General features: G+C 45.8%; 188 protein-coding genes and 1 riboswitch (2 of these 189 running past the window's edge). Of the genes, 84 read left to right on the plus strand and 104 right to left on the minus strand.

Going from position 1 to position 230686, the window contains the following annotated elements; translation table 11 throughout:
• The 3 genes from LIX84_RS10055 to LIX84_RS10065 form a co-directional block, all read left to right on the plus strand.
• Positions 1-311 carry the 3' portion of a thiol-disulfide oxidoreductase DCC family protein gene (locus tag LIX84_RS10055; RefSeq protein WP_226421205.1) on the plus strand. It extends 76 nt beyond the left edge of the window, so only the last 311 of its 387 coding nucleotides appear in the window; its start codon lies off the left edge, out of view; it ends in the stop codon at positions 309-311.
• A gap of 180 nt (positions 312-491) precedes the next feature.
• On the plus strand, positions 492-2153 hold the full coding sequence (locus tag LIX84_RS10060; RefSeq protein ID WP_005392065.1) for a methyl-accepting chemotaxis protein: 1662 nt from the start codon (positions 492-494) through the stop codon (positions 2151-2153).
• Positions 2154-2275: 122 nt separating this feature from the next.
• Positions 2276-2770, plus strand: coding sequence for a peptidylprolyl isomerase (locus LIX84_RS10065; RefSeq protein ID WP_176319891.1), 495 nt, complete (start codon positions 2276-2278; stop codon positions 2768-2770).
• A gap of 117 nt (positions 2771-2887) precedes the next feature.
• Here the strand turns inward: LIX84_RS10065 and LIX84_RS10070 are convergent, their stop codons facing one another.
• The 8 genes from LIX84_RS10070 to LIX84_RS10105 all read right to left on the minus strand — a co-directional run bounded on the left by LIX84_RS10070 (position 2888) and on the right by LIX84_RS10105 (position 10236).
• Positions 2888-3553: a DUF2268 domain-containing putative Zn-dependent protease gene (locus tag LIX84_RS10070; protein ID WP_226421206.1), complete on the minus strand. Its 666-nt coding sequence runs from the start codon at positions 3551-3553 to the stop codon at positions 2888-2890.
• A 68-nt stretch (positions 3554-3621) separates the two neighbouring features.
• Complete coding sequence (locus LIX84_RS10075) at positions 3622-4413, minus strand: LytR/AlgR family response regulator transcription factor (protein ID WP_226421207.1); 792 nt, start codon at positions 4411-4413, stop codon at positions 3622-3624.
• A gap of 15 nt (positions 4414-4428) precedes the next feature.
• The gene (locus LIX84_RS10080; RefSeq protein ID WP_226421208.1) at positions 4429-5451 is read right to left on the minus strand and encodes a sensor histidine kinase; all 1023 of its coding nucleotides are present in this window, start codon (positions 5449-5451) and stop codon (positions 4429-4431) included.
• Positions 5452-6780 carry a hypothetical protein gene (locus LIX84_RS10085; RefSeq protein ID WP_226421209.1) on the minus strand — a complete coding sequence of 443 codons (1329 nt, stop codon included), beginning with the start codon at positions 6778-6780 and terminating at the stop codon, positions 5452-5454.
• 45 nt (positions 6781-6825) lie between these two features.
• A complete protein-coding gene (locus LIX84_RS10090) occupies positions 6826-7611 on the minus strand; it encodes an outer membrane lipoprotein-sorting protein (RefSeq protein WP_226421210.1) in 786 nt (261 codons plus the stop codon).
• The gene (locus tag LIX84_RS10095; protein ID WP_226421211.1) at positions 7604-8872 is read right to left on the minus strand and encodes an ABC transporter permease; all 1269 of its coding nucleotides are present in this window, start codon (positions 8870-8872) and stop codon (positions 7604-7606) included. The genes LIX84_RS10090 and LIX84_RS10095 overlap by 8 nt, the downstream gene beginning before the upstream one ends.
• Positions 8860-9558: an ABC transporter ATP-binding protein gene (locus LIX84_RS10100; RefSeq protein WP_005383201.1), complete on the minus strand. Its 699-nt coding sequence runs from the start codon at positions 9556-9558 to the stop codon at positions 8860-8862. The genes LIX84_RS10095 and LIX84_RS10100 overlap by 13 nt, the downstream gene beginning before the upstream one ends.
• Before the next feature lie 9 nt (positions 9559-9567).
• Positions 9568-10236: a hypothetical protein gene (locus tag LIX84_RS10105; RefSeq protein WP_226421212.1), complete on the minus strand. Its 669-nt coding sequence runs from the start codon at positions 10234-10236 to the stop codon at positions 9568-9570.
• Between the two features lie 407 nt (positions 10237-10643).
• Here LIX84_RS10105 and rodA point away from each other — a divergent pair, with 407 nt between their 5' ends.
• Positions 10644-11726 carry a rod shape-determining protein RodA gene (gene rodA / locus LIX84_RS10110; protein ID WP_046875633.1) on the plus strand — a complete coding sequence of 361 codons (1083 nt, stop codon included), beginning with the start codon at positions 10644-10646 and terminating at the stop codon, positions 11724-11726.
• Between the two features lie 73 nt (positions 11727-11799).
• Here rodA and LIX84_RS10115 read toward each other — a convergent pair whose 3' ends face one another.
• The 3 genes from LIX84_RS10115 to LIX84_RS10125 all read right to left on the minus strand — a co-directional run bounded on the left by LIX84_RS10115 (position 11800) and on the right by LIX84_RS10125 (position 14857).
• Positions 11800-12516 carry a YebC/PmpR family DNA-binding transcriptional regulator gene (locus LIX84_RS10115; RefSeq protein ID WP_005392082.1) on the minus strand — a complete coding sequence of 239 codons (717 nt, stop codon included), beginning with the start codon at positions 12514-12516 and terminating at the stop codon, positions 11800-11802.
• A gap of 135 nt (positions 12517-12651) precedes the next feature.
• Positions 12652-12861: a DUF3283 family protein gene (locus LIX84_RS10120; protein ID WP_005374484.1), complete on the minus strand. Its 210-nt coding sequence runs from the start codon at positions 12859-12861 to the stop codon at positions 12652-12654.
• A gap of 100 nt (positions 12862-12961) precedes the next feature.
• Positions 12962-14857, minus strand: a complete 1896-nt coding sequence (locus LIX84_RS10125) for an ATP-binding protein (protein ID WP_046875634.1) — start codon at positions 14855-14857, stop codon at positions 12962-12964.
• Positions 14858-14925: 68 nt separating this feature from the next.
• On the opposite strand from LIX84_RS10125, the gene LIX84_RS10130 reads away from it, so the two are divergent.
• Positions 14926-15681, plus strand: a complete 756-nt coding sequence (locus tag LIX84_RS10130) for a substrate-binding periplasmic protein (protein ID WP_226421213.1) — start codon at positions 14926-14928, stop codon at positions 15679-15681.
• Positions 15682-15752: 71 nt separating this feature from the next.
• On the opposite strand, the gene ribA is transcribed toward LIX84_RS10130, so the two are convergent.
• Together ribA and LIX84_RS10140 are read right to left on the minus strand one after the other, a co-directional pair.
• Positions 15753-16814, minus strand: a complete 1062-nt coding sequence (gene ribA, locus LIX84_RS10135; protein ID WP_146107574.1) for a GTP cyclohydrolase II — start codon at positions 16812-16814, stop codon at positions 15753-15755.
• 281 nt (positions 16815-17095) lie between these two features.
• A complete protein-coding gene (locus tag LIX84_RS10140; RefSeq protein WP_005392088.1) occupies positions 17096-17293 on the minus strand; it encodes a PA3496 family putative envelope integrity protein in 198 nt (65 codons plus the stop codon).
• A gap of 361 nt (positions 17294-17654) precedes the next feature.
• On the opposite strand from LIX84_RS10140, the gene LIX84_RS10145 reads away from it, so the two are divergent.
• From LIX84_RS10145 to LIX84_RS10155, 3 genes are read left to right on the plus strand one after another with little or no spacing between them, the layout of a single operon-like run.
• Positions 17655-18530 carry an ABC transporter ATP-binding protein gene (locus LIX84_RS10145; RefSeq protein WP_226421214.1) on the plus strand — a complete coding sequence of 292 codons (876 nt, stop codon included), beginning with the start codon at positions 17655-17657 and terminating at the stop codon, positions 18528-18530.
• A 2-nt stretch (positions 18531-18532) separates the two neighbouring features.
• Positions 18533-19465 carry an ATP-binding cassette domain-containing protein gene (locus tag LIX84_RS10150; protein ID WP_226421215.1) on the plus strand — a complete coding sequence of 311 codons (933 nt, stop codon included), beginning with the start codon at positions 18533-18535 and terminating at the stop codon, positions 19463-19465.
• The gene (locus LIX84_RS10155) at positions 19465-19932 is read left to right on the plus strand and encodes a transcriptional regulator (RefSeq protein WP_134646286.1); all 468 of its coding nucleotides are present in this window, start codon (positions 19465-19467) and stop codon (positions 19930-19932) included. Before LIX84_RS10150 ends, LIX84_RS10155 begins: the two co-directional genes overlap by 1 nt.
• A gap of 290 nt (positions 19933-20222) precedes the next feature.
• Here LIX84_RS10155 and LIX84_RS10160 read toward each other — a convergent pair whose 3' ends face one another.
• Positions 20223-22193 (minus strand): replication initiator protein RctB domain-containing protein, encoded by a 1971-nt coding sequence (locus LIX84_RS10160; protein ID WP_005392102.1) that lies wholly within the window; start codon positions 22191-22193, stop codon positions 20223-20225.
• Positions 22194-23433: 1240 nt separating this feature from the next.
• Here LIX84_RS10160 and LIX84_RS10165 point away from each other — a divergent pair.
• The 4 genes from LIX84_RS10165 to LIX84_RS10180 all read left to right on the plus strand — a co-directional run bounded on the left by LIX84_RS10165 (position 23434) and on the right by LIX84_RS10180 (position 29697).
• On the plus strand, positions 23434-24651 hold the full coding sequence (locus LIX84_RS10165; protein ID WP_005374503.1) for an AAA family ATPase: 1218 nt from the start codon (positions 23434-23436) through the stop codon (positions 24649-24651).
• Between the two features lie 7 nt (positions 24652-24658).
• Positions 24659-25633, plus strand: coding sequence for a ParB/RepB/Spo0J family partition protein (locus LIX84_RS10170; protein WP_226421216.1), 975 nt, complete (start codon positions 24659-24661; stop codon positions 25631-25633).
• A gap of 105 nt (positions 25634-25738) precedes the next feature.
• Positions 25739-27766: a tRNA(Met) cytidine acetyltransferase TmcA gene (locus LIX84_RS10175; RefSeq protein ID WP_226421217.1), complete on the plus strand. Its 2028-nt coding sequence runs from the start codon at positions 25739-25741 to the stop codon at positions 27764-27766.
• A 251-nt stretch (positions 27767-28017) separates the two neighbouring features.
• Complete coding sequence (locus tag LIX84_RS10180) at positions 28018-29697, plus strand: DUF342 domain-containing protein (protein WP_053350126.1); 1680 nt, start codon at positions 28018-28020, stop codon at positions 29695-29697.
• Between the two features lie 55 nt (positions 29698-29752).
• On the opposite strand, the gene catC is transcribed toward LIX84_RS10180, so the two are convergent.
• Complete coding sequence (catC, locus tag LIX84_RS10185) at positions 29753-30412, minus strand: CatB-related O-acetyltransferase (RefSeq protein WP_226421218.1); 660 nt, start codon at positions 30410-30412, stop codon at positions 29753-29755.
• Between the two features lie 88 nt (positions 30413-30500).
• On the opposite strand from catC, the gene LIX84_RS10190 reads away from it, so the two are divergent.
• Positions 30501-31412 carry a LysR family transcriptional regulator gene (locus tag LIX84_RS10190; protein ID WP_226421219.1) on the plus strand — a complete coding sequence of 304 codons (912 nt, stop codon included), beginning with the start codon at positions 30501-30503 and terminating at the stop codon, positions 31410-31412.
• Between the two features lie 37 nt (positions 31413-31449).
• Positions 31450-32115 carry a peptidase E gene (locus LIX84_RS10195; protein WP_025526686.1) on the plus strand — a complete coding sequence of 222 codons (666 nt, stop codon included), beginning with the start codon at positions 31450-31452 and terminating at the stop codon, positions 32113-32115.
• An 89-nt stretch (positions 32116-32204) separates the two neighbouring features.
• On the opposite strand, the gene LIX84_RS10200 is transcribed toward LIX84_RS10195, so the two are convergent.
• The 3 genes from LIX84_RS10200 to murQ all read right to left on the minus strand — a co-directional run bounded on the left by LIX84_RS10200 (position 32205) and on the right by murQ (position 35794).
• Positions 32205-33260 carry a porin gene (locus LIX84_RS10200; RefSeq protein WP_140302236.1) on the minus strand — a complete coding sequence of 352 codons (1056 nt, stop codon included), beginning with the start codon at positions 33258-33260 and terminating at the stop codon, positions 32205-32207.
• Positions 33261-33408: 148 nt separating this feature from the next.
• A complete protein-coding gene (gene murP / locus LIX84_RS10205) occupies positions 33409-34863 on the minus strand; it encodes a PTS N-acetylmuramic acid transporter subunit IIBC (protein WP_226421220.1) in 1455 nt (484 codons plus the stop codon).
• A gap of 28 nt (positions 34864-34891) precedes the next feature.
• Entirely contained in the window at positions 34892-35794 is a 903-nt protein-coding gene (gene murQ / locus LIX84_RS10210; protein ID WP_226421221.1) for an N-acetylmuramic acid 6-phosphate etherase, read from the minus strand.
• 242 nt (positions 35795-36036) lie between these two features.
• Here murQ and LIX84_RS10215 point away from each other — a divergent pair, with 242 nt between their 5' ends.
• Positions 36037-36888 (plus strand): SIS domain-containing protein, encoded by an 852-nt coding sequence (locus tag LIX84_RS10215; protein ID WP_226421222.1) that lies wholly within the window; start codon positions 36037-36039, stop codon positions 36886-36888.
• Positions 36889-36907: 19 nt separating this feature from the next.
• Here LIX84_RS10215 and mpaA read toward each other — a convergent pair whose 3' ends face one another.
• Positions 36908-37618: a murein tripeptide amidase MpaA gene (gene mpaA, locus LIX84_RS10220; RefSeq protein WP_226421223.1), complete on the minus strand. Its 711-nt coding sequence runs from the start codon at positions 37616-37618 to the stop codon at positions 36908-36910.
• Positions 37619-37759: 141 nt separating this feature from the next.
• Between mpaA and LIX84_RS10225 the strand changes: the two genes are divergently transcribed.
• Positions 37760-39385 (plus strand): ABC transporter substrate-binding protein, encoded by a 1626-nt coding sequence (locus tag LIX84_RS10225; protein ID WP_226421224.1) that lies wholly within the window; start codon positions 37760-37762, stop codon positions 39383-39385.
• Between the two features lie 63 nt (positions 39386-39448).
• Here LIX84_RS10225 and LIX84_RS10230 read toward each other — a convergent pair whose 3' ends face one another.
• From LIX84_RS10230 to LIX84_RS10265, 8 genes are all read right to left on the minus strand, one after another.
• Complete coding sequence (locus tag LIX84_RS10230) at positions 39449-40033, minus strand: flavodoxin family protein (RefSeq protein ID WP_017821885.1); 585 nt, start codon at positions 40031-40033, stop codon at positions 39449-39451.
• Between the two features lie 870 nt (positions 40034-40903).
• Entirely contained in the window at positions 40904-41497 is a 594-nt protein-coding gene (locus LIX84_RS10235; RefSeq protein ID WP_226421225.1) for a mechanosensitive ion channel family protein, read from the minus strand.
• A 510-nt stretch (positions 41498-42007) separates the two neighbouring features.
• Positions 42008-44122: a type I secretion system permease/ATPase gene (locus tag LIX84_RS10240; protein WP_226421226.1), complete on the minus strand. Its 2115-nt coding sequence runs from the start codon at positions 44120-44122 to the stop codon at positions 42008-42010.
• 15 nt (positions 44123-44137) lie between these two features.
• Positions 44138-46051 carry a bifunctional diguanylate cyclase/phosphodiesterase gene (locus LIX84_RS10245; protein WP_031780239.1) on the minus strand — a complete coding sequence of 638 codons (1914 nt, stop codon included), beginning with the start codon at positions 46049-46051 and terminating at the stop codon, positions 44138-44140.
• 5 nt (positions 46052-46056) lie between these two features.
• Positions 46057-46740, minus strand: a complete 684-nt coding sequence (locus tag LIX84_RS10250) for a transglutaminase-like cysteine peptidase (RefSeq protein ID WP_005392134.1) — start codon at positions 46738-46740, stop codon at positions 46057-46059.
• Between the two features lie 114 nt (positions 46741-46854).
• Entirely contained in the window at positions 46855-48246 is a 1392-nt protein-coding gene (locus LIX84_RS10255) for an HlyD family type I secretion periplasmic adaptor subunit (protein ID WP_226421227.1), read from the minus strand.
• Between the two features lie 172 nt (positions 48247-48418).
• Positions 48419-49645, minus strand: coding sequence for a sigma-54-dependent transcriptional regulator (locus tag LIX84_RS10260; RefSeq protein WP_226421228.1), 1227 nt, complete (start codon positions 49643-49645; stop codon positions 48419-48421).
• Complete coding sequence (locus tag LIX84_RS10265) at positions 49638-51512, minus strand: sensor histidine kinase (RefSeq protein WP_226421229.1); 1875 nt, start codon at positions 51510-51512, stop codon at positions 49638-49640. The genes LIX84_RS10260 and LIX84_RS10265 overlap by 8 nt, the downstream gene beginning before the upstream one ends.
• 115 nt (positions 51513-51627) lie before the next feature.
• On the opposite strand from LIX84_RS10265, the gene pdxH reads away from it, so the two are divergent.
• A complete protein-coding gene (pdxH, locus tag LIX84_RS10270) occupies positions 51628-52263 on the plus strand; it encodes a pyridoxamine 5'-phosphate oxidase (protein ID WP_005392142.1) in 636 nt (211 codons plus the stop codon).
• Positions 52264-52335: 72 nt separating this feature from the next.
• Here pdxH and LIX84_RS10275 read toward each other — a convergent pair whose 3' ends face one another.
• Positions 52336-53055 carry a helix-turn-helix transcriptional regulator gene (locus LIX84_RS10275; RefSeq protein WP_226421230.1) on the minus strand — a complete coding sequence of 240 codons (720 nt, stop codon included), beginning with the start codon at positions 53053-53055 and terminating at the stop codon, positions 52336-52338.
• 974 nt (positions 53056-54029) lie between these two features.
• Here LIX84_RS10275 and LIX84_RS10280 point away from each other — a divergent pair.
• The 4 genes from LIX84_RS10280 to putP all read left to right on the plus strand — a co-directional run bounded on the left by LIX84_RS10280 (position 54030) and on the right by putP (position 60729).
• The gene (locus tag LIX84_RS10280; protein WP_005392148.1) at positions 54030-54842 is read left to right on the plus strand and encodes an AraC family transcriptional regulator; all 813 of its coding nucleotides are present in this window, start codon (positions 54030-54032) and stop codon (positions 54840-54842) included.
• Between the two features lie 406 nt (positions 54843-55248).
• Entirely contained in the window at positions 55249-58380 is a 3132-nt protein-coding gene (gene putA, locus LIX84_RS10285) for a bifunctional proline dehydrogenase/L-glutamate gamma-semialdehyde dehydrogenase PutA (protein WP_226421231.1), read from the plus strand.
• An 11-nt stretch (positions 58381-58391) separates the two neighbouring features.
• A complete protein-coding gene (locus LIX84_RS10290; RefSeq protein WP_226421232.1) occupies positions 58392-59099 on the plus strand; it encodes a 1-pyrroline-5-carboxylate dehydrogenase in 708 nt (235 codons plus the stop codon).
• A 136-nt stretch (positions 59100-59235) separates the two neighbouring features.
• Positions 59236-60729: a sodium/proline symporter PutP gene (gene putP, locus LIX84_RS10295; RefSeq protein WP_005392162.1), complete on the plus strand. Its 1494-nt coding sequence runs from the start codon at positions 59236-59238 to the stop codon at positions 60727-60729.
• Between the two features lie 123 nt (positions 60730-60852).
• Here putP and LIX84_RS10300 read toward each other — a convergent pair whose 3' ends face one another.
• Positions 60853-61386: a GNAT family N-acetyltransferase gene (locus LIX84_RS10300; protein ID WP_006740879.1), complete on the minus strand. Its 534-nt coding sequence runs from the start codon at positions 61384-61386 to the stop codon at positions 60853-60855.
• Positions 61387-61568: 182 nt separating this feature from the next.
• Between LIX84_RS10300 and LIX84_RS10305 the strand changes: the two genes are divergently transcribed.
• A complete protein-coding gene (locus LIX84_RS10305; protein ID WP_005392166.1) occupies positions 61569-61808 on the plus strand; it encodes an RNA recognition motif domain-containing protein in 240 nt (79 codons plus the stop codon).
• 58 nt (positions 61809-61866) lie between these two features.
• On the opposite strand, the gene LIX84_RS10310 is transcribed toward LIX84_RS10305, so the two are convergent.
• A complete protein-coding gene (locus tag LIX84_RS10310) occupies positions 61867-62421 on the minus strand; it encodes a GNAT family N-acetyltransferase (RefSeq protein ID WP_226421233.1) in 555 nt (184 codons plus the stop codon).
• Positions 62422-62805: 384 nt separating this feature from the next.
• Here LIX84_RS10310 and LIX84_RS10315 point away from each other — a divergent pair, with 384 nt between their 5' ends.
• Together LIX84_RS10315 and LIX84_RS10320 are read left to right on the plus strand one after the other, a co-directional pair.
• Positions 62806-63054: a hypothetical protein gene (locus LIX84_RS10315; protein ID WP_012842405.1), complete on the plus strand. Its 249-nt coding sequence runs from the start codon at positions 62806-62808 to the stop codon at positions 63052-63054.
• Positions 63055-63344: 290 nt separating this feature from the next.
• Entirely contained in the window at positions 63345-63821 is a 477-nt protein-coding gene (locus LIX84_RS10320) for an Lrp/AsnC family transcriptional regulator (protein ID WP_226421234.1), read from the plus strand.
• A 124-nt stretch (positions 63822-63945) separates the two neighbouring features.
• Here LIX84_RS10320 and LIX84_RS10325 read toward each other — a convergent pair whose 3' ends face one another.
• Both LIX84_RS10325 and LIX84_RS10330 read right to left on the minus strand, forming a co-directional pair.
• Positions 63946-64653: a DUF445 domain-containing protein gene (locus tag LIX84_RS10325; protein WP_005392172.1), complete on the minus strand. Its 708-nt coding sequence runs from the start codon at positions 64651-64653 to the stop codon at positions 63946-63948.
• A 591-nt stretch (positions 64654-65244) separates the two neighbouring features.
• A complete protein-coding gene (locus LIX84_RS10330) occupies positions 65245-67095 on the minus strand; it encodes an ABC transporter ATP-binding protein (protein WP_226421235.1) in 1851 nt (616 codons plus the stop codon).
• A 403-nt stretch (positions 67096-67498) separates the two neighbouring features.
• On the opposite strand from LIX84_RS10330, the gene LIX84_RS10335 reads away from it, so the two are divergent.
• Positions 67499-68500, plus strand: a complete 1002-nt coding sequence (locus tag LIX84_RS10335; RefSeq protein WP_226421236.1) for an arginine deiminase-related protein — start codon at positions 67499-67501, stop codon at positions 68498-68500.
• A gap of 130 nt (positions 68501-68630) precedes the next feature.
• Here LIX84_RS10335 and LIX84_RS10340 read toward each other — a convergent pair whose 3' ends face one another.
• A complete protein-coding gene (locus LIX84_RS10340; protein WP_226421237.1) occupies positions 68631-69554 on the minus strand; it encodes an AraC family transcriptional regulator in 924 nt (307 codons plus the stop codon).
• A 436-nt stretch (positions 69555-69990) separates the two neighbouring features.
• Between LIX84_RS10340 and LIX84_RS10345 the strand changes: the two genes are divergently transcribed.
• The 4 genes from LIX84_RS10345 to LIX84_RS10360 all read left to right on the plus strand — a co-directional run bounded on the left by LIX84_RS10345 (position 69991) and on the right by LIX84_RS10360 (position 72307).
• Positions 69991-70440 (plus strand): cupin domain-containing protein, encoded by a 450-nt coding sequence (locus LIX84_RS10345; RefSeq protein ID WP_086015559.1) that lies wholly within the window; start codon positions 69991-69993, stop codon positions 70438-70440.
• 152 nt (positions 70441-70592) lie between these two features.
• Positions 70593-70943 (plus strand): cyclophilin-like fold protein, encoded by a 351-nt coding sequence (locus LIX84_RS10350; RefSeq protein ID WP_053808330.1) that lies wholly within the window; start codon positions 70593-70595, stop codon positions 70941-70943.
• A 157-nt stretch (positions 70944-71100) separates the two neighbouring features.
• Positions 71101-71766, plus strand: coding sequence for a carboxymuconolactone decarboxylase family protein (locus LIX84_RS10355; RefSeq protein ID WP_226421238.1), 666 nt, complete (start codon positions 71101-71103; stop codon positions 71764-71766).
• Positions 71767-71809: 43 nt separating this feature from the next.
• A complete protein-coding gene (locus LIX84_RS10360; RefSeq protein WP_005398244.1) occupies positions 71810-72307 on the plus strand; it encodes a (R)-mandelonitrile lyase in 498 nt (165 codons plus the stop codon).
• 51 nt (positions 72308-72358) lie between these two features.
• Here the strand turns inward: LIX84_RS10360 and LIX84_RS10365 are convergent, their stop codons facing one another.
• On the minus strand, positions 72359-73051 hold the full coding sequence (locus tag LIX84_RS10365; protein WP_226421239.1) for an MOSC domain-containing protein: 693 nt from the start codon (positions 73049-73051) through the stop codon (positions 72359-72361).
• A 111-nt stretch (positions 73052-73162) separates the two neighbouring features.
• On the opposite strand from LIX84_RS10365, the gene LIX84_RS10370 reads away from it, so the two are divergent.
• Both LIX84_RS10370 and LIX84_RS10375 read left to right on the plus strand, forming a co-directional pair.
• A complete protein-coding gene (locus LIX84_RS10370; protein ID WP_226421409.1) occupies positions 73163-73978 on the plus strand; it encodes an AraC family transcriptional regulator in 816 nt (271 codons plus the stop codon).
• A gap of 88 nt (positions 73979-74066) precedes the next feature.
• Complete coding sequence (locus LIX84_RS10375) at positions 74067-75059, plus strand: zinc-dependent alcohol dehydrogenase family protein (protein ID WP_226421240.1); 993 nt, start codon at positions 74067-74069, stop codon at positions 75057-75059.
• Positions 75060-75131: 72 nt separating this feature from the next.
• Here LIX84_RS10375 and LIX84_RS10380 read toward each other — a convergent pair whose 3' ends face one another.
• From LIX84_RS10380 to LIX84_RS10390, 3 genes are all read right to left on the minus strand, one after another.
• On the minus strand, positions 75132-75827 hold the full coding sequence (locus LIX84_RS10380) for a VC0807 family protein (RefSeq protein WP_046875662.1): 696 nt from the start codon (positions 75825-75827) through the stop codon (positions 75132-75134).
• Between the two features lie 168 nt (positions 75828-75995).
• Positions 75996-76481 carry a sigma-70 family RNA polymerase sigma factor gene (locus LIX84_RS10385; protein ID WP_193447564.1) on the minus strand — a complete coding sequence of 162 codons (486 nt, stop codon included), beginning with the start codon at positions 76479-76481 and terminating at the stop codon, positions 75996-75998.
• Positions 76482-76564: 83 nt separating this feature from the next.
• Positions 76565-77251, minus strand: a complete 687-nt coding sequence (locus LIX84_RS10390) for a DJ-1/PfpI family protein (RefSeq protein ID WP_226421241.1) — start codon at positions 77249-77251, stop codon at positions 76565-76567.
• 126 nt (positions 77252-77377) lie between these two features.
• On the opposite strand from LIX84_RS10390, the gene LIX84_RS10395 reads away from it, so the two are divergent.
• Positions 77378-78334, plus strand: coding sequence for a LysR family transcriptional regulator (locus LIX84_RS10395; RefSeq protein WP_226421242.1), 957 nt, complete (start codon positions 77378-77380; stop codon positions 78332-78334).
• Positions 78335-78461: 127 nt separating this feature from the next.
• Entirely contained in the window at positions 78462-79001 is a 540-nt protein-coding gene (locus LIX84_RS10400; RefSeq protein WP_053340323.1) for a CAP domain-containing protein, read from the plus strand.
• A gap of 77 nt (positions 79002-79078) precedes the next feature.
• Here the strand turns inward: LIX84_RS10400 and LIX84_RS10405 are convergent, their stop codons facing one another.
• Complete coding sequence (locus LIX84_RS10405; protein WP_114322700.1) at positions 79079-79498, minus strand: VOC family protein; 420 nt, start codon at positions 79496-79498, stop codon at positions 79079-79081.
• 332 nt (positions 79499-79830) lie between these two features.
• On the opposite strand from LIX84_RS10405, the gene LIX84_RS10410 reads away from it, so the two are divergent.
• Complete coding sequence (locus LIX84_RS10410; protein WP_226421243.1) at positions 79831-80868, plus strand: IS110 family transposase; 1038 nt, start codon at positions 79831-79833, stop codon at positions 80866-80868.
• Positions 80869-81430: 562 nt separating this feature from the next.
• On the opposite strand, the gene ahpF is transcribed toward LIX84_RS10410, so the two are convergent.
• The 3 genes from ahpF to LIX84_RS10425 form a co-directional block, all read right to left on the minus strand.
• Positions 81431-82999 (minus strand): alkyl hydroperoxide reductase subunit F, encoded by a 1569-nt coding sequence (gene ahpF, locus LIX84_RS10415; protein ID WP_226421244.1) that lies wholly within the window; start codon positions 82997-82999, stop codon positions 81431-81433.
• Between the two features lie 157 nt (positions 83000-83156).
• On the minus strand, positions 83157-83714 hold the full coding sequence (gene ahpC, locus LIX84_RS10420) for an alkyl hydroperoxide reductase subunit C (protein WP_005395542.1): 558 nt from the start codon (positions 83712-83714) through the stop codon (positions 83157-83159).
• Between the two features lie 303 nt (positions 83715-84017).
• On the minus strand, positions 84018-84476 hold the full coding sequence (locus LIX84_RS10425; protein WP_203343119.1) for a MarR family winged helix-turn-helix transcriptional regulator: 459 nt from the start codon (positions 84474-84476) through the stop codon (positions 84018-84020).
• Between the two features lie 137 nt (positions 84477-84613).
• On the opposite strand from LIX84_RS10425, the gene LIX84_RS10430 reads away from it, so the two are divergent.
• The gene (locus LIX84_RS10430) at positions 84614-85036 is read left to right on the plus strand and encodes an organic hydroperoxide resistance protein (RefSeq protein WP_005374640.1); all 423 of its coding nucleotides are present in this window, start codon (positions 84614-84616) and stop codon (positions 85034-85036) included.
• Positions 85037-85095: 59 nt separating this feature from the next.
• Here LIX84_RS10430 and LIX84_RS10435 read toward each other — a convergent pair whose 3' ends face one another.
• From LIX84_RS10435 to LIX84_RS10455, 5 genes are all read right to left on the minus strand, one after another.
• Positions 85096-85995 carry an AraC family transcriptional regulator gene (locus LIX84_RS10435; RefSeq protein WP_226421245.1) on the minus strand — a complete coding sequence of 300 codons (900 nt, stop codon included), beginning with the start codon at positions 85993-85995 and terminating at the stop codon, positions 85096-85098.
• Positions 85996-86173: 178 nt separating this feature from the next.
• Positions 86174-87283: a lipocalin-like domain-containing protein gene (locus tag LIX84_RS10440; RefSeq protein WP_226421246.1), complete on the minus strand. Its 1110-nt coding sequence runs from the start codon at positions 87281-87283 to the stop codon at positions 86174-86176.
• Positions 87283-89793 carry an ABC transporter permease gene (locus LIX84_RS10445; RefSeq protein WP_226421247.1) on the minus strand — a complete coding sequence of 837 codons (2511 nt, stop codon included), beginning with the start codon at positions 89791-89793 and terminating at the stop codon, positions 87283-87285. The genes LIX84_RS10440 and LIX84_RS10445 overlap by 1 nt, the downstream gene beginning before the upstream one ends.
• Entirely contained in the window at positions 89780-90514 is a 735-nt protein-coding gene (locus tag LIX84_RS10450; RefSeq protein WP_226421248.1) for an ABC transporter ATP-binding protein, read from the minus strand. The genes LIX84_RS10445 and LIX84_RS10450 overlap by 14 nt, the downstream gene beginning before the upstream one ends.
• Positions 90515-90740: 226 nt before the next feature.
• Positions 90741-90986 (minus strand): DUF3297 family protein, encoded by a 246-nt coding sequence (locus LIX84_RS10455; RefSeq protein WP_005374689.1) that lies wholly within the window; start codon positions 90984-90986, stop codon positions 90741-90743.
• Positions 90987-91290: 304 nt separating this feature from the next.
• Between LIX84_RS10455 and LIX84_RS10460 the strand changes: the two genes are divergently transcribed.
• Positions 91291-93012, plus strand: a complete 1722-nt coding sequence (locus LIX84_RS10460; RefSeq protein ID WP_226421249.1) for an ArnT family glycosyltransferase — start codon at positions 91291-91293, stop codon at positions 93010-93012.
• Between the two features lie 39 nt (positions 93013-93051).
• On the plus strand, positions 93052-94053 hold the full coding sequence (locus tag LIX84_RS10465) for a glycosyltransferase family 2 protein (RefSeq protein ID WP_226421250.1): 1002 nt from the start codon (positions 93052-93054) through the stop codon (positions 94051-94053).
• A 20-nt stretch (positions 94054-94073) separates the two neighbouring features.
• Here LIX84_RS10465 and LIX84_RS10470 read toward each other — a convergent pair whose 3' ends face one another.
• From LIX84_RS10470 to LIX84_RS10480, 3 genes are all read right to left on the minus strand, one after another.
• On the minus strand, positions 94074-94958 hold the full coding sequence (locus LIX84_RS10470) for a hypothetical protein (protein ID WP_226421251.1): 885 nt from the start codon (positions 94956-94958) through the stop codon (positions 94074-94076).
• Complete coding sequence (locus LIX84_RS10475; protein WP_065646128.1) at positions 94948-95592, minus strand: class I SAM-dependent methyltransferase; 645 nt, start codon at positions 95590-95592, stop codon at positions 94948-94950. Before LIX84_RS10475 ends, LIX84_RS10470 begins: the two co-directional genes overlap by 11 nt.
• Positions 95593-95744: 152 nt before the next feature.
• A complete protein-coding gene (locus tag LIX84_RS10480; protein ID WP_226421252.1) occupies positions 95745-97736 on the minus strand; it encodes a U32 family peptidase in 1992 nt (663 codons plus the stop codon).
• Positions 97737-97963: 227 nt separating this feature from the next.
• On the opposite strand from LIX84_RS10480, the gene LIX84_RS10485 reads away from it, so the two are divergent.
• Positions 97964-98410: a DUF302 domain-containing protein gene (locus tag LIX84_RS10485; protein ID WP_053808215.1), complete on the plus strand. Its 447-nt coding sequence runs from the start codon at positions 97964-97966 to the stop codon at positions 98408-98410.
• A 94-nt stretch (positions 98411-98504) separates the two neighbouring features.
• Here LIX84_RS10485 and ptsG read toward each other — a convergent pair whose 3' ends face one another.
• Positions 98505-99947 (minus strand): glucose-specific PTS transporter subunit IIBC, encoded by a 1443-nt coding sequence (gene ptsG, locus LIX84_RS10490; RefSeq protein ID WP_182019637.1) that lies wholly within the window; start codon positions 99945-99947, stop codon positions 98505-98507.
• A gap of 252 nt (positions 99948-100199) precedes the next feature.
• Here ptsG and LIX84_RS10495 point away from each other — a divergent pair, with 252 nt between their 5' ends.
• From LIX84_RS10495 to LIX84_RS10505, 3 genes are read left to right on the plus strand one after another with little or no spacing between them, the layout of a single operon-like run.
• The gene (locus LIX84_RS10495; protein ID WP_025524572.1) at positions 100200-100907 is read left to right on the plus strand and encodes a response regulator; all 708 of its coding nucleotides are present in this window, start codon (positions 100200-100202) and stop codon (positions 100905-100907) included.
• On the plus strand, positions 100897-102327 hold the full coding sequence (locus LIX84_RS10500; RefSeq protein ID WP_226421253.1) for an ATP-binding protein: 1431 nt from the start codon (positions 100897-100899) through the stop codon (positions 102325-102327). The genes LIX84_RS10495 and LIX84_RS10500 overlap by 11 nt, the downstream gene beginning before the upstream one ends.
• A gap of 2 nt (positions 102328-102329) precedes the next feature.
• Entirely contained in the window at positions 102330-103574 is a 1245-nt protein-coding gene (locus LIX84_RS10505; protein WP_226421254.1) for an ABC transporter substrate-binding protein, read from the plus strand.
• Positions 103575-103647: 73 nt separating this feature from the next.
• Here LIX84_RS10505 and LIX84_RS10510 read toward each other — a convergent pair whose 3' ends face one another.
• The 5 genes from LIX84_RS10510 to LIX84_RS10530 are packed head-to-tail and all read right to left on the minus strand — an operon-like array spanning position 103648 to position 110896.
• On the minus strand, positions 103648-104850 hold the full coding sequence (locus LIX84_RS10510; protein WP_226421255.1) for a type III PLP-dependent enzyme: 1203 nt from the start codon (positions 104848-104850) through the stop codon (positions 103648-103650).
• Entirely contained in the window at positions 104843-106672 is a 1830-nt protein-coding gene (locus tag LIX84_RS10515; protein ID WP_226421256.1) for an IucA/IucC family protein, read from the minus strand. Before LIX84_RS10515 ends, LIX84_RS10510 begins: the two co-directional genes overlap by 8 nt.
• Positions 106644-107849 (minus strand): MFS transporter, encoded by a 1206-nt coding sequence (locus tag LIX84_RS10520; RefSeq protein WP_226421257.1) that lies wholly within the window; start codon positions 107847-107849, stop codon positions 106644-106646. The genes LIX84_RS10515 and LIX84_RS10520 overlap by 29 nt, the downstream gene beginning before the upstream one ends.
• A gap of 6 nt (positions 107850-107855) precedes the next feature.
• A complete protein-coding gene (locus tag LIX84_RS10525; protein ID WP_226421258.1) occupies positions 107856-109688 on the minus strand; it encodes an IucA/IucC family protein in 1833 nt (610 codons plus the stop codon).
• On the minus strand, positions 109685-110896 hold the full coding sequence (locus LIX84_RS10530; RefSeq protein ID WP_226421259.1) for an ATP-grasp domain-containing protein: 1212 nt from the start codon (positions 110894-110896) through the stop codon (positions 109685-109687). Before LIX84_RS10530 ends, LIX84_RS10525 begins: the two co-directional genes overlap by 4 nt.
• Positions 110897-111146: 250 nt before the next feature.
• Here LIX84_RS10530 and LIX84_RS10535 point away from each other — a divergent pair, with 250 nt between their 5' ends.
• From LIX84_RS10535 to fecE, 6 genes are all read left to right on the plus strand, one after another.
• Positions 111147-113183, plus strand: a complete 2037-nt coding sequence (locus LIX84_RS10535; protein WP_226421260.1) for a TonB-dependent receptor — start codon at positions 111147-111149, stop codon at positions 113181-113183.
• A 122-nt stretch (positions 113184-113305) separates the two neighbouring features.
• Entirely contained in the window at positions 113306-115441 is a 2136-nt protein-coding gene (locus tag LIX84_RS10540; RefSeq protein ID WP_226421261.1) for a TonB-dependent receptor family protein, read from the plus strand.
• A gap of 100 nt (positions 115442-115541) precedes the next feature.
• Positions 115542-116465 (plus strand): Fe(3+) dicitrate ABC transporter substrate-binding protein FecB, encoded by a 924-nt coding sequence (locus LIX84_RS10545; RefSeq protein WP_226421262.1) that lies wholly within the window; start codon positions 115542-115544, stop codon positions 116463-116465.
• 74 nt (positions 116466-116539) lie between these two features.
• Entirely contained in the window at positions 116540-117499 is a 960-nt protein-coding gene (locus tag LIX84_RS10550) for a FecCD family ABC transporter permease (RefSeq protein WP_432598826.1), read from the plus strand.
• Positions 117496-118467 carry a FecCD family ABC transporter permease gene (locus tag LIX84_RS10555; protein ID WP_069489183.1) on the plus strand — a complete coding sequence of 324 codons (972 nt, stop codon included), beginning with the start codon at positions 117496-117498 and terminating at the stop codon, positions 118465-118467. Before LIX84_RS10550 ends, LIX84_RS10555 begins: the two co-directional genes overlap by 4 nt.
• 2 nt (positions 118468-118469) lie before the next feature.
• A complete protein-coding gene (fecE, locus tag LIX84_RS10560; protein WP_140319436.1) occupies positions 118470-119234 on the plus strand; it encodes a Fe(3+) dicitrate ABC transporter ATP-binding protein FecE in 765 nt (254 codons plus the stop codon).
• 118 nt (positions 119235-119352) lie between these two features.
• Here fecE and LIX84_RS10565 read toward each other — a convergent pair whose 3' ends face one another.
• Positions 119353-121239, minus strand: a complete 1887-nt coding sequence (locus LIX84_RS10565) for a methyl-accepting chemotaxis protein (RefSeq protein ID WP_226421264.1) — start codon at positions 121237-121239, stop codon at positions 119353-119355.
• Positions 121240-121603: 364 nt separating this feature from the next.
• Between LIX84_RS10565 and LIX84_RS10570 the strand changes: the two genes are divergently transcribed.
• Positions 121604-124354 carry a M16 family metallopeptidase gene (locus LIX84_RS10570; RefSeq protein WP_226421265.1) on the plus strand — a complete coding sequence of 917 codons (2751 nt, stop codon included), beginning with the start codon at positions 121604-121606 and terminating at the stop codon, positions 124352-124354.
• An 88-nt stretch (positions 124355-124442) separates the two neighbouring features.
• Here the strand turns inward: LIX84_RS10570 and LIX84_RS10575 are convergent, their stop codons facing one another.
• Both LIX84_RS10575 and LIX84_RS10580 read right to left on the minus strand, forming a co-directional pair.
• Positions 124443-124895, minus strand: coding sequence for a bactofilin family protein (locus tag LIX84_RS10575; protein WP_080619267.1), 453 nt, complete (start codon positions 124893-124895; stop codon positions 124443-124445).
• Positions 124799-125752: a M23 family metallopeptidase gene (locus LIX84_RS10580; protein ID WP_005395595.1), complete on the minus strand. Its 954-nt coding sequence runs from the start codon at positions 125750-125752 to the stop codon at positions 124799-124801. The genes LIX84_RS10575 and LIX84_RS10580 overlap by 97 nt, the downstream gene beginning before the upstream one ends.
• A 428-nt stretch (positions 125753-126180) precedes the next feature.
• Between LIX84_RS10580 and LIX84_RS10585 the strand changes: the two genes are divergently transcribed.
• Entirely contained in the window at positions 126181-127935 is a 1755-nt protein-coding gene (locus LIX84_RS10585) for a hypothetical protein (protein WP_226421266.1), read from the plus strand.
• Between the two features lie 90 nt (positions 127936-128025).
• On the opposite strand, the gene LIX84_RS10590 is transcribed toward LIX84_RS10585, so the two are convergent.
• Entirely contained in the window at positions 128026-130272 is a 2247-nt protein-coding gene (locus LIX84_RS10590) for a CehA/McbA family metallohydrolase (RefSeq protein ID WP_226421267.1), read from the minus strand.
• A 505-nt stretch (positions 130273-130777) separates the two neighbouring features.
• Here LIX84_RS10590 and LIX84_RS10595 point away from each other — a divergent pair.
• Complete coding sequence (locus LIX84_RS10595; RefSeq protein WP_226421268.1) at positions 130778-130987, plus strand: DUF3955 domain-containing protein; 210 nt, start codon at positions 130778-130780, stop codon at positions 130985-130987.
• Positions 130988-131003: 16 nt separating this feature from the next.
• Here the strand turns inward: LIX84_RS10595 and LIX84_RS10600 are convergent, their stop codons facing one another.
• From LIX84_RS10600 to LIX84_RS10630, 7 genes are all read right to left on the minus strand, one after another.
• Positions 131004-131648 (minus strand): START domain-containing protein, encoded by a 645-nt coding sequence (locus LIX84_RS10600; protein WP_182019610.1) that lies wholly within the window; start codon positions 131646-131648, stop codon positions 131004-131006.
• 79 nt (positions 131649-131727) lie between these two features.
• Positions 131728-132912, minus strand: a complete 1185-nt coding sequence (locus tag LIX84_RS10605; RefSeq protein ID WP_048625450.1) for a multidrug effflux MFS transporter — start codon at positions 132910-132912, stop codon at positions 131728-131730.
• Positions 132909-133553 carry a recombinase family protein gene (locus tag LIX84_RS10610; protein WP_124008131.1) on the minus strand — a complete coding sequence of 215 codons (645 nt, stop codon included), beginning with the start codon at positions 133551-133553 and terminating at the stop codon, positions 132909-132911. The genes LIX84_RS10605 and LIX84_RS10610 overlap by 4 nt, the downstream gene beginning before the upstream one ends.
• Before the next feature lie 147 nt (positions 133554-133700).
• Complete coding sequence (locus LIX84_RS10615) at positions 133701-134708, minus strand: LacI family DNA-binding transcriptional regulator (RefSeq protein WP_182019605.1); 1008 nt, start codon at positions 134706-134708, stop codon at positions 133701-133703.
• A gap of 257 nt (positions 134709-134965) precedes the next feature.
• Complete coding sequence (locus tag LIX84_RS10620; protein ID WP_226421410.1) at positions 134966-136051, minus strand: porin; 1086 nt, start codon at positions 136049-136051, stop codon at positions 134966-134968.
• A 176-nt stretch (positions 136052-136227) separates the two neighbouring features.
• Entirely contained in the window at positions 136228-137244 is a 1017-nt protein-coding gene (locus LIX84_RS10625) for a nuclear transport factor 2 family protein (protein ID WP_005374772.1), read from the minus strand.
• Between the two features lie 101 nt (positions 137245-137345).
• The gene (locus LIX84_RS10630; RefSeq protein ID WP_150917473.1) at positions 137346-138641 is read right to left on the minus strand and encodes an MFS transporter; all 1296 of its coding nucleotides are present in this window, start codon (positions 138639-138641) and stop codon (positions 137346-137348) included.
• 339 nt (positions 138642-138980) lie between these two features.
• Here LIX84_RS10630 and LIX84_RS10635 point away from each other — a divergent pair, with 339 nt between their 5' ends.
• Complete coding sequence (locus LIX84_RS10635; protein ID WP_005374777.1) at positions 138981-140522, plus strand: sodium:solute symporter; 1542 nt, start codon at positions 138981-138983, stop codon at positions 140520-140522.
• An 11-nt stretch (positions 140523-140533) separates the two neighbouring features.
• On the plus strand, positions 140534-141904 hold the full coding sequence (locus LIX84_RS10640) for an L-serine ammonia-lyase (protein ID WP_085342490.1): 1371 nt from the start codon (positions 140534-140536) through the stop codon (positions 141902-141904).
• 78 nt (positions 141905-141982) lie between these two features.
• Here the strand turns inward: LIX84_RS10640 and glgX are convergent, their stop codons facing one another.
• Positions 141983-143974, minus strand: a complete 1992-nt coding sequence (gene glgX / locus LIX84_RS10645) for a glycogen debranching protein GlgX (RefSeq protein ID WP_226421269.1) — start codon at positions 143972-143974, stop codon at positions 141983-141985.
• A gap of 446 nt (positions 143975-144420) precedes the next feature.
• Between glgX and LIX84_RS10650 the strand changes: the two genes are divergently transcribed.
• The 5 genes from LIX84_RS10650 to LIX84_RS10670 all read left to right on the plus strand — a co-directional run bounded on the left by LIX84_RS10650 (position 144421) and on the right by LIX84_RS10670 (position 151109).
• Complete coding sequence (locus LIX84_RS10650; RefSeq protein WP_006740823.1) at positions 144421-145692, plus strand: maltoporin; 1272 nt, start codon at positions 144421-144423, stop codon at positions 145690-145692.
• Positions 145693-145792: 100 nt separating this feature from the next.
• On the plus strand, positions 145793-146602 hold the full coding sequence (locus LIX84_RS10655) for a MalM family protein (protein ID WP_005398230.1): 810 nt from the start codon (positions 145793-145795) through the stop codon (positions 146600-146602).
• A 317-nt stretch (positions 146603-146919) separates the two neighbouring features.
• On the plus strand, positions 146920-147426 hold the full coding sequence (locus LIX84_RS10660; RefSeq protein ID WP_226421270.1) for a glycosidase: 507 nt from the start codon (positions 146920-146922) through the stop codon (positions 147424-147426).
• A gap of 120 nt (positions 147427-147546) precedes the next feature.
• Entirely contained in the window at positions 147547-149160 is a 1614-nt protein-coding gene (locus tag LIX84_RS10665) for an alpha-amylase family glycosyl hydrolase (protein ID WP_226421271.1), read from the plus strand.
• A gap of 332 nt (positions 149161-149492) precedes the next feature.
• On the plus strand, positions 149493-151109 hold the full coding sequence (locus LIX84_RS10670) for an endonuclease (RefSeq protein ID WP_226421272.1): 1617 nt from the start codon (positions 149493-149495) through the stop codon (positions 151107-151109).
• Positions 151110-151208: 99 nt separating this feature from the next.
• Here LIX84_RS10670 and pulA read toward each other — a convergent pair whose 3' ends face one another.
• The gene (gene pulA / locus LIX84_RS10675; RefSeq protein ID WP_226421273.1) at positions 151209-155198 is read right to left on the minus strand and encodes a pullulanase-type alpha-1,6-glucosidase; all 3990 of its coding nucleotides are present in this window, start codon (positions 155196-155198) and stop codon (positions 151209-151211) included.
• A gap of 546 nt (positions 155199-155744) precedes the next feature.
• Here pulA and LIX84_RS10680 point away from each other — a divergent pair.
• The 6 genes from LIX84_RS10680 (at position 155745) to pdxY (ending at position 163193) form a co-directional block, all read left to right on the plus strand.
• The gene (locus tag LIX84_RS10680; RefSeq protein WP_046875696.1) at positions 155745-156941 is read left to right on the plus strand and encodes a tetratricopeptide repeat protein; all 1197 of its coding nucleotides are present in this window, start codon (positions 155745-155747) and stop codon (positions 156939-156941) included.
• Positions 156942-157480: 539 nt separating this feature from the next.
• Entirely contained in the window at positions 157481-157927 is a 447-nt protein-coding gene (locus tag LIX84_RS10685) for a helix-turn-helix transcriptional regulator (protein ID WP_031780583.1), read from the plus strand.
• 406 nt (positions 157928-158333) lie between these two features.
• Positions 158334-160514, plus strand: coding sequence for an ornithine decarboxylase SpeF (gene speF, locus LIX84_RS10690; RefSeq protein WP_226421274.1), 2181 nt, complete (start codon positions 158334-158336; stop codon positions 160512-160514).
• A gap of 61 nt (positions 160515-160575) precedes the next feature.
• The gene (gene potE / locus LIX84_RS10695; RefSeq protein ID WP_226421275.1) at positions 160576-161886 is read left to right on the plus strand and encodes a putrescine-ornithine antiporter; all 1311 of its coding nucleotides are present in this window, start codon (positions 160576-160578) and stop codon (positions 161884-161886) included.
• A 147-nt stretch (positions 161887-162033) separates the two neighbouring features.
• The gene (locus LIX84_RS10700) at positions 162034-162222 is read left to right on the plus strand and encodes an AbrB/MazE/SpoVT family DNA-binding domain-containing protein (RefSeq protein WP_005396772.1); all 189 of its coding nucleotides are present in this window, start codon (positions 162034-162036) and stop codon (positions 162220-162222) included.
• A 101-nt stretch (positions 162223-162323) separates the two neighbouring features.
• Entirely contained in the window at positions 162324-163193 is an 870-nt protein-coding gene (gene pdxY, locus LIX84_RS10705) for a pyridoxal kinase PdxY (RefSeq protein WP_226421276.1), read from the plus strand.
• Between the two features lie 71 nt (positions 163194-163264).
• On the opposite strand, the gene sstT is transcribed toward pdxY, so the two are convergent.
• The 7 genes from sstT to malT all read right to left on the minus strand — a co-directional run bounded on the left by sstT (position 163265) and on the right by malT (position 171998).
• Positions 163265-164482, minus strand: coding sequence for a serine/threonine transporter SstT (gene sstT, locus LIX84_RS10710; RefSeq protein WP_005396770.1), 1218 nt, complete (start codon positions 164480-164482; stop codon positions 163265-163267).
• A gap of 357 nt (positions 164483-164839) precedes the next feature.
• Entirely contained in the window at positions 164840-165916 is a 1077-nt protein-coding gene (rsgA, locus tag LIX84_RS10715; protein WP_226421277.1) for a ribosome small subunit-dependent GTPase A, read from the minus strand.
• A 275-nt stretch (positions 165917-166191) separates the two neighbouring features.
• A complete protein-coding gene (locus LIX84_RS10720) occupies positions 166192-166500 on the minus strand; it encodes a PTS transporter subunit EIIB (protein WP_046875700.1) in 309 nt (102 codons plus the stop codon).
• Positions 166490-167104, minus strand: a complete 615-nt coding sequence (locus LIX84_RS10725; protein WP_006740812.1) for an SCO family protein — start codon at positions 167102-167104, stop codon at positions 166490-166492. The genes LIX84_RS10720 and LIX84_RS10725 overlap by 11 nt, the downstream gene beginning before the upstream one ends.
• 9 nt (positions 167105-167113) lie before the next feature.
• Entirely contained in the window at positions 167114-167539 is a 426-nt protein-coding gene (locus LIX84_RS10730) for a hypothetical protein (RefSeq protein WP_048625440.1), read from the minus strand.
• A 251-nt stretch (positions 167540-167790) separates the two neighbouring features.
• Positions 167791-168708, minus strand: a complete 918-nt coding sequence (locus tag LIX84_RS10735) for a DUF368 domain-containing protein (RefSeq protein WP_031780580.1) — start codon at positions 168706-168708, stop codon at positions 167791-167793.
• Positions 168709-169289: 581 nt separating this feature from the next.
• Positions 169290-171998, minus strand: coding sequence for an HTH-type transcriptional regulator MalT (gene malT / locus LIX84_RS10740; protein WP_226421278.1), 2709 nt, complete (start codon positions 171996-171998; stop codon positions 169290-169292).
• A 735-nt stretch (positions 171999-172733) separates the two neighbouring features.
• Here malT and LIX84_RS10745 point away from each other — a divergent pair.
• The 5 genes from LIX84_RS10745 to LIX84_RS10765 all read left to right on the plus strand — a co-directional run bounded on the left by LIX84_RS10745 (position 172734) and on the right by LIX84_RS10765 (position 183033).
• Positions 172734-175187: a glycogen/starch/alpha-glucan phosphorylase gene (locus tag LIX84_RS10745; protein WP_226421279.1), complete on the plus strand. Its 2454-nt coding sequence runs from the start codon at positions 172734-172736 to the stop codon at positions 175185-175187.
• 117 nt (positions 175188-175304) lie between these two features.
• On the plus strand, positions 175305-177485 hold the full coding sequence (malQ, locus tag LIX84_RS10750; RefSeq protein ID WP_005396760.1) for a 4-alpha-glucanotransferase: 2181 nt from the start codon (positions 175305-175307) through the stop codon (positions 177483-177485).
• A gap of 282 nt (positions 177486-177767) precedes the next feature.
• Positions 177768-179963, plus strand: a complete 2196-nt coding sequence (glgB, locus tag LIX84_RS10755) for a 1,4-alpha-glucan branching protein GlgB (RefSeq protein WP_226421280.1) — start codon at positions 177768-177770, stop codon at positions 179961-179963.
• 151 nt (positions 179964-180114) lie between these two features.
• Entirely contained in the window at positions 180115-180792 is a 678-nt protein-coding gene (mtgA, locus tag LIX84_RS10760) for a monofunctional biosynthetic peptidoglycan transglycosylase (protein ID WP_226421281.1), read from the plus strand.
• 180 nt (positions 180793-180972) lie between these two features.
• Positions 180973-183033, plus strand: coding sequence for an alpha-amylase (locus tag LIX84_RS10765; RefSeq protein ID WP_226421282.1), 2061 nt, complete (start codon positions 180973-180975; stop codon positions 183031-183033).
• 67 nt (positions 183034-183100) lie between these two features.
• Here the strand turns inward: LIX84_RS10765 and LIX84_RS10770 are convergent, their stop codons facing one another.
• Together LIX84_RS10770 and LIX84_RS23520 are read right to left on the minus strand one after the other, a co-directional pair.
• The gene (locus tag LIX84_RS10770; protein WP_226421283.1) at positions 183101-183817 is read right to left on the minus strand and encodes a DsbA family protein; all 717 of its coding nucleotides are present in this window, start codon (positions 183815-183817) and stop codon (positions 183101-183103) included.
• Between the two features lie 96 nt (positions 183818-183913).
• A complete protein-coding gene (locus LIX84_RS23520; RefSeq protein ID WP_054866868.1) occupies positions 183914-184201 on the minus strand; it encodes a hypothetical protein in 288 nt (95 codons plus the stop codon).
• A 448-nt stretch (positions 184202-184649) separates the two neighbouring features.
• Between LIX84_RS23520 and LIX84_RS10780 the strand changes: the two genes are divergently transcribed.
• From LIX84_RS10780 to LIX84_RS10795, 4 genes are all read left to right on the plus strand, one after another.
• Positions 184650-185387, plus strand: a complete 738-nt coding sequence (locus LIX84_RS10780) for a nucleoside recognition domain-containing protein (protein WP_005396748.1) — start codon at positions 184650-184652, stop codon at positions 185385-185387.
• Positions 185387-185854 (plus strand): YjiG family protein, encoded by a 468-nt coding sequence (locus LIX84_RS10785; protein WP_085342508.1) that lies wholly within the window; start codon positions 185387-185389, stop codon positions 185852-185854. Before LIX84_RS10780 ends, LIX84_RS10785 begins: the two co-directional genes overlap by 1 nt.
• A 9-nt stretch (positions 185855-185863) precedes the next feature.
• Positions 185864-186988, plus strand: coding sequence for a M20 family metallopeptidase (locus LIX84_RS10790; RefSeq protein ID WP_226421285.1), 1125 nt, complete (start codon positions 185864-185866; stop codon positions 186986-186988).
• Positions 186989-187153: 165 nt separating this feature from the next.
• Positions 187154-187528, plus strand: coding sequence for a YkvA family protein (locus LIX84_RS10795; RefSeq protein WP_226421286.1), 375 nt, complete (start codon positions 187154-187156; stop codon positions 187526-187528).
• 104 nt (positions 187529-187632) lie between these two features.
• Here LIX84_RS10795 and LIX84_RS10800 read toward each other — a convergent pair whose 3' ends face one another.
• From LIX84_RS10800 to LIX84_RS10820, 5 genes are all read right to left on the minus strand, one after another.
• Complete coding sequence (locus LIX84_RS10800; protein ID WP_005397791.1) at positions 187633-188937, minus strand: dicarboxylate/amino acid:cation symporter; 1305 nt, start codon at positions 188935-188937, stop codon at positions 187633-187635.
• A gap of 402 nt (positions 188938-189339) precedes the next feature.
• Positions 189340-190605, minus strand: a complete 1266-nt coding sequence (locus tag LIX84_RS10805; protein ID WP_226421287.1) for a DUF1835 domain-containing protein — start codon at positions 190603-190605, stop codon at positions 189340-189342.
• 366 nt (positions 190606-190971) lie between these two features.
• Entirely contained in the window at positions 190972-193137 is a 2166-nt protein-coding gene (locus tag LIX84_RS10810; protein ID WP_226421288.1) for a polysaccharide biosynthesis tyrosine autokinase, read from the minus strand.
• Positions 193138-193192: 55 nt separating this feature from the next.
• Entirely contained in the window at positions 193193-193633 is a 441-nt protein-coding gene (locus tag LIX84_RS10815; RefSeq protein ID WP_047009636.1) for an arsenate reductase/protein-tyrosine-phosphatase family protein, read from the minus strand.
• 130 nt (positions 193634-193763) lie between these two features.
• Positions 193764-194882 carry a polysaccharide export protein gene (locus LIX84_RS10820; RefSeq protein WP_006740798.1) on the minus strand — a complete coding sequence of 373 codons (1119 nt, stop codon included), beginning with the start codon at positions 194880-194882 and terminating at the stop codon, positions 193764-193766.
• Between the two features lie 455 nt (positions 194883-195337).
• Here LIX84_RS10820 and LIX84_RS10825 point away from each other — a divergent pair, with 455 nt between their 5' ends.
• Positions 195338-196231: a hypothetical protein gene (locus tag LIX84_RS10825; protein WP_226421289.1), complete on the plus strand. Its 894-nt coding sequence runs from the start codon at positions 195338-195340 to the stop codon at positions 196229-196231.
• A gap of 65 nt (positions 196232-196296) precedes the next feature.
• Here the strand turns inward: LIX84_RS10825 and nfsA are convergent, their stop codons facing one another.
• Complete coding sequence (gene nfsA / locus LIX84_RS10830; protein ID WP_006740796.1) at positions 196297-197019, minus strand: oxygen-insensitive NADPH nitroreductase; 723 nt, start codon at positions 197017-197019, stop codon at positions 196297-196299.
• A gap of 195 nt (positions 197020-197214) precedes the next feature.
• Between nfsA and LIX84_RS10835 the strand changes: the two genes are divergently transcribed.
• Both LIX84_RS10835 and LIX84_RS10840 read left to right on the plus strand, forming a co-directional pair.
• Complete coding sequence (locus LIX84_RS10835) at positions 197215-197856, plus strand: MarC family protein (RefSeq protein WP_046875716.1); 642 nt, start codon at positions 197215-197217, stop codon at positions 197854-197856.
• Between the two features lie 179 nt (positions 197857-198035).
• On the plus strand, positions 198036-198908 hold the full coding sequence (locus LIX84_RS10840) for a patatin-like phospholipase family protein (protein WP_048625429.1): 873 nt from the start codon (positions 198036-198038) through the stop codon (positions 198906-198908).
• Between the two features lie 53 nt (positions 198909-198961).
• Here LIX84_RS10840 and gbpA read toward each other — a convergent pair whose 3' ends face one another.
• The 3 genes from gbpA to LIX84_RS10855 form a co-directional block, all read right to left on the minus strand.
• Positions 198962-200425: an N-acetylglucosamine-binding protein GbpA gene (gene gbpA / locus LIX84_RS10845; RefSeq protein WP_226421290.1), complete on the minus strand. Its 1464-nt coding sequence runs from the start codon at positions 200423-200425 to the stop codon at positions 198962-198964.
• A 105-nt stretch (positions 200426-200530) separates the two neighbouring features.
• A riboswitch (cyclic di-GMP riboswitch) is annotated at positions 200531-200631 on the minus strand.
• 277 nt (positions 200632-200908) lie between these two features.
• On the minus strand, positions 200909-201409 hold the full coding sequence (locus LIX84_RS10850; RefSeq protein ID WP_226421291.1) for a fasciclin domain-containing protein: 501 nt from the start codon (positions 201407-201409) through the stop codon (positions 200909-200911).
• Between the two features lie 80 nt (positions 201410-201489).
• Entirely contained in the window at positions 201490-202971 is a 1482-nt protein-coding gene (locus tag LIX84_RS10855; RefSeq protein WP_226421292.1) for a cryptochrome/deoxyribodipyrimidine photo-lyase family protein, read from the minus strand.
• A 108-nt stretch (positions 202972-203079) separates the two neighbouring features.
• On the opposite strand from LIX84_RS10855, the gene LIX84_RS10860 reads away from it, so the two are divergent.
• Positions 203080-203385 (plus strand): DUF6482 family protein, encoded by a 306-nt coding sequence (locus tag LIX84_RS10860; RefSeq protein WP_226421293.1) that lies wholly within the window; start codon positions 203080-203082, stop codon positions 203383-203385.
• A 68-nt stretch (positions 203386-203453) separates the two neighbouring features.
• On the opposite strand, the gene trhO is transcribed toward LIX84_RS10860, so the two are convergent.
• Positions 203454-204434: an oxygen-dependent tRNA uridine(34) hydroxylase TrhO gene (gene trhO / locus LIX84_RS10865; RefSeq protein WP_226421294.1), complete on the minus strand. Its 981-nt coding sequence runs from the start codon at positions 204432-204434 to the stop codon at positions 203454-203456.
• A 323-nt stretch (positions 204435-204757) separates the two neighbouring features.
• Between trhO and LIX84_RS10870 the strand changes: the two genes are divergently transcribed.
• Entirely contained in the window at positions 204758-205249 is a 492-nt protein-coding gene (locus LIX84_RS10870; protein WP_164665924.1) for a GNAT family N-acetyltransferase, read from the plus strand.
• 58 nt (positions 205250-205307) lie between these two features.
• On the opposite strand, the gene LIX84_RS10875 is transcribed toward LIX84_RS10870, so the two are convergent.
• Entirely contained in the window at positions 205308-206603 is a 1296-nt protein-coding gene (locus LIX84_RS10875; protein WP_226421295.1) for an alpha/beta fold hydrolase, read from the minus strand.
• 210 nt (positions 206604-206813) lie between these two features.
• Between LIX84_RS10875 and LIX84_RS10880 the strand changes: the two genes are divergently transcribed.
• Positions 206814-207971, plus strand: a complete 1158-nt coding sequence (locus LIX84_RS10880; protein WP_226421296.1) for a D-alanyl-D-alanine carboxypeptidase family protein — start codon at positions 206814-206816, stop codon at positions 207969-207971.
• An 84-nt stretch (positions 207972-208055) separates the two neighbouring features.
• On the opposite strand, the gene LIX84_RS10885 is transcribed toward LIX84_RS10880, so the two are convergent.
• Together LIX84_RS10885 and LIX84_RS10890 are read right to left on the minus strand one after the other, a co-directional pair.
• Entirely contained in the window at positions 208056-210713 is a 2658-nt protein-coding gene (locus tag LIX84_RS10885) for an alpha-amylase family glycosyl hydrolase (protein ID WP_226421297.1), read from the minus strand.
• Between the two features lie 129 nt (positions 210714-210842).
• The gene (locus LIX84_RS10890) at positions 210843-212306 is read right to left on the minus strand and encodes a helix-turn-helix domain-containing protein (protein WP_226421298.1); all 1464 of its coding nucleotides are present in this window, start codon (positions 212304-212306) and stop codon (positions 210843-210845) included.
• A 167-nt stretch (positions 212307-212473) separates the two neighbouring features.
• Between LIX84_RS10890 and LIX84_RS10895 the strand changes: the two genes are divergently transcribed.
• Both LIX84_RS10895 and LIX84_RS10900 read left to right on the plus strand, forming a co-directional pair.
• Positions 212474-213127 carry an oxygen-insensitive NAD(P)H-dependent nitroreductase NfsB gene (locus tag LIX84_RS10895; RefSeq protein ID WP_005480118.1) on the plus strand — a complete coding sequence of 218 codons (654 nt, stop codon included), beginning with the start codon at positions 212474-212476 and terminating at the stop codon, positions 213125-213127.
• Positions 213128-213196: 69 nt separating this feature from the next.
• On the plus strand, positions 213197-213487 hold the full coding sequence (locus LIX84_RS10900; protein WP_047009627.1) for a putative quinol monooxygenase: 291 nt from the start codon (positions 213197-213199) through the stop codon (positions 213485-213487).
• Here LIX84_RS10900 and LIX84_RS10905 read toward each other — a convergent pair.
• Complete coding sequence (locus tag LIX84_RS10905) at positions 213484-214407, minus strand: LysR family transcriptional regulator (RefSeq protein ID WP_031818458.1); 924 nt, start codon at positions 214405-214407, stop codon at positions 213484-213486. The genes LIX84_RS10900 and LIX84_RS10905 overlap by 4 nt on opposite strands.
• 150 nt (positions 214408-214557) lie before the next feature.
• On the opposite strand from LIX84_RS10905, the gene LIX84_RS10910 reads away from it, so the two are divergent.
• Positions 214558-214776: a VF530 family DNA-binding protein gene (locus LIX84_RS10910; protein ID WP_005396617.1), complete on the plus strand. Its 219-nt coding sequence runs from the start codon at positions 214558-214560 to the stop codon at positions 214774-214776.
• Positions 214777-215744: 968 nt separating this feature from the next.
• On the opposite strand, the gene LIX84_RS10915 is transcribed toward LIX84_RS10910, so the two are convergent.
• Positions 215745-216197 (minus strand): acyl-CoA thioesterase, encoded by a 453-nt coding sequence (locus LIX84_RS10915; protein WP_005374933.1) that lies wholly within the window; start codon positions 216195-216197, stop codon positions 215745-215747.
• A 210-nt stretch (positions 216198-216407) separates the two neighbouring features.
• On the opposite strand from LIX84_RS10915, the gene LIX84_RS10920 reads away from it, so the two are divergent.
• Entirely contained in the window at positions 216408-217172 is a 765-nt protein-coding gene (locus tag LIX84_RS10920; protein ID WP_226421299.1) for a ferredoxin--NADP reductase, read from the plus strand.
• Between the two features lie 134 nt (positions 217173-217306).
• On the opposite strand, the gene LIX84_RS10925 is transcribed toward LIX84_RS10920, so the two are convergent.
• The 10 genes from LIX84_RS10925 to LIX84_RS10970 all read right to left on the minus strand — a co-directional run bounded on the left by LIX84_RS10925 (position 217307) and on the right by LIX84_RS10970 (position 228494).
• Complete coding sequence (locus LIX84_RS10925) at positions 217307-217966, minus strand: DUF2057 domain-containing protein (RefSeq protein WP_226421300.1); 660 nt, start codon at positions 217964-217966, stop codon at positions 217307-217309.
• 216 nt (positions 217967-218182) lie between these two features.
• Positions 218183-219331 carry an AI-2E family transporter gene (locus LIX84_RS10930; protein WP_005396613.1) on the minus strand — a complete coding sequence of 383 codons (1149 nt, stop codon included), beginning with the start codon at positions 219329-219331 and terminating at the stop codon, positions 218183-218185.
• Positions 219324-220010, minus strand: coding sequence for a potassium channel family protein (locus LIX84_RS10935; RefSeq protein ID WP_005396612.1), 687 nt, complete (start codon positions 220008-220010; stop codon positions 219324-219326). Before LIX84_RS10935 ends, LIX84_RS10930 begins: the two co-directional genes overlap by 8 nt.
• Positions 220011-220026: 16 nt before the next feature.
• Positions 220027-220917 (minus strand): HlyD family secretion protein, encoded by an 891-nt coding sequence (locus tag LIX84_RS10940; RefSeq protein WP_006740779.1) that lies wholly within the window; start codon positions 220915-220917, stop codon positions 220027-220029.
• Between the two features lie 12 nt (positions 220918-220929).
• On the minus strand, positions 220930-221133 hold the full coding sequence (locus tag LIX84_RS10945; RefSeq protein ID WP_005462724.1) for a DUF1656 domain-containing protein: 204 nt from the start codon (positions 221131-221133) through the stop codon (positions 220930-220932).
• Complete coding sequence (locus LIX84_RS10950; protein ID WP_226421301.1) at positions 221133-222776, minus strand: TolC family protein; 1644 nt, start codon at positions 222774-222776, stop codon at positions 221133-221135. Before LIX84_RS10950 ends, LIX84_RS10945 begins: the two co-directional genes overlap by 1 nt.
• 10 nt (positions 222777-222786) lie before the next feature.
• On the minus strand, positions 222787-224961 hold the full coding sequence (locus tag LIX84_RS10955; RefSeq protein WP_226421302.1) for an FUSC family protein: 2175 nt from the start codon (positions 224959-224961) through the stop codon (positions 222787-222789).
• 388 nt (positions 224962-225349) lie between these two features.
• On the minus strand, positions 225350-226219 hold the full coding sequence (locus LIX84_RS10960) for a DMT family transporter (RefSeq protein ID WP_025587794.1): 870 nt from the start codon (positions 226217-226219) through the stop codon (positions 225350-225352).
• A gap of 141 nt (positions 226220-226360) precedes the next feature.
• Positions 226361-227329: an HTH-type transcriptional regulator YidZ gene (yidZ, locus tag LIX84_RS10965; protein ID WP_025625750.1), complete on the minus strand. Its 969-nt coding sequence runs from the start codon at positions 227327-227329 to the stop codon at positions 226361-226363.
• Positions 227304-228494, minus strand: a complete 1191-nt coding sequence (locus LIX84_RS10970) for an MFS transporter (RefSeq protein WP_226421303.1) — start codon at positions 228492-228494, stop codon at positions 227304-227306. The genes yidZ and LIX84_RS10970 overlap by 26 nt, the downstream gene beginning before the upstream one ends.
• 132 nt (positions 228495-228626) lie before the next feature.
• Here LIX84_RS10970 and LIX84_RS10975 point away from each other — a divergent pair, with 132 nt between their 5' ends.
• Together LIX84_RS10975 and LIX84_RS10980 are read left to right on the plus strand one after the other, a co-directional pair.
• Positions 228627-229097 (plus strand): GNAT family N-acetyltransferase, encoded by a 471-nt coding sequence (locus LIX84_RS10975; protein WP_226421304.1) that lies wholly within the window; start codon positions 228627-228629, stop codon positions 229095-229097.
• 25 nt (positions 229098-229122) lie between these two features.
• Positions 229123-229578, plus strand: a complete 456-nt coding sequence (locus tag LIX84_RS10980; RefSeq protein ID WP_025499054.1) for a GNAT family N-acetyltransferase — start codon at positions 229123-229125, stop codon at positions 229576-229578.
• Positions 229579-229588: 10 nt separating this feature from the next.
• Here LIX84_RS10980 and LIX84_RS10985 read toward each other — a convergent pair whose 3' ends face one another.
• Both LIX84_RS10985 and LIX84_RS10990 read right to left on the minus strand, forming a co-directional pair.
• On the minus strand, positions 229589-230101 hold the full coding sequence (locus tag LIX84_RS10985) for a DUF2799 domain-containing protein (protein ID WP_226421305.1): 513 nt from the start codon (positions 230099-230101) through the stop codon (positions 229589-229591).
• A 342-nt stretch (positions 230102-230443) separates the two neighbouring features.
• On the minus strand, positions 230444-230686 hold the end of the coding sequence (locus LIX84_RS10990) for a fructose-6-phosphate aldolase (protein WP_226421306.1). 432 nt of this gene lie beyond the right edge of the window; 243 of the gene's 675 nt are visible here — the last part of the coding sequence; its start codon lies off the right edge, out of view; the stop codon is at positions 230444-230446.

The following is a 230686-nucleotide window of genomic DNA, read 5'->3' on the forward strand; positions in this document are numbered from 1 at the left end:
ATGTAAAACAAACGATAAAAATCGTCGATATCTACAGCGATGAATTTTCTGATTACCCACAGATAGACGCGCAAAAAGCCAATACTATTTTGCATGCGCTGAATGACAACAATGAACTGATACTTGGTCTTGATGTGACTCACCGAGCATGGCAGTTGGTAGGACGAGGTTGGCTATATGCACCACTACGTTGGCCATTACTCAAACCAATTGCCGACTGGCTTTACCTGCGCTTTGCCAACAATAGGTATCGTGTCTCATACTGGCTTACTGGTAGCTCCCGCTGCAACTCGGGCCAATGCTCTCGCTAATTGTGATCCTGCTTAAAAATGTGAGTCTCTCTCGTCCACGATCACCAACTTCCTGTACTTCTCACCCGCCAACTCGGTTAATCTGCAATCAGTACAAAAATAATTATTAACACTTTTATTTGGTAAAGCTATTGAAGTTTACCAGTTTGTAACGCTGCGCCGAGACGTAAGGAAGTACCTATGAATCTAACGATAAGAAAGCGACTTTATATTCTTTCCATCATTCCCGTGTTAACGATTGCTTTGGGTATGATGTGGTTTACCTACCTCCAAACCAGTACCTACAACCAACAACAAATCAATCATACGCACACGACGATGATGGCGATGAAGAAAGCGGAACTGAAAAACTATGTGCAGATGGCTCATTCCGCACTCAAACCATTATTGGATCGTAATGCCTCATTGCAAGAAGCCATTCCAGTGCTCAAAGAGCTAGAGTTCGGCCAATCAGGTTATATTTTTGCGTACGACTCAAAAGGTGTGCGTGTTGTTGTCGGAAAAAACAACAAAGGGGTTGGAGAAAACTTCTATAACCTTCAAGACAAAAAAGGCAACTACCTGATCCAAGACCTGTTGAAAAACGCCAAAACGGGTGACTTCACAACCTACTACTTCCCTAAGTTAGGGCAAACCGAAGCATTACCAAAACTCAGCTACTCCATGTTCATTCCCAAGTGGGATATTATGATTGGCACAGGTTTTTATACTGATGACATCGATGCGATCATTACAGAGATGGAAAACACAGCAAACGATGAGCTAAACAATACCTTAGCCGCTATTGCTATGTTTTGTGTCTCTATTGCCGTTGTCGTGGCCATTTTTGCCGTACTCGTCAACCGTAGCATTATGCGCCCTATCGAACAGTTTGACAGCTCAATCCAATCTTTCGCGCAAGGTGACGCCGACTTAACCGCGCGTATGGAAGAATCTAGCGTGCCAGAATTTAAGCAGCTCGCGCATAACTTCAATATCTTCGTTGAAAGCTTGCAAGGAATTATTAAGAGCGTCAGCCATGTCGGACAAGAGGTAGTATCAGAAACTAACAACATGTCTCAACGCGCCTCACAAGTGGATGAGTTGGCTTCTGGTCAACGTGAGGAAACGGAACAAGTCGCGACCGCAATGACAGAAATGACGGCTACCGCTCACGAGATCTCTGGCAACGCAAACCAAGCCGCCGATTCCGCTAAAAACGCCGATGACAACGCACAACAAGCGAAGCATATCGTGGACTCCGCCGCTAACTCCGTTGAAGCCCTAGCGAATGAGGTGTCTGAAGCAAGCACTGTAATTTCACGTCTAGAGAGTGACGTGCAGAACATCTCATCCTCACTTGAAGTCATCCAAGATATTGCTGAACAAACCAACTTGCTTGCGCTAAATGCCGCCATTGAAGCAGCACGAGCGGGCGACCAAGGACGCGGATTCGCAGTTGTAGCGGATGAAGTGCGTAAGCTTGCAAGCCGCACTCAGGACAGCACAGGTGACATTCACAAGATGATCGATCAACTTAAAGCAGGATCGGATGCCGCAGTAAAAGCGATGGAATCTAGCCAAGCACGTGGCGAAGCGACAGTAGAGGAAGCACGTGCTGCATCGGTTGCGCTGCAAGATATTCAAGCAGCGATTGCGAATATCATGGACATGAACACGCTGATCGCTACCGCGACCGAAGAGCAAAGCCAAGTTGGACAAGAGATTTCACAACGCATCGAAGTCATTTCTCAGCAAAGTAGTCAATCGGCGCACCTTGCCAATCAAAATCGCTCGGGCAGCCAAAACCTCAATCACAAAGCCAACGAGCTTTACGACTTGGTGGGACGCTTCACGGTTTAACTTCCTTAACCATACTTAATAGTAGAAACAGCGACGCCTTAACGTCGCTGTTTTTATTTCTGCTATCCTCAAGCGACTTAGCTATAATGCCGCCAACTAAGCACCCATAAGGGCAAAACCAGATGATTATCATGACCACCAATTTCGGTGACATCGAAATTGAATTGAATCTAGAACGAGCGCCAGTTAGCTCAAAGAACTTCAAAAAATACTGTGAAGATGGCTTCTACAACGGCACCATTTTCCACCGCGTTATCGATGGTTTTATGATCCAAGGTGGCGGTCACACCGAAGACATGGCAGAAAAGCCAACGCGCGCCCCGATTGCGAACGAAGCAAACCGTGGTCTAAAGAACCTTGTTGGCACTATCGCAATGGCGCGTACCGATGCACCGCACTCTGCAACGGCACAGTTCTTCATTAACTTGGAAGACAACGATTTCCTAGACCATACCGCAACCACCAACCTAGGCTGGGGTTACGCGGTATTTGGTAAAGTGACCGCAGGTATGGAAGTCGTAAACCGCATCGCGAAAGTGAAAACAACTTCTAAGCTTGGTCATGATGATGTGCCATGCGATCCAATCATTATCGAGAAAGTGACGATCAGCGAATAAGCCCATTCATCTCTTCGGAGAAGTCATCACTATAAAACGATAAAAGCGCCTAACGTCTTATGACTTAGGCGCTTTTTGTTTTTACAACTCAGCCTATTAGTTTGGCTTGTGCCGGAGTTATTGATAGAAAAGCTCGGCTTTTGCTCCAACCAAATCCAGTTCAGAGCCCTGAGAATCAGCCAGATATTCCGCGACAAGGTTGTACCCGACCCAATACCCCATGTACTTCGGCCAGCGGCTTTCATCACTGCCAAGAAAGTAAGCATCGAAGTTGTAATCTAAACTGGTCAGCTTGTCTTTCATCTCAGCATAGAAAGGACGCCAATCTTGATCTTTGATATTCTCAAACAAGCTCGGAGTGACGCCACCATTTACCTTGCGTTCGAAATGACAAGCTAACCCTTCCATAATCAGCACATCACCAAGCGCAACGCCATTCTCTCCCGCTCGCATACGGAACAGGTGATGCAACTCATGCGCTAGCACCGCAGCTAGTTCTTTATCAATCACGTTTTTAATATCTGCACGTTGAGTATCAAGAAGAATCTCTACACGATGGGCGCTTAAGCAATAGCCACCAATCCCCGTCTGCGGTACGTCATTGCGATCAAACGGGCTAATGGTCAGGTCGACGTTACTTAAATCGAGGTTACTTAAATCGATGTTACTTAAATCAAAGTAACTAGAAAGTAGTGAGCTCAGATCATCAAGTTTCTGATGCAAATACTCAGAGATTGGAGACAACTCTCCCGTCGCATTTAACAGGGTTACGCGATAACTCATTTATCTTCCTTGATAATGTAGGTTAAGAGCAGCGAGTTTACAGTGTAAAGAGTGAGCAGTTCTAGCGATTACATCCCTTTGAACAAACTTTGAGATGCACGACTCACAGGGAGCTTAGTTTCTCCAACATACACAAACATTCTTCCAGCAAAGTCTTTGTTTACTTTGTTAATTTTGCACACTTGCACCACGCTTGAACGGTGCACTTGCCAGAACTGTTCTGGGTTAAGCTGCCCTATCAACTCTTTCAACGATGTACGAATCAAATACTCCTGCACTTTGCCTTGTCCTTGTTGGGCATACACAGAAACGTATTTTTCTTCCGCTTTGAAATACAACACATCAGACGTGGCGATCAGATGAATATCTTCCCCTTGCGTCGCTTTAATCCACTGTAAATACTGCGGCGTTTGTGGCGCGGATAATTGCTGCAACTGCTCTAACAGGCTGCTCATCTGCACATTGCTGCTCTCTTGTGTTCGCTTAGCAAGGCGTGCTTTCACTCTTTCACACGTCGTCAGGAGGCGCTCATCAGAGATAGGCTTAAGCAAATAATCGGCAGCATTTTGCTCAAAAGCTTTGATGGCGTAATCATCGTACGCGGTAACAAAAACAATCAAAGGTGGATTGGCGAGTTGATTGAGCTTTTGTGCTAATGTCATGCCATCCAAAACTGGCATACGAATATCAAGAAACGCAATGTCAGGTTGGTTTTGCTCAATGGCTTGCAACGCTTGTTCACCATCCGCGACTTTGGCTATCACCTCTAGCTCTGGCCACACTTCAGCTAGGCTTTTATCAAGATGACGCCTCAATAGCGGTTCATCATCAGCAATAATGGCAGTAAACCCTGTATTCATTCCTTTCTTCCTTGATTACGATTCCATTGGCCAGCTCAGGTGAACACATACGCCACCCTGAGCAGACTCACTGATAGAAGCCTCTCCTTGCCCGGCGAACAAAGCTTCAACTCGCTGCTTGAGATTACTCAAACCCACGCCGGAGCCCATGTGCCCACTAACATGATTCAAACCAACACCTGTGTCTCTAACTTCAATCTGCAAGTTCTGTTGTTCGCACTTGATGAGTAAACTGAGTTCGCCGCCTTCTCGCTTTGGCTCAATACCGTGAACAATGGCATTCTCCACCAAAGGTTGCAACATCATCGGTGGCAGTTCTGTTGTTCCTAAACCGTCTTCTACTTCAATTTTGTAGCTTAGACGTCCATCCAGGCGTATCTTCTGAATACTCAAGTAGGCTTCAATTAAGGCAATTTCATTCTCAATCGTGGTGTGCTCTTCACGTGAGCTTTTTAGCGTCGCACGTAATAGTGCGGTAAGTTGATCCAACATCTGCTTGGCCTTATCAACGTCCTGGGACATCAACGCGCTGATATTTGCCAAGGTATTAAATAGGAAATGCGGTTCAATCTGGCTTTGCATCTGTTTAAGCTGACTTAGCAACAGTGCACGTTCCTGCTCTGCCTTTTCACGCTTGATACTCTCTAATTCACGCTGAGCAATCGCTTCTTTCTCTCGTGAGTGGAAATAAAAGTAACACATGCCGCTGAATAACAAGCCCATCAACAACACTGGCAGCATGCCCGAAATGCCGAAGTATTCACCGAGCCAAAACTGCGCATTAATGACGCCAAACAACAAACAGGCGGTCAGTGACAAAGCAATTTCTAGTCTACGAGGGATGCTAGGAAACAACTTGTCGACTAACCAAGAGAAGAACAAGGCGGAGTAACCAAAACCAAAACTCACCAATACATGCACATAGTAAGGACCACCCCAAACAGACAATGTCATTACCGAGATAAACAAACAGAATAAAGTCGTGACAACCACACTGCGTAGCCATCCACTTTCTACCATTAACTTAGCTGAATACATTTAGAATTTCCCTTTGATGTTAAATACAATCATATGCTTATCATTGATTTGTGCGTAAGTAGATTGGTCGTCTCCGGTTAAAAAGCGTGCGGCAACTTCCACTTCTACACTTTGATCGCCGGTATCAATCCATTGGTAATTAAGCCACTGCGTGACAATCACACCGCCACCTTGTGGCGACAGCATCACATCCAACGTGGGGGTTACATCACTTAGCCAGCCGATATCCGCTTTGCCGTTCCATGCAGCCCACGCTTCCACATCCCAACTCCAGTGCAGCATTACGTTATGCTGAACGATATTGGCATGCTGAAACCCTTGGGCATAGCTTGTCGCAAGTAGAGATACATTAGGATCAGGGATCTGAGAAAGTAATTCGCCACGCTCTATTGCTTGTTGCCATTCGCTTTTCGACCATGCTCGGCTGTCGTACCAATATTCAGCAATCACGTTGTGTCCGGCTTGGTTTGCCCAGTTCACCCCAGCTAAGGCTTGGAATGCGCTGCCCTGCTCCTCAACCGAAATGGGTCGGTAAAGATCATCCTGCTGAAACTGATAGCCGACACTTTGCTTTTGCCACAGCATGGAACCGTGCATTGCGATGGATTCATCCCACACCGCAATTACACTGGCTCCAAGTAAACCTCGGCGCACATCATCGTAATAACCAATAAGTTGATACTCGGTGTCACCCACCAGCGCATAACGACGAATACCAACACCTTGCTGCTCTGCGGCTTGATCAAGTGCACTTTGGTCTTGTTGCCCCCAGCTTGAATCGGTCGCAATGACGGTCCATTCGCCGGCCATATCGTAGTGTGAAAGTGAAAACACACCCGCGCCCTCTTCTGCCACTAAGCCAACAGGGTTTTGTCGATACGGCTTAAACAGATCCAAAGGTCGGTAGCCATAACCTACGCCCCAATCCACGCGCAACTTACCTAAGCTCACATCAAGAGTGGTATCACCGACTTGCCACTCCCCTAGCCAAGCCAGCTCTCGAATCAGCAATTGGTTATCAGCTTCACTCCACCAATCACTCTCTCCTTGTTGATTGAGGTACAAACCTTGGCTGTACAGAGCAAACAAGCCACTGAAGTTTTGATAGTTCACCTGCACATCCAAGAGTGCATTAAGTGAATCACGAGAACTGCCCTGCGCCTGCATAAATCCGCTGTCACGCTGCTTTGCAGTTTCGTAACTGACAGCCCAATCCCACTCAAAACTCAGTTCGTCATTGGCAAAAGCAGGGGCTGACGCGCCCACACACAATGAGGCAGCAATCAACAAACTGGTGCTTTTGTTAAGGTTAGGCTGGCGCGATTTCATGTGACTTCCTTGCTCGTTTTCATGGTTCTATTTACGAAGCTCAGACTAAAGCTGAGTCGTATTGGCTTTAGGCAAATAGCTTGGGTTGTAGAACTTGTTATCCAGCTGCCAAGGCACGATTTCTTGATACTCGATAACGGTCTTTTTGCTCGGCTGAATGCTATCAAGCAAGGTCATCTCACTGACGTAGTCTTCACCGTTGTCGCTTGCACGTCCGTACTCCGCTTGCTTGGCGAGTTTGCCAGAGCGCAAGTAAAGATCGGCTTTGATTGGAAACGCATCTTGCTCAGACAACCATAAGTCGATCTTCTGATAACTCGCCCCTTTGGTTTTCGCGGTTAAAGCAAGGTGATAAGCCGCAACACTTTCTCCATTCACCGAAACAGTTTCTGTCGCTTTCCATTCACCTTGATAATCTTGGCTCCACGTCAGGGTTGAGATGTCGCCGATAGACGCTTCACCAAGCAGCTTCTGCATTGGCGTAATGCGAATCGGACGGCGGCTCTTTGGCATTTGCAGCCAGTAGTTGTCGCCCATCATCAGCATCTTTTGCCCAGCTTCGACTGCTGATTTGAACACCACCAGCGATTCACGATTTGGACGCGTGTACACGTGGTAAAGGCGGGTTTTATCTAACTCTTGGTCTTGATATAAGCGCACCAGTGACACCACTTTGGAGGAATCATCGTGCAAGCGGTAACTGTCCGCTTTTTCAATCAATTTAGCGACTTGCTGTGCATCTAGCGCTGATTCATTCGCACTGGCATTCATGCTTGCCATGCCGCTAACCGTCAGCAATGCAATTGGTAATAGTGATTTGAAATTAAACATAAATCAGTGCCTCCGTAATTGGCTTGTTCACCCCTTTGCGCGCCGAGAAAAACGCCGCAACCAAACAAATCATCAATACTGCGAATCCTGCGACAGCCACCAACTCCCAAGAGAAGTAAATCGTTAGTGGGTAACCTTCCGTGCGGCCCGGCGGTGGCGGCATTTGCACATCCACGACCATCAGTAAGACGGTCACTAACCCAGTAAACAAAGCGCCGATTAAGCTGCCAATCACCGCAAGTAACCCTGCTTCGCGCAAGAACCCAGCAATGATTTCGCGAGGGTAGCTACCAAGAGCCGACAAGGTGCCGATTTCACGGGTGCGCTCGGTGACCGACATGGTCATGGTGTTGAACAGCGCAACAAAGACTACCAGCGCCATCACTGCCCCCATGATGCCGAAGATACGGTCGTACAAATCTTTCACTTTGAGATAAAAGAACGCACGTTCTTGCCAAGGCGTAATTTCAATATCTTGATCACCAAAGTTCTGCTTTTGCTTAATCAGAACCGAAGCCACTTGTTGCTCGACTTGGTTAGTTAAACTGGTATCGAACAGAAAGACAGATAACGCGCTGACTTTGTCTGAACCGAGCAGCGATTGCGCGCTGTTGACGTGCACGTACAGCTGGCGTTTATCAAGCTCAGGTACGCCTGTTGAATAGATGCCACGAACTTTGAAGTCATACGCGTTCAATGCGCCGTCGGTAGTGGTCGCCAGCAAGGTAATCCAATCGCCAACGTGCACGCTTAAGTTGTTCGCCAAATCAACGCCAAGCATCACTTCTGGCTCTGCTGGGTCATAACGCGATGCATGAATGTTGGAAAGTGTTTGCCCGTCGCGCACGTCCAAAAACGGTCCTTTCATATCGAATTCTCGTTCGTTAACACCAATACCGATAAAGATCGAGGACTTGTTGCCGTTGGAAATCAAACCGCTGAACTCAACTCGTGGCTGCACGCCTCGCACTTCATTCAAGCCAATCAATTGCTTGGTGATGTCGTCCGCATGAGTTAAACCGTTACTCAGTGGCATCTCTTCTTCTTTGGCAAAGTAACCCGGCGTGGTTAACGTCAGATGCCCCGTGTCGCGCGCTGTCGACTCTTTCAAACTGTCGTAGGTGTACAGACCAAAACCACCCGCACTGGTTAACGCAAACACGGCAATGGCGATGATCAGCATCGATAACAAACTGCGGCGGCGATTGCGTTGCAGGTTCAGCCAAGCAAGGCGAACCGAAACTGGAATTAGCTTGCCCATGAAACCTCCTCCACACTTGCGTGCGTTTGGGTGATTTTGCCGTCCACCAATTCAATGGTGCGATCACAACGAGATGCCATACGAGGGTCGTGTGTAGCGACGATAAAAGTGGTGCCAAGCTCGTGTCCAAGTCCTTTCATGATGTCGATGACCTTGTTGGCAGTTTGGCTATCAAGACTTGCGGTTGGCTCATCAGCAATCACCAACGCTGGTTTGTGCACTAAGGCGCGCGCAATTGCCACGCGTTGTTGCTGACCGCCTGATAGGTTATCGGGCATGTGATGAATAAACTCGCCCAAGCCAACGTGTTCTAACATTTGTGTGGCGAGCTCGGTTTGTTCCGCTTTTGAAAAACCGTTGAGATGCAGCGGATACGCCACGTTCTCCAACGCTGTCATCACGGGGACAAGATTAAATTTTTGGAACACAAAGCCAAGCTTTTCACGGCGCATTTTCGCCGCCTGCATTTGCCCAGTTGGGTATGGGCTGCCTGCAAATGTCACCTGACCTTGGTATTGAGTATCCAGCATGCCAAGCACGTTAAGTAAGGTGCTTTTGCCTGAGCCAGACGGCCCGCACAGAGCCACCATTTCGCCGGAAAACACTTCACCAGAAACGTCTCGCAATGCACGCACCGTTTGGCTACCAAGGGCGTAATCGCGGCTAAGTTGATTAAAAACGATCATGACGCCTCCCTAATACTTGGCTAGCAGCGCTTTCGCAGTTTGCGTTTCTAGATTGCTGTCGCCCAATTGCTCCATTTGCGCTAACCATGTTTTGGCTTGTTGAACATCTTCAGCTCGTAGTGCTGCTTCAATGGCGTAGCGATAAATCCAAGACGTTGCGGCGAAAGGTTGCTGACTAAAACTCGGCTCAACGAGCAATGAAAGGTACAGCTCGTAGCCACGCTCAAAGTGATTGAACATGTCAGGTAAAGAGGTAAACGTAGTGGCTGCCATGGCGGTGGCTAGTTGGTATTCCGGCAAGCCTTGTAAACGTTGTTGTTCTTGCAGTGGTACTGGCTGATTCGCCATTAAATCCAAACCCTTTTGGATTGTGGCAAGACCGCGCTCGGTGAACTTCATCTTGTTCCAAGGCATAAACGCCTCACGACCTTGCAACGTCTCAGCACTGCCTAAATACACCAAGGTCACCGGCGTTGCGCCCTGCTCTTCGAGTTGTTTGGATAGTTCGCCGTAAACGGTATCAACCAAACCAGAATCACCCTGCGCTGCTTGGTTGAACTGACTGAGTGTGCGCTCGCTTGGGTTAGCTAGAGCCAGATTGCTGCTGAGTGCAAATGCGGCGATAAACGTACTTGCCAGTTTAAGAGCTTTGACTGAGCGAGATTGAGAAACCATCATGTACTGTCCTTAGTTGAACGTGATTTGATGGTTTCAGATTAATGGAGAAGATCGCACACTGCTTTTGCATGCGACCAATGGCAGTTATTTAGAATGAACGGTTGTTTGCTGCGATGAATGACATTCCCTTCTTAAAGAGAGCATATATCCCTGCTTGTTTGTAAGCGTCCATCTTTCACCACAATAGGAATAAAAATACTGGCTTAAAACCTGCGTCTAGTGTATTTATCCATTCCACAGCTTTCCAAGCAGCTTACCCATAACAGACGACATCGACGCTCCTCTCATACACACCTTTGCATGGTGTCTGTTATTTCCAAATAGGATTCTTAGCATCGGAATAGTTCGAACTCTCGAGTTCTGGTTGTTTTCGCGCTCGAACTGGGTGCGTTATTAGGTCGTAGAAAATGAATAAGCGTTTTTTCCCCAGGGTCGATTTGCCACTGCTGATGGCGATCATTCCGATCATGCTATTGAGTACACTAACACTTTGGAGTGCCAGTGGCTTTAATGAGGCCATGCTCTTCAAGCATTTAGCACGCTGCGGACTGACCTTGGTTTGTATATTGGTCATGTCATCGATTCCCGCCGCTAGCTATCAACGCTCAGCTCCATATCTCTACATTATTGCGGTTGCGCTGCTACTTGCTGTCGCTTTGTTTGGCGATAGCACTAATGGCTCTCAACGTTGGCTCGATATTGGCTTTTTTCGCTTTCAACCCTCGGAGCTAATCAAACTCTCGATTCCAATCATGATCGCGTGGATGCTACATATTGAAGGTGGCAGACCAGATAGTAGAAAAATCGCATTCTGCTTACTCATCACAATGATTCCTGCTGGGTTAATCGCGCTACAACCGGATTTAGACGGTGCAGTTTTTACCGTCATTTACGCCTTATTCGTTTTATTTTTAGCTGGCATGAGCTGGAAAATAATCGGTGGCTTTGTCGCGAGTATATTAACGTTGGCGCCTATTTTGTGGTTCTTCGTCATGGAAACGTATCAAAAAAGCCGCGTTACTCAGTTCTTGCACCCAGAGTCGGATCCGTTAGGTTCGGGCTACCAAATTATCCAATCTTTGATTGCGATAGGCTCCGGCGGAATGAAAGGCAAAGGTTGGATGAATGCTACGCAAGGAACACTTGGCTTTATTCCAGAAAGTCATACGGACTTTATTTTTTCGACTTATGCCGAGGAGTGGGGTTTTGTTGGTAGTTTAGTCTTGCTCGCACTGTACTTGTTTATTACCGCGCGCGTCATGTTGCTTGCATGTCAGTCTGACCACTTTTTTAGTCGGCTTGTGAGTGGTGCATTAGCGATGAGCTTTTTCCTGTATGCTTTTATCAATACAGGCATGGTGAGCGGCTTGTTGCCTGTAATGGGAAGCCCTTTGCCGTTCTTTAGTTACGGCGGCACGGCCATGCTGACGCAAGGCATCTGTTTTGGTGTGATCATGTCACTGTGTTATTCCAAATATCGCAACGCATAATGCTGCTAGCAAAAAGTACGATCAAAAAAGGCTTCCCGAGGGAAGCCTTTTTACAACGGTGGAAGCTAAGAAATTATAGCTCTGCGTTGTGGTAAACCTGCTGAACGTCGTCACAGTCATCTAGAAGATCTAAGAATTTCTGGAACTTCTCAGCATCTTCACCCGCTACTGGAGTGTGAGTTTGAGGAACGAAAGTGATTTCTTCCACATCGATCGTTAGATCTGGGAACGCACCATTTAGTGCTGTTTTCGTCTTGAAGAACTCTGTATGAGGAGCGAATACAGTAATCACTCCGTCTTCTAGCTCAACGTCAGTTACGTCCACATCTTCCATCATTAGCGTTTCTAGGATGATTTCATCATCGTCGCCTTTGAACTGGAATACCGCTTGGTGATCGAACATGTGAGAAACTGAGCCCTCAACACCAATTTTCGCACCCACTTTAACAAAGCATTGGCGTACATCTTGGAAAGTACGGTTGCCGTTATCGGTCAGACAGTCAACGATAACACTAGTACCGCCAGGGCCGAAGCCTTCGTAGCGCGCTGGTTGGTAATCTTCACCACCGCCGCCACTCGCTTTGTCTAGTGCTTTGTCGATAACGTGCGCTGGTACCTGATCTTTTTTCGCTTTCGCGATCAGGTGGCGAAGAGACAAGTTCATGTCTGGGTCACTACCGCCGTTTTTCGCGCACATGTAAATTTCTTTACCGTATTTGGAATAAACTTTAATTTTCGCGCCTGCAGTTTTCGCCATAGAGGCTTTGCGCACTTCAAAACTTCTTCCCATCGGGATGTCTCTCTAAATTCAAATTTAATGCGAAGGATTTTAGCAAAAAGCGAAACCTTTTCAATTTCGCTTAGCAAAGGAATGGGGAGGTTACCTCATTCGCCACATAGTTTTATACCGTTGTCACGATTCGCGTTAAGCGACACCCATTACTCGTTTGTACTTTTCGACCGATTGCTGAAAAAACGCTTTTTCATCAGCATCGTTAATCTTGGACAACTGTTCTTCTATTGCTTCAGGACCAGATTTGGCCTCTCTGAGCTTCCAAACCAAAAACGACGCTTGTTTATCCAGTTCGATTTTGTTTTTTTCATCAGGCGGCAATAGGGATAGATTGAACGACATTTACAGCCTCAAGGTACTTTAAATACTAGCCGCGCACTATAGCATACAGAGTTACAATTGCAGAATAGAAACGCACTTAACTTGATCAATTTCAAGTTAACTATTTGGGACCCGCACTGATTTTCAGCGCTTTTGGTAAAAACTGCTCGAATATTTGATGCAACCGATCTTTGGTCACAGGTTTGGCGACAAACTCATTCATACCGACGTCAAAGCAATGTTGTTGATCTTCTTTAATAACATTGGCACTCAACGCAATAATGGGAACGTGTTTCCCCCACTCTCCCATTTGTCGAATACGCTCAGTAGTAATGAAGCCATCCATCACTGGCATTTGGCAATCCATAAACACCAAGTCAAAAGCTTGCTTCTCACATAGCTGAAGCGCTTCTTCACCATGATTTGCGACGCTCACTCGAACGCCGAGCTTTTCCAACATAATACGGACGACTTTCTGGTTTACGATGGTATCTTCAACAATCAATACCCAAGGTTGATTGTCATGCTGGAGGCTGGTTTCATTATCTTCAACTTTTGGAAACGTCAAAACATTAGGTCGTTCCGTGTAGGTAGACCGTGCTTTTACTACAACTGGAATCGAAAACTCAAAACAACTACCAAGCCCCAACTCACTTGTCAGTTGGATTTCTCCTCCCATTAAGTTCACCAACTGAGCACCAATCGCCAAACCAAGGCCGGTACCACCGTACTTTCTGGTTGTACTGCCATCGGCTTGTTGGAAACGTTCGAAGATAGCTTGTTGGTTTTCTTTCGCAATACCAATGCCAGAATCAACGACGCGAAATCGAATCATGGCGACATCATGCTCTTGACGTGTTAACTCAACAAGAAGCTTCACATGACCACGATCAGTAAATTTGATCGCGTTGCTCAACAAATTGTTCAATACCTGTTTTAAGCGTGCAGCATCACCTTGCACTTCCGCTGGCAAGTGAGGATCAATATCGCTAAGCAATTGCAGATTCTTCTGCTTGGCTTTGACAGTATGTAAGCTGATCACATCATCCAAAATACGGCGCAGATCATAGCTTGCATTTTCTAATTCGACTTTACCTGCTTCGACTTTAGAAAAGTCGAGAATATCGTCGATGATCGTCATTAAAGAGTGAGAAGAACTATCGATGATCTCTACAAACTCTTTTTGCTGAGGATCGAGTTTGGTGTCACCCAGTAATGAAGCGACACCAATAATACCATTCATCGGTGTTCGAATTTCATGGCTCATGGTGGCAAGAAATTCACTTTTTTTGCGATTGGCGACTTCCGCTCTATCTCTTTCTTCTTCAAGCTCAGTCTGATGTTCACGGACTTTCTCAACGCTTCGGTTGTATTTCTCCGCCAACACACTCACTTCATCAAAACACCAACGCTTTGGGAGCGTAACTTTGCTTGGGACCTTCCCGCCACTAAAATCGCTCACGGCGCCAGAAAGCAGTTGGAGAGGATTGACCAAGAGGCGGAAGGCGACCCAAAGCACGCCAATTATGAGTAATAGGATCTTGATCGCTTCTGTCGTGAGCAAGAAAAAAAATTGTTGCCAAAGATCTTCATAAATCGAGCTCAGATCCGCCTGAACAGTCAATGTCGCCAGATCATAGGTTTTATCACCAACACGATATTGCATCGGCCAACTTCTTTCTACGACATCCTCAGAAAGAGCGGTGCCCAATTCGACGATAACTTCATCTTCATTAGCGATACGTAAATAATCCACAGAGGGCATGCGCATTGCACCCTCTGCTTGAGTGAGTAACAGCTCCCTATCCTCCACCCATAAGCTGGCAGAAAAGCTCGATAAGTAACTGGATTCGACCTGCTTTAGCTCGACGTGCAAATGGGCTAAATCTTCATTAAAAACTCGATATAAACTCACAGCGGAAATGATGACAGTAAAGATTAAACTCAACGTTAACACCGCCAACATAAGTTGGTTGCCGATACTAAATCGACGTTGAGATCGCTCTTTTTCATCCATATGAAATCGCTCCGATAAACTTGCGCTACTCTAAATATAGCCACGCGTAAATAATAATCGAGGATACGATGAAAAGACTTCTACTTAGATTGGCTTTTAGTTTTATTGCGATAGGAACTTATGCTAATGCCGCTGAAGTGAACTATTACGTTATCGCCGACCAAGCAAGGCCATTTCAAATAGAACAACAGGGGCAAATGCATTCCGGGATTGTGACTGACATCGTCAGTGCCATTTTCGCTGAATCAGATTATCAGGTGAATTATCATACTTATCCGTTTAAACGAATGATCTCCATATTAGAAGAAGGTGGCGAACCAAACTGGCTAACTTACGGCAGCCCAAATTGGGGCAAGGTGCAATCAGAAAACTTGTCTGAAGAGCCCATTTACACTGTAAAACATGTATTGGTCTCTAGTAGTGAGAAACCGTTAGAGTTCAAGAATATGGACACCATGCATGGCCGATCTATCGTATTACTACTCGGTTTTGATTATCCGAATTTAATCCCATTCTTTGAGGATGGTAGTGTGAATGAAATACGCGTTAAAGATTATGATGCCGCATATCGAGTGATAACCCGAACACCAGGAGATACAGCCTTCGTCGAAATGGAATCACGCGTTATGTACAACTTAAAACGCCTCAATTTGTCGCTAGAAGATTTTCAGATCCAATCTTTCAGTTCAGTTATCCCCGACTACTCGATCTATTTGGCCTTTTCGCCCCAAATGCAGCCAGAAACTCAGGACTACATCAATACACGTTTGGCTGAGTTAAAAACATCGGGCGAAATTGATGAGATCATTCAAAGGTATCAATAAATGACCTAACTAATGAAAACGCCAACGATTCTATCGTTGGCGTTTTCATCTATTGAGACATAGATGATGCTTTACTTGGTGTGATTGACAAACTTAGGATCAAACATGTGCCCTAATTTACTCGCCTTTGTTTGCAAGTAGTGTTGATTGCTCGGATTATTACCTTCTTGCAAGGGCACACGCTCAATGACGTTGATATCAACCGCTTTTAACGCAGCCAGCTTACGTGGGTTGTTCGTCATTAGTCGCACCGCATCAATGCCCAAATGCTCTAACATCCCTTTACAGAACGCGTAATCACGCATATCGGCAGCAAAGCCCAAACGTTCATTGGCTTCTACAGTATCGGCGCCATCGTCCTGGAGGTGATAAGCTCGAATTTTATTAATCAAGCCAATACCACGTCCTTCTTGACGCAAATAAAGCAGTACACCACATCCCTCTTCGACAATATTTTGTAGCGCCCTGTTGAGCTGAAAACCACAGTCGCAACGCGTACTAAACAAGGCATCGCCAGTAAGGCACTCCGAATGCAACCGAATAAGCGGTGCAGCGCTGTTTGCAGGCTCTCCATACACGAGGGCAAGATGCTCTTTGTTCGTGGCAGTTTCAACGAAGCCATACATCATAAATGTGCCCCATTGGGTCGGCAATTTGGCTTTATCGATGAACTTCACGAGATTGTAGGGCTCGACATGTCTCAGCTCAGCCCGAACGTTCATCAGAATTTCTCCTAAATGATTTTCTCCTTTACCGTCTCCCCCATCCCCCCAAAAGGCATCTTTGTGAGAATGCTCTGTAAGACAAGCGTTACCCGTTCTCATTAACTGCTGCGCTAAAGGTGGATTTTGCAGAAACTTTTCTCTAACGATAAAAGCCATAACGGCCAACTTCATATCCTCCCAGTCACTTCTGACAAAATGTTCGTATTTTCGACTTAAGGCGAATGCTTCATCGGGAGTGCTCGCGTGTTGAATTTTGCTCTGTAACTGCGCATCGAGGAACTTTTGGGCTTGATAATAATGTTCGCTGGTGGGCCAAGTTTGGGAGGATATATTGACTGGGGCATGGCAAAAATTGGAAAGAAAACCGTGGGGCTCATCGGGCTCATAAAAAAAGATTTGGTCAACCATACTCGCGCTCCTTGCTTTGTGGTCGCGATAATCAACAAAAAGCATATCACTATTGATATATCTTTTAGTAACGCTAGGTAAGATTGTCAAACTTCTACACAGATGAAAATGAGTTTGGATCTAGAACTTTTTAGGTGAAAGAGAGGTGAATTAGAACGTTTGGATAAGAAAAATAAAGAGATGTGAGATGTTGTGGTGAGACGCTATGACTAAAATGGAAGGAAAAATAAAAAGGGCAGTCCGACGACTACCCTATGGATTGCTATACCAAACTAGAGCAATCAGTGTATCAAGCCAAGCTCCCTTGCTTCTTCAATGGTCAATCCACTTTCACGGATTTCACGTAGCGCTTCAATGCGTCTTCTGGCTTCTGCTGATTTCACTGTTTTCTCAGGCTTCACAACGGCTTCTTCATCAGGTAATTCCCATTTGTGAGCGATGTTGGTCATCTCGTCATGGTCGATAGAATTAATGGACATATTTCCTCCGAACACACCATGTTTTCGATGCGTAATCTATAGCAAAACAGGAACGAGGTGGTAAGAAAAACTGTAGGGAAATGTGACCCCTCCCGCCCTTTCGTTAACTCCTTAATAGATCCATCATTTAAGTTTTGCCAAGGGGCAAATTTACGATTAGATTTGAATAATTACCCCTAAGAAACGTGTGCTGCTCCAGCTCTCAATTCTCGTCTTCCTTGACTTCATTAACAACGCCGGATACCACTTTTTATTTCGCCTAACTTTCGAGTCACTTCACTGATTCACCGCTTGCCACTTTCTAAAAACCATTACACCTGATAATGATAATAATTATCTTTTACATTAGTAGGGTGTTTATATGGATGGTATTAACTTAAATCATGCATACCACAATAATCCGGTCATCCAGATCCGAGATTTATGCGTCGATTACATCACCGATAATGGTGATTTCAATGCGGTAAAATCCGTCAGCTTCGATATCGGCAAAGGGGAAGTATTTGGGCTTGCTGGTGAATCGGGATGTGGCAAAAGCACGATCGCATTCTCGATCAACCGTCTCCATAAGCCGCCAGCGTTCATTTCTGGCGGTAAAATATTGTTTGATGGCAAAGACATTCTTAGCCTCTCAGATTCTGAGCTAACCGCTCTGAGGTGGAGTGAAATCGCCATGGTGTTTCAAAGCGCGATGAACTCACTCAACCCTGTCTTAACGATCCAAGAGCAATTCGCAGACGTATTGCGTCATCACCAAGGACTCACCAACGCTCAAGCGAAAGATCGAGCAGAAAAACTATTGGACTTGGTCAATATTCCACGAGAACGGTTAACGGAATACCCTCACCAATTTTCAGGTGGAATGCGTCAGCGCTTGGTGATTGCCATTGCTTTGTCTTTGAACCCTAAGCTGATCATTATGGATGAGCCCACAACCGCTTTAGATGTGGTGGTACAAAGGGAGATTTTACAACAAATCTATCAGCTTAGAGATGAATTTGGCTTCTCAGTACTCTTTATTACGCACGACTTGGCGCTGATGAGCCAATTGTGTGATCGCATTGCCATCATGCGGCATGGAGAAATCGTCGAAGTCAATCAGGCATACGAAATTCGCAATAATCCTCAACATCCCTACACACAAAAGCTATGGGCTTCTTTCCCAAACATCCACGACGTCCACAAACAACCAGAGCAACCAGAGCAACCAGAGCAACCAGAGCAACCAGGAGCGTAATCATGAATCAGCCTATCATCCAAATGAAAAACGTGATTAAAGAGTTCAGAGTAGGCGGTGGTTTAGCGAAAGAGGAAACCTTCCTTGCGCTCCAAGGCGTGAGCTTTGATCTGTATGCAGGAAAAACGCTGGCTTTGGTTGGAGAATCAGGCTGCGGTAAAAGTACGTGTGCTCGCTTGATCACTAAAGTCTATCCGGCAACAGAAGGCGAGATCCTTTTCAATGGCACTAATATCAATGAGATTACGTCACGCTCAGCGCTCCAAGAGTATCGCAGTAAAGTACAAATGGTGTTTCAAGATCCGTTTGGTTCACTCAATCCAACTCATACCATTCGCCATCATCTCACACGCCCTTTAAAGATTCATAAGCAAATCAAAAGCGAACGTGACATTCCTGCCCGTTTGGAAGCGCTTTTAAATTTGGTGGAACTACCTGAAGAGACATTAAATAAGTTTCCTCACGAGCTTAGTGGTGGACAACGTCAGCGAGTAAACTTAGCACGTGCTCTCGCCGTCGGTTCGCAAATCATTCTTGCGGATGAGCCAACATCGATGCTGGATGTCTCCATTCGCCTCGGGGTACTGAATCTAATGCAGCGCATGAAGCAAGAGCTAGGAATCGGCTTTTTGTACATTACTCATGATTTGGCGACCGCACACTACATCGCGGAAGAAACAGCTGTGATGTACAAAGGGCAAATCGTTGAATGGGGTGATACACACTCAATACTGAAGAATCCGCAGCACCCGTACACCAAACTATTGATTTCAGCCGTTCCCGATCCAGATCTTCCTTTTGGTAACTTAGTGAAAAGTGAACCAAACTATTCGATAGATGCCGATGAAATTCGTAGTCGTAGCAGCATCATTGTCGACGAATTTGATCAAATAGGACCCAATCACTATGTAAAACAATGGACTGAGGCTGCGTAATGGAATTGAGGACTTGGCAAGATCAGATCGCCATGTGGTATGAACATCGGAAGCATGATCAAGTTGAAAAACTGGAAACGATCTTATATCAAGCGCCCGACGGCGTGTTTGGCCCAGAACTAAACGAAGTTCAAAGCAAAGCGATTGCTTGCTGGCTAGACGGTTGTTTACGTGTGTTTCAACATGCTAGGTACCAAGATCCTCAAAAAGCGTATCAAACCTTGCTTTACACGAGCGCAAAGCTCGAGCAAGCGGCATGTCAGGTATCGACCGATATTCTGATCAAAGATTGGTGTTTAAAGCGACTTCAGCACCTTACCGTTTTAGCTCTAGAGTTTTGTAATCAGCAATGCGATCAAAATGAGTGGCAACAACAAGCACATAACTTGATCGAGTCGCATGTTGCTTTGATGCGTTCTTTACACTGGAATGAAGCCAAGAAGCATGATCAAGGTTTATCTCATTAATCTGGAAAAATGATCAAGGCTTACTTTGAGGAATTTGAGGTAAAAAAAAAGCGAGTTTCCTGAGGAGAAACTCGCGAAGTCTATTCAGAATGAATGTAACAATATGAGCCAATCTATTAATCATCAGAAAGGACAAAAGGTTGTCTATTCGTGATAAATAGTAGTCTCAGGCTTGGCTCCTAATGTCAGTGATTTGTTAGAGTTAAGTCTGTTTTTTATCATCGAAAGACATTGTTACATTTCAAATCAATACGCCACGCCTATTGCTTGATGTGTATCAAGCAACGCTTTTAAATCGCCATTTCATCCAGAGCGCGGAATACCATTTCATCCATGTGGCCATCGAAGATTTGACGGCACACCTTCCGACGTACCGCTAATCCAGCAATCAAGCGCTCAATGGTAAGATGCTTGATATCATTTTGAGTGTTAAACAGCTCGACGGTTTTGCTTAATGTCTCATAAGGAATTGGCTCATCCCCTACCCTTAGCCAATCAAGCTTCTCTATGTAATCAGAGCACTCTTCTTTGATTGAGGCATACGAGTGCCCTGTCATCGCAGATAAAGCCGTTATACTGCGTTCTAGGGCCTCTGGTGAGGTATATTTAGATAAAGTAATGGTGATCTCGTCTGCATTGATCTCTACCAGGTGTTTTCTTTGCTTCACGCGGCGGCCTAAATTCCCTCTTGGAGATGGCGCTTTGCGTTGGATAGGCTCAAATTCGCCGTCTATGATGCCTGAGAGCTCTTCAAGCTGTTGTCGGGTAACCATCTCATTACGAAGTGGGTTTGGCAGCGTAGGCGCCATGTTACGCTTTCCTGCGTTGGTTGTTCGCGCACGTGAATAACGTAAGACTTCTTCCACATCGCATTTAATATCGATCTGGTAGTCCATCACTTTGTCATTCTCGATCATAGTTTCGATCGTCAGGTGATAACCCCACAAATTCACGACAAACAGTTCATCCGTTCCCTTACCATCCGATAAACGCTTCAGCTCTCGGATCAAATCCATCGAGAATCGTCGCCATTCGATGTTACGTGCCAGCTTCTGGTTTAATTCACTCAGCAGCATGCAGTCAGTATGACGACGCACCATGCGGCTACGGAAGAAAGAATACAGTTGGAATACCAAAGTATGTTGCTTCAAGATCTCTGGTGGGAACAAGAAGAAATAATCACGCGTTAATAGTTCTTCATAAAACGAAGGCTCCCAAACCAAAATGTACAAGTTTGGCTTGATACGAATTTCACCATCGCTTCCCTCTACAGGCGCTTCTTCAGACGCAGTGATGGTTCGAGCAAGAAAACGAAAACGATCACTTTTGAATCCTTCTGGCATGTTTTCACTTAGCCAACGACCAGTAAGTTCATGCAGCTGGAAATCGGTAAACTCAATACGATCAATACTGTCGCGAATAGAATCACGTGCTGGACCACTGTCTTTTTTGCCTCGAAGCGACAAAATATCAGTAATGTATAACGGCGTCTTGTTCGGCACGTGTGCTGCGTCGAGTTGATACTGATCTTTGTGATGATCATGGTATTGCACGGTCAATGTGAACAGAGCAAACAAGGTCATCAGATCATCCACAGTCATGATATTTTTGGATGATCGCGTTTCAATAACCGCTTTGGTACCAGAGATCGACACCATGGATTTCTGATAACTTTTTCGAGTTCTTGGTGGTGCAAGTGCTTGGTCAATGATCCCAGCCCAATTCGTTGGAGACACGACAAATTGATCGGCTTCATCTTTCATCGTTGGAGGGGTATTCAACCCATGTTCATTCAACAAACGCTTGTTCACTTGGGTTTGAGCCAATGCTTTTGAACGTTTTTGCTTTTCGTTTTGGCGTACTTTGTCTGTAACAAGACTTGTTGCACCCAACACTGAAATAAGCTGATTAGGATTAACAAACTTATGTAACATCGTCTTACCAGCAAGTCCTTCTTCAAACCGCACTGGAGTTTGAGTAAACAAACCAATGTTTACTGCTGCACGTAAGCGTTGTTGCAGAGCTGCACGAGTGAGTTGTCCGTCCGTCGCTTCCACAATCTCTGTGGTGGAAACCAATCCATCTTTGCTGCTGAAACCTCGCAATGAGATCAGATTAAGCAACTCTAAGATGCTTTTGGTCACCCCTTTGAAATGTTGGTACTGCTCTACCCAATCTGCAGAGGATTCATGTACCTCAAAAAGATGGCCATCCTTATGGCTTCTAGGTGCTTTAATCAGAATTTTTTCATCAGCCGTCATTTTAGATCCAGATCACACTAGCCGTAGTTGTGCTATGGTTCCGAAGAATAAAGAAAAACAGATCATAAATAAAGAAAAAAGATTGTTTTTTAAATAACTGATCTTTTTGATTAATCTGATCTTAATTGATTATATGATCTAATGATCTGGCTATCGTTTTGCCGCTAAGTACATGTTCTATAAAGTGATTATTTTCATGCATGTCGGAACTATGATCATGTTGATTCTGAAACTATGATCAACAATAGCCTGAAAGCATGATCACATTTGCTCGTAAGCATGATCATTAAGTTTATGAAAAGATGATCAAAAGAGTCTTGAAACGATGATCATGATGTTTTTACAGGTTATCCACAGATGCTGTGTTTAATAATGATCTTAATGAGGATTTTATTGAGCATTGTCGATGTTATTGATACTCGGATCGATGATCAAGAGCTGAGATAGCTATCGTTCTGGAGACAATATTGATGATAAATTACTCATGTGATGAAAATGCATCCAAGTAGCTCTTATTCCGCAGTAAAACCTAGTTTCGGACTATTCTTAGGAAGCATGATCATGAGAGTAAGATTTATCATAGTCACTTGAACAATTTCATTGTTCCGGCTTCTCTATCCACTAATTTCTTCTCCATCCCCCATTCTGACTGCATTCAACCGTAAATTAGAGACAAAAACTCATGCTTCCGAGAGATTCTATAGCTTGATCATATTTCCGATTGATGGATCTTATTTAATCCGCGTGTTTACACCCTCGTCTACTCTATTTTTCCATGATCATGCTTTCGTATTTGTGTTTTATCATGGAAGCATGATCATAAGCATACCTTGATCATACTTCCATAGGAACATCACTTGAACTGCCCTTTTTGGCTCGGATACATGATCAAGGTTGTTATTAGCGTTCATGTTGAAAGATTGCTTTCTATTTTTTGTTTAAATTAGGTTGGCCTAACATAATCCGTAATTTAGCTTAAGAATATAATCGTTCCGGTAGAAAATTGATTTACATTGTAAATGAGTGACGCTGTAACACTTTTATTTTTAAGTTTAAGGTGTCCATTTATTCGAAGATTATTTAATTAAAAATAGTTATGTTTTTTACCATAAATCATAAAAGCGTCGATTTGAGTGTTTTTTTATGTGATGGTTATTCAAAATGTTCGTGCACCTTTTTGTTGTTTTTGGTCTTTACTGCTGTACAATTGCAAGCATAAATCCTTCCAACGGAATTTGGCATGAAAAGAGAAAAAACGATTGAAAACCTTCTTGAGTTGGCGGAGCTGACTCAGCAGGTTCAAGCTGACCGTATTGAAATTGTTTTAGAAGAGCGAAGCGATAACTACTTCCCACCAATGTCTAAGGCGATGATGGAAACCCGTTCAGGTTTAACTCGTCGTAAGCTCGATGACGCGATTGGTAAGATGGAAGCGGCTGGCCATCAATTTACTAAAAATAACGCGAATCATTATTCAATTACGTTAGAAGAAGCACATATGCTTATGGATGCGGCTGAAGTGCCTAAATTTCATGAGCGTAAGAAGAATTCAGGTAACAAACCTTGGATTATTAACGTGCAGAACCAGAAGGGTGGTACAGGTAAATCAATGACAGCGGTCCATTTAGCGGCATGTTTAGCGCTAAATTTGGATAAACGCTACCGTATTTGTTTAATCGACTTAGACCCACAAGGCTCGCTACGTTTATTCCTCAACCCACAAATCAGCATGGCAGAGCATGACAATATCTATTCTGCTGTAGACATTATGTTGGGTAACGTGCCTGATGGTGTAGAAATTGACAGTGAATTTTTGCGTAAAAACGTATTACTGCCAACGCAGTACCCGAATTTAAAGTCAATTTCAGCGTTTCCAGAAGATGCAATGTTTAATGCTGAAGCATGGCAAACGCTATCTGAAGACCCATCACTCGATATCGTTCGTCTGCTAAAAGAGCAACTGATTGATAAAATTGCTGATGACTTCGATATCATCATGATTGATACCGGCCCACACGTTGACCCACTAGTATGGAATGCGATGTATGCATCAAATGCATTGTTAATCCCTTGTGCGGCTAAGCGTCTGGATTGGGCTTCAACAGTAAACTTCTTCCAGCATTTGCCTACGGTATATGAAATGTTTCCGGAAGACTGGAATGGTCTTGAGTTTGTTCGCTTGATGCCAACCATGTTTGAGGACGACAATAAGAAGCAAGTTTCTGTTTTAACTGAAATGAACTATCTTCTAGGTGACCAAGTTATGATGGCTACTATCCCTCGTAGCCGTGCGTTTGAAACCTGTGCCGATACCTACAGCACAGTATTTGATCTGACAGTAAGCGATTTTGAAGGCGGTAAGAAGACGCTAGCCACCGCACAAGATGCTGTTCATAAAAGCGCACTGGAATTAGAGCGTGTGCTGCATTCTAATTGGCCGTCATTGAATCAGGGGTAATAAGTAAATGGCTTTGAAAACGTCTGAATTAAACGCGAAATTATTTGGCAAAACGAATAAACGTCGTGTTGTGACTCCACAAGAGGCGCAAACCGCGGCAAAAGAAAAAGCTCAAACGATTGAGCTAGCTGTCGCAGGTGAAAACATTGTTCAGTTTGAACTTGTTCGTATGCCTGCAGAGAAAGTCGCGACAGAAACAACGGTGTTTGTTGATAACGCTCGTGAGCAATCGTTCTTAAACGAGCATGCTTTATCTGATGTTTTAGTCACACTCAAAGAGCGTGGCCAACAATATCCAGCGGTGGGTCGTAGAACTAAAGATGGCAAGATTGAAGTTTTAGATGGTAGCCGTCGTCGCATGTCTTGTATCCTCGCGGAGCAAGATTTTTTGGTTTATGTTGCTGACAACATCAATACTGACCATGCAAAGTTTTTGTCTGATGTGGCAAATGCTCACAAGCCGCTCTCTTTGTACGAAAAAGGTAAAGAGATGCAGGCTAAACTAGATAGTGGTGAAGCTGAAGATCAGAAAGCATTGGCGAAAATGTTCCAGTGCAGTGAAGCGTTAGTAAGTGGCGCTTTAAAAGCGGCGGCATTACCGTTAGAACTGCTTCAAGCGTATCCCAATGTCGGCGATCTTGGTCGTCCAACTATTGTGAAACTGCACAAACAGTTTTCAACGTTGACGCCAGAGCAGCAGCAAGAGCTGTTAGATAAGTGTCGCTCTAGCGAAGGCTTTTTATGGCAGCGAAGCACAGCTCAAGGCGTTGCTCGTCTGACAAAAGAAGTCACGGAAAGCATCGAAAACTGGATTGCTGAGCTTGCACCAGCAAAACCTAGCAAGAAGACCGAAAAAGTCGACTTAGTAAAAGGTCGAGCAAGCTACAGCCGAAAAGGTAGCAGTCTGGCGTTGAACTTGAAGAAAGTTGACGACAGCTTGATGGAAGAGATTCTTGCCTTTGTGCAAAACAAGATGCAATAACAAAAGATGATTGAATCAACCGCCTCCGGGCGGTTTTTTTATATCTGAGAAGCGTCAAATTAAAGATGTGATACCATTGCGTCAGTTCAACGTTGGATAGACAAAATGCAGACACAATCTGATTTCCTTTCATCACTTCAACAACAAGCTCATCAATCTTTCCAAAGATTCGGCATCGTCATTCAAGGCGAGTCTTCTTGGCAAGATGCATTGGTGTCAGAGTTCCATAAAACACAGATGTATCAACGTTGGTTTTGTGTCGGCGATTTTGGTTTGGAAAACGCATACAGTGTTTCGCCTAAACAAGGGCACATGTTGTTAGGCAGAGAGTGTGACGTTCTATTGTTTGAAGCTCGAAATGGTTTTGACGCAAATAGCTTTACCGCCGCGCTTGGCTCATTGGTTGGCGGTGGTCTTCTTATTGTCATTACTGAGTCGCGACAACCTACGAATTTTGCTCAGCAATGGATGCACAAACAATGGGAGAAGCTCGTTGTTATTGAGCAAGACAAAGCATTGCCAACGGCTCCAGACATCAAGCAAGCAGAAAAAGAAAGCCACTACACGGAACAAGAACATGCCATTTCTCTAATTGAAAAGGTGGTAACTGGACATCGAAAGCGACCGTTAGTTTTGACCGCTGATCGTGGGCGCGGAAAAACAAGTGCCCTCGGCATTGCGTGTGCGAACTTATTACAGCAGAAGCCACTTAGAATCTTAATTACGGCACCATCTATAAAAGCTGTTGAGCCTGTTTACCAACATGCTTTGCGGTTACTTCCTAATGCGCAGCGTATTAGGAAGGACAGATTAGAATCAGGGCAGGGAGCCATTCAATTCATTGCTCCTGACGAACTTCTATCGAGCCGACCTGAATGTGATTTGTTACTTGTCGATGAAGCGGCTGCAATTCCAGTTCCTATGCTTAAAAGCATTACCGAACATTATCATCGACTCGTTTTTTCTACGACTATTCACGGTTATGAAGGTTGTGGCCGGGGCTTTACGATTAAATTTGTTGATTGGCTTCAGAAACAGCGTTCGGGAATGAAAACATGGCACATGACACAGCCCATCCGCTGGAGCATGAATGATGCGCTCGAATCATGGCTCTATGACGCGTTTTTGTTGGATGCGGAGTTAACGCACCATCAACTTAACCAGGTCGACTCAATTTCCCTTTCTAAAGCCGATAAGGACGATTTGATATCGCAGCCTAGTTTGCTGCGCGAGTGCTTTGCTCTTTTGGTTAATGCTCATTATCAGACCTCGCCGAATGATTTAATTCACCTTTTGCAGGATGACAATAGTCATCTCTATTTTGCTAAACAAGACAATATGGTTGTGGGGGTAATATTAGCGGTCGAAGAGGGTGGGCTTGACGATGAATTGGTTGAAGGAATCCAGCTTGGTAAGCGTCGTCCTAAAGGACACTTAGCCCCAATTACGATTGCAAACCACCTAGGATTTCCGAATGTCGCGAAGTTATCGACGCAGCGAGTCATGAGAATTGCTGTTCATCCAGCATTGCAAGGAAAAGGCATTGGTCAAAAAATGCTGCAGAAACTTGAGCAAATGGCTGCTAAACACATTGCTTACTTATCCACGAGTTTCGGTGCGACGGAAGAGTTGGTCCATTTTTGGCGACAATCGAACTTCCGTACAATTCGCTTAGGATCAATGCGCGATGCTGCTAGCGGTTGTTATTCAGTCTTGATGGTCAAAGCTTGTGATTCCAAACAGACGGCTTGGGTCGATGAATCTCAGGCGCTATTTGAAGAAATGTTGTCTAACAATGTGGCTGACGTCTATCCAAAATTAGAAGCCTCAATTTTTCGAGCTCTATTACCGCAACCTTTGGGAATGAGTCCACTTCATCCCGCTAAGTTATTACTAATTGAATGCTATGCTGATGGTGGTAACAGTTATGAGTCCGTGTCTGCTTGGCTTCAGCAGTGGTTACTTAACTTAGGTTTGAACTCCGCTTCCGACTTGATGATCAGTAAGCTTTTTCTTAACCGTAGTTGGACTGAATGTGCTCAGCAATTTGGGCTACCTGGAAGAAGGCAAGTTGAGCATCAGTTAAGGGACGAAGTAAAGCACATTTGGAACGATTTACACTGTAAACAATAAAGGGAAATTTACACTGTAAATGAAATTATTAGGAGCTGATTTTACACTGTAAATCCAGCTCCTTTTTATTTCAGTGTGTATTTTGATTGAGCTTTAGGTTAAATCGAAATGTTCTCTTAATATCTGTTTAACCGTTATTGATGGATTACTTTCTTTAGTGACGTGAGCCCTATAATAAGAAATGCGAGGTTTGTTCAGAAAACGGATTTGGGTAGACTGAAAGTGTTGATGGGAAGCAAAGTGGTAAGGGTATGTGGAAGCTGTGTCTTGAGTTATCTGAAGATAAGACCAAGGTGATAGCCCGTCTTCCGGGAGAAGTGGACCTCGGTGGTGAGCTAAATCAAAATGAATTAAACGAGCAGCTCGTCGCAATGAACGCTGAAAAGATGTTTGTTGTTGAGGGGGAAGTCGTGAGATTCATTAACTGCGCTAAAGAACGTAAAGCCGAGGCCTACGAAGGCATCGTCATTGCGGAAAAACGCAACGCGCAAGTTGAGGTTGAATTATCGAATAATGACATGCTCGCCAGTATGAACGTTGTCGGCGCGTACGGAGGCCGAGGTTTACGTGGCCCCGAGATTGTTCAAGCCCTTGCTCAAGCGCGAGTTTCGAAAGGCATCAACAAACTGGCTTTGAAGAAAGTGTTGGTTGTCAGCACTCAGCTCAAACCCGGCGAAACTTTTTCTCAACCTGTAGCGGTAGGTAAGCAACCTATCAAAGGCAAAGACGCTCTTTTTACTCCTCTCGTTAAAGACATCACCAAACGCATCCTCAAACCCAAAGACGGCCAATCTGCTAGCGACAAAATTGATTTACGTAACCTCGGTGAAACTATCGCGGTTGACGTAGGCGATGAGGTGATGCGCCGCACGCCTGCGACCAAAGGTACGCCAGGTTTTACTGTTCAAGGGCGAGTGATTCCTCCGCAAGCCGGAAAAGACAGCCCAATGAAGCCGGGCAAAGGCACTGAGATAAGCAAGCAAGACCCAAACCTATTGATTGCATCGGTATCCGGTACGCCTCTAATTAAAGACAAAACCATTGAAGTTGATAACGCACTCTGTCTCAATAGCGTTGGCGTGAATACAGGTCACGTGAAATTCAAAGGGAATGTGATTATCGGTGGCAACATTGAATCCGGCATGATTGTTAAAGCGACGGGCTCTATTACTGTAGGCGGCTTCATTGAATCGGCTGACGTACAAGCGCAAGACGACATTCAAGTTGGTAAAGGTATCATTGGCCACACCGTGAGTGATGGCCAGCCAAAAAGTTGTCACGTCAAAGCCAAAGGTTCGATTCGTGCCAGCTACGCCCAATATTGTGATTTGCAAGCCGGCGAAGATATTGAATTGGCGGTGCACAGCATGAATAACGATATTGTTTGTGGGCGCAATCTGACGGTGTTGGATGCGAACGGTAGGAACGGCACGCTCAGCGGCGGAGATGCAAAAGTCGGTGACAAAGTGGTGTGCTTACAATTGGGCGTAGAAGGCGACACCGCCACTAAGGTAGAAGCGTTCGCGCGCTATTCTGCATTTAAGGAGCGATTAGCAGAGCTCAAAGATCAATATAAACGCGCTCAAGAAGGAACGATGGATGTGATTCGTAAAGAGCTCGAATTTAAGAAACGTCCTAAAGCCGAACGTACCGACGAAGAACAAGCTCAGATTGATGTGATGAAAACACAAAACAACGAGCAGCTTGAAGCGATAAAGCAAAAGCTAGAACAAACGGAACATGACTTTGAAGTCGCGTTAGAAGAAAATATTGTCGAAGCCAAAGAGCGTGTCTTCACTCGCGTGACGGTGCAGTTTGGCGACGAACAAGTAACGACAAAGCGCACTCATGGCGGTTGTTCGTTCCGTTTCAATCAATACGAAATTAAAGTCTCGGCGAACTTGGAAGAAGAGGACGTCGCTGCGGTTTAAGCTTTCTTACTCACTGAGCCCACACGTCGCAACAAGATGTGTGGGCTTTTTTTATCTACAAATCGACAATGTGCTCTTGATAGTAGTCCGCAAGCGCACCAACTTGGCTGCTACACATTACTTTCATTGCTTGTTTAATGTGTTCTATTGGCCAGTTCCACCATTGGATATTGAGTAGAGTTTCAATCTCTTTATCGCTAAATCGTTGACGTACGACTTGGTTGTTTCCAACCACCACCGAATAAGGTTGCACGTCTTTCGTCATTACGGCGCGTGCTCCGATGACGGCTCCATCGCCGATGTTTACTCCAGGCATGATCATCGCCTCACTGCCAATCCAAACATCATTCCCCACCACTGTATCTCCGGCACGCTCGAAACCGTCTTGTACGCCTTCTCCAAATTCTTCAGGAGAAAAGGGGAAGGCCGAAATCCAGTCAATGCGATGACCTTGGTTGCCTGCCATCATGAAGGTGGTTCCAGAAGCGATGGAACAAAACTTGCCAATGATTAATTTGTCGATGCTATCGGGTTCTCTACTTTGCCATTCTTGAAGTGTGACGGGGTCACCCAACAAGTAGCGTACCGCTTGCTCTTCGAAGCTTTTTTGATAATAGAAGCCCGAGTAATAGCTGTAATCGCCAACGATGATATTGGGATTTGTGATGTGATCTTTAATGACTTGACCTTTTAACCACGTGTCGAAAACACTCATAACTCATCCTTTCAAATTTAGGTTGTACAGAGTTTAGATGCTTTCTATTATTTCCAGTAGTTTGATTTTAGAGATTCAGAATTACTGTATGGAAATAAAATGGCTCAGCTACGTACCACTTTACGTCGCTTTGTGCGAAGAGCGAAGTATTGCTGGCGCGGCAAAGTGCCTGAATTGTTCGAATGCGCATGTAAGTCGGCAACTTAAACAGCTTGAAGAGATATTGTCGGTGCAGCTTATTCAGCGAACTACGCGCCAGTTTAATTTGACCTACGATGGTTTGCGGTTTTATCAGCAGGTAAAGCAACTGCTCGAAGGCGCTGAGCAGATCAATGAACAAGTCATGGCAAACGAGATCGTATCGGGAAAATTGAGAATAGCGGCGTCCGCTTCTTTCGGAGCTGCGATACTCAGCCAAACATTGATCGAGTTTCGATTGCAACATCCACAAGTGAGCGTCGAAGTGATCTTCACAGAGAAACCTCTCGACTTGATTGAGGCCGGGTTTGATATCGCATTCTACTTTACCGATACTCCTCCAGAGGGATACATCGGCCATCAGCTACGCACTTTACACTGTAAACCGATCGCTCATCGCTCGTATTTAGCTGATAAACCAAATGTAAGTACGCCAGAGGAGCTTGGTGACTTAGAGCACATCCTTTATAAAAGTCGTGACTTGGTGTTAGACAAGTGGACGTTTACGCATAAGCAAACTCAACAGCAGTGCAGCATTGAGTTAGAAAGTACGCTGAGTTTTAATCTTGTCCAGTCCATGTTGGATGCTACTTTGACTGGCTGTGGTGTAGCCATGTTAGATGAATTTGCACTGGCTAAACTCGACCCTGCACAAAAAGAACAACTCGTGAGTTTGCTGCCAGAATGGCAAACGGATGCGATTTTGCCGCTTTATCTGCTTTACCCAAAACGTGAGCACTTACCAAGAAGAACGCGAGCGTTCATTGATCACTTTAGGAACATATATTCTGTCGGCGAATAGCGACAACAAACTTAGCAACTATTGAGGAAGCAAAGGAATGCGAAAACACTGTATTGCGATTGGTGGTGGTGGCTGGATGATGGGAGAGAATCCGAGTCCGCTCGATCAATACATTTTGTCTTTGTCTGGTAAGGAGAATCCAAACATTTGTTTTCTACCGACAGCCACGGGAGACGCCGATGAAGTGATTGAACGTTTTTACGATGCGAAGCTTAGTGAGAACGCAACCCATTTTCCGCTGTTTAAGTTTGATGCTGGTTGGAAAGAAACGCTATTTGAACAAGACATCATTTACGTCGGTGGCGGTAATACGCGTTCGATGTTGGCCATTTGGCGCGAATGGGGAATCGATAGAATACTCAAGCAGTGCTATGAACAAGGCATCATCATTTGTGGCATGAGCGCTGGTGCAATTTGTTGGTTTGAGTTTGCGGTGACAGACAGTGATCCCGAAGCATACCAAGTTATGCGTTGTCTCGGATTAATTGACGGTTTGGCTGCGGCGCATTTTTCTCATGTAGGTGAGAAGTTCGAGGTTTTCCAAGCCTTTGCTCGTTCTCAACCGAGCATCACTTGTTATGGCATTCACGATTATGCGGCATTGCACTTTGTTGATGGAAAATTGTTAGCTACTGTCACCAGCTTTCCTGATGCCGGTGTGTTGGTCAAAACAGGTAACGAAGAAAACATATTGCGAGGGTGAGCTTCTTCAAATCAGCATTAAAGGCAATAACTGCTGACCGGACATAGAAGAAGCTCATGGATTCAGCTAACTTACATTAAGTATCGTGCTTACAGCTCGTAACGCAGACCTAAGTGGTAGTAGCTTTCGTCTGCGTGCGCACCGCCAAACGAGACTTCTTGTCCATTGCTGTAGCCACGCGAGCCGTTACGATCAACGTAGTTTGTGTAGATAGAAGAACGAGGCGTCAGTTTGTATTGCACTTCTAGCGTTGTATCTTTCAGCTCTAGCTCGTCACCATCACTGTTTTCTAAAGAACGATAACCAGCACGCAGTACCCATTTGTCATTTACACTGTAAACCGCCGTTAGTTCCATCACTTTGTCGGTACTGGTTTGCGAGTAATAGCCCTCTAGTTCGTCTTCCGAGTACAACGCACCCAACATCAAATCTCCTACGTAGTAACGTGTACCTGCGCCCCAGAAGGTGTAATCGGTGTCGTTGCTTTCACGAGCATCACCTTTATTTTTCTGCAGCGCCACCACTGGTGCCAAGGTACCCAAATTCCCCATATCTAGCGTATAACGCAGTGCAGTGTTGTAACCGTAGTCGAGTTCAGAAGTGTTGTTTCCTAAAATGTACGCGACAGAAAAATCGAAATTACCTAGGCTGTTTTGGTATTGCAGCGTGCCATCTTGACGGAAAACTTGCGTCGCGGTTTTGTCGACTTTATTCGCTTGGCGCGCCATAGAAACATCGGAAGAGGCGAACACATCACCAATGTCGGTAAACATAATCAATCCAGATGCCACGCGACCACCAGTAATGCGACCATAATCTTTCGCATCAATACCCGCCCATACATAACGTGCAGTCAGAGACGGTTTGTCGTTTACTTGGTTTGCGTATTCAGCGGCACCCACTTGGTATTGCGCTTGGCCGATGATCGACGCGTACTCGTTGATGGTTTGTGAACCGTTTAAACCAATACGGCCATCAAACTCGCCATTTGCATCGCCGTGCTCATCATTTTTACTGGTGACATTGAAACCAAGACGAGAGTAAATATTTAAAACTGACCCATCTTCCGCTTGATACAGCTGTGCTGCCATTGCGTTTGATGCCATCAATGTTGGGAGAAGTAGAGTCAAAATGTGCTTTTTCATGATTAACGACCTTTCATTTCTATTGTTTTAGGTACGACAAAGCTCCTTCCGAGTAACGGAATAAGAAAAATTGTCGTGAAGTAGAGAGAGGGTGCGCCCTTGTTTGCCAAGGGCGCGAGCTAGTCCATTCCTATAGGGGAAGAATGATTTAGCTTAAATCGACGTCTTTGCAGCCAAAGAAGTAAGTCGCGAGGAAGCCGACGATGTAAGAGATAAGCAGGCCAGCAACAAACACCATCATGCCCGGGAAGATGCCATTTTCAGATGTCATGAGAGGAATCGCCACGATACCGGACGGGCCAAACACCGTATTAAGACCAACTGGCAAGCCAAGGTAAGAAACTAAACCGATAAAGAAGCCGCCTGCAGCACCACCAATACAAGCGGTAACGAATGGTTTTACGCGTGGTAATGTCACGCTGTAAATCAATGGTTCGCCAATGCCTAGAAGACCCGGAATAATAGCGCCTTTAACTTGAGTGCGTAGTAGAGCGTCTTTTTTGGCTTTGAAATACAGCGCCATTGACGCGTCAACCTGACCGCCACCAGCCATCGCCAAGATAGGAAACAGCGAGTTAAAACCCTGTGCTTCCATCAATGCGAAGTACACTGGAACAAAACCCTGGTGGATGCCAAATACCACAGAAATTAAGAACAAACCTGCCAAGATTGCAGCGCCTAATGGGTTATCGTTCAAGTTGAGGAACAACCAAGACATCCCTTTAAACAGCTCGCCGCCGATCGGCATGATGATCAAGAAGGTTACCGCACCCATGATCAATAGAGTAATAACGGACGTTAAGATCATGTCCAGATCATCAGGCATGTATTGACGGACTTTACGCTCGACTTGCGCACCGATGATCGCCGCCAAAAGTACGCCGATAATGTTGCCGCGCGGATCAATCGCAAAGCCGAAAAACTCGTTCATGCCAGAGTAAATGCCGGATGTAGCCTCTGGGTTGTAACCCAGCACAAACAAAGAGGCGAGAATGGCACCATTAACACCAGAGCCGCCAAACGCTTGCTGCGCGTTGTAACCAATCAGAATACTTAAGAAAGCAAACAGACCCTTACCAAAGACTTTCATGTAGGCGATCAAATCCAACATAAACTGGCTTGGTGTCTGGTCGAGAACAAACATCTGTTCCAATAGCGTCGCAAAACCTAGCAACAAACCAGCGGCAATAAAGCCAGGGATCAACGGCGTAAAGATGGTGGCAAACTTGCTTAAAAAACGCTGAACAGCACTGGTTTGTTTGCTCTTCATCTGTTTTTTCTGCTCGGCCGCGACAGCAGAAAGATCTTGTTGCGGCATATCTGGTTCTTCACTGTCACCAGAAGTTAAGCTGTCGATCAGTTGATTCATCATCTCAGCCGCTTGTTGAGCTTTTCCGGGACCGAGAATGATCTGAAACTGCTCATCGCTTTCCACCACACCCATTACACCGGGAATTTGCTTGATAACTGACTGATCAGCCAAGCCATTGTTAGCTAGTGATAAACGCAAACGTGTCATACAGTTACCACATTTGCTTACGTTGCTACTGCCACCCACTGCGGACAGCAACTGCGATACTGTGTTTGAAGTTATTTTTGCCATAGGGTCTATCCTTCAGAACTCGGATTATTTAGTTATTATTTAGTGCTGCGCGAATAAAACCGTTGTGCGCGGCGAGGCGTGATTTAGCTTGTTCGGCATCCAAATTGGCCAAAATCATTAAGATGGCGGTTTTACAGTGGCGATCGCAGGCATTTAATGCTCGCTCTGCTTCTTCTTTTGAGGCGTCGGTTGCTTCCACAACAATGTTGGTTTGGCGTTGAATGAGCTTGTCGTTGGTGGCCTCTACATCCACCATTAAGTTACCAAACACCTTGCCGCTACGAATCATTGCGCCTGTCGTGAGCATGTTTAACACCAGTTTTTGTGCAGTGCCGGCTTTCATGCGAGAAGAGCCAGTAACGACCTCTGCGCCAACAATCGGCAGAATCGCGATGTCGGCCGCTTTTGCCATGGCACATTCTGGATTACAGGCGATAGATGCGGTCGTAGCTCCGATGGATTTAGCGTACTCCAAACCACCTATCACATAAGGTGTGCGGCCACTTGCTGCAATGCCTACAACCACGTCATGCTTGGTGAGGTGAAGTGACTTTAAGTCGTCTTGACCCATTTTCGCGTTGTCTTCTGCGTTTTCTACCGCTTTCAAAATCGCCTGATGTCCACCAGCAATTAAGCCAATCACCATATCTGGGTGCGTGCCGTAGGTAGGAGGACACTCGCTCGCATCAAGAATTCCTAAGCGGCCTGATGTGCCAGCTCCCATGTAAATTAAACGGCCACTATTTGCAAAAGCTTGGGTAATTGCATCAACTGTCTCTGCAATTTGTGGTAGCACCGCTTTTACCGCTAGCGCGACCTTTTGATCCTCTTCATTAATGACTTGCAGCATCTCGATGGTCGAAAGCGTATCGATCTCGGCACTGGCTGGGTTACGGCTTTCTGTCACCAATCGGCTTAAATCAATTTTCATGTTTTACACTCTTCGTAATGTTCAATCTGAGGGCGATTCTATGGAATAAAATATTCTGTTTTGGTGATAAAAATCACACTTGAGGTTATTCTTTGTGCAGGCGAAATTTGGAATAATGAGAGAAAATATACGTCCATTACATCCGGTATAAACTGGCTTGGTTAGAATAATCATGGAGTTAAATCAAACTCCAATTATTTTTGTTTTGGAATAATTTATTTAAATTTTTTGAGGTTTTTGTTGTGTCAGTTATCAATAAGATAGTCGCGAGGCGTACTCAGCTTTCGCAAAGTGGTCGTTTGGTCGGCGATTGGATTGTTGAAAACGCAGAAAAGGCCGCGCTGCTCACTAGCCAAGAACTTGCGGCGCAAGTAAAAGTGAGTCAATCGAGCATTGTGAAATTTACTCAGCGTATCGGCTTTAAAGGCTACAGCGAGTTTAAGTTAGCTCTGAATGAAGAGATTGGCCGTAAGCATGCGATGCAGTCGACACCGCTGCACAGTGATATTTTGGCAGACGATCCCATCGCGGTTATTTCACAGAAGCTGGTGAAAGCAAAAACAGATGCTATGTTTCAAACCACCAATGCGCTGTCTTATGAAGCGTGTCACCAAGCGGTGAAATGGTTGAGTGAAGCGCGTCGAGTGCAAGTGGTCGGGATTGGGGGATCCGCCCTGACCGCGAAGGATTTAAGCTTTAAACTGCTTAAACTTGGTATTACGGCGCTTTCTGAACAAGACAGCCATGTGCAGATTGCTGTTGCCCGCACGCTTTCTCCAGAAGATGTTCAGATTGCGATTTCGTATTCGGGCGAACGCAAAGAAATTCTCGTCGCCGCAGAAGCGGCAAAAGAGCAGGGCGCGAAGGTGATTGCGTTATCTGCGCCTGGAAGAAGTCGCTTGCGTGGTATTGCCGACATTACGTTTGATACGATTGCCAATGAAACGGAACATCGCAGCTCATCCATTGCTTCGCGCACCGCGCAAAACGTGATCACCGATTTGTTGTTTATTGTTTTGGTTCAACAAAGAGACGACAGTGCCCGTCAGTTGATCAGCGATATCAGTACCGATATCAAGCAGATCCTCACATGATCGCTTGTTCAACAGCGGACTAAAGATCCGGATCGTGCATCAGCAAAGCAATAAAGGCGGACAGATGCTTTTCAATGGTGAGATCAGCAGAAATCGCCGGTAACTCCAACGTGATGCAAGGTAAATCACGTTCACTACACCAAGTGCCGAATGAGCCGGGCGTTTCGTAGTCGACATCGTCAACGATTGGCAGTTGGAACTGCTCGCCGAGCCATTTGGCAAGGTCGGAATGTTTGGGATCATCCACAAAAGCAAGCGGTTCATGAAACGACACAACAAACTTTGGCTTGCGCAGTTCAATCAAGTTAATTAATGCGCTAACTTCAGGCTCTAGTTGGTTTTTAGTGCCAGTTTTCACCTTTACGTCTCGAACGGGTGTGTGAGAGCTCCATCGATACACTGTGCCATGCTCAGTCCAATTTTGGGTTGGAAACGCGCGATTGAGATCCACTTGGTTTGCATTTGCGCGTGTGCCTAGTTGGTTGCCGTCGGGATTCATTGACAGAATCACATCATGTCGTAAGTTTTCAGCAGGCAAGCTTCTTAGTGCGCAGGACAAACCTGCAATCGAGGCCGTCTCATCCCCGTGAGTGCCTGCCAAAATCAAACCTCGCGAAGCACCTTCGACTTGTGCCGGAAAATACAGTAATGGCGCACCAAGTACGGATTGACCGTATGTTGTTGGCCGAATTAAAAATGCCGCTCTTTCCGTTCTTGGAATTAGACTCACCGTAATCTCCTGATTGATGAAGTAGTATCAATATCTAAGCTAATTAAACCTAGCTAAACCGAACCGTTTAAACTCGTCAACGGTTGAAATGTTAATTGTGGCGCTTGCTTCACAAGACGCGTTAGGAGAACGAAAAACGATATGGATTTTAAAAAACATTCAACGGCGTTGATGATTTCCTCTTTATTCACCCCTTTTCTTGCTACATCAGTTGCTGCGGAGACCTTACCTAAAGACATTCAACTTGCCGCAGAACAGCATTTAGTACGTGCGAATGACGCAGAGGCGGCGACGCTTGACCCGGCAAAAGCCGAAGGTCTGCCAGAAATGCACGTGATTCGTGACTTATTTGAAGGGCTTGTTATTCAAGATCGTGACGGAAACATCATTCCCGCTGTGGCAGAATCATGGGAAACCAAGGACAACCAAACCTTTGTTTTTCACTTGCGCAAAGACGCAAAATGGTCGAATGGCGAGCCCGTGACGGCGGATGATTTTGTCTATTCACTGCGCCGAGCGGTGGATCCGAAGATCGCTTCTCCAAATGTTTGGTATCTCAAACTCACCAAGATCAAAAACATCACCGATGTAGCAGAGGGCAAAAAGCCTTTGGACGAGCTCGGTATCAAGGCGGTGGATAAATACACCCTACGTTTTGAGTTGGACAGTCAAGTTCCGTACTTTGTTGCCATGACTGGGCACACGTCCATGATGCCAGTGCATCAAGCGACAGTGGAAAACCGCGACAAGCCGTGGAGCGATCCAGACCAATTTGTTAGCAACGGTGCATTCACATTGGATAAGTGGGTCGTGAATGAGCGCATTGAACTGGTTAAGAGTCCAAGTTACTGGGACAGCGCAGATACGCATCTAAACAGAGTGACTTACATTCCGTTTGAAAACCAAAACGCGTCGATCAATCGTTATGCGGCAGGAGAGCTGGATATCACGTCAGATGTGCCGACTCATATGGCGCAGAAGCTTAAACAAGATTACAAGCAGGCTTACACGGTGGTGCCATTGTTGTGCACGTATTACTACGCGTTCAATACCACTCGTCCGCCATTTGATGATGTGCGAGTGCGTCAAGCGGTGTCGTACTCCATCATGCGTGATGTGATTACGAATGGTGTCACGCAAGTGGGTAACCTTCCTGCTTATACCTTTGCGCATCAGTACACCGCCGGGTTTGATGCGACGCCGCCTGAATACAGTAAGTGGAGTCAGCAACAACGTGACGAGAAAGCGCGTCAGTTGTTAAAAGAAGCGGGTTACAGCAAAGACAAGCCGCTCGATTTTAAATTGCTGTACAACACCAGTGAGGCAAACAAATCGATCGCGGTTGCGATAGCGTCGATGCTACAAAAAAATCTCGGTGCAAACGTGGAGTTAGAAAACCAAGAGTGGAAGTCATACTTAGTGGCGCGTAAACAAGGCAATTTCGATGTGATGCGTGCTTCCTGGTGCGGTGATTACAATGAAGCGTCTACTTTCCTGAGCTTACTTCGCTCAGGTTCTTCGGGTAACTTTGCACGTTACAGCAATGCAGCGTACGACAACGCGATGAACAGTGCATTGGCTGCAACCGATGAGAAAGCGCGCCAAGGATCTTACGACCAAGCTGAACAGTTGCTGGCGACAGATATGCCTATCGCACCGATTTACTACTACATGCAAGCGCGTTTGGTTCGTCCTACGGTTGGCGGTTTTGCCAAGAACAACGTAGAAGGTCGTATCTACTCGAAAGACCTCTACATCAAGAAGTAGCGCTCAAAACAAGCGATAAATATGAAGCCCCGAAGATGTATCTTACGGGGCTTCTTTTTATTGTTAGCGAGTGGAGAGCTTGTTCACGAGCATAGCGACTCGTTTGCCAAGATACTCTGCTGTTGCAACATCAGAAGCATGCAACTGACCACCTTCACCACCTTGTGCAACAATACCACCTTGTACACCATAACGATTCAGGTTTTGCTCCCCAGAATTGCTGATCTTATCCAACCCGACCCACATCATGCCGTGTTGGTTAGCGAGCGTTTGTAGATATTGTAATGTGCAAGATTGGTCGCCATTCATTGCCCCACCACTGGTAAAGCCAGCCGCGATTTTGCTCGCCCATTTTTGGTAATACCAAGATTCACTGCTTGCATCTGCAAATGCTTTAAACTGCGCTGCTACACCGCCCATATAGGTCGGTGAGCCAAAGATAATCGCATCACACTCAGCAAGTTCATCCATTAGTTTAGGGTTCACAAAACGTCCCTCAATAATCTCACTGCCTTCAATTCGGTGAGAGAGGATTTCACATTCATCTTGCTGCTTAATGCCTTGTTGTTCAACGCCTGCGGCAATCGCGCGAGCAAGCTGACCAGTAACGTCGGTTTTAGAGAAATAAATAATCGCAATTTTGGACACAATGGTTCCTTTTTTCATTGTTGATTTTTAATCGTGCGACTAAGGCTAAAACCTCAAGCTAAGTTGAGGTCAATAAGAGATTTGAGATAGATAAAGTACGAATTGGTATCTAAAGAGCTTTCTTATAGGGTAAGTCGACGGCATAACTACAGTGAATGCAACGACGATGAATGTCGTGTATAAAAGCGTTAAAGGAAGATCTTAAAGATGTAGAAAACTCTCTTGGAAACAATGATAAAGGTACCGATGCTAGTGATGATTAATAGGCGGAAAAATAGATTAAAATATGTAAACTCAGACCTGATCCAAGGCGGGAAAAGTACATTTCATCGTTTCTTAAGGCGAGGGATTATTATCATTATGGTAGGAGGCCTTTCTACAGCCTCTTCCACGGTATTTGCACACTTTATAGGGGGGGGGGTGATGTGGATATGAATGTTCATCCAGAGAGCTTAGAAGAAAAAGTGCATGCACTACTTTTTGTTTCGGTCAGTCTTGTTTTTTACCTCTTTTCTGCCCTTATCTCGCTAAATATTAGTGGGTGGCTCATAATGAAGCTAAAAATATAAGCTTAACTAAAACCATGTCCTTGTATTTTAAGGAAGATGGAACTAGTGACGATTTTTTCTTTGCTTGCACCATCTCTATTTTTTGTATTTATTTAAGGTTCGTAAAGAAGAAGCTTACTTTGGTTAAAGTGGCGCTTTTGGTTTCGGCGATGTGTCATGTGTTTATCATGAAAGAATACAGCGGTGACCTTTCAGTTTATACGTTTTGTCTCTTCACTGTTGTTCTCCATTAACTTTGGGTTATTTGTGACTACCAAGTGATATTAAAAAGCCGATGTATCTACATCGGCTTTTTAGTGGGTTATTTCTTTCTGCGAGTATAAATCCGAGATTTTGCTTTACTTGGCTCTGGCTTGTTTTTCGCCAGCTTTAGTACCGCTTTTTGCAAAATCTGGTTGTTTGGGTAAGTGATCAAGTTACCGTTATCGTGCTTAATTAACACGTGAAACATACTGATTTCTTGAATCTCGCCGCTGATGTCTTCGTCTTTGTCTACGACTTTAATGCGATCGCCCACTCGGTATGGGAAGACAAAAAAGATCAAAAAGCTGGCAGTGATGTTGCTCAGAATTGACCATTGCGCAATAAACGCCACACCCAATACGGCGAAAATGGACGATAGGAACAATGACACATCGCCATAGCCAATCCCGGTGATAATGGCAAAAACAGACGCGGTTAAAAATAACAGCACGACGTTAAAACAACGCTGAATAAAACTCAGGCGGGCCTTTTTTACACCTTTTGAGGTCGCTAAGTTTAAAATGGCTCGATTGACGATTCTCTTCAGAATGCGATAAGCAATCAGGACAATAATGCCCATTAAGACTTTGTACCCGAGAAAGCCAGCGGTGAAATACTGGCTCACTTGATCTAGATGGATCCAATCATTCATTTCTTCAACTCGACGATATTAAGAAAACCGCTGTTATAGCTGATTTTCTGATGTAAGTAATCACAAATTTTCTCTCTCCATTTTTCGTCTCTCTACCTAGGAACTTCGCCCTAGAGCCTACGGAGAGTTGTAGAGTTTTATCAATAGTGTGAAGAGCTTTGCTTCTGTTTGCGCTCACCGCATATATTCAACCAAAGTTGATGCGGTTTTAAAGTGTTTAATGTTTGAGCTGTATCTCATATCCGGTATTGTATGAGGCTAGGAGCGTATAAACGTGCTGAATATGATTTTTGTCCTGATAACCTAAGACGTGTTGAGTGAAATGGCTTGCTAGGATATCTATCAAATGGAAGAAGATGAAAAGGCGATTATGATGTTGGTCGTGATTGTGGGGCTAGTGCTCGTTTGGATAGCGCTTGAAGAGCTTAACTATCTTGGATTCTCAATAAAATAAGCCCCGTTAAACATGAGTCAAACGGGGCCTTTCTCTTTTGTAAATGCTAATTTCGGTTAGCTAACCGCACGTACTTTGCCTTGCTTCAGGTCATTCAGCACTTGCGCTTTAGGACCATCAGCAATGATGCTGCCTTTCTCCATCACAATTACTCGATCAACGATGTCGAGCATCGACGTTTTATGCGTAATCAGTATCAATGTTTCGCTCGGTTTGAGCTGAGATAGCTGGTGCTTAATATGCATTTCAGAGCGGTTATCCATCGCGCTGGTCGGTTCATCCATGAGTAGGACGGGAGGACGGCCCAAAAATGCACGAGCGATCGTGACGGCTTGACGTTGACCACCAGAAAGCATCGCACCACCTTCACCTACTTGACGTTCTAAACCAGCTGGATCCGATTGTGTAAATGAGGTCACGCCTGCACGGTTTGCTGCATCAAGCACGTCTCGGTCATCCGTTAGTGGACGACCCAAGGTAATATTGTCGCGAATCGAACCGAAGAATAGATTCGAATCTTGAGGCACACAGCCGATGTTACGTCGAACATCAACGTGGTGAAGCTGTGCAATATCAGTATCATCGATACGTACGTGCCCCTCTGTTGGCTTATACAAGCCCATAATCAAGCGCTCTAACGTTGTCTTACCCGAACCAATCCGACCGATGATCGCGACTTTTTCTCCAGGATTTATCGTGAGAGAGATGTTACGTATAGACGCGACAGGAGAGTCTGGGTAATGAAATGTTACGCGATCAATTTCAATCTTACCTTGGATTATTGGGCGATGGATGTAGCGTTTCCCTTCTTCTTGCTCGTCCGGCATTTCCATGACTTGATTGATAATCGTCATAGAAGACTTCGCCTGGTTGTAGCGCGTTGAGAGCAAAGACAACTGAACCAAAGGCCCTATGGCGCGACCACTCAACATGGTTGCGGCAATTAAGCCACCCATGGTGAGTTCGCCTTCTGCAATCAGATAAACACCGAGAATGATCATCCCAACGTTACTACTTTGCTGTACGAAGCCAGCCGCGTTCTGGATGCTGTCGGTAATGCGGCGGCTTTTGATGTTCCAGTTCGCCATGTGCGTCACCGCTTCTTCCCAACGGTATTGGAATTGGCTTTGCGCGCTGAGCATTTTTACGGTTTCTAGCCCCGCTAGACTCTCAATTAAGTTGGCGTATTTTTGCGATGCTAAGCGTGACCCCTCCTCTATAGAGCGACGTAGCGGTCCTTGAATCAGTAGTGAATGAACAATCAAAATGACCACACCGACCATTGGAACATACACAAGATCGCCAGCCATTAGCCATATAATCACCAAGAACAGAATGGCAAAAGGCAGGTCAATTAGGGCACTGACGGTTGCAGACGTGAAGAATTCTCGAATAGATTCAAACTCTTGAAGATGGCGAGCGAATGCGCCGACCGAAGGCGGCTTGGACTCCATTCGGATGCCCATCACTTTGCTGAACAGCTTGGAGGAAATCAGAATGTCAGACTTCTTTCCTGCGACATCAATAAAGTAGTTTCTCAACGATTTGAGTATGAAATCGAATAGAAAGACAACAAAGATGCCGCTTGCCAATACCCATAAGGTTTCAAACGCGAGATTCGGTACCACTTTGTCGTACACCAAACGAGTGAACAGCGGGGCGGCAACGGCAAAGAGGTTGATGAGAAGTGAGGCGATTAAAACATCGCGGTAGATACGTTTTGACTGCCACAAGGTTGACCAAAACCAGTGACCTTCGTTGGTTTTGAGCACCTCGGGAGAGCGCTCATCGAAACGGAATTGCTTTTTAACTAAAAAGTAGCGACCAGTGTACTGCTCAAGTAGGTCTTCTAATGGAATGGAGATTGGCACCATTCCACTTTCTAAGGTGGTGACTTCGGCTTCGCGTGTCTCCGCGTTAATGCTGTTGAGAACGCATGAGTCACCGCCTTTAAGAACTAAGATTGCCGGCAGAATCAGGCTGGAGATGTTCTCCAGCTCTGCACGGTTTTCCTTGGCAACCAATCCGGCCCTTTCCGCTGCTCTTGGTAGCAAAAATGGAGTTAGCTTGCCGTCTGAAAGCGGAAGGCCATTGACCAGCGCTTCTGGCGAGTTAGCTAACCCATAGTAACGGCTAACGTAGATGAGCGAATTCAGTAAAGGGTCTTTCATCTGTGGTAAACCTTTTTATTCCTTGTCGACGATGAATCCTTGGAATACCTCAACAAAATGCTCGGTGAGGAAGTCCAACTGGATTTGAGTTTCAATACGCGACGCGATAGTCGTAATGCCTAGGTTATGGGCAGTACGAGAAATCGACGTTAGCGTGAATTTCTGTTTTTCGTCGTGTAAGTTGTGTGTGAATAGGTAATCGAGCTTCACATAGTTAGGGCGGAACTCTTGGATGTACTCCAATGACTGGAAGTTACGTCCATAGTTATCTACGCCAAACTCAGCCCCGGATTGGCGAATGGCATTACATAACAGCGCCGTGTGGTGAGGCTGATCAATAAAACACTCTTCTGGAATTTCAAAGTGTAGCTTAGAGGCCACTTTTGCGTGTTTTTCTAACATGCTGGTGGTCCAGCGAATGAACGATGGCTGAGACAAGCTGCTTTGCGCAATATTGATCGCGACAGGATCAGTTAGCTCGCCACTTTCTAGCATCTTAATCATCGACTCAATAACGTATTGGTCGAAAATATTGGTGGCGTCTAGCTGCTCTAGTGCGAATAAATATTGGTTGGCACGGAACGTTTCGCCCTCTTTTTCGATGCTTGAGAACACTTCGTTATGGAACACTTTACCCCAAGTGTTCTTCGCTGCTTGGAAGCGGAATTTAACCCAATCGCTATGAATCGCTTCTTCAACCAGCGCTTTCCACTGCTGTTTACCCATTAAGTTAGAAGGTGTGTCACTGCCGATAAAGCCGTAAGCTTTGTCTGGTTGAGCTTTGGCTTTCGAGAGCGCATTATCTACCATAGATAGGATTTCAGAGCGCGTTTTTTGGTCTTTACTATGCGCAACACCTAAGGCTGCTTTTGGTTTGGCTAGACCTGTTGGATCAGTGTTCAACCCGTTAACGCAGTTCACGATGCTGTCCGCCAAAATGCGTAGTTCGCTTTCATCCATGTGTGGGAAAAGCAGACCAAATTCATCACTAGACAGGCGTGCAATGGTAGCTCCCGGCACATCAATGGTGTTTTTCAGACGTTGAGACAGTTCTTTTACGTGGGCATCGGCGCGTTGGTAGTCTTTTGTCTCGTAAATGTCACCAATGTATTCTGCATGGAGTAGCGCGATACCCCCTTGCGTTTGCTCTGCCAACCATTGGTCGATTTGGTTGATGTAGAACGAGCGATTACCCAGTTTGGAGATAGGATCGAGGTAAGCTTGAGCACGCAGTCGTTGTGCCTCTTTCGCTTGCTCTTTGAATGACAGCTCAATTTGAGCAGACATCATGTTAATGCCATCTACGACCGCGATCAGATCTTTGGTTCTTGGACGAGCAAGTGGTTCACCAAATTGGTTATTAGCGATTTCATGCATTTTCTTCACGATGGCCGCTAATGGTTTTAGTGAGCGACGGAGGATGTACGAAATCGCAATTAAACCAGCCAGGAAAATGACACTGAACGCAGATAACAAACCAATAAAGCCTTGCCAGAGCTGCTCGTAAGCAGCTCCTGGGTGGCTAATGATTTCCACTTCAGCAAGTTGCATCCAACCACTGGTTACTACGCGCTTATCGTGAATGGCTTTGAATAGATTCATGTCGATAAACCATTGTGGCACCGTACTTGGTTTTACCGGGTAAGTGCGCACGATTTGGTAGTCAGAATCTAAAGCGGTCAGGCGAACAACCGAGTAGGTGCTGCCGTCAAACAGAGCATTAATCACGGATTCTACCGCGACTTTATCTTTGTCTTTAAGGTAAGGAGCCAATGCCAAACCTACGGTGTTAATGGTGTTGTTGACCTCTGAACGTTGCTGTTGTTCCAAGCTGTCTCGAGTCGTGTTGAATTGGATTACGAATACTGATGCCAACAAGAGTATAAAGACCGTAACCATTCCCACTACAAGCTTCTTATATAGGGTCATGTTTCTCACTCGTCATAGTTAATTTTAGGTTTATTTAACTGCAACTTACGTTCGCGCGAGCGTAAGTCATTCCAAAGGCTCAACCGTGATGCTTTCCCTGCCAGCTCTCCAGTGCTAGCAGAAGACTTCATCAACCACAGGTTTGTACCATTAAAACTGTATATCGGTAGCAAGTCGCTACGTTTAGAGGCTCGGACAATATCAGGGTTGATATTGTCGAGAATGAGCGGCTCAGAGCTTGGGGTTGGGTAGTAAGCTAATACCATGTGAAACTGATTCAGTTCGATGGCTTTTACGTAGATCAAACGCATCTTAGAATCTGGTATTCCTAGCTCGAGTAACGAGAAGTACTTGGCGATGGTGAAATCCTCACAATCCCCTGCATTACTCCCTAAAAATTCGAGTGGCGTAGCCCAATAATCTGTCTTTCCCCACAGTTTTATGTCGTCAACAAAATACAGCTGGTTAAAAAAGTCGTTGACGCCAGCGAGCTGTTCATGTGTCTCTAATTGTTTAAATAAGTCGAGGTTTTTTCGCCATGTATTTACGCGCAATCCCGCACGTTCGCCGTACACCGCTGTGACCGTATTGACCCATTGTTGTTCTTTACTGCTTAACGCACCAATTTGGAACGAAAAACAACTTAAACTGATTAATAATGTAACTTTACGCTTCAAATTGGATCGCATATTCGACTCATATCACAAGTATACTCTTCTAAAGGGTTCGTCAGTGAGAAACAAGTGCTTTTTATTTAATCACTTATCGCTCAATACTCGCCGTTGTGAGTACCTTGGTGTGATTTACTCCTTCAAGGCGTTCGTTTTGGCACTTAAAATCGGTTTAAGTAGATATTCCAAAACGGTTCGCTTCCCTGTGATGATATCGACCGATGCCGTCATTCCTGGAATGATTGGTAAATCTGCATCTTGACCAAAATTCGTTTTATCGGTGCGGACACGAACGATGTAAAAGCTATTTCCTTCTTCATCTTGGGTTGTATCTGCGCTGATGTGCTCCAATTCACCCTCTAAGCCGCCGTACTTAGTGAAGTCGTAAGCCGTAAACTTCACGATGGCGTGTAGGTCTGGGCGCAAAAATGCAATGTCTTTTGGCGCAATTTTCGCTTCTACTAATAACGTATCTTCAGTTGGTACAATTTCGACGATATCCATGCCTGGCTGGATAACACCCCCAACGGTGTTGATGTTCAGCGTTTTGATTTTGCCTGTGACTGGCGAGTTCACAACGGTTCGATTGACTCTATCTTCTAAACCCACTGCTGATTCAACCAAGGCAGATAACTGGTCTTGGGCGCTGTTGAGCTTTTCTTGCTGTTCTGAACGGAATTTGAGCGCAACATCAATGCGATTAAGCATGGATTCTCGAATCGCTGACTTTAATACCGGGATTTTGAGCTCACTGGAAGTCATTTCGCGGCGGGTGTCGTTGACTTGGCGTTGTAACTTGAGTAATTCAATACGAGGCACAACACCTTCATCAGCCAACGGTTTGGTGATGTCTAATTCTTTCTTCGCATATTGATAGCTTTGACGTAAGTTCCTTACTCGCGCTTCAATCTCTACTAAGTCCTGCTGCTTTTGCTGAACTTGTTGGTCAATCACCGAAAGTTGGTTGCGTAAATTGTCTAAATCTTCGCGGTATTCTGCTTTCTGGCGCTGAGTGAGTTTCGGCTTAGTTTCTTCTAAAATTGGTGGAAAGGTCAGTTTGCCATAATCGAGTACTACGCTTTGGCGCCAGTTTTCCGTTTCAAAATCACGCTTCACGGCAACACTGTTGATTGAAGCTGAGAGTTGCAGCACAGACGCAGTTAGGTTGGCAACTTGTTGTTCACGCTCACGAAAATCAGAGCGAAAGCGAGTGTCATCGATCAGAAGTAACTGCTGACCTTTTTCAACCAACTGACCTTCTTTGACTAAAATTTCTTTGACTAAGCCACCTTCTAAGTTTTGGACAACTTGAATCTGTGAAGAGGGAATGACTTTTCCCTGACCAACAGTGACCTGGTCGATTTCAGCCCAAGATGCCCAGCCTATTGCAGCAATAAAAAACAACACCATCACCCAGAGCATCAAACGTGCGCTATTGGGGGTGTTGAGGAGCAATGCTGCAGTTTTGTCGTCAACAAAATCCAACTCTTCATTGTTGAGTTTGTTGTAGTTATCTCGGCTCATCACAGTCCCTGCTTATATAAATGCTGATTATCTTTTTGATCTTATTATTATTAACCGATCATGTCAGTATGCTCGGCGAATAAAAATATGAGACGAAGACCATTCTCTCTCCGAATGAGCGTTTTCAATGCTTCTCTAGCAAAAGAAAAGTGAAGATATCGTCAGAGTATGGCTATTGCGCCTTGAACTTGGTTTTATCCAACTGATGTTTTTTTAGTTTGTCGTACAAGGTTTTGCGTGATACCTGTAATTCTAGTTGAACCTCTTTGAGTCTGCCTCGGTGTCTTTGTAGTGCATCGAATAATAAGCAATATTCAAAGTATTCTGTGCGCTGAGTCATACTCTGAATTTCGATACTTTTTTCACTGTTCCAATCTTCCATTCGGAAGGTATCTGGCTTGAGTGCGCGAAGTTCTGCAAATTGGCGCAGCTGCTTTATATTCTCTGGCCATTCTAAATCGGTTAGATGTTTGACTTCTTCTAAGCTAATGTGTGGCGGTTGAAGCTGATAACGACTCGCTGCGTGGCGTACAAAATGCTTGTATAAAGGTCCAATGTCTTCTTTTCTTTCATCGAGTGTCGGCAAGTGAATTAGACTAGCCAGGGCTTTGATAGACGGATCAACTTGGGTTGTCGCACCAAAAACACGCTCAAGTTTCGGGTGCTTAAACAAGCATTGCCATTGTTCATGTGACACATGTTCAGCACTATGTAAGTACAAGCTGCAATGGCTTTTTCCTTCAATCAAGCGATGTATGGCTTTATCGAGGGCTTCTAATGAAAGCTCATAGAGATCCTCACCAGAAGCGGCGATTAACTCGCTGTCTGGCGTTGCATGTATGTCGTGGGCAAATTGTGCGGCGAGCCGGCGACCTGTGCCATCTTGACCAACAAAAATGATCGGCTGGTTCGTTGGTGCGCTGATCAAAGCGCGACGAATGCTCACCATGGCTTTACTGTGACCAATCATTTTCGGACCAACATGAGTTTGCATGTCGAGCTCTTTTTTAAGCCAGATGTTTTCCTGCAATAGATTCAACTTATCACCAGCGTTATTGAGCGACTTCATAAGTTGTTCCGTTGAAAAAGGCTTTTCGAGAAAGTCGTACGCGCCGCTTTTCATCGCATCTACCGCGGTTTTCACATCTCCATGTCCGGTAAGTACGATAAATTGAAAGTGATCGTTTTTGCTTCGCAACGTTCGCATGAACTCCAATCCATCCATCACAGGCATATGGATATCGGTGATGATGATCGCTGGCGTATTTGGGTCGATAACGCGCAAGGCTTCCACGGCGTTTGGTAAGCAGGTGACGTCTATCCCTTCAATAAGCAGTGCTTGAGCGACGGCATCACGAATATGTGGTTCATCATCAACAAAGAAAACGGGATTATTCATGGTTGTTTTCTACTTCTGGGTTGCGTTGGTTTTGGATAGCGATTGGCAGCGTCACGATAAAGGTCATGCCTCCTGCTTGTTGTTCCGTGTTCTGATGTTTATAAGCACTGAGTGAACCGTGATAGCTTTTTAAAATGCGTTTGGAGATGGTCAAACCTAATCCTAAGCCCTCTGGCTTAGTCGTAAAAAATGGGTCAAAGACTTTTGCTAAGGCTTCGTCCGACATGCCGGGCCCGTTGTCAGAAACAAGAATGTCACAGCTGTCATCATGACACTGAACGGCAATAGATATTTGCGGATCAATGCAGTAGTTTTCCATCGCTTGTGCAGCATTATGGAAGAGATTGATCAGAACTTGCTCTAACTCAACGCTGTGAATTGCTAGCTTCACATTATAATCGATGGCTGGGACTTTTAATGTCACCCCTTGTTTAATGAGTTTGTTGCTCAAAATGCTGGTGGCAGTATGTACTGCGTCGTGCAGTACCGCGATTTCATTGTGTGAATCGTGCGTGGCTTTCCGAGTAAATACTTTTAAGCGTGCGATCACTTCCGAAATGGTGTCATTGAGTGTTAGCATTTTGCCCAAGTTGTCGGCGACCATTGGGTATTTTTCCATTGCCAACAAACGCTGCGAGTTTTCGGTATAGGTTCTTAGTGCGGAAAGTGGCTGATTTATCTCATGATTAATACTGGCAGACAGCTCGCCCAACAGTGCCAATTTCGCGGCTTGAGTCAGTTCTTGTTGTGTTTGTTTAAGCTCTTGTTGGCTTTGCTCATATTGGCGGATGGTCTGTTGTAGCTTTTGGTTGGCTTCACTCAGCACTAGTGTCCGTTGCACCACTTTTTCTTCTAGGCTCACATTAAGGTCGGCTAGGCGTGCCTTGTTCACGAGTGTTTGGAACCACGCCAACGCAATCAGCGCAATGAGCGCATATAGAATCAGGAAGACGATATCAGCCTGTAAAACGGCGGCAAGGACGGTGTTGTGGTTTATCAAGGCAACGACGCGAAATCCTTTATCCAATACATGTGTCGCGTATGCGAGGTAATTGGGTGAGAGGAGCAATTGATTATCAGCAAACTCGCTGACGCCACTTTGTGCGGTAAGCTCACCAAAATACTCTGGTAAGGTATCGCCATACTGACGCGTTTCGGTAAGCTCGTTTATCGCACTCGGTGACAGCGGGAAAAGTGCACGATAGCGCCAGTTAGGCAAATTGCTCATAAACACGACATTGTGTTTATCCGTGATGAGTACGTCCGTCGTGGTTTGCGAAAGACGCTGTTCCAACTGCTCCAAATTCACTTTTACCGTGATCACGCCAACGACCTCATCATTTACCCAAAGCGGAGATGAGAAGAAGTACCCACGTTTATTTGAACGAACGCCTAACCCGACATATTGAGCAGGTTCACCGCGTCGCGCATTTTTAAAATAGGGACGATAGCTAAAGCTGGAACCAACAAACGTATCTTCTTGCTGAAAGTTACTTGAGGCAATGACCAACCCTGTGCGGTCATGAACGTAAATCGTATCGGCCAAACTTTGTTTCAACCAATCTGCTAACAATAGGTTGAGCTCGTGAGAGGGCGCTCCGCGTTCTACTGCTTTGAGTAATCTCGGATCGTGACTTAATAGGTTTGGTATCTGTTCAAACTTTGCCAGCTCGTAGTCGACTTCTTGCGACACTTGCGCTGCTTGTCTCTCTAGCTTTTGTTGCCACTGATCATGTTGGTATTGAGTTGCGTAATGATGAGTAAGCGCAAGCCCTGAAATGCCAACGGCACACAGTAGCAATAGAAAATGGCGTAGGGCTTTAGGGTTGAGTAAGTTCACGATCAGCTCACTGGTTTTTTGTGTCATGGTATCAAATGACACACTGTGATGCTGTGAGCGGCAACGATAACAAGCACAATGATGTCCTTGTATTTCCTCAGTATCGGGAGCACAATCGACAAAAACGAGTGAAGGAGTAAAGATGGAACTTGCTGATATTCGTCGTGAGTACACCAAAGGTGGGCTACGTCGTAAAGATTTGAAAGCTGATCCTATTGATCAATTTAATCTGTGGCTAGAGCAAGCAGTTGAAGCGGGTTTAACGGATCCGACTGCGATGACAGTTGCAACGGTTGATGAAAATGGCATGCCGTTTCAACGCATTGTTCTATTGAAAAACGTCGACAAAAATGGCTTTGTATTTTACACCAACCTAGGCAGTCGCAAGGCCCAGCAGCTTGAGCATAACAGCAATATTAGTTTGCACTTCCCTTGGCATCCGTTAGAGCGCCAGGTTCATATTACAGGTGTGGCGGAAAAGCTCACCGCCGTAGAAAATATGAAATACTTTACTTCTCGTCCAAAAGAGAGCCAATTAGCCGCAATCGCGAGCAAGCAAAGTAGCCGTATTTCTGCTCGAGGCGTATTAGAAGGTAAGTTTTTAGAGCTAAAACAGAAATTTGCGAAGGGTGAAATACCGGTTCCAACCTTCTGGGGTGGCTTTCGCGTAAAACCACAGAGCATCGAGTTTTGGCAGGGTGGTGAACATCGTCTTCATGACCGCTTTCTTTTCTCCCAACATGACGGAAGTTGGGACATTGACCGTCTAGCGCCATAAACTCTCGTGCCTCATGAATAAACAAACACCGCCCACTTGGGCGGTGTTTTTGTAGGTGGAAAGTGGCGCGAATTATCGCTCTCCATTCAACACTACCGATAATTGATGCTTAAGCAGCGTTTTGGGTACAACAGAGCCGTAGCCTGCTTCCATGGCTTTATCTATTAGTTCGTTCTTGCTGTTCGCTGCAAACTTATTACGTAAGCGTGCGACGTGTCCTTCAACGGTTTTTGTTGATATGCCCATGACCTGAGAGATGAATTGTGGCTTCTTGCCGTAGAGCAGGAGGAAAAGCGTTTCTTGCTCGCGACATGTGAGTTTCTCTGGTTTTGGCTGTAAGTCAGAGAAACGAAAGATAGATTGCTGATTAGGGTTGGTGCTGATTGCACGACAAACCCAATACCCAACTTCAATCACGGCGGTGTCGGTGAGTTCTCTTCCGTAGAAAATGGTCCCTACGATGTTACCATTGTCATCTCGCCACGGTGTTTTAGTAAAGATATGCGCTCGCCAGCGGCCATCTGGATAAGGGTGGATATCAAGAATTTTGAGTGACTCACCAGTTTCGATGACGTGTTTATCTTGGCGTTGAAATTCTTGTGCACATTCAGTGGTTGGGCTTGCCATCTCAAAATCAGTTTTACCGACGCACTCCTCGGGCGACGTGTGTCCCAACAGTTCTGCGTATTCCTGATTTACGTAGCGGAATACCGAATCTTTATCTTTGCATCCCCAACAACCTGGTAGCTGTTTAAGGACGGATTGTTCTATGGTATCGACTGAAATATTCACAAAAGGACTCACTACATACTGCTTTTACCAATACAGAGACGTCCGTGTTGCGTTGTTAATATTGACATTGCCAAGTAGGCAGTCACGTTGCTAGAACACGTTCGTTGATTGGCGCTCAATCCAATTAAGTTCATGGTGTTCGATATTTTCGTCACACAGCGACAAACAACAACGAAATTGAACGAAGAATTTAATTGGGAAAATGGTCTGTTTCATTACAGATATGTGCGCTCACGGATGTCCGCCTGATGTTCGGCTTACAACTCGTATCGTCCTTGATCATGCTTCCTACAACTCAGTTGTAATTTAGTTAGCGTTCATATCACTCATCGAGAGGGAGAACGGTGCCTAAGTCATATGAGAGGGACAGTGAGGCGAAAGCTATAATATCAGCTTATGCCATTGTTTTCATTGTTGAGAAGCGAAAAAAAAGCCAGCCTGAAGACGGGCTGGCAACACAAGATATAATCTTGTCGACGTGTAGAAGAGGTTCTAAATTACCTAGCGAGGGTCTGCTAAGTAAGTTAGAGGTATCAATGAGATACCGAGAGCTTTAGATCGTATGCATCTTAAAGCTCGAGGACTAATGTATTGAATCAGAAGCATATTAGTAAGGGGGGAAATCCCTCTATGTTGATTTCAAGAGGTGGCTTTGATCTGTTTATGAGGCGATTTATCTATTTTGAACCGCAGTGTTCTACCAAATAACGGATTGTTCGGTAACAAGGATCTTTATATCTATTGGTTATGTATACGTAAGGTGCTTCTATCTATCCGTTTTTGTTAATAAAATTGGTTGCTCATTGACCGTAAGTTAACCTCGCATGATCATCGTTCCGGAACTATGATCATGTAAACGAACTTGATCATGCTGTTTTGATCTTGTGCGATTGAGTTGGGGAAAAGTTGCAACCCAACAAGGAAGGTATATGATGCCAAGACGTAAGCTGACCGTGTAAAGACGACTGTTTAAAATGAGTGATTCAGATAACCCCAAAGCCCTGCCATATCAAGAGATTATGCTGCCTAAGCCAGCAGAACTGATCACACTTCCGTCTTATATGGATTGCCATGATCATTCTTACACACAGATCGTGATTGGTTTAAAAGGACAAGCCGAATTTGAAGTGCGTGGACGAGGTAATCTAGTCGGTCCTGGCCAAGGTTGTGTGGTAACCGCATGCTCTGATCATGCTTTCGGTGGCGTTATTAATCAATCGGATATTTTGGTGTTGAATATGCCAAAACCGACAAATGATGATCCTGAAATGCTGCAGAAAATCAATAATCTGGAGAGAGACCATGTCTACTTTCAGTTAGACGGTCAAATTCAGAAGCTGATACAGATGTTGGTTCAGGAAATGCGAAACCATCCGGACGACCTGCTGTTAAGTCGCGCGTGTAACGATACCGTGATTGCATTAATGCAGCGCCATATCTCGGCATTTGAGACTAGCCGAAAAGAGTCACGCTTTGATTTGGAGGCGATTGATCGCTACATCGAGCAGCACCTTAGCCATAAAATCAGTGTGGCTCAGTTAGCGGGACGAGTGTTTCTTGGGGAAAGTCAGTTCCATTGCTTGTTTAAGGAGCAGATGGGGATTACACCTCATCAATATGTTCTCGGAAAGCGTATCGACATGGCTCGTGAATTAATCGAGCAAGGCCACCTTTCTTTAGGGCAAATTGCCGAATTCACTGGTTTCTCAAGCCAGAGTACGTTTACTCATACTTTTACTCGCTTACAGGGAATATCGCCATCCCGTTATAAAAAACAAGTTGGATAACAACGCGTATTTTTAGGTCAAATTAGCAGCAATCAGAAAAAAGCCATGCAATGTGCATGGTTTTTTTGTGTTTTATTCACGTGACCTATCTCTCGTTTTGTTAAATTCTCTGTCCTTTGGTGTGACTGATATGCCACTTGATCCTACATTTTCTCTTAGAACGAACGCTTCACAAAAATCTTATTGATATTCTTGACATTTTGTTGTGATTGCAATGAAAAAATTAAAATTTACAACACAAAATATTACCTATTTGAATGTGACTATGTGGATGTTTTGTTATAAAAGCGAGTTTTTGGCAAAAATGTCGTAGTTTTTGACAAGTATTCTTATCGGCCTCAAAATACACTGCCAGCCATTGATAATCCTCGAAGCGGTTTTCGAGGAGTGAGATTGAGGAACACACATGTTTACAGCTACGAACGTGTTGACACCGGAATTTATCGGGCAGCCGCTTGATAAGTTGTGGTCACTGATCTCGCCATTGTATATGGTGGACGAGTCTCAATGGCTAGAGCAACTATTGCCACTAGCGACGCCGACAGAGGATGAAAAATCGGCGATCACTACCCAAACGACCCAACTTATCGAAGCCATTCGTGCCGATAAGAAGTCAATCCAGATGATTGATGCTCTATTGTTGGAATACAGCTTAGATACTCAAGAAGGTATCTTGCTGATGTGTCTTGCAGAAGCATTAATGCGCATCCCAGATGCCGCGACAGCAGATTCTTTGATTAAAGATAAGTTGAGCGTCGCAGACTGGAAATCTCACCTGAAAAACTCTGACTCTGTGTTTGTTAACGCATCAACATGGGGCCTCATGCTAACAGGTAAAGTGGTTGGTCTTGGTGAGCAAGGCACCCAGAGCCCAGGTCAGGCTGTAAACCGTCTGGTAAATAAATTCTCTGAGCCTGTGATTCGTAAAGCCATGTATCAGGCAATGAAGATCATGGGTCACCAGTTTGTTCGTGGTCGTACGATCGAAGAAGCGCAAAAGAATGGTCGCCCAATGCGCGACAAAGGTTTCACCTACTCATTTGATATGTTAGGTGAGGCGGCGTTAACTACAGCGGACGCGAACAAGTACTTCAAAGATTACCTAATGGCGATCGAAGCGGTAGGTCGAGAGACTTACGGCAATGACACCAGTCCTGCGCCTTCGATTTCCATCAAGCTTTCTGCATTACACCCGCGCTACGAAGTCGCAAATGAAGAACGTGTAATGACAGAGTTGTATGACTCACTAATGCAGCTATTGAAACGTGCAATTGAAGTCGACGTTGCAATCACAATCGATGCAGAAGAAGCGGATCGCCTTGAGCTTTCTCTGAAGCTATTTGAGAAAGTGTACCGTAGCGATCTTGTGAAAGGTTGGGGCAAGTTTGGTTTGGTTATTCAAGCCTACTCAAAACGTGCTCTACCAGTCTTGGTGTGGCTAAACGCACTCGCAAAAGAGCAGGGTGACCTTATTCCGCTGCGTTTGGTTAAAGGCGCGTACTGGGACAGCGAAATCAAGTGGTCTCAACAAGCGGGTTACGCTAATTACCCGGTATACACTCGCAAAGAAGCGACGGACGTTGCGTACCTAGCTTGTGCTCGTTTCCTACTTAGCGAAGGTGTTCGCGGTAATATCTACCCGCAATTTGCAAGCCACAATGCCCACACGGTGACGGCAATCGCCGTTATGGCTGAGCACAAAGAGTACGAGTTCCAGCGTCTACATGGTATGGGTGATTCACTGTATAACCATGTTATGGAAATGTATGGTCAGCCAGTACGTATTTACGCTCCTGTCGGTAGCCATGCTGATCTTCTTCCGTACTTGGTTCGTCGTCTGCTTGAAAATGGCGCAAACAGCTCGTTTGTACATCGATTGGTTGATGCGCGTTGTCCGATTTACGAGTTGACTCATCACCCTGTTGATGTGTTGACGGGTTTTGACACGCTACACAACGACAAGATCCCATTACCTGCCGACATCTTCCCTGAGCGTAAGAACTCATACGGCGTCAACATTGATATCGACAGTGAGGCGAAGCCATTTGAAGCGCAAGTAGAAAGCTTCATGGACAATCAGTGGGTTGCAGGCCCGATGATCAATGGTGAGCGTTTTGCCGAAAGCATGATCAAGGAAAATGCGGCTGAGATCATCACCGCACCGTACGATCGCCGAATTGAAGTCGGCAAGGTGGCATTTGCAACACTTGATCATGTTTCCGCTGCAATTGATGCGGCGCAAACCGCTTTCTCTGATTGGAAAGGCGTTCCTGTTGAGCAAAAAGCGGCTTGTTTAGAAAAGCTTGCTGACTTAATGGAAGAAAACCTGGCTGAGCTGGTGGCGATTTGTCACAAAGAAGCGGGCAAGACGATTCACGATAGTATTGATGAAGTTCGTGAAGCAGTGGATTTCTGTCGTTATTACGCGAAACAAGCGCAAAACCTACAGCCATTTGAGCTAGAAGGTTTTGACGGTGTGAAACGCATTTCTAGCCGTGAAGGTCTTGGTGTGTTTGTGTGTATCAGCCCTTGGAACTTCCCTCTGGCTATCTTCCTTGGTCAGGTAACGGCAGCACTGATTGCGGGTAACACTGTGGTTGCAAAACCTGCTGAGCAAACAAGCTTAATCGCCGCTCGCGCTATTGAATTAATGCTTGATGCGGGTTTCCCTGCTGGTGTGATTCAGTTACTTACTGGTCGCGGCGCTGAGATTGGTCATGCACTGACTTCTCATGATGCTATTGCTGGTGTGGCATTCACTGGTTCAACGGTAACTGCGCAACGCATTAACGTCACGCTTGCGGAGCGCAGCGCGAAACCGGTTCCGTTTATTGCGGAAACAGGTGGTCAAAACGCAATGATCGTGGACAGTACTGCATTGCCAGAGCAGGTGGTGCGTGATGTGATTCGTTCAGCGTTTGCATCTGCCGGTCAGCGTTGTTCTGCCCTTCGTGTTCTATTTGTACAAGAAGATGTAGCAGACCGTATGATCAACCTGATTCAAGGTGCGATGAATGAGCTGCATGTTGGTTTACCTTACCTACACAAAACGGATGTTGGTCCGGTTATCGACAGCAATGCAAAACAAAAACTCCTTGCTCACCTTGAGCAAATGAGCAAAACACAGACTAAAGTCGCTCAGCTACAGCTGGATGAATCGTGCCAGCATGGTGACTTTGTCTCACCAAGTGCGTTTGAAATCTCGGGCATCGATGTGCTGAAAGAAGAACAATTTGGTCCAATCTTGCACATTGTTCGCTTTAAAGCCTCTGAATTACCGAACGTGGTTGCGCAGATCAACAAGACGGGTTTTGGCTTGACGATGGGTATCCATAGCCGTAACGAAACCACGTACCGTTGGATTGAGAAACACGCTCGAGTGGGTAACTGCTACATCAACCGAGACCAAGTTGGTGCTGTGGTTGGAGTACAGCCGTTTGGTGGTCAAGGCTTGTCGGGTACTGGCCCGAAAGCTGGTGGTCCACACTACCTATTCCGCTTTACTCAACATCTTCTTGCTCAAGCAGAAAACGCATAAGGAGTCGCATTATGGTTCATCAGATCACCTATTTTAAAGATGCATTCTCTGCGTGGGAGCAGTGGAATCTGACTGATTTTGATTACAAATGCGAGCATGTTCTGGCATTTAAATCTGCATTAGAAGGGCAGCAGTCTACCGTTGCCAAAGTGGTTTCTTACCACTTGCAACAAGCATCAACTCTTCTTGCAGAAACTCACCAGTTAGTTGGCCCTACAGGGGAAACTAACGAACTGTATGCCGCAGGACGCGGTGTGGCTTTGGTGATTTGTGAAAACAACATCGAGCCTGCTGATAATGCGTTATACAGTGCTTTTGCGATGATCACCTGTGCCTTAATTGCAGGCAACAGTGTGGTCGTTTGCAGTGACAATGCAGAGCTAAACCAACTGGTTAAGCAAGCTGTAGCGTTGGCAAACTTCCCATCTAACTTAGTCCAGGTTGTTGCGTACGATGCGTCTACCCCGTTGCTTGAGAGCGATGTACGTAGTGTGGGTTATGTTGGGCGTTCACAGGTTGAGCATGCGCTCAATCTTCAACTAGCTAAGCGTGACGGTGCAATCGTCGGCTTAGTTTCTGAAACGGATTTAGAGTCACCGAAATTGGCTCATGATCCTCATCTCTCGTTGCGCTTCATTACCGAGCGCACTCGAACGATAAATATTACCGCGGTGGGTGGTAACGCGACTCTACTCGAGTTGGGGAACGAAACTCACTAACCTGACTTGTGATACCAATCTGGAGTAACTGGACTGAGAGCCGGTCCAGATTGGTTTCTTATACTCTGATGTATTGCTGAGACGGTAAAATATCAGGGCAGGCAAGGAAGGAAATAATTATAACGAGGACTATCTAATGATAGAAAATAGCTTTGCTATCACGTCCACTTTTGTGGCGTATTTACTGATTATGGTTGCTATTGGCGTTTACGCGTATAAGAGGACTTCCAATTCATCTGATTACTTCCTAGGTGGCCGTAGCCTAGGTCCGTGGCCTGCTGCATTATCTGCAGGTGCTTCAGACATGAGTGGTTGGTTGCTGCTAGGCTTGCCTGGCTATGCGTACGCTGCGGGTATCGAGGCCTTCTGGTTAGCCGGCGGTCTACTTCTTGGTACATGGGCAAACTGGCTCATCAGTGCAAAACGCCTACGTACCTACAGTATCCAAACTGACGCGTTAACGTTGCCAGAGTTCCTGTCACGTCGCTTCAACGATAAGTCGAAACTGATCCAGACAATCTCTGCGTTTTTCATTCTTCTATTTTTCCTTTTCTACACCAGCTCAGGTTTGGTCGCAGGGGGCAAACTGTTTGAGACGGTATTCGGTCTAGATTACACCTACGCTGTTATCATCGGTACGGTGTGTGTGGTTTCTTACACACTATTCGGTGGTTTCCTTGCGGTATCTTGGACTGACTTAGTGCAAGGTTTGCTAATGGCGGCTGCGCTAATGATTGTTCCTGTTGCAGTCATGGACGGTGGTCTAGGTCAGCTAACTTCTGATCTGCATGACATCAACCCAGAACTTGCAACGCTATGGAATGACGCCAAAGGCGAACCACTGTCTGCGATTGCTATCATCTCTTTAGCGGCATGGGGTCTTGGTTACTTTGGTCAGCCACACATCCTAGCGCGTTTTAAAGCGTCTCGTTCAAACAAAGATCTAACGACTGCACGTCGTATCGCTGTGATTTGGACTGCACTATCTATGGTTGGTGCAATGCTTGTTGGTCTTGTCGGTCTGGTTTGGGTTACGGGTCATCCGGGCACTCAACTAGAAGATGGCGAGAAGATCTTCATGCTATTGGTTAACGCAGTATTCCACCCTGTCGTTGCGGGTATGTTGTTAGCAGCAATCCTAGCGGCGGTAATGAGTACAGCAGACTCACAGCTTCTTGTTTCATCTTCAGCGCTTGCAGAAGATTTCTACAAGCAAGTATTCAAGCCAGAAGCCTCTTCTGAAGAAATCGTAATGATTGGCCGTATCGGCGTTATCGTGATTTCGCTTGTTGCGCTATTCCTAGCAATGACACCAGATAGTTCAGTACTTGGTCTTGTTTCTTACGCTTGGGCTGGCTTCGGTGCTGCATTTGGTCCTGCGGTTGTACTTAGCCTTTACTGGAGCGGTATGAACCGTAATGGCGCACTAGCAGGTATCCTTGTTGGTGGTATCACTATCGTAGTTTGGAAGCAGCTAACTGGCGGTTGGTTTGATGTGTATGAAATCGTACCGGGCATCATCTTCTCTACGCTTGCTATCGTTGTTATCAGCAAAGCGACAGGTGGTGCAGCGCAAGACGTATTAGACCAACATCAATCGTACGAGAAGAAACTAGTTGAACTAGACTAATTACTTCCTTTACGAACACAAAGCCCGCTTATACAGCGGGCTTTGTTTTATCTGAATTTAATAAACGTTAATGGTGATTGCTTGAGGCCAGACTGTCACGTCGCTTTATTCTTTGTGAGTGTGTCAGTCACGACGAACTTTGGCGTAAATGACGGTGTTACTCAGCTCGCCAGAAGGCGCACGCCGAGCATTGCGTAGCTCACCTTCAAACTCATACCCACAGCGCTCAGCAACCGCACGACTTTTGCGGTTATTCGCATCGGCTAAAATCGCGATTCTTTTCGCGTCCAACGCTTCGAATGCATAGTTTTCAATCGCCGCTACCGCCTCAGAGATATAACCGTAGCCTACCGCGCGATCATCAAGCCAATAGCCAATCTCAAATGCCGGTATCTCTTGATCATGGATCATTAACCCAATGGCGCCGAGTAAACGATCGCTTTCCTTGTCGATTAGGTAGTAGCGCAACTCTTCTTCGAAGTTTTCAAAGTTTGCGATGGCTTTCTCTGTCCCTGCAATCATCGCTTCTAAAGTGAGCACGTGAGGTACCCATGGCAGGTAAACTTCAAGCGTTTTTTGGCTACGAACAACGGCCTGATGTGCTTCTTCTGCACGTTCCAAGCAAGCTGGGATGAGCTTTAAACGTTTGGTTTCCATGTCGAATCTCCTAGGCTTTTATACTCCAATCGTCTCGTAATGCAGGATTCAGAGCGTTATCACTAAAAATCATTTAAACAGAAACACTTAGAGACATCTAGCCTTCGCAAGAACATTATTCACTTGGTTTGTAAGGGAGAAGCTGAGAGAATTGAGGCGTTATAAACATAAAATGGTTTAATATGAAACTTCTAGTAAGAAACTTAGCTCGTGAGACGACAGAGCAAGACATCCGTACTCTGTTCTCAAACTACGGGAAAGTTGAGCTTTGCACCGTCGTGCTTGATCAAGAGACGGGTTTATCAAAAGGGTTTGGTTTTGTGATCATGCCGGATGAAGCCGAAGCCGTTGCGGCGTTGGAGGCACTAAACCTGTCTTCAGTACATAAGAGCAAGATTCGTGTGAAAGTCGCACAAGACTAGTATTTTTGCCTTTCAAGGTGAAAGATAAAACCAGCTGAGAGGCTGGTTTTTTAGTGCCTTAATTTTGAGAGGTTGCTACGGTTACTTGAGGCGAAAATATTTGCTGGTATACGCAGACTTCTCGTTCTTTTCCCTGCATTTTGATGATGTGATTGTCGATATACGTCATGCCCAACTTTTGAATGACTGATTGGGATTGTCTGTTTTCGACCAAGTGCATCGCTTTTAGGCCCGATAACTCAAAATGTGGTCTGGCAAACTGAATTAAAGCCATTGACGCTTCTTGAGCAAACCCATTCCCCCAATAATCGACGCCAAGCCAATACCCTAATGTGCCGACTCCCTCCGAGATGTTTAGCAGACTAACAGCACCAATTAACGCTTCGTCTTGACGTTGAGTAATGGCATATATGACCCCACTACGTTGGTGATATACGCCAACATGGCTCTTAATCCAAACTTGTGCCATCGGCTCTTCATAGGGATGAGGAATATTTGCCGTCATATCTGCAATGCTCTTGTCTCCTGCGAGTCGTGCGACTGTTGCGCTGTCTGTCGGATGAAATGGGCGAAGAATAAGCCTTTGTGTCGTGAGCATTGGTTGAAGCGTCATCGTGCGTCCTTGAGATGAGTCAGTATCGTGGAAATTGCAGATTCACACTGTAAATCAGGCATGTTTAAACAACCAAGTAATGCCTGAATCGAAAATGTGAGTGAAAGCCATATTTAAAACGCCATAAAATTGATCATTGCAGATTGAAATAGCGAGTAGCAACAATTGCTTATGTGTGATGTGTCGTATTATTACGCACATAAGCGCGTTCGTTCATAATAATGGTACAAAAGTTGAGGTCTGACCAATGTCTCAATTTTTTGATACTTTCGTCCAATTTTTTGAAGATAGGACACAAAAAATTAAAGGGGCTTTTTTATTGTGGAATTATTTTGAACAAAATATGTCAATTGTCAGTAGTACTGAAAAACAGGGAGAAGAGAAATGCCGGATATATATTGCGCAGCTTGTAGAAAATCAACGCAACATAAAGTGATCATGAAGCGTTGCGAGCCACAGCCCGTTGATTCGTTGACAGGTAAAGTGGTGAGTTTTACACAGCTGATGGCGAAATTTGTATCAGGTGAACACTACTACGAGATGGAACCACAATACTACTGCCGATGCTGTAATCATCGTGCAATTGGAGAAGTGATTCCTCATCCTACCAGGCATACGTCGGCAGCTCTCTAATTCAGAGCGATAGCTATGATTAATAGCTAAACAGGGCGGCTTGCCCCGCACGCCAGATCTATAAAGGCGTATCACACGCTTTCAAATTTGCGACTCTACGGGAGCCGCTAGATTACTTTTGTTCTTCATACTCGGTTATGGAGAGAGCGGCAGTAATCGCAGCCCTTTCCTTCCTTAGTTATTTTCTAATTATTCTCTGCTGAATTTCACATGCTGTGCATTTGATGGTTTGCAATTGTTTAAGCAACGATTAATGTGATGCTTCCTGAGTGGTTACAAGGATGTGGTTAATGAGTTACCAATTGGACCGGATTGATTTACACATTTTGAGAGTGCTTCATTCAAGAGGCAGAATTCCAGTTGTTGAACTCGCAAAGCAGATCAACTTAACGACCTCGCCGTGTTCTGACCGCGTGAAGCGGCTAGAAAAAGAGGGGTATATCAATGGCTACCATGCGGAGCTGAATGCGGAAAAATTAGGGTTGGATGTGCAAGTATTCATCCATATTCGCTTAGACCAAACCAGTTTTTCCATTTTTGAAAAGTTTGCGAAAGCCGTCGAATTGATGCCGGAAATTGAAGAGTGTTATTCGCTCTCTGGGGACTTCGATACCATGATAAAGGTTCGTGTTAAGAGCATGAAAGCGTATCAGGAGTTTATGTCGAGTAAGTTAGGCACGCTTCCGGGGGTGATCCAGACTCGTAGTGAAGTGGTAATTGAAGAACATAAAACAGGATTTGGCGTGAACCCGGAGCTCCTTGATTAGGCGAGGCTGATGTCTATGACTGCAGCGCTTATGCGTTGAGCATATTATTTAGCGTGACTTGGCGTATTACTTTTTCAAGATCAAAAAAGGAGCCGAAGCTCCTTTTTGATAAATCGGTGAGCGACTATGCGCCGATGAAGGTGCTGATAACACCAATTAAACCGCCAAAAACACCGCCCCAAACGACTAGCCAGCCAAGGTGTTCTTTAATCATTTTTTGCACCATTTCTTTGACCAGTGCGGGTGTTAATTCGCTCAAGCGCTGATCAATGATGCCTTCAATGTTCTGCTTTATCTCATCCATCATAGCAGGAGACTCGAACTGCTCTTTCAGTGCTTCTTTGATGTTATCGCTCTTGCTCAACTCAATAATGGATTCTTGCATCTTTTCGACGAAAGGCTGCCGCATAGGTTGTAATGCCTCCGCGCCGCCAAACATTGCTAGCATGCCGCCAAATTGAGAGCCTTCGATCACTTCTACCAAAGAGTCAAACGCTGGGTTTAAATCCACTTTCTCAATCACAGGTTGAAGATCGATGTTTACACCGCCCGCCATTTCTTTGTTCAAGAATCGATCGATGTTCGCTTCGGTAAAGAACTGCTCCATCATCAAGTTTTTGATAGCCAGTTTAAACTCTTCAAATCGCGCGGGGATCACGCCAGAACCGTATAATCCAGGCACTTTTTCAAACAGCATGTGGATGGCAAGCCAGTTAGTGATGGCGCCTGAGAACGCAAACAGCCCCGCATACCAAAGGTAGTCGTTTTGTAATTGATGACCTCCAGCCATCAAAGCGATAGCGAGGACATTCGTTAGCAAACTTTTGTTCATAGTGACCAGTTATATGTGAATATCGGAATAAATAAGTGGGCCTGATTCTATACCTAAGTAACATTGAGATGCTAGGTTTTGCCGTGATGAGTGACCGTGTTGCGAAGGGATAAAAATGGATGTGCAGAAAAACAAAACCCGACAATTACTGTCGGGCCACTGCTTTTTCTTAGAAAAACTAAGATTCTATTTTTAATTTTAGATGCGGTAGATCTTACAACAAAGTTGGCATTTCCATCTTTCTGAGTAGCCGAATAGCTTGTCAGCCCAACTTGGTTTGAGTTGTACGATCTGCATTGAACCACATTTACACATAAGCTAATTACCTTATTGTTAATCTAATAACTAAGCCATCTATTGAGTATAGCTGTTTCTCAAAAAGTGAAATGACAAATGAAGACGGCTCAAAACTCTGTATTGTGTTCATTGCAATGGATACGCAACGAGGCGGTATATTAGCAGAAAAAATGTGAGCTTTATCATGGAGGGTGTTTCATATATGAGAAACTATAATGGCTATATGAGTATAGGTTTATTAATAAAAATGAAAAACGGCGCTTCATGCGCCGTTTTTATTGGGTTTCTCGCTAATTAAGAAACGTGTTGATTTTCTAACTCTTCAGCGATAAATCCGCCAGTTTGATGCGCCCAAAGCTGGGCATAAATACCGTTGTTCGCGATGAGCTCTTGGTGAGAACCTTGCTCAACAATACTGCCTTTATCTAGCACGATGAGGCGATCCATTTGTGCTATGGTCGACAATCGGTGCGCAATCGCAATAACGGTTTTTCCTTGCATTAACTCATTCAAGCTTTCCTGGATGGCTGCTTCGACTTCTGAATCCAGAGCCGATGTTGCTTCATCCAGTACCAACAATGGTGCATCTTTGAGTAGCACACGAGATATTGCGATACGCTGACGTTGGCCGCCAGACAGTTTCACACCACGTTCACCAACTTGCGCATCGTATCCGACATTACCAAATGGGTCGGTCAGAGTTTCAATAAACTCATGGGCATGCGCTTGCTTAGTGGCTTTCAGCAAATCTTCTTCTGTCGCATCTGGGTTGCCATACAAAATATTGTCGCGAATAGAGCGGTGCAGCAGAGAAGTATCTTGGGTCACCATACCGATCTTTGAACGCAAAGAGTCTTGTGTGACTTCAGAGATGTTCTGTCCATCGATCTTAATGCTGCCGTCTTCGACATCGTGGAAACGAAGTAACAAGTTCACCAGAGTTGATTTTCCGGCGCCGGAGCGCCCAACCAAGCCGACTTTCTCTCCTGGTTTGATGTTGAGATCGAGATGGCTAATCACGCCTTTGTTCTCACCGTAATGGAAGCTGACGTTATCAAAGTGAATGCCACCTTCAGTGACTACTAAGTCTTTTGCGCCTGGTTTATCTTTAATATCAATAGGCTTAGAGAGCGTTTTCATTCCATCGACTACGGTTCCCATATTTTCAAAGAGGGCGCCAACTTCCCACATGATCCACATCGACATACCATTTACGCGTAATGCAAGGCTAACAGCAATCGCAATCGCGCCAACGCTGATGGCACTATCCAACCACAGGTAAATCGATAAAGCAGCAACGGAAAAGACCAAAATATAGTTTGAGATCTCTACAGCAACGTCGAAGCCGGTCACTAGGCGCATTTGACGATAGACCGTGTTCAAAAATCCCTTCATGCCTTGCTCGGCATATTGGGTTTCGCGCTGGCTATGAGAAAACAGTTTGACGGTTTGAATATTGGTATAGCTGTCGACGATGCGTCCTGTCATTGTCGAACGTGCATCGGCTTGCGCTGAAGCGACGTCTTTGAGCTTAGGAACGAAATAGATTTGGATAGCGATGTAAGCGAGCAGCCAGATGATCATTGGGATCATCAAACGCCAGTCTGCCGTCGCTAACATAATGATCATGCTGGTGAAGTAAACCGTAACATAAACAAACACATCCATAGCTTTCATGACGGTTTCGCGCACAGCTAGTGACGTTTGCATGACTTTAGTTGCAACTCGGCCTGCAAAATCATCTTGATAGAAGTTTAAGCTTTGATTGAGCAAATACCGGTGTGCAAGCCAGCGGATAGACATTGGATAGTTGCCCAATAATGTTTGGTGAACGAGCAACGAATACACGATCACCAAAATGGGCATGACAACCAACAATAAGGTTCCGTAAAAAATCAAATCTGCTTTATTGTCTTGCAAGAACGTTTCTGGATTGCTGGTGGACAACCAATCAACCAATTGTCCCATCGCGCCAAACAACATAACTTCAACGACAGCAACAATCGTGGCCATCAAAGACATGATGATCAAAGGCTTTTCGTAGCCGCGAGTGTAATAACGTAAAAAAGCGAGCATCCCTGAAGGAGGCTGATCTGGTGTGGATTTGGGGAACGGCTCTGTAAAGCCTTCAAATCGTTTAAACATAACTCATCCTAAAGTTAAAACAGTGCCATTTGGGGTGGCTAAATCCATCGATTCACGTTGCTTTGGACGAAGCCGCGTGTATAAGGGTTTTTGGCTGCTCCTCGAGAAAGCAGACGGATTGACGAGAGGGGCGAAAAAATAGTCTAACCGATTGTGTTTTAAATGTAACTAGTTGGTTATGGGTGTGGTTGTCTATAGTTCTGATTCTTATGATGAATTCTTCGCATGTTCATCGCGATGCCATAAAACCTTAAACCTGCATAGTGACAATAAAATTTCGGGATAAATAAGCTAAGTGCAGTGAAAATTACTTCTAGATAATTAAATTAATTGTGAAAACAGCAAAACTGAAGTTAACAATAAATTTACAATCTCCTCATTCTAGTGATAAGGAATGTATTGGATGCTATTACACGAATCAGTAACCCAATTTGCTAATGGGAAAGAAGAAAGCACGCAAAGTGCTCAGCGCCAAACCGCAAACTGCGTAGTGATGGTGCCACCGAAAGAGTTTCGTTTTAATGAAGAAACCGCACAAGATAATGAGTTCCAACATAAAGTGTCACTCAGCCAAGAAGAAGTCTCGCGTAGAGTGATGGCCGAGTTCGCGAGTATGGTAGCAACGCTGCGTCAAGAGGGCGTTCAAGTTGTTGAGTTTGATTATCCAGCGTCTGATGTTGCGACGCCAGACGCGGTATTTCCAAACAACTGGTTTAGCACTACGCCAGATGGCACGTTGTACACCTTTCCAATGGCCTGTGAAAACCGTCAAAAAGAAGTGCGTCCCGATGCGCTTGTGGCGGCACTAGCGCAAGCTGGGCGAGAAGTTCATCGACGTAGCAGCCTAACTGAATATCTTGATGAGCAAGCGTATTTAGAAAGCACGGGTGTGATGGTCTTTGACCACTTAAATAAAACGGTCTACGCTGCACTTTCACAACGTTGTGATCGTCTGGTTTTAGAAGATTACGCCGATCGTATTGGCTATGAACGAGTGATCTCTTTCCAAACTCGTTTGCCATCTGGTGCGCCTATTTACCATACCAACGTGATGATGGCTGTGGGTGAGCAGTTCTGCGTGATTTGTGACGAAATGATCCCAGAATTTGAGCGTCGTTTTGTTCTGAAATCACTAGCCAAAGATAAGCAAGTGATCTCCATTTCGATTGAGCAAATGAACCACTTCTGTGGCAACATTCTTCAGTTGGAAACCATCAATGGAGATAAAGTCATTGCGATGTCGCAATCGGCATACGATGCTTTCTCTCCTGCACAAAGAAATCAACTTGCGACGCACGGTAAATTGCTGCCATTCGATGTTTCTACCATAGAATCTATTGGTGGTGGCTCGGTTCGCTGTATGTTGGGTGAGGTATTTTTGCCTAGTCGACAAGCGGTGTTATAAACAATATTGCGCAGTTTTGCTTGCAAATGCAGGTGACGTTCATTCTCTCCCAAATAATAAAACCGTTAGCCTCGAGGCAGTACGAGGCTGACGGTTTCACTTTCTAGCTTCTTCCTAGGATATTCCGAGCTTAACCCATACTCTCACGCAAAGACTTGATGTCTTTGGATGGTGGCGCACCAAATAAACGGCTGTATTCACGGCTAAATTGAGAAGGGCTTTCGTAACCCACTTTAAACGTAGTCGCCATGGCATCGAGGTTTTCTGTCAGCATTAAACGCCGAGCTTCGCTGAGTCTTAATTTCTTTTGAAATTGCAGTGGCGTCATAGATGTCATAGAACGAAAGTGGGTATAAAACGCCGATTTACTCATGCCACTGTAGGCGGATAACTCACTGACACTTAACGGTTTTACGAAATTATTCTTCAACCAATCAATGGCCTTCGCGATTTGATGGCTGTGACTTCCTGCAGTCACGATTTGATTAAGACGAGCGCCCTGTTTGGTGATTAACAGTCGATAAAAAATCTCTCGCTTAATGATCGGCGCTAAAATTTTGATGCTTTGTCCTTCATCCAGCAGCTCTATTAAACGCAGAAAAGCGTCAAGTAATGGCTCCGACAACTCTCCAACCGCTATGCCTTTTTGTGCTTCTTTGCTTTGATTAAACGTCAGCTCACTATCGACAATAAGTTGAGATATTTCAGTCAGATCCAGCTCCATAATCACCCCTAAATAAGGTTTATCTTCACTGGCTTCAATGATGTTGGCGATAATCGGCAAGTCGACAGAGGAAATCAAAAAGTGGTTAGCATCGTAAACAAAGCTATCTTCACCCAACAACACGCGCTTTCTCCCTTGAGCAATTAAGCAAATACTTGGGTTGTGGGTGTAGCTTGTCGGTGGTGTTGGGGTTGCCCAGCGACTGAACCTTAATCCTGGAATTTCTGTGTCATATTGGTTCGCGCCATTTGCCCATTTCTCAATGTGCTTGGCAAGCTTTTCTATTGCACTGGCCAGGGTTGACGAAGTGTTTGACGGTACCTCTTGCATAAGTCAGTGCTCTCCTCTGGTTGGCCTCAGGTTCGGGGTTAACGGCATGCGATTTCTGCCTTTGTAGTTAACGCCTCTTCGGAGTCAATTAAGCGACTTCATTAAGCATAGTTATAACAGTTCATTTCTTTAAGTAAAGAATATTGGGCAAGTGTCTATTTCGAGGTTAAGCGATCAGAGTGTGATCTTTCTGGTTGGTTTTTGAGCGGGTTAATTGTCTGTCATGAATTTTACTATTTAATAGTCAACTACTTATGTATAGATGAGTTTTTATTCCGTTTTTTCTAACCGGTCTCAAGTATGGTTGTCTTTTGTATTGGTTTGGAATATTGGGCAAGTATTAGCAATGAATAGGCTAACGGTCATCTATCAAAGCGCAATACAGTGAACCCATGGTTTGGTGAGTTGTAAGCACTCAAGAACACTATTTGGAGTCATGATGAATAACAAAAGCAATACTCAAATCCCTGACGTACTGCAAGCCGGTGTATTTCAAGGTCGAGGCATTTTCGAGTTTGGTGAAAAGAATGAAGCGTATGCGGATTACTTTACCGGTACGAGTTATCTGGCGTTGCTCAATCAGCCTGGTCTTATCGTGGCGAATGTAACGTTTGAACCAGGGTGTCGCAATTTTTGGCATATTCATCATGAAGGTGGGCAGATTCTGTTAGCGACAGGAGGGCGAGGTTGGTATCAAGAATTTGGCCAACCAGCACAAGAGTTGAATGTTGGCGATGTCGTGCATATCGCGCCAGGTACTAAGCATTGGCATGGCGCAGCTAAAGACAGTTGGTTCTCACATGTTGCAATAGAAATACCGGCTGAAGGCGCAAGTAATGAATGGTGCGAACCAGTCTCTGATCAAGAGTACATGCAACTAAAGTAGCCCGAGCAAGTTTTCAGTGAGAAAAGGGAATCTCGATGAGACAAGCGTACCGTTTCAATCAGTGGGTGAGATGCGTTTTGGTGAGTAGTGCCTGGATGTTCCCCTGCATTGTAAACGCAGAAGTTAATAGCGCTGGATTGGAGGAAAATATAGTGAAAATTCGTTTTATTTTCGATGATTGCAGTGTTTTAGGCACATTGAAGAGCAGTGCGAGTACAGACGATTTTGTTCGTCAATTGCCTCTTACATTAGATCTACAAGACTACGCAAATACAGAGAAAATTGCTTACTTACCGAATAAGTTAACTCGCGAAGGCGCACCTTCTGGAACTCAATCAAAAGCGGGTGACATCTCTTATTACGCCCCTTGGGGAAATTTAGTTATCTTTTATAAAGACTTTGGTTACGCGTCTGGGTTAATTAAATTAGGTCAAATCGATGATGGGATTCATTGCTTTATTTCGAAAGAAACAAACCGTGTCACGATCGAAAAAGTAAATTAATGACCCAGTTAACAATGTGAATTATTAATGTAGAAATCAGAACGCTAATAAATATATTTCTAGAACTTCTATGGATTAGAACACCGTTACATAATGGAATTTTGATATGAAATCATTAAACAAATCTGTTAAATCAATATTAATATTGGTGCTCACTATGACAACGCTATGCACAACGAATATCGCTTCAGCATCAGAAATATTCAGTGATAAAGAGCGAGCTATTATTCCTATTTCTGCTTTTACTGCGAGTGGTGAAATAGAAAAACTAACACAAAGCCTTAATGATGGGTTAGACGCAGGCCTAACGGTCAACGAGATAAAAGAAGTGCTGGCTCAGTTGTACGCGTATGCTGGATTTCCGCGCAGTTTGAATGGACTAGCAACATTTATGACGGTGTTGGAGGAACGTAAAAGCCAAGGTATTACTGATACCTTAGGGCGAGAATCAAGCGCGTTACCTAACGATAAAACCAGCTTAGAATTTGGCGCTGAAAACCAAATACAACTTGTTGGTGCAGAAGTAAAAGGCGCGCTATTCGATTTTTCTCCGCAAATTGATGAATACCTAAAAGCACATTTGTTTGGTGATATTTTTGAACGCGATGTGCTCACTTGGAAAGAGCGTGAAATTGCTACGATTGCAGCATTAGCAAATATGAACGGTGTTAATAGCCAATTAGAGGCTCACTATAATATCAGTGTGAATAACAATGTTTCTCTTAAAGAGTTAGAGGAATTTATTGTTGTATTAAGTGAGTGCTGTGGTGAAAGTGTGTCTAACAATGCTCAATCGGTCCTAAAAACAGTTTTGGAAAAATAAATATTATTTGGCCAATCATATCAATTAGAAAGGAATTCGTTTTATGAAAAATAAATCATCATTGTTTATTTGGTCTGTGCTGTTGTCGACGGGATTTATGCTTCCAATCGCTCAAGCAGCCGATGGTAACTCATCTTCGCAGCAAGTTTATCGCTCTGCTGATCAGAAATCGTTTCAAGGACCTGAAAACCTATTTACCGGGAAAGTTAACGTCGAGATGTTGTTTCCTGAAAACGAAGTTGCAAACTACAGCGCCGCCTATGTCACTTTTGATGCAGGAGCTCGAACCGCTTGGCATACTCACCCTGCAGGACAACACATGATCGTCACTTCCGGTACCGCACTTACAGGAACGCGTGATGGGCATGTAATTCGATTTGCTGCTGGTGATAGTGTCTGGTGTCCTCCTGGTATCGACCATTGGCACGGTGCAACACCAAATGCGCCAATGACTCACCTAGTGGTTACGGCGTCAAAAGACGGTGAAAACGTTATCTGGAAAGAGCAAGTCACCGATGGTCAGTATGCAGCAGGACAGTAATAACCAAGGCCACGTTTTTATAGTGAGCGCAGAGATTTTACTCTGCGTTTTTTATTGTCTTGTTGGGCCAACCAAGCGCATTTCCCAATCCTCGACTTCGCCAGTTTCTAGGCGGCGCTCGACCAACTTGCCCCAAGATTCGACTAACGGCAGTTCAGACAGCTTAGTGAGTTCTTCTCTATCTAAACAGCCAGTGAAAACCGCGCCCATGATGCGAGCCAGTGGCCATTCTGGATAAGGTCTTTCACACAGAATAATCTCGTCACCTGCACCGATATCGCCTTCTTCCAACACTCGGAAATACCAGCCTGTTCGAAGCGTATCTTGCAGTCTTCTCGCCATGTCGTGTTGGTCAAAGCGTACGTTAAGTTTCCAACAAGGCATGCGACCTTGCGACACTTCCAGTAGTGTTGAGCCGATGCGAATTTTATCTTTCAAGCAAATCGTGGATTCGGTTACGCCTTCGGAGCTGATGTTTTCGCCAAAGCCGCCGGCGGATTGGAAAATTGGTCTTTCACCTAATTGTTGTTGCCAGATTGGGTAGTGCTCGCTTGGGTAAATATGAAGCGCTTTTTGAATCCCACCATGAAAGCGCGGATCGCCTTGCTCATCACTGGTAAAACCAAGCTCTGTAGCGTGCTGGCGCTCAGGCAGCACTTGTTTGTTGATTGCGCTTTGAGCTCCATGAGCATAAGGGACAGTTTTCCCTGCTAGCACAGCTTTTACGACGCCGATTTTCTTCATGTAACCTCCTTATTGTTTGAAAGAGAGATAAAGTGTTTATCTTCATTCGCGATGCGGAGCATGATAGCCTAGTGAACTTGTGTCGGAATAGGGATGAAAAGACAATCAACAATGCTAACTCGCCAAATTGATTCGAAGTCAGGCGTCATGACCTCCAATGAGATGATGGCTGCGAATCCCCATTCTCCTGTTTTGGTGAAAACCATCGACATGCCAAAAGGTTACATTGATGCGCTGCACCAACACACTTGGCATCAAATCATCTTTCCTATCAAAGGGTTATTGCAAACAAAAACGGAGCATTATCAGCATTTGGTTCCGCACACTTCTGCGTTATTTGTTCCTGCGGGTGTTCAACACGAGTCGATTGCTCTGAGTAATACGATCTTTGTTGGCATTTACCTTAACCCTGCGTTTGGCGCAATGTACGAGCCACAAGTGAGAACCATTGCTGTAACGTCATTTTTAAATGAGCTTTTACAAGAGATCCGCAGACAGTGTGAAAATGAGGCAAGCCATGAAGAAGTGCTGCATTTGCTGGCGGTGTTGCATGATCAAATTTTGAAAAGCAACGTGCAGACATTTCAGTTATTGCTGCCACAAGATCGCCGACTCAAACTGATTTTCGAGCAACTGACTGACGAACCCGCGTTGAGCTGTTCGCTAAAAGAATGGGGGGAGAAAATTGGGGCGTCTGAGCGCACTTTATCACGGTTGTTCGCCAAGGAATTCAACACTTCATTTCTGCTTTGGCGACAACAAATTCGGCTGATTTACTCGCTTTCTTTGTTAGATGAATCGTTGCCAATCCAAGCCATTGCAGATCTAGTGGGTTATCAAAACGATTCATCCTACATCAAAGCATTTAAAGCCTATTTTGATATGACGCCACAACAGTTTAGAGTGAACGGCGCATCGCGCAGGTAGAAATACAGAGCTTCGACTTCACTTAATGCGTTTGAGTAGAAGTCGCGAAACTTCCTTTTTGAATTTCAATTACATGGTATGAATAACAATGGCACCAACGATAAATACTCGAGTGAACCAATTCTGCTTTGGTCAGCCAAAAACGTCGCTGTCGTTGGAAAAAGAGCCCCTCAAATCGCTTGTTCAGGGCAAGATTCGGGTGAGGCTCGAAGCTACAAACATTAACCCAAGTGACTTGCTTTCCATTTATGGTGTTGGGCAATACCGCCGCGTTCACGTACCACCTCGCGTGCCGGGATTTGAAGCGGTTGGGCGTGTGGTGGAAGTCAGTGCTGTTGGTCAAACTGACCTTCAAGTTGGGCAAAAAGTGTTGGTGGCGATGAGTGGTACTTGGCAATACTACATAGATGCTTCGCCTGAGAATCTTTTTCCGCTACCTGAGAGTTTGGATAACGGCTATGCCTGCCAGTTGTACATCAACGCGTTAACCGCGTGGGTGATCACCACTAAAGTGGCTAAGTTGAACAAAGAGGATGTGGTGATCATCAATGCGGCAGGGTCAGCGATCGGTAAGATATTTGCCCAGCTCGCTCATTCACTGGGTTTTACACTGATTGCTGTGACTTCAAAGCCAGACGAGTATCCGTACGATACGATTCCAGTGTTGGATGCGAAGAAAGACTTACACGCGCAACTGCAAACACGCAAACTGCTACAACCAACGGTCGCTTTGGATGTGATAGGCGGTGAGGCTGGCACGGATCTCATTCGTACCTTGAAAGAAAATGGTCAATACATCAACTACGGGACGTTATCGTTAGCGCCTTATACGCCCGTGTTTTTTGAATCGATGAAGACCAACAACATCGACTTTAGCACCTTCTTTTTACGGTATTGGGAAGAATCGGTAGGCAAAGGCGGGAGAAAGAGGGTATTCGCTGAAATGTTAGACCACTTTATTGCCAACGATATAAAGTTAAATGTAGCGTCTGAGCTGCCGCTAGAGGATTTTCAAACTGCGATTGAAATGGTTGAGCAACGCTCATCGGCGGCGTCAGGAAAAATCATTTTGACGCTATGAATTACAGTGAGTCTGTTGAGAAAAGGGAGGATAAAATCCTCCCTTTTTGATGGGTTATTTGTAATGATGGGACTATTTTAGATGGAAAATTTGTTCTGTTTCGAGCGATGTCATCGTACGTACTTGACGCCAAATGTAATAAAAAATACCGAACATCATCAACATACTTGGGATGGCAATCATTGGGTAACTGTAAAGCGTCATCTTACCCAACTCTTCATTAAAGGCAGCCGTGCCCGAAGGACTGGTCACGATCCAAGTCGCAAGGAAGTAGTTCATCGCGGATGAGAACGCAAAAGTACTCGCAAACAGATAGTTTGATGACATTAGACAACGTTCAAATGCCTCTGATTGACCGTTCTCTTTCAAGCGTTCGTTAATCAGCGATAAATTCAATACCGTGTCATTCAGTACTAACTTCTGCATCAGTGGGTAGCGGGTAAACGTTGAGCCCAAAACCGCTAAACCGATCAGGCCAGGGATCAGGGCTTCTTTCAAGGCTAACCAACGTGTATCAAGCTCTAACAAGCCAATGCCGCCAGTTAATAAAACACTGATAAAGCCAAGTGCAGAAATAAAGTTAAATTTCTTGTTCCGGACAAGGTCCATACCGCCGTAAATGATAGGAAATAGCAAAGCGACAACCAGCGCCATTGCTGTTCCTAGGTGTTCATCGCCGCTAAACTTCATCAAGATAAAGGAAGGGATGAATACGTTAAAAAGAATCTCGAATAGGGGATTCGGCTTTTTCGCCGTTGTGTTACTCATAATGTTTTACTGACTCTACTCTATGTCGGCTGTTATTGTACTTTGACGAGAAGTGTTCACCTAGTCGCGCTTGATGTAAAGCGTTAAAGCGCCGAGTTGTGTAACGACTTATGAAATAGACCGGAGCATAGCCAGTTAGTTGACATGATTGACTACTTTTTTTGTGTCTTAATCGCTCTCCCTCTGCGCAATGATCTGATTGCGTGCTCTGAATAATCGAGTCGCCACGGTGTTGTGATTAAGCTCTAATACTTGAGCAATTTCATTATGATTAAACCCGACTACGAGTTTTAAGACCAATGGCTCTCGGTATTTGGGTTCGAGAATCATCATTTGTTTTTGAAGCCAATCTTGTGCCATGTCGTGGTCACTGCCAGGGTAGGTTTTTGCCTGTATTACACACTCATCAATATCGACAAAATCGTACTGCTTTTTATCAAAGCGCCGAGCATTCTCACGACGCAAAATGGTGATGAGCCAAGGCTTCGCGGCATTGGGATCATTTAAGTTATCAAAGAATCGCCACGCTTTCAGGAAGGTGTCTTGCGCCAAATCTTGAGCAAGGTGATGATCTTTGCATAGCCAATATGCGAGACGATAGATATCTTGGTATCGCTCCTTCGTCAGTGCTTCGTATCGTTTGTGTTTTTCCATAGGATTAAGATCAGAAGTGTAGAGCTGGGTAGTAAGGTAACCTCTGAAGCTCAAAGGTTACCTGTGGTTTCGTCCTTGCCCGCTTAAAATGGCTGGGTAGAAAAACGTGAGTATTGAAGGGCGTCTGCGACTTCTTGAGCTTTAGATTCCGAAGTCATGAGATGCAGCAATTTAAGGGCGGCCTGATAGCTGACTAGGCTGCCGTTTGAGGTGATGACTCCATCATCAACCACAAAATTCTGGTTGAACTGTACATCAACTGCTGGATAGTCTTTTTGTAATCCGTTTTCACCTCCTGCCCACGTCGTCGCTTTCTTACCGTTTAAAAGGCCAGCCTCGGCCAATAGATACGCACCAGAGCAATTACTTGCCATCCAATCTGCCGCCTTTGATGTGGTTTGAATAAAGTGAATGAGATCCTTGTTTTCGATTAGCGCATCCATGTCGTAGCTTGATGTTAAAACCAGCACGTCGAGTTCCGGTTGATCGCCAATCCAAGCATCCACACCAATTTTTAATCCCTCTTCAGTGGTGATGGTTTTCTGATCAGAGACGGAAATAGTGACTACTTCATAATCGCTAAACCAAGTCAGACGACTTGCGACGCCAAAGACCTCTAAAGGCGCAGTAACATCAGAGGTCAGTACGCCGTCGTAAACTAGAATGCCAATACGTTTATCCGCCGCATGTGCCGTTTGAAGCATCCCAAAGAATAGGACTAAGGTCGCTATCAATAGTTGTAGTGCATTCTTTAATCCATTTTTACCCATTATTTTTTCCTCGCTAACAGAGCATCAAGTTATTGAGATTCATTATATTTGGGCTGATTGGTGATTGAATAGCCACTTTGTCTTTACTAAAGTGAATAAAGTTCACGAATGGAGTGCACGAGTTTTATGGATAAGATACGGTCCCTACGATTTTTTATTGCCACTTTAGAAGGTGGCAGTTTTGCTGCGGCCGCCAAAGCGTATGGCACAGACCCTTCTACGGTGAGTAAGGCCATCCATCGTCTTGAAAGCGACTTGGGAATACAGCTTTTCCAACGTTCTACGCGACAGATCCGTCTGACAGAAGCCGGTCGTCGATACGCAAATACCGCTAGGTTTGTACTGGACGAACTGACGGCGTGTGAGGATTCATTGAAAAGCCACAATGATGCGCTTTCAGGACTGCTTAAGATTAATGTGCCGGTCTCCTACGGTCGCCTTTACATTCGCCCTTTATTAAAAGAGTTTTGTCGCCGCTACCCCTGCATCACTATCGATATTCATTACGATGACGCCTACGTTGATATTATTGAGCAAGGTATTGATGTGTCGATTAGATCTGGTGTCGTTCAGGACAGCCAGTTGATTGTGCGCCAGCTTAGTCCTATCGATTTTATTATTTGTGGCAGTCAGGATTACTTAGCGCGGCATGGTGTTCCGAGTGGCCCGGACGCATTCAATGACCATTCTTGGGTTCGCTTTCGCTTTAAACAAACGGGGAAACTGTTGCCTATTCGGATGCCAGAACCAGACGGTGCAAGTGAGTATAACCCCGAGAGAAATTTTATTGTAAATGACGGCGAATCCATGGCAGAGCTTTGCGCAGAAGGCTTAGGGTTAACTCAGATTCCTCACTTTATCGCGAGAGATTGGCTCAAATCTGGGCGTTTAGTGCCGATATTTCCGAGTATGCGCCAAGCAGGAAATGGCGTGTATCTTCTCTATGCTAACCGGGAATATGTGCCTGCCCGAGTGAGGGTGTTCATCGATTTTATCACTCAAGCAATACAATATATGGATGAAACGCCATTCCATACGTGGGCTGAAACGTTGCCGATTTACCAACCGAACCAAGGAGATTGAAAACTTCATGTGAGTCTTTGGTTAAAACACTCCAAGCCATATGGTGCTTTTATGGGTTTTTGTTAGGTTATTGGGCGTTATTATCGACAAGCGCAGTTTGCTCTTCGTCACTCATAAAGGAAAGACAATGCCAACTAAGATCTTAGTGCCTGCTTTGGCCCTACTTCTCAGCGCATGTGGCGGCGATGGGGAGTCGTCAGCACCTGTAGAAAACGGCTCTCAAAACACAGGTTCCACATCGTCACAAGGCACATTTGCTGAGCAGATGCTCGAAGCGGTCAACAGTGCTCGCTCTACTACACAACAGTGTGGCGCAACCACCATGCCACCTGTTGGGGCCCTGACTTGGAGCTACGATTTGGAAAGCGCCGCTTATCGACATTCAAGCGACATGGCGAACAGCGATTTCATGAGTCATACAGGCTCTGACGGCAGCAATATGTCAGATCGAGTCAACGCAACGGGCTATGCTTGGAGCGCTATTGGTGAGAATGTCGCCGTAGGGCAAAGTTCCATTAACGCCGTCGTTAATGCTTGGTTATCGAGCGAAGGTCACTGCCTAAATATCATGAGTTCGGATTTTGATCAGATGGGCGCGTCGCTTGTCGAAAATCACTCGGCAAGCTACGGGTATTACTGGACTCAGGTTTTTGCCAAACAGCGCTAATGCGATAAAGAAACCTGATAGATAAACTAAAACGCCAGTAGTCACCATCTGCTGGCGTTTTATTGTTTACGTCTCTTTTAGCTTGTCAGGTTACGAAGTTTTGGATCATCCGTCAGGTATTCAACAAATTCGATCTCAAAACCTGCAGGGTCAACAAAATACACATTCTTGCGGTATGGCTCATCAGCCCCAGGTTGGGCAATTGAATAACCGGCATCGGTCAGTCTTTTTATGATGGCATCGACGTTGTTGGTCACATAAGCAAAATGCGCTAGCCCTACTTGGTGGCCGCCCAACTCGCGGTTCTCACCTTCACCGTGGTCACTCATAGCAATGTATTGATACTCGTCGCCAAAATGTAGCCAGTTTCTTGGCTTACCACTCCATTCGCCTTTCCCCTCATCACGCACGTACCAATGTGGAAATGCAGTTTGATAAAACTTCAGCATTTCAGGGATGTTTTTCACGACTAAATTAATATGTTCTAGTTGGATCATGATGTGCTCCTTTTTGTCATTTCCTAGCCAACGATGAACATGCTAAAACCTCAAGTTAAGTCGAGGTAAAGGGCTTTTTTAAATTTTTTTAGGGTTGGTGTCTTTGGAGCTTGATACATGGAGAGATTCGGTGGGGTGGTACTTTGAATCTGCGAGTTGGGTTATGTGCTTGCAACCCTCATTCATCTTTTGTTTGTTCGTGCTAATCATTTTCGAGCGAGTTTGTGGTGAGTAGATTCCCAGTCTCACCTAGCTTCGCGATGTATGGACTCCCTCCCTCAGGGGGGAGCTAGAATTTATGGTGTCAAAGCCTAAATCTAAGGAGTCCATACATGAAAAAGTCTACTACTATCGCCATTGATTTAGCAAAGCACTCTTTCCAAGTTTGTAAGCTTCATGGAAGTTCTGATGAGTTTAATAAAGCATTTACTCGCGATAAATTAAAAGCTTGGTTAATACAACAACCTCCAACGACCGTGGTTATGGAGGCATGCTCTACTGCCCATTATTGGGGACGATTCTGTTGCAATCATGGGCATTCGGTTCGCCTCATTGCCCCAAAATATGTCACGGCATATCGAACGGGGCAAAAAACAGATAAGAATGATGCAACAGCGATTGCTGTTGCATCTCAGCAAGCTAACGCCCGTTTTGTCGCTTTAAAGTCTATTGATGAACAGGCACTACAATCGATCGATAGAATAAGACAGCACTTAACCGATTCGATGACAGCGACAAGTAACATGGTTCGTTCCTTGCTTTCAGAGTTCGGCTTCAATATCCCCAAAGGACATAGCGCCTTTAAAAGGCACATTATCGAAATTCTGGAAGATGGTCAGAACTCACTTCCTGATATCTTAAGAGAGCACGTAGCAAACGCATTTCATTTACATGAGACCTTGGCAAAAAAGAGGGCAGATTTAGAAACAAGCTTAACCCAACACCTCAAGCACCATGATGCATGTAGAAAACTTGAAGCTCTAGAGGGCGTTGGTCCAGTCAATGCTTTAGGGCTTTATCTTTCGTTAGGAGCCAATGGCGGTAACTTCAAAAATGGTCGAGAGGCTTCGGCTTGTATTGGACTTACTCCAAAACAGCATAGTACTGGAGGAAGAGTTACCCTTTTGGGTATCAGCAAAAAATTTGGACAGAAGAAGTTACGTTCAAGCTTGATACAGGGAGCGCTTGCTGTTGCGAAGGTTGTAGATAAACGAGAGCCAAGGAATGTTAAAGAGACTTGGCTCAAGTCACTGATTCAGCGTGCAGGGTTAATGAAAGCCGCGGTTGCTTTAGCAAATAAGACCACAAGAACGGCTTGGGCGTTGCTTCATTATGGCAGTGAGTATCAAGCGCCTCTAACTTACGAGTAGTAAGTCAAAGACGTTATTTACATCTTGATATAGCGAAGAACAGGTAAGACCGACCTTGAAGAGCCAGCTCATTCCTTTGGATTATTTCCGCGCTCGCGAAATGGCATCAAGGTGCGAATACATCTAGGGTCGAGTTAGCTACTCATTAAAACCCGAATATACGCATGCATCTAATCTATTCTCGCTAAATAAGTTGTAATAACTAGGGAGTCCATATACGGGAATGACGTGAAGAGAGCGCTAAACGAACAGTGTCATTCTGAAGGAGCCTAAGCGAGTATTCAGAATCTATTCGCAGCGCGTTGTGATGCTGGTGGAGTGAACCGAATTATCCGTGATTGTAGAGCCATGCCCTCCAGTTTGAACTCGGAGTGCTGGGGGATGTACTTACACCCCTCCCCAAAAACCAAAAAAGCCAGCAGTTAGTACCTGCTGGCAAAGTCTTTGGGCTTCTAGGTTTTTTGCTTTTATTTCTTGTTACTCATCGCTGTCACGGTGCCCCGATTGGTTTTCAGGGGAAGAAAACACAGCACCGTGCGCTTTGTGCTCAAGAAATTGGAGATTAACCTTGCTTACGGATTAGGTAGTCAAACGCGCCTAAGCTTGCTTTTGCACCTTCACCCATCGCAACGATGATCTGTTTGTAAGGAACCGTCGTAGCGTCACCGGCTGCGAAGACACCTTCTAGGCTGGTTTCACCACGGCGACCAACTTCAATTTCGCCGCGCTCAGAAAGCGCTACTTCTGAATCTTTTAGCCATTCTGTGTTTGGTACTAGACCGATTTGGACAAAGATACCTGACAGTTCAATCTCTTTGATTTCATCTGTGTTGCGGTCTTTGTACTTCAAGCTTGTTACGCGAGTATCGTCACCCACTACTTCTGTGGTTTGTGCCATCGTGATGATGTCGATGTTTGGTAGTGAGTTCGCTTTGTCGATAAGTACCTGGTCTGCGCGAAGCACGTCTGCAAATTCAAGAACGGTTACGTGCTCAACAATACCTGCTAGGTCGATAGCCGCTTCGATGCCTGAGTTACCACCACCGATAACCGCAGTTTTCTTGCCTTTGAACAGTGGACCGTCACAGTGAGGGCAGTACGCGACCCCTTTGTTGCGGTACTCTTGCTCACCCGGAACGTTCATTTCACGCCAGCGTGCGCCAGGGCTTAGGATGACACTCTTACTTTTCAGCGTTGCACCGCTTTCAAGTTGGATATGAATCAAGCCATCTTCTGTGTGTGCTGCGCCCATCAGTTTTTGCGCTTGTTGCTCAGTCACGACGTCTACGTCATATTCTTTTAGGTGCTCTGCTAGGTCAGTCGCCAGTTTTGGACCTTCAGTACGCTTTACCGAGATAAAGTTCTCGATTGCCATAGTGTCCATCACCTGACCACCGAAGCGTTTAGCGACAACGCCAGTGCGAATACCTTTACGCGCTGCGTATAGTGCTGCTGCACTACCACCAGGGCCACCGCCGACAACTAGCACGTCGTATGGGTCTTTTTCGCTCAGTGCTTTTGCGGCTTTCTCGCTCGCTTCGTCATCCACTTTGTTTAGGATTTCAGTTAGAGACATACGGCCTTGACCGAATAGCTCACCGTTCACGAATACGCTTGGTACGGCCATGATGTCGCGTTGTTTCACTTCATCTTGGAAGAGTGCACCGTCGATCATGGTTGCTTTCACTTTCGGGTTGATTGCCGCCATCATGTTGAACGCTTGAACAACGTCTGGACAGTTTTGGCACGACAGTGAAATGAACACTTCAACTTCCAACTCTTTATCTAGCGCTGCGATTTGTTCAATCACTTCCGGCTCTAGTTTGATTGGATGACCACCAGAGTGCAGTAATGCCAATACCAGAGAGGTAAATTCGTGACCCATTGGTAGGCCAGCAAAACGAAGTGCTGTGCCTTTTACTGGGTTCGTCACCGTCATCACTGGTTTACGTGCGCTTGCGTTGTCGTCACGTTCAACGGTGATAAAGTCGCTCATCTCTGCGATTTGGTTCGCCAGAGACAGAATGTCATTCGATGCTTTGCTTTCATCTAGACTAACCACTAGACGAACGTCTTCTTTTACATTAGCCAGATATTGTTTGAGTTGTTGTTGGATCGCTTGGTCTAACATAGTTGTTGTTACCTTAAATAAACAAAAGAGTGGTTACTCTGGATAAAATCAGTAGGGAGAGAGCAAACCAGGCAGAAGGTCGTCAAGGTATCTAACCTGGAATGCTCTCTAAGTTAAGCGTCAATTAGCATGTCAAATTGAGCTTAAATTCAGTGGCTTAGATTTTGCCTACTAGGTCTAGAGAAGGAGCTAGCGTCTCTTCGCCTTCTTTCCATTTTGCTGGGCAAACTTCGCCTGGGTGTGCTGCTACGTACTGAGCTGCTTTCACTTTGCGTAGTAGGTCTTCTGCGTCACGACCGATACCTTCAGCAGTGATTTCCATTGCTTGGATAGTACCTTCTGGGTCGATTAGGAACGTTGCACGGTCTGCAAGACCTTGGCCTTCACGCATCACACCGAAGTTGTTTGTGATGTTGCCTGTTTGGTCACCAAGCATGTAGTACTGGATCTTGCCGATGGTTTCTGAGCTATCGTGCCAAGCTTTGTGAGTGAAGTGTGTGTCTGTTGATACTGAGTACACTTCAACGCCGCGTTTTTGTAGCTCTTCGTAGTGGTCTGCTAGGTCACCTAGTTCTGTCGGACATACGAATGTGAAGTCTGCTGGGTAGAAGAAGAATACAGCCCATTTGCCTAGAACGTCTTGTTCTGTTACTTCAACGAATTCGCCGTTTTTGTATGCTGTAGCTGCAAATGGTTTGATCTTTGTATTAATCATTTTTACTTTCCTCAGAATGTTTTAGGGTGAGCAGTTCTTGCTTTCGGAAAGTATATTCGCATTGGATTGTGTTTAAGGAAAATCGCTTGTAACTATCCTATTGATAGTCATTTCCTATCTTTATTAATAGGGAAGCCCGATGTAAGTGAGTTTGCTTTGATAGGTTTTATTGAAGATGAAGGCCGAGTGGTAATAGAGAATACCGATGATGACCTTTAAGATATCGTCTGGCTAAGATCGAAAGAACCTGCATTTCGGCAGGCTCTTTCTAATAGGAAGTGGGGAAGCTGATGCTTTTATTTTTTAGTTCAGATTGTCGAGCACCTTGCCGCACAACTTCTTCAGCATGATCATTTCATCCAGCTCTAACGTGATTTTACACATCATGGCGTTTGGCACTGACTTGGCTTGCTCTTTGAGGTCAAGACCTTGCTCTGTAAGGTTGAGTACGCGAACGCGCTCATCGGTGTCACTGCGACCACGTTCTACATAGCCTTTTGTTTCTAATCGTTTAAGCAGCGGCGTGAGCGTGCCTGAATCCAAATGCAGTTGCGAGCCCAGTTCTTTAACACTGGCACCGTCTTTCTCCCACAACACCATCATCACTAAGTATTGCGAATAAGTCAGATCAAGTTCGTCCAGCAAAGGGCGGTAAGCTCGGATCACCGCATTTGCTGCACTATAGAGCGGGAAGCAAACTTGGTTTTCGAGTAAGAGTTTATCGTCGTTGGTCATGGTGTTGTCGGTGTAACACTGGCTCATTGGCGTTGCCTACCTGCTTACAGAGAAAGAGAGTAACAAAATAAATTGTGCACAATATAGTTGCAAACGATCTTTACTTCGATATAAGATTGTAAGCAATTAAATTGTGCACAACTTAAATTAAGAAGGACAATCGCATGACTACTCTATACAAAACTCAAGCTACTGCTTTGGCTGGTCGTAATGGTCAAGTAAAAACAGATGACGGTCTTCTCGATCTAGAGCTGTCATACCCGAAGGAAATGGGCGGCACAGGTGCGGCAACTAACCCTGAGCAGCTTTTCGCAGCGGGCTATTCAGCATGTTTTTCTAACGCTATTCTGCACGTAGCACGTGAAGGTAAAGTAAACCTGAAAAGTGCACCCGTAACAGCGGAAGTGGGCATTGGTCCGAACGATAACGGCGGCTTTGCACTAACAGTGAGCTTAGCGGTAGAGCTAGATATGCCACAAGAACAAGCATTAGAGCTAACGCGCATTGCACACCAAGTTTGCCCATACTCAAACGCCGTTCGTGGCAATATTGATGTTGCTGTTACAGTAAACGGCGAAGCGATCTAATCGATTTAGACATTATTTCTAATAGAAGGAAAGCCTGCGAACGTGCAGGCTTTTTTCGATTATTTGATGGCAGTGCAGAAGCTGACGTTTGCATGGTGCGTTTGTGGATCGTAGCTATGATAAAGTTCGAAGCAAGGTCGACAGTCGTTCTCAATACCAGATTCAACCACTTTGCTCATCAAATCATCCCATGCTTTAGGGTATTGGCTGAATTCGGTAATTTGCTGGCGCATCACCGCATATTGACCGCCGGGGAAGTCTTGCAGCTCAATGCCTTTTGGTACTTCGGTATCTTCTGGCACCATTAGACAGATGTCAGTACGACACTTCTCGTCTGGCGTGATTTCTGGGTTATCGTGATAAATGAAGATACAGGTATTGCCCGCCAAACCTTTCATTCCTGCCCATTGATACAAGCGACCTGATGGTTCTTCATAACCTCGGCCATAAGGGCCGTTAACGCGAATGTAAGCCAATTTTGCTTTATCAAAGTTTTGCGTTTCCATATTGTTGCTCCATGTTGTGAGTTCAGAGTCAGTATATGAATCGCTTAGGGTTCGTTCGTTTCCATTCTTGCGCAGTGCGTGTCCAATCTTGCTGTTTCGCGCGAGTTCAGAAAATTGCTGGTAGTTTTTACAGTCGCGAAAGGCGGTTGGTGTTACGCCATAATGCTGCTTAAACGCTTTAGCTAGGCTTTGCGAACTAGAAAAACCGTACTCTAACGCGATGTTCAGCACTGGTTGCTTTGATTTGAAAAGGTCGTCTGCTGCCGCCTCTAGCCGTAAACGTCGGATGAAGTCGGCTAATGTTTCGCCTTGTACCGCCTTAAAGGTACGGTGAAAATGATAGGGAGAGAGGTTGGCTAACGCTGCCACTTCGAGCAAATTGAGAGGAGCGTTAAAGTGCTGTTCCAGATAGCGAATAACAGGAACGAGTCGTTGGTGATAATCGACACGCATGAGAGGGGCCACCCTTGTTTGATTTGCTCAAAGCGTACCGCAACGAAGCAAGGATTCAAGGCTAGTATCGAATAAATGCGTCGTAGTCATTTATTTCTGATTGTGATGCACTCTGTTGCGGGTAGGAGATGGTTCTTAAGATGGCTTCTCAACGGTAATTGAAATCCGTTCAGAGCGCTTAATATCCCGTCAGCTCCATATAACCAGTCCCAGAATGAGAGCCCTCAATACGCACAGGGCCTTCCCAATAAGGCACAGAAAGGGGCATTTTCGCGTTCGGGTTGAGTGCAGAAATGGTAAGTTCAATTTGCTGATTTGGAATCGACACTTGCCACTGGGTTGGATACTTTCGCCCTTGGGTTTCTGTTTGCTTGGTCGCCTCTAACCGAATGTCTTTTTGTGGGATAGCGATGCCAGAACCATCTTGCTGCATCAGCCTTGCGTTGGCGTAACTGGCTTGTCCTGTTTTGGCATCCCGCAATTGGAACACTACCAAGCTGGTTTCGTCACTCAACCTTAGAGCAAACCAGTCCCAGCCTTGTTGTGAGTCGAGTAAGAATTGCGAGCTCCACTCTCGGTCTATCCAACCTTTGCCCGACACTTGATGGGTTTTGCCGTCGATCGTAACTTCACCGGAGACATCAATAAATGGTTGGCTGTAGTAATACGAAGCCACCTGACCATCGGCACTTTTGGTGCTGTAACCGTGCTCGCCTTGCTTTTGATAAGCTGCGCTGCTGGTAAGCGTCAGCGAATAGCCAAACTGTTCCGAGTTTGCCTTCAATGTGGCAGGGAAGAGGTCGTTGGTTGAAGAAGTCCACTGCCAATCATCGAGATAAACCCGAAATGGAGAATCATCGACGCCAGCTAAGGACGCTTGATCGCGTGACCATTTTTCATCGGCGTAGTGTTTGTCTGTGGTCGTGACCGCGCTGTGCGCCATATAGATTTGCTGCGTTTGCCACTCGGTTTTCCTCACGTCATCTTCGTCCGTTGGCGGCGCAGCAGCAAAGCGAAATTGTGTCCACTGGACGCCAAGTGGGTTGCCGTCTTCATCGATCAAGTTAGCGGTTAAGTACCACCATTCATGGCGAAAATTCGGGTGCGCTTGATGGTCTGCTGGGAAGGTGAGTTCAATCCCTTTTTCTACGGGTGTGAATGGGTTGCTCTCGCTTTGCGTATCTCCGCTTCCCAGCAACGTGCCCATATTTTTTTGTTGGGGATCTCCACAACCGAACAGGAACAGACTACTTAAGAGTAGAGTAAGTTTGCTTGCCAATCGAACCATCACAACACCTCGCTTTGCAAACTGGACACGAAAGGCTTGCTGACCAATCGCCACAGCGGAATCAAGGTCGCAATCACCGCCACCAAGATGGTGATCGCCGCGATGCTGAGGGCATCACTCCAATTCCACAGATAATTTAAACTCCAACCAAAAGCGCGCAAGGTGACGATGTCTGTCAGCACATAACCCACCATGGCTCCTAAAGGTAGGGCGATAACCAGGGTAAAACTGACCAAAGCGACGATCTGTCCGACTACCATGATCATTAATTTACGACGACTAACACCAAGTGCATACAGCCTTGCAATGGCAGCTTTGCGCGCGTCGAGCAACATGAAGCAAGCACTGAACAAACCAATCACCGCCACCATCAAAGTCACGCCGTTGAGTGCGCGTGTAATGGCGAAGGTCTGCGAAAATATATCCAACGCGATGGACTTGATTTGCGCCTGATCGTAGAGCTGACTTGGATGCAGATTCAATTGCCCGCGCAGTTGCTCGTAGACGATTTGTGGGTCCCCCGAGACTTTAATACCAAGGCTTGTCGGCAAGTCGGTAAATCCGCTCTCTTGCCATAGCTTTGGTGCTAATAACACTTCACCGTTGGGTGAGCCGTAATCGTGGAATATCGCACCCACAAGTAGGTTCTTATTTGGAATGGCATAAAGCGTGAGTTCGCTACCCAGTGATAAACCCAGTTTGACCGCAGTAGGTTCACTGATGGCGACTGACTCACCTTGGTAAAAGCGTTGCCAGAAGTTCTCCAAATGCGATTTGAACACCATGGTTTGCTCTAAGGTGTCTTTGTCTTTGGTGCCAAGCAAAATCGGTAAGCCTTGCAGGTTATCGTCGACGTAGTATTGCTTGTAGACGGTCTCAACTTTGTCGAACTGCCCTAACGCGCGCTCTACATCAGCGATTTCTCCTTGCGCAGGACTGACGTAAATATCGGCGTGTAGCCTTTGTTCTAACCACTGTTTTAGGGTGGACTCAAAGCTACCAACTAGCGTATTCATCCCCATATTGGCTGTAACGGCGAGTAGCAGTGCCATCATGGCGAGAGAAAGCGGAGAAATCAGCTCACGCAGCTCTGCAAACAGATACTGCATCAAACCAGAACTGGTGCGTTTTTCACACCAATTGGCTAATACGCTGAGTGTTTTGGGTAGGTACAAAGGAATCGACACCACAAGTACGCCGAGCCACGCCATGGTGAAGCGGTGATGCTCACTCAGCCATAACCCTGCGAGTGCGAGAGCCGTCAACGCAGCACCTATCACGAACAATTGGTTTTCGTTAGAGGCTTCAGGCGCTTGATAAAAGCCGCCATGAGAGGAAAGCGGCTGGCGCACTCGCTGTTTAAAGTGCTGCCAACACGCCAACAGGGTTGCGGCTAACGTGAGCAGCAGTGCTTGCGCCCACCATTGCCACTGCCAAGTTCCGGGCAGAAGTGTCGCGCCATAAAGTTGTTCTAGAGTCAGTGCCACGGTCGGATGTAACCAGTGGCTAAGCTGCATGCCCAATACAAAACCGAGGGAAGCGCCGATGGTAACGAGAGTAGTGAGTTCAACTAACAGCGCAGAGAACACAATGCTCGGCGCAACACCCGCCTGTTGAATCTGCACTAACAGCCGATTGCGTTTAAGCAAGCTGTACTTTACGCCGTTGTAAGCGATGAACAACCCGACTAAAAACGCGAGTAAGCTCATTGCCGTGAGGTTGAGGTGAAAGCTATCGGTCAGCGAGCCAAGGTCTGTACTTTGATTATTGGAAATCCATTGTCCTTGCTCACCAATGATGCTTTGCCATTTTGCTTGCGTGTCTTTATTCCCTTTATCACCCGAATGGAAAACTGCAATATAACTGAGCTGTCCTTGTTTATTGAGCAGTTGCTGAGCAAAGCCAATGTCCATCAACATTCGGCTGCCCAATTGCCAATCATCGGGTAATACCGCCACTTGGGTTGGGATGTCGTCTAAAGTTAGGGTTTCTACTTCGCCTAAGTTCTGATATTGCGATTGGCTCATCATCACGATTGGCTTGCCGGCTAAAAGCTCAGGCAAAGGTAAAGCACTGTCGAACAAAGACACGTTCTGCTGGTTTTCTGATGAATAGCGAGAACGTGAAGAGATGGCGGCAATCAACTCGCTACCTTGTACTGACCAGCGACGCCCTTGTTCGTCTCTCACTCTCCCTTCGATTATAGGTAGCGCTGCACTGAGTCCGTTTTGTCTAAGGGTGAAGTAGAGCGATTCGGGCAGATAGTTTTGCCCTGCTGGTGGAATAATTAAGTTCTGAGCTTGTGCGCTAAGCTGCTCGGTAGACTCAGCATAACTGCGCTTGGCATTGAGGTTGATGGCTTGCACCGCAACAAATAAGGTCACAGCAAGTACGATACCGATCAGAATCGCAGCGGCTTGCAGCGGCGCTTGTCGATAATGTGCCGCAAACAGGTTCAGGGCGAGTCGAGTATGCGTGAATCTGGTGTTTGGGAGTTTAGCTTGCTTCATGATGTTGCTCATTTACATGGCGCTGATTTTGCGTCAGTCCGCTTTGCAAACGACCATCCTTCAAACGCCCATCTTTTAAGCGTAATTGGATTTGCATGAACTCAGCGCAGTCTGGGCTGTGGGTCACCAAGAGCACAGCGGTATTGCCTTGGGTGGTGATTTCATTCAACAGTTTCATCACTTCTAAGCCCGCTTTTTGGTCAAGGTTGCCTGTGGGTTCATCGGCAAGCAGAAGTTTGGGTTTGTGGGCAAGTGCACGGGCAATCGCGACGCGTTGTTGTTGACCGCCTGAAAGAGCAGAAACATGCCTGTCGAGAAGCTGGCTGATGCCTAACGTTTCGACCAGATAATCGCACCAGTCATTCCATTTCTGTTGATTCAAATTGAGAGGAAAGGCGATGTTTTGCTTTACGTTAAGAGGTGTTAAGAGGTTGAATTGCTGAAAAATAACCCCGAGTTTTTGATGGCGGAAGCGGCTCCATTGTGGGTCTTTCCAAGCCACCGTGTTATCGCCATCTAACCACAACTCACCTTCGGAAAGCGGCTCAAAGCCAACGATGACATTGAGTAAGGTACTTTTGCCGCTACCACTTGCGCCTGTCAGCGCAACACTCGCTCCTGTGTTCAACGTAAAGTCGACGCCTTCCAACACGCGATGTGTCTCTTTACCATCGACAAAGCTTTTGCTGGCGTGTTTGAGTGTGACAAGTGGGCTTTCCATTTCCTCTCCCTACAATCAAAAGGTGTCGTTTCTTTTGGCAATGGCTATTGCAGTTCCTTCTTTAGAAACTTTAGACAACAATCAGATAAAAACAGCGATTTACATCGATTTCTTAATAACTTGTACTGAAAAGAAGAGGGAATAGATTAAACGAGGAGGGTATATGACAAGCATTAAAAAAGCCCGAGTCAGACTCGAGCTTTCAAAGAAATTCAGCGTGGTTAGCTTACACGTAGTACGCTTCAACTTCGCCTTTAAGTTTGATTAGCATTGGGTTACCGAAACGGTCTTTTGCTTTAGGAGAAGCAATTTTTACCCAACCTTCGCTGATGCAGTATTCTTCTACGTCAGTACGCTCTTGGCCGTTGATACGAATACCGATTTGGTGCTCGAAGCATTCTTTGATGAAGAATGGGCTACGTGGGTTACCCGCTAGGCGATCTGGTAGAGCTGGTTTAGCTGTATCTGTCATGTTTGTGACCTAAATTCCGTAAAAAGTGCGCCATTGTAGTCAGTGCACAGTGAGTGTTCAAGATATGTTGAGAGACTTAATACTAAAGCCTTTTGAAATAATGCAAAGTTTCCCGCTTTCAAAGTGTGGAATAAAAACACGGTCTCGTTGCTCAAAGGTGTTTTGCTCTCGAAACTTCTCCTGCCACCCCTTATTTGGTTTTGAATCATGACTATACTCATTACTGGCAGTTCTAACCTTATTCATACAACTTAATGTCTCAGAGCATGCCACTAGTCGAGAAACGATTAACAAGGAAGGGTGAATGGAGACTGTTGAACAGGTTAATAAACGTCATTTATCGGATAGAGATACTACCTCTAGCACTTCTATTTTTCTTTGTATTCTAATCGTAGTGGCTGTAATCGCTCGGTTTTTTGTTGCGTTTAATTACGAAGTAAATTGGGACGAGTTTTATTACCTATCTTTTGTGCATCGGTTTATTAACGGCGAGGTGATTAATAGTTTCCAAACCTTTCACACTCACTTCTTTACTTGGCTGAGTGGTGTATCAGATAACGATGTTGACCAGATCATTGTGGCGAGAGTCGTTATGGTGTTCTTTCAATTACTCACGGGATTTTATCTATACAAGTTATGTCGATTGTACTGCAGCAAATCGGCGGCACTTTTTGCGGTGCTTGCCTATTTTTCTTTTGTTTATAATGTTCGTATGGGGGCCAGTTTTCGTACTGATCCTATCGCGACATGTATGATCATGGCGGCGCTGTATTATGTGTTTAGTACAAAATTTTCTTGGCGTGTATCCATTCTTGCTGGTGTCCTTACGGCTGTCGCCTTGCTCGTCACTTTAAAGACCGCTCTGTATATCCCGACTTTTACAGGCATAGTTTTAACCTCGCTTTATTGGTCGCGAAATCGCAAGCGTTACTTTAGGCAAGTTCTCATGTATGGAGCCGCGATACTGGTTGCCTTTGCGATGCTGTACAGTTGGCATTACTTCTCTATACATGGAGCGAGTTCGGTTGGTGATGCAGGAACGATGTTCGGTGCTGCGGATAAGACACTAAACCAGCGCGAGCTTTTTCCTCGATTGTTTTACTTTGTTCATTCAGTTTCGACGAACTCATGGTATTGGTTAGCTCTTTTCATTGGTATTGGTACTGCTGTTTATGCGTGTTTTTCGCAAAAGCTATTAAGCCGTGAGTCATCGATTAAGTTTTTGTGCCTAAGTTTATTACTCTTCACTTTGCTCTTTTATCGCAACGCTTTCCCATACTATTACGCTTTTATGCTTGCTCCAGTGAGTGCTTTGTTTGCTGTGGCTTGGGGTGGTATCCAGAATTTCACTAACGCAAGAGTTGCACAATTTTTTAATTTTATTGTTCCCTGCTTGTTTGCGGTATCCATTGTGGTGAATGGTTTTGTTTTACCGATAAAAAGCAACTTGGCCTACCAGCGTCAGTTTCTTGATGAAGTACATAAAATCTTTCCTCAGCCTGTTGCTTATATTGATCGATGCTCCATGGTTCCGACTTTTTCAAAACAAGGTTTTTTCATGAGTACGTGGGGTTACGAAGATTATATTGCGAGAAACATCCCCGTTATTCGCAATGCTATAGAGCAAGACAATCCGGCTTTTGTACTGGTTAATTCGCACTATTTAGATGTGTTTGGCCCTGACAAAACCGATAAAGGGCTATTAAGGCTAGATATTCAAGCGTTAAGGCAGAACTACATTCATCATTGGTCGCACCTGTATGTTGCAGGAAAGACGTTTGAATTGACGCCCAACTCTCTTAATCGGGAAGTTATGGTCAACATCGAGGGCCTATATACGCTTGAAGCTAGCAATAGTCTTATGATTAATGGCAAGGTTTGGTTGGCAGGTCAAGCTCGATACTTGGCGCGGGGTGTCTATGAATTAGCGTCGAAAGAGCCAGGTAAAGTCGTTCTGCGTTGGGGAGATAACCTGTACCGACCTCGCAACCTTGAAGAGAAGCAGAGGTTATTTACCGGCTTCTAATACGCACAGTAATGTTGATTCAGAACATGAGGAGCAAGCATGAAGTTAATTGTTCAAATTCCGTGCTTTAACGAAGCGGACAATATTGCTGATGTTATTCGCTCAATACCAAAGCGCGTTGATGGTATCGCTAAGATAGAGATTCTAATCATCGATGATGGTTCTACGGATGGTACTTCAGAAGTCGCACGCAAGTGTGGTGTTGAGCACATTATTACTAACCAGGGCAATAAGGGGCTTGCTTACTCATTTCGAAGAGGGATTGAGGAGTGCCTTCGTCTTCATGCTGATATCATTGTGAACACCGATGGCGATAATCAATATAATGGGGCCGATATTCAGCACTTGGTTAAGCCTATTATCGAGCACAAAGCAGAAATTGTTGTTGGTGACCGAGGAGGGTATAGCAATACACATTTCTCTGTATTTAAACGATGTTTACAAGTGTCGGGGAGCTTTATTATTGCCAAAGCGACGGGATTGGATGTTAAAGATGCTGTGAGTGGTTTTCGCGCAATATCGAGAAGTGCGGCACAACAACTTAATATCGTATCGGATTTTAGCTACACAATAGAAATGTTGATTCAAGCAAGTGCAAAAAGGATTGGTGTGGTTTCGGTGCCAATCCGAACTAATGAAAAAACGCGAGAGTCCCGTCTGTTTAAGAGCATTCCGCAGTTTCTAAAAATGTCGCTCTCTACTTTGGTCAGGGTTTATACCATGTACCGACCTCTGCAAGTGTTTTTGTTTATTGGCTCTGTGGCGATGATTTGCGGTGTGATTCCCATTATGCGATTCCTGTATTTCTTTTTAAATGGAGCGGGAGATGGCCATATTCAGTCATTGGTCTTGGGGTCAACGCTACTTATCTTGGGTTTCATCACTTTATTGATGGGGTTGGTGGCCGATCTAATAGGGTTCAATCGAAAACTGACCGAAAAAGTATTGCATCGAATTGAGGTGCTGGAAGAAAAGCTGGAACATCAGAAAAAGTCGCCCACTTATCAGTTTGAAACCAAGCGAAAACGATCTGGAGAGTAATAGCGAGTTACCTCGATACTTTAAAGAAGTGAGTTATTTGATACGGCTTGCTTAGGCCTAAATAGACTCGAGATAGCGAAGAACAACATATCTCCTAGAACCGTGACGATTCTGGAAATAAGGACGGCAACTAAGAGTGTATCTTCAATACTCGGCGAATCTAGGAGTGTGATTAAAACAGCCTCTCGGACACCCAACCCCGCAGGAGAGCCTGGGGTGGCAAACCCTATTAACCATGCGATGATGAAGTAACAAGATGTTTGTAAAAATGTCTCTAAAGTTGGAGTTAGATTGTCGTTTAGCGTAAAAAATATGAGTGAGAAAATGCCACCCGACACCAAAAAAAAGCAGAGATAAAGCCCACAAGCTTTTAGGTAATTGCGACTGGCTATCAAGCTTAATATTGATCCGGAGATCACGATAAGTCCAGCGAATAAAGTCATCTCGTACCCCATTAAATTAGGGAAGTACTCATTCAGCAGAAAGACGCCAAACGAACCAGCCGCAATACCCATCAACCCTATTTCCCATAAGGTCGATTTCAGTAATACATTATTTTTAATTCCGTGTTGTACACCAATTACTTGTCGGCTAGCGAATTGGAAAATGTTTCCAGGTAGATACTTAGCAATTTGAGACGCGCCAAACATCCAAATGGCAGTTGATGCAGACAGAGTATATTCACTGTTCGCGACTAAAAGTCGCCACGCCATAGAAAGAATATAATTGCCAAAAGCGTAGAGACCTATACAAAAAATAAATACCAGATAGGAGTAAGAGGGAATATCCTGAATATTTAGTTGCTGCGAGTATGTAGAGAGCTTGATTAATACAAAGGCGATGGAAAAAATAGTAATGATTCGCCCAACCCAGCGTAATATGAATTTACTCTTATTATGTTTCATGATTCACACGCTGGCATAAAACCATGGTCCAAGGAATGGGAGAGCGTACTTCGAGAATCTCAAAGTGTTGATTGAGCAAAGTCAGAAAGGCATTCTTGGACCAGTGTTGGATATGTCCGGGAGTATTGCCCCAACTGTTTAAATATTTACCTCTTGCCATGTTTAACGCACACCACAACGGCTCTCTTGGAACACTAAAAATGTAATAGTCAGTATCGAGCTCTTGCAATGTTGCTAGTGCTTGCTCGGGATGCTCCAGGTGTTCCAAGACCTCACAACAAACAACAAGGTCAGCAGAATCAGTCTTTCTAGCAACGTCATACACACTTTTTTGTTCAAACAAAATGTCTTCCAAGTTGTGTGCTTGGGCATTGTCTCTTGCTAGTTGAATCACTTGTTGGGAGAAGTCACTCCCTTTCACACGGATCCCTTGTTGATGCCATTTAAGTGCCCAGACTCCTTCTCCGCAGCCGATTTCGTGTATCGACTTTGGTGTGACCATATCAACCAGTTGCGATAAATGATGATCGAAATTGCTCATCATTTTTCTGGCGATGGGGTTCTGAGTATTGTATTTGTCGTAATAGTTTCCGACAGGGATCCCCTGCTCTTCGATACCTTTAGATATTTTCATAGCGTACTCAAATAAATTATCTCAAATGGCCAGGAAGTTCTTCTATTGATGAACTATGTTCTTCAGCCAACCATCTGACTTACAAAGCGTTACGCTTCCCTCTAGTAGAGTGTAGGATAATTTATTGTTTTGTTTGCCTCGTTAGAAAAATTCTACAACCCCTTTAAATACTGCGCGTTGGCTGTTGGTTGAATCATGGCATTCAGCGTTTGGACGGTTTGTTCGCTGTGTTCTTCAAGTAGAGCTAAGAACGCGTCAATCAACTCAGGTTTGCTTGCTGAGACTTTCGTTTCGGTCTGGATATCACGCAGATCGATCAACACATCGGTAAATAATTGAGGCAGATCGTGCAGCACTTGCAGGTTTAAGACGTTGTGTTCGCTGTAGATCGAATTGTGGCTGCCTTTCTGTTTTTGCACCACGTAAGGATTGTCTTTTAAGTTGATGATAGACGTGCGTTTATCACAGTGTTTCAAACAACCTTTGTTGACCTTCACCTTACGGCATCCTTCGGTTTGTTGGAACAAACATTGGCGGCTCGTGAGTAGGGTATTTGGATTATAAATGTTGTAGAAGCTGCGCATGTTTTTCGGACGCTTGATATGGCGCATCTGCTTCATATTCAGCTCGTTAGAAACAAACGCGCCACTTGCCGTGAACTCGTCTTGAAGGCATTTAAACGCGTATGAGTTCACCGTGTTCATTTGTGGGCCTGCCACCCAGCCTAAGCCGAGCTCTTTTGCGATCATGCCGACGCCTGAGTTGTTGGTGATCAACAACTCAGGTTGGATGGTTTCCAAAAATACGCGCGCGGCGTGGTAGTCTTCGCCAATCAAAATGGCTGGGAACCAAGGTTTGAGCATTGGGTTGGCTTGGAACAACTCAATCATCGCGCTCAGTTCGCCAGACAATCCCATTGGCAATTGATAGTAAACATCAATGTCGTGGTATTCGCACAGCATGGCTTCTTGTGCTGACGAGATCAGAACCGATAATTTTGGCGCACCTTGGCGAGGTTCTGGTTGAGGTAACGCTGGCAGAGTTGGCACATCAATCGACCCTTTCAAGCTGCTGCCGGATACTTGTGTCGAAGCGACATCGAACGACTTAGTTTGCTCTGCCACTTTCTCAATGATCGCGGTTTTGTCGTCGTAGAGTTTCTTTTTCACCGCTTGCACATCATCAGCAGACGGGCATTGATAAACCTTCGAAAAATGCTTTACAGCGTGGTCGCGCGGGTTGTCGATGTACATCGCCTTGCCGAAATCACCTTGCAAAAATGCGTTGGAGAAATCGCGGTTGAACACCGTGTATAACTCGGTGGTGTCTTCAGAGAGTTCCAAACCCTCGCACAAGCGATCGATTTGCTGACGCCAATTGTCGACCACGGTATAGACGTAGTGCGATTTCTTGATTCGTCCTTCCACTTTTAATGAATACACGCCAGCATCGGCAAGCGCTTTCAAGTCCCCAAAGGCGGAATTGTCTTTCATATTGAGTGGGTAGTTGTTGCCCGTTTTGGTCGTTTCGTACTGTTCGCGACAAGGTTGACTGCAGCGTCCACGGTTTCCTGATGCGCCATTGCGAGCGGAACTGATGTAGCAAATTCCGGAGAATCCGATGCAGTATGAGCCGTGGACAAACACTTCCATCATTACGTTGTGCTCGCGACCAAATTGCGCCAGATGTTTTATTTCATCGATGTCAAGTTCGCGAGATAAGTTTACTCGGCTTGCGGTGAGCTGGTTGAGAAAGAGGATCTGGCCTTCGTTATGCGTGTTTAGTTGCGTTGAAGCGTGCACATCCAAATCGGGAAAGTGATGTTTGAGAATGTAGGCCAGACCGAGATCTTGCACGATCACGCCATCGATTTTGGTGGTGTTCAGTTGGCTGAGTAAGCGAACAATCGCTGGAATTTCACTTTCTAAAATCAGCACATTCAACGTTAGGAAAATCTTACAGCTGTGCTGATGGGCCAACGTTAACACGCCATTTAAGTTATCTAAGGTGAGGTTGGTCGCTCGGTTACGAGCATTGAAGCGGTCGAGCCCACAGTAAATTGCATCGGCGCCAGCGGCAATGGCGGCTTTGATGGAATCTAAATCACCACCGGGTGCTAATAACTCAAATTGATCGCGTGTCACTACTTTTATCTTTCTTACTAAAATAGGCTGCAAATGTTACGTATTTCACGCTTTTGATGCTCGGCTAGTTAATGCTTTATTAATCTGAATCAATTAATCCGTGTTACACGGTCGACTCTTGAGTGGGTAGAGTGCAATTCGCGATAGCGGAATCTGACTTCTATAGTTTTCCTACACTTGGTTTTTCTATATCTAGTTTTCGACTCAGAGAGAGGAAGGGACGACAAATGAAAAAAGTAATCATCGGGTTGGTCGTGGCGTTGACGTCATTGAGTGCGTTGGCTGGTGAGGGGGTGGTAACCGTTGCGAGCACGCATTCAGCAAAAGATACGGCGGATAAATTTGTCGCTATCGCGCAAGAAAAAGGGTTGAACGTCTTTGCGCGCATTAACCATCAAGAGAACGCCACGAAAGTCGATATGACGTTGCGACCAACCGAAGTTATCGTGTTTGGAAACCCTAAAGTGGGCACGCCACTGATGATCTGTGCGCAGGAAGTGGCGCTCGATTTACCCCAAAAAGTGTTGGTGTATGAAGATGATGAAGGCAAAACGTGGTTAGCTTATAACGATCCTATGTATTTAAAGCAGCGCCATCATATTGAAGGCTGTGACGAGGTATTGAACAAAATCAGCGGCGTGCTGGGCAATTTAACCAACGCGGCGGCGAAGTAGGCCTGGTTATTGGCTTCGCTTTTTACCTCCGAAAACGAAAAAGCCAACCTCACAAGGAGGTTGGCAAATCTTACCTAGATTGGGGGAGGTAAGATCAGGAGGTGGCGAGTACGCTGTGCACTTCTGACTTGATAGAGTCTGACTGCGTACCGAAAATCGCTTGCAAACTGTCGCCAATCACTAACACATCTCGCGCGCCGAGCGCTTTTAGCTTAGCAACATCAACGTTGGCAATGTCTTTCACCGAGACACGCAGACGGGTGATACACGCATCGACTGACTTAATATTGGCTTTGCCGCCCAATGCAGCTACTACATCCACCGCAATTTCATCAGGTTGTCCGGCAATCTTCACTTCTGCAATGTCGGTTTCACGGCCCGGCGTTTTCAGATCCAACTTCACAATTAGGAAGCGGAACAAGCCGTAGTACAGCGTCGCCCAGATTGGACCGATGATGATGAACAGCCATGCGTTGCTCGACATTGGGTAGTACAAGAAGAACTGGATCGCGCCGTGAGCGAAGTCTGTGCTGTGTTTGATTTCCAAAAATGCGGTGAGCGCAAACGCAATACCAGTCAAGAAAATATGAATCACGTAAAGCACTGGCGCGACGAATAGGAAGGTAAATTCGATTGGCTCTGTGATACCAGTTAACCAAGAGGTAAACGCCGCTGACAGCATCAAACCGCCGACAATTTTCTTACGCTCTGGAGATGCGCAGTGATAGATTGCTAATGCCGCTGCCGGTAGTGCCCACATGGAGTACATAAAGCCACCAGAGAGATAACCTGCGGTTTTATCACCAGCGAAGAAGCGTGTTAGCTCACCGGTAAACTCTTTACCGGTTTCTGGGTCGATGTAGCTGCCGACTTCAAAGAAGAACGGCGCATTCCAGATGTGGTGCAAACCAACTGGGAGTAAAGAACGTTCGCCCGCGCCGTAAACCGCCCACGCGAGTACCGGGTTTTGGTACGCGGCCCAGTGAGAGAATGCATCAAGAAGTTGTCCGACAGGTGGCCATGCAAACGCGAGAATCGCACCAACGACGATCGCCGATAGACCGGTGACAATGGGCACAAATCGCTTACCCGCGAAAAAGCCCAAATATTCCGGCAGTTTGATGTTGTAGAAGCGGTTGTACATGATTGCCGCGACCGCACCAATAAAGATGCCGCCAAACACCCCGGTTTGCAGCGTCTCAACGCCCATGATGGTGGCGTCAGTTTCTAGGCCGCGCAGACCAGTCACGATACCGAGCGATGCGTTCATAATAATTAGGCCAACTAAGCCAGCGAGCGCAGCCGCACCGTCATTGCCTTTTGATAACCCGAGCGCCACACCGACCGCAAACATCAACTGCATGTTGCCGAACACGCCTTCACCGGCGGCGAGCATCACTTTGTTGACCGCGTCTGGAATAAACGCAAAGCCCGCGTTACCAATACCCAGCATCAAGCCGGCCACTGGTAACACCGCCACAGGCAGCATCAACGACCGTCCTATTTTTTGTAGTTGTCCAAATATACTTGCAAACATGGTTTCCTCCTGACGAATGCCAGTGTTGTAGGACCTGATTCCTTCAGGTCATGTTGTTTCACGTAAGGTCAGGATGATCATAGCGAGCAAGGCGGCGCCTAAGGTTACAAAAGGCAATCAGTTTGTAAGTGGCCGCTTACAAATCTCTTACACCGAGAAGTGAAAATTGCAATCGGCTCGATTGTGAATGTGCGTTTAAGAATGCATCATATTGGCCAGCGCCAAACTCAGGACGGACACAGGGAAAGTAGGATGGAAAACAAGCAGATACTGGTCGTCGATGACAACCTAGACCTTCGCGAAGCGTTGTCAGATTACCTTGGCCGCGCTGGGTTTGAAGTGCTTTGCGCGGAAAACGGCGGCGTGATGTGGCAACTGCTCAACGATCACCATCCCGATTTGATCATCCTCGATATTATGATGCCCGGTGAAGACGGCTTTACCCTGTGCCAGAAACTGCGCAAAAACTCCGATGTTCCTATCATCATGCTGACCGCCGTCACTGAAGAAGCTGACCGAGTCGCAGGGCTAGAAATGGGCGCTGACGACTACATCACCAAATCATTCAGTCCGCGTGAACTGCTCGCGCGCATCAAAACCATTCTGAGACGCAGCCAATCGACCGCCAATAGCAAACTGACGCGTAAAGTGCGTTTTGACGATTGGTTGTTAGATACCGTAACCCGGCAACTGACCCACGTCGCTAGCCGCGAAGTTAAGCAACTTAGTGGCGCGGATTTGTCGCTGCTCGGTTTGTTCGTCAACCACGCGCAATCAATATTGTCTCGCGATGACATTGCGCGCGAGATCTGGGGACGCGATGCCGACCCATTTGAACGCGGCATCGACGTGCAGATCAGCCGCTTGCGTCATCACCTTGAAGATAAAGACCGCTCGCTGATCCTAACGGTGCGCAATAAAGGCTACATGCTGACCACGGACGTGCATTATGAGAATTAAACGCTGGACGGGGTCACTGGTTGTTCGCACCAGCGTGTTCCTGCTGCTGGTGATCATTCTGGCACAGGTATTATCCGGGGTTATCTGGTATCAACACGCCAGCGAGCGCGATAAAGAAGGCCTGACCACCACGGTCAAAAGCTTAGCGCTGAGCGCTTCTTCCACCATCGCCTTCTTTCAAACTCTCCCATCGGAATATCGCCACTTGGTGCTCAATCAACTACGCAACATGGGTGGTACGCGCTTTTTCGTCTCACTCAACAATCACCAGATTGAGGTCGACCCGCTGCCGGAGAGCGAACGCAAAACGTTGGTCATCAACCAAGTTCGCGAGGTATTAGAAAGCGAGCTGAGCGGCATTCCTAATATCGAAGTGGAGTTCACCCAGCGCGACAAACTCAAAGTATTCAACAACGAGCTACCTATCGACGAACTGCCGCTATTGTGGGCACATTATTCGCTTTCGTTTGGTGACCTCAATCCACCCATTCTGGTGATGCAGGTCGAAGTCGCGCAGAACGAATGGTTTTATCTCGCGGCGGTGCTACCCGCGCCTTACATCAACCTAGAGACTAACTATTTTGAGTTGCGCCAATGGCTGACGTTATTGTTGTCCGCGCTAATGCTTTTGCTGTGTACTTGGTTTATCGTTCGCAAAGAAATTCAACCAATTCGAGAGCTGGCAAAAGCCGCAACCCTGATGTCGAGCCGATTAGACGTGCCCGAAGTATCCGAGCGCGGCAGTAACGAACTGAAAGCGGCGGTACGTGCGTTTAACAAGATGAACCGACGCATCGACAGCCACATTAAAGACCGCGAGATGCTGTTCAGTGCCATTTCACACGATCTGAAAACGCCAATAGCCTGCCTAAAACTGCGGGCGGAAATGCTGGATGACGACGCCGACCGAGAACGCTTTATCCGCCTGAGTAACGACCTAGACTTGATGGTCAAAGGCGCATTGCAATGCATTAAAGAGACCGATATCCACGAGGAAATCGAGCCGATCAATTTCACCCAACTGATTCAGCACATTTCCACCAATATCGCCGATGCGCCGGACACAATTCGCATCCACGGTGAAATCCGCACCCACTTTGCTGGTAAACCGTTAGCGATTAAGCGCTGCATTCAGAATCTGGTCGATAACGCGCTCAAATACGGCCATCAAGCAGATATTACGCTGAGTGAAAGCCCAGAGTCGATCCAGATTGAAATTGAAGATCACGGTGACGGTGTTGACGATTTATTACTTGAAAAGCTCTGCCAGCCATACTTCCGCGCTAGCAACGATAAAGAAGGCAGTGGGCTGGGGTTAACCATTTCACAGAGCATTGCAAAGGCTCACGGCGGCAGTTTGTCGCTGAGCCATTCTCAGTTTGGCGGCCTCTGCGCCACGCTGACTTTCCCGAGAGACTGACTATGAACAAACTGGCATTCTTGTTCCCACTGTTGCTCGCCCCTTGCGTCGCTCACGCTGAGTCGCCACAAGGGGTAGAGTTTTTACATTGGTGGACTTCTGACGGCGAGCAGCAAGCGCTGCAAACACTTAAAGCTCAGCTAAAACAGCACGATATTGAGCTGCTACAAAGCCCGGTGTTAGGCGGTGGTGGCGACAGCGCGATGACGGTACTGCAAGCTCGAGCGCTTGCGGGCAATCCACCGAGCTTCGCGCAAATCGAAGGGCCAAGTATTAAAGCGTGGGATGCCATCGGTATTTTGCACAACGTCAACGCGGTTGCCGATGAGCAGCGCTGGGACGAGGTGCTCTACCCGCTGTCTATCGAAATCAATAAAACACAAAACGGCTATATCGCCCTGCCACTTACGCTGCATCGCTTGAACTGGCTGTGGGTCAACCACAAGCTACTTAAACAACTGAATCTGTCCGCGCCGAAAAACTGGCAAGAGATGTTCGCTGCCATGGAGCTTGCTCAGCAAAATGGTATCGTACCGATCGCGGTCGGTGAGCAGCCGTGGCAAGTCGCCCAACTTTTCGAGAACTTAGTGATCTCCACTGGCGGTGTTGAGTTCTACACCAATGCGATGGTTAAACTTGAACGAGACAGCATCGACAGCGACACCCTGCGCCAAGCGTTGACGCAATTTCGTCGCCTTAGTTTGTTGATCGACAACCAATTACCCGACAGTAAGTGGGATACGGCGACCCAAGCGCTAGCCGACGGTCAGGCGCTGTTTCAAATCGGCGGTGATTGGATTTTGGGTGAGCTGCTCGCCAATCAAGTCTCGGTTCCGCAAGAGGTCGGCTGTTACCCAACGCCTGACAGCGATGGTGTATTCCTCTACAACATGGACAGTTTGGTGTTTATGTCGAGCAAGTCGTTTTCTACCGAGGCGGCTCAGCAAACCGCAAGCGCGCTGGCAGACGTCGAGTTTCAAGCCAAGTTCAATAAGGTAAAAGGCTCGATTCCGGTACGCACCGATATCGACATCAGCGATTTTAATCCGTGTCAGGTCCAGTCATATCAAGACTTTCACTACGGCGTAAAACACAACCTCGCCGTGCCGAGTATGATTGATTCGATGGCGGTCAATCCGGTTGCTCAGCAAGCGATAAACTCGGAAATCTTCCGTTTTTACCGCAATCCCAAGATGGAACCCGACGAGCTGATAAAACGCATTATTGCTATTTCGCAAAGCAGTTGATGGCAATGAATTTGTGCCGAGTGGAATAAAAAAGCCCCAATGATTGGGGCTTGAGTGAAGCGAAGTATGCCGTTTAGAAATAGTGGAAGATCGGCGGTTCATGCATCAAGAAGTTTTGATGGGAGATGTTCCACGCATAGGCGCCTGCTAAGGTAAACACAACATAATCACCAATATCGGCGTGGGCGACGTGTTGATTGCGTGCCAGCACATCTTTGGGCGTACAAAGTTGGCCGACAAAGGTCGCTTGTGCATGCTGAATTGGATGAGAAATCTCATGGTGTTGCTCGCTTTTCAGGATGACAAATGGATGATCATGGCTCTGTGCTGCTGGCGTGCGGAAATGGTGGGTTCCTCCTCGCGCGATGACAAAGTTTTCGCCAAGATTTTGCTTAATATCCAGCACTTCCATCACGTAATAACCACATGCCGCCGTGATGAACCGTCCGCATTCAAAACGCAGTGTCCAATCTTGCACTTGCTCTTTGGCGATCAGGAATTCCAACTTGTCGCAAAACTCCATCCACGGAAAGTGTTGCTCAGGCTTTTGGTAGTTAATACCCATGCCGCCGCCCAAGTTGATCATCAGCTCACCGAGTTCAAACTCTTGTTGCCACGCTTTCACGACTTGGAAATAGCGCTGCATCAACGCTAAGTGACGTTCAACATCGAGCTGATGCGACATCAAGTGAAAATGGAAGCCTTTGAGTGACACTTGCGGGAAATCGCGCAGCAACATCAAAGCATTACTCAGTTCGGACTCGTCCAAACCAAAAGGAGTCGGCTTGCCGCCCATCGCCAACTTGCTGAGCGTGATGTCGCCGATATCAATGTTCATACGCAAAAAGATCGAAGTCGGGCGGTTGAGGCGCTCGGTTAGTGCTCCAATGCGTTGTAGCTCAGTGAGGCTTTCGACGTGAATCGCATCGACATCAAGTTCAATCGCTTGTTGCAATTCATTTGGCATTTTTCCTGGGCCGCCGAAGATCAATGGCTTATCGAGTTGTTGCTGGTGGAGGTGTGCCAACTCCCCGCCAGATGCCGCTTCAAAACCATCGACATACGGCGCGAGCGTTTTGAGAATTGGGCCAGATGGATTGGCTTTGGCTGTGTAAAATAGCTCGACATTTTTCGGCAAAACGTGACGCAGTTGTTTGATGTGTTCTTCTAAGGCTTTTAGGTCATACAAGTACGCGCACAAGGGTTGATTTTGCTGCTGTGCGAGCGTGTGAACTTGTTGGCTAACGCGTGTCGGTAGGGAGAGTGAATTAGACATGTTGCGCTCCTTTTTCGTATTGCTGCCAAGGTGTGGCGACTTGGGTATAGCCCGACTCTTTATCGGCTTTTTGCATCAAACGTGTGGTGAAATTATTTTTGCTTGGGAAGTGACCGCCATTCAGCAACGCTTCTAGTTCCGGCTGTTTTCCATTCACGGATTGCCAACGCACAATGGCACTTTGCACCGCATTCCACAGCGTTTGCTCTAGTGGCTCATCACCTTCTGCGATGAAGAAAATCGCTTCGCTGATGTTGTTGATAAAGGTGCAGTATCCGATGCGATTCCAGCCTTGTTCGCGACTGTAGTAAACCGATTGTCGCGCGCGTTCAGACAAGTCAGTTAATGTTTCTGCTGGCCAAAACTCCGGCAGTAACTTGGTGCCTTCCAAATCACGAATCCAAACACAACACGGCATCTCTTGCTCAAAGCCAATCAAGGTGTTTTGCAAATGCGGCTCAAACGCCACCCCGTGTTTGAAGTAGTAATTAAACACGCCCGGGATCAGGCAATGCAAATAGCGTTCAAACCACAGTGTCGCGATGTCGGAATAGCGGCCTTGCGTTGTACGCGCTTTGTTTTTAAGGCGTTGAGCAATGCAACTGTTGCCGTTTTTGTCGTAAGCAAACAGAGCGTCAGCGAGGGTTGGTTTTAAGATGTCGACTTCGCTCAGCGAGAAATTTTCGCGGTATAAAATCCCAAACGATTCGCGCGCTTTGGTGTTGTCGTCCCAGTTGTGCTCAGCGACACTTTCTAGATTCAACGTGGTGGCGTAAGGCTCAGTCATCACTTTAAATACGGGGTTGTGCAGCTGTTCGTTTTCTCTAATTGGTTTGAGAATCGACGTGAGCTGCACGGCGCTGTCGAGTTCGTACCACGCGTTTTTGCGCACGCAATTGGTTAATCGTACGTTGATGGAGAATTTCGCAAACCAGTCCATATCTGGGTGGTAGAGGGTACGAACTGAAGAGGTCGGCTGCATCTTTTCACCACCTAAACCCAGTGGCGTGATCTTGCCTTGTTCAATGGCACGCTTCACGCTTGGGTTGCTCAAAATGGTGTAGCTTTCCCAAGGATGACAAGGGTAGAGGGTCTTCCCATTGCTGGTGGCGTGTTGTGGCGCGAGCTGTTGTAGCATGTGCTGAGCAGGGTTAGCTTCTCCGTCGGAACTCAGCACATCAAGTAAGGACGTATCCACTTCAAACCAGTACAGCAGGACTTGCGCGCCGACTTCTGGAGAAAACGCCAAGAGATCATCCATGGTGACGCCCGAACGACTTTTTGGGGTCGGATGGAAAGTATGCCCCCAAATCAGAGACTGTTCCGAAGCGATAAACTCGTTGTGATGCGATTTGGGCGCGACGTTGAGAAACTGCTCGGTAACCAGCACGCTATTTTCCAGTTGTTCGATCAGCTCATGGTTAAATGGGATCGCCAATACCTGCTTGAGATAGTTAAGCAAAAGCGTAAGAGTTTGCGTGGCATCCAATTTCGCCCAGCCAGATCCCGGCATTTTCGCCCACGGCAGTTCTGCCAATTTGATTTTGCCCAGTTTGCTCGCGTAGTGAATCGGCAAAACCAGCACGCCATTTTGTTGAGACAGATGAACGGCTACCCGTTGCTTGGCGGAATAGTTGCGTTTTAACGTTTGGGGTAGCGATGTCGATTGGTAGCGCCATTCCACTTGTTGATTCGGTAGCGCAAATTCACGTAAGTAACAATTAAGAACACCCATTATCGTGTTGAGTTGGGCCTTCTCCCGATTGAGCTGCACATCATGCGCGCGCAACTCGCTAGTCTGAGAGGATTGAGTTTGTAACATGTTGATTTCCAAATTTTGAATGGAGAACCAGCGCGATCAAGGTGATTACGCTGACTATCGCAGAAAGTAGGAAAGGAACCTCAAGTAGCCCCAAGCTAGAAATGAAAGAAGCGCAAAATCCCGCTGCCACGCCACCCCATTTGGACATGGCATCAAAGCGAGAAAATACTTTGCCACTGAGTTTGCGATCCAGATTGCTCGCAAGATGCTGATGCAATCCGTGATAACAACACACCATCGCGATGCCGAAGATAATTCTCGCAGCAATGAGTGCGGTTTCGGATGCAATCAAATGCAAGGCAGAGCTCACGGCAAGCAATGCAAACCCAAGCCACAACGTGCGCAGCGGTTGATGGCGATTCAGCCCATCTGACAACACGTGGATTTTGCCTGCCAGCAACAGATAGACACCATGCGGCAGTGCGTACAAAAAACCGATCCATGCGTGGTTAGTGATGCCATATTGCTGCACAAACGGCGAGAAATAAGGAAAGGTCACCACCATAGAAAACGCAAACCCGAACTGAGCAAAGAAGATCCAACGAATGGCATGCATTGCGTTTTTCTGCGCAACAGGTTGTTCTTGCTGAGATTCTGAGTTTGGCTTTTCGAAGTTTCGTTCGGCGGGTTTATCCACTGGCAGTGTTAGCGTGATGCCCATCGCAATCAAAGGCAAAACGCATAACCAAAGGTACGCGTTGAGCGGGTTGGTCTCTGACAAGCTCCAGCCGAGCCCAATAGGCGCAACGATCAGCGCCAAGCGAGCAGATAGCTGGGTTTTATTGAGTGACTTGCCGAGTGTTTTGGCTTCTTTAATTTGACTAGATAAGTAGCTGTTCGAGGCGGCCATGGTGCCGCCAAAGGTTCCTTGAATAATAAGACCAAACACAAACATGGCGAGGTTGTCTGCCAAGCCGCACAGCGCAAACCCTGCTGCAAGGCCAAGTTGCGCACGCAAGAGTGAGCGGCGGCGACCATAGCGATCGGCAAAGCTACCCCAAAATCGTGCCGCCAACGCAGTACAAAAAGTAGGTAGGATAAACAATACCCCTGCCCAGTCCGCATCAATTCTTGCGCCTAACGTTGGCAACACGACGGGTAGAAATAGCGGCATACCTAACGCGGCAAACGCAGCGATAAAGTGGCACAACAACACACTGTAGATGAGTTTGGTCATAATCGTTTAACGTACGCTTTTTTTGATGGCTTCTATGTAGGCGCGTTGCGCTTCTTCGCTAGAAAGCAGCAAGAAGTTCGGAGCCGACAAACCATAGAACTTATTGATGTCGCTCGCGCCGGAGGCTTCTTTCGAGAGCAAACTGCCAGAGCTCAACAAGTACTTGGCGTACAAATCAGGCGCCTCTTGCAGTAACTCGCGTGCCAGTTTTGTCTCTAACCCTTCGCCTTCCAATCGGTTGAGTTGCTCTGCAATGCTTTTGGCCACGATGGCGTAAAGCGATGCTGAAGAGGCAATGCCCTTTGTAGCCATGGCTTCTACAATCGCTGCGATATCCAGTTGTAATGTGATGGTGGTAAACATCTGACCGAGCGCCAATTCATTGTCGACTTTGATGCGTTGGTCGAGTAGTTCATCGCAATTCACAGGAGTTGTTCCTGCGCCGTGTTTTTGGGCAGCATGCTCTGTTGCAAAGTGGAAGCGCTCTGGCCAAATTCGCGCCGCGTCGTTGTCTTTCATCGCGAGCGTCATTTTGCCCTGTTGATCAAATGCAACGATGGCGTTTTGCTGGTTGGACTCTAATGCGATGCCATAACGAAGCCACAATGTGAGGTGCACTTGGCATAATAGGTCGACGTAATCTTGGAACCACGCCAGCGTATCTTGTTGATAGTACTGCTCCGCCAAATGTTCTAAGAACAAGCGGTCGTCAGGCATTGGGCTTGCCAGAGCGGCAACCGGAACTAACGCTTTATCTTCGCAATGAGTAAGTGGGTACTCACGTACGATGTACGCGAAGGTTTTATCCTCGCCGACGTGTCCACCGTGTTTTTCGTTGCAATGGAACAAGCGAGTGTTTAAGTCGGCATCCGTTTGTTCAAGGTGGCTGAGTAGACGTTCAAACCAGTGGCCGTCATACAGTGTTGAAGGCTTGATTAAGCGAATGTTTTTCGTGCCTAGCGATCGCATGATCAGCGGAACTTTGATGTGAATATGCGGCGCGTCGTTGACTACCACAGTACGAACGGAAAGCGTTGGCGTCACGTCTAGGTACGTAAACGGCGCTTCTATCATGCCTTCGGGTAAGGCTTCTAAAGAGCGAAGGGTGAGCGGATGCGCAGGGAACAGTACGTGGCTCAGTGTAAAATCAGCAGGAAGCCCAACTTGCTCCATCGTCGGCCAGCAATCAGGTTGTTCGCTGGTTAATGTCACCAGTGATTTTTCAATCGCAATCCAATGCAGAGCAAAGCTTTGTGCGAACTCGGGCGCGTACTTAACAAGGTCTTCATCGCTCAGACCAAACTTCGCACGCGCAGTTGGATAGTACGGGTGGTCAAGGTAAGAAGCGATCTGGTCGGCAAGCAGTAGCTTTTTATGCCAAGAACCAAGCTCGGATATTGGTTGAGAAATGTGGTCGGCGTGGTGACGAAACGCTTGGTCACACAGTGCTTTGTGTTTCTCTGCGCATTCCAGTTCTTGAAGATACCCCGCCAACAATTCGTGAGAGCTCTCATGTGCCAGTGTCGTTAGTAGCGCAATCCACTCTTGATAATGCTGCTGATGCTCGACTTGGCCATTTTTCTCCACCCACCAACCTAGCGGCGCTTCGCCATTGGTTTGGCAGTAACACCAATGCTGCATGTAATACGTTGGCACAACAGGTAAATAGAGCGTGAAATCCGGATTATCAAAGGTTAGCCAGACTTGCTCGACTTGAGGAACAATTACCCCTTTTGGTGTGGCGTTACTGAACTTGGCGTTCGATAAGATGCCAAACATGTCTTCGCGCAAGCAAGTATCGATCAATCGTTGGGTTAGGTATAAAGCGTCGTGATTCATGCTGCCACCTCGCGAGTCGGAGCTAGATTGAAATTGCTAAGCGCGTTCTGCAGCGCTTGATCGAGTTTTCGCCCCGATGGCGAGACAATCGAAATTCGGGCGAGATAATCCTTGTTGGAATAACTCTGTTGGAAGAGTTCTCCCGCGTTTTTTAGTACCTGTTGCTGGGTGATGACATCGCCATCGTGTTGGATGAAGGAGGTCGAATCTCCATCAATCACACCACTGTGTTCCGCAACCACATAGTGCACGTGTGCTGAGCCATGAATTTGGTAATCGCCGTCCAATCTTCGGCCCAAATGCAGACCCAAAATTGTGCTAAACCAACCGAAGTGAGCGAGATTGTTGAGCAAGAATTCGCGACCATCCCCAATGCTGCGGTAGTTAATTTCCACTAGGACTGGGCCGTTTTCAGTGATAATAAATTCGCTGTGGCAAACACCAAAACCAACGCCAAACGCTTTCAGTTGAGCCAAGCAAGCTTCTCGGTGAGCAATGCCGTTTGGTCCGTTCCAGTCTGCGGCGGTTTCGATAAAGTAAGGCGGCTCAGAGAGCGACACATCAAAACCGCCCACGGCGATAAGTTGGTTACCGTCTCCTATAGTTTCGAGCGTAACCAACGGTCCTTGAAGAAACTGCTCCACCAGAATGGCGGCGTTTGGGTGCTTTTGCCAAAATGCCTCGCAGTAAGCATCGAGCTCGCTTTGGGAGTCACAGCGCTGCACATCTAAACTTGCCACGCCTTCTTTGGGTTTTGCCACGACAGGAAAGGCTATGCCTAATGCCACATTCGAATGGCGATGCAGCAAACAGCTTTTTGTGTTGGGTAAGGATTTTTCATTTAACACTTGTCGAGTTAAGTGTTTGTTTTTGGCCTTTAACGTGACAGACCAATCTTTAGCCGGTAGACCAAAAAATTGTGCGCAGATGGCGGTGGAAGTTTGTAAGTGATCACTATTGCTGAAAATAGCGTCTGGCTTTAATTCATGCTCCGTGATGGTTTCGATGAGTTCTAATGGGTTGAAGACATCACATTCTAGAATGGTATCCGGATTAAAGTGACTATCACGACTCGCCAACTCTAAATGGCTGAGCTTATGGTCGGTGATAAGAACGACGTGAAGGTCCATCGCTTTAGCTGCAGGCACGAAGCCGTGAGTGACTGCATCGTTAACGACATGACTTACGATAATCATCGTAGATTTCATGAGCTTTCCTAATTTTCTAACATTTTCTTCTAACGTTGATAAAGTCGCTCACGGTCGTCTTCCAATGTGCCTCTCGCGAGACGGAGGGCAGAAGTTCTAGTGTTTATTGTTATTATGTTTGGTTTTTTTTGTTGTTAGTTGTGTTTTTAGGGTAAATAAATATAGAGCATAAAATTAATATTGCAAATAGAAATAATATTTGTTCTTATTTCCATCCGTTGGCTTTATAACAACTAAACGGAATTATGGAATGAATAAATTATTGACCCTGACCCCCTTGGCGGTCGCGATTGATTCTTCACTAGTAGCACCAAGCGCAGTGGCTTCAGAAGAGACGAACTCAACCTCATCAGCAACTGAAACGATTCAAGTCTTCGGGCATCAGTATGAAGGTTATGCTGAACACATGCCTCAATCAGGCACCAAAACCGATGTGGAATGGCTTGATGTGCCACAAGCGGTATCCGTAGTAACGAAAACAGAAATGCAAGATCGAGGCGCGGTGCGTTTAGTGGATGCGCTAGATGGGGTGGCCGGGGTCAATAACACCTTGGGCGAAGGCAGCCGCGATCAGTTCATGATCCGTGGTTTTGATTCACTCAACGATATGTACCGTGATGGCTTGCGAGATGACGGTACGTTGCAGTCTTACCGCAGCTTAGCGAACGTTGAACGCGTTGAAATTGTGAAAGGCCCTGCGGGTGCTTTGTATGGCCGTGGTTCGGCAGGGGGCATCATCAACTTGGTGACGAAACGCGCTAACGGTGAGAATTTTACTCACGTAAACGGCAGTGTAGGTAGCAACAATCAGTATGTCGGTCAGGTCGACAGCTCAATGGCGTTTTCAGATAAGGTCAACGGGCGTATTAACTTGGAATACCGTCAAGCCGACTCGTACGTTGATCATGTTGATTCAAACGATTTCTTCATTGCACCGACCATTCGTGTGTTACCAGCGGATGGTCACACCATTGATATTAACGTGGAATACGCCCATCAAGAACTAGTGCCGTATCGTGGTGTGCCATCAAAAAATGGCAAGCCAGTTGATTTGCCAGTAAGCACTTACTTTGGCGGTACAAACGACTATCAGGAGTCAGACAGTCTCCGTATTGCGGTGGATTACGAATGGCGTCTGAATGATCAATGGGTATGGAACAACCGAGCGGCGTTCAACCATATCGAACTTGAGCAAAAAGGCACGCGTCAGGGCAAAGTGACGGGTAATGAAGTGTCTCAAACCGTCAACAACTTTGGTTACGATCCACGTACTACGACCACTTTACAATCTGAGTTGGTTTGGGAAACCAGGGACAATCAATTGATGGTGGGTGCAGATTTCAACCAGATCGATATCGACCTAACGTTGGCAAGTGACAAAACGCTTCCTCCGCAAAATATCTACGACCCAGTCGTTGGTCCAACGCCTGATCCGGGCTTTAAGCCATTTCGTGACAATACCACCACCACAACAGGTTTGTATGTGCAAGATGTCTATACGTGGGGCGACCTTTCTTTGATCGGTAACGTGCGTTACGACTCGATGGAGCTCGAACAACAAAAAGCGGGCTCAGATAAGGAAAAATTGGATGATGACAAAGTCAGCTACCGTGCTGGTTTGGTATACCGCATCAATTCCGACACATCCGTATACGCCAGTTTAGCGCGCTCTTGGCAGTTACCGTACGCTGGTATCTACATCAATCCAAAATTGGCGGAATTCTTCCACACCGACTTAAAAGAGGTGGGTGCGAAAGCGTACCTTTTGGATAACGCATTAATGTTGAATGCGGCACTGTTCCAGATTGATCAAGAGCAACCACAAACTAACGTGGACGGCGATGTGATCGATAAAATTGAAGTGCGTCACCAAGGTATTGAATTAGAGGCTCGCGGTCAAATCACCAAACAGTGGGACATCTCTGTGGGGTACAGCTACTTGGACGCGGAAGACAAAGCCACAGGCAAAAAGCCGAACGATGTATCAGACCACTTGTTCTCTCTTTGGAGCACTTACCAATTGGATGACAACTGGCGTTTAGGCGGTGGTGTGAAGTACGTGGGCGACCGTTACGCAGGTAACGACGAAGCTGTCGCACTTGGCGATTACACAACGGTGGATTTGATGGCGGCGTACACCACTGGTCGTCATAAAATCCAAGCGAACGCTTACAACATTTTGGATGAGAAATACATTCTTGGCGCAACAAACGGCACGTCTGGCTTAAACCAGATTGGCTACGGCGCACCAGCCGAGTTCATGCTCAGCTACGGATATCAGTTCTAGGCTTTTTGTGCGTAGTTAGCGCCTGTTAGCCGATTTTTTTCCTCATATTGAGGATGTTTTAGCCCCGAGAGCCTACGGGATGTATTCTGCCCGAGGCTCAATTTCTCGCAAAGGAGATCTTAATGTCTTACCAGAATTTGGATGGTAAAGTGCGTGTACGTGCTGGTTTGTCTACCACTTACAGTGTGCTTGCGATTGCAATCGCTTCTGCCACATCCATGAGTGCGGTTGCCGCTCCTGCTAAAAAAGAACAAACTACCGCGATGGAAACCGTAGTTGTCACTGGTAGCGTGATTGGTAAATCTGAAATTGAAGACGTCAAAGAGTACCCAGGTGCTCGTACCGTCATTACCCGCAATCAAATCGAGAAAACCGCCGCAGGCTCGATTGATAACGCGCTACAGCGCGTACCGGGTATTAAAGTTCAGGATGAAAGCGGAACGGGCGTATTGCCTAACATTTCCGTACGTGGTTTGAAAGCAAGCCGTAGTGGTCATGCTCAGTTCTTGATGGATGGTGTACCGCTAACACTTGCGCCATATGGTCACACTGGTCAGTCTATCTTCCCAGCAACACTGTCGATGCTTGATCGTATTGACATTGTACGCGGTGGTGCCGCAGTACAGTACGGCCCAAACAACGTCGGTGGTGTGATCAACTTAGTGACCAAACCGATTCCACACACGTGGCAAACTGAAATCAGTAACCGCCTTACCGTGTTTGATGGCGGTGATGCGCCGCTGAATGATTTTTACCTACGCACGGGCGGCTGGTTAAGCGACACATTTGCACTACAGTTGGAAGGTAACTTCCTAAAAGGTGAAAGCTTCCGTGAACATTCCGATACGGACGTGAAGAACTTCCAAGCCAAAGCACAGTGGCTACTGAGTGACACTCAAGAGATTCAAGCATTCCTGCAACGTTACGATGCTGAAACGCAAATGCCTGGTGCACTTTCGCCACAAGACTACGAACAAGATCGTCACCAATCGAAACGTCCTTACGATGATTATGAAGGTAAGTCGACACGCTGGAGTGTTAAGTACATCCACGATTTGCCATTTGCCGACAGTGCTGAGCTAGAAGTGCTAACGTTTGGCCATAAGTCAGAGCGTCTTTTTAAGTGGGGCTTTAACAGCGCTGGTGGCCATTGGGCGGATCCGGCTCTGCCTTCTACGAAAGTAAGTACTTCACCACGAGAGTTCCGTGTTTATGGTATCGAACCTAAGCTTGCTGTTTTTGTTGATGGAGGTGCCATTACGCAAAACTGGATTATAGGGACTCGTTACATTAATGAAGACATTCAATATAAAGTGACACAAACACCAGTGTCAGGCGGAGCCACAAATGTACCGCGAAACTGGCACCTTGATACCGATGCGTACGCAGGATATGTGAGCAACGAAGTCGGGTTGTTTAATGGTGCGTTAAAAGTCACGCCCGGACTTCGTTATGAATTTGTTGATATGTCCTATAAAGATTTGGGCAGCGGGCAAGAATCTGGAAACAAGGTGACTGAATTATTGCCTGGTGTGACGATCGCATATAACTGGAATGAACAATGGCTGAGCTATGCCAATGCGCAGAAATCTCTTCGCGTTCCTCAGCTTGTTAATGTTCGAGGGGTCGGTAAGGAAAGCAGTGAGTTGGCTTGGAACTACGAACTTGGCGTTCGGTATGTTCAAGATTCAACAAGCTTCAATGCAGCTTTGTATCGCATTGACTTTAAGGATCAGTTGCAGTGGCGGAGTGCGACAAATACGTCTGAAAATATAGGTAGAACCCTTCACCAAGGTTTAGAGCTTTCTGCTCGTTACGTGCCTGAAGCACTACCTGCACTGAGTTTAGGCGCAAGCTATAACTATCTAGACGCTACGCTTGAAGAAGAAGGTGAGAATAAAGGTAATCAACTGCCTTACACCTCTAAGCATCAGCTTGGTTGGGATGCAACCTACGCATTTTACGGCATGGACACCACGCTATCGGGCTTCTACTTCAGTGACTCGTATACCGATAACGCCAACACCAGTGCCGAAGATGCAACAGGCGCAACGGGTAAAGTACCATCTTACATGGTGTGGAATTTCAACTTGGGGACGGATTTATACAAAGACGACAAAGGCAAGTTACGCATGAATGTTGCGGTGAACAACTTGTTTGACGAGGAGTATTACTTCCGCGGGATTGATACAAGCCCAGTTGGTCGGTACCCAGCTCCAGGACGCTCTTACACGCTGGATCTGAACTATCAGTTTTAAGCGTTTCGTTCACCGAGTTTGAAAAGAAAAGTCGCCAATTTACCTTGGCGACTTTGCCGATCTTAGGTACTGGAAAACTCTAGCACTGGAAAAAAGCAAGATGAAAAATAAAAAACAATTTACGATCAAACACTTTTCAACCGTTTTGCTGATGCTGTTAAGCTCAGTTTTTATGTCATTTTCCGCAAGTGCTCAGGTGCGTAGCGTGCAAGATGAGCAAGGCACTTTTGAGCTAGAAGCGATACCTCAACGTATTGTGGTTTTAGAGTTTTCGTTTGTCGATGCATTAGCGGCAGTCGATGTCTCACCGGTAGGCGTCGCCGATGACAACGATGCCACACTAGTCATCCCTGCTGTTCGTGCCAAGATTGAACCTTGGCAATCGGTCGGCATGCGTTCACAACCGAGTTTAGAGGCGATTGCGGTGCTCAAGCCTGATTTGATCATTGCCGATGCCGAACGTCATCGCGCGATTTATCAAGATTTGCAGCGAATTGCGCCAACTTTGCTGCTAAAAAGCCGTGGTGAGACATATCAAGAAAATCTCGAATCCGCACTCAAAATCGGCGTGGCAATTGGCAAGCAAGCGCAAATGACGCACCGAATCGATCAGCACAAACAGACCATGGCGGAGTTCAAACAGCATTTTGCGACACAAGAAACCATTCAGTTTGGTGTGGTTTCCGATAAAGGGATGTGGCTGCATAGCCCGGTTTCTTACGCTGGGGGCGTTTTGAGTACGCTGGGCATCCAAAGTCCGCTGGCTCCATCTGAGCAAAAAGCGTATATCCCAACCAGTTTCGAACTTTTACTAAAAACCAACCCTGATTGGTTGTTAGTTGGACTTTATTCTCAACCAAATATTGTGGATGAGTGGCGCAAAAATCCATTATTTAGGCTGCTAACTGCTGCGAAAAAACAGCAACTTGTTGAGGTCTCTCCTGAACTGTGGTCGTTAAATCGCGGTATGTTGGCGGCGGAAGAAATTGCTCGCAACCTTGAAGCGTTATTGGAGCGCTCATGAGTGCGGCGATAAGCTCAGAAAGCGCGTCTTCGGTTAGCAAATCGCATTGGAAAGCGAGCTTGTTTGTCTGTGCTATGGCGTTGTGTACGCTGTCAGGCTATACCGCTTCAATGATTGGCTGGTCTAACTTTTCCTTGAGTGTTAATGACCTGACAAGCCATTGGTTTGCGTTTGATGAGGGCAATATGCTGCATCAAATCCTCGCGACGCTGCGTGCGCCTCGTGCCTATGCTGGGTTATTAATTGGCGCTTCGCTTGCGGTATCCGGAGTGCTGATGCAAGGATTAACTCGTAACCCTTTGGCGTCGCCATCCATTCTCGGCATTAATGCTGGTGCGGCGTGTTTTATGGCCTTGGCGTCCATCGGCGTACCATTCTTTAGTCAATTGAACCCAATCATCAACGCAGTACTCGGCGCGCTACTAAGTGGTGGTGCGGTCATGTTGTTGGGCGGTTTTTTCTCCGCGCGTTCTCACCCATTGCGTTTAGTGCTAGCGGGCATTGCCATCAGTGCACTGCTGATAGGGTTAACTCGTGCGTCGGTAATTTTGGCGGATGACATGGCTTACAGCGTGTTGCATTGGTTAACGGGTTCACTCTCTGCGGTGGACTCTCAGCAGTGGCAGCAACTGTGGCCTTTTGCGACTTTAGGTTTGGTGCTCGCCATGGGCTTAGCGCGAAACTTAAATTTACTCGCGTTGGGGGACGAAGTTGCTGTTGGGCTAGGTGGTAACATTCGTCTTACGCGATTAATCAGTGGTTTAGCGGTTGTGCTGTTGGCAGGTACTAGCGTAGCTATTGCAGGGCCAATTGGCTTTGTCGGGTTGTTAGTGCCGCACTTGGTACGCCCGATTGTTGGTCACAACTATCACATTCTCATTCCGGTTTCCGCCTTGTGTGGCGCGGCACTGGTGACGTGGTCAGATGCTTTATCACGATCGATTGCCTTTCCGGCTGAAACGCCAGTGGGCGTGATTACCGCGCTGTTGGGCACACCTTGCTTTATCGCGATTGCAATGAGGAAATCATCATGATGAATCAAACCAAACTGTTTGCATTAGTTGGATTGTTGCTGATTGCGTCTTCTCTCACGCTGTTTGTTGGCGCGGCGAACATGTCGGCTCAACAGGTTTTTGCATTGCTGTTTTCTTTCTCTGATTCGGACTTTGTGATTCACCAATATCGATTGCCGAGAATGTTGCTCGCCATTGGCGTGGGCGCTGGGTTGGGGCTGTCAGGCGTTTTAGTGCAAGGCGTCATCCGTAATCCACTTGCCTCACCAGATTTAATGGGGATAAGCGCTGGAGCAGGACTGGCGGCTACCGCTTGTTTGGTGCTGTATCCAAATGCGCCAGTGGCAATGTTGCCGATGGTCGCCATGGCGGGAGGCTTGCTTGCTGCTGGCTTTATTGCTGTGCTGGCTTACTGGTCAAAACCAACACCTGCACGTTTGGCGCTGATTGGTGTTGCTGTCAGCGCATTTTTAGCCAGCGGTATCGATTTTCTTCTGATTGTGCACCCTATCGAAATCAACACGGCGATGGTATGGCTAACCGGCAGTTTGTGGGGACGAAACTGGCAACAAGTGCCGTTTATTTGGAGTGCTCTATTGCTGCTACTGCCATTGGCGTTTTGGCTGGCATGGCGGTTAGATGTGATGGGACTGGGAGAAGAAAGTGCCACTACACTTGGCACGAAACCAAGACAGATCCAAATTCTTGCGTTGATTGCTGCCGTGCTATTGGCGAGCATAAGTGTGTCTGTGGCAGGCACGATCAGCTTTGTTGGCCTGCTTGCGCCGCATCTAGCGCGTTTGCTGTTTGGTCACAACCACAAGTTGTTGATTCCTGCTTCTGCAACCCTTGGCGCGCTGTTGGTGATTTGCGCCGATGGTCTAGCGAGAGGCTTACAGCCACCAATTGAGCTGCCAGCGGGTGTGCTGACTTCTGTTATTGGCGCACCATATTTCATTTTTCTTTTGTATCGTTATAGGGGTTGGTAAGCATGTTACGAACGCAGAACTTATCCGTCGCGTACGGCAAACAGACCATCATTCCAAATCTCTCTTTGTCGATTCCTCAAGGTAAAATTACCGCGCTAGTTGGCCCAAATGGTTGTGGTAAGTCGACACTATTAAAAACCTTGGTACGCATCAATAAACCAGCTTCTGGCCAAGTGTTGTATGACGACAAACCGCTAAGCAACTACGGCGATAAACGCTTGGCACGCTCGTTGTCTTTGCTGCCGCAGATTCTTGTCAGTCCTGAAGGTATTACAGTCAGAAAACTGGTCGAATATGGCCGCTCGCCTTATCTCTCTCATTGGGGCCGGTTAAGTCAACAAGACAAAGCCTTAGTCGAGCAAGCAATGCAAGATACTGGCGTGATTGAGTTCGCTGACAAGCCAGTTGAATCGTTGTCTGGCGGTCAAAGGCAAAGGGCGTGGATTGCGATGGTAATGGCGCAAGATACCGACGTAGTGATGCTTGATGAGCCAACCACTTACTTGGATCTCTCTCACCAAGTTGAGCTGATGAAACTCATGAGGCAGATGAACGACAAAGGCAAAACAGTGGTGGTAGTGCTGCACGATCTAAACCAAGCGTGCCGTTACTGCGATCATTTGGTGGTGTTGGAAAAAGGTCAGTTAGTCACGCAGGGAACGCCGCAAGAGGTACTGACAGAAGGCATGTTGGCATCGGTGTTTGATTTACAAGCGAGAGTATTTAACGATCCAATCTCAGGCACGCCGATGTGTGTGGCGGTGTAGGTCTTACGTCTTTCGAAAGCTATCTGCAATAAAAGCGTCGAGCCATAAAAATAAACCCCGCTAGTTATACATTTGCTAGCGGGGTTTGTTGTTTTTAAGTGCGTTCCTAGCGTGGCGTTTAAACCAGTTTAAACGTCGCTACTTTCGAGTTGAGATCCTCGGCTTGTGATTTCAGCTCAGCAGATTGATTCATCGATTCTTCGGCACCAACCACCAAGTGATCAGTCACATCTTTAATTGACGTGACGTTTTGTGTGATTTCATTGGTTACGTGCGTTTGCTCTTCGGCTGCGGTCGCGATTTGCGTTGCCATATCGCTGATCAATGCAACGGCCGCGTTGATTTCATCCAGAGCCAGTGCTGCGCGATCGGCATCTTCCACTGATCCTTGGGCAAGTTGAGAGCTTGTATCCATGATGGTCACAGCGCGTTGTGTGGTCTGTTGCAAAGTCTCGATCGTCGAGCGAATCTCTTCGGTTGAGGTGTGTGTGCGTTGTGATAGCACGCGAACCTCGTCTGCAACAACGGCAAAACCGCGACCTTGCTCACCGGCGCGTGCCGCTTCAATCGCCGCATTCAGAGCCAGTAAGTTGGTTTGCTCTGCGATGTCTCGAATCGTTGATAGTACTGTAGAGATGTCTTGCGCGTGCTGGTTGAGCTCGCCGATGACAACGCTCGCTTGGTTGACTTCGGAAGACAAATTATTGATGGACGATTTGGAGTTGATCACTAACTCATGACCATTTTGTGTGCTCGCTGAAGAGTCTTGTGCGGCTTTGGCCGTCTGCTCTGCATGCGCTGCAATCTCTTGCGTTGCCGATGCCATTTCGGTCACAGCGGTTGCCACCATAGTGATTTCTTGTTGCTGATGGTTCAGATCGGAAACCGATTGATTTGCGCGAGTCGTGCTCAGCTCCGATTGTTGGCTCAGTTCTTCCGCTTGTTGACGAATGTGGCCAATAAGTTGCTGCAAACTTTCAACGAACTGGTTGAAGTTTTCAGCCAGTTCACCAACTTCGTCACGGTTTTCTACTTTGATGCGTTGAGTTAGGTCACCGCTACCGTTGGCGATTTGTGCGAGCGCATTCGAAACGTTGTAGAGCGGACGGAACAAGATGTTACATAGCAGATTAAACAAAGCTACACAGATAACGACGACGATGGTGGTTGCGATGATCTGATCCCAAACAGCATCGTAGAGTGGGGCAACCAACGAGTTTTGATCTAACACCGTCACTGTTGTGAGCTTGGTACCCTCTATGTGGCGCGCGTAAATCACATATTCGGTGCCGTTAATAGAGACGCGACGCTCTGTACCTGAACGTGCGGCAGACGTAATGTCGTTGTTGTTGAGGCCTAACTCGCTAACCGGTTGATTCAGCAGTTTACCGTTGTTATGAGTGAAAATATTGCCCTGTTCATTGGCAATAAACATATAACCTTCACCCGGTAGGATCACTTGGTTGAGGCTGTTTAAAATATCTCCAATTTCGACATCTGCACCCAGAACGACGGTTTGACCATGTAGTTGCAGGGCTTTACCGAGCGACACGACGTTGGCCCCCGTGGCCGCTGCGACGGTTGGGTTATCCATAAAGACTTTCGATGGATTGGCAATGGCGTTGGTGTACCAACCCCATTTGCGTGGGTCGTTATTACCTGGTGGCAAAACCACCCCATTAGCGTTGTCTTGTGAGCCGTCTGGGTAAGCGAGAAAGACGTTATCAAACGCGCCAGAGTCTCGGACTTGTTTCAAGTGCGTAACCAGAGAACGCTTCTCTGAATCGGAAGAGAGTGACGTCAGTGCTCGCTCTTTTGAGAGTAACCAGTCCTTTACGTATTGATTGTAAGATGCGCTGGTGCTTTCTAGTCGTTGCGCGACTTCGACATCCAGTCTGTTTAATGAATCTCGAAAAGACAGCCCTTCTACCAGCACTCCCCCGAGAATGATGGCAGCACTGGCAGAGATTGCCAGTTTATTTTTTAATGATAGATTTTTGAACATAAAGCGAATAATAGATCTTTGAATAATAGTTGTTGTGTTTTTATTCTCATCAGGACTCACCGAGCCGTTGAATATGCAGCAGAAAGTCAGATTCGAATCTGTTCAATAATTATATTTTATTGCTCAAAATAAATACTGACTCCATGTCGCGATTTTGAGTTTTACATCAAATAAGAAAAAGGCTTTTAAGCTGTGTTATTTATCTATTTGTAAAGTAAGGATTTGTCTATTTTTGTAAATGATAATTGATTTCATTAAAAGGTGATTTGCGTCACGTTTGAGTAGTAAATAATCCATTAAAAATGTGAAGGTCATCGAACGAGGATTATATTGATCGGCTTAATCATTGTTATGGGCAATAGTTATGCGCAGTATATTGTTAGTCCCCGCGTTATTACTGTCAGGGTGTGCTCTGACACAACAATCGACGCCGATTCAGCTTGACGCCAATTGGCATGCCGACCAGTTATCGAACGGTATGAAATACCATCTTTACCCAACAAAAGACCAAGAAGTATCGGTCCGTTTGGTTCTGAATGTCGGCTCATTCCAAGAAGAAACCAATCAAAAAGGTTACGCTCACTTTGTTGAGCACATGGCGTTTAATGGCAGCACGCATTTTACCGGCAACGACGTTGTTAAACTTTTCGAGCAATCTGGTGGTAGCTTTGGTGCCGATATCAATGCCTTTACCACTTATCAGCAAACTTCTTACCAACTTGATCTTGCCAATAATACAAAGCTGGAAGATGCCCTGAAGTGGATGAGAGATATCGGAAACGGACTTCAGTTTGCTCCTGAACAAGTAGAGAAAGAAAAAGGGGTGATCCTTGGTGAATGGCGACGTGCTAACCCGGATGATAAGTCCTTTTCTATGCATGCTTATCAAGCGTCGATTGAAGGCACTATGTATGGTGAACACGACCCAATTGGTACTCGCGAAGCGATTCAAAATTCCTCATCAATCAAGCTAAAAGCGTTTTACGACAAGTGGTACCAACCACAAAATGCCGAGTTGATTGTGACCGGTAATATCGACGTGGATTCACTGTCCAATATTATCAAAAACAAATTCTCTAACTGGGAAAGCACCTCGGATACCGTAATAGAGAAGCGCCGCGATATTCGAGTGAACAACCAAAACCGAATCTTGCCAAGTAACACGATGGAATCACCAAGCCTTCATTTAGTGATTGAGCGTGGTCTAAGTGGCAGCACTACGATTGAACAACAGCATCAAGTGTGGCGTGATGAAGTCGCAACACAGCTAATTCAACAACGTCTGATTCGTGTACTTAATGATGCCGCTGAACCTTTTCAGTATGCTTATGCCCAGCCTTACTACTCCAACTACCAGCGCATGATGTCGGCAGGTATTTCGTTTGCGCCTGAGCGTCGTGAACAAATGCATCAAACTTTTATCAGCACGTTGGCGTCACTGAGAGATTATGGTGCGACTCAATCTGAGTTAGAGAGCATCATGTCAAATTGGCAAGGTGAGCTCGCAAATATTGATTCAGACTGGGACCAGCGTAAGCCAAACAGTTATGCAGAAGCGCGCGTTTTCCAAATTGACCAAGGCAGTGCGAGTCAATCAAAAGAGAGTTACGCCCAGAGTTTGTCTGAATTCATCAACAACGAGAATCTAGAGAGCATTAACACGCAATTGAATGCCTTGTTGTCTGAGCAACCGATCTTTGTGATTGGGTTGGGGAAAAGTGAAACGTCAGCTCAGTTCAATGATGTATTTACCGATCTATACAGTGCCTACCTCCAAACGGGCGAAAAACCGTTAGAGATGTATGACAAAGTGGATGGATTCTTACAGCCTACTCAAGAAGGTACCATCACTAGCATGCGTCAGGAAGTGGGTGGCTTTCAAGTTTATACGCTATCAAACGGTGTCGAAGTGTGGTTCCAAAAAGATGCCAAAGCGGGTGGTCGAGCTTATATTTACTATGCGAGCCAAGGTGGTAAAGCCGCCGTTGAACCAGCGTTATATGCTGCGTATGAAATCGCCGCAACGACGGCGATACGCAGTGGGTTAGGGGCATTTTCTGGTTCAGAGTTAGACAGTTACTTACGCAAAAATAACATTGCGCTTAGCGCGATTCTTGATGCGACCAGTCACGGTTCACAAATTACCGCGCCAACAACGCATTTAACTTACGCGTTGAATGGACTATACAACCTAGCGACGGAGATTAAAGTCGACGAGCGCCAGATGGCGGCAGCAAAGCAAGAGTTTAAACAGCAGAGTGGCGCTTTTTTTGAATCGCCGATGGGAAAACTGATTCAGAAAGCAAACGGTAATTCTTATTTGCCGGGTAGTCGTCATCGTATAGTGTCCAGTGATGATGTTGAACAAGTGACTTCCGAGCAAATACTGGCGGTGCATGAGCAACTTTTCAAAACCAATGATGGTTTTAAGATGGTCATTGTGGCAAATGTCGAGCCGGAAGAAATTACGCCACTCTTGCGTAAGTATGTGGCCTCCATCGAGATGAAACCGGGTCGTTCGATTGATTACCATGTTGCGTTCAACACCGACGTGCCGGCGCGAACAGTCGTTGCGGATGGTCATGAACCTTCATCCTTGTATGTAATGCGTTTGACTAACACGAACGATTACCAACGTACGGCAAGGGATACGGTTATCGAAGATATTTTGCAACGTATCAGTAATGCGCGTGTCTTGGATATTGTGCGAGAAGAGTCTAGTCTCGATTACAGCCCAAATATTTACACCGTGACGCAAGATCGCGAACCAATCTCTGATTGGCTCTTGGAATCTCAAGTTGAGCCCGAAGACGTGGCAGTTTTAGATAGCAAGTTAGGCAAAATGTTTGATGACCTAGCTTCGAACATCAAGCAAAAAGAAGTGGATACGGCAGCGAAGCAATTGGCGGTAGCGATGCAAGGATTAGATGATAACCCTGCTCAGCGCGCATGGTCGTATACACGCTACTTGGTGCATGATTACGGCGTCGATGTGTTACTTGACGTTGAAAACGCGGCTAAGAGTGTGACATTAGAAGAAGTGAAAGCGCATGCGAGAGCGGCTTTTGGTCCACAAGCAAAGCGCTCGGTGATGATTTTAAACCCGGCCGAATAATCACTGTAGCTTCTGACGAAGCTCGTGTCTCTAGTAATAAAAAAGACGGCGTGAAAGCCGTCTTTTTTATGCACTTTAACCAAAGAGTTTACGCTGATTTACGCGCAGGTCGCTTTTCATTGTTGGTATTGTTTTCTTTCGTGCTGGCGTTTTCTTGAGCCTTTCCTTTCAGTGTCACCACTTCTTTTTCAGGTAATTCGGCCGCTTCACCAAAGAATTTACCACCAGGTTCGATGCTGAGGTTATTACTCCAGATCCTCCCACTTACACGTCCCTTGGCAAGTACTTGAATGTGTTCTGCGTGACAGTTACCATCCATCATGCCATTGATGATCAGTTGTTTAGCGTAGATCTCACCGTTTACTCGGCCGCTTTCTGCAACGACGAGAGTGCCTTCTACATTAATTTGACCATCGACGATGCCATCAATCTGGACATCGTTTTCTACTTTGAGTTCTCCGCTAACAGCACAGCCTTTGGCGATGAGAGTTGAAGCTGCTGAGCTACTCGTTGTTCCACGGTTTTGATTAAAGATTCCCATCGTATTCTTCGCTCCTTAGTAAAAATGTCTTCGAAATCATTGAGGCTCCAATCGACAAATGGCTTCGGATTCAGTGCTCGCCCAACAAAACGCACCTCGTAGTGAAGGTGAGGGCCAGAAGAGAGCCCACTGTTGCCGGAAATTGCAATCAGTTGCCCTTTTTTGACGAACTGACCGCTTTTTACTTTGAACTTTTTCAAGTGCGAATAAGAACTCGAAAAACCGAAAGAATGTTGCAGCCTGAGGAAGTTACCAGAGCCTTTATTGCTGCGGCGGGTGACTTCCACAACCCCATCTGCTGGGGCATAAACCTTAGTACCGGTATTCACGGCAAAATCGAGCCCGCGATGCATCTTAGCGACTTTTGTCACCGGATGAATGCGCTTACCGAAGCGAGAAGAGAGCCGCGCTTTACCGACCGGAGACCCGCTTGGTATTTGGTTTAACAACACCATGCGAACGTTCGACGTAATCGCCGCCGCATCAAGTCGGGCATCCAAATTATCCGTGGTAGTATGTTCTCCAACTCCAAGGACTTTCTCTAACTCTCCCAAACGCTCCGAAACAAGTTGTACTCGTTCTTCTCGCTCTGAGAGATCACTTTCCAGCTCGGATTTTAATGCTTTCAGTGTGCTGAGCTCTTCACCCATAGTGCGCGAATGTTCTGTCAATTCAGCTTGTTTTAACGCGGCATTATCGACGCGAGTGTACAAGTGATGAATTAAGATCGCGGTTGCGGCCAGAGCAATGACAAAAAAGCATAAAAACGTTTTTAGATTGCGTTGCATCCTTTTACTGAAGTACCAATGTCTGGAGCCATTGATGGTTGATATAGAGATCGTCAACTGGTCTTTCATCGTCTTCTACTGCTCGTATCTGGTATACGTCTCGTCACTGAGTTAATGGGAATGTAAGGAAAACAAACGGGGACCGCTAGAGGCAAATTGGAAAGAAGTGTCAGGCCGTGAGGCGTTTTCAGATATTAGATAAAAGACTCAATAAAGATTTAATATCCTAGTGCTTTTGGTCGTAGTTACTCCAAATCGCTTTATTGAACTGAAGATTTTGATTTATAAGGTGGTTATCCGAGAAATTAGATTGTGAATATTGCCAATAGCATCCTCACGCAATTCAACTTACTTCACGGTTTACCTTATAAATGTTGGATAATTTATCAAACCGACATTCATTATATCGATAACTTGTTTATGATAGCGGTCGATATAAAAGTGCTATTCAAAGGCTTTAAACCTAAGCGTGATCTTTCGCTTAGGAACACATAACTATGACAACGGAGTTGGTCGTGAAAAAACTACTATTGGCTACAGCAGTGGTCGCAGCTGCAGGGGGCGCTGGCTACCTGTACCAAAACAATACTACCCCGAGTGATTCAGTATCACTACTTTCGCAAGTTCCTGCGGATTCGCTTATGGTGACGTATCAGACGGAACCTTTTAATCATTATAAATACATGAATGCATTTGGCACGGCTAACCAAGGCTCGATTGCTGAACTTTTTGCCGATGAACCACTTTCTCCACAGCAACAGTTTGCCGTTAACTTGTTTGATGGATATCTGGAGAGCGCTGCATCGCCAGAAACGTTAAAAGCCTACTTAGGTACCGGAGAAAACATTAATCCTGTGTTGTACACAATCGGTATGGTACCAGTGTACAAATTGAAGATTGAAGACCCTGCCGCGTTATGGAAAACATTGGATCACGAAGAGCAGATGAGCGGTGCTAAGCACGAGCTGGTTAAACTCGGTGAAGTTGAGTTTCGTCGTTACGAGATGACAGATTCGGTTGACCCGCAAGATGGCATTGGCTTGGTTGTTGCCGTGGTTGACAACGTACTTACGTTAACGGTTGATATTCTGCAACTGGGTGTTCAAAACCCGCTTAAAATGGCATTGGGACTTGAGTCACCAAGTCAAAACATTGCGGAGAGTGGACGCCTAGCGGCGTTGCAGGCTAAATACGGCGAAAACAATAACTCTTTCGGTTACTTTGATCACCGTGAATTGGTTAAAGGTTTGACGACGAAAGATGGCAATATCTTTGCGCGTCAAGTCAGCATGCTGGATGCCATTGATCCTGAGCCGACTATTCAGGAGATGCGTTCACCAGCCTGTCATACTGAACTTACTCAAGTTGCAGAAAACTGGCCTCAATCCGTCGCATTTGCGGAATACAAGTTGAAAGGCGAGCAGGCATTCATTAAAGGTGCTTTTGTTGTTGAATCGAAAAATAAAGTGATTCTAGATGCGCTTAAGTCGATTCGTGGTGTTTTGGCAGAATCGAACAATGATAAGAGCTTCTTTAGCATGGCGCTTGGTTTAGACATTAATACGCTAGCGCCATCGATTGGTCAGATTTGGAGCGACTTGACTCAGCCTCAGTACCAATGTTCTTTATTGACACAAATGCAGCAAGAGATGGGTGGCCAAAACCCAGCCGCAGCTGTGAGCATGGGCTCCGGCATGGTTAACGGCTTGAAAGGATTAAGCCTGCAAATGTTTGATATCCACGTTGACACTAATGCTCAGCACGGTGAAGTATTTAGCCAGCTAGATGGTATGTTGTCTCTATCTGCCAATGATCCAATGATGCTGATTCAAACCGCGCAAATGTTTGTCCCTGAACTTGCTCAATTACAAATTCAGCCGGATAACCAGCCAGTTAATGTCAGTGACCTACTCGAAATGCACACAGGCTTGAAGATGGATGTGTTTGCTCGCTTAAACGAAAACCATTTTACGCTCTACAGTGGTGAGAATGCCGAAGACGCGAGCAAAGAAGTGATGGCACAACCACTTTCTCCAAATGGCTTGTTCAGTTTTGACTTCGATTCAGAACGCATTTTGGAAGTGTTGGAAAGTGCGTCAGCCGTGACTGGTGAGCCGTTACCTGATGATGTTATGAAAAGCTTACAAGGCGAGCTTGTTGGTGGTATGACGATGGATGTAACAGATCAAGGTATTGGTTTTGAGTTTGATTACCGTGGTGCGACCAAACCCGTGACGGTTGCACAGCAGTAAAACATCGAGTAGAAAAAGGCGGCGCAGTGCCGCCTTTATTTCATCGTCGAACTCAGGTTTGTTTACCATCGAGTCGGACTTCCATCAAGACTATGACTGCAACCAAACAGGGTTACTCCAGGCCGTGCTGCCGTCTTTATCTTCGACTTCTAAACTTATCCATCCCTCTGCGTCGCTAGGTATAGGTAGCGACAGCTCTATGCGTTGAGTATCAACTTTCGGGTTAATCGTCAGGGTATTCAGCACGTTGCCGCCTTTACCGATCAATCGAATTTCTTTTAGACCATCGGCTGCAACGACGTGGATGTCCCACGTATCGCCAGCTGTTGCTGTTTCACCAAACATAATGTTTTGCGGATAAAGAATAGGGCCTTGTGTTGCGTAGCCATGGCCGGCTTTAAGTGCTTGCGCAAACTTCGACGGCGTTAGCTCGCCATCGACTCTTGCCATCATTCGAATCTGCCCCGTGAGTTGGTTCCACGCATCGTGGGTGTCGGTTCCCGCCGTAAAGTACATTGCTTCACCCAGGTCCCAGAGTTTATGCGCTTTCTTCAACGTTGGTTCATTGTCTACGCGCGCATTAAGCTCCATAAGGTCGAAGCGATCCGTTTTACCACCAGGGACTGCATTTTTAGCGATATTCGTAAAGTAGCCATAATCGTTGTATGGATGGTTCATCGGTACGACTTCAGCCCCCATCTCATGTACGGCGTTAAGTAACGTGTGAACGTCAGCAGTGCCAGGATCGACCGTTAGCTCGGCGCCATTATCGATAGGAAATGGGTTCATATGTCCCCATGATGGCGAAACTTCGATCGACGGGATGAAAGGCACGCCACGTTTCGCAGATAGTTCTGCAAACTTCTGGTGGTTAATGGTTGAGTCATGATCGCTAATGAAAGTCAGATCAAGATCCGTTGCCAATTGAGCACGCACAACAATTTCTGGCGGAGTAACGCCTTCCAACACGTTGCCATGATGGTGTAAATCTGCGCCATACCAATGCTGACGGTTAGGAAACGTCACTTGAGGCACTTCTACTCGTTGCTTCGTCGTTTTACCGGACGTTAGGGTTACGTCTAATGTTTGGGTTTTAGCTGTAAAGCCTCCACCAGAGTTGATACCTAATTTGTATTGACCGGGTGCCAGTTTTAGCTCCGCATGACCTGCAGGCAGCAGATCGGTAAAGAAGGTGCGTTTACCCAAAAATTCAACCGGTGGCGCTTGACCTTCAAGGATGGTGATTCTCGCATCTTTGGCCAGACCTGATGTTGCCTCTTCAACTTGAAGTGAGAGAGTTGCTGGGCGTTTTAGAGACGTAAAATCGAGTGTTTGCTCGCTATTTCTCGCCACTTTAATCGATTGCAGCTTGCTGTTTGCGTGACCAGTCGCTGTGCCGTAGATTTGGTACTCACCCTCAGGCAGCGCCATGCTGTACTGGCCATCTTTGGCCAATGTCCAGGCATAGGGTTGTCCTTCTTTTTCGATCATCACGATGGCATCTTCAGGAATACGACCATTATCCGCGCGTAATTGGCCGTTGATGGTGCCTGTCGCTTGTCCTAGTCGGTCAGCTTCTGCCTTAACAATGGGAGCCATGTCTCCATTCGGAACTACTTGTAGTCGGGATTGGAAAGTGCGGCTTTCACCTGCTTTCAAGGTATGCCCCAGGTACATGTCACGACCATTGTATTTGACGCGATCAAAATAAGGAGCATGAAGTGCAAAGGCCCAGTCTCGATCATAAGCGACCATGCGATCGGCGAGGGCATGGTCGGCCATGGATTCTTCTTTCCCTTCCAACCCCGGCACGGCAAATTGGTAGCCAGTGTCTGGCCAAATGGTGTGCCCTGATTCTAACGCGAGATCTTTTTTACCTTGGTTGGTCATGACCGTTTTAAGCGCAATTGAGTCAGATCCAGAAGCGAGTGTATACCACGTTGTGATATCAACGTTATCGAAGTTGCGGCTCACTTTAATGACCGCTTTATTGTCGCTGTCTTCGATAATTTCAATGGATTTGCGATCATTCGGCCATGCGGACCAGCTGTTAGGAATGAAGTCAGCAAAGGCAACACGGTCAAGATCTACTTTGCTATTCTTTACTGCTGCCAAATCGACCAATGTTCCTCGCGGTACGCCCCATGGTGGTGCGGATTCAATAGCGAGAGCGAAGGCGACATGTTCGTTTTGAACGGTAATGTCTTGAGCGTGTGTTGCTTCGCCATCGGGGATCGTGGTCTTTCCTTGTGTGATACTCACTCCCGCATGCGCTGAAGTTCCAAGCAAAAGGCCAGAGATTAAAGTTGCCACTGCACTTTTTGAAAAATTATGCATGAAGACACTTCCTTTTTTTCATGATTTATTATGTGAGTTGTCGAAGGCATTGTGCGTTAATTTGATTAGACGTTCAATTAAAAAAGCGAAAGAGATGAAGAGGTTAACTCGTTGCTATTATTGTTTTACAATTGACTTTTAATCATTAAATTTTGATTTTAAAGGTTTTTTGTTGTTTGGTTTGTTTTTGCGTAGAGTGATAAAAATATTTAGAACACTAATTATTTTGGGAGAGGTGTGAACGATTTTTGGCAGCATTGAGCAAACAAAATGATAACAATTACATTGTGTATGTGAGAAAAAAGGTCAAGATAGTTCTGAGAACGCATATAATATTTTGAGTTAAATTTGACTTTTTATTCTTTATGTTTGGGTTTTTATCTTGTCTCTGATTAAAAGACCTCTAATAAAGATTGGAGCAAACATAGAGACAATATGTTTTTTGAGTGAACTATATGCGGTGGCAATATGTCGAAGACATATCAATTGATTGCTTGAGGTTTAGATGGGGTTTATTCGTAAATATAAACTGAGCGTAGTTTTATTTTTGAGCGGTGTGGCATGTTTAATTGCTTACCACGCTCAGGGCTCTTACGTAGATGAAAATGGCTTATTAGTAGAGTCATTTGGGTTTATCCCTTTGTTTTGGCTCTTTTTGGGGTTAGCCTTCGCCTCTTTTGTGGGCTCTTTTGTCAAACACCGTAATCGTAATTAAAGAGCAAACGTGAAGTTTACTCCTTTATCTGAGGATGGGAGTATTGCTGATATTTTGGTAACTCTTTCCTTAGATTACTAAATGTTGCTCGTGCACTTTGTTTTGATAGTTTGTTGATTAGCCAGATTGGCAAAAGGCCTCCGGGGTCAGCAAACGCTTTGTAGTCAATGAGTGTCGTGCCATTAGTGAGCTTTTGTAATTCCCAAGTTGCATCAACCGAACGAATGCGAACATAGCCCTTTTGTTCAGCAAGATATGAGTCTGGTGCGCTTTTGATTTTTATCGTGAACCCAAGTTCATCGACCCAATATTTAGAGTAGGTGAGCATATCACGATTTTTTGCAGGCCATGGCGCCGTAAATCGGGTATAAACGATGTTTTCGGTGGCTGATATTTGATTTAAAACCCGGCTATGACTGGCATTGTCAATCCAGTTCGGGATATTGTCACTATCTTCTAATAGCGTTAAAAATGCGCCATAGCTGGTGGGTGTGAACATCCGAGCACGAATCTCAACTAAACCGCCGGTATGCTCTCGAGAGTAGATAGTGATTCCGTTATCGTCACTATCAAATTGCCAGTACTCGTTGGCTTTCGCGGCGGTGCCAGCGGATATAAAAGTGGCGAGTAGTAGCGCGCCAATTCGTAAATGCAACATCATGTTAGTACCCGCCAACTTATCCTTAGTTAAAGCTTATACGATGTGTTCTTAATTATAAGGACAATAGTAAGTCTTTTCGTTACTGTTCTGAAGGTTGATCTGCTCCAAAACCTCGTTGAATATTGGTGAGCGTTATTGCTGCAAACACCACAATAACGATTGATAGATGCCAGGCTTGGCTTAAACCAAGCTGTACCAATGTTAAGCTGACCAATGAGGATACGATCATTTGTCCACCTCCAGACATGGCTGCTGCAGCACCAGCCTGCTTTTTGTAGGGTTGCATTACCATGGCTTGCGCGCAAGGTAGGGCAATGCCGTTACCTAAGATCATTAATAGTTGCCCCAACATTAAATACAGCGGTTCTACCGGGCAGAAGAACAACCATATTGCAGCACTGAGATGCAGGAATGGACTACAAAGTAGCATTCTTTTGTTGCCGATAATTGGCCTTACTCGGTTACAAATCGTGGTGCCGCCTAACATACCTAAAGCGGGAATGAGTGCCCACATTGCGTATTGATCGGATGTCATGCCAATTTGGTCTTGCATGATAAATGGCATCACGGACACGGTCGTTATCATCAGGCTGAAGTTTAACCAACTGATGCTGGCAAAACTCATAAAGTAACGTGACGTCACCAAGTCTCGATACTGGAAAAGCATGTTGCGTGGTGACGGGATAACAGATCGTTTTGCAATGGTTTCTGTAAACTTAAAGGCGATGATTACCCAAGCGAGTGAGACATAACCTAACAGTGAAATGAACACCATACTCCAACCAAAGTGGAAGTTGATAAAACCGCCAATCACAGGTGCAATGAGTGGCGTGATCGAAGCTGCCATAGCGATGTAAGACATGGCGACAGGGAGCTCATCACCGCTAAATCTATCTCGAGTCGATGCTCTCGCGAGTACCGCGCAGCACCCTGTTCCTAAGCCTTGTAGAAAACGCCCCATCACCATGCCTGTGAAGGTGTCACTAAGGAAAATGATCATCAATAGACCAGACATCGCGATGAGCAAGCCCGTCAGTAGCACTTTTTTTCGACCCAAAGCATCCGATACCGGACCGTAAATGAACTGAGAGGGGCCAAAGCCTAGTAAGTAAATACTCACGAGCAGTTGGGCTTGATCAAGGGAGATAGAAAAGTCTTTTGCGATCCATGGCAAAGAGGGCATAACAAGCCCCATGCTCAATTGGCCAACACTGATAATAAGACAGGCGAGTAAGATAGTGCGAAAGTTGATTGGGCGACTCATGATGGATCACCATCAGAATAACCTCTTTGCTTTCGTGTTCTGAGGCAGCCTTCATCATCCACTTCATTTAACTTAGATTTGACGCGTTTTACGGTAGATAAGCTGACATCACACTGCTCCGAAACACTCTTCAACGTATAGCCTTCTAACAGCAACGTTGCGATCTGTTGGTGTTTAGTTTTGTCTGCTGGGCGTCCGCGAAATTTCTGTTTCCACAAATCTGGTTGATCTTTAATGGCTTGCCGTCCTTGCTCTGCTGCAAACAGGCGATGTTCAGTCTGTACTTTTCCATATCCAGATAACACGGTGAGTAGCGTTTGAGTTTGAACAGAATCCGGTTCAAATGTGAGTGGTTCACAAACGGTTTTCAGTGTGACCCCTTTTGCTAGTAACACTTTGATTGTATTTAACGCCTGACTAAAATCTCGACCAAATGCCGTTAGCCACCAGAGCACAATCGTATCACCTGCTCTGACGGAATCGAGCAGTTGTAAGAATGCCTCTCTCTCGGTTGGAGGCATGCAACCACGAACCTTATCCTCAAAATGCTGAGCTTCGGGCGCAAAAGCTTTTAGAGTATTAAGGTGCTCTTGGTAAGCTCGATTTTTTGGCGAATAACGTGTGTAAAGATAAGTAGCCATATGGACTATACGCCTTTTAAGTTTGGTTCATATACTGTAATGGCTCATAAATATACAGAGGTTCATTAATGCTTACAACACTAAATGGACCATTGAGGTTGAGCAAAAGCAAATAAAAAAGCCAACCGAATGGTTGGCTTTAGTCATTCAAGCTTTCGTTGTCTGCCGCTCGATTAGTTTCACTGGTACCATCATTTTGACCAAGCTACCGTTTTTAGTATTGATTTGATCAACAATGATCTTCACGCATTCGCGAGCGAGACGACGAAAATCTTGGCGGAATGTGGTTAACTGATAACTCAACCACTCTGTCTGCGGAATATTATCGAAACCAATGACTTGTAAGTCTTGCGGGATACTCAATTCGCATTCGATACGCGCAATATCCATAACAGCCATTGCAAGGTTGTCGGTCGCACAGAACACGGCTTCTGGTCGGTTTTTATCAGCGAGTATTTCGCGGATTTTGTCGAGTGAGCTAGCGTAATCATAAGTGGCTTCAACGATGCGTGGCGTATTACTAGTTAGGTCTTCAAATTCAGAGCAGAAGCCGCTTTGGCGCTCGTCGTTGGTAAATGTTGGCACTTCACCCGTCAGGTAAACCGCGTTCTTCACGCCACTTTTGTGCAAAAGTTGCGCGGCTTGTTGGCCAGCTTCGTAGTTGTCACTGATAACGTAACTGCTCTTAGTGCCTTCTACGACGCGTGCATACTGAACGATAGGGATATTGAACTCTTCACACTCTTCATACAGTGATTTGTTGAAAGTAGCGGAAGCGGCAATGACACCATCTACACGGTATTGGAAGATGTTCGGGATTGAGTGGTTGTCTTCATCATCCACTTGCCATGGAATCAACACTGCTGAGTAGCCTTGCTTCTGCAATTCACTTGAAATCAATTGGAGTGTTTTCATGTGGATAGGGTAATCCGCATCGGGGAATACCAAACCGATCAACTTAGATTCGTTGGTGGTCAAGCTACGTGCAAAAGCATTTGGACGGTAGTTTAGGGCTTTCGCAGCTTCAAAGACCTTTTGCTTGGTCTTCTCAGATACTGAGCTGCCCGGAACAAACACACGCGATACAGTAGATTGAGAAACGCCAGCCAGTTTGGCAACGTCCTTCGATGTTACGGTTTGTTTTGCAGGATTCATGTGAGTTGATTCATAAGTCAGTTTAACTGTGACTAGGTTAACACAAATAGGTACGTACTCATAAAGAGAAATAAGCAAGATTTAGGCAAATAAAGGATTGGATTGTCTTTGGTGGCGCAATTTGGGTAGTACCCAAGTCACATTGCATGTTTTGCATACGAAAAAAGCCTTACCCAAGAAAGGTAAGGCTTGCTCTTATTTCCCATTTCCACTAAATCGAATAAGTTACGTAACCGGAATAACTTATCTCGTGGTTATCAGAAGTAGTAGCGAATACCTGCCGCGAATTGATCATCACGGTTTTCGAATTTGCTGCCATCGTACTGATCTTTACCTAGGTCGAACTGGTATTCAGTCCAAACTAGGAATTTGTTCTTCTGGAAGTGGTATTCAAGACCAGGAATCAGCAAGTTACGCTCGTAACCTTGTGTCTCGTCACCACGATCTTCCATGTAGTTGTAGTTCAACGTTGGGCGTAGGCCGTTGTCGAAGTGGTAGTAAGTGTAGATTTCACCACCTAGGGTATCGAACATTACGTCCGTACCGCCTTGGCTCACTGCTTCCCAGTTTTCGCCAACGTGGAAAGTCGCACCCGCGTAGAAGCCACCGTTGCTGTAGTTTGCGCCCAATAGCATGATGCGCATGTTGTCGCTGTTTTCTACGCCAACCACGCTTGCGTCTAGATCCGCAACTTCATTTTGATGGTAAGCCGCACCAAGTGTTACGCCATCAACGGGTTTGTAAGTGATAGACGCACCCATGCCGTTTTTCAATGAGGCTGTCGCATTGCTTGCTAGAGCAACATCTTCACGCGTGGTTTGGTAAGTAAAGCCGTAGCTCACTTTTTCATTAATTGAATTACGGTACGTAACTGAGTTTTCTGCACGACCTGCACCGGATGCGATACCCCAGTCAGCTAGGTTGTAAACACCTGAGCCACGAGTACCGAATACACGACCTAAATCGGTGTACCATGCTACGTCGTAGAAGGTAGACCACTGCTTAGTACCCGCAGCAATCTTGCCGTATTTTTCGTGATCAACACCTGCGTATAGCAAGCGGTCGTAAATGTTGTCGCCGTTCGCGCCAGAGTTGTAGCCCCATTCCGCGTGACCGAAACCAGTCCAACCGTTATCAAGACCCATTTGGCCTTTCAAACCGAAACGTGAGCTGCCGCTGTTCCATTCGCCGTTGTCATCACCGCCACGGTCTTGGTAGCGAAGATCGAAACGGCCATCGATGGTTAGGCTGTCGCCAGCGTCATTAACAAAAGTGTGTGCAGCAAAGGCTGAGCTAGAAGTAAGCGCTGCTAAAATCACTGCAGAAAGGGTCGACTTTTTCATCATCAATCTCATTATTCAGGGCGCAGAAAGCCACCGTGCGTTCTGCCCGTTTTGATTAAGGGTTCTATCTTGAGGTTGTGCCCCATCCTTGAGGCACGAGTTGGGAGCATGTCGCCTGAACCGAGAGGGGACTCAGGCAACATAAAGGCGGGTTGACAATCCGCCCCTAGGACTTCTTATAGAGAAGGGTTTAGGATCTGTTGAGTACGCTCGAACACGTCTAGACCTTGCTGTTTTAGCCAGTAAGGAAGGTCGATCAGTACCCAGTTCTCAGATAACTTGTCGCCGTCACGGTAGTAAACGTCAACCACTTGCATGTCTGCACGTACTTCACCACCTGTCATACCTAGGAAACCACCGATTGGCGTGTTAGATAGGTTTGGCCAGCCGAAGAAACAAGAGAAGTTACCTTCTGCGAAACGACATACGTGGCCGTTAAACTTCTTGTCTTTTAGGTTGTTACGGAACGGCAATTGATGCTGCTGTTGGTAACGAGGGATTGTGTAAGACGCACCGATACCACATGGACCGTACCAGATCATGTCTTTAGACCAGCTCTTCTCAAGAACTTCTGGTGGGCAACCCATTGCGCCGCTGTCGTTTAGTGCAGATAGGTCATCAACCATCTTGTTCACTAGTGCTAGTGTTGCTACGCCTTCTTCTGGTGCTGCGTCTTCGAACAGTAGACCGTCGTGGTTACGAGGGCCAGGGTATACGAAGTGCTTACCTGTTGATGGTGGTAGTGGGTAACAACCCGCTTGGTCCATTGCACCTAGAAGGTCTAGGAATAGGCCAGTCTTAGTGATCTTGCCGTTTTCAACACAGTTAAATTCTGCGTAACGGATGTTCATGATCTTGCCAGTTGGGCGCATGCCTAGGTATTCAGCGTCGAATAGACCCATGAAATGACCCATGCTCATTACCCAGATTTCACCTGATGTTACTTCGTTCTCACCACCGATGAAGATGTCTTGACGACGCTGCATGCGAGTCATTGATTTCATCAAAGGAGCCCAGAAAACGTCAGCCGCTGCTTGAGCGCCTTGTTGCTCACGGAATGGGTAAACACCACGCCATAGGTAATCTTCTGAAGTGTGTGCTTTTAGTACTTCTGCCACGTTCTCGTGAGTTGCGTTTTCCATTGCGCTGAAGTATTCACGTACAACGCGTTTCGCTTCTTGATATTTAGACATAATAAACTCTCTTATTTGCTGTCGAGTCGGCTTTGGGAACAGGACTCGAAATTAAGTTTTTTCATCCGGCCGGGGAGCCAGCCGGAGTTTTTGAAATTCAGTTACGCTTTTGCTGCTTCGGCTTTTTTGCTCTTATCGAGCACGCCGCCTTTTAGTGTCTCTGGCAGTGATAGCCATAGAAGACCAGCAAGGATCCATACGATTGGTGAACCCCACATTGCGGTTTGTAGGTCGGTACGTTCTTGGATGAAGATAAGTACCATTGGTGCCCACATACCGAGGATACGACCACCGTGGAATAGCGCCGCGCCGTAGCTACGTAGGTGTGCTGGGAACAGTTCTGAGAAGTAACCACCCCATACCGCTGAAGAAGACAGACCGAAGTTGTAAATCAGACCAAGTAGAGCCAGCATGTTTAGGCCGCCAATCACCATGTCGCCAGGTGCAACAAAGAAGATTGAAACCATGATGCCCGCTAGGATGAAGCCAAATGCGTTCACCTTACGACCGAATTTGTCAGCTACCCAACCCCAGAACCACGCACCAAACAGTGAGCCAAATGCTGAGATAGAGAAGATGAGACCGATGGTTGCACCGTCGAACATACGTACATCACGTAGGTAAGTGGTTACGAAGCCACCAAAGAATTGGAAACCGTAGAAGTTAAGGCCAGCCAGTAATAGACACGTTAGTGTGATCTTACGGTAAGGCTTGCTTAGCATTTCTCCCCAAGAGCCTTTTTTCGCTGGTGCATCTGATTCTTCCGCTTTTGCTTGCTCTTCTTCACCGTAAGCGATCACTTTGCTGTCGCTAGGTAGTACGAAGATCATGACCACAGCGGCTGCCAATGGTGGGATACCACCAACAAGCATTAGGCTTTCCCATGGTGCATCGATGCTTGCAATAAACGCTGCATACGCACCCATTACCATCAGTGCTACAGAGAACATAGAAGACGCGAATGCCGTCAACTTACCACGTACCGTTGGCGTAAATAGGCCGATCATCAGGCTTACTGCTACGGTGAAGTAACCACCCAGTGACAAACCAATGATGAAACGCATTGCTGCCCATGTTGTGTAGTCGGTGAACATCATATTGATGATCGTTGCACCACCGTTTAGGGCTGTGATGGTAATAAGAGTGGATTTCTTACCAAATTTTGTTGCGAACCAAGCACAGCTCAATGCACCGATGAGTGCACCAACCGACTGCCATGTATAGAACTGGGCAGTGTCTGACAGGCTAATACCATCATACGCTTCAACGATGTATGGGCGTACGTAGTCAATAATTACAAAGTTATAACAATAGAAAAAGTAACCAACCAGTATCGCTAGATAGGCAGCTACCCTTTGAATCATAGGAACTTCGCTCATGTGTCTTTTGGCATTCATGACCGATAAACCTCTATTTCACTTAGGATTTGTTGCTATTCAAACTTAAAGAACACGATCTTATTGGGATCATCTTCGATTTCGTGTCGTGGTGAATCATAGTTTTTTTAAGGTCATTAGATCCGTGATCAATATCAATTTTAAAATGAATGCGTACCCAATTAGTGGTTTTTAGTGATGGGAGTCTCATTAAATCGGTCTTTTTGGCATTTTTGAATATATAACCGTCTATATTGGTGATTGTAGTCACAGTTATGGCGGGATTATCGTTTAGATATGCTTTTTTAAAGTAATATCCAAGCACAAATAATTAGCACCCAGAATTATGGAAACCCTTAAATGGTTACGTACTCAAGCTTTGTGGTGATTGCGTTATACGTGTTAATCACCATATTAATCAGCTATTTAGTGAATAAGCGCTACAGCAATGGTGGCGACTTTTCTACGGGTGGAAAGCAATTTGGCTGGTTTACGGCAGGTGTTTCGATACTTGCGACTTACATTAGTGCGATGACGTTTGTAGGGATGCCTGGTTGGGTTTATAGCTCTGGCATGGAAGCGATGAGTATTCACCTTAACTATCCCATCGTTATCTTTTTCACTGTCATTTTCTTTGTACCTGTCTTCTATAAGCTGGGTCTGACTTCGATTTATGAATATCTTGAGCACCGCTTTGGGGTGTATGCAAGAACCATCAACTCGATTGTGTTCATTGTTGTCCAATGTATATCTGCGGGTGTGATTCTGTATGCCGTGGCGCTGATCTTAGTGCAAGTTCTGCCTATCAGTATTTCTGAAGCCATTATCTACATCAGTATTTTCACCGCTTGCTATACCTATGCGGGCGGGATTTCCACGGTTATCTGGACCGATATGTTGCAATCTGCAGTATTGGTGGCAGGCAGCATCGCTATCTTTGCCATTCTAATGACAGAGATTAATGCGGCAGATTACCTTTCTCGTGATCACTTGAATATCATCAACTTAGACTTTGATTTGGGCGTGGATACCACACTCTGGGCTGGCGTGGTTGCCGTGAGCTTTTTGCATTTGAGTGTGTACGGCACCAACCAATTGATCATCCAACGCACGTTAGCGACGAGATGTGAAAAGACGGCGCAGAAGTCAATGCTGTTGTGTGGTTACGGTGCGTTTTTCGTGTACTTGTTCTTCGCGGTACTCGGTGTTCTTTTGAGTGTTTTCTATCAAGATCAATCGTTTGAAAACAGCAATGAAGTGATTTTGGATTTCGTCTTCAACCACACTAACCCAATCGTCGTTGGTTTGATCATTTCCGCGTTGGCGGCGGCCGCAATGTCGACCTTGGATTCGACCTACAACTCAATGGCGACCGTCGCAACGTTCGATATCTACAAGCGTTTCGTTCGCAAAAGTGCCGATGATGAGCACTACGAAAAAGTCGCAAGAAAGATGAGTTTGCTTGCGGCGGCCATGGTGGTAGTGCCAGCTCTTCTGGCGGTATCGAATGAATCGGTACTCAAAACCATCGCTAGTCTGACTTCTATCTTTGTTGGTATCCGTTTGGGTTCATTCGTGCTTGGCTTATTCTGGGCGAAAGCCAACGAAAAAGGCGTGATCGTTGGCAGTATCATGAGTGTGATTGCGGTGTTTACTGCGATGTATCTCGACGTGGCTTGGCCGTGGTTCGCGCCAATTGGTACGTTCGTCTTCCTTTTGTTTGGTGTGTTAGTGAGTCGTCGTTGGGGCGCTGTGACTGCCGAACAACAAATCTTTATCAATAATCAAAAACATCTTTTTGCAAAGCCAACCGCAAGCCACTACGGGCTGTTGGTGTTCGCTGTGGCGACCATCGCTGCTTGTATGGTTCTCCCTGATTGGCTTTATGCTGCATTGTCGTAATAGGTAAGTTTATGCTGTCCATCTTTGATATTTACAAGATTGGTGTGGGCCCTTCTAGCTCTCACACCAATGGTCCAATGATCGCGGGTTACCACTTCACTCGTTTGATTGAATCGAACCTGGCAAAAGTGGTTCGTATTCAAGTCGATTTATACGGTTCACTCTCGTTAACGGGGATTGGTCACCATACTGACCGTGCAACGATTTTGGGTCTGTTGGGTAATAAACCAGATACCATCAAAATCGCTTCTGCGAACAAAGCGATGCGCAAGGCGATTGAAGAGGGCATGATGTCTGTCGATGGCCGTCATGAAATCGAATTCAACTACAAAACGGATATGTTGTTCCATGAAGAGAATCTTCCTCTGCATGAGAATGGCATGACGATTACTGCGTTAGATGCGCACGGCAATCAGGTTGGTTTTGAAACTTACTATTCTATCGGTGGTGGTTTCATCGCAACGGCGGATGAACTGCAAAATGGCAGTGCGACTGCACCCGTAGAAGTTGAGTTTCCATTCTCCAGCGCAGACGAAATGTTGGCACAGGCAGAGAAGAATGGCATGAGCCTCGGCGGTATGATTCTGAAAAACGAACAAGCGTTTCAGGATATGGAAGCTATCAATCAACGCGCAGAACAGATCTGGCGTGTGATGACGCGTTGCATGGAGCGCGGTTTTGAGACAGAAGGTATCTTGGATGGTGGCTTGAACGTGACCCGCCGTGCGCCAAACTTGTTGAAGAAGCTTGAAGCAAATGCAGCAATCGAAAACGATCCAATGGAAATCATGGATTGGATTAACCTATTTGCTTTTGCTGTAAGTGAAGAAAACGCTGCTGGTGGACAAGTGGTGACGTCGCCAACCAATGGTGCGGCGGGTGTGATTCCTGCGGTATTAATGTACTACCATCGCTTCATCAAAGAGCTCGATACTAAACAGCTTAAAGACTTCCTTGCTGTATCCGGTGCGATTGGCATCTTATACAAAACTAATGCGTCTATCTCGGGTGCCGAAGTGGGTTGTCAGGGCGAAGTTGGCGTGTCTTCTTCCATGGCGGCAGCTGGCTTGACGGCGCTGCGTGGTGGTAGCAATGAACAAATTTGTATTGCGGCCGAGATCGCCATGGAGCACTCACTAGGCATGACTTGTGACCCAATTGGTGGCTTAGTGCAAGTGCCGTGTATTGAGCGTAATGCGATGGGTGCAATGAAAGCGATCAATGCTTCTCGCATGGCATTAAAGCGTAATAGTAAATGTTTGATCTCGTTGGATAAGGTGATTGAAACCATGTACCAAACGGGCAAAGACATGAACAAGAAATACCGCGAGACGTCACTGGGTGGATTGGCTCTGGTTCACCTAGCGCCACCTTGCGAATAATGAGTTAAGTAAATCTAACCAATAAAAAAGCCGAAGCACAGAGATGCATCGGCTTTGCTTTTTTGGAACGTTTATAACTTAGCTATGCGGTTGCTCACCTTTTGGTGTGCTTTGGTTTGGTTGGTAATGCAAAATCACCATCGAAGTAGGTGATAGCAAAACCTCGCCTTCAGCATGCCCTGGGTTGAGGTTACGTACGTTTGTGTCGCAGATCGTTACCCATTCTTGCTTTCGCTCATTAGGGAGCTTAAAGCGCGCTGTAGCGTTAGTTTGGTTGATGAGGTAGACCAGCTCTTGTCCTTCTTTACCGATGCCAAGGTGAAGTGCGACAGAGCTTAAACGGTTCCAATCATCATGCTCCATTAAGCGACCGTCTGTTCGGCGCCAGAAAATGCGGTTGTTATTGCGGTTTTCGCCACTGAAAGCTCGGATAAATGGCACCATGTATTGATTTCGGTTGGCGACCATTTGTGACATCCACGTTTTGAAATGTTGCTTACGCTCCGTTTCTCCCCAGTTAAGCCAACTGGTTTCGTTATCTTGGCAATAGGCATTATTGTTACCGCCTTGGGTGTGAGACAGCACGTCAGCAGTGAGGATGTGTGGGATTCCAAAAGCAAACAGCAAGCTGGCAATAAGGTTGCGTTTTTGCTTCTCACGCGTGGCGATGATCATCAGATTTTCCGTCTCGCCTTCGACACCGTAGTTTTCTGAGCGATTGTCACCGTGGCCGTCGCGATTTTCTTCGCCATTAGCTTCATTGTGTTTGTGCTTGTAAGACACTAAATCTTGCAGTGTGAAGCCATCGTGATACGTGATGTAATTCACCGTGAGTTTGTATGGCCAGTTCGCTGCACTATAAATGTCACGAGAGCCCATTAATCGAGTGGCAAACTCTTTTAAATAGCCTTGATCACCGCGCCAAAAACTGCGGGAAATATCACGCAGTTTGTCATTACACTCGTTCCAGCCAAATGGAAAGTTACCCACTTGGTAGCCATTTGGGCCAATATCCCAAGGTTCGGCAATCAATTTGGTTTCACGCAAAATTGGGTCTTGCGCGACGGCTTTAAAGAAAGCTGCTTCTGGGTTGTAATCATCGCCCTGTCGACCTAACGTTGCAGCCAAGTCAAAACGGAAGCCATCGACTTTAAATTCGCTAACCCAGTAGCGCAATGTATCCATTACAAGGTTTAAAGCGGGTTGATAGGTGAGATCGACCGTGTTGCCACAACCAGTGTAATTTGCGAAGTGGTTGCCATGTTTGATGTAAAAACGGGAATCGAGCGCTTTCAGGTTGAAAATTGTAGGCCCTTCCCCCCCCTCTGCGGTGTGGTTGTAAACTACGTCGAGAATCACTTCGATGCCGTTTTTGTGCAGTTCTCGAATCGTTGTTTTGAGCTCTGTGACGGCGTCTTTTTCTGCATAGCGCGGATCAGGCACCATAAAGAGATAAGGGTTGTACCCCCAATAGTTGACCTTTTCCATCTCTAGTAGGTGAGGCTCATGCATACACGCAGCGACAGGTAGCAATTGCAGCGTGTTGATGTTTTGCTGTTCATAAAAGGCCAGCATTTTAGGTGATGCAAGACCTAAATAGCGCCCCTTCAGCTTGTCCTCAACTTCTGGGTGAAGTTGGGTAAGCCCTTTGACGTGTGTCTCAAACAACACCATCTCTTCTCTGGGTATACGCGGATGATCCGTATCTTGCCAGTCAAAATTATCTTCGATAACGATGCACTTCGGCATATCGAAACTTTTGGCTGGAGAGTAGGGAGGGTGGTAGTGGAGGGCTTTATCAATTGACTTTGCGTAAGGGTCAGAAATTAATAGTGGCTCTTCCTTGTGCGAGACAAGGTAACCGTATTTTTGCCCCGGCTTAATATCCGGAATAAAAGTATGACGTATGCCAGCGTATTCATTCGGTAAATCATGAAGCGCGTAACTGCCATCGTCTGCAAACAGGGCGAGTTTTATGTCTTTATTCCCTGGTGCGTGAATAGAGAAGTTACAACCTTCTTTATTTACAGTTGCACCCAAGGGGTATGGGCGAGAGAGAAGTCGTGTCATCGGAGATACTTTATTTAATACTTATTGCTACCTTTAGGAAACTATAAGTTAAAAACTTTGTCTTACTAAGGTCAACCACCCTAAATATAAAAATATTCATGTAATTTAATTACTTTATGTGACGGCTTAGAGTCAAAAATATGAAATGGCTATCACTTTGTAGCGGCTCAAAACCGAATAAACTTACTAATTCCTCCCTAGATTGGTGATCTGACTCGAAAAAACACCATTCGGTAAATTTTCTACTCCCTTCTCATCCCCCCTAAATTAGTTTGGGGCGGAGGAAGTCATCCTTGTACGCCTCGGGTAATCTCATAACTGTTGAAACAAACGGGGATTCGTTCCCATCTTACCTCTCTTTCTTTAGGTGTGTTTTTACTGCCTATATTCACCTAAAAGAGTGAGCAGGGAAGACAGAATTATAAATACCCTTAATGGAGTTAAGAATGAAAAAAGTAAGTGCAATTGCTGCTGCTGTGGCTGCAACTTTAGCTGCTGGTTCTGCGTTCGCAGTGGATTTCCACGGTTACATGCGTGCTGGCGTTGGCGTGAACGCTGACGGTGGTCAACAATTAACATTCGAAAAGAACAAGATCGGTCGTCTAGGTAATGAAAGCGATATCTACGGCGAGATTCAACTAGGTAAAGAAGTTTACAACAACAACGGCAAAACGTTCTACGTAGACTCTATGGTTGCAATGACTTCTAATGGTTCAAACGACTGGGAAAGCACTTCTGCTAACTGTGGTTTGGATAACGGCGAAGTGAAATGTGTTGACGATGCACAATTCGCACTACGTCAATTCAACGTTCAAGCTAAAGGCCTACTAAACTTTGCTCCAGAAGCAACACTTTGGGCTGGTAAGCGCTACTACCAACGTCACGACATTCATATCTCTGACTTCTACTACTGGAACATCTCTGGCGCGGGCGCTGGTGTTGAAGGTATCGAAGCTGGTCCAGGTAAAGTTTCTTTCGCTTGGGTTCGTAACGACCGTGGCGATATCGCAGATCCAGGTAACGATGGCGGCGATACAAACGTTAACACTCTAGACGTACGTTATGCAGGTCTTCCTCTATGGGACAACGGTTCTCTAGAAATGGGCTTGAACTACGCAATCCTTAACGAAACTGACGCTGCGCCAAACGGCACTAAAGATGCGAAAAACGGCGTAATGTTCACAGCAGAATTGACTCAAGGTCTAGACGCTGGTTTCAACAAAACAGTGCTTCAGTACGGTACTGAAGGCTACTCAAAAACAATGGCATTCTACGGCGACGGTAGCTGGTACGGCGCAGAAGCTGATAACGGTGCATCTGGTTACCGTCTAATCAACTGGGGTGTAATCGGCATGGGTGACAGCTGGGAAATGGGTCACCAGTTAGTTTACGGTGTTGGTGAAGACATGTGGGCTGGCCAAGACAAGTGGGAAACAATGTCTGTTGTAGTTCGTCCAATGTACAAATGGGATGACAACCACAAAACTATCTTCGAAGCTGGTTACGCTATCGATGATAACGACGGCGACGAAAACAAATACGGTAAGCTAACTGTTGCTCAAGCATGGTCTGCTGGTTCTAGCTTCTGGGCTCGTCCTGAAATCCGTGTTTACGCTTCTTACCTAACGGCTGACAAAGAAGACAACTCTAACACATTTGACAACGGTCGTTCAGACGATACGTTCCAATTCGGTGTACAAGCTGAAGCTTGGTGGTAATCATCTAACCACTAAGTCCTAAATTGTCCTAGAATGATACAGCCAGAACTTATCTGGCTGTATTTATTTAAAAAACAATAAAGAGTCGAGGTAGACAGTAATGAAAAAATGGCTTGCTCCCGTACTGCTGGGCATGTTGGCTACTGGTTGTGCGTCCGTAGAACAAGTAGAGATGAGTCCAAAAGGTCAGCAACAAGTGATCACTCAATCGGGTGATATTCAATGGGTAACGGTTGATGTACCTGTGGTTACTGAATTCGCTTTGACTGATAAAAGCCAAATGCTGTTGGATGGTAACAGTGCTGGCGCTATTGCAGCGTTTGCTCTTCCGGGCAACCGTGGCAGTCTCGATATCAAATTAGAGACATTCGTAAGTAAAGAACTTCAATTTTATGCTCCTAATGTCGCAGTGATGAACTCGGCAGGAGAAACCATTTACCAAGCAGATTTCTCAAAGTTTAAGTACGAACCAGCAAAACTGTTGGACAACGATAAATTCGTACTTGATCTCAATGTGATTCCAGACATGACAGGTAACGATCTGCATGTATTGGTGTACACGACTTCCGCTGATCTAAAAGGCAGTACGCAAGTTCTGCATCCTGCAAAAGCCTTCGCCATGGCGCGCCACACTCAGCCGCCAGATATTGCAGACCCTTTAGCGAAACACAGCCCACTGGGTCAGTTCCGTTTGTCGGTATCCGCAAATGATATCGTGAATACCAAGATTGTTGCGAAAAACGACAACATTCCTCAAGGTACGGATCTCACTAGCTACTACCACAGCTCAATTGAAGCGGCAGTGGCAGCGAACGATATTCCGAAAGCACTCACCTTGCTCGATGAAGCAAAAGAGCTGGGTATTGAAGGTGCGCAACAAGTGTTTGTGAAAGCCGTAAATAAAAAATAATTGAATATAAAAGGCCAGCAAAATGCTGGCCTTTTTTCATAGAATATAAACCAATAAAAATACCCCTACATAGAGTTATCTTATTCACATAATTATTTTTATTGTTTTGTTTTTTATATTGGTTAGATCAATAATTATTGACAGTTCCTAACTTATTTTTTGTACTTAGGAAATAAATAAAATTCTCGAAGTAATTTAAATTCGCAATCCGAAGATATTTATTTAGCGTTTGATATTTCCATTTTAATAACGATTGATATTTCTTTTAAACGTTGAGTTTATTTTGCTTTGGATATACTAAAAAGGAATTACGTGAAATGAACATGATGAAGACCTCTCTTGCTGCTGCCCTACTTGTTGCCTTAGTGGGTTGTCAATCGACTGTAGAACCAGAAGCGGCCGCAGAGCCCGTTGTGAATATGTCTCAAGACGAAGTGGTTGCTTTCATGAAAGCGTGTGACAACCCAGATAGTACGGCGAAAGGACCAATTTCTAAACCACTGTTTGTGGTGGGTACGTTTGCGGATTCCGACTGGAAACACGTGCCTCAACGTCAATACACCTACAAAGGGAATAACTTCTACCAAGCTGTAGTTCAAGAAAAAGTAGGTTCCTACAAAATGCAGTATGCGACCGAGTTGTGGTTCCCACAATTTACCGCTAAAGGGAATCGAATGAACGTTGGTGAATTAACACCACTAACATTTGGTGGTTACGGTACAGATACTTCAGTTGATATTAAAGAAGATGGTAAATATGTCTGGAGCCTTCAATTTGAAGGAAAAGGCAAACCGCTTCATGTTATGGTAAATAAGTGTCAATAATATTCCATTCAGTTATTTAAAATCTGTTTTTATTTATTAACCCCTACATGGGAAGCATGTTGGGGTTAATTTTATTACTCAACTTTTTTTACTTAATTTGAGTAAGTTAGGGAGAATAAAATGCGTAACGTTCGACGTAACCATCGCCTGTATCGATCGCTGCTTGCATTAAGTATGATTGGTGCTTTATCTGCGTGTAATTCTTCTGGTGGTGGCGATACTAATAGCAGCACTCCGCAACCGGATACCAGTTATGCTTGCCAAGCCAATGTCATGGCGCAAAGTAACCAACTTCGTACTTATCAAATCATGGTCGAGAGTTTTGTGGATGGCGATGCGAGCATTGGTCACGGTACGGGCTATGGCACCAGTCATCATAATGGCGATTTGCAAGGGGTGATTGATTCACTCGATTACATCCAAGATTTAGGGATGAACGCGATTTGGTTGACGCCAGTTTTTGAGTCTGAAGCGATAGCAGGACAAGATCACTGGGCCGATCGTTTGGATGCCACGGGCTATTTTGCTACAGATTACTTTAAGATCGACCCAAAATTTGGTGATTTAGCGACCGCGAAAACCCTAGTTGAAGAAGCACACAAACGTGGTTTGTACGTATTTTTTGATGGCGTATTTGGTCATTACAAAGATGGCTTGATCAAACCCTCACCTTCCGGTTTGCTGCCATCTGGATCAAGCAACCCGGTTGATTATCCGGCCAGTCTCGATTTCTACAAAGAGGTGGCGACGTATTGGATCAAAGAACTCAAAATTGACGGTTGGCGTTTAGATCAAGCCTATCAAGTTCCGACAGACGCTTGGACACAACTTCGTAAAGCTGTCGATGAAGCCTCACAAAGTGTGACGTACACCAATAGCAAAGGTGAACAAGTGAATCCGTTGGGTTACATGGTGGCAGAGATTTGGAAAGGGGAGTCTGAGATCGCGAATGAGGCGTATGGATCGAACAGCGATCCAGCATTGTGCTCTGCATTTGACTTCCCGATGCGCTATCGCATCGTAGAAACACTGGCCGTGAACGAGAGTGGCGTGGGTGGTCGCGGTGTGGATTGGCTAGACAACGGCTATAGCACACACAACCAATATCCAACGCATGCGCAGCCGAATTTGATGATCGGCAACCATGATTTAGTACGCTTTGGTGACTTGTTGCAACGCGGAAACTTGGCGGATGTGAATGATGCAGAATATTGGTTACGCCATAAAGCCGCGTTTGCCTTCCAAGCTGCGTACACCGGGCCAATCACGTTGTTCTACGGTGATGAAATCGGGGATCAAGTGGATGGTTTTGCCGCAAAAGAAGACAACAACACCTGCGCCATTCAAGGTTTGTGCGATGATCACGTTGCGCGCAGCAGTGCAAAAATTGAAGGTATGACGGCGACACTTGACGCAAACCAAGCCGATCTCAAAGCTTATGTGAAATCGCTGATGACGATGCGCAGTGCGCACCCAGCATTGTATCAGGGGTCACGCATGAATTTAGTTGCGAGTAACGGCAGTTATGTGGACTTGAAACAATCTGGTTCAGACAAAGTCTTGTTTGCGCTAAATACCTTAGAGAGCGCGAGAACCGTCATTCTTGCTCAGGAGAATGTTGGAACTGGTGAGTTGGTGGATTTGCTCACGAATGAAAAAATTACGCCAAGCAATGGTCAATATCAAATTCCGATGTCGCCATTACAAGGTCGATTCTTTGCGGTTACACCCTAAGGAAGTATCCAGAATCACCGCTCATCAGTTGAGCTGACCAGAAGCTTTTCTCATACACAAGCCAAGTGTTGTTGCTGACCCCCATAGGCGCACACTTGGCTTTTTTCCGTCCGTTTTACTTTTCCCTTAATGGTTTTCCAACGATGTAGCCAACAGGTTGCTTCGCTTTTTTCATTGGCGTTTGTTTTCGGCAGGCAGATATTTGTGAGATAAGCTGCACATTAAAAAGTAAATTAACACTTGTGCAACGTAAAAGTGTGACCGAAGGATTACTTATGCCTTACTAATATGTTTATCGTGTTTGGGATTTACATAACTAATGGAAAAGTATAATGAAATCCATAACGAAACCCCTCTGTCTTCTTGCTGTTATTAGCTCTCCGCTTGCATATAGCCAAATTCTCAATGGTGACTTTGAACAGTGGAATGGCAGTGCGCCTACGCAGTGGTCAGTGATTGACGCTGGCATCGCGGTGTCGCCAAGCAGCGAACAAATCAAATCGGGCGGCCTGGCTGCTCAAGTCGTCGTGAATACAGGTACCCAAAGCAACACTGACCTTTTGCAAACCATTAATGTGGAGCAAGGGAAAACCTATCCGTTTTCTGTCTCGGTTTATCACACCGAAGGAAATGTAAAAGCACGTCTGGTGGTTGATGGTTATCACAATTACTCAGATCCGCAGCAGGTAAACCAGTGGCAAGAGCTCGCGCACAACTACACAGCGAGCTCGAACAAGACCATCAATGTCGGGTTGCGTTTTTACGATGAAGCCAGTTTTGATGGCTCAGAAGTTGTCTACGTCGATAATTTTCAACCGACTGAGACGAGTACACAACCTCCTGTAGAAAGTTGTAGTGATCATGAAGTGGTTCTTACACTCACGACGGACAACTATGGCTCAGAAACTAGCTGGGAGTTGAAAAATAGCCAAGCGCAAGTGCTTTTCTCTGGTCAGGGGTATGAGTCGTCAACCACTGTTGAAAAGACCATGTGTTTAGCCGATGCTAACTACCAATTTACGATTCAAGACAGCTATGGCGACGGCATTTGCTGTGGCAATGGTTCGGGGTCTTACGCGTTGAAGGTGGGGGATAATACACTTGCCTCTGGCGCTGAATTTGCGAAAAACGAAACCACCGACTTTACGTTAGGTGACTCAACCACGACCCCACCAGTAGTTGATGGTTACTACCAAGCGGCGTCTGGCAAGACGGGCTACGCTCTAAAAACGGCGCTGTTTAACATCATCAACAACCACACTAGCCGAGGTTATTCTGCGGTGTGGACCTTGGTAAAAGATGCTGATATTGATCGCTATTACGAAAATGATGGCTCTATTCTCGATATGTATTCAGAGAAACCTGCGGGCAGTGATGCTATCAGCTTCACGAAAGTGACAGACCAATGTGGTCAATATAGCCAAGAAGGGGATTGCTACAACCGTGAACACTCGTTCCCGAAAAGCTGGTTTGGCGGTAAAGTTGAGCCGATGAACTCCGATGGTCATCATTTGTTTGCGACCGATGGCTATGTGAACGCGAAGCGCAGTAACTGGCCATTTGGTGAAGTTGCCACCGCGACGTACGTGTCTAGTAATGGCTCTAAACTTGGTCAAGCAAGCACAGGCCTAGGTTATTCCGGTACGGTGTTTGAGCCGATCGATGAGTTTAAAGGCGATTTTGCTCGTGCCTATTTCTACATGGCAACCCGCTATGAAAATGTTGTAGGTAACTGGGAAGGCAATTCAAGCAATGCGGATGCTGTCCTTGATGGTTCAAGTTCAACGGTTTTTGAACCTTGGATGTTAAACATGCTGAAACGTTGGCACAAAAATGATCCCGTTAGTGAAAAAGAACAAAACCGCAATCAACAAGTGTTTGAGTTTCAGGGCAATCGTAATCCATTCATTGATCATCCTGAGTTTGTTGAACAGATTTGGGGAAACTAATACCTTCTTGATTTTGGTATCCACCATTTAGTGACGCCAACAAAACAAAGGGGAAGCGTGATGCTTCCCCTTTTTCATTACGGATGTTTTTAAATGAAACTAGTTTTTCGTTACCGTCACGATTGGCGCCGACTTGTCAGCCGCGTTGAAGTGGAAGTTGTAATTTCCCGCTTCTGCAATCGCAATTTTCAGGTTTGCACTACCGCTACCGACTTCCATCGTCAGCGCTTTACCAAGCTCAACACTGCCTTCGCCACCGAAGTTGGTGTCTGCTGCCCAGTCTGCGCTCGCAACTTTCATCTCGTAGTTGCCCGCCGCTAGGTCAATGTCTAGCGAGTAAACGTCATTTGCTACATAGCTGAACTTCGCAGTTGAGTCTTGCGCTGGAGTATCCCATGTGGTGATAGTGCCACGTAGGTAAAGTGCTGTTTCACCGAACGTTGGTGCATCTGCTGACTTCGTCACTGAAACGACAGGTTTTTCTACGCTTTCATCTTGAACATGTAACGCGTTCAGAGTGAAGTTGTACTTACCAGTTTCAGCGACAGACAACGTACAGTTCCCCGCAGAGCCTAAGTCTAGTGAGCCAGAAGCCAAATCTGCAGCATCACAACCGATGTTTGGATTTGCCCATCCTGAGTCCGCAAATTTGAACTCGTGTTCACCTGCTTCAAGAACGCCAGTTACAGAGTACATGCCGTTGCCAATAAAGGTCATCGCCCAGTCACTGCTATCAGACCACTCGTTCATCGTGCCTTTCACGTAAACCACAGTTTCGCCGTAAGGAGGAATGCTCGATACGTCTTTGTTATCCGTGTTTACTGGTAGGCCAGCACCTTGCGTGCCGTTTTGTGGCTGCACGAATACCGCTGTTGTCAGTGCTGGTACTGTGAACGTTTCATTGGCGAAGCTTGCACCTTTCACGATGTCATCCGCAGAGTTTTGTTGAACTTCATGCAGCTCGAAACCAGTTGCGCCAGCAACTTTGAAAGATTTCTCAGTTGATGTTGAGTTAACAACGGCCACGATAGCATCGTAGTTCGAATCCAAATCGGCACCTGCTGATGTGCCATCGTCGATAGACATCACAATCAAGCCTTCTACTTGGTCTTGGCCCACGTTGCGGAAATCAACACGATTCATCACTTCTTGCGCGGTGTCTAAGCGGAACAGTTCGCTTGTACTACGGATTTTTAGTAGCTCTAGGAATTGTTGCTTCGTCAGCTCGATGTCCGTTGAGTCTGGTTTCGCCGTGCTGTCACCGACGATGGTTTTGATCAACTCCCAGTTTGCACCGTCTTTGTCTTCACGTGGTAGACCAACGTTCCAGTTATTGTCGCTTCCATCGAAGAATACACGGTTGAACCAGTCACCAGAATCGTACGAGTCACGCTGCATTGACTTAGAGCGCAATAGCTCAGAACCCATGTGAATGAACGGAATACCTTGACCTAGCATCACCGTTGATAGTGATACAGACTGCATTCGTGCTCGCTCAGCAGATGAAGTACCTGTCGCAATCTTGTAAGCGTTGTTGTCCCACAGCGTTTGGTTATCGTGCTTAGACACGTAGGAAATGTTCTCTGATGGCACTTTTGTGTAGCCTGCTGGAGCACCATTGTAATCAACATTCTTACCAAGTTTGGTTTCGCCTTTGTAATCCAGAAGGACGTAGTCAGCTAAGTTACCAGCCATACCTAGACGAACCAGATCTTGGTTGTGTAGGCGGCCATTCACAGATTCTGCATCAGTTTTAGTTTCTTCGTTCGGGTAAGCAGCGTTACCAAAGCCTTGGTTGAAGCGAAGCGGGTGCTTACCTTCTGAATCTACACCGCCATCAAACGGGCTTCCGCCACGAACTGCGTCACGCAGACGATCAGAGAAAGTACCGATTTCTGTCCCCGCCATGTTGACTTGTGTAGCTTGATCGAAGCGAGCGTTTTGCGCGACTTCACCGAAGTCCCAGCCTTCGCCGTAGAATAAAGTATTCGGATCAATTTCACGGACTTTTTCAAGTGCGTAAACCATGACATCTTTCGGCTGGTGGCCCATAAGGTCAAAACGGAAACCATCGACTTTATAGTCATCCGCCCACACCATCAATGAGTCAACCATCAGTTTACCCATCATTAGGTTTTCGGTGGCGGTGTTATCACAACAGGTTGAGTTTTCTACGCCGCCAGTGTTGACGTTTAGGCGGTGGTAGTACCCAGGGACAATCTTATCCAGTACTGATTTTTCGTTCACACCAGATGCATTTGTGTGGTTGTACACGACGTCCATGACCAGTTTCAGATCCATTTTATGCGTCGCTTGAACCATTTCGCGGAACTCAAGAATACGCTTAGACCCGTTAGGATCGGTCGCATAACTGCCTTCTGGCACGGTGTAGTGGTATGGGTCGTAACCCCAGTTGAAGCTGTCTAGCATGCGAAGATCGTTCATCAACGCTTGTGCTTTGCCCGTTGTTGGGTCGTAGCTGTTTAATACCTCTTCAATCACTTTGCCGTCATCTTCGGTCTCACAAATGGAGGCTTCTGGCTTGATGCCACAAAGTTTACCCACGGTGTCGGTGATATCGACTCGCTGGTCAGCGTCTTCATCCACGGTTGCAATATCAAATGCTGGCAGGATATGCAGCGTTGTTAGGCCTGCATCTTTTAAGGCTTGTAAGTGAGAAACAGACTCACGCTCAGATTCTGTAAGGGCAAGATATTTGCCATCAAGACTTGGCGTGCCTTTGCTGTCGTTAAAGCTGAAATCACGAATGTGTGACTCGTAAAGGACGTGGTCTTCGTCTTTTTTAACCGTTGGGCGTGCGTAGTTTTTCCAATCTTGAGGCATTAAGCTTGGATCATCTAAATCAACCACTTGCGAGTATCGTGAGTTTTTAGACAAGCTCATTGAATATGGGTCTGTTACCAAACGCGTTTCAACGACGCCAGTTGTTGGGTGGTATACCTTAACTTGGTAGCGATAGTATTTGTTAACGACGTTGCTTTGTGCCTCAGAAACCCAGATACCTGTTGCTGGGTCTTCCGTCATGGCAACGGTCGCTTCTTCTGCTAAGTTTTCATCGTAGATTATCAGATCAACATCTTGGGCAGTTGGTGCCCATAGTTTGAAGGTTGCGGCACCGCCTTCCACAATCGCGCCGAGTTCTTGACCAATCGCGTTACCAGCCTCGGAATCGGCAAATACTGCATCAAGAACCCCCGGTTTTTGCACTTCAGTTGCAGAAATGACGTCACCATTTGCGTTGTAAGCTACCATAACGATTTGTGACTTCAGGATCGTGCGTAGGGTCGCGTCATCGACATCAATGCCTGCAGCTTGGAGGCTAGCAAGGTGACGGAAGCGTGATTTCAGACCATCAGATAAATCACCTGCTTTCGTCAACTCAACCGCTGTGCCACCGGAGATTTGCTTGTCTTCATCCATTTTAATGTCGTTGCTGAGGCTGTAGAACAGCTTCATGGAATCCGCATTGGCCGCCGCTTCCCACGCGATGGTGTTGGCATCTAGCCAATGCGCTTTTTGACCATCAATATCAACAGGGCGTTCTTCGATTGGCTCGTAGTAAAGTTCACTGCTGCCGTGGAAGCCAAACAACCCTTTAGATTCGCCGATTTTCGTCAGCTCTACTTTTGAGTTTGCACTGCCGAATGCTTTCTCATCACCTTTGTGCAGAATGAAGTTCATGCATTCGTGTGGGTCAGAGGCATCTGGGTTCACTTTCAGTACGTAGTAAGCACCGTAGGTGTCGTTGATGCCATCGAATGGATGCGGTGCCGACCAATCCGTTCCTGTGCCAGGAATGCCCATTGCGTCTAAATCTGTGCTGGTACAGCCTTCACCGTTCCACAGGTGCAAGCCCCAACCTTCGTAGTCGCTGGCCGTTGAAGCGGACGCCACATCGCGTTTGTAATAAATGACGACCTCGTTCTCTCCCGCAGGGTACAAGCCTGAGCCTGGGTTCGTCGTATCTTCGTTCGTGCTATCACTACCACAACCGCTGATGACTGCGACGGAAATCAAAGGCAGTACGGTTTTGGCAATTGTTGATAATTTAAATGTCTTATTGTCCACGTTTACAAATCCATTGTTATTGAATTGATATTGAGCTGCGCGCTGCCTTCGCTGACTCAGTCATCAAGAAGGTTTCGCACACGCTAGAAAGGCAGATGCCGAAAAAGGAAATGTTCAACTAGATGCTAATACACTGAATCATCAGCAAAATGTGAGAGCAGGCAGTTAAGTTTTTTACAAGTGAAAATTTTCTGTCACAGTCGATTTTGTTCACAAATTAAATAATAAAACAGACGCATAGTGAGAGCTTCTGCACATCATTAAAATGTAAATTTTTATAGGAGGAGCAAGGGGGGATGATAGGGGAGGAGAATATCTCAGCCCCAAAACCGTGATTAAGTTCTATAAAAATCGCAGTGATATTTTTTAATTAAAAATAAGTTGCAGTGATATTGAATAAAATACCGCCATTAAGTCTTGGCAAGCTTCAGATTTTCGCTAAGTGGTCGTTATATAATGAAGGTAGTCGGCGTTATGTCGGCGCGTGATCTTAAGATTTCCCTGAGAGGGAGATGAATTGGGCCCTGAAACCAAAAGAGGCTATTTATGAGTAGTATGGGCATTGCCATTGCGGCAACTGGCCTTTCACTCGTCCTGATATTTGTGTGGATGATCTCGTTGTCGATGCGGAAACAGAGACTCGAGGCAGAGAGGAAAGCTCGCGAAGCCGCTTATCGAAAGGCGATGCAAAAAGCGCGAGAGCAAGAGCGTAAAGAGCGTGAGTTCAAAGCAGAAACCGGGCATATCCCCACCATTTTATTTCTAGCGAAAGAAGCTGAGAAGGACAACATTCGTCAAGCGCTGTATTGGTATGATAAAGCCGCTAAGTTGGACAATGTGACGGGAATGTACGGTATTGTTCGCTTGAGTGAGCGCATGCGTGAAGATGTGATTTTAAAAGAGCAGGCAAACTTTTGGCGTACCGCCATTGCCGGAATGGAAGGGGATACCGAAGCGAAATTTGCGACAGGCAAAGCGTTGGTTTTTGGTCGCGGAACGGAAAAAAATATTCCCAAAGGTAACCAACTGATTGAAACTGCAGCCGAAGAAGGCTGCATTGATGCCATGCTTTACATGGGTGAATGGCAACTTTCACCAGACAATAGTGCAGGACGCAGTGCAGATGCGCTTTATTGGTTTATGAAAGCGGCTGAAAAAGACAGTGCGGACGGAAAGATCCAAGTTGGCTTATGTTATCTAAATGGTGTTGGTACAGAAAAAAGCATGGTCAAAGGCTGCTATTGGCTTGAAAGAGCCGCAGAAGGTGGTAGCGCCGAGGCGATGTATCATGCTGGCGAAGCGTGGAAGGACAAAGGTAAAACAGGCAATGCGATTGCTTATGTTTGGTTGTTTCTTGCTGCCAATATGGGGTATCAGCCAGCGCGTACGTTGCGTGACGAAGTGGCAACCAATATTGGTGTTGATGTCGTCGTTGGATTGCAATCCATAGCGAAACCGTTGCAAAGAAAGCTTGCGTCAGGGATGGTGAGAAAGCATTCCATTATTCGGGCGCTGAACAAGGTGTACAAACGCGAAGCGTATTTTCCTGCAGAGGAGGAGCTTAACGCGGTGTTGAGTGACGAAAATAAAGACGATGCTAACGCATGGGATGAAGCATCGGCGCCGAACTTCCAGCCTGACATGACGACCGCAACGACGGAGGGACAGACAACCACATCGTCCACCGAAAAAAAGCTCTCTAAAGAGGCGCTCGATTTCACGCAGAATTTCCTTCAACCATAATTTATCTTATCCATAAGCCTCATAATTGAGGCTTTTCTTTTGCCTTTCTGTCTCAGTATCTCTGTCGATCACAATTACAGAGTGTAAACTTATCTAAGCGATTTATTTACTGGATTGCATACTATTTATGCGATTTTTCAACACATTTTTAGTACTTCGCTAAGGCGGGATATGTTTATCTTCAAATAGAGGGATTTCCCTCTTTATCTACTTCTCCTGTTGGGCTCAAATCAAGTCTCTTCAATTGATAGCAATAATGATTGAAGAGCAATACTTGATGCCCAGAGTAATAGGTGAATAGTATTCATTACTTTATCTAATAATGTAAATTAAAAAATTTATTATAAATCTTAAATTGTGTTTTTATATTTATGCATGGATTATTGATTTTATAATTAATTAGGCGCAAGATGACGTACAAATAAAATAGCATAGATAATATGCAGAATTACACTAGGAAGTAACTTTTTCATTACATGTTTCAGCAGAAATGGAGCGAATTAGTTTGCTCTGTTTTTATTTCTATTAGAGATTTGTGTATGTTGAGAATCATTAGTGCAGATAAATTCATCTCTTCAAGATTTATCTTAGAGTACAGTAAGGCTGAGTTCGCTTCTTTATTAGGCGTTTCCGTTGCTAAGATAAGTAATATTGAAAGTGGAAAATCTTCAATCCCTCCGGTGTACGATTACGCCATTAATTATTTACTTAGTGAGCATCCTTTTAAAGATAGTGCTGTTGACGCTTTATGCTCTCACGAAACGTTAAACTTTGCTCGGCGTATTGACGTCAACACCAAAGTAAAGCGCCTGTCCTGCAAGCGCTGCGATAGCCGAAGGCTGCACGTTATGGCAGGAATGAGTGGGTTGTATTTTGTTGAGTGTATGGATTGTAAACATACCATGTACTCGTCAGGCATGTCTGTAAAGCGTTATCAACAATGGTCGAATGGTGGAGTCAAGCTAGATAGTCATTTATTCAATTAAGTTGTTTTTTCTTTATATCCAAAGTAAAGAGCCATCAATACATGTGTTGATGGCTCTTTTATTATGTGTTTAAATTTAGTTAAAACTGGAGTGTTTTAAACTGCAATAATATAATTTAACTTATTATATAGTGATGGAAATCTCAAAACTTTATTTTCTTATAATAACCTTCTTTTTAATAATGGGTGTTGTCACATAATTATTGAAGTTTCTTTCCTTTTAGGTGTGTTTCAATATCATTGAGATAGAAATTGGAAAGTGATGAAAGTCTCTAAATTTTAATTCGATAAGATAAGTCTTTTAAATATGAAAATTTAATCACGAAATTTGTAATTTGAATTTTAAATAAATATTTCGTTTGTAATATCTGTCCTTGTCATTTTTAAAGAAAAAAGAGATATTTCAAATGAAACGTTTAATTATAGGTGTTAGTAATTATATGCCTGAAGACTTTAGCTTATTAGCTGAATCTTTAGATGAACAATTTAATCGTCACTTACTGCCTTTAGAACAAGTTGAATTAACCGACGTTGGTGCAGCTATTATTACGTCAGCAGACATTAAAGCGGGTCTTCATAGAATGATTTCGGAAACAGGGTACGGAATTCCTGTTTTCTTAGTGACCGATGAAACTCCAGTTTCAGCAGAAGATTACGTTTGGTTAACGGGTGTTATTGATTTAGAAAGACAATCTATCGATTACTACTGCCGTCAAATTAATGAAGCCGTGACTAAATATGAGTGTCGTCTGCTCCCTCCTTTCTTTAAGCAATTAACGCACTACGTTGAGATGGGTAATTCGGCGTTTGACTGTCCGGGACACCAAGGTGGTCAGTTCTTCAAAAAACACCCTGCTGGTAAACAATTCTACGATTTCTTTGGCGAAAACTTATTCCGTAGTGACTTGTGTAACGCGGACGTAGACTTAGGTGACTTACTGATCCACGAAGGTTCTGCACATCAAGCGCAAACACACGCTGCAAAAGTATTTAACGCTGACAAAACTTACTTCGTACTCAACGGTACTTCTGCTTCAAACAAAGTGGTGTGTAACGCGCTAGTAACTGAAGGCGATTTGGTATTGTTCGACCGTAACAACCACAAGTCGAATCACCACGGCGCGTTAATCCAAGCGGGTGGTATGCCAGTTTACCTAGAAACGGCGCGTAACCCTTGGGGCTTCATTGGTGGTATGGATGAGCACTGTTTCGATGAAGAGTATATTCGTGCTCAAATCGCGAAAGTATCTCCAGAGCGTGCACGAGATGAACGTCCGTTCCGCCTGGCCATCATCCAGTTGGGTACTTACGACGGTACAATTTATAACGCTCGTTACGTCATGGATAAGATTGGCCACCTTTGTGACTACATCTTGTTTGACTCGGCATGGGTAGGCTATGAGCAGTTCATCCCTATGATGAAAGACTGTTCGCCACTGCTACTGGATCTGAAACCAGAAGATGCGGGTGTGATCGTGACTCAGTCTGTTCACAAGCAACAAGCTGGCTTCTCTCAAACATCGCAAATCCACAAAAAAGACCGCCATATCAAAGGCCAAGCTCGTTACTGCAATCACAAACGCTTTAACAACGCGTTTATGATGCACGCATCGACATCTCCGTTCTATGCGTTGTTTGCTGCATTGGATGTGAACGCGAAGATCCACGATGGTGAAGCAGGCTTACGTTTATGGAGCGACGCGGTTAAGACAGGTATCGAAGCGCGTAAAGAAATTCTCAAAAGTTGTGAGTTAATTCGCCCGTTCATTCCAAATGAAATTGAAGGTCAACCTTGGGGCAGCTACGACACTGATGTGATCGCGACCAATAAGAAGTTCTTCATGTTTGAGCCAGATGCAAACTGGCACAAGTTTGAAGGTTATGGTGAAGGTCAATACTTTGTTGACCCATGTAAATTGTTGCTAACCACGGCAGGTATTGCCGAAGACGGCAGCTACGCAGATTTCGGTATTCCGGCAACGCTATTGGCGAACTTCCTTCGCGAAAACGGCATCATCCCTGAGAAGTGTGACTTGAACTCCATCTTGTTCCTACTCACTCCTGCCGAAGATATGGGTAAGATCCGTCACCTTGTCGCGCAAATCAACCGATTTGAAAAATTCATTCGTGATGATGCACCTCTCAGTATCGTGCTACCAGGCGTCTACGAAGCGAACAAAGAGCGCTACCGTGGTTACACCATCCGTCAGCTATGTCAGGAAATGCATGACATGTACAAAGAGCTGAACGTGAAACAGCTACAAAAAGCGATGTTCCGCAGTGAATACTTCCCACAAATGGTTCATAAACCAGACGTGGCAACACGCAAATACTTCCGTGGTGAATGCGATTACCTACCACTTAAAGAGGCCGTCGGCCGCGTAGCCGCCGAAGGTGCACTACCTTACCCTCCAGGCATCATCTGTGTGATCACTGGTGAAATTTGGACTCAACAGGTGGTGGATTACTTCTTATCTCTAGAAGAAGGCATCAACCGCTTCCCAGGCTTCGCGCCAGAAATTCAAGGTGTGTACCTTGAAGATGTCGACGGTCGCACTACCGCACATTGCTATGTCCTAAAAGATTAATCTACCCGTTCGCACCACGCTCCGGCGTCGGTGCGAACCGCTTATTCGTGGAGAATAATTTATGAGTACTGAAACTAAAAAAATGTCGGTGGTGCAGTTAACCATTCTGACATTCATCAACATGGCCGGCTCCGGTATCATCATGCTGCCAAGTAAACTGGCGCAAGTGGGCACCATTTCTGTGTTGTCTTGGCTGATCACGGCGGCGGGCTCTTTGGCGTTGGCTTATGTGTTTGCAAAATGTGGTCGCTTTAGTAAACGTGACGGTGGTATGAACGGTTACGCGTCTTACGCATTCGGTAAATCTGGTGCGTTTATGGCGGGCTGGACTTACGGTTTGTCACTCCTTATTGCGAACATTGCGATCGCGATTACCTGTGTGGGTTACGGCTCCGCATTTTTTGAAGTGACCTTATCTCCGGTCGAAACCTGTTTGTACACCATCGCCATTCTTTGGATTTGTACTTTCGCTAACTTCGGTGGCGCGAAAATTACAGGCCAAATCGGTATCTTCACCGTATGGGGTGTGATCCTGCCGGTATGTTCGCTAGGTATTGTTGGTTGGTTCTGGTTTAACCCAACCATGTACATTGAAGCTTGGAACCCACACAGCTTGCCATTTGGTGAAGCTGTGAGTGCTTCTATTGCCATGACACTATGGGCGTTTCTTGGTCTTGAATCGGCCTGTGCGAACTCAGAAGCGGTAGAAAACCCAGAGAAGAACGTACCAATCGCAGTGCTAGGCGGTACGTTGATTGCTGCTGTAGTTTACATCGTATCGACAAACATCTGTTCTGGTATCGTTGCAAACTCTGAGCTTGCCGCTTCTACCGCACCATTCTCAACCGTATGGTCTGTGATGCTTGGCTCAGCAGCAGGTAAAGCGGTTGCTGGTATGGCGGTATTGGCTTGTGCGGGTTCTCTATTAGGTTGGCAGTTCACTATCGCGTCAGTGTTCAAATCATCTTCTGATGCGGGCTTCTTCCCTAAATTGTTCTCTCAAGTGGACAAACGTGGTACGCCAATCAAAGGTATGGTGGCCATCACGGTTATCCAATCGGTGCTGTCTTTAATGACTATTTCTCCAACGCTGAACGAGCAGTTCGAAGCGCTGGTTAACCTAGCGGTAGTAACGAACGTTATTCCTTACATCCTATGTATGGGCGCAATTTTCATCATGCAGCAAGTGGCGCACGTGCCAGAGCGCGAGATGAAAACCACCAACATTATCGCTCTGATTGGTTCCCTATACAGCTTCTACGCGCTATATGGTTCTGGCTACGAAGCGATGATGTGGGGCTCAATCGTCACCTTCCTAGGCTGGAGTGCTTACGGTCTGATTGCTGCCAAGCATGAGCCTTTAGCAAATTAAAAAATAATAATGAAAGAGCCTTCCCAAACGCGGTGTGGAAGGCTCTTTGTTTTTAGGCGCTTATGCCAAGCCCAAGTCAGAACAAGGCTCTTGGGAATAAATATCCAATGATGTGAAAACTCATTTTCGACATTTGGAGGACGAAAGATGATAAGTCAACCTGTTAAAATCGGTGACGATACCGCCGTAGTCATTCCAAGCGTAATCCTGACTCAACTCGGGATAAGGGAAGGAGATACCCTAGAAATCGCACTGAATAAAGACAAAATGGAAATCAAGAAGATGGTGTTGAAAACCAGCGCTCCAACTTACTCTGAAGAAGTTAACGAGAATTGAGTTAGAGAATCTTGGTTTGTCGGATACACTACTGGTTTCGCAAAACTGGCGCTTGCCGCTGTCTTTGAACTATCGATAACAACAATAAGAGGTAAGGTACTATGCAAGGTATCCTCTCTATACAATCTCATGTTTCTTTTGGTCATGCTGGTAACAGCAGTGCCGTTTTCCCAATGCAACGCATGGGCTTCGAAGTATGGCCGATTCATACCGTTCAATTTTCTAACCACACGCAGTATCAAGAAGGCTGGACTGGGCGAGCGTTTGCGGCTGAAGACATCAGCGAGTTAGTTCGTGGTCTTAGTAACATCGGTGCATTGGAAAAGTGCCAAGCGGTGTTGACGGGCTACCAAGGCAGCGCAGAGCAGTGCCTTGCTGTTGAAGAAACCGTGACGAAGGTGAGGCAAGCGAACCCGAAGGCACTTTATGTTTGCGACCCTGTGATGGGCGCGCCAGACAAAGGCTGTATTGTGGCGCCGGGTATTGCAGAAAACTTGTTAAACCGTCTGATGCCAATGGCAGATGTGATCGTGCCTAACCAGTTCGAGCTAAGCCAATTTGCAGAGATGGAAATCCACTCGTTAGACGATGCGATCACGGCATGCCAACGTGCACTAGCGAAAGGTCCAAAAATAGTGCTAGTGAAGCACCTTTACTGCCTAGAGAATGGCAGCTTCAACATGTTACTGGCAACGCAAGAAGGCATTTACTTAGCGAAGCGCCCTCAGTTTGAGTTTGCCAAACAACCTGTGGGGGTAGGCGATCTTATTTCGGCTATCTTCACCGCTGGATTATTGAAGGGCTGGTCTCCTAAACAAGCTTTCCAACACTGCCATGACGCGTGTTACGGGGTATTAAGCGCCACTTACCATGCAGGGGAGTGGGAGCTGCAAACTATCGCGGCACAGCAAGAGTTTGTTGAGCCAAGTAAGCATTTCTCAATTAAAGAGGTGGCTCTGGCCACCGCGTAATTGAGCGCAAATAATTAGTATATAAAAAGGGGAGCCATCATCGGCTCCCCTTTCTATTTGTTCTGTCAGTCTTACTGAGCTTTTTGCTGTTCTGATTTACAAACTGCTGCTGTGAAGACAACGTCTGTTGAACTGTTTAGTGCAGTTTCAGCAGAGTCTTGAATCACGCCGATGATGAAGCCAACCGCTACAACCTGCATTGCTACGTCGTTTGAGATACCAAACAGACCACACGCAAGTGGGATAAGTAGTAGCGAGCCACCTGCAACACCTGATGCGCCACATGCAGAAACCGCAGCCACAATACTTAGCAGTAGCGCAGTCAGTAGATCAACTTCAATACCCATAGTGTGTACAGCTGCAAGCGTTAGCGTTGTGATAGTGATTGCAGCACCAGCCATGTTAATGGTCGCACCTAGTGGGATAGATACTGAGTACGTATCTTCGTCCAGTTTTAGCTTCTCACATAGTGCCATGTTTACTGGGATATTCGCCGCACTTGAACGAGTGAAGAACGCGGTTACACCACTTTCACGTAGGCAACGGAATACAAGTGGGTAAGGGTTTTGCTTAGTTTTAACGAACACGATCGCAGGGTTTACAACAAGTGCGATGATCATCATAGCGCCAAGAAGAACCGCCAGAAGGTGTGCGTAGCTTGCTAGTGCGCTAAAGCCTGTTGTTGCGAACGTTGAAGCAACCAGACCAAAGATACCAAATGGTGCAAGACGAATGATAAAGCGAACAATGTGAGACACGCTGTGGCTGAGATCTTCAAACACGGCTTTCGTTGTTGCAGATGCGTGGTGTAGCGCAAGACCCAGACCCACACCCCAAGCAAGAATGCCGATGTAGTTTGCTTCTACCAGTGCGTTTACTGGGTTGTCGACCAGTTTAAACAACAGTGTGCGTAGAATTTCAGCAATACCTTGAGGCGGCGTTGCACCTTCAGCGCCGGTGACAAGCGTTAAATTGGTCGGGAAAAGGAAGCTTAGAACCACTGCTGATAGCGCCGCGAAGAACGTACCCATCAGGTACAGTACAACGATTGGACGCATGTACGTGTGCTGGTTTTTCTTTTGGTTCGCAATTGAAGCGGCAACCAAAATAAACACAAGGATTGGCGCGATCGCTTTAAGAGCACCAACAAAAAGGCTACCAATTAATCCTGCACTTTCGGCATGGCTTGGGGAAATTGTGGCGAGCAAAATACCAAAGACAATACCGACAAGGATCTGGACGACGAGGTTACCACGAGCAAATCGGGCAACGAGGCTGTTGTGTTGCATACATCATTCCTGCAATTTTATGCCAGAGCGAGCAGGGCAATAGTCCATCATTACACGGCGATAATGCCCTTGTATTGCAAGGGGTGAGCATTGCTTCTGGTCACTAAGACACATGATTATCAATTATCCTGTTTTTATAAATTCAGCCATTTTCTTGCTGAATATCACATATCTTAGCTTGGTAATATTTTGTGTCTAGTTTTAGTTTGTTTTTGGATTAAATGTTTGCTCAATGTTATTTAAATAAGATTTTTATGTTGAAAATTATCATTAGTTATGAGTAATGGTTTTTAATAAAGTTGTTAAAAAGGAGACTTTCGTCTCCTTTGATTTTATTGACAACTCAAACGTAACAAATCAATAACTTTGTTGGCGCCTGCGCTTATCACTCATGGCATTTCGAGTGAGTTTCCCGAACTGTCGACTTTGAGCTCTTTGTTCTGCCAAAGTCGCGCCGTTAAAGGCTTGTTCTCGCAATAGTTTTTGATAGTTATTGAAACGACGAACCTCCAGTTTGCCATTTTCAATCGCAGCTTGAACTGCGCAACCCGGCTCAGTTTGATGCTGGCAATCACCAAAGCGACAACGCTGAGCGAGAGCCTCAATGTCAGAAAATGCCTCACTGACGCCCACTTCGCAGTCTGCTAGTTGAAGCTCGCGCATTCCCGGAGTATCAATCAAGATGCCGCCATCAGGTAATAGATGGATAGAGCGCGATGTGGTTGTATGTCGCCCTTTGCTATCGTCTTCACGAATATGCCCAGTCGCCTGTTCTTGCTGCCCGAGTAATGCATTCACAAGAGTTGATTTGCCAACGCCTGAAGAACCGATAAAAGCGACGGTTTGTCCTTTTTCGCACCAGCTCATGAGTTTAGAAGCACTCTCTGTTTCTAAGCCGTTGACTGTCTCTATGACTAATAGAGGGTCGAGCTTCTGTACTTGGCTTTTTAGTTCATCAATGTTGCCACACAAATCGGCTTTGGAAAGCACGATGACGGGTTCGACTTCGGCTTCATGAGCCAAGGCGAGATAGCGTTCAATACGACTTAAATTGAAGTCGTCGTTAAGGGAACAGACGATAAAAACGGTATCCACATTTGCGGCGATGAGCTGCTCTGCCACTTTGCTGCCTGCTGCTTTGCGGCTAAAGAGGCTCAAGCGATCCAGTAAGCGAACAAATTGCTGATCGTCATTTAAGATAACCCAGTCTCCGACGGTCATATTGGGTAGAGAGTGGTGGGCATTGAGGTGGACTTGCCCCGTTTCTGTCGCCAATAGGTAACCACTTCGGTGATGCGCAATCACACGTGCAAAGATAGTGTCGTCGTAATCGTCTAGTGTCAGTTGTTGCTGAAAAAATGGTTTCCAACCCAATCGTTTTAGTGGGTTTGAAGTTGAAATTAATGTGTCACAAAAAGTATGTGTTTGATTCATTGTTGAATTATCCCAGACGCAAAAAAGCGCCTTAATACAAATCGCATTAGGGTCTAATTCGGATAGAGTTGACCCCGGTGAAGACCGGGCAGAGAAGGGGAATTGTGGCTATGCCACGCAATTGGTGCGGTTAGGGTTACCCTTGCGATGCCCAGTTAGTGTTATTCAATACAATCATCATTTGTCCTCTTCGTTGGTTAATAAATAAGTGAATTAATTAAGCCAAGAGAGTATAGCCGCCCTTTATCTTAGAGGGTAGCTATACTGCGAAAATATTAGCTTTGTTTGTTGATGCGCTCTTCCATTATCTGCGAATACGTGTTGGCTTTTAAGCCGTATATGATTTGGACATGACGCTCATCCAGTATCACGACGCCATGTGCGCCATGATTTTTGAGTGCATTTTTATCTATGATGGACGTCGTTCTGAGGGTAAGACGTAGCCGAGTCGCGCATGCTCCAGTTTCTAGCAGGTTTTCTATCCCCCCAATGGCGTCAATGATCGTATCGACGTCTTGTTCGACATTGGGGTTGGTTTGAGTTAGGAAACTGAAAAACTGTTTCAGCACTGACTTAACTGTCATTTGAGGAGCCTTCAGTCGTCAGTTTTGAAATGGCTTCAACAATCGGTGCCGGCGAGAGTGTATGCGGTACCTTGGTGATTAACGTGCCATCCGGCTTCAAGAAGTAAAAGTAAGAGCTGTGATCAAGCGTGTATTTGAGCTCCGAGCCTTCCAATTCGGTTTTGCGGAAAATAACACCATAGTTGTGTGCCAAAGGTGTGGTTACATCAAGCGGTGCCGATAGGCCTTCAATCATTGGATGGAAGTAATGGGCATATTTCGCCGAGGCATCGGCCTCATCACGCTCTGGATCTAAAGAAATGAACATTGGGCGCAGTTGCGCTTTTTGCGCTTCATCGATCTGATTTAGGGCTCCTGCCAGCATAGCAAGCGAAGTTGGGCAAACATCTGGGCAGCGAGTAAAACCAAAATAGACGACTCGAATGCGAGGGTCATTCACATCGAAGATATTGACGGCTTGGTTATTTTCCCCAAACAATACCGTTTGTTGAGAGGTGGAACTATCCACTTGCTCTGGCTTCGTTTTCTGATTATCTAAATAGCTTTTTACGCCAAACCCGAGGGCGAAAGCAACTACGAGAAATAGGGACCAATTGCGGCTCATAACGATTCCTTATCTTTGCATTTTTATAGCAGGGTAAACGGTACTCTCTCCATCACTGAGTTCACCAACCCAGGTCATGGCGTCTTGAGTGCAAACCGGCAGAATGATGTCACCTTGATATCGACCGGGAGCGACTTGCTTCAGTAAAAACTTGGGTTCTCCCATCTCCATTTCTCTTCCTGAAAGGCTTAGGACGAGTTGCTCAGCATCGCTTGTGTGCCACTCAACATTCAGAGTAGTAGGGACCAAGGGTTGAGCAGTATCTGCGTTGAGCGTCATCGTAACATTCTCTTGAACGCACGAGGCAGTAGAGAGAAAGCAATACTCATCTATCGGTTTGATCGGAGTGGATGAAGAAAAGCTTTTTAGTAAAGTTGGGGCATAAAATCCCGCAACCAGTGCGGCTGAAACAGCGGCGATTTGTAACACTTTCATTAAGGTTCAGCATTTATCACTTAACATTACCTGCATCGTAGCACAGAAGCGTCATTCGCCAACTCATGGCCTAGATAAATTGTGCGTTGTGCCTCGATGACAGAGATCAAAATAACCGCGCGGTGTAGGGGTTGTTGAATCAAGCCCATAAAGATTTTCAATTGCGATGATTTTCTCTTTGCCAACAAACAAGAACGAAGCCAATTGGCTCCGTTCTTGTTTGTTGATTCCGTATTGATTCGATACCGCAGTTACTTGTCTGAATCTGCAAATTTTTCGAGGCTCAAAACCAGCACAATGGCAGCAAGCATCATCACAACGGCAAGCACTAACTGAGAAGGTTGTGACGTCACGTGTTCAAATTCAAATGGTGATAGGTTGTGCTGTAGCAAGGGCACTTGCTCACCCTTTGAATTGGTGCGCCAAGTGATGGTTTCTTTCCAAGGCCAAATCTTTGGCAACGTACCAATCATTAATCCAGTCAAAAACATCAGAGTGAAATCGCGGAACTTGCGTAGTAACCACGACAATAGATGCGAAAAGGACAGCAAACCAATCACACAACCTGACAAAAACAGCGCCAATGTATCGACTTGGAAGCCTTTCACGGCGGCTAATACTGGCGCATACATCCCAATCAATAACAAGATAAAGCTGCCAGAGATGCCCGGTAAGATCATCGCGCAAATCGCGATAGCCCCAGCGAACAATGTGTTAATGGCTGTTGGTTCCATGTGCAGAGGTTTAAGCACGGTGATGCTGTAAGCAAACCCGACACCAACAAGTAGAGTCACAAAGCGGATAAGATCACGTTGTTCAACCTGACGAATAATGTGATAGACCGATACCAAAATCAGACCAAAGAAAAATGACCAAAGTGGGATCGGGTGTGTGTCAAGAAGCCAAGTGATCAACTTTGCTAGCGTAGCAATGCTGGTGAAAATACCGGCAAACAGAGCGATAAGGAAGAAACCGTTGATGTGATTAAAGGCGGCTTTAACCCCTTTTTTTCGCCAAATAGAGAAAAGTGATGGGTTAATGCGTCGAATGCTCTCAAGCAGCGTATCGTAAATGCCGGTGATAAACGCGATGGTGCCGCCTGATACGCCAGGAACAACATCTGCTGCGCCCATGGCGATTCCTTTGAAGAAAGTAATTAAGTAGTTCATTGCTCTAATGCTAAGTCGTTTCGATGGCACAGAGTATACAAACATTGCGACGAAAAAAGTATGAAATAGTGCTGTAGCTACTGGGTTGTATATCCAAGTAATTGCTTATTTTTGTTACAGGTTATGAGGTGATTCAAATACAACGATATCTTAATATTTGGTTTACATTATTGAGATGATTAACTGTACTATCAATGGCTACGTTTGTTGCATTATGCAAATGCAATTTGATAATTTAATTTGCGTTTTGCTATATTTTATATAGACAAATTCACTTTATATGAGATCCTGTGCCCAAAAATAAGTCTTTGCATTTTGGCATGATTAATGCATAATACTGCTCGACCCTTCTTAAGCCGAGGGTCACCTAGCCAACTGACGTTGTTAGTGAATACAATTTGTTCACACTAAATATAAGCCAATCGCGATTATTGCGGTTGGCTATTTTTTTTATATGAACAACGTTGCTTACGTGCTTTGCAAATTGCACTTCCCTCGTTCTAGACTCATAAAAAAGGGCTGACGCATCACGCCAACCCCTTGTATTTCACTTTAGGTTTTAATCTGTTTTCTTGAGCTGATCAGTACCCCATCAACTGGAGTAAATTTTCAGCTGTCACAATGGCCTCTTTACGATTGGCGATATTGAGCTTTTGGTACAAGTTGCGAATGTGGGTTTTAATCGTGGTGCCTGCCACATCAAGCTCTTGCGCGATTTGCTCATTACTGAAACCAGAATAAATCAAACCAAGCACCTGCCACTCACGTTGAGTCAGTGGGCTTGTGCGAACCAGTTCAGGTACGTTAGGGTGGTTTACCAGCTTCTCAATGAAGTCTTCATCAAAGTGAATAGAGCGGCTGCGCTGATTGGACGAAATATCCTTCATCAATTGTTGAGCGCGGTGACGTTCTAGATCGCCTAACTCATGGCGTAGGCTTAACTTCTCCAGTAGCCCGCCAATGGTGGCGCCATCAATGAGGAAATTACCTACCATCCCCGTCTGGTTTGTCATCACTAACGCTTCTTTTAGTAATGCTTTTGCTTGCTCTTCGTCTTTTTGGCGAGCAGCAAACACTGCTTCGACCACTAAGTTGCGATTAGTATCTGTGATCAGGTTGGTTCGACGAGCTTCACTTTGGAGGAAATCCAATGCTGCGCGCGCTTCGATATATTGACCTAAGTTGATGTGCGCTCGTGCAATGTTGCGCCATTGCAATTGTGAAAAGTGGTTGCATGCCGATTCAGGACGAACTGCAGTGTTGAGCCATTCTTGCATTGCATCGGTATTCCCGCGCGCTTGCCAAAACAGGATCAACGATAGTGAGGCGTTTGCTGTCCAATCTACGTGGTAAGTCGACTGCTTCATCAAATGTTGAATGTGCTCAATGAATTTACCGGCTTTGTCTAGCTCGCCACGGCCAACCGCAATACGCGCCAGCATCGAGTAGCTGTGTAAGTGCTTACTTGGCGAATGGTTTTCGAGAATTTGTAGACCTCGGTAGGCACATTCTTCTGCTTCATCAAGTCGGTTCCAGCACCAAAGCACTTGCGCTCGAATACGCAGCAAAAACTCGTGCAGAGGAACATGTTGAAGTTGCTGATCTTCAATCAGGCGGAATGCGGAATCTTGCAGCTCAAAGGCGGCTTGTACGTAACCTTGCGCAATCAAAATCTCGCTTTGTTGTAAAATCGCCCATAACGCTTGGTGGTAAACTTGGTACTGACGCGCCAATTTTTCGGTTTGTTGCATCATCGGTAACGCGCGGTCGAGTTTACCTAGCACGTGGTTAACTTCGCCAACAACCGAAGTTGCCACAATGCGGCTACGGTAAATCGTGTTATCAAGTTGGCTAAGTGCTAGCTCCGCTAATTCGAGTGCTTTCTCTGGCTGGTTGCTGTTGATAGCCACTTGAGCAAGCAGCGCGTTTGCTTGACCTTGATAATGAATATCTAACTCAATGTTACGCTTTTTATGCTCCTCTTCCGCTTCTTCAAGCAAGTGGCCTACTTGGTTATAACGGTGTTGACTTTGAGCCAACCAAGCTCGGAGCATTGTAAGTTTTGGGTGGCTGAACAGAAGCTCAGCATCCAACTTATTAATTGAGCTTTCCAGTGTGCTGAGCTCGCCTTGGTTAAACATCTGCCAGCCGAATTCGTTTAGAATTTCTACCACCAAGTCTTTATCGTTCGACTTTTGTGCATGGTGAATCGCTTGGTGCGGTGCTTTTTGTTGTAACCAGGCAACAGCTGCATTGCGGTGGAGATCTTTTTCTTGCTGAGGAATACGCGCTTGGCGCTCATGAGACAAAAACTCACCAAATAAGTTATGGAATCGGAACCAGTTTTGCTCCCCTTCGAGCGGGTAAATGAATAAGCCGTAGCGGTTTAATGATTCGATCAAACCAAGCGCATCTTCGCGTTGGGTGAGGGCAAACACCAACTCATCATTGAAATGGTCAAGCACGGAAACTTGCATCAAGAAATGACGAGTTTCGTGATCGAGTAGGTCAAATACTTCTTCGACCAGGTAATCCCACAAATGCGCGTGATTGAACTGCGATACCGACTCTACGGTTTGTGCCAATGTACGGTTTTGATGTTGCGCTTGCAACGCGATCAACTGCATCGCCGATGGCCAACCTTCCACATAGGTTCTGAGGCTGTTTGCCATGTCTTCGTCGATGCCATCGGCAATACGCTGATTAAAGAAACGAGTCGTTTCTTCGGTATCGAACGCCAACATCTCGTTGCCGATTTCGATCATTAAATCACGAACACGTAAGTTTGCAGTACCCAGAGGCGGCGCTGCACGACTTGTTACCACAACGGTGAGGTTGTCTGGCATGTGTTTTAAGAAGAAACGCATGGATTCATGAATTTCATCGTTGGTGATCAAGTGATAGTCATCAAGCACCACATAGCACTCTTGATGAAAATCAGCCATTTCCGCGAACACTTCGCTGAATAAAGAACGTAGAGAAGAGATCTGGCGTTTTTCCGCCAGTTTTTGTGCGTTAGAGCAACTGAAGTTGGTGGCTTTGTTTAATGCTTGAAGCAGGTAGTTCACAAAACGAAAGCCGTCGTTATCGCTGTCATCAATGCTGTACCAACCGACGTTTGGTTTATCGGATAGCCACTGCGCTGCCATGGTGGTTTTTCCGTAACCTGCAGGGGAGCGGAATAAAACCAATTTGTAGTAAGGCGCTTGCTGTAGTAAGTCCAACACTCGTGGGCGCACGATGGCATTGTGCAGGCGTCCTGGTCGAGTAAGCTTAGATGGAATCCACATTAGTAATTATGTCCTTATTTATGTATACCCAAGTGATTGCGACGTGATCATTTCAGTAAGGCCCCCTCGAAAGCTTCGTCTTACTGAATGATGTCATCAGCATCAAAAACTGCTTGAATGCCGGTTGATGTCGCCTCTTGTTGGGGCTTGCATCCGTCTGAAAAACCATTCCATACGATCACTTAGATATAAAAGCTAGCGAAAACTAGAAATAACTCACACCGCCTAATTCTAGTTTGTATAGAAAGCGTACAATCCTGTGAGCCGTGTGGGATGTTACGACATCAGAAATGTCCGTTACTTTGATCCACTTCCTAATTCTCAAGGGTTGATGGATTTACCATCAACTACGCCCTTTATTTGTGATTCTTGTCACTTAAATATCTTTTGTGTCGAGTGTATTAAGATCTCGTTGCACATCGATTATGAAAAATCTTTCCATGTTAACCAAGTTAATGTGACCAATATTACAATTTTCACATCATCAGATGAGTGGGCTATAAAAAGCGTCATGAACGGGTTTTAACCTTTCTCATATTCCATTGTGATCAAAATCACTAAGAACTGGAGCAAAGCTCACTTTGTTGAGATTTGGATCACTAACCTAGCAATGGTACCTCCTCTACGCCCTCAGCCCTCCTCCTTCAAAGGAGGAGAATTAGGAGGATGTTTATTCACAGAGGTAAATGCACGATGTATGGCAGATGAATTACCAAAAGACGTGAGAATTTCGTAATGAAACCTACTCAACAAAAACAATTTGACAAGAAGTCGTTCCAAGAAAGCGTAAAGAAACACCTATCTGTAACTTACGCTCACACGATTGAAAACGCAGACAGCCGCGCTTGGTACCTAGCAATGGGTCATGCACTGGCTGAGTTCACTACTTTAGATTTGCTTGCTACTGAAGAAGATCCACGCATTAAAAGTGCGAAGAGCGTTAACTACCTTTCTCTAGAGTTCCTTATCGGTCGTTTGACGGGTAACAACCTAATCAGCATGGGTCTGTACGAACAAGTAACAGAAGCAATGGCTGAACTGGGTTACAACCTAACTGACCTGCTAGAAGAAGAACGTGACCCATCATTGGGTAACGGTGGTCTTGGTCGTCTAGCGGCATGTTTCATGGATTCATGTGCGGCACAAGAATTCCCAACCGTCGGTTACGGCTTGCACTACGAATACGGTTTGTTCAAACAGTCTTTCAAAGATGGTCGCCAGCAAGAAGCACCTGACGCATGGCGTGGTGTAGAAGGCTACCCTTGGGAAATTGCTCGTCCAGAACTTGCACAAGAGATCGGTTTCTACGGTCACGTTGAAGTGGTTAACGAGAACGGTAAAGAAGTTCGCAAATGGGTTCCTGGCATGTCTGTAAGAGCAATGCCTTGGGATCTACCAATCGTAGGTTACGAATCAGACACGGTTTACCCGCTACGTCTTTGGGAATGTCAGGCAATTGCACCGTTCTCGCTAGCAAGTTTTAACAACGGTGACTACTTCGAAGCGCAGCACGCACTGATCGACGCAGGCAACATCACTAAAGTGCTTTACCCGAATGACAACCACGAGAAAGGTAAAACACTTCGTCTAATGCAACAGTACTTCCACTCAGCTGCGTCTGTACGTGACATCCTACGTCGCCACGAAGCAGCTGGCTACTCGCTAGCGGATCTACCGAAGCAAGAGACTATCCAGCTTAACGATACGCACCCAACGATTGCGATTCCTGAGCTAATGCGCATCCTGATGGACGAAAAAGGTCTAACTTGGGAAGCGGCTTGGGAAATCAGCTCTCAAACCTTCGCGTACACAAACCACACGCTACTTCCAGAAGCACTAGAGACATGGCCGGAGTCGCTAATTCAGCACCTACTACCACGTCACATGGAGATCATTTACGAGATCAACCACCGCTTCCTACAAGACGTACGTGCAATGTGGCCGGGTGATGTCGCAAAACAACAGAAGCTTTCTATCATCGAAGAAGGTTTCCACCGCATGGTTCGCATGGCAAACCTATGTGTAATTGGCTCATACGCAGTAAACGGTGTAGCGGCACTTCACTCTGAATTGGTTAAGAAAGACCTATTCCCAGAGTTCCACGAAATGTACCCAACACGTCTACACAACGTAACGAACGGTATTACGCCACGTCGTTGGTTGAAGTTCTGTAACCCAGGTCTTTCTAAGCTAATCACAGAGAAAGTCGGTCCAGAATGGCCAGCGAAACTAGAGCAACTAGAAGGCATCGCTAAGTACGCCACTGACGAGAAATTCCAGAAAGAATTCATGGCAGTGAAGAAAGAGAACAAAGAACGCCTAGCTAACTGGGTGAAAGAGAACATGGGTATCGAACTCGATACTAATGCGATCTTCGATGTTCAAATCAAGCGTCTGCACGAGTACAAGCGTCAGCACTTAGACCTTCTACACGTACTGTCTCTGTACCATCGCATTATTAACGAACCAGGCTTCGAATGTGTGCCTCGCGTTGTGTTCTTCGCAGCGAAAGCGGCACCGGGTTACCACCTAGCGAAAGAAATCATTTTCGCTATTAACAAAATTGCTGAGAAAGTGAACAGCGACCCTCGCATCGGCAACAAGCTGAAAGTGGTCTTCATTCCTGATTACCGCGTGAGCATGGCTGAAATTATTATTCCTGCGGCGGACGTATCACAACAAATTTCACTTGCGGGTAAAGAAGCATCAGGTACTGGTAACATGAAGATGGCGCTTAACGGTGCCCTAACGATCGGTACGATGGATGGTGCTAACGTTGAGATTCGTGAAGAAGTAGGCGATGAGAACATCTACATCTTCGGTCTAGACGTTGAAGGTGTGAAAGCGCTGAAAGCTCAAGGTTACAACCCATTTGATTACTACAATGCGGATCATCTACTCAAAGCGTCTATGGACCTACTACTGGGTGAAGAATTCACTCCAGGTCAACCAGGCTTACTGCGTGCAACGTACGACAGCCTACTAGATGGTGGTGACCCGTACTTATGTCTTGCGGACTTCGCATCTTACGTGAAAGCGCACGAAGACATGAGCGAACAATACAAAGACCAAGCTGGCTGGGCGAAGAAAGCCATTCTTAATACCGCCCTTGTCGGCAAGTTCACCTCAGATCGCTCAATTCGCGACTATGTGAACAACATCTGGAAACTAAAAGCGGTTCACCGTTAATAGAACAGAGTTAAGACCAAGGTAGCCAAGCGCTACCTTTGGTCATTTTCCAAAAGAAGTTATTGATAACAATAAAACCCTACATGGAAGGTGTTGGTATTACCTTCGGAGAAAGCGATGAAAGAACAAACAGCATTAAAGAAAGTCGCGGAAATGGCGAGATTGGCTGATAGCTATGTCAGTGCTTGGGGAGATGAGGCAAAAGTGTCTGAGGAGACGCTACGCCGCTTGCTCGCTTCGCTTGGCTACGATACTAGCAGCGATGAAAAACTATTGGCTTCTGCTGAAAAGAAACATAAAAAAGACGTACTAGCCCCTGTTCTTGTTTTACGCGACGGCGAACCAGTCGAAGTGGAACTAAACCTAGGTACGAGTGCTCGTGAGAGTGAATTCAGCTGGCGTTTAGAAACAGAACAAGGAGAGGTACTTGAAGGCTATCTTCAGTCCCAAATTGTTCGTGATGAGCGTGCTGAGGGTGGCCCTCTAGTGTTTGCATTGCCAAAGAACTTGGCTTGGGGTTATCACAAATTGATTGTCAGCCGTAAGCGTCGTAAAACGCCTTACGAGATGTCATTGATCATCACGCCGAAAGCGTGTTTCAAACAAGACGATCTAAACCAACATAAAAAGCTATGGGGTCCTAGTATCCAGCTTTACACACTGCGTACTCAGCACAACTGGGGTATCGGTGATTTTGGTGACCTAAAACAGTTGGTGAGCGATATCGCTTCTCGTGGCGGTGACTTCATTGGTTTGAACCCGATTCACTCACTGTTCCCAGCGAACCCAGAAGGCGCGAGCCCATACAGCCCGTCTTCTCGTCGTTGGTTGAATATCATGTACATCGACGTAAGTTCTGTACCTGAATTCGCACTGAGTGCTGAAGCTCAGCAACGTGTTGGCAGTGCAGAGTTTCAACAGCGTCTACAAAAAGCACGTGACTCTCATTGGGTGAACTACACAGAAGTTTCGCAACTGAAAATGAGCGTTCTTCCGCTGCTGTTTAGTGAGTTTAAAGCTCGCCATTTAGACAAAAACACCGACCGCGCTCGTGCATTCTTGGACTTTGTAGAAAAAGGTGGCGACAGCTTGTTACACCAAGCTGCATTCGATGCGCTTCATGCTGATTTACACGCAGAAGATTCAAACATGTGGGGTTGGCCTGTATTCCCTGAGAAATACCGCACATTCGACGCAGCCGGTACTCAGAAATACATCAAAGACAACCAAGACCGCGTTCACTTGTACATGTACCTACAGTGGATCGCAGACGATCAAATCAAAGAAGCGCAGTCACTGGCAGAAGAAAAAGGCATGGCTGTGGGCTTGTACCGCGACCTTGCTGTCGGTGTTGCCGACTCAGGTAGTGAAACTTGGGCCGACGACGGTAACTTAGTGTTAGACGCCAGCATCGGTGCGCCGCCGGATGTACTTGGTCCTCTGGGTCAAAACTGGGGTCTGCCACCGCTTAACCCTCAAGTTTTAGAAGCGACGGGTTACGACGCGTACATCAAGTTGTTACGTGCCAACATGAAGCACTGTGGTGCACTGCGTATCGACCACGTACTTGGCCTGCTTCGCCTTTGGTGGATTCCAAAAGGCGAGAAAGCGACAGAAGGCGCTTACTTGTACTACCCAGTGGAAGATATGCTCGCAATCCTAGCGCTTGAGTCGCACCGTCATCAGTGCTCTGTGATTGGTGAAGACTTAGGTACTGTGCCAGATGAAATCGTCGATATCCTTCGTGATGCAGGTGTGCACTCATACAAAGTGTTCTTCTTCGAAACTTCGAAAGAAGACGGTGGGTTCATTTCTCCGAAGCACTACGCAGAGCAATCGATGGCGGCACTGTGTACGCATGACATGCCAACCCTGCGTGGTTTCTGGCACTGCGACGATTTGAAAATGGGTCGTGAGATTGGCCTGTACCCAGATGAAAAACAGTTGGAAGGCTTATTTGCTGATCGCTTGAAGTGCAAGCAAGGCATCTTAGACAGCGTTCGCTGGCACGGTTATTTACCAGAAGGCATTGGTCATGATGCTCAGTACGTACCGATGGACTCGTACCTAAGCGAAGCGCTGCAACTGCACGTAGCAGCGGGTGACTCTGCATTGCTTAGCGTTCAGCTTGAAGACTGGCTAGAAATGGATCAACCGGTCAACATTCCTGGCACGGTGGATGAGTATCCAAACTGGCGTCGTAAGCTGTCGATGAACCTAGATGAAATCTTCAGCCGTGAAGATGTGAATCGCATTTCTAAACGCCTCACTGAAGTTCGCGCACAGGCGAGCAAATAAGATGCGTAGAGTGACGTAGATGAATGAGCGGATTACCAATTTTGTTAGCTCAGAGGTACGAAAGTTCCGTCTAGGTCACTCATTCCGAAAACACAATCCGTTAGGATGAAGTACCGTTATTATGCCCGCGACAATAGCGGGCATTTTTTGTTTTTGACATCGCTTGATGCATACATGTTTTAAGCGAAGTCTTTTGTGAGTTCACAACGTTGGCTGTGGAGAAACCGATGTTTGATTCAGATTTCTGGTCTTGAAAAGGATATTGGCTCTAGGGAGAAAGATTTGAAAACCACCAAAACCAAGAAAATAAAGAAACAACACGAACGCGCATATGAACTGCTTGCTGAGGCGGCTTACTCAGACCCACTTTCGGCGTTGGGGCCATTCATTGATGATGGTGAAGGATCGCTGCGAGTGTGGATGCCGGGCGCAAACAAGGTTGAACTGCTTGTTAATGGCGAACCTCGTGTGGCGCTTGAGCGTGATGGTGACAGCGGTTTTATCTTAAAAGAACAACGCGATTTACACCTGACCCACTACCGTTTGGCGGTCGATTGGAATGGTGTTGAACAAATTATTGATGACCCGTACCAGTACCACAATATTTACCAAGAGTACGAGCATCTGCATACGCCCAAAGACATGTATCACTATATGGGCGCACACTTTGTCACGCTAGAACGTGGCGGTGAAAACATCTCCGGTGTTCGCTTCCTTGTCTACGCACCGCATGCATCGGCTGTTAGCCTTGTGGGTTGCTTCAACCAATGGGACGGTCGTCGTCACCCAATGCAACGTTTAGATTATGGCATTTGGGGTTTGTTCATTCCTGGCTTAGAAGAAGGCGTTCAGTACAAATTTGAGCTCAAAGGGCCAAATGGGGAAGGGCTGCCACACAAACAAGACCCTTGGGGTTTTTACTCTGAGCAGTACCCATCGTTCGCGTCCATTACTTACGATCACAAGCGTTACCAATGGCAAGATGCCAAATGGCAAAATCGCGCAGTGACGCAAAAGCGTGATGAAGCGTTATCATTTTATGAGCTGCATGCTGGGTCATGGAAGCGCAACGAGAAAGGTGATTTCCTCAACTACCGCGAACTCGCGGAACAGTTGGTGCCATACCTTGTGGATATGGGCTACACCCACGTTGAGCTGATGCCTGTGTCTGAGCATCCATTCTACGGTTCATGGGGCTATCAACCCGTTGGCTTGTTTGCGCCAACCAGCCGTTTTGGCTCACCTGATGATTTCAAATTCTTCGTGGATGCGTGTCACCAAGCTGGTATCGGTGTAGTGCTGGATTGGGTTCCGGCGCACTTCCCATCGGATGATCATGGCTTAGCGAACTTTGATGGTACGCCTCTGTTCCACGACCCGGATCCGCGTCGCGGTTGGCACCAAGATTGGAACTCATACATCTACGATTTAGGCCGTGAACATGTGCGTCGCTTCCTTGTATCGAATGCGCTGTACTGGTTTGAACAATTCCATATTGATGGCATTCGCGTGGACGCAGTCGCGTCGATGCTCTATCTCGATTATTCACGTAGCCACGATCAGTGGGTACCGAACGTCGACGGTGGCAACGAAAACTACGACGCAATCGCAACCTTAAAATGGATGAACGAAGAAGTGTACAAGCACTTCCCGAATGCGATGACGATAGCGGAAGAGTCAACGGCGTTTCCGGGGGTGTCTGCGCCAACCTTTATGGGGGGGTTAGGTTTTGGCTTCAAGTGGAATATGGGGTGGATGCACGACAGTCTTTCATACATCAAAGAAGATCCTGTTCACCGCAAATACCACCACAATACCATCACATTCCCGCTGGTTTATGCGCACAGCGAAAACTACGTCTTGTCTCTCTCTCACGATGAGGTGGTGTACGGAAAAGGCTCTATCCATAACAAGATGCCAGGTGATGAATGGCAGCAAACCGCAAACCTACGTGCATACTACGGTTATATGTATGGTCAACCGGGCAAAAAGCTGAACTTCATGGGCGCGGAAATCGGCCAAACGGCGGAGTGGAACCACGATGATCAGTTGCAATGGTTCTTGCTGGAATACGAACGTCATCAAGGCGTTCAAAAGCTGATGCGCGATTTGAACCACTTGTACCGCAATGAAGCGGCGATGCACGATCAAGATTGTGTTCCTGCTGGTTTTGAGTGGCGTCTACAAGACGAGGCAGATGCAAGCATCCTAGCGCACGAGCGTATCAGTAAAGAGGGTGAGCGTATTCTCATCATCACCAACTTTACGCCCGTACCACACGAGCGTTTCCGTTTAGGTGTTCCAAATGCAGGTCAATACGAACTACTGCTGAACACGGACGACAGCAAATACGGCGGCAGCGATTTTAAAGTGCTGACTAGTGTGAAAACGGAAAAAGTCGAAAGTGAATCACTGCCTCAATCACTTGAGCTTCGTTTACCACCACTTTCAACCGTGTTCTACAAGCTGAATAAATAATTCAGTATAATCAAATTCTAAGCCCGTTTTACATTGTAAATCGGGCTTTTTTTGACCTGTTTTTTACCTCAAAAACTTGTTGTTCCTGATTGAATCAGGCAAGCTCGCTGGTTTGTTTATCATCAATCGCTAATGCATTGGGGAACCACTCATGTTGAAAAGGCTTAAGTCATTTCTATTTAAAATGGTGTTGATATTACTGATTGCCCCAATCGTTTTGGTTGGTGTGGTGAAATATGTCGATCCACCAATATGGGGATGGAAGTTAAGCCGCATTGTTGTGCCACCAAAGAACTATCCAGATAGCAGCCAACACGAGTGGGTATCCTTGTCGCGTATTTCAAAAAATATGCAGTTAGCGGTGATTGCGACCGAAGACCAAAAATTCCCTCATCATTATGGTGTCGATTTCGAATCGCTATTCGACGTGATTTCCGAGGCAGATGGTAATGGTCCGTCGAGAGGCGCGAGCACCATTACCCAACAAGCTGCGAAAAATGTGTTTTTGTTTCCTTCTCGCTCCTACGTTCGCAAGGCTTACGAGCTTTACTTTGCCTTGCTAATGGAGCTGATGTGGAGCAAAGAGCGCATTCTCGAAGTGTATCTAAATGTGGTTGAATTTGGTCCCGGTATTTACGGTGCTGAAGCAGCGGCGCAGAATTATTTTGGTGTCAGTGCAAAGGAACTCTCGAAGTGGCAAGCAGCGCGTTTAGCCGTGGTGTTGCCAAACCCATATCGAATCAAAGTCTATCCGCAAAGTGATTACACTGCTCGCCGCACAAGATGGGCGATGAACCAAATGAGCAATCTTGGCAGCGTGCAACTTTAAGTCCCTCAATCCATTGCGCTTAAATAGAACTACGCCCCTATATCAATAAAATGTGAAGCGTCACAACCTTTGGGGCGTAGGCAGTTAGAATGATGTGTTCAGTTTCTTATCTAGGCACAATTAGTGTGAATAAAACTAATAAATGTGCATGGTTACCATGTGCTGCCAATGGACTGAACGATGAAACTGAACCTGATTACCACTACCTTACTGCTTGCGTCGGCAAGTACCATCGCCGAGCCTAACATCACCATTTCTACCACGACCAACAGCCGTGACTTCCCATTAAGTGCAGAACAGCCTTTGGTTGTGCCTCTAACCAAAGACGGATACACGCTAAAAATCACGGGCGTTGAAGGTGACTGCGTTGCACCCGATGGTCAGAAAGTGAAGTTCAACAAACCTCTTGCGCTGAACTGCGGAAAACCAACGGAACTACCGTTAAAAATCCGCTTTACCGGCGATTACTCTTTCGCTTTTGATGCGGAAGCGAAAACACTGCGCTTTAAGCGCAAACCTAAGAAAGCCGCCAAGAGTGAGTTCAAACGCCCAATTCCACAAGTGCAATGTGAGGTTTACCAAGGCGGCGAAGTGACGATCGCTCTGGGGGATAGCTTTCCTGAAGGCACCAAGTTACGCGATGCTTATTCAGATCAAATGGTTGAAGTGAAAGATCAGCAAGTATCGTTGACGCCAAGTAAAGACTCAGGCGGTTTGGTGCTACTAGAGCCAGTGAAGAAAACCAAAGACGCGGTGCCATTTGATTACCGAAATGCGAACATTTACTTCGTGATGGTTGACCGTTTCAACAATGCCGATACGAGCAATGACAACAGCTATGGACGCAAGAAAGACGGCAAAGAAGAGATCGGTACTTTCCACGGCGGTGACCTTAAAGGCGTGATTGAAAAACTGGATTACATTAAGAGCCTAGGTACAGACGCGATTTGGTTGTCGCCAATCGTTGAGCAAGTACATGGTTTTGTGGGTGGCGGCGATAGCGGCTCATTCCCATTCTACGCTTACCACGGTTACTGGACGCGTGACTTCACAAAGATTGATGAGAACTTCGGTAACGAAGAAGATTTAAAAACGCTGGTGGAAGAGGCGCATAAGCGTGGCCTTAAAGTCTTGATGGACGCAGTAATCAACCACACTGGTTACTCAACGTTAGCCGATTTGCAATTTGACGGTATTGAGGTGTTAAAATCTAATGCCGAGCTGCCCAAGAAATGGGGCGACTGGCAACCAAAAGCGGGTGAAAATTGGCATAGCTATCACCAGAATATTGATTATCAGAGTCCGAACTGGGCTAAATGGTGGGGCGGCGATTGGGTAAGAACCGGCTTGCCAGGTTACCCAGCTCCGGGCAGTAGCGACATCACCATGTCATTGGCGGGTTTGCCTGACTTTATCACCGAATCAGACAAAACCGTGAAGCCAGCGCAATGGTTATTGGATAACCCTGGTACTCGCGTAAAGGCGCGTGACAATTACACCGTCTCGGATTATCTAATTGAGTGGCAAACTGATTGGGTGAAACGCTTTGGCATTGATGGCTATCGCGTCGATACGGTGAAGCACGTTGAAGGTGATGTGTGGAAACGCTTGAAAGAAGAGGCATCAAGCAGTCTTGAACAGTGGCGTAAAGAAAATGGCAAATCAGGTCAGCCGTTCTGGATGATGGGCGAAGTCTGGGGACACACCGCGTATCGCAGCCCTTATTTCGATGATGGTTTTGACGCGTTGATCAACTTCGATATGCAGAAGAAGCTAGACAAAGGCGCGGCGTGCTTTAGCCAAATGGCAGACACTTACCAAAGCTATGCGGAAACTATCGCTAACGAGAAAGACTTCAACCCAGTCAGTTACATGTCTTCTCACGATACGGAGTTGTTTTTCTCACGTTTTAAAGATTACGGCATGCAACGTAACGCGGCGAACGCATTGCTTCTTAGCCCAGGTGCGGTTCAGGTTTATTATGGTGATGAAGTAGGTCGTAACATTGGTCCTTACGCGGATGATTTCCACCAAGGCACACGTTCAGACATGGTTTGGAAACTATCGGATGAGAAGCAAGCGCTGCTCAAACATTGGCAAACCCTTGGTCAGTTCCGTCAAGCACACCCTGCCATTGGCGCAGGTCAGCATCGAGTGATTGAACAGGAAGGTGCGTACGTTTTCTCTCGTTCGCTTGGCAATGACAAAGTCGTCGTGGCGTTTGTAGGACGTGATAAGTAACTAAACGCTCTTTATGTCGATAAATAAAAAGCCCTTCCTTGAGTTATCAAGGAAGGGCTTTGTTGTTTTAGTTCGCCAGTTCTTGGTCGATGACTTTTTCTAGCTCGTCAAACGGCACATAGCCAGGAATAACTTGATCATTAATGATCAACGCAGGCGTGCCGCGTAAACCAAGTTGCGTGAAATACTGATAGTTCTTATCAAGCAGTGCTTTGGTCTCTTTGTCGTCGACAAGCTGCGCTTCTGTCCCCGTTTTTTTCGCGATTTGTTTTAACGAACGTGCATCATGTGCGCCCGGTTTTTTCACCAGTAACTCATGCACTTGTTCGTACTTATCTCGCTGGTTTTGCCAAACATTTAATGCGTAACTTGCCGAGTTGTAGCCGTTTTTCTCGTATTGTTCTTTAAAAGAGACATTGAGGTTAAGCACTTTTATCTGCGGATATTCTTTGCCAACTTTGACCAGTTCTCCTTCTAAACGTTTACAAAAAGGGCAACTGTAGTCCGTTACGTTAATAATGGTTAACTTAGGGTTTTCAGCTCCAAAAGAGGAATGTTTGCCATCACTTAGATAGTGACGAACCTCCTTCAAGGTGTCTCCAAATGACTGTTGATACGCAATGTACTCTTGAAGGTTTTGGTGCAATGAATCAAGAATTTGAGGATTCTCTTTTAGTATCTGAGTAACTTCCTCTAGCTTTTGTTCTGCGGTCTTTTCTGATGCGAAAGATACGGCAGGTACGATAGCCATCATTAACGTCAAAAGTGTACGAGTGAATGTCATAATATTTCCTAAAACTTTTAGATTTCGTTGTTTGTTATGTGAAGTGAATAAAATACGTAAAAAAGTCAGGCGAGAAGGTCTCTCGCCTTGCTAGGTTTATTCTCTAAACACACAAAGTTTTAGGTGAACCCGACACTTTTCCGGTATCGGTTCTGTGTATTCCAGATAATGAATTGCTGTGGATGCCATCGGCAGCGCCACAATCAAAGCAAACAGAAAAAATGGAATAAGAATATGGTCCAACTGGTGTTGGTACGCTTGAACCAGCTTCTCTGAAAGGTCGCAAGATGGTGATAAATTCACGCTTTCATCTTGCTGACTCTGTATTTGGTGAGCCTTAGGGCAGCTTTTCGAGAAGCCGGAATTTTGGCTTAAACATACCATCACCACCCAAAACACGAGGGCGAGTGTCCACTTGGCTATTTTAGGTTGTGAGCGTAACAATGGGCTGCCTAGTCCTGTTGATTCTGGTTTATGCCGTTTGCATATGACCGGACAATCCTAACCTAAATTTCATTATGGAATGTTACTTTCGAGTTAATCGATATCGCCTCAATGCCAAAGTATGAAGTACGTCATGAATGTTGTAGAAAGCAATATTCGTTGGAATCATTGGTCTGATTGATGAAGAAGTCCAGAGGTATCGATATAGATTAATATACCTAATTGTTAGCACAAATTTTTATTATCTTTCAAATGTGATTAAAATCATAAAACAAAACTTCATAACTGAGTCGCTAGAATGTTCGGCAGGCGGATTGATTTTGATCATCTCTCTAGCACTTTATTCGAGTGAACATATGTGTCCTGTCCCACATGTGTAGGTAATGTTATGAAAAATCCTGTTCAAACCGAGCGCAAGGTTACGCTGGGGTGCTACGTTGCACTGGCGTTTGCGGTCGTCTTCTTTTCTGGTCTCATGCAATCGAACGAATGGTATGGCGTATTTGATTTCACCACGTTGAATGGCTCTTTCGGCAAGGTGGCTTATGGTGTCACCGAAACGGCTGACGGTGTGCAAGTTGCAACAACGTCGCTTCGTGGTACTGGTGGTAGCGGTGCACGTGACGGTTTCATTTTTGCACTTACTTTGATTCCTACCGTTATGTTCGCACTGGGTATGATCAATGTACTTGAGCACTATGGCGCACTAGAAGCGGCACGCAAACTGTTAACGCCGCTTCTTCGTCCAATTATGGGTATTCCGGGCAACTCTGGTTTGGCTCTGATTGCTTCTCTGCAAAGTACCGATGCAGGTGCGGCGATGACTCGTCAGCTTAAAGATGAAGGCCATCTTACCAAACGCGAAACCGATGTGTTCACTATGTTCCAGTTCACCGCTGGTGCCACCATTGTTAACTTTTTTTCCTCAGGTGCGGTGCTGTTTACGCTGACGATGGCGGATGGTTCGCTTGCCGTAACGTCTTCTATTGGTTTGGCGGTTGTGGTGATGTTCTTATTTAAAATTGTGGGCGCGAACTTATTCCGTATCTACCTAAACATCACAGAAGGTAAAGAAGACAAGCAAGATCAAAACAAATCTGAGAACTTAAAAGAGGAGACGGCGTAATGAGTGACGTAAAAGCAAGTAAGCCGATGGTGACGGATATTTTCGTTGAAGGCGCTAAAAAAGGCTGGGTTATTGCGACAACATCAACCGTGCCTAACGTTCTTATGGCGTTTGTCATCATTAAAGCGTTACAGATTACTGGCGCGTTGGATTTGATGGGCTCGGTATTTTCTCCAGTAATGGCAGTTTTTGGTTTGCCAGGTGAAGCGGCTGCGGTGCTGATTGGTGCTTGGATGTCGATGGGCGGCGCAGTTGGCGTGGTTATCACATTGTTTGACCAAGGCATCTTGAATGGAACGCACATCGCGATTCTTGCACCTGCAATTTACCTAATGGGCTCACAGGTTCAGTACATGGGTCGAATTATGGGACCTATCGGTACTGAAGGTCGTTATATCCCAATTATGATTGCGATTTCCGTATTGAACGCATTTGGCGCAATGCTAGTCATGAACTTGTTTGTTTAGGGGGCAATCATGCAGTTTTCTCTCAATGAATATCTCGAAGAACTTCGTCCTCTCATTAATGTCGATTGTGGCACGTACACCACTGATGGCATTGAGTCCATCGCTTCTCAATTTGAAGGGAAGTACCAAGCGATGTCAGGTTGGAGCGTAAAACGCATCGACTGTGGCAGAGCGGGTATCGGTCTTGAAGTTCGAAACAAGCCTGAGGCTGAGCAAGTTGACGTGATGCTGATTGGTCACATGGATACAGTGTTCCCTGTCGGTACCGCTGAGTTACGTCCTATGTCTCAAGACGCTGAAAAAGCGTACGGTCCGGGTGTCTCGGACATGAAATCTGGCTTGCTGAATATTGTGTACGCGATGCGTAACCTCGACCAAGCGGTGTTGGATAAACTGTCGATTTGTATCTGCATGAACCCAGACGAAGAAACCGGATCGTTAGATTCGGTCGAGTGGATTCAATCTGTTGCAAAAAACGCGAAGAACGTATTGGTGGCAGAAGCAGCACGTGCAGACGGCGGTTTAGTCAAAGCGCGCAAAGGCATGGCGCGTTACAAAATCACGTTTAACGGCGTGGCGGCCCACGCTGGCAACGAGCCAGAAAATGGCCGCAGTGCAATTACCGAGATGGCGAACTGGATTCTCGCAATCAATGCCATGACGAACTTCGAATCTGGCACCACATTAAACGTGGGTATTGTGTCTGGCGGTAACGGCGCAAACATCGTCCCTGAGCACGCTGAAGCGATCGTGGATGTGCGTTTCTGGAGTAATGAAGAATACGATGAGGTTGATAGCAAGCTAAACGGCATGCTGGAAACACCATTCGTTGATGGCGTTAGCATCGAGTTGGTTCGTGAAGCTTACAAACCTTCTATGGTGCCAAGTCAGCAAACAGAGCACTTAATGGCATTGGTGGAAGAAGCGGCAAATGAGTTGTCTATCGACATCAATTGGAAAGAAGTGGGTGGCGGCTCTGATGCAAACAATACGGCAATTCTTGGCGTTCCAACTTTGGATGGTCTAGGACCTATCGGTGCAGGTTTCCACAGTGACCAAGAGTACTTGTTGCTTGAGTCTATCGAACCACGTATCAAAATGCTGATGCGTGTACTGGATAAGATAGCTCAGTAGCGAACTCGACAACTTAGTTCCCAACATCACGATCCCCAGACTTCGGTTTGGGGATTTTTCTATCTGTGTTTTTGTTTCACTTTACTATCATTTCTTGTTATTAATCTTGCGTTCAGGTTCGATTTATTAATATGTTGGCCACAGTCATAAATTTCGGAGGCAACGATGAGCACAACAATGTCTGTAAAGTCGGCGCCGAAAGACGCCAAAGATCAAACGATGCAAGCGCCAGATGAGAAAACATTCTGGCGCAAAATGAAAGGGTCGGTTAAGAAAGCGGGTGAAGAAATTGCCGTTATGGGCATCAAATCATGGCTCGCGATGACAGATTCCAACACCGCTGTTCACCATAAGGCGATTTTAGGTGGCGCATTGGCTTACTTTGTATTACCCACCGATATGGTGCCAGATGTTCTCGCAGGCGTCGGCTTTACCGATGACATGGCAGCGCTTACCTTAGCCGCTAACTCAGTCGGCAATGCCATTACTGAAGAACACGAAGAACAAGCCAGAGAAAAACTGAATTCGATGGCGGATTAGAAAGAGCGTTTCTAGACGCTGAGAAAACAAAAGCCCCGACGTTTCCATCGGGGCTTTCTTTTAGACAGGACTATATAATTTCAGAATGGTAATCGTAGAACGATTTAGGCGTCAGCGCGTTTAAGATGCACTTCTTCTTCGGCAACGCCTGCCATTGGGTCGTTGAAGCGAGCTTCATCCAATGCACCTTCTGATTTTGCGACAATGACGGTAACTGCACTGTCACCAGTAATGTTTACCGCAGTACGAATCATATCAAGTAGACGGTCAACGCCCATGATGAGCGCGATACCTTCAAGCGGCAGACCAACTTGGTTCAATACCATGGCTAGCATTACAAGGCCAACACCAGGGACACCCGCAGTACCGATAGATGCCAATGTAGCTGTCATGATTACCATGAGGTAATCGCCCATAGTTAAATCAATATTGAAGGCTTGAGCAATAAAGGCGGTTGCGACACCTTGCATGATCGCCGTACCGTCCATGTTCACGGTTGCACCAAGTGGTACTGTGAACGATGATACGCGGTTCTCAACCCCCATACGGTGCTTAGCCGTTTCCATTGTCACTGGAATCGTCGCGTTTGATGATGCGGTCGAGAAAGCAAACATGATCGCGTCTTCCATCTTACGTAGGAACGTAATTGGATTTAGACCAGTGAAACCTTTTAACATTAAGCTGTAAGTGACTAGGCCGTGCAGGACAAGCGTACCCGCCAGTACTAAGAAGTACTCTGCCAGATTGACGATCGCGCCCAGACCAAGGCCTGTAAATAGCTTCGCCATTAAGAAGAACACACCATAAGGCGCCAAGTTCATCAAAATCGCAACCAGTTTCATGATCACTTCGTTCAGATCAGAGAAGAACGCTGCAATACGTTCACCAGGTTTGCCTGCTGCGCTGATCGCGATACCAAATAGCACCGCAAACACAATAACTTGCAGGGTTTTACCTTCAGCCATCGCACTGATAGGGTTGGTTGGGAACATATCGATGATCACCTGACCCAAAGATGGTGCTTCTGCTGATTTGAATGAACTTGCTGCGGTTAGGTCAGCACCAGCACCTGGCTGGAACAGAGTACCCATAGTTAGAGCAAGCGTAATCGCGATAGCCGTTGTCGTAACGTAGAAAGCGAGGGTTTTACCACCCATGCGACCCAGTGTAGAAAGGTCTTTGAGGGAGCTAGTACCACAAACTAGTGAAACAAACACTAGAGGGACTACGAGCATTTTTAAGCTGGCGACGAAGATCTGTCCACCAACTTCAAATAATCCATTAACAATGTATGCGTCGACAAATCCGTTGCCGGCAAAAAGTGTGCGAATTGCAAATCCTGTCAAGATACCCGCTACCATACCCAAAATTACGCGGCTGGTTAGCGACATCGGTTTCTTGGTATTCATGAGAACACTCCTTATAGTTATGCACCTTGAGTTCACTTCAAAGCGGCGAGCAGAGTAGCAGTGGAGTGAGAAAATACGAAAGAATAATCCTCTAAATGGTTAATAGATGTGAACTTTATCACTAATGAAAATAGAGTTTTAACCAAATCTTAACTATTTGACTGGTCGAAAAGTTTGTATTTTAACACTTTTATCGAACATACAACCAATAAGAAAGAGTATTTACATTTATTTTTAGTAGTAAATGAAGTGCATATTATCTTTAAGGAGTGTTGCTCTTGCATAACTATCTAGATTTTATTCAGGCTAGAAGCCGTCTCTTTTTGACTGTTTTTATATTGGGCTGAACACAAGGGGCTAACGAGCCGTCTATGCCCCTGCTTATGTTACCTATCCGCTGAATCAATGATGGTTGGTCAATGTAGATAATTGGAGGTGATCCCAACTCCAATAATTCTGATTGGTATTGCTAATACCCCCAACCCAATAGCATTGCTTCGCTAGCATGAAGCCTTCCAAACAATGCTGACCAGCCTCAGTGATATGGACGCTCTGTTCCCACCAGTCCCTTTCACGTGACTCAATCGTGATTAAAGGCGTTTGGCATTGTGCTAGAGGGAGGAGTAAGGCGTAAAACATCACATCGCCCAAGTAAGGTAGAGGTTCACGTTGTTGATATTGCTCAAACCAATCTTTGATGAGAATTGAACGATTTTGAGAACTTAGGACCTCTAATGCAATCTGCTGAGTCAAGCTTAATCCTGTTTGTGAATGAGGTAACTCTTGCATATGGCGTATTAGCACGTTGAGCATATTGGGTAAGCAATCTAGATCATGCTGCTCGATCAAATTAACCATAGAGATGGGTGTCGGTGATGTGACAGCGTGCCAGGAATGTTTAGCCTGACTGAATAATTTGGCTGTCACGGGTTTACGGTATCGCCAACAAGAACGAATAGCTTCTTCAGGCAACTGCCCAAAGCCGATGAATCGCTCAGTGCCCGGAAACTGGTTCAACTCAATGATCTCTATCACCTTGTTTTCTACATTCTCTAACAACGTTAGGGCACGAAGCAGCATTAATTGGTCATAGCTGTCATGTTCGACCCAAAAGACGATTCGTTCAAATGTATCACTGAGCAGCGTATCAATATTAGCTTGCTCAAATTTGACAATATCTTGCACTGAATCCTCACGCTTCATCACGGGCAGCAGAGTCTCTACGACATATTGGGCACGAATGGCAAGGAAGTTTTGTGGTGTTGCTGGTATGGGGCCAATACAAAGCGGATCTATTAGGGCTAAAAATGCTCCCTCGAATCCGCTGTCTTTAAGCCGTTGCTGAATATCATGCCCACAGCGGACATGGAGCGTTTTTAGCTCGCTATCAAGAGGAGGGAAGTGTTTTTTGATGGCGTCTTTGTGAGCTTCTAACTCTTCGACATGCGCTTTTAATTTACTCCAACTTGGTAAACCTAATTCTCTGGCTAGCGAATGTTGAACGTCAGCTAATTGAATTGTATTGGGAGCTAATGATTCTGGTTTGGAGTGAAATCGCTTAACTCGATCCAACATCTCATCATCGTGTTGACGTATAGCTTTGAGCCTTTTTTTAGCAACGGATTTTTGTTGGTTAATGTTGATTAAGAAGCTATTTGTAGAGTTCATTTTTCACCTTTCTTATCTCTTCCACACTCGCCTAAATAGAAGCTAAAAAGAAGGTAAAAACAGATTGTTCCTGCTATACAGAGCAGGGTAGAAGAGTTGCCGTGAACCAAGTTCTTTCCGCGAGTGTTGGGGGCTTTAGGCGTGAACAGACTGATAGTAGGGTTTCACAATCCATCATGCAACTATTCATGAGAGAACCGCATCACAAAATATCAGCCCCATTAAAGAAGTGCTGAATAGTTTGACAGCCAATGCCTATGTAGATGTGAACGACCATCCGTTTTCTAGTAGATATGCATTACAGGATCCAGTAATAAAAAAGCCCTGCTAGGTCTAGCAGGGCTTTGTAATGCATGTAGATATTAATTACTCGCTCTTGTAAGCGTAGTTATAGTAACCGTAACCATATCCGTATGAGTTTGACGCTTTCTTCTCTACGGCGTTTAGAATTACGCCTTTTACTTCCACGCCGGATTGTTCAAAGCGACCTTGTGCGACTTCAATTTCCTTCAAAGTCGTTTGATCAAAACGAGCTACCATCAGTGTTGTTCCTGCGATTGCACCAACAATGCTTGGGTCGGTAACCGCGAGTACAGGCGGCGTATCGATGATCACAAGATCGTACTGCGCCGACATTTCGTCAACAAAGCTCTTAAAGCGAGGATGCATCAAAAGCTCTGACGGGTTTGGTGGTACTTGGCCACGAGTAACCACATCTAGATTGTCGATGGATGTTGATTTAATGATATTGCTATGGGATGTCTTGCCGCTCAAATAATCAGAAAGACCGTTATCCCAACGTAAACCAAAACATTGTTGCAAATAACCTTTACGCATATCCGCATCGATAAGCAGTACTTTCTGACCTGTTTTCGCAGCGACGGCTGCAAAGTTTGTCGATACGAACGTTTTACCGATAGATGGTGCTGGACCTGAAATCATAAGAACGTTGTTCTTCGCTTCCATCATCGCAAAGTGCAGGCTAGTACGAAGACTACGCAGGGCCTCGATGGAAAGATCGGCCGGGTTAGCTTCAGCAAGAAGGACTAGCTCATCGTTGCTGCCTTTGTTTCGTTTAAGCTTGTTTGCAAATTCCAGTTGTTGAATAGATTTTGGAACGCTAGCGTAAACAGGCATACCAATCTGCTCAATTTGATCTGGTGTTTCTACACCACGGTGGAATGCCGCACGAATTAATACGAAAGCCACGCCTGCCATGCCGCCAAGCAGTGTTGCTAGCACAACGATAAGCGCTTTTTTCGGCTTTATTGGCTTAGAGAACGACTGAGCGTTATCTAAGATTCGAACGTTGCCAACAGTTCCTGCTTTAATGATGTTGAGCTCTTGAACCTTGTTCAATAGCTGGATGTAGATTTGTTGGTTTACTTCTACATCGCGCGTCATGCGTAGAACTTCACGCTGTGTTTTCGGTAACTTTTGAACTTGTTTATTAAGACGCTCTTTCTCTTTGAGTAGCGTCTCACGTTTATCAAGCAGAGACTTATAAGCCGGGTGATCTTGTGTAAAGCGCTGGCTGATTTCACTCTCTTTGAATGTAAGCTCATTTAACTGCGCTTCTAATTCAACCATCACTTTCAGCGTTGATTGAGCTTCAAGGCCTAAGTCGATAGATTCATTTTCTTGACGGAATCGATTTAAAACGTCTTCAGAAGCGGTCAGTTTTGTTTTGATGTCTGGAAGGTGGCCTTTCAAGAACTCGAGACTTTGCTCTGCCTCTGCTGAGTTTCTTTGAACGTTTTGCAAGAAGTAGTTCTGGCTAATGTCGTTCAAGATAGCTTGAATCTTAGCGCGATCTTCACCAGAGAAGCTTAAAGAAATAATCCCGGTTTGCTTACCACGTTCGCTTATCGATAAGTTTTCTTGAAGTTTATTAATTGCATCTAACTTGCTGACTTTACTCACGGTAAACGATGCGCCGTCTTGCGCTATCATTTCTGTAGCTAAGAATTGATAGCCGTTCTTTTCAATGAGCTCGCCAACCTTACCTTCTAAAATGACGTTATTGTCATCTTCTATAAGTCTGAACGTCTGTTTTTCAGAATCAATAACTTCGAGAGTTAGAGGAATTCCAACTGCGTAAGAAGGGGTATTAAATCGTGAAACGCTCAGACTGATTTGTTCGCCTTGCAGTCGAGCTAAGCCCTTACCGACGATAGGCATGTAATTCGGAGAGACGACCGTGGTTAAGTTGAACTTATCAACGGTACCACCCAAAATCATACGAGATTTAATGATCTCAATTTCTGTTGTCGCTGATGACTCTGCTGAAAACAGCTCTCCCATATCACCAACCATCGCTGAAATACCACCGGAGCTCTTACTTTCAATTTGGATAAGAGCGTCAGCTTTGTAGATAGGTGTTGATAGAATGGCAACGCCGACGCCTATAATTGAAAATAGGATTACGGTACATAGAATGAGCCATTTGGCATCAAGAATGATCCCAAATAACTTTCCCAAATCGATCTCATCGTCGGCTTGACGTGATTGCTTAATAGTTTGTGTTGTCATTACTTTAACTTCTTAAATACCTTGCCATTGGCGTTTATTTATTTAGCCTTGCGGCTTATAGTTTTTGAGACCACGCTTTTGCTGCTTTTTCTATAAGCGTATAAGCATGTTCGAAGGCTTCTCTACTTTGTCTGTATGGATCAGGGATGTTTTTTTCATTTATCCATTGTCCAAACAGCATCGTTTTGCCTCGTGCCTCAGGAGCGACTTTGGTTAAGGCTTCTAAATGACCTTTCTCCATAACCAATATCAGATCGTATTGAGCGCAAAGCTCAGGTGTTAATTGTCGTGCTTCGTGTCCATCTAAGCTTACGCCATGTTCGTTCGCGATGGTGGTTGCCATATCATCAGCAGCCTTTCCTGTTAAATGACTTTTATCCACCGCGATTCCCGCTGACGCGACATGTTTGTTTGGTAGTAAAGACTGCAAAAGCCGCTCTCCTGTTGGAGAGCGGCAAATATTGCCTACACAGACGACAAGAATATTAGAAAACAAATGCTTACCCTATTTTAAATTGTATGCCTATGATCCCAACTGAATTGCTTGCTTCTTTATATTGCACAATTGAGCTACGTAACTATTGAATGCATGCCGCAAGAGATAACTTTCTTGCGGCACGTCGTTTTTACGGCCAAGTGCGTACTCGTAGTACACCTTCGGTTAATTCGTTAAAGCCGGAAATGGTTGGAACAAGTTGAGCAATAACGCGGTTCCAACGGCTAACAGGCGCGGCTGTTACATAGACTATGTCGTATGGGTTGAGATCAAACTCTGTTCCAATCACCAAAGCAGAAGCATCAGAAACATCCAACTGATAAATGTCCGCCATTTTAGCTTCTTCTTTTGAACGTCTGATGACGAAGACGCCAGTAGCATCGGCGGAGATTTCATTAATACCACCAACGCTACTTAGAGCTTCAGTAAGGCTCATACCGCTGCGATCAATTTTGAGTAGCTTCGGATCGTTAACTTCGCCCATAACAAATACTTTTTGCGCATCGTTACGGGGAATATGAACAATATCACCTGGCTTTAGAAGACGGTTTTGAGTTAAGTCGCCTTGTTGCATCAGAGCGTATAAAGAGACATTTTCAACCACACCGTTTCGCGTCAGTGTTGCATTACGCCAATCGGCTTCGGCTGCCAGTCCGCCTGCTCTATTTACGGCATCAAGAAGTGTAAGAGGAATGTTTGTGATTGGTTGTTGCCCTGGCTTGTTCACTTCGCCAGTCACATAAGTCTTTTTAGAACGAAAAGCTGCAACGCTTACATCGACTTGCGGGCTCTCAATGTATTTTGCAAGACGGTTGGCAATGTCTGCACGAATTTGGCGAACGTTTTTACCTTCAACGTGTACAACGCCAATGTAAGGGTAGAAGATCGTGCCATCTGAGTGCACCCAGTTACCTGCTTCGGCTGAGCTACGATATGAGCCAGCTGGGATCGTGAGCTCTGGGTGGTCCCAAATAGTAATATTTAAGATATCGCCAGGTCCTACTTCGTATTCATACTTGGCGATTTCAATATCTAACTCTGGATTTGGCTTTGAAAAAGGATCTATTGAATTTAAAGAGGTCACTCGCTCCAAAGTTAAAGGATAAACCGTAACCTGCGATTCTATATCACTCGATTCAGTGCTCATTACTGTTTTGTCACTGACCGAAAGGTGGCTACCAGGCAGAGTACACCCTGTAAGAAGGATAGGAAGTACTGATATCCCCAAAAATTTATTAAATGTGTTCATTGGTTTATAACTACCGAAAGAAAGTTTGCCGACTGAAATTGGTTCATTCTAATTGAACTGCATTTCATCAATGTTGACGATTTACTGCAGTTTTAAGCCTTTAGAAAGCGAGTCCATTCAGAATTATTTGTGTAATAAACACTCCAAATGGCTGCTAGCGACTTAGAGCTCTTAGTTTCATTTATGAAGGTGAAAAATCTACCCCACAAAAATAGTCAACCATTATCCATCTGGTTGCAATAAAGGCAACTACATACTTAAAAAATACTTACGAATACATGACAAAATTATGTCTATTTAGCGTTATTGAGATGAATGCATGATTTTGCACATGTAAACAGGCAGGAATGTGAAAAAACTCATGCCAAAGTTGTATGCATCCTATTTACACCATATGCAACTGCCGTTATGCTTCCTGTTGCGGTCGGATATAACAACAAATATTGGAGCTAATTTTGAAAATCAAACTTTTAACGGCAAGTGTGGCTGCAGTCCTACTAGCAGGTTGTGGTAGTGACAGCGATCCTGAGGTAAAAACATACTCAGTGCAGGCTTATGATCCAGCTGTTATCGGCATGGAAGTCTCTTACGACTGTGGTGGAGATTTAAAAGGTAAGGCTGATGAACTGACAACAAACTACAAAGGTATGGTTGGCTATGCGCGCATTAGTCACATAGATGTAGTTAGTGCTCCAAGTGAGTGTACTTTCACATTAAAGCACACTGATAAGAGTGTAGATGCATCTAATGGTAAACGTATTACAGCTGATTACAAAATTCCAAAAGGTCTAGCGCAAGCAGATGCACCTGTAACAGGTTCACCGTTTACTACTCTAGTAACGGATACTTTGGAAGAAGGTGCAATTTACACGCCAGAGGTTGCAGAGCAAGTGTTTGCTGACTTAGGTCTTGATGTCAATGCGATGGGCGTTTCAGTTAATGATTTGCTTCGTAATACTGAAAGTGTAGTTAAGCAGTTAGATGAGAGTAGTGATGCTGCAACAAAAGCATTAGCGACTAAACTGGTTGCTACAGCGAATGTAGTTTCAGATGTCATTAAAGCGAACCCTACGGCTTCTCCGAAAGCAATTTCAGTAGCAGCTAAAGCTGTAACTGAAGAGGTAATTAAGAAGAACCCAAATTACCCTAAAAATGATTCTGGTGATGTTATCTACGTAGAGGTATCTGAAGAAGATACTAAAGATGTTGTTAACCAGGTTGAAAAAGAGATCGAAGCAGGAAAACCTGTAGATGATTTCAAACCGGTAGTGCCACCGATTCCAGATGCGAAGCCAGGCAAACCAGTTGATCCTGTTGATCCGCCATCAGGTGGTTCAGGCGGTAACTAATTAACTGTACTGATAATTAAAAGGCCTCTTCAGAGGCCTTTTTTGATCCTATCGTACTGTGTTCATCACCTTTTAGTGAGCCCTTTACTGTTTAAGTAAGGCAGGATGTGCGGACGTGATTCGCCAGCTAGTTTACTGGTGACTTCTTGTGACCAAGTGCTTTGTTTTTGATTGCTCGAGCGGTTTGCATAGTAGTTTTGCATGGTTTGGTCATAAGCCTGAATATCATCCAAATTTAGGTCTTGATATTGATTCTCGTGCACCACGACATGAGCAGGTAGACGTGGCTTAACTTCAGGGGCTTGATCTGGATGACCAAGACACATACCAAATAAAATGGCTGTATTTTTAGGTAAGCCTAGTAACTCGTCGACTTTTTGAGCATTGTTTCGTAAGCCACCAATATACACGCCTCCTAGTCCCATAGACTCTGCCGCAAGTAAGCAGTTTTGTGCCATGATGCCAGAATCAACAGCACCGATAAGTGTTAACTCGGTGAAATCAGCTTGCACATCAGGATTGATACTTGCGTGGCGCTGGTAATCAATGCAAAACACCAAAAACTCAGCAGCGCTTTCAACGTACCCTTGATTCCCCGCATATTGTGCCAATAGCGTACGCTTTTCTTTATCGGTCACGCGGATAATTGAGACGACTTGCAACATACTTGATGAAGACGCCGCAAGGCCAGCTTGTAGAATCGTTTCTAATTGTTCGCTCTCAATAGGTTGTGAGGTGAACTTTCGAATTGAGCGGTGATTGAGAATTGTTTGTATCGTACTGTTCATGGTGACTTAACACCCCCTGTTACATGTAAAGGCTGAAGCCTCACCTTAGCGATATTTGATGAGTCGGTAAACTATCTCAAAAGAAAAACAATGCTTAGCGCATAAGTGTGAAGATGAATAGAGAATACATCACTCGTTCTACTTGAGAGCGTATATACTGTTTTTAGAATCAACAATTTAACTGCAGTGGAAAATATGAAAGAACTCATCGTTCATACAGTCACGGTGTTTATGGGCTTCTTTGCGATCATGAACCCCATTGCCAATATTCCTATCTTTTTGAGTTTAACGGCTGATGAGGATAGAGAAACCGTGCGTTCCATGGCGCTTCGTTCGGTTTTTATTGCATTTGTCATCATTGCGATATTTTCGATCGCCGGTAAATTAATTTTTGATTTGTTTGGTATCACGCTGTACGCCTTGCGAATAACGGGCGGTATCTTGGTGTTTTTGATCGGTTTTAATATGCTTCAAGGTGATTCGACGCATCAGAAAACTAAAGAGAAAGCGTATTCTCCAGCGCAGCAGCAGGCGGCGTTGAGCATTGCCGTTTCTCCACTTGCGATGCCGATATTAGCAGGGCCTGGAACGATTGCTACCGCGATGAACTTTGCTACGGCGGGTGGTTTTGATCAAACCATTATTACCATCGTTTCTTTTGCTGTGTTGTGTGTTATTACCTATATACTGTTTTTATTTGGAGACAAATTGGTCAAAGCAGTTGGACCGAGTGCTCTGAACGTCGTGACGAAAATGATGGGCTTAATCCTAGCGGTTATTGGTACTCAAATGTTTATTGATGGCGCGGGCGAAGCCTATAAAACTGTTTTCTCATAGGCGTCTCCATCTCGTCTAAATCCACACCTACATTTCTAGCTGGTGTGGATTTTTTGAACTTTAGTTTTCACTTTCTAAGAAAGAAATAAATAGACTTCACCTATTTCAATAATAAGAATATTCAATTGTTTTGATTGCACAAATTTCATTACTCTTTTGGCAAGAATAATGGGGGAAATATGGCAACAAAAGCAATTGTAGTGGAAGGTGGCGCGATGCGAGGTGTCTTCGCAAGCGGAGTGCTAGATGCGTTTTTAGAGCAGAGTTATAAACCGTTTGATTTTGCCATTGGTGTATCTGCTGGCGCATCAAACTTGATTGGTTATTTGACCGACTATCCGCATCGCAGCATTAATGTCATTACTAAGCTGGCAACGAGTAAACGCTTTTTTGATCCGACTCGATTCGTTAAAGGTGGGGATCTCATTGATGTGAAGTGGCTGTTTGAAGAGTCTAATCGTTTGTATCCCGTCGATGAAAATAAACTGTTTAATGGTATTCCTTTTCTGGCAGCGACGACGAATGTAGATACAGGACAGGCAGATTATTATCGCGTGACGCGTGATAATTTTCATCATGCGATTGAAGCGACGACAGCGTTACCCATTGCATACAAGCATACCCCTTGCTTTTCTGGAGGTTGCTATACCGATGGCGGGGTTGCAGATTCTATCCCGGTGCGTGAGGCTTATCGTCGCGGGGCTCGCGACATAACCGTTGTGCTTTCTCACCCGCTAAATTATGCCAAGAAGCCAGTAAAAACCACATGGCTGATGAAGAAGTTATTTGCCGAACATCCTAAAATGGCGGACGCGATGTTAAGACGTGCAGATAACTACAATCAATCGTTGGAATTTATTCGTAACCCTCCACCGGGAACGCATGTCAGAGTGATTGCACCACCAGATAATTTTCCTGTTCAGCGCTTATCAATGCGACAAAACGTTCTATTGGAAGGTTATGAAATGGGGCTGATTGAAGGGCGGGCTCATTTGGCTAATTTGTCAGGTGTTCATGGTTTAGATCGGGAAAACTGCCATTTTTGCGTTTGATAATGAAAGAGCCTCATAGCGAGGCTCTTTTTACTTAACGTTCAAAGGGCGATTTAGTTGACTTTATCCCAAGCCATTTCCCAGTGTGAACCTGTTCCTGGTTCGTATTGGTTTGCGCTTTCTTTCCACTGTACACAGTAACCAGAGTATGGGAAGGGTTTACATTGGTAAATGGCACCGTCGCTTGCAAGCACGTTTGTGCCCGCCGTGTAGCTAGATAGCCCTTCAGGGAAGACAAAATCGTACTCGCCAGATGGTGGTGGCGTTACTGACTCTTCTTTTAAGTGAAAGTCGAGCGTTTGCTGATCCACCAAGTTGCCATCTTTGTCTTTAATACGAGTCACGAGCATATGGTGACCAGGCTCTGATTTGCTTAAAGCGAGCGATACAGCCTCCACCGAACCGTCTTTCATTTCATCTGCCCAGCTTGCAAGTGGCTCACGGTGGTGATTGTACACGGTGAGTTCTGCGTTTAAATCGCCTTCAGCAGTTAGTGTCAGATCCAACGTTGTCGGTGTTGACTCAATGATATACTCGTCTGTTAAGCCATCTACTGTGAGTGAGTACTCTGGAGCGGGAGTTTCTATCTTGTAGCCGATTTCTACACGCTCAAGGCCGCTATTAGCTTGCAGGTACACCGGGTTAGTACCATAAACAGGAGTGAATTTATCCTCGGCATACTGTCCAGCTTGCAGTTTAGTTTGCTCTTGGTTGATCTTCGTTGCTAGAGCGTAAGACCAGTTTTTCGCTTTGCCCATGACTGCATCGGTAATTTCTAGCTCGGTTCGATAAGCTATGTTTTCACCCGCCTGATCAAATACGCGTGTATAAACCGAATCTCCAACATTTAAATCCATCGTCGGAATAATTTGACCGCCTTGCGTCCAATCTGGAATGACTGGACTGTCACCATCAAATTTCACATCGATCACGTTATAAAATGAAGCCGCTGTGTCACCAACATCCCATACCGCCAGAATGACGTGATACCCCTCGCGAGTAGGCACATTACATTGGTGGCTCACCTGTTTTGGAGGTTGAACCATATTGCCGTCGACTACGCAGAAAGGAGTCAGATCAAACGAGTCGCGTGATAGTGAGGCATTTGGGTTCCAATCAGGTTTGGTGATGTAATATTTCCAGTCACGCGTCACATGGTTGGCTGTAAATGTCCATTCAAAAGTCTGTGTACCTGATTGAATAGGACGTTTAACCCAGCGGTCGGCAGTTTGTTCATCAAGAGCGGCAGCTAGAGCGGTTTCGGCGCTTGCTATTTTTCCATCGCGAGGCCCTGTTTGTGGAAAACCATCAGGACCTTCAACACTTTGTGGCTCGTATTGAATGGCACCGCAGTTATTATTTTTTTCGTTAGTATCAGGTGTTGGATACTTACATAGTGCCGCGCGACTTGCAGCGACACCATCATTGGTTTCTGATACGTAGCCGTGAGCCGCTGCACCTGAGCTAATGCTTGCAAGTGCTAACGCAAGTACGGATTTGGTTGGAAAGGATTTCATCACATGTCCTCTGTTATGGCTGACAAATTAATGTCACACCTCGGCGCATGCTGAGCACGAAGCAACGCTGCATGAATCCTTACTTTGGATAATGTAGTGTTGCAACATGGCAACCCCGCTATCATGAGCATTACTTTTGATGATGGAATGCTGACAGACCGGAAGCTTTGCGTCCCACCCTTTCGAATGGTTTGCCGAAATGTGATTGAGCAGCCAAAATTTAGCTCAAGAATTTACATGTGGAAAAGTAAACGACACTGACATGGAATCATGTTCTCAAATTGAAAGGTAACGGTACGCCAACCTCGCTGATACTATGCTGTTTTGTTTCTAAGGTATTGGTTTTGATGTTGTTTTTGTCTTTTTTGATAGCTGGAGTGAATGAGTGATTGGTTGTTGGGTCGAAGGTGGGAAGGGGCAGGATTAAGGATAGAAGAAGCACCGTTTAAATAAAGGGCGGAATATACCGCCCTCTGAATCATTTTATTTAGGCATAATGACGGTATCAATAACATGAATGATGCCGTTTTTAGCTTTCACATCGGTTGCCATTACATTTGCATCGTTGACCATGACTTTGTCGCCCATGGTTTTAATCATCACATCTTGGCCCTGAACTGTAGCTGCTTTGTCCAGCTTAACAACATCGGCAGCCATCACTTTCCCTGGAACGACGTGATAAGTCAAAATAGATACTAACTTGTCTTTGTTTTCCGGCATTAAGAGCATATCGATTGTACCGTCAGGCAGTTTTGCAAAAGCGTCATCCGTTGGTGCAAAAACAGTAAATGGGCCTTCTCCTTTGAGTGTATCGACTAGATCAGCCGCTTTCACTGCAGCGACAAGTGTATTGAAAGAGCCGTTTTCAGTGGCAACGTCGACAATATCAGCCTTCATCATGCCGTGCTCATGAGCCTTGACGGGAAGCATAAAAGATAAAGTCGCCATCAATGTAGCCGTGATAACCAAGATACGTTTAAACATAATGTGTTCCTTACGAGTTGGGGGTACAACGGTTTCCCTAGAGAATGTCTTCGTTTGTACGCATCTAAATGAAAAGATGATCAACGAGCCCTGCTTTCTTTCGATGGCCTCACGTGTCGCGTTAAAATCCGTTTGCCTTCTTGTTTTACATCGGCCCGTTTGCGCCATGCCCATAGACGCTCCCTTGCGTCTTTAGCTGCGCTATTTAGGTCGACAATAGGCGCTAGGTAACGGCTATCCGGTTTCAAGTGGTACATGACGGTTTCCATCTGTGTCATTTTCCAGGGCTCGAACAATAGTGGGGTGGGGACCATTTGCAATTCAGGCACCCATTTATAGATGAACGCGCCATCAGGGTCATGTTCTTGGGCTTGCTTAACCGGGTTGTAAATCCGGATTGTATTGGTCCCAGTTACCCCGGCTTGCATTTGGAATTGTGGGTAATGAATACCAGGCTCAAAGTCGAGGAATAGTTGCGCTAAATGCGTCACGCCAGTTCGCCAATCCGTGTTCATGTGATGAGTGAGAAAACTAACCAGCATGGCACGCATGCGAAAGTTTATATAGCCAGTCTGATGCAAACAGCGCATACAGGCATCGATCAAAGGTATGCCTGTATATCCAGATTTCCATGCTGCTAACTTTTCTTCATCGAAAGTGCTACTTTGTTTAATCAACGGTTCGTAAGCCCGGTTAAGACAGTAAAACTCCATGTCGTATTCCGACTCGAATTTTTGGATGAAGTGACAATGCCAATGCAGCCGTGAAGACAACGCAATTAAGCTGCGACGAAACCCAGCTACTTGCCAGTGTTTCAATAGGTATTGATAAACTTCACGCAAGGATATATTACCCCAAGCGAGGTATGGAGAAAGGCGAGTACAGGCTGTACGTGAGGCCGTAGGATTAGAGATGCTTCGATAATAATCGCGACCTCGTCGATTGAAAAAATCTTCCAGTGTTTTCCAAGCGAGTTGGCTTCCTCCCGTTTGCATTCCTTTGCATTTTGATAGCCAGGATGAAGGTGGCGAAAACGCGCAGCCGAGTGATTTTGCATCCAATGAATGCAACAAGTTGGTTTGCAGCTCAAGAGGGCTTATGGAGGCTCTCATGACCAAATCCCAATGTTTGTCCCAACCCTGCCGGTCTTTTGCTCCTCTAATAACAGCACCGTGCTCGAACTCAAACCACGTGATGTTCTGCTCATGCAGCCAGTCGGCAATTTGCTTATCGCGCTCAAAGGTGCAGTTGAGCCCTATTTCCTGATGAGAAAACACAGCGTTGATTTGATATTGCATTTGAATTGATTGAAAACATGCTAAGGCATCGCCAAACAGAACCGTGATGCGGTGTCCATAGGCTTTGAGCGTCTCATTCATGTCTTGCAATGATTGCCAAACAAATCGCCAGTGACGCTCAGAATAGTGAGGGTTGTTTAACAGCAACGGTTCAACAATATATAAAAGTACCGTTGGGTGCTTTGACGACAATGCTTGTGTTAAGGGCTGGTGGTCAGTCAGTCTTAAATCTCGTTTTAACCACACGACATTGATTGTTTGCATCGGAATCCTCTTTGTTTCCGATGTTGTACGCAAGTAAACCGAAGAAATCTCATCCAATGATCGGTTTTATTCCACAAAACGTAGAGGTAACTTTTAGGGAGGTGACACATGGCAATACCATTGAATAAGTTACAAAAATACTTCTATGTAGACAAATTGGTCATTCATTCGCTTGATCTCGCATTGTACCAGGCATCTGTCGTGATTGATGGAGAAGCGCAATTTATCACTGATGACAACGGTATCTTTTTGAGGGCTCATTCCCTGATCGAGATGCAAAAGAAGTGCAGGAATATCAAAGCAAATAAGCAGGTTTTAGTGCATCAAAGTGCTTATGATGAAATGGTGGGGCTACCCGAAGGCAAAAGAGACAATCAACTAGAGGTATTGGTGAGGGATACAAAATTGTATTGAAAGAGTATTGGTGCGTAGTAAAAGCGAGCCACCTTATGGCAGCTAGCTAAATATAAGGAGAGTTGGGCTTAGTCTTGTTTACGCTGCGCTTCTTTTTGCGCGTACTTAGCGGCACGTCGAGCTTCTCTTTGCTTGGCACTTTCGCCACCAACATGCTGCTCGCCTCGTTGTTCTGCAAGAACAATTTGTTTTTCACGTTCGCGGAATCGAGCAATTTGTTCTTCTGAGTGTGTGCCGTGACATTTCGGACAGCTCACGCCTTGCTCGAACATTTCTGACTGTTTGTCTTCTTCAGTGATCGGTAGACGACAAGCGTTACATAAATCGTAATCTGCTTTTTCTAGCTGGTGGTTGACTGCAACACGACCGTCAAACACATAACAATCGCCTTCCCACATACTCTCTTCCTCTGGTACCTCTTCAAGGTACTTTAGAATGCCGCCTTCTAAGTGGTAGACCTCATCAAAGCCCTGTTCTTTCATGTAAGCAGTTGATTTTTCGCAGCGGATACCACCGGTACAGAACATCGCCACTTTCTTATGCTTTTCCGGGTCCATGTTTTCTTTTACATAGTCTGGGAATTCACGAAAGGTTTCAGTATTTGGGTTTACAGCGCCTTTGAATGTGCCGATCTCGATTTCGTAATCATTACGTGTATCGACAACAAACACTTCAGGATCAGCAATAAGATCGTTCCACTCTTGAGGTTTCACGTAAGTACCCACTACGTGGCGAGGGTCTATGCCTTCAACACCTAATGTTACGATCTCTTTTTTCAATTTCACTTTGGTGCGATTGAATGGCTGGGTCTCAGAGTACGACTCTTTGTATACGGTGCCTGTCAAACGAGGCTCGTTGTTTAGCCACTCCAGTAGCGTATCAATACCTGCACGATCAGAGGCAACAGTGCCGTTGATGCCCTCACTTGCCAGCAGTAATGTTCCGCGAATATGGTGTTTTTCCATCAACGCAAGTAATGGCTCGCGTAGTTCTTGATAGTTATTCAGCTCAACAAACTTGTACAGCGCACAAACTACATACTGACTCATGAGGTTTCCTTTAAAAATACAGGTGGTCAACGACCTTAAAATTTTAGCGGCACGAAGTATACCTGACTAAATTAGTCGGAAATACGGACAAATTATGCGGATATTATGGCTAGGCAGGATGTAGCGGTGTTTTGATGCGGCAAAGCGTCACGCGGGTAAAATCGCTATGTGTTCAAATTATAAGCATAAATTGTAGAGAACAAGGTAAGTTGAACTCGACACTTTTGGTTTAAATTTGTACTGTGATTCCTTCTTCGGCTCTTCATTAAAGTTGTGCGCAAGAGCTACAAAATAATAATCGGATCAGTTGGCAAGGAAAGGACATGCAGCAGTTTTATATCAGGCGGCTGAGGGAAGAAGATGTTCCCTTGCTCAAACAATTACTCGTTGAACTCGATACATCGCACTATGAAGCTGAACCGAACTTCTATCGTCCACCCAAGGAATTGGCGCAACTAAGAGAATCATATGGCACTTTCGAAAAGTATTTTGACGGCAGCGTGAGCGCTTTTATTGCTTGTTCGCAAAGAAAGGTCGTCGGTTTTATCTCTGGTTCGGTTCGTAACGTTCAGTCGCTGATTTCACCAGAAAAACGCGTTGGTTTTATTAATGAGCTTATTGTTTCAGAGAGCCATCGAAACTTAGGAATAGGTTTATCGCTGATGGATAAGATGGAAAGCGATTTGTGTGCTCAAGGAATAGAAGAAATCGGCTTAACCGTGGCGTCATTTAACCATGAAGGTGAGGATTTCTATCATAAAATGGGCTACCGGGTGATGACGAAACGTATGACCAAGCGCGTAAAAGATTCGTAAAAACAAGATGGTAGGAATGAAACGCCTCTTACCTCTAGAAGAGGCGTTTTTATAGTATTTATTTCAAATTAGCGGCGGTTTGATTCCCCATCGCAATTAACTTATCTAAAACGCGCTCACCGTCGGCACGTAAACCGTTGTGCTCGTACTCGTTAGTGATCCACGCTTTTGAGTTTGGGATTAACGCGAGCGTTTCTCGGCTGATATCCATTTCCACAAACATATCATCGGCGTAAACGGCGCAACTGACAGGCACTTTGTTTTGAGCCAGTTGTGTTTGATCGTACAGCGCAGTCCAATCTTCTTTCGCAGCCAATATTTCAGCTGCATCTTTTAGTGGCTTGAGGTTGACGTATTGATCGAACATCCATGGGAAGACCATTTCCCCCGTAAAGTAAAATGGCTTGCCAGGTTCATAATTAAACTCTGGTCGGGTTTGGCGAACACGGTGTGCACTCCAATTTGACGCAAAACCTTGGCAATAAATCGATTCATGCAAAATGGCGTAAATCGGGTTGGTTTGGAAGTTTTGCTGCGCCAACATATCGTTCAAGAACTCATAGCGAAGTTGTTGTTTGCCGTTCACTTCAATCAATGCACTTTCTAGCCAATAGTAAGTTGGCAAGAAAGTATCACTCACACCAAAGTTGATACCGATCTGCTGAAATTGCTCCACTGTGAAGCGTTGACCATTTGGTAGGTACTCTTCATTTTCCAGCAAGTGATTCGCAATGTTTTGGCAAAGTTGTTGCGCTTTTGGGAATTGCTGGAAGAACGCTTGGTTTTTCTCCATGGTACGTTTGAAGGTGGCTTCATACACATCGTCGGCATGACGCGAGACTGATGGCACGCCACCCGTGATGTAGCTTTGCAGCAAGCTGTCTGGGAACAAAGACAAATAGGTGAGGGAGCAAAACCCCCCAAAGCTTTGACCTAAGATCGCCCATTTTTCGACGCCAAATTGCTCACGAATGTACTCCGCGTCGCGCACGATGTTATCCGCTCGGAAGTGGCTCAAGTACTCGGCCTGCTTCTGCGGCGTGAAATGAGCCAGAGTCTGATGATTAATCACCGAACTATTGCCCGTACCGCGCTGGTCGAGAAGCAAAACTCGGTACTCTTGCAGCGCGCGTTTTACCCAGCCGTTATTGCCGTTTTGACGCGGAGAGGGAAAGCCTGGCCCGCCCTGAAAGTAAACCAACCAAGGTTTGGTCGATTCTTCATCGCCAACTAGGCAAACTGCACGAGCGAAGACTTCAATGGTGCCTTTACTCACGTCTTGGTAATCCAGAGGAACGGTAAAACTGTGGGGAGTGTAATGCAATCCTGCGTCGATAAATGATTGAGCGTTCATTGTTATCTTTATTTCCTTATTGAGGGGTAGCGCTACTTTACTGCGAATGGCGTGAAGAACCAATGCTATTTCCAAATCGCTTCGTCAGTTCTATACCTTGGTCAAATCAATGTAAGTTCAAGAAAATGAAACGATTAGCGACTGGTGCAACTGGTTGAGTGAGCTATGCTCAATAGAGTTGCGACAAAGTGAGAGCATGGAGGAAGTCGGATGAAAGTGTCACTGGCTCGATGGATTATTGTGACTTGTTTAATAAGCGTACCTACTTTTGCCGTTGTTACGCCCAACCCACCTCAATTAAAGGCGAAAGGTTACGTATTAATGGACTTTCAATCCGGTGCCATTATTGCCGAGCATAACGGGCGAGCAGGCCTTGCTCCGGCGAGTTTAACCAAGTTGATGACCGCTTACGTCGTTGGACAAGAAATCAAAGCGGGGCGTTTGAAATGGGATGATGTTGTCACCGTGAGCGAAAACGCGTGGTCGGCCAAGTTTCCCGGATCTTCTAAAATGTTCATCAAACCGAAAGATGAAATTAGTGTTGCGAACTTAATGCGCGGCGTGATCATCCAATCGGGTAATGACGCGTGCGTTGCACTGGCTGAACACGTTGCAGGCAGTGAACGCGGTTTTGTCGCCTTAATGAATGGTTGGGCGGAGAAATTAGGACTGCAAGACACCTATTTTGTGAACTCCCATGGTCTCGATAGCGAAGGCATCCAAACCTCACCCACCGATATGGCAAAACTCATGCAGTCGATCATCAACGATGTTCCCGCTGTGTATGCGCTATATAGTGAGAAAGTCTTCAAGTGGAACGACATTACGCAGTACAACCGCAATAAATTACTGTGGGACAATTCCATTGACGTCGACGGGGGCAAAACCGGTTACACCAGCAATGCGGGATACAGTTTGGTGAGCTCGGCCAAAGAAGGGAAAATGCGGTTGATTTCGGTAGTGATGGGCACGCCAAGTAAACAGGCTCGAACGAGCCAATCCAAGAATTTGCTCAGTTATGGTTTTCGTTTTTATGACACCAAGCAAGTTGCTAAGCAGGGCCAAGTTGAGTCTAAAGTTCGCGTTTGGAAGGGAAATGCCAATCAAGTCGAAGCGATCTTCGCTAAAGATGCCTATCTCACTCTGCCTCGTTCAATGACGGCAGGGCTTGATAAGAGTGTGGTGTTAAATGAACCGTTGATTGCGCCGATCGCGCAAGGAGATGAGATTGGTAAGGTCGTTTGGAAAAGCGATGACAGTACCGTGGCGAGTTATCCCCTGGTCAGCAGCCAAGCGGTAGAAGAGGGCTCGTGGTTCGGTCAGCTTTGGGACAGTCTGGTGCTGTGGGTGAAATCGTTCTTTAACTAGAATAAAAACGAGCAGAAGTGTCTTTCTGCATTCTTTTGTTGATGGCCGCCCAGCTAAACGCTGGGCGGTGTTTTATTTAACGGTTTATTCCGACAAGGTTATGATTGGTAAATCGTCCCAAATCTTACTTTCATCCGATGCGCCACCGGAGAAGTTCCAAGGGCCTTTGTCTTGCTCTAGCGGACGGTAAGTTGCCGAAAGGCCGTCTAAGTCCCAAGTCGTCACATAGAATCGAATGCCATCCAGTGAATCAGGTCGACCCAGCGCGTCACTCGCAAAGTCCATCGAAATAGTGTTATTGGCTTTGTCTACCGTGACCATTGGTGCTGGCGTCACCGCTTCTCCCCATGTCGTCGCATTTGATCCTTTGGTGTTGTAAATCGAGCTTTGCCAGCCAAAAACAACCGCATTGCGACTCCAGGTTCCGCTTGGCATAGAAGCGTTGATCTTCGGTAGCTCAGACAAGTTAGTTGCGGCTTCTTCAGGTAAATCAATAAAGATGGTGAAACCCACGTGGTCGAAGCCGTTTGGTGGCAACCAAGTGTCGGTGATGTTGTCCATGGTGAAGGTCAAACGTACGTTACTGCCAACGGTAAACACTTCTGCTTTGTTGATTGCGAGCTGGCTGTTGTCTTTGTCGAACGTTGGATCGGTTGGTAATGAGTAGTTACCGTTTGGACCGCCCATGCCGTCTTGTGCATCCCCCGCATCATCAATGGTGTCATCCGGCGAGCTTGACCAGCTTAGGTTCGAGATAAAATTCACATCCTCGATGCCTGCTTTTTTCTCGGTGGAATAAATTGCAAAGCGATGCTGTTGTTCGCCAATCGCAAAGTGACGAGTCGACAGCGTGACACTAAACTGACCATCAGCACCTACAGTAATGGTTTGCGCTGTTTCCAAGTTACCATCGACGACGAGGTTCAACTTCTCGTTTGCATTAGCAGTACCAGCAATCACGATGTCATCTGTGATGGTTTGCCCTTCCCAATCCTGCGCTAGTTGGATGTTGAGGTCTGGTGTATCTACCGATTGGGTGTCGTTAGTTTTCGAGTAAATCACGGCAGATTTGGCTGGTAGCTCAAGGGTTATGTGACCGTTTTCATCTGCGACTAACTGTTCTGGAGCTTCTGCCCAGTTCGACATGATTTGTTGTTTGAAGACGGTGCCGCCAACTTGTTCTACATCGAGTTGGTTCATCAACATCGGCGAGTTGGATGTATTCATCACAACCAAGACCTCGTCGTTATCCAACGTTCGGGTAAAGGCGAAGACGCCCGCGCCCGCTTTATCGCTGCCAATCACTTTTATTTCGCCACGTGTCATGACTTTGTTTTCAGTGCGTAGCTTGGCAAGTTCTTGAATAAACAAGTACATCTCACTGTTTTGGTCGAACGAGTCTACGTAGTTGCCATCTTCACGGTACCCTCCGGCAAACATCGCATCACGCGCCGCTGACATTGCTTGCTCTGTACCTTGGTAAATCACAGGAATACCCGGTACGCTCATCATGGTGATCAGTGCTTGTTTCATGTCATTCACGCTACCTTGCGACAGAAAACGCGGCATGTCGTGATTATCAATGAAGTTTGGCATGATGTATGGATTCGGGAACATCTCCTTCATTTTCTCAAGACGGAAACGCAAATAGTCGGTCGGTTGCCCTGATGCAAATACGCGCGTCATGGTCGCTTGCAATGGGAAGTTCAGTACCGAGGTTAGCTGTTTCGGCGAGCCTCTTTCACCGATGTAAGTCAGCATCTTCTCTTCGCCTTCGGTGTGGTAAGGCGTAGATGTTTCGAATACTTCACCAAAAGTGAGGAAGTTGTCACGACCGGTATCAACCGCTTGCGTCATCACACCATCGTCGGCGTGTAGGAAATCGTTCCAGAAATCGTGTTCAACAAACTTCACCGTATCGATACGGAATCCGTCGACGCCGACTTCGCGAATCCATTTTCGGTAGCTCTCTTTTAGATAAGCGCGTACTTCAGGATCGGACGTATTAAGGTCATCCAAATCAGAGAGCTGCCAGGTTTTTTCTTGTACCGGATCGTTGTGGTCGGTGATGGTTGGCGTCCAGTGGTAGCTGCCTGTGCCGTCTGTTTTACACTCCTTCATGTTGAGTGGGTACGGCAGTTCTTGTCCGGCGGGTAGTGCATTTTTAATCAAACGGAAGCCTTGGCAAGGTAGGCTTGGATCATAACTGTAAGGATCATCGTATGTGAAGAAGTTGCCTACATGGTTAGTCACGATGTCCTGAATTAAGAACATGTTACGCGCATGCACTTCGCGTGCTAACGCTTGGTAGCTTTCCATGTCACCAAAGTGTTTATCCACTTTTTGAAAATCGCGCGCCCAGTACCCGTGGTAGCCGCCGTAGTTTTGCTCTGCATCCCACCATTGGTTAGCAACTGGCGGAGTAATCCAGATCGATGTGGCACCGAGATCTTCGATGTAGCTTAACTTATCACTCACACCAACGAGGTCGCCGCCGCTGAATTTTTTATCCGAAGTCGGATCGAATTCGTTTTGCCCTTGATCATTAAGAGCGCTGTCGCCGTCGTTAAAACGGTCGATCATCAGGAAGTAAATGATTTGATCTTGCCAATCAGGAGATGCCACGTGGCTGCCTGTATCGACTGGTGTGGTTTCGTCGCTTCCACAGCCAGAAAGGGCAAGAGCGATCGCGAAAGGAAGTATTTTTATTTTACTCATTGGGTTAGGTAGAGTTTCAAACACAGTTTTTGCCTCCGTTATGCAGCAATGCAGAAACGATAAAGCAAAGGTTTGAAATTGAGAGTGTCATTTTACGCCAAAAAAGACGTGAAATGATGTCACGAAGCGGCGACTTTGATCTGACCGACAGTTTTAATTGAGCGGTTGCACAATAGGATATTGTATCGGGTAATGCTCTTTCGCGAGCTCGTTGCCGGATTCATCATAAAGGCGGAAACGGCACTGCTTTGCAGTTTGAGTGAGCGATAATTGTAGCACCCAACAAGCATAATGTAGCGAGTGTTGGGTCAAGCGCATTGCGTGAGGTGTGGGGCCATCATCGACGTAACAGTCAATCCTCGCAACGTTTTCAAGTCGGCATGCCAGTTCGATAAAGAGCGTATATTGCGCCCCAATGTTAATAAGTTGCCGAGTCGGGACAATATATTCCGTTGCGCCAATTAAAAGCCCCTTAGAAACTACATAATCACGCTGGTGGTTATTCTCAATGTAACGTTCCCCATCGACTTCATAACACAGGCGAAAGGTAAGGGGATGCGCCACCGGAAGTTCGGTCGTTGCCCAGAGTTCGGTGCCATGACTTAAAAAACGCTCGAAGAAGGCGGGGTAGCGCCGCCATGCGCCATCACGGTCACGGCATTCTACCGAGACCACTTTCTCAAACGCAATATTGTCCACTTCCATCCAGATTTTGCCGACAGGTTGGTCTATGTGGTTATCGTCGAAGGTATTGGCTTTGGCGTAGTACAAGCGGATCGGTTGCTGATTTAGCTGAGTTCGGTTATCCAAACATTGTTGGCGATACTGCATGGGTGAAAACGGATACCAACGACGAAAGGTGCGGTGAAAGTTCGATGGTTCTTCATAACCAAGTTGATAGGCGATTTGCTGCGTTGTGAGTTGGGTGTCGGCAAGCAAAGTGAGTGCTTGCTTTCTTTTAGCGAAATCAACGCATTGAGAGTAGCTCATTTGCTTTTCTTGCAGTCGACGTTGCAAGGTGCGTTTGGAGACGCCCAGTTGCCTTGCCGCTTGCTCTAACTTGAGCGCGTAATTGCTGTTTTTGATGAACAAGGCGTTCAAAACACTCAGTAATTCTGGTTGCTCAATTGGCTGGTGAGAAAGCAGCAAATAAACATGTTTCACCAAATCAAACACGCTTGAACTCGTTTTAGAATCTCGCGTTTCCTCTAGAAAAATATCGGCCGCGAGTGGATTGTTGGCGTGAACTTGTACCTGTATTGATTCGCTTAGCTCAAGCATCTCCAACTGCATTTTGAGCAAGCCAAACACCGACTCCGCCCAATTTGGCATATCGGCCGTTCTGCATTCGACTTGCAGATGGATTTGGGCATCACCATGTTGAAATGTGACGTACAAACGGCGGTCGAATAATGAAACACTTTTACTCCACCAAAGCAGCCCTTCTTGGAGGTTAGGCGCTTCTTTCAACATCATGCATTGCAAGGCAACCAACTTCTCAATGTGCCAATATTCGCCGGCAATTCTCAGGTGATTGTGACCGAGCTTTTTGCACAGAAAGGATGTAATAACGTTATCTTGAGGCAGCATGAGTTGAGTTTGGTTGCGAGCAAACATGCATTATTGCTGAAAAGATGAAGAAGTTCAGTGAGAACGTTCAAAGCCTTTCTTATCGTTTTATTTTCAAATTTATTTTGAAAATGTTTTTAATCGAAATCGGTTTTTCCCTTTATCTCATGAGGTTATGCTGTTACACAGCTTAAATTCATTAATTGGAGAACCTCATGGATATCGTACAAGCTGCAAAATCTCGTTACTCAACGAAAGTGTTTGACCCAACGCGCAAGCTACCTCAAGAAAAAATCGATGCAGTTAAAGAGCTGATTCGTTTTAGTCCATCGAGTGTGAACTCTCAACCTTGGCATTTCATTCTGGCAAGCACAGAAGAAGGCAAACAGCGCATCGCTAAAGCGGCGCAAGAGAACTACGCGTTTAACGCGGCGAAGATTCTCAACGCTTCTCACGTATTGGTATTTTGTGCGAAAACAGGCATTGATAACGACTACATTGAAGCGCTAATGGCGCAAGAAGAAAAAGATGGCCGATTCCCAACTGAAGAAGCGAAAGCGGCTGTGCGCGGTGGTCGTAGCTACTTTGTGAACATGCACCGTTTTGATCTGAAAGATGCGAACCATTGGATGGAGAAACAAGTTTACCTCAACGTGGGTACGTTGCTGTTGGGTGCTTCGACGCTAGAAATCGATGCAGTGCCAATTGAAGGGTTTGATCCCAAAGTGCTGGATGAAGAATTTGGCTTGCGTGAAAAAGGTTACACCAGCGTTGTGATCGTGCCGCTTGGCTACCACGCGGAAGATGACTTCAACGCGAAAACGCCAAAGTCTCGCTGGGATGCAGAAACCGTATTCACCGAGATCTAATTCGAGCTTACTTGCAGGTGACGTAGAACCTCGCAATCAATATATAAATCGCAAAAGAGTGATAAAACGATGATCCACTTAGTTGCAGAAGTGAAAGCCTATCCAGATAGTAAGGATCAGGTGGCGAATTTGCTTGCTGGTTTACTAGAGCCAACCCGCAAAGAAGAAGGCTGTTGCCAATACGAGTTGTATCTCGACGAAAAAGTTGAAGGCCTATTTATGTTCCAAGAAATTTGGGCATCGCAAGAGGCCTTGGATAAGCATTTGCAAAGCCCGCACATGGCGACGTTTCTTGAAACATTGGAAGAGAACGATTGGGTTGAATATACCCAGATTCGTCCTCTTCGATTTATCGCCTAATGACAGAAGGTTGCCAGCACGTTGGCGCGTTGCTGGCAGCATTTTTGTTGGATAAAGTCGCGGAAAGTCCGAATCGTTGGCGTCAGTAAGCGACGATCGGCGCACACCATGTAGAGTGGCACTGGGCCGCAATCCCACTCTGGTAACACTCGCACCAATCTTCCCTCGATTAAGTCTCGGCTGATGTCCATCAATGATTTATTCGCAATGCCTTTGCCTTTGATCGCTAACCGGTGTGGCAAGTCACTATCGTTGCTCATCAAGTTACCGCTGACCACGATTTGTTCTTTCTCGCCGTCACGCGTGAGCGTCCATTTGTTGTAGACCGAATCCGCGACCATATAGCACAAGCAGTTGTGTTGCGTTAAATCGGCAGGAGAGGTGAGTTCTGGATGTGTAGCTACGTACTCTGGCGATGCACATAAGATCCGTTCGTTTGACCCACACAAAGCCAACACGACCAGATTGGAGTCGGCCGGCTCGCCGTAGCGAATCGCAATATCGACAGGCTTGGTGTACATATCCGTCAAGCTATCGGACAGCTCTAGTTTGATGGAAACATTTGGGTAGAGATCGATGAACTCATCTACCCAATCGAGCAACATATTGCGACCAAAATCGGAGGGCGCAGTAATGTGCAGTTGACCAGATAACTCGCCACGCGCACTTGAGATCTGATCCAGCCCCTCTTGCAATGTTGCCAATGCTTGCGTGGTTTTGTCTAAAAACAGTTCGCCCTCTGAGGTTAAACGCAGGCTTCGGGTGGAACGCACAAACAGCGGGAAACCGATTTGCCCTTCAAGACGCTTAATCGATGCGCTAATGGCGGCAGGTGTCATGTCCATGCTGTTGGCGGCTTTTGAAAAGCTGCCTTGGCGCGCGGTTTCGACAAAAATATTGAGGTCGTTGAGGGCTTTCATCGTGAAAAGGATGTTTGTGAAGTTTGAGCTACTATAGGGGAGATGAGCAAAGTAATTCAAGCTAAACGCCTTTGAAGGTGAAAACATTAGGTTAAGTGGTCACTTTGAGTTAGATTAGCCCGCCACTTACATCGTTACTGGATCAACAACATGAGCAACGAACAGCCGAATAACCCTCTGCATGGGTTGAGTTTAGAAAAAATCGTCACCCGACTAGTTGAACACTTTGGTTGGAATGGCCTGTATGAGCGCGTTCGAGTGAACTGTTTTAAGAAAGATCCGTCGATCAAATCTTCTCTGAAGTTTTTGCGTAAAACGCAATGGGCCAGAGATAAGGTGGAAGCGCTGTATATCGAGACGTTTTGCTAATCGCTCTATGGCCTGCAGTCAGCCGTAAGTAGACTCTTAGTCTCGCTATGGCTCGCTAGAATGACGCAGTTTTTCTTATCGCGTAGGCTTGAAGAGTGGCTCTGCTGTTACGTCTAGCGAGATTCCGAATGACTCGCTTGTGCTCGTCTGGGATGGTTTTCTTAGGTAGTATTGTAGAGCTCAGAACCTAAACGAGGTTCGTCATTCTGAACCGCGAGGAACGAGCGTGATTCAGAATCTACCCTCAGATTGTATTGAGTTTATTCATCGCTCTATGGCCTGCAGCAAGCGGTATGTAGATTCTTAGTCTCGCCTTGGCTCGCTAGAATGACGCTAGTTCTCTTATCGTGTAGGCTGGGAGAGTAGCTCTACTATTACGTCTAGCGAGATTTCGGATGACTCGCTTGTTCTCGTCTGGGATGGTTTTCTTAGGTCGTATTGTAGAGTTCAGAGCCAAACTCGAACCGTCATTCTGAACCGCGAGGAACGAGCGTGATTCAGAATCTACCCTCAGATTGTATTGAGTTTATTCATCGCTCTATGGCCTGCAGCAAGCGGTATGTAGATTCTTAGTCGCGCTTTGGCTTGCTAGAATGACGTAGCTTTTCTTATCGCGTAGGCTGGAAGATTAGCTCTACTATTACGTCTAGCGAGATTTCGGATGACTCGCTTGTGCTCGTCCGGGATGGTTTTCTTAGATAGTGTTGTAGAGTCCAGAACCTAAACGAGGTTCGTCATTCTGAACAGCGAGGAACGAGCGTGATTCAGAATCTACTCTCAGATTATATTGAGTTTATTCATCGCTCTATGGTCTGCAGCAAGCTGTCAGTAGATTCTTAGTCTCGCCTCGGCTCTCTAGAATGACGCTAGTTCTCTTATCGCGTAGGTTGGAAGATTAGCCATACGTTATTCCCGACAGCGATGAAGAATCGCTGTCGGGAACCTCGCCTTTAATCTCTCGTTTCTTGCTACTCTAAATGATGCGTGCTACCCACAGTTCCTTCCAAGTCTAAAATCGACTGGCGCACATGGTCAGGAATCGCCGCTTTTACGTTGTTCTTAAAATCAAACATCACACCAGTGGCGGTCGCGATGGTCGCAATCTTACCCCACTTCTTACTCAGTACTTGGTATTCCATCGTGATTCGATCTTCTTGCATGTCGATCACGCGCGAGCCGACTAATAACGTGTCTGGGTAAGTGACAGGAAGCTTGTAGCGGCATTGCGTCTCGCTCAGTACTGGCCCAATTTGCGAGGTTTGCAGGTCGACTAGCAGATTAATTTTGTTGAAGTAATCTAAACGCGCCGTCTCGAAGTAGCGAAAATAGACCACGTTATTGACGTGTTGCAGAGCATCCATTTCACCCCATGCGACTTTGATCTCTGTGATAACGGGAAAGTCTTTTAACAGTGTGTCCATTTTTAGTGCTCCTTTTTTATCTGCATTGCCACAAATTGCGACGCGACTTATCACTTTGAGCATTTATTCTAGATGTAATTATTTAATATGTAATAAAATTGTTTTTAAAGTGTGAAACAAAATGGCAATCTTATTATGTAAACTAGAAACTTTACATAATCGAGTTGAAGGCGTAAGTTTAACTAAGAGTAACCAAATAGGAGGTGTCTCATGACTGAGCTGAAAGGTTTCAATCTAGCCAAGGTGGAAAAACGCATTGACTGGACTGGCGAGCTGTTCAGTTTAAGGGTCTCAGGCGCGCCTCTTACCTTTAAAGCCGGCCAGTTCACCAAGCTTGCTTTGCTTGATGATGAAGGCAAGCTGATAAGTCGTGCTTACTCTGTGGTTAATGCGCCAAGCGAACAGTTCGATTGGTTGGAGTTCCTAATAGTAGCCGACCCTCAAGGACAACTTTCCCCAAGGCTCCAAAAGCTTAAATCTGGTGATAGTATTTATGTTGGTGAGACCGCACATGGTGACTTAATCCACGACTCTATTCCTAAACAGGCTCATGATCTGTGGCTGCTATCTACAGGTACAGGTATTGGACCGTTTTTATCGCTACTGGATGATATAAACTTACCACCTCATAATGAGCGAATTGTGCTTGTTCATGCGGTTCGCTACGAAAAAGATCTGGTCTACAAATATCTGATTGAGCAACTACAGCAACGATATGAAGGCAGATTAAAGTACATCCCGATAGTCAGTAGGGAAGTGGTGGATGGTCAGTTACAAGGTCGAACTCCCGAACTCATCGAATCGGGTAGATTGTCCAACGCTGCTGATGTGCCATTCTCTGCTCAAAGTAGTTTTGTCATGATGTGTGGGAACCCGCAGATGATCAAAGATACCTTGCCAGTCTTACAAGGGCTTGGGTTGGAAAAGTATCGTCCTAAAACAGGAGGCAATATCATCTATGAGCGTTACTGGTAGCGTTTGGTTAAATTGATATAACCATATTGAACACATGATGATCACCAATACCAAAGTCGTTCAAGCGTCCTAGCTTGTTCGATCAAAAAAGCCACATGAAGTGGCTTTTTTAATATCGATAGAGTTAATCAGACTTATTGTTGATTAACGTACGCTTTAAAGCGAGCTTTGGTTTCTGCGTCTGCTTTTTGGTACCAGAAGTGCAGCATCTCTTCTGCTGTCGAACCTGATTTAACCGCAGTCTTCATATCTTCAGGAATCTTTGCTGGCAGTGTTACTGGTTGAGCAACGGCTGCACCAGCAACAGCGATAGCAGCAACGCCGCCTGTTTTGTTGTAGCTTTCCACTTCACGCACGTAATCACGACCGATTTGCATACCCGGTTTGATCAATTTGTCTTGTTCAACGGCGACGGTGTTGCCTGAATCATCAACCAGTTTCCAATCTAAGTCCTTGATCTTTTCTTCCGCGTCGCGAAGGTTGCGGTATTCTGGCATTTGTAGCGTCAGCTCGGCATTGGCAGCGTCAAATCGTGTAACGATAACATCGCTTTCAACACTTAAACGGTCATTGCCTTGGTTAAAGTAAGGGGCGAAGCGAAATACGACTTGGTTAACACCATCAGGTAACGTTAGTGTTCTTTCCGAGGCGAAAAAACCACCCGAAAGGTCTGCTTTTTCACCGTTAGCCGCTAATACTGAAACGTTGTCAGGAACACTCACGGTTACATCTGCGAATGCCATGCCACTCATTGCGAGAGCAAGCGCACAAGTTAAAGGCTTGATCAATTTCATTGTTTTTATCCTAAGCAAATTAGTGGTCATCGAGAGTGCATCGTTCATTGCCCGATTGCAACTCCCAAGTGTAAGAAGTATGAAAATTTAACAAGAACGTCATTTTTATCGCATTTATTACGGGGAAACTGTGATCCAAATAGAATCAAACCGCTGCAATAGAGCGGTTTGATATCATAAGTTATAGATTAAATTTCTTTCTAACTTATTGATTTGTTATATGCCTGCACCGTGTCCAGGCTCTGATTGGTCATCGGAAGCGTCTTGTTGTTCTGCCATTTCTTCTTGCTGTTGTGCTTTCTCAATGCTCAACCACCAAACAAATAACTCATACCAAATCGCCAGGATAACGGCACCTAAGAACAGACCAACGATGCCGTAGAAAAGCATACCACCGATGGCACCGAGCAGAATCACAGGCATTGGTACGTCGACACCACGTCCCATTAACATTGGTTTGAACAGGTTTTCAGAAAGTGCTGCAACTACTACCCAGACAGTAAACATGGTTGCTGTCGTTGTATCTTGAGTCATGTACATGAAGCCAATCACTGGTAGTACGGCAAGCAGCGCTGGTAGCTGAGCGATACACAAGATCATCAGAATCAGAGTGAGCAAACCAGCTGCCGGAACGCCAAATACAAAGAAACCAGCACCGATCAGTAGCGCTTGAATCGCCGCCACACCGACTACGCCAAGCAGTACGCTTTTAATGGTTGCTGCGATAAGCGTGGTCCAGCTTTTAGCGTTTTCACCAGCGGTACGAATAGCGATGGTTCTTAGACCTGATGCTGCAGATTCAGAGTACGTCATAAAACCTGCTGCAATCGCAAGTGACAAGATTGAGAGCAATAAACTTCCCAATACACCGCCAAGTGTGCCTAGCAAAGAAGTGAGCGCGGACTTTATCTGCGGCATAAAGGTTTGAATCGCTTGTTCAAGGTTAGTCGCGAATAGGGTCCACACCTCATAGAGCTTATCACCTACGACAGGCCAATCCGCAACGGAAGGTTTTGGACCTGGGATCTTCACTTGTCCGTTTTGCAATACTTCAAGCGCATGCGTTGCACCATCCACAATGGAGCCTGACACCATAACAAGTGGTGTGACTAAGAGTGCAATACCAAGTAAAGCAATCGTTGTGGCTGCCAGGCCTCTACGACCGCCATATGCACGCTCCAGCTTTTTTGTAAGTGGCATTAAAGCGACGGCTATAATTGCACCCCAAATAACGGGAAGAATGAAGGGTTTGATGATGTCGTACGTAAACATCAGCAAGACGAAGATCAAGCCAATGCGTATTGCTGACTCCACCATATTACTGATGAAAAGCTTACTGTCGATTTTTACCGATTGTTTATCCATTTTTGTTTACCTGATGATCAATGTTAGAACTGACGAGACTTGAAACAACAATCGCCATATAGAAAACACCTGTAATGGCCTCTAAATACACCACGACTTGAGCCAATGGCGTTAGAGGGCTGATATCGCCATAACCAAGCGTGGTTAAGGTGACGAAACTAAAATACGCCGCATTAGAGAAATTCTGCCCCCAAGAAATGGCTTCCATACCAGTGAATGAGGTTGGCGAGAACTCTAGAAGAATGAGATAGGCAATTGCCCACATCAGACCAAGCAGCAAGAAAAGCGCGACTGAGCCAATGACTTTGTTGCTATTGACGTGGCCAGTGAAAAGAATCTGCCTTGCGATGGATTTAAAAGTGCCGAAAAAGAACGCGAAGGTGAGGGCAAGCATCACTACATTCATCTCTCGGATGTTGAAAACGGTCTTGATCACAATCACAAGAACCCAAACGCCAAACAGGGTATAGAGGAAACGAGACCACATTTTGTCGAAGCGAAGGCTGGCAAAACAGACAATGAACGTCAGAACCGTGAACGCCTGCAGTATGTGTTCAATCGTCCCTTCACCCACCACTTGTGCCATCGCACTCCCTAGCAACAAAATCACCAGCGCTAAAGTTAGATAGAAGAAGTTGTTTTCTTCATTAATGTTTTTGAGTTTTTTGCCAATGACCATGGTTCTTCTCACTTAGTTACTGTTCATTTTCTGCCGATGAATCTTTCATCACCATGATGGACGCAGAAAGCCCGAATCGAAGATCAACATCTTCTGGAAGTTCTTGGATTGAGATTCGTACCGGAATACGTTGTGCCAAGCGAATCCACTGAAAAACAGGGTTCACGTTTGGAAGAAGGTTGTAGCCGACCGTGCCGTCTTTCGGCGCAATACCCCAACCGATAGAGTCAACCGTTGCGTCAATTGGCGTGTCTGGGTGAGACATCAAAGTGACACGTGCTTGGCTACCCGGTTCGATTTGCGCGAGTTGGTTTTCACGGAAGAAACCAAACACCCAGAAACTGTTCTTGTCGATCAGCGCCAGCAGTGGCTGGTTTGCGACCGCTTGCGTACCGTTTCGAATATCGAGGTTAGACACAAAACCATCGACGGTCGCATAAACTTTGGTGAAGCTGAGGTTAAGGCGCGCTGACTTTAATTGCTCTTCTGCAGATTTGATTTGCAGTAGCGATTCTTCGTAAGCGATTTCACGACGAATCAGATCCTTGTGAGAAACCGCGCCGCGGTCTTTCGCGCGAATATCTTTAAGGCGGTCGTATTCGATTTTTTTACCGCGAGAGCTAACAATGGCGCGTTCTAGTGCCACTTCGGCTTGAGACAAAGCAACTTCGTAAGTCGCTGGGTCGATTTCAAACAGTAAATCGCCTGTTTTCACTTCTTGGTTGTCTTGCACCGCGACATTTACAATTGGGCCTGATACACGAGGAGCTACTTTGATGACGTTCGCGCGCACTTGGCCGTCGCGTGTCCAAGGGTTATTAAAATACTCTTCAAATTTTTGATAGCCGAGCCAAGCTGCGCCACCAAGAATGACAAGATTGAGTGCGATTACGAATAGTTTTTTCATCTTGTTTGGCACCTAAAATTGAATATAAAAGCTGTCGATGGCCACCACATAACCGACCATGATGGCAATAAACGTCAGAGACGGAAAAGCAATGAAGCGAGACAGACGTGTCTTGTTCAATATCATCACCGTTATCCACGTTGCCGTGACGGCGAGAAAGAGCACCAGTAACGTGGGAGAAAAGTAAATGTCTCCCCAAGAGAGTTCATGAGGCATTAGAGATCCTCCGTTTTGTTCTCATCTCTGGTCTCATCCGGAGTTTCGAGGCGCAAAGGCGGCAATACGCGGTTTTCTTCATTTAAATAACCATCCCAGTCAGTTCGTTCTGTCATTTGCTTGGCAATAGATTCACTGAGGAAGGGTTTTCCTGTTTGGGTTTGCCAGCCTCCACCTAGGGCTTTGTAGAGCGCTACAACTTGGTTCGCGACGTTCCCTTTGATCGTTGCGTAGCTGTCTTCCGCACGGGTCATTTTCTCTACCGAGTTGAGCAGACGTTCAAAAGAGATTTGGCCGTTTTCGTACTGCGTCATGGAGATGTTGAATGCACGAATGGAAGAGTTGACCGATTGCAAGCGTAAATCTTTTTGTTGCAAATACAGGTCATACGCTTCGATTGCATTGGTCACTTCGTTCACGGCTTGCAGCACTTTTTTGTTGTAGTTGGTCAGCGTTTCTTGGAAGCGAGCATCTTCGAAACGAATGTTATTTTTCACGCGTCCGTATTGGAAAATATTCCAACTGAACGTTGGGCCGACCACCATGGTGAGCGAATCGCTAAAACTGAAACTGCTGCCATCGGGAACGGTACTGTCGATACCGATGGAACCTAACAGCGAAAAGCTTGGATACAGAGCGGTTTCAGCCACGCCAATTTGCGCACTCTGCGCGCGAGCTTGCATCTCAGAGACTTGCAAATCTGGACGTCGCATCACTAAGTTCGCATCCACTTGGGTATCCAACAGCGGTGGACGCGGCACAATGGAGCGCTCGTCGGTGCCCGATAACGCCGATTTTCTGCCTGTCGATTTGAACTGTTTTTCGTAGTCAGCAATTTGCTTATGCATTCCATCTGATTGCAGCAGCTCGTCTACTTCTTCCGGTAATGCACCTAGTAATAACGCCAACGCGGTACGTGATTGTTTCATCGCGACTTCGAGACTCGGTAATGCCGCTTTGGTAGTATAGAGTTGGTTTTTCGCCTGCTGAACGTCCAATTCTGTAACGTTGCCAGAGTCGAACTGCACCTGTGTAATGCGGACGACACGCTCTTGAATTTCGATGTTGCGACGAGACAGCAAAATGCGCTCTTGGAACGTGCGATAGTTAATGTAGTTACGCGCCACTTCTGCGGTGATGGTGACCATTATGTCGTGATACGACGCGATGGATGCGTAATAACCGGCTTCTGCCGACTCAATACCGCGAGCATACTTGCCCCAAATATCCATTTCCCACGCAGCATCAAACGACAGAGCGGCGTTGTTTACACCCTGATCATTCACGTAGGCACGCGCTAGATTTCCTGACACGGTTTGAACTTGCGGGTATTGCAAGCCGGTCGAAATGCCAAGTAATGAACGCGCTTGAACAATGCGCAGCCCCGCGGCTTCGATGTCTAGGTTTTGCTCATTCGCCAACTCGACTAATTGATTGAGCGTCGGGTCGTTAAACTGCTGCCACCACTGTTGTAATTGTTGCTCGGATTGCTGCGTATCTTTGGCTGCTTTTTGCACCGACCAATCGCTTGGCAATGGTGCTTGCGGTGGGTGGACGTAGTCTGGCCCCACAGTGGTACACGCACTGAGCCCGAGCAGGGAAAGTATGGCGAGGCTTGGTTTGGTTAGTTTTGGAAGCATCATATCCCCACCTTTAAAACCGCTTCTGTTGTAAGTTCACCCAATCGATATCCTCGTAGGTTTGCTTGCAATGCTTGAATGCTTCGAACACGTTCCGTTTTAAATTCAGCAAGATATAAAAACCGGCTATCTCAGAATAAGCGTAGTCAGATAAATCCAACTCACTAAAAAAATCTTCCAGTTTATCTTCGAATGATTGGTAATCCTGACTGTATTGGTCGAATACGGAGTCGAGTTCTTGTGTTGCTTGGTGGCTGGCTAAAGCGCCCGCCATCAAAGGAATGATGGAATCGCGGTGTTGTTGGCGAAGCTGAGTGATCAGCGGATTGGTCATCAACTTTTTCTCGGCGGCCATTAAGATGTTGATGTGATTACTGAGTACATCACACGCTTTGCTAAACGCGCCAATCGCTTCTGGCGTGGTTTTGTCAAAGTGTTTGTGGTTGATTTTCGAACCCCACACCTTGAGCTTTTTCGATGAAACGTTGAGCGTCACCAAGTGCAAGGCCCGTTTGAGCGGAGTGATAATCGAGCTGGACTGCTTCTGATAGGAGTCAAACAGATCCCGAGTGTGCCTAAAATAGCGCTCTTTTATGGTCAAAAAGAGGTGTTCTGGTCGTGAGCTAAACGGGAAGTAGTGCGCGAAAATGATCATGAATACCACCATGTAGAACAGCAGCATGATCGTCATGAGGATCCCGAAGTGATAGAACATGTTGTTGTCTAAACCAAGAACAAACAAGCCCACCATGTAGAAAATCGTCACTGGCCCGTTAAACAGATAAAAGCCGATAAAAGTGTAGATAAAGATGAATAGGCCAAGCTCTAACCCGAGATCCAATTGGGGAAGAATGAAGACGTAAGAAGGTACCGCGAACAAAAAACCGAAAGTGAACAGCACAAGCAACAAAATCGGGTGCACAGGCACGAACGACAGCAAAGACATAAACATGGTCGAGAAGACCACGAACGAGTAGCCGCCTGGTGGATTGAAATAAATCCAAATCAGTCCTGCAACCCAATAAGTGACAAAGGTTTTGACCGCGGTTTTAAAGTTTTCTGCGTCCCACCATAAAAACTTGCCTTTCGGTTTCGGCAGCGGTACGTCAAAGGAGACATTGTTCGTCACAGAGTCGATGCAGCTAATGCTCTCCGCCAAACGCGACAAGTTTTGATGCATGAGCCCCAAGAGGTGCCCCAGCATAAGCGCAGAGCCTTTCTCTAGGTGCGCTGCGTCTTCAAGCAGCGCCTGGTTGTATTCGACTTTGAATTCTTGAGCACGAAAAGCGGGCTCTTTTTCGTCCCAGACTTGTTGGCAGGTATCAAATAGCGCGTCAATTTCCGCAACGGCTTGATCAAAGTTGCTAATGCTTTCACGGTCTTGCTGGTGGCTAAAGTGGCTGTGCGCCGCAACGGTCAATTGTTGCGTTACTTGCTTGTTCAAATGAACCGCCAAGCGCCACTCTTTCATGTAGGCCGACACGTCGCTGCATTCCACACTGACTGTGGCAAAACGCTGTTCGAGCGCATTTTGGGCGGCAAACATCTGTTCGATAAGAGAATCCACGCTAGGTTGTGGCTCTCCTGCTTCTGGATTTTCGACTCCCTCTTCTTGAGGAGAAACTTGCCCTGCCGATTTTTGCTCGAAATTTTGCAAGATAGCGGTGAACAACGCGCGTTGTGCTTGGTTGAGTTGTTCGATGAGCTGTCTTAGATTTTGTTCTGTTTTGGTCGGGAATAAGAAAGTCCCCACGAGCGTGTAAACCACCACCCCAAACACCGTCATATAAGCGCGGTCAACGCCATAAAGAAACGCACCTTCTGCGTCACCGCCATTGGACATCATCAGCGTCATCACACCGGTAAGCATGAGTAACGTTGGATCTTTTTGATAGGCATTACGGAAGTAAAAAATGAAAGAGACCACAACCGACACGCTCAGCATGTACAGCAAGCGGTCTTGAGCAAACAATCCCACTAGTAACAAGCCAACGACGGCGCCAACCAACGTACCGAACACGCGTAAGGTACCTTTGGCGAGGGATTCACGACGGCTGCCTGTGGATGCAATCAACATCACTGTGGTTGCGGCCGTCGATGCTTGCGGCCAACCCATGGCAAACGGGATCAGATAAGCCAGAGTCAGGCTAAGCGATACTTTAATAGCGAATTTTATTTTGTCGTTCATAGTGTCAAAGTTTGCTCAGGCTTATCGTTATAAGTTGATGAATTTCTTATATGAATAATCAGAATCTTGTTCTGAATAAATTCGGGGGGCGGAATATAGCGGGTGAAAAAGTGTGCTTTGTAAACCCTTTGTCAAAACACAAAGTGCGTATTTGGCTCGATCTCGCGCTAGCCCTTGGTGTTATTGACGAAACGCCTAAAACGAGCAAAATCGCGATCTGTGACGATTCTCACTTTTGAAACAAAATCGTCGTGTTGCGTGAGCCAATTCTCACCTTATATCCTTCGCCTGATACTAAAGCAGGCCACTCGTACCATCTGCAATGAGCTTTGCTGCTTTAAAAAGCATAGATGATGAATGGGTATTTGAGAGGGAAAGTTATTATTTTTTATCGGCTTGCCGATTGTTCGCTTGTTTTTTTGGATCGAGATAAAAAAACCAAAGCGATACCACCAAGAATGATGCCACTGGTTAAAAGTGTATGCAGCGAAAGAGGTTCGTGGAGTACGACGGTACCTAGTAGCAAAGCAATGGCTGGCACGGAAAGTTGGCTGACGGCGGCTTGAAGTAAAGAGAGCTTACGCATGACTTGATACCAAAGCGTATACCCAAGGCCAGATGCAATGGCGCCAGACGTGATAGCGAGCAAGATTCCGCTCAAAGAGAGATAAATTGAGGACAGCATCAACGGTGATAGGAGTATGCCAATCATAGATGCAGCGATAAACCCCCATGTGATGCCACTACTTGGAGAAGGCGCTTGTTTGCCGAGCGCAGTAAACGCAGCCCAACAAACGCCAGAAATCAACATGAGAAGTGCAGAACTGATGTCGGGGCGAGTGGCAGATGGCAACATTAACCAAACAAAGCCAACAATCGAAAGGCCGATACCGATGATTTCGAGAAATTGAAAGCGCTCACCTTGCCACCAATAGATGGCCAGTAAAGTCAGTTGCACGGCACCAAACAAAAGCAAAGCACCGGTTCCTGTCGCCAGTTGTAAGTACGCGAAAGAGAAAAGGGCAGCGTAACCAAATAAAGCAACGCCAGCAAAAAAGCGAAAGCGAGAAGTTGGCCGATCGGTTTTCCACTGACCTCTCACGACAAGCAATGCGATTAAGGTAATCGCACCGGATATCAATCGAACGAGAGTGAAGCTTCCTGCATCAATCAACCCTTCGGCCAATGCAAGTCGGCACAATAATGAATTGGCGGCGAACGCCAGCATCGTAATAGCAGTGAGTAAAAAGGTCGACATCCTTGGCCCTTAACGCAGAAATATGGATTGAGTGTAGCGTCAAACGACCTTTTTCATTAGTTGATAAAGTGATTAGTTATAGCTGTCAGAGCGAGAAAATCAGCAAAAATCACCAGAGAAAACCTGACCTTAGCCTGAGTGTTACTGTGGTAGGGATGGTTGTTCGTACAATGACTTGATGGTGTTTTTCAACCATAGCAATTTGGGATTGTACGCATTGCGTTTATGCCAAATCATGGTAAATGGAATCAATAACTTGTCTTGTTGAGTTTGGTCTAACGGAATTGGTAAGCACACCAAATCGAGATGCAGCTTTTCTGTGTAGCTTTTGCAATAGTGCGGCGCGGTGGTGATCATGCCATGCGTCGGCTGCGCAGCCATAAAAAGGGATTGCTCAAAGTTGGACATCGTCAGCCCGATAGAGCGTTGTCGCCCTAGCTCCGTTAACACTTCATCCAACGCCCAAGTTTCACTTTTTTCCCAAACAATATTGATGTGTTGGTAGCTCAGAAAGGTCTCGAGATTCCACTCTTGCTGTAATGCCGGATGATCTTTATGTAAATACACCATCGGCAGGTCATAAAATAGAATCTCAAAATCCAAGAAATACGGCAGAAGATCCAACGACTCTTTCGATCTCGGGTGACTTTCTCGGCCGGTAAAACCGATATCCGCCTCGCCTCGAATGATGGCGTCGAGTGAATCGTAATCCCAGTTACTGGTTTTTACTTTCGCTTCAGGGTATCGCTGGTGGATAGCGACGATGAGTCTGTCCAGCACCGTGAGCACCAATGGCGACTCAATCGTGATATCAAAACGCACTCCTTTAGGTGTAATATCGCTGCGTTTTTCTGCAATCTGGCTGCCAATTTGCAGCCATTCTGCAAGATCTTGCTCCATGCTTTGCGCCAAAGGCGTTGGCGCAAGACCTTTAGGTGTTTTGACAAACAAAGGATCATCGAACCAATGACGAAGTTTGTTGAGCGACTTACTTACGGTAGAGGGCGTAACGTTCAGCTTTTTCGAGGCTTTCGAGACGCTTTGCTCTTGCAGCAATAATTGCAGAGTGAACAATAAGTTTAAATCAAGTCGCGCTAGGGATTTCTTCATAATGGGTATCGTGAACAGGCTTTGGAATCAATAGTATTAGAGCAAGGCTGATTACGCTACCTAACACTAAGATAAACACCAACATATTCAGTGCACTAACGCCGATGAAACCCATAAACCAAATATAGAACGCGGAACTACAAACTTGAGCAATGCCCAGTAGTGAGCTCGCCACGCCAGCTTGTTGAGAGAATGGGCTGAGCGCTTGGCTCATGGCCACGCCAAAGCCACAAGCGAAGCCAGCGCAAATCAGCCCAAGTCCGAACACATAGTAATGAGATTGTCCATCATGGAAATGGGCAGCACTGAGCACGATGCCTGCACAAGCGAGCAATACTTGAGAGGTCATCATTAAGGTTCGCTGCTTAAAAATCCCCAATGCCAATGGCGCCGAGAACGAAATCAACATACTGATCGTCGCAGTCCCTGCCATGATGGAAGAATAGCCACCGCGATTAAAACCAAGCATGCCCATCACGACAATTGGTGAAGCGTTAACAAAGGTCAGAATGGTGGTCACTCCAAGTGCAGTAATGATCAGCCTACTGATAAAAAATCGCTCGAAGAAAGTCTCTTGATGGCTCTCTGGCGCTGTCTGCTCTTCACCTTGTTGGCTGGGTAGTGATTCCTTGAGAACAAAAATGGCCAATACACTGACGAGAATGCCCATTCCTGCCATTGTGGTAAACAAACTCGGCCAAGGAAATTTCAGCATAATCAAGTGACCAATCACGGGTGCGATCACTGGAATGATACAGGTGATGCCATTGAGCATCGACAATACTTTCGCGCGGCGTTCATCGTCTAGCGTGTCGCGTAAAATCGCGAACGCGACGACATAGCAAGATCCAGCCCCGATGCCTTGGCAAAAGCGAGCAATCAAGAAAGCGTTTGGTTGCTCAGCCATCCCGCCGAGAAAGGATGCGAGCACGAAGATCATCGCGCCGATGACGGCAACAGGCTTTCGTCCCACAGAGTCTGCAATTTTCCCCGCGAATAACATCGTGGTAGCCATGCCAGCTAAATAGATCGAAAACGCAATATGCAACTGTGATTCACTGGCGTTGAGATCTGACGCAATTTGAGGCAAACCAACAAGATACAAATCAATGGCAGTAGGGTAGAGTAAAACGAGTGCAAAACTACAAAGTAAAAAACGGGACATGGAAACCTCTCTATCGAATGGCGAGGATAATAGAGTGCTAAACGTTTGCCTGCGAGTGGGAAATACGACACTAGGTATTTCTATTTACGACATACCCTGTATGAATTGAGCATAAAAACAACAAGGAAGATTATGATTACTATTGAAAAGTATTCGCCTGAGCGACATGAACAAACTTGCGAACTTAGCGTGCTAGAAGAGCAATCGCAGTTTACGGTCGCGGATGTGGGTGAAATGCTGACACGTCTTGAACCCAAAGAGCTTCCGCATCTGATTTTGGCGGACGATGACGTGGTTGGCTTTTTTCTATTTGATGCTGCTTACAGCGAGAAATACGATTTTTGCCCGAAAAACAGCTTAGGCGTACGTGCTTTGCTGGTGGATCACCGTCATCAAGGCAAAGGCATCGCCAAGCAAGCCATTCAACAGTTTGCCGATTTCGCCAAACGTCATTATCCCGAGTTTGATGCGCTTTATCTCACCGTGAATTGCCGCAACATACCCGCTTATCAGTGCTATTTAAAATCAGGGTTTGAAGATACCAATGAGCTTTACCACGGCGGCCCCGTTGGACCGCAGCACATTATGAGACAGCCGCTTTAACTAGGAAAACACCAAGGATGGAAATATGAGAATTGAAATCGACGATTTAGAACGGCCGCAGGTGCTTGCGTTGTTGGAAGAGCATTTGCAGGACATGTACGCTACATCGCCACCAGAGAGCGTGCATGCGTTAGATGTAAGCAAGTTGAAGCTGCCTTCAATCACGTTTTGGACGGGGTGGGATGGTGAGCAGCTATTGGGATGTGTGGCAATGAGCCAACTAGAAGATGGTCACGCAGAGTTGAAATCGATGCGTACGACGCCGTCGGCGAGAAAACAGGGCGTGGCATCCCGCTTACTCAATCACGTGATTGAGCAAGCGAAACATCAGGGGATACAACGTCTAAGTTTGGAAACTGGGTCGATGGCATTTTTTGAACCCGCGCATCGCCTATATGAAAAACATGGCTTCGCGTACTGCGAGCCGTTTGGCGACTATCAACCTGATCCAAACAGCCGCTTTATGACACTAGCGTTGTAGCCCGTCGCGACTAAAAGTTAAAGTAGTAATTAGCTCCTGGCGAGATGAGTGATGCACGCTCACGCGCCAGTTGTTTTCTTCTCTCTCTAATACGCTTCGCGTTGTCTTTATCTAAGTTTGCATCCAATTGATGATCAAGGCGTGATATCTCCGCATCTAACGCATTAATGCGTTGTTGACGCTGATATTCTTGATGGCCTAACTGATAGTTTTTAAGGAAAAGATCGTTAGAGCAAACGCCATAGTAGGTTTTTCCTTCTACACCCACCGTGTAACCATTGTCTGGCGAACAGTAAAGAGTGGTGCCTTTATCAAAACCGTCTTGCCACTCAACGTGATTTGGCGTTACGCCTGCTTCGCGACAGTCTTTAATGTATTCGTACAAAATGTTTGGGTTGTTGCCTGAGCGGCCATCTTGGTAGCCGACGCGATACCAATCTGCGGTTTGGCATTGTTCTGGCGACATGCTGCTACAACCAGAAAGTAATGCAAACATGGCAAAGAGAAGCGCAATGCGTTTCATGAAGTGGATTCCTTGTTACTGCGTTAGGTTCGCTGATTATAAATGAACAGTGTTCATTTCCAATAGATAAAATTAATAATTGCCGACTTATTGATGTGTTGCGCTTGTGAGTTTGTCGGCTTGAAGCAAAATTTTTTGCTTGTGGAACGAACGTTGTTCGTCAGTAGTGATGTTACGAATAGAGTACTTTGCGTGAAGGGAGAGGCGAGACTAGTGGGGTGGGAATCTCTTCGTAAGCTGCATCTATAAACAGTTGCCTGCGCGAATGTTACTTTTTCTCAGAGATTCCCATATCAAAAGCCCCTCGATCGAGGAGGAACAGGACTTGCGATAATTTTATGCTTAACTTTCAAATGAAAGTTTGTTGCCAAACGCGGATTTCCAGTCTTTATCAAATTGATCAACAGCCGGCTGAACTGCTGGATGAGAAAACATCTGCGCGGCCACATCGACAGGCAAGGTGATCGCTTCAATGCCCAACTTCATCACTTCCATCGCTTGTTGGGTATTTTTAAAACTCGCTGCCAAAATTTTTGCAGGCAGTTGGTTTTGATCCAGTAGCAATTGCAGGTCTGCGACCACTTC

The sequence above is a fragment of the Vibrio sp. E14 genome (genome assembly GCF_020515785.1).
Classification (GTDB): domain Bacteria; phylum Pseudomonadota; class Gammaproteobacteria; order Enterobacterales; family Vibrionaceae; genus Vibrio; species Vibrio diabolicus.

What these genes read in the sequence shown, in the direction of transcription:
- LIX84_RS10060 (WP_005392065.1), top strand. Translation starts at nt 492, where the DNA reads ATGAATCTAACGATAAGAAAGCGACTTTATATTCTTTCCATCATTCCC.
- LIX84_RS10065 (WP_176319891.1), top strand. Translation starts at nt 2,276, where the DNA reads ATGATTATCATGACCACCAATTTCGGTGACATCGAAATTGAATTGAAT.
- LIX84_RS10070 (WP_226421206.1), bottom strand. Translation starts at nt 3,553, where the DNA reads ATGAGTTATCGCGTAACCCTGTTAAATGCGACGGGAGAGTTGTCTCCA.
- LIX84_RS10075 (WP_226421207.1), bottom strand. Translation starts at nt 4,413, where the DNA reads ATGAATACAGGGTTTACTGCCATTATTGCTGATGATGAACCGCTATTG.
- LIX84_RS10080 (WP_226421208.1), bottom strand. Translation starts at nt 5,451, where the DNA reads ATGTATTCAGCTAAGTTAATGGTAGAAAGTGGATGGCTACGCAGTGTG.
- LIX84_RS10085 (WP_226421209.1), bottom strand. Translation starts at nt 6,780, where the DNA reads ATGAAATCGCGCCAGCCTAACCTTAACAAAAGCACCAGTTTGTTGATT.
- LIX84_RS10090 (WP_226421210.1), bottom strand. Translation starts at nt 7,611, where the DNA reads ATGTTTAATTTCAAATCACTATTACCAATTGCATTGCTGACGGTTAGC.
- LIX84_RS10095 (WP_226421211.1), bottom strand. Translation starts at nt 8,872, where the DNA reads ATGGGCAAGCTAATTCCAGTTTCGGTTCGCCTTGCTTGGCTGAACCTG.
- LIX84_RS10100 (WP_005383201.1), bottom strand. Translation starts at nt 9,558, where the DNA reads ATGATCGTTTTTAATCAACTTAGCCGCGATTACGCCCTTGGTAGCCAA.
- LIX84_RS10105 (WP_226421212.1), bottom strand. Translation starts at nt 10,236, where the DNA reads ATGATGGTTTCTCAATCTCGCTCAGTCAAAGCTCTTAAACTGGCAAGT.
- rodA (WP_046875633.1), top strand. Translation starts at nt 10,644, where the DNA reads ATGAATAAGCGTTTTTTCCCCAGGGTCGATTTGCCACTGCTGATGGCG.
- LIX84_RS10115 (WP_005392082.1), bottom strand. Translation starts at nt 12,516, where the DNA reads ATGGGAAGAAGTTTTGAAGTGCGCAAAGCCTCTATGGCGAAAACTGCA.
- LIX84_RS10120 (WP_005374484.1), bottom strand. Translation starts at nt 12,861, where the DNA reads ATGTCGTTCAATCTATCCCTATTGCCGCCTGATGAAAAAAACAAAATC.
- LIX84_RS10125 (WP_046875634.1), bottom strand. Translation starts at nt 14,857, where the DNA reads ATGGATGAAAAAGAGCGATCTCAACGTCGATTTAGTATCGGCAACCAA.
- LIX84_RS10130 (WP_226421213.1), top strand. Translation starts at nt 14,926, where the DNA reads ATGAAAAGACTTCTACTTAGATTGGCTTTTAGTTTTATTGCGATAGGA.
- ribA (WP_146107574.1), bottom strand. Translation starts at nt 16,814, where the DNA reads ATGGTTGACCAAATCTTTTTTTATGAGCCCGATGAGCCCCACGGTTTT.
- LIX84_RS10140 (WP_005392088.1), bottom strand. Translation starts at nt 17,293, where the DNA reads ATGTCCATTAATTCTATCGACCATGACGAGATGACCAACATCGCTCAC.
- LIX84_RS10145 (WP_226421214.1), top strand. Translation starts at nt 17,655, where the DNA reads ATGGATGGTATTAACTTAAATCATGCATACCACAATAATCCGGTCATC.
- LIX84_RS10150 (WP_226421215.1), top strand. Translation starts at nt 18,533, where the DNA reads ATGAATCAGCCTATCATCCAAATGAAAAACGTGATTAAAGAGTTCAGA.
- LIX84_RS10155 (WP_134646286.1), top strand. Translation starts at nt 19,465, where the DNA reads ATGGAATTGAGGACTTGGCAAGATCAGATCGCCATGTGGTATGAACAT.
- LIX84_RS10160 (WP_005392102.1), bottom strand. Translation starts at nt 22,193, where the DNA reads ATGACGGCTGATGAAAAAATTCTGATTAAAGCACCTAGAAGCCATAAG.
- LIX84_RS10165 (WP_005374503.1), top strand. Translation starts at nt 23,434, where the DNA reads ATGAAAAGAGAAAAAACGATTGAAAACCTTCTTGAGTTGGCGGAGCTG.
- LIX84_RS10170 (WP_226421216.1), top strand. Translation starts at nt 24,659, where the DNA reads ATGGCTTTGAAAACGTCTGAATTAAACGCGAAATTATTTGGCAAAACG.
- LIX84_RS10175 (WP_226421217.1), top strand. Translation starts at nt 25,739, where the DNA reads ATGCAGACACAATCTGATTTCCTTTCATCACTTCAACAACAAGCTCAT.
- LIX84_RS10180 (WP_053350126.1), top strand. Translation starts at nt 28,018, where the DNA reads ATGTGGAAGCTGTGTCTTGAGTTATCTGAAGATAAGACCAAGGTGATA.
- catC (WP_226421218.1), bottom strand. Translation starts at nt 30,412, where the DNA reads ATGAGTGTTTTCGACACGTGGTTAAAAGGTCAAGTCATTAAAGATCAC.
- LIX84_RS10190 (WP_226421219.1), top strand. Translation starts at nt 30,501, where the DNA reads ATGGAAATAAAATGGCTCAGCTACGTACCACTTTACGTCGCTTTGTGC.
- LIX84_RS10195 (WP_025526686.1), top strand. Translation starts at nt 31,450, where the DNA reads ATGCGAAAACACTGTATTGCGATTGGTGGTGGTGGCTGGATGATGGGA.
- LIX84_RS10200 (WP_140302236.1), bottom strand. Translation starts at nt 33,260, where the DNA reads ATGAAAAAGCACATTTTGACTCTACTTCTCCCAACATTGATGGCATCA.
- murP (WP_226421220.1), bottom strand. Translation starts at nt 34,863, where the DNA reads ATGGCAAAAATAACTTCAAACACAGTATCGCAGTTGCTGTCCGCAGTG.
- murQ (WP_226421221.1), bottom strand. Translation starts at nt 35,794, where the DNA reads ATGAAAATTGATTTAAGCCGATTGGTGACAGAAAGCCGTAACCCAGCC.
- LIX84_RS10225 (WP_226421224.1), top strand. Translation starts at nt 37,760, where the DNA reads ATGGATTTTAAAAAACATTCAACGGCGTTGATGATTTCCTCTTTATTC.
- LIX84_RS10235 (WP_226421225.1), bottom strand. Translation starts at nt 41,497, where the DNA reads ATGAATGATTGGATCCATCTAGATCAAGTGAGCCAGTATTTCACCGCT.
- LIX84_RS10240 (WP_226421226.1), bottom strand. Translation starts at nt 44,122, where the DNA reads ATGAAAGACCCTTTACTGAATTCGCTCATCTACGTTAGCCGTTACTAT.
- LIX84_RS10245 (WP_031780239.1), bottom strand. Translation starts at nt 46,051, where the DNA reads ATGACCCTATATAAGAAGCTTGTAGTGGGAATGGTTACGGTCTTTATA.
- LIX84_RS10250 (WP_005392134.1), bottom strand. Translation starts at nt 46,740, where the DNA reads ATGCGATCCAATTTGAAGCGTAAAGTTACATTATTAATCAGTTTAAGT.
- LIX84_RS10255 (WP_226421227.1), bottom strand. Translation starts at nt 48,246, where the DNA reads ATGAGCCGAGATAACTACAACAAACTCAACAATGAAGAGTTGGATTTT.
- LIX84_RS10260 (WP_226421228.1), bottom strand. Translation starts at nt 49,645, where the DNA reads ATGAATAATCCCGTTTTCTTTGTTGATGATGAACCACATATTCGTGAT.
- LIX84_RS10265 (WP_226421229.1), bottom strand. Translation starts at nt 51,512, where the DNA reads ATGACACAAAAAACCAGTGAGCTGATCGTGAACTTACTCAACCCTAAA.
- pdxH (WP_005392142.1), top strand. Translation starts at nt 51,628, where the DNA reads ATGGAACTTGCTGATATTCGTCGTGAGTACACCAAAGGTGGGCTACGT.
- LIX84_RS10280 (WP_005392148.1), top strand. Translation starts at nt 54,030, where the DNA reads ATGAGTGATTCAGATAACCCCAAAGCCCTGCCATATCAAGAGATTATG.
- putA (WP_226421231.1), top strand. Translation starts at nt 55,249, where the DNA reads ATGTTTACAGCTACGAACGTGTTGACACCGGAATTTATCGGGCAGCCG.
- LIX84_RS10290 (WP_226421232.1), top strand. Translation starts at nt 58,392, where the DNA reads ATGGTTCATCAGATCACCTATTTTAAAGATGCATTCTCTGCGTGGGAG.
- putP (WP_005392162.1), top strand. Translation starts at nt 59,236, where the DNA reads ATGATAGAAAATAGCTTTGCTATCACGTCCACTTTTGTGGCGTATTTA.
- LIX84_RS10300 (WP_006740879.1), bottom strand. Translation starts at nt 61,386, where the DNA reads ATGGAAACCAAACGTTTAAAGCTCATCCCAGCTTGCTTGGAACGTGCA.
- LIX84_RS10305 (WP_005392166.1), top strand. Translation starts at nt 61,569, where the DNA reads ATGAAACTTCTAGTAAGAAACTTAGCTCGTGAGACGACAGAGCAAGAC.
- LIX84_RS10310 (WP_226421233.1), bottom strand. Translation starts at nt 62,421, where the DNA reads ATGACGCTTCAACCAATGCTCACGACACAAAGGCTTATTCTTCGCCCA.
- LIX84_RS10315 (WP_012842405.1), top strand. Translation starts at nt 62,806, where the DNA reads ATGCCGGATATATATTGCGCAGCTTGTAGAAAATCAACGCAACATAAA.
- LIX84_RS10320 (WP_226421234.1), top strand. Translation starts at nt 63,345, where the DNA reads ATGAGTTACCAATTGGACCGGATTGATTTACACATTTTGAGAGTGCTT.
- LIX84_RS10325 (WP_005392172.1), bottom strand. Translation starts at nt 64,653, where the DNA reads ATGAACAAAAGTTTGCTAACGAATGTCCTCGCTATCGCTTTGATGGCT.
- LIX84_RS10330 (WP_226421235.1), bottom strand. Translation starts at nt 67,095, where the DNA reads ATGTTTAAACGATTTGAAGGCTTTACAGAGCCGTTCCCCAAATCCACA.
- LIX84_RS10335 (WP_226421236.1), top strand. Translation starts at nt 67,499, where the DNA reads ATGCTATTACACGAATCAGTAACCCAATTTGCTAATGGGAAAGAAGAA.
- LIX84_RS10340 (WP_226421237.1), bottom strand. Translation starts at nt 69,554, where the DNA reads ATGCAAGAGGTACCGTCAAACACTTCGTCAACCCTGGCCAGTGCAATA.
- LIX84_RS10345 (WP_086015559.1), top strand. Translation starts at nt 69,991, where the DNA reads ATGATGAATAACAAAAGCAATACTCAAATCCCTGACGTACTGCAAGCC.
- LIX84_RS10355 (WP_226421238.1), top strand. Translation starts at nt 71,101, where the DNA reads ATGACAACGCTATGCACAACGAATATCGCTTCAGCATCAGAAATATTC.
- LIX84_RS10360 (WP_005398244.1), top strand. Translation starts at nt 71,810, where the DNA reads ATGAAAAATAAATCATCATTGTTTATTTGGTCTGTGCTGTTGTCGACG.
- LIX84_RS10365 (WP_226421239.1), bottom strand. Translation starts at nt 73,051, where the DNA reads ATGAAGAAAATCGGCGTCGTAAAAGCTGTGCTAGCAGGGAAAACTGTC.
- LIX84_RS10370 (WP_226421409.1), top strand. Translation starts at nt 73,163, where the DNA reads ATGCTAACTCGCCAAATTGATTCGAAGTCAGGCGTCATGACCTCCAAT.
- LIX84_RS10375 (WP_226421240.1), top strand. Translation starts at nt 74,067, where the DNA reads ATGGCACCAACGATAAATACTCGAGTGAACCAATTCTGCTTTGGTCAG.
- LIX84_RS10380 (WP_046875662.1), bottom strand. Translation starts at nt 75,827, where the DNA reads ATGAGTAACACAACGGCGAAAAAGCCGAATCCCCTATTCGAGATTCTT.
- LIX84_RS10385 (WP_193447564.1), bottom strand. Translation starts at nt 76,481, where the DNA reads ATGGAAAAACACAAACGATACGAAGCACTGACGAAGGAGCGATACCAA.
- LIX84_RS10390 (WP_226421241.1), bottom strand. Translation starts at nt 77,251, where the DNA reads ATGGGTAAAAATGGATTAAAGAATGCACTACAACTATTGATAGCGACC.
- LIX84_RS10395 (WP_226421242.1), top strand. Translation starts at nt 77,378, where the DNA reads ATGGATAAGATACGGTCCCTACGATTTTTTATTGCCACTTTAGAAGGT.
- LIX84_RS10400 (WP_053340323.1), top strand. Translation starts at nt 78,462, where the DNA reads ATGCCAACTAAGATCTTAGTGCCTGCTTTGGCCCTACTTCTCAGCGCA.
- LIX84_RS10405 (WP_114322700.1), bottom strand. Translation starts at nt 79,498, where the DNA reads ATGATCCAACTAGAACATATTAATTTAGTCGTGAAAAACATCCCTGAA.
- LIX84_RS10410 (WP_226421243.1), top strand. Translation starts at nt 79,831, where the DNA reads ATGAAAAAGTCTACTACTATCGCCATTGATTTAGCAAAGCACTCTTTC.
- ahpF (WP_226421244.1), bottom strand. Translation starts at nt 82,999, where the DNA reads ATGTTAGACCAAGCGATCCAACAACAACTCAAACAATATCTGGCTAAT.
- ahpC (WP_005395542.1), bottom strand. Translation starts at nt 83,714, where the DNA reads ATGATTAATACAAAGATCAAACCATTTGCAGCTACAGCATACAAAAAC.
- LIX84_RS10425 (WP_203343119.1), bottom strand. Translation starts at nt 84,476, where the DNA reads ATGAGCCAGTGTTACACCGACAACACCATGACCAACGACGATAAACTC.
- LIX84_RS10430 (WP_005374640.1), top strand. Translation starts at nt 84,614, where the DNA reads ATGACTACTCTATACAAAACTCAAGCTACTGCTTTGGCTGGTCGTAAT.
- LIX84_RS10435 (WP_226421245.1), bottom strand. Translation starts at nt 85,995, where the DNA reads ATGCGTGTCGATTATCACCAACGACTCGTTCCTGTTATTCGCTATCTG.
- LIX84_RS10440 (WP_226421246.1), bottom strand. Translation starts at nt 87,283, where the DNA reads ATGGTTCGATTGGCAAGCAAACTTACTCTACTCTTAAGTAGTCTGTTC.
- LIX84_RS10445 (WP_226421247.1), bottom strand. Translation starts at nt 89,793, where the DNA reads ATGAAGCAAGCTAAACTCCCAAACACCAGATTCACGCATACTCGACTC.
- LIX84_RS10450 (WP_226421248.1), bottom strand. Translation starts at nt 90,514, where the DNA reads ATGGAAAGCCCACTTGTCACACTCAAACACGCCAGCAAAAGCTTTGTC.
- LIX84_RS10455 (WP_005374689.1), bottom strand. Translation starts at nt 90,986, where the DNA reads ATGACAGATACAGCTAAACCAGCTCTACCAGATCGCCTAGCGGGTAAC.
- LIX84_RS10460 (WP_226421249.1), top strand. Translation starts at nt 91,291, where the DNA reads ATGGAGACTGTTGAACAGGTTAATAAACGTCATTTATCGGATAGAGAT.
- LIX84_RS10465 (WP_226421250.1), top strand. Translation starts at nt 93,052, where the DNA reads ATGAAGTTAATTGTTCAAATTCCGTGCTTTAACGAAGCGGACAATATT.
- LIX84_RS10470 (WP_226421251.1), bottom strand. Translation starts at nt 94,958, where the DNA reads ATGAAACATAATAAGAGTAAATTCATATTACGCTGGGTTGGGCGAATC.
- LIX84_RS10475 (WP_065646128.1), bottom strand. Translation starts at nt 95,592, where the DNA reads ATGAAAATATCTAAAGGTATCGAAGAGCAGGGGATCCCTGTCGGAAAC.
- LIX84_RS10485 (WP_053808215.1), top strand. Translation starts at nt 97,964, where the DNA reads ATGAAAAAAGTAATCATCGGGTTGGTCGTGGCGTTGACGTCATTGAGT.
- ptsG (WP_182019637.1), bottom strand. Translation starts at nt 99,947, where the DNA reads ATGTTTGCAAGTATATTTGGACAACTACAAAAAATAGGACGGTCGTTG.
- LIX84_RS10495 (WP_025524572.1), top strand. Translation starts at nt 100,200, where the DNA reads ATGGAAAACAAGCAGATACTGGTCGTCGATGACAACCTAGACCTTCGC.
- LIX84_RS10500 (WP_226421253.1), top strand. Translation starts at nt 100,897, where the DNA reads ATGAGAATTAAACGCTGGACGGGGTCACTGGTTGTTCGCACCAGCGTG.
- LIX84_RS10505 (WP_226421254.1), top strand. Translation starts at nt 102,330, where the DNA reads ATGAACAAACTGGCATTCTTGTTCCCACTGTTGCTCGCCCCTTGCGTC.
- LIX84_RS10510 (WP_226421255.1), bottom strand. Translation starts at nt 104,850, where the DNA reads ATGTCTAATTCACTCTCCCTACCGACACGCGTTAGCCAACAAGTTCAC.
- LIX84_RS10515 (WP_226421256.1), bottom strand. Translation starts at nt 106,672, where the DNA reads ATGTTACAAACTCAATCCTCTCAGACTAGCGAGTTGCGCGCGCATGAT.
- LIX84_RS10520 (WP_226421257.1), bottom strand. Translation starts at nt 107,849, where the DNA reads ATGACCAAACTCATCTACAGTGTGTTGTTGTGCCACTTTATCGCTGCG.
- LIX84_RS10525 (WP_226421258.1), bottom strand. Translation starts at nt 109,688, where the DNA reads ATGAATCACGACGCTTTATACCTAACCCAACGATTGATCGATACTTGC.
- LIX84_RS10530 (WP_226421259.1), bottom strand. Translation starts at nt 110,896, where the DNA reads ATGAAATCTACGATGATTATCGTAAGTCATGTCGTTAACGATGCAGTC.
- LIX84_RS10535 (WP_226421260.1), top strand. Translation starts at nt 111,147, where the DNA reads ATGAATAAATTATTGACCCTGACCCCCTTGGCGGTCGCGATTGATTCT.
- LIX84_RS10540 (WP_226421261.1), top strand. Translation starts at nt 113,306, where the DNA reads ATGTCTTACCAGAATTTGGATGGTAAAGTGCGTGTACGTGCTGGTTTG.
- LIX84_RS10545 (WP_226421262.1), top strand. Translation starts at nt 115,542, where the DNA reads ATGAAAAATAAAAAACAATTTACGATCAAACACTTTTCAACCGTTTTG.
- LIX84_RS10550 (WP_432598826.1), top strand. Translation starts at nt 116,540, where the DNA reads ATGGCGTTGTGTACGCTGTCAGGCTATACCGCTTCAATGATTGGCTGG.
- LIX84_RS10555 (WP_069489183.1), top strand. Translation starts at nt 117,496, where the DNA reads ATGATGAATCAAACCAAACTGTTTGCATTAGTTGGATTGTTGCTGATT.
- fecE (WP_140319436.1), top strand. Translation starts at nt 118,470, where the DNA reads ATGTTACGAACGCAGAACTTATCCGTCGCGTACGGCAAACAGACCATC.
- LIX84_RS10565 (WP_226421264.1), bottom strand. Translation starts at nt 121,239, where the DNA reads ATGTTCAAAAATCTATCATTAAAAAATAAACTGGCAATCTCTGCCAGT.
- LIX84_RS10570 (WP_226421265.1), top strand. Translation starts at nt 121,604, where the DNA reads ATGCGCAGTATATTGTTAGTCCCCGCGTTATTACTGTCAGGGTGTGCT.
- LIX84_RS10575 (WP_080619267.1), bottom strand. Translation starts at nt 124,895, where the DNA reads ATGGGAATCTTTAATCAAAACCGTGGAACAACGAGTAGCTCAGCAGCT.
- LIX84_RS10580 (WP_005395595.1), bottom strand. Translation starts at nt 125,752, where the DNA reads ATGAAAGACCAGTTGACGATCTCTATATCAACCATCAATGGCTCCAGA.
- LIX84_RS10585 (WP_226421266.1), top strand. Translation starts at nt 126,181, where the DNA reads ATGACAACGGAGTTGGTCGTGAAAAAACTACTATTGGCTACAGCAGTG.
- LIX84_RS10590 (WP_226421267.1), bottom strand. Translation starts at nt 130,272, where the DNA reads ATGCATAATTTTTCAAAAAGTGCAGTGGCAACTTTAATCTCTGGCCTT.
- LIX84_RS10595 (WP_226421268.1), top strand. Translation starts at nt 130,778, where the DNA reads ATGGGGTTTATTCGTAAATATAAACTGAGCGTAGTTTTATTTTTGAGC.
- LIX84_RS10600 (WP_182019610.1), bottom strand. Translation starts at nt 131,648, where the DNA reads ATGATGTTGCATTTACGAATTGGCGCGCTACTACTCGCCACTTTTATA.
- LIX84_RS10605 (WP_048625450.1), bottom strand. Translation starts at nt 132,912, where the DNA reads ATGAGTCGCCCAATCAACTTTCGCACTATCTTACTCGCCTGTCTTATT.
- LIX84_RS10610 (WP_124008131.1), bottom strand. Translation starts at nt 133,553, where the DNA reads ATGGCTACTTATCTTTACACACGTTATTCGCCAAAAAATCGAGCTTAC.
- LIX84_RS10615 (WP_182019605.1), bottom strand. Translation starts at nt 134,708, where the DNA reads ATGAATCCTGCAAAACAAACCGTAACATCGAAGGACGTTGCCAAACTG.
- LIX84_RS10620 (WP_226421410.1), bottom strand. Translation starts at nt 136,051, where the DNA reads ATGAAAAAGTCGACCCTTTCTGCAGTGATTTTAGCAGCGCTTACTTCT.
- LIX84_RS10625 (WP_005374772.1), bottom strand. Translation starts at nt 137,244, where the DNA reads ATGTCTAAATATCAAGAAGCGAAACGCGTTGTACGTGAATACTTCAGC.
- LIX84_RS10630 (WP_150917473.1), bottom strand. Translation starts at nt 138,641, where the DNA reads ATGAATGCCAAAAGACACATGAGCGAAGTTCCTATGATTCAAAGGGTA.
- LIX84_RS10635 (WP_005374777.1), top strand. Translation starts at nt 138,981, where the DNA reads ATGGTTACGTACTCAAGCTTTGTGGTGATTGCGTTATACGTGTTAATC.
- LIX84_RS10640 (WP_085342490.1), top strand. Translation starts at nt 140,534, where the DNA reads ATGCTGTCCATCTTTGATATTTACAAGATTGGTGTGGGCCCTTCTAGC.
- glgX (WP_226421269.1), bottom strand. Translation starts at nt 143,974, where the DNA reads ATGACACGACTTCTCTCTCGCCCATACCCCTTGGGTGCAACTGTAAAT.
- LIX84_RS10650 (WP_006740823.1), top strand. Translation starts at nt 144,421, where the DNA reads ATGAAAAAAGTAAGTGCAATTGCTGCTGCTGTGGCTGCAACTTTAGCT.
- LIX84_RS10655 (WP_005398230.1), top strand. Translation starts at nt 145,793, where the DNA reads ATGAAAAAATGGCTTGCTCCCGTACTGCTGGGCATGTTGGCTACTGGT.
- LIX84_RS10660 (WP_226421270.1), top strand. Translation starts at nt 146,920, where the DNA reads ATGAACATGATGAAGACCTCTCTTGCTGCTGCCCTACTTGTTGCCTTA.
- LIX84_RS10665 (WP_226421271.1), top strand. Translation starts at nt 147,547, where the DNA reads ATGCGTAACGTTCGACGTAACCATCGCCTGTATCGATCGCTGCTTGCA.
- LIX84_RS10670 (WP_226421272.1), top strand. Translation starts at nt 149,493, where the DNA reads ATGAAATCCATAACGAAACCCCTCTGTCTTCTTGCTGTTATTAGCTCT.
- LIX84_RS10680 (WP_046875696.1), top strand. Translation starts at nt 155,745, where the DNA reads ATGAGTAGTATGGGCATTGCCATTGCGGCAACTGGCCTTTCACTCGTC.
- LIX84_RS10685 (WP_031780583.1), top strand. Translation starts at nt 157,481, where the DNA reads ATGTTGAGAATCATTAGTGCAGATAAATTCATCTCTTCAAGATTTATC.
- speF (WP_226421274.1), top strand. Translation starts at nt 158,334, where the DNA reads ATGAAACGTTTAATTATAGGTGTTAGTAATTATATGCCTGAAGACTTT.
- potE (WP_226421275.1), top strand. Translation starts at nt 160,576, where the DNA reads ATGAGTACTGAAACTAAAAAAATGTCGGTGGTGCAGTTAACCATTCTG.
- LIX84_RS10700 (WP_005396772.1), top strand. Translation starts at nt 162,034, where the DNA reads ATGATAAGTCAACCTGTTAAAATCGGTGACGATACCGCCGTAGTCATT.
- pdxY (WP_226421276.1), top strand. Translation starts at nt 162,324, where the DNA reads ATGCAAGGTATCCTCTCTATACAATCTCATGTTTCTTTTGGTCATGCT.
- sstT (WP_005396770.1), bottom strand. Translation starts at nt 164,482, where the DNA reads ATGCAACACAACAGCCTCGTTGCCCGATTTGCTCGTGGTAACCTCGTC.
- rsgA (WP_226421277.1), bottom strand. Translation starts at nt 165,916, where the DNA reads ATGAATCAAACACATACTTTTTGTGACACATTAATTTCAACTTCAAAC.
- LIX84_RS10720 (WP_046875700.1), bottom strand. Translation starts at nt 166,500, where the DNA reads ATGACAGTTAAGTCAGTGCTGAAACAGTTTTTCAGTTTCCTAACTCAA.
- LIX84_RS10725 (WP_006740812.1), bottom strand. Translation starts at nt 167,104, where the DNA reads ATGAGCCGCAATTGGTCCCTATTTCTCGTAGTTGCTTTCGCCCTCGGG.
- LIX84_RS10730 (WP_048625440.1), bottom strand. Translation starts at nt 167,539, where the DNA reads ATGAAAGTGTTACAAATCGCCGCTGTTTCAGCCGCACTGGTTGCGGGA.
- LIX84_RS10735 (WP_031780580.1), bottom strand. Translation starts at nt 168,708, where the DNA reads ATGAACTACTTAATTACTTTCTTCAAAGGAATCGCCATGGGCGCAGCA.
- malT (WP_226421278.1), bottom strand. Translation starts at nt 171,998, where the DNA reads ATGTGGATTCCATCTAAGCTTACTCGACCAGGACGCCTGCACAATGCC.
- LIX84_RS10745 (WP_226421279.1), top strand. Translation starts at nt 172,734, where the DNA reads ATGAAACCTACTCAACAAAAACAATTTGACAAGAAGTCGTTCCAAGAA.
- malQ (WP_005396760.1), top strand. Translation starts at nt 175,305, where the DNA reads ATGAAAGAACAAACAGCATTAAAGAAAGTCGCGGAAATGGCGAGATTG.
- mtgA (WP_226421281.1), top strand. Translation starts at nt 180,115, where the DNA reads ATGTTGAAAAGGCTTAAGTCATTTCTATTTAAAATGGTGTTGATATTA.
- LIX84_RS10765 (WP_226421282.1), top strand. Translation starts at nt 180,973, where the DNA reads ATGAAACTGAACCTGATTACCACTACCTTACTGCTTGCGTCGGCAAGT.
- LIX84_RS10770 (WP_226421283.1), bottom strand. Translation starts at nt 183,817, where the DNA reads ATGACATTCACTCGTACACTTTTGACGTTAATGATGGCTATCGTACCT.
- LIX84_RS23520 (WP_054866868.1), bottom strand. Translation starts at nt 184,201, where the DNA reads ATGGTATGTTTAAGCCAAAATTCCGGCTTCTCGAAAAGCTGCCCTAAG.
- LIX84_RS10780 (WP_005396748.1), top strand. Translation starts at nt 184,650, where the DNA reads ATGAAAAATCCTGTTCAAACCGAGCGCAAGGTTACGCTGGGGTGCTAC.
- LIX84_RS10785 (WP_085342508.1), top strand. Translation starts at nt 185,387, where the DNA reads ATGAGTGACGTAAAAGCAAGTAAGCCGATGGTGACGGATATTTTCGTT.
- LIX84_RS10790 (WP_226421285.1), top strand. Translation starts at nt 185,864, where the DNA reads ATGCAGTTTTCTCTCAATGAATATCTCGAAGAACTTCGTCCTCTCATT.
- LIX84_RS10795 (WP_226421286.1), top strand. Translation starts at nt 187,154, where the DNA reads ATGAGCACAACAATGTCTGTAAAGTCGGCGCCGAAAGACGCCAAAGAT.
- LIX84_RS10800 (WP_005397791.1), bottom strand. Translation starts at nt 188,937, where the DNA reads ATGAATACCAAGAAACCGATGTCGCTAACCAGCCGCGTAATTTTGGGT.
- LIX84_RS10805 (WP_226421287.1), bottom strand. Translation starts at nt 190,605, where the DNA reads ATGAACTCTACAAATAGCTTCTTAATCAACATTAACCAACAAAAATCC.
- LIX84_RS10810 (WP_226421288.1), bottom strand. Translation starts at nt 193,137, where the DNA reads ATGACAACACAAACTATTAAGCAATCACGTCAAGCCGACGATGAGATC.
- LIX84_RS10820 (WP_006740798.1), bottom strand. Translation starts at nt 194,882, where the DNA reads ATGAACACATTTAATAAATTTTTGGGGATATCAGTACTTCCTATCCTT.
- nfsA (WP_006740796.1), bottom strand. Translation starts at nt 197,019, where the DNA reads ATGAACAGTACGATACAAACAATTCTCAATCACCGCTCAATTCGAAAG.
- LIX84_RS10835 (WP_046875716.1), top strand. Translation starts at nt 197,215, where the DNA reads ATGAAAGAACTCATCGTTCATACAGTCACGGTGTTTATGGGCTTCTTT.
- LIX84_RS10840 (WP_048625429.1), top strand. Translation starts at nt 198,036, where the DNA reads ATGGCAACAAAAGCAATTGTAGTGGAAGGTGGCGCGATGCGAGGTGTC.
- gbpA (WP_226421290.1), bottom strand. Translation starts at nt 200,425, where the DNA reads ATGAAATCCTTTCCAACCAAATCCGTACTTGCGTTAGCACTTGCAAGC.
- LIX84_RS10850 (WP_226421291.1), bottom strand. Translation starts at nt 201,409, where the DNA reads ATGTTTAAACGTATCTTGGTTATCACGGCTACATTGATGGCGACTTTA.
- LIX84_RS10855 (WP_226421292.1), bottom strand. Translation starts at nt 202,971, where the DNA reads ATGCAAACAATCAATGTCGTGTGGTTAAAACGAGATTTAAGACTGACT.
- LIX84_RS10860 (WP_226421293.1), top strand. Translation starts at nt 203,080, where the DNA reads ATGGCAATACCATTGAATAAGTTACAAAAATACTTCTATGTAGACAAA.
- trhO (WP_226421294.1), bottom strand. Translation starts at nt 204,434, where the DNA reads ATGAGTCAGTATGTAGTTTGTGCGCTGTACAAGTTTGTTGAGCTGAAT.
- LIX84_RS10870 (WP_164665924.1), top strand. Translation starts at nt 204,758, where the DNA reads ATGCAGCAGTTTTATATCAGGCGGCTGAGGGAAGAAGATGTTCCCTTG.
- LIX84_RS10875 (WP_226421295.1), bottom strand. Translation starts at nt 206,603, where the DNA reads ATGAACGCTCAATCATTTATCGACGCAGGATTGCATTACACTCCCCAC.
- LIX84_RS10880 (WP_226421296.1), top strand. Translation starts at nt 206,814, where the DNA reads ATGAAAGTGTCACTGGCTCGATGGATTATTGTGACTTGTTTAATAAGC.
- LIX84_RS10890 (WP_226421298.1), bottom strand. Translation starts at nt 212,306, where the DNA reads ATGTTTGCTCGCAACCAAACTCAACTCATGCTGCCTCAAGATAACGTT.
- LIX84_RS10895 (WP_005480118.1), top strand. Translation starts at nt 212,474, where the DNA reads ATGGATATCGTACAAGCTGCAAAATCTCGTTACTCAACGAAAGTGTTT.
- LIX84_RS10900 (WP_047009627.1), top strand. Translation starts at nt 213,197, where the DNA reads ATGATCCACTTAGTTGCAGAAGTGAAAGCCTATCCAGATAGTAAGGAT.
- LIX84_RS10905 (WP_031818458.1), bottom strand. Translation starts at nt 214,407, where the DNA reads ATGAAAGCCCTCAACGACCTCAATATTTTTGTCGAAACCGCGCGCCAA.
- LIX84_RS10910 (WP_005396617.1), top strand. Translation starts at nt 214,558, where the DNA reads ATGAGCAACGAACAGCCGAATAACCCTCTGCATGGGTTGAGTTTAGAA.
- LIX84_RS10915 (WP_005374933.1), bottom strand. Translation starts at nt 216,197, where the DNA reads ATGGACACACTGTTAAAAGACTTTCCCGTTATCACAGAGATCAAAGTC.
- LIX84_RS10920 (WP_226421299.1), top strand. Translation starts at nt 216,408, where the DNA reads ATGACTGAGCTGAAAGGTTTCAATCTAGCCAAGGTGGAAAAACGCATT.
- LIX84_RS10925 (WP_226421300.1), bottom strand. Translation starts at nt 217,966, where the DNA reads ATGAAATTGATCAAGCCTTTAACTTGTGCGCTTGCTCTCGCAATGAGT.
- LIX84_RS10930 (WP_005396613.1), bottom strand. Translation starts at nt 219,331, where the DNA reads ATGGATAAACAATCGGTAAAAATCGACAGTAAGCTTTTCATCAGTAAT.
- LIX84_RS10935 (WP_005396612.1), bottom strand. Translation starts at nt 220,010, where the DNA reads ATGGTCATTGGCAAAAAACTCAAAAACATTAATGAAGAAAACAACTTC.
- LIX84_RS10940 (WP_006740779.1), bottom strand. Translation starts at nt 220,917, where the DNA reads ATGAAAAAACTATTCGTAATCGCACTCAATCTTGTCATTCTTGGTGGC.
- LIX84_RS10945 (WP_005462724.1), bottom strand. Translation starts at nt 221,133, where the DNA reads ATGCCTCATGAACTCTCTTGGGGAGACATTTACTTTTCTCCCACGTTA.
- LIX84_RS10950 (WP_226421301.1), bottom strand. Translation starts at nt 222,776, where the DNA reads ATGATGCTTCCAAAACTAACCAAACCAAGCCTCGCCATACTTTCCCTG.
- LIX84_RS10955 (WP_226421302.1), bottom strand. Translation starts at nt 224,961, where the DNA reads ATGAACGACAAAATAAAATTCGCTATTAAAGTATCGCTTAGCCTGACT.
- LIX84_RS10960 (WP_025587794.1), bottom strand. Translation starts at nt 226,219, where the DNA reads ATGTCGACCTTTTTACTCACTGCTATTACGATGCTGGCGTTCGCCGCC.
- yidZ (WP_025625750.1), bottom strand. Translation starts at nt 227,329, where the DNA reads ATGAAGAAATCCCTAGCGCGACTTGATTTAAACTTATTGTTCACTCTG.
- LIX84_RS10970 (WP_226421303.1), bottom strand. Translation starts at nt 228,494, where the DNA reads ATGTCCCGTTTTTTACTTTGTAGTTTTGCACTCGTTTTACTCTACCCT.
- LIX84_RS10975 (WP_226421304.1), top strand. Translation starts at nt 228,627, where the DNA reads ATGATTACTATTGAAAAGTATTCGCCTGAGCGACATGAACAAACTTGC.
- LIX84_RS10980 (WP_025499054.1), top strand. Translation starts at nt 229,123, where the DNA reads ATGAGAATTGAAATCGACGATTTAGAACGGCCGCAGGTGCTTGCGTTG.
- LIX84_RS10985 (WP_226421305.1), bottom strand. Translation starts at nt 230,101, where the DNA reads ATGAAACGCATTGCGCTTCTCTTTGCCATGTTTGCATTACTTTCTGGT.